Here is a 221,655-nt window from a genome sequence, read left to right as displayed (position 1 = left end):
GCACCCCCATGGGGTCCATCGACGGGCTGTGCACCCCCTGCCATGACCCCCACGGAGTGAGCCCGACCCTGGGAGCCAACCAGCAGTATGCGGTGCCCCTGTTGAAGGGAACCTGGCTCACCTCCCCTTATAAGGAGGATACGGCACCGGCGAACAGTTACGACATGTTTGCGTCCGGAGGGACCGGCTTGCCTTACCACTTGGACCAGAACACTTTTGGCGCAGCAGTTGCCAATGGACAGGTTTCGGGCCTGGCCATGAACGACACCTCACTGTCTGCCGGACTCTGTCTGGCTTGCCACAGTAAACCCGCCCTTACAAACGGAAGCAACCATGCCTGGAAGAGCAAGGACAGGATACATGAAGCGGTGAAAGGTTGGAAGACGGCCAACGGGACGAATCAACACAGCTACACTTGCTCCAAGTGCCACAGCCCCCACGACGATTCGGTCCTGCCGCGCCTGATGGTGACCAATTGCCTGGACGGTGTCCACAAAGGGCGTACCTCGTTGAACCGCAATGCCTTTACTTCAAGTTCCTACGGGGATATTGGCGGGTACGGGAGCGGTCGCATCCCCGGAGTGTATGGTGGAAGCGGCTGGTGTGACTATCCGGGAGGTCCGGCGTGTAATGCCTCCTATTCGGTAACTTGTCACGAAAACAATACCGGTAACGGTACCGATCAGAGCTGGAATACGGTTACCAACTGGGCAGTCGCGACACCCCCGCCTGCTCCGACGACGGTTCACCAGGCAAACGCAACCAGCACCGGGGGCAGCAAAAACATCACTCTGCAATGGAACGCCGTGACCTGCCCGAGCGGGTCAGCGACTCAGTATTACGTCGAAGTGAGTGGCACTCCGGACTTCTCGATAATCAGCTATAATTCAGGCTGGTTGACAGCGCCCATCGTTACCTGGACCCAGTCCCTGCCGATAGGTACGTGGTACTGGCGGGTGGCGGCACGTGACAGTTACGACATCACGGCGCAATCTGTGCCGTCGATCGCAGACACCTTCAGTATTACCTATGCGCCGCCTGCCGCTCCGACGCTGATTCCCCAGACTAATTCCAATAGCAGTGGCGGGAGCATCAGCAAGACGTTCCAGTGGAATGTTGTCGCGTCAACGGATGGCGATCCGATTCACTATCTGGTAGAAGTGAGCAGTTCCTCTTTGTTCACCACCATAGTGTATCAGTCTTCCTGGCAGGCTGGCACGACCTGGACGCAATCCCTGCCGATAGGTACCTGGTACTGGCGAGTCACAGCCCATGACAGCGTCCATACCAGTGCAGTGTCGAGCCCCTCGGCGTTCAATAGCTTCAGCATTGTACTTGTACCACCTGCGGCTCCCACGCTCGTTGTCCAGCCGCCGACCTCCTATACCAGCGGCACCAACAGGAGCATTGCTTTCCAGTGGAGTTCGGTAACTTCTCCTGATGGTGATTTGTGCGAATATCTTGCGGAAGTGAGTGCTAACGCGAGTTTCTCTCCGGTACCTGGACCCACTTACAGTTCTGCATGGCAGGCAGGCACAAGCTGGACGCAAATCTTGCCGACAGGCACCTGGTACTGGCGGGTGCGGTCCCGCGACAGTGTCCATACCACGACGGTTTCCAACCCGTCCGGGACCGGCATTTTCGCGGTTACCTATGCGCCGCCGGTGGCGCCGACGCTCATAGCTCAACCAAATTACTACAGCGGCACAAATGTGAGTGTGCCCTTCCAATGGAATGCCGTCGTGCCGACCGATGGCGATGCGATGGAGTATTACGTTGAGGTGAGCAACTCTGCGGATTTCGCGGCAATTGCCTACCAGTCTTCGTGGCAATCGGCAGTGAACTGGACCCAGTCTGTTGCACCGGGCACCTGGTACTGGCGGGTGAAGGCCCGCGACAGTGTCCACACTACAGCGGTCTCCAATCCGTCAACCCCCAACAGCTTCACCATATCAACAGATCCGCTTCCGCCGATCGCGCCGGTTCTGATTCCCCAATCCGGCTTGAGCACGAGCTGTACGACGGCATATGCGCATACGTTGCAGTGGAATGCGGTAACCGCTCCAGATGGACACGCGGTGGAGTATTATGTCCAGGTGGATACATCCCCCGATTTCAGCAGTTTAAACTTGCAGCAGTCAGTCTGGATATCGGCCACAAACTGGACTACACCTTCCCTTGGGGCAAGCAGTTGGTATTGGCGCGTCAAAGCCCGGGATGCGGTTGACCCCGCCCTGGAATCGGCATACTCAGCAAACGGCTCGTTCAGCGATGTCAATACCTGGGACTGCAATTGCGACAACTCATGCCCGAAAAGCAGCTGTCCCTTGGTATATGCCTGGAATGGAACCGAGTTTAAATATGAAACAGATCTGCAAGGGCCGGCAATATCACAGATCTGGAAACCGGGCAGATATGTCAATCTCTACCAGCCGTCCTACATAGTTCTTGGGGACCTTGTCCCTGATGCAAGTCGAAATTACCGGGTAAACATTTGGGAATCCCTGCCGGAGGCGACCTTGCTGGATGAGGCCAAATTACTGGTTGTCGATTACCCCCGCGGGTACCAGATCGTGTCATCGGGAGCGGAGAACACCTACTACTACGGTTATGCGGATCCGTTCAGTATTTACACCATCAAGAATCCGGTTCTGCCGCTAACGGCAACTGACAAGTATGGCAACGACATTCTGCCATCTGTGCTGTCCGTGGACAACAATCCGGCCCCGATGTCTCCTGATGACCCCGATAATTTTTATACTATTGATTTCGGTACGATTCAGCATCCGGAAAACGCGAAACTGGTGATAGATGGTTGGCAGGACATAAATTCAAGGATTTATAAGTCGACTATTCAGATTCAACCTTATGTCGAAGTCGTGGACGAGAGTGGCGTCTGGGTCAAGGTCAAGACACTCGGCATGCCGATGGGCGACCTGAAGACGATGGTTGTCGATATGTCCAACAAGTTCCTGAGTTCCGATCATCGCATCAGGCTTCATCTGGGGATCAAGAAAGCCCAGGTATGGGTGTTCGACCGGATCAGAATGGATGACTCCGCGCCTGTAAGCGTGACAGTGCAGGAGTTGCAGGCGACTTCCGCAGATCTGCAATTCGGTGGGAATTCGATTCTGTCTATTCCTACGGTGCTAAGCCGCATGGCAGCAGGTGATACGAGCCTCCCCACCAATCCCGACTTTTTCGGCTATGGCAATTTCACCCGGTACGGTGATGTGGGAGCGTTGCTGACACAAAGGGATGACAAGTATGTCATCATGAACTATGCGGACAAACTCAAGCTGCTCTTTCCGGCGATTCCCCCGCCACCAACTGGTATGACAAGGGGCTTTATTCTCAAAGCTGACCTTTATTACAAGGATTTCAAAGATTATAAGTATGTCGATCCACTGCCGTTCCATGCCATGAGCGATTATCCGCCCCCTGCGCCGGAGGCTTATCCTACGGATGCTGATCACAACAGTTACCGGCAGGAGTACAATACACGGGTGGTAGCTCCGTAAGCGCAGATGAATCTGTTTGAAAGGTTTGCGGTAAATTGTGTTTGACGACGAAAAACGGGTCGATGCGTAATGCATCGACCCGTTTTTTCATGTGGCAAAGGGGAGAAAGAGCGGGAAGCCTAGTTGCCGTTGCGCTTCAGCTTGTAGATCAACCCGGCGTTGTCGAGGGCGATGGCGGCGTGGGTGGCCAGGGTGGTCATGAATTCCACTTCGGCGTCGGTAAAGGTGGTGCCGTCATGGCGGCCGGAAACGTTGACCACCCCCGCCACCCGGTCCTTGACCCGGAGAGGGATCGACAGGATGCCCGGCGTGCTGAACAGGTCGCCGCTGAAGTCCTCCTCCAGGAGCCGATGGGTAAGGGCCGCCGGCACATCCGTATCGATGCGGAGCGGTTTGTCGTTGGATGCCACGAGCCCGCTTATCCCCTGGTCGTGGCGCAACACGAAGCGCTTGGCCAGGTTGTGGTCGATGCCGACGCAGACCTTCATCCCGAAGGTGGTTCCCCCCTTGTCGAGGAGGAGCAGATACCCTTTCTTGGCTTTCAGTTGCTCAACAGCGCTTTCCACGAGCATGCGGAGGATGTCGCCGATTTCCAGGGTGGATGCGATCAGGGCACAGACCCGGTTGACGGTCTTCATCATTTCCACTGCCGCTTCCAGTTCCCGGTTCTTCGTCGACAGGTCGCTGATGAGCCGCCGGTTTTCCTGGCTGAGGGCCTGTTTCTCCAGGGTCCGGTCCACCACGTTGAAAAGAATCGCGTCGTCGTCGATCGGTTTGACGATGTAGTCGTAAGCACCGAGACGGAGCGCCTTTATGGCGGTGAAGGTGGAGGCGTTGCCGCTGATGATCACCACGTCCGTTTCCGGGTTTATCTCTTTGATCAGCTTGAGGAGGATGAGGCCACTCATCCCTGGCAGAATGATGTCGGTCAGGACGAGGTCGAACGTTTCGTCGTGGAACAGTTTGAGGGCTTCCTCGCCGGACGTCGCGCAGCTTATCCGGAATCCCTTCCCTTCAAGCAGCCGGGAAAGCATGTTCAGGATTGCTTCCGAATCGTCGACCACCAGAATGTGGGGGGATAACGTCTGGGTCATGGCCCGCTCCTCTTAATTGTCGTGATTTGCCAGCTGATGGTAGATGAAGAACGGCTTAAAATCAACGGCAAATGCGTCTCTCCCCGTACAAAGCGTTGCGGCACCGTTCGCGGCCAGAAAAGCTTTGACAAAAACGCCGGTATTCCTATACTATTGCCCCATTTCGAGTCGAGGTCCATTGATGGAAGCAGCGCTTGCCCTGATCGGGGAAGACCTAAAAAACGTGGAACTGCAGTTCAAGAAGGACCTGCAGTCCAATGTGCCGCTTATTCGCAAGGTCGCGGAATATGTCGTGTCCAGCGGCGGCAAGCGCATACGTCCTGCCCTCCTGCTTCTCGCTGCCAAGCTCTGCGGTTATCACGGCGAACGCCATGTGCCGCTGGCAAGCGTTGTCGAATTTATCCATACAGCGACCCTGCTCCACGACGACGTTGTGGACAATGCCAACCTCCGCCGGGGAATTGCCTCAGCCAATACCCTCTGGGGGAATGAGGCATCCGTCCTGGTGGGGGATTTCCTCTTTTCCAAATCCTTTTCCCTTATGGTTGCCGATGGCGACCTGCGGGTTCTCGGTGTCCTTTCCAATGCCACCACCCTCATCGCTGAGGGAGAGGTGCTCCAGCTGGTTTCAACGAGCGATCTCGAGATGACGGAAGAGCGCTATGTGGAAGTGGTTCGCTGCAAGACCGCTATCCTTCTCTCTGCAGCCTGCCATGCCGGTGCCATTATCGGCGGCGCCACTCCCGAGCAGGAAGCCTCCCTGCGTGATTTCGGCATGGACCTGGGCATAGCATTCCAACTCATGGATGACACCCTGGATTATGTGGCCAATGAAGACGAGTTCGGCAAAAGCATTGGCCACGATCTGGAGGAAGGGAAGATCACCCTTCCGCTGATCCACACCCTGTTGCGCTGCACACCGGCTGAACGTGAGCAGATCGGCGACATCGTCGACAAGGAGTCCCTTGCCGCAGAGGACTTCCATGCGGTGTTCGACCTTGTTAATACCTATGGCGGTATCGACTACGCGATGGGGAAGGCACGGGAGTACATCGAACGGGCCAAGACCCACCTCAGCACCTTCGCCGCTTCCCCCGGCAAAACTGCCCTCCAAAGTCTTGCAGACTACGTAGTGACCCGCGCTAAATAGCAGTCCCTTCCGTTAAATAACAGTGTTCCATAATTGAACTCTTATGCAAATCAGGGTGTTATCTCGATAAAGCTGTTGGCGCAGAAATTGCTCACAATGTATTGTCGTTAATAATTATTACATTGTGATGGGGCTTGCCAATGACCGACGAAAAGCTCGTACACAGGACGGAAATCGAGCTCCAGGGTGACCGCTACGAGATCATGGTCTATTGTCGCACCGACGGGCGGCATTTTGCCAGGACCTACTTCGGTGATGACGATGTCATCATCAATGACGGCTCTTCCCTGGAAGAGGTACTTGCCCAGCACGAGCGTCTCCTCCCCCTCGCTGTCTGCTCACGCAAGATTCTGCAGGAATACGCGGGAATTCCCCGCCGCAGTCGCAGTTCCCGTATCTGAAACGGCACACTCCTCGCGGACGGCTATGCCGCTCGTCCCCCCGGAAAAATCCCTTGCATTCATCCTGATACTGGACTTAAAGTGTCCCCATGAAGCGAACTGACCTGCTGCGCCTTATGCTCCTGGTGGTCGCCGTGGTGGGAATAAGCCTGCTCCACTATCTGACCCCCCTCCAGCGTCCCATGCTCCACGACATCTTCCAGAGGCTCTACTATCTGCCGATCATCCTGGCGGCCTTCTGGTTTGGCCTGCGGGGCGGCCTCATTTCATCTCTGGTGGTGAGCTTGCTCTATATCCCCCACGTCCTGTTCCAGTGGGGGCACCATTCGTCCCTCGAACTGGAGAAATTCCTGGAAATACTCCTCTACAACGTGGTTGGCGGTATTACCGGTTTCCTCTGTCAGCAGGAGGAAACCCGGCGCCTGCAACTGGAAGAGACGGCCCGGGGGTTGGAAGAGTCCTATCGGAAGCTGCAGCGCCAGGCGGACATGATTATCGGTATCGAAGAACAGCTGCGTCGTGCGGAGCGGCTTTCTGCGCTTGGCGAGCTTTCAGCGGTTCTTGCCCACGAGATCCGCAACCCGCTTGGCTCCATCCGGGGGACCGCCGAGATCCTCCGCGATGATTACCGTCCCGGGGACCGGAAGTACGAATTCCTGGAGATTCTTTTCAAGGAGACTGATCGGCTCAATCGAGTGGTGGAGGATTTCCTCGGCCTTGCCCGGCCGGTTGCTGCGGAGCGGGAAACCTGCGACCTGTCGTCGGAGCTGCGGGAAGTGCAGTCCCTTCTGGCTGGTGAGGCGGCTTCACGGGGAGTACGGTTGCGTCTGGACCTGGCGGACCTGCCGCCGGTGAGAGGAGACAGGGAAAAGCTGCGCCAGGTCTTTCTCAACCTGGCGTTGAACGGTATCCAGGCGACCGGCCGGGGAGGAGATATGACCATCCGCTCCGTGTTGCGTCCGGTGGGGGAAGGGGCACCGGCCGGGATTGAAATCTCCTTTGCCGATACCGGCGCGGGAATAGCATCGGCACAGATGGCGCGGATATTCGAACCCTTTTTTACCACCAAGGAAGGGGGGACCGGACTGGGGCTGGCCATCGCCCAGAAGATCGTCGAGAGTCACGGTGGAACCATCGATGTAACGAGTGACGTGGGGAAGGGGACGACGTTCACCGTTCGATTACCGCTTTAACTGCAATTTTGAATTATGAATGTTGAATTGTGAATTAACAAGCGCGTCCAATCTGCAGCACACACTGATTCCCGGTAGTATATCTACTGGTCAGGAGACCGATGCCACCGACAATTCTTGTTATTGACGACGACACCTCTCTGCGACGGGTGCTGGAATACAATCTCCAGGAGGAAGGGTACGCGGTTCTCACTGCCGCTGATGGGACGGCCGGGATGGCCCTGTTTGCCGAAGCGCAGCCAGAGTTGGTGATTACCGACCTGAAAATGCCCGGGATGAGCGGCTTTGAAGTGCTGGCCGCAGTAAAGGCCCAGTCAGCGGAGACGCCGGTCATCGTCATTACCGCCTTTGGCGCCGTCGAGACGGCGGTGGAGGCGATGAAGGGCGGGGCCTATGACTACATCACCAAGCCGTTCAACCGGGATGAGCTGAAGCTTCTGGTGCGCAACGCCCTGAAGCTGCGGGGGCTCTCCCAGGAGAACCGGCGCCTGAAAGAGGAGTTGGCCGAACAGACCGATTTCCGCCACATTGTTGGCATCTCCCGTGTGATGGAGCAGGTCTTTGTCGTGGTTCGCAAGGTTGCCGACACCGAAGCGACGGTACTTCTCACCGGCGAATCGGGAACCGGCAAGGAACTCGTAGCCCGGTCGATCCATCTGCAGAGCGGCCGTCGCACCGCACCGTTCGTGGCGATCAATTGTGCTGCAATCCCCCGCGATCTCCTGGAAAGCGAGTTGTTCGGGCACGTCCGGGGTGCCTTTACCGGTGCCGTACGGGACAGGACCGGCAGGTTCCAGGCAGCCGGCGGTGGCACCCTGTTCCTTGACGAGGTGGGGGAACTCCCCCTTGATTTGCAGCCGAAGCTTCTCCGGGCGCTCCAGGAGCGGGAGGTAATGCCGGTCGGCGGTACGTCTCCCCAGAAGCTGGATGTGCGGGTGATCGCCGCCACGAATGCCGATCTGGATGAGGCGATTGCCGGCGGGACCTTCCGCGAGGACCTCTACTACCGGCTGGCCGTGATCCCGCTTCACCTGCCGCCGCTACGGGAACGCCGCGAGGATATACCGGTCCTGGTCCGCCACTTTGCGGCCAAGCATGGTGGCAAAGATATTATCTTCCCGCCGGAAGTCCTGGAGATTCTGGCCGGTTACCATTGGCCCGGCAATGTCCGGGAGTTGGAGAATACGGTGGAGCGGCTTCTGATCATGCGCAGTGGTGATGTCATCGGGTTGGCGGACCTGCCGGAAAAGATGCGCGATGGGGCGGTCGGCGGAGGGAGCAAGGTTGTCAACCTCCCCCCTGATGGGTATCCTCTGGAGCAACTGGAGCGGGAAGTCGTCGTCGAAGCTCTGGAACGAAACGACTGGAACCAGACCCAGGCGGCCCGCTTCCTGCGGATACCACGACACACCTTGATCTACCGGATGGAAAAGTATGCCATAACCCCCCCACAGGAGCGAAAACGATGAGGAATTTCATACTCTGGTCGATGTTGTGTGTACTGGTTGCCCTGGCTGGCTGTTCCAAGGAACAGAAAGAAGCGCCGGTGGTCAAGGTACAGGAAGGGAGCCCGGCGCCGGATTTCACCCTCCGTGACCTGAATGGACAGGAGACCCGCCTTTCCTCCCTGCGGGGGAACGTGGTGCTTCTCAACTTCTGGGCCACCTGGTGTCCCCCCTGCCGGGAAGAGGTCCCTTCCATGGTGAAGCTGAACCGGGCCATGGCGGGCAAACCGTTCCGGATGCTCGCCGTTTCCATAGACGAAGGGGGAAAGGGGGCCGTCGAGGCCTATTTCAAGGAATCGGGGAGTACCCTGCCGGCCCTGTTGGATACAGACCGCGCTGTCGGCAGGATGTACGGCACTACGGGGGTGCCGGAAACCTTTGTCATCGATACGAAGGGTGTTATACTGAAAAAAGTCATCGGCCCCATGGATTGGGGCAATCCTGAGGTGATCCGTTATCTGGAAGGGCTGACAGCGAATTAGTTCCTGCGGAAGGGATTCTGGTTATGGAAGCAAGCAACATAACGTATCTGGGGGCTTTCGTGGCGGGAATTCTGTCCTTCCTTTCCCCCTGCGTCCTCCCCCTCATCCCCTCCTTCATCACTTACATAACCGGCCTCTCCTTTGCCGACCTGCAGGCGGAGCATCCGACCCACAAGGTCCGTCAGCAGACCATCATCCACACCCTTCTCTTCATCGCAGGCTTCACGGTTGTCTTCGTCCTGCTCGGTGCCTCCGCCACCTTCATCGGCGGCCTGATGCAGGAACACATGACGGCAATCCGCCGGATCGGCGGGCTACTCATCGTACTGTTCGGCGTTCACCTTACCGGCCTTTTCCCTATCAAGTTTCTCCTCGGCGAGAAGCGCATCGCTGTGCACCGCAAGCCGGTCGGCTACGTGGGGAGCTTTCTCGTGGGGCTTGCCTTCGCCGCCGGCTGGACTCCCTGCATAGGCCCGATTCTCGCTTCCATACTCATGGTGGCCGCGGCCGAGGAAACCGTGCTGCATGGTATTGCGCTGCTGCTCACCTACTCCATGGGGCTTGCCATCCCCTTCTTCCTGGCCGCGCTGGCCATGCACCAGTTTCTCGTCGTTTTCAACCGCTTCAAGAAATACATCCGCATTTTCGAAATCGTCACCGGGGTCTTTCTCATCATCGTCGGGGTGATGGTCTTCACCAATTATCTGACGGTGCTGAGCCGCTACACGACCATCTGGTTCGGGGAGTAGCATGGGGGCCGTGCCGGCGAAGATCTCCATCCAGCTTGCTGTGGCCGATCTCGGTACGACGGAGGCATTCTATGCCGGTATCCTGGAACTCCCCGTCGAGAGGGCGCTGACCTCCCGGGGGGCGCCTGAACATCTCATGTTGCGGCAAGACGGTCTGGAACTGATCTTTGTGGATGAAGAGGCGGTGGGGCGAGCCCACCCGGTCCTGGCTGAGCGACTGGCAGAGTACCCGAAGGGTGTGGGAATGACCCTCCATATAAGGGTGAACGAAATCGAGGATATTTTCGACGCCGTCATGGAGGAGGATATCACGATCCTCTACCCCCTGGAGGAGAAACCTTATGGGATGAAGGAGCTGTGGTGTTTCGACCCCGACGGCTACCTCCTGGTACTGGAGGAGCCGTCAATGCGGTGAAACGTAGAAATTGCGGGCAACCGGTTCTAGAGCCGGTTGCCCGTTTCCATCACTTCTCGATTTTTTTCTTCCCCCGATCCTCGGGAGTGCAAGAATCGGCCATTCAGGTGGGAACCCCGAAGCGGGGGAGTATGTACTTCTGCAGCACGATCCAGAATGCCACGAAGCCGAGCATCAACAGCAAGTCTTTCATGGTTACACCTCCGGACGTCATCCTAACATACATTCAAAAAAGTATATACAAGTAAAATTATTTCCATTATGGGCTTATTTGCAAAGGGCTCCGACCCTTGCATTCCGTCTTCACGGCATCTTTGCCCGGCTTTCAATCGCAAAATCCTCGACGTAGGGTGCTACGCCTGTGGTTTTGCTCAATCAAGCCGGTCAAATCTGCCATAAATCCGGACGCAACCCCGGGTCATGAAAAAATCTATTGACAACTCCCGGAAGTGTAATTAATATGAAAATCACTTTCAACTAAGGAGGGTACGTGAAACGGGTCAAGAAGAAATTGTTCAGCGATTTTATCGCCCGGAAGGGCCTCAAGTCCACCCGCCAGCGCGACACCATCCTCGAGTTTTTTCTTGCCTCGGACCGGCATATGAGCATCGAGGAGCTCTACCTGAAGGTCCGGGCCAAGCATCCCAACATCGGTTACGCCACGGTCTATCGTACCCTCAAGCTCTTCGCCGAGGCGGGGCTTGCCCGGGAGATCCAGTTCGGCGACGGTCAGACCCGCTACGAGCATGTGAACGAGGGAGAGCATCACGACCACCTGGTCTGCACCCGCTGTGGTACCATTGTGGAGTTCGAAAATCCGGTCATCGAGAAGCTGCAGGACGAGGTGGCCAAGTCCCATGGATTCCTCATCGAGACCCATAAGATGGAACTGTACGGCCTATGTCCCAAGTGCAGAAAATGAGACGTGTAAGCTAGGCGAAAAATTTTTACCATGGTAATGAAAGTGATTTTCATAAACATCAACTGAAGCAGCACAGAAAGGTTGTACCGTAAATGGCATTTTTCAAGAAGAAAGCGAGTTGTCACACTCCCCACAACGATGCCCCCTCCCACGCCAGGAAGGTGGTGCTGGTGGGGAATCCTAACGTGGGGAAGAGTGTTCTTTTCAACGCCCTGACCGGTGCCTATGTGACGGTTTCCAACTATCCCGGCACGTCGGTGGAGGTTTCCCGCGGTTCGGCGACCATCGACGGCGAACAGTTCCAGATCATGGATACACCGGGGATGTACTCCATTCTCCCCATTACGGAGGAGGAGCGGGTGGCCCGGGAGATACTCCTCAATGAGTCGCCCGACGTGGTGGTCCATGTCCTCGATGCCCGCAACCTGGAACGGATGCTGACCATGACGCTCCAGCTCATCGACGCCCAACTGCCGGTGGTGCTGGTGGTGAACATCATGGACGAGGCGGAGCGGATGGGGCTCACCATCGACATTCCGCTGTTGCAGGAAAAACTCGGCATTCCGGTGATCGGCGCAGCCACCGCCAAGAAACGGGGACTGGCGGAAATCCGCCGCGCCATCGCGACCTACACGGGGAAAACCCATGCAGTGTTCGGCTACAGCCGACGGCTGGAAGCGGATATCGACAGCGTGACAACTCTCATTCACGGAAGTTACCCCATTTCCCGCAAATCCCTGGCCCTGCTCCTCCTTCAGCGGGACGACGAAGTGACCGCACTGGTGAAGGAGCGGGAAGGTGAGGGGTACACGGCCATCGCCAGCCAGGTGAAGGAGAAGTGTTTCGAACGGCGGGAATCCTTCCACATGGATCTCTCCATGGAACGGAAGGGGATCGTCACGGGACTTCTGGCTGATGTATTCCGGTTTCCCGCCCAGCGGCGTGTGACCTTCAACGAGAGGCTCTCACGCTGGGCGGTCCGTCCCCTGACGGGGGTACCGCTCTTGCTGGTGGTCCTCTACTTTGGTCTCTACAAGTTTGTCGGCGATTTCGGTGCCGGGACCCTGGTGGACTTTCTGGAAAAGGGGCTGTTCGAGGATCATTTCAACCCTTGGATAACCAACCTCACCAAGGCCGTTATCCCGTGGGAGGTGATCCAGGAGCTGTTCGTCGGGGAATACGGCATCATAACCCTCGGGCTCCGCTATGCGGTGGGGATCATCCTCCCCATCGTGGCGACCTTCTTCCTCTTCTTCTCCATCCTGGAGGACAGCGGGTACTTCCCCCGCCTGGCGCTTCTGGTGGATCGGATATTCAAGAAGATCGGCCTTACGGGACGGGCGGTCATCCCCATGGTGCTCGGCTTCGGCTGTGACACCATGGCAACCATGGTAACCCGTACCCTGGAGACGGTACGGGAGCGGGTCATCGCCACCCTGCTCCTGGCACTGGCCATCCCCTGTTCCGCCCAGCTCGGGGTCATCCTGGCGCTCCTTTCCAAGGCGCCGGGCGCGCTCCTTGTCTGGGGGGCCTGTCTTCTCCTGATTTTCCTTATAATCGGGTTTCTGGCGGCCCGGATCATGCCGGGGGAGACCCCCATGTTCTACATGGAGCTGCCACCCATGCGGCTCCCTCAGCTCTCTAATATTCTGACCAAGACCTATACCCGGATGCAGTGGTACTTCATGGAGATTCTGCCGCTCTTCATCCTCGCCTCGGTGCTTCTCTGGGTCGGCAAGATAACCCACTTCTTCGAGGTGGCGGTGGAGGCACTGAGTCCGGTTATGGCGGTCATGGGGCTTCCCAAGGAGGTGGCGGTTGCCTTCATCTTCGGGTTTTTCCGCCGGGATTACGGCGCGGCAGGGCTCTACGACCTGCAGACCAAGGGGATCCTCGATCCGCGCCAACTGACGGTGGCCGCTGTGACCCTCACCCTCTTCATTCCTTGTGTCGCCCAGTTCCTTATCATGAAGAAGGAGCGGGGGATGAAAGTGGCCATGGGAATCGGCCTGTTCGTCAGCGGACTCGCCTTCGGGAGCGGTTGGCTGCTCAACAAGTTCTTGTTGGTGACGGGGCTTTTGTGAAGCGAGAAGCCGGAATCCGGAATCCGGAACTCGGGACCAGGGACCAGGATTTGTAACGAATTACGGATTACGGGTCACGGACTACGAGTCCCGGAGGTTATAATGATACGGTGCGGTTTTTGCGGACATGAGTATACTGAAGAGGAGGGGATCAAGGGGTGCGGCAAGTGCGGCAAGCCGTGCCGGTCGATCCGCTGTCCGAAGTGTTTTTATGAGAATCCTGTCGAACCGGCGATGGTGAAAAAGCTGAAAAAAGTATTCGGAAGGACATCGTAGGGGCAACCTTGTGTTTGCCCATAACCGGGCAATCGCGGGGATCTTTACCAATCTATATATTTTCCTAAAAGGAGACAATGAAGCATGAAACTGTCCGATAAAGCAGAAGAGATACTGGAGGCGCTCTGGATCGCGGTTGAGGAGGAGGGGCGCGGTTTTGAGGAGCAGGAGCGGATCAGTGTGGCGGCCGATGACCCGGCCTACCGGGAATTGACCGGTCTGGCATTCATCGAGGTGAGGGAGGGGCGGGTCTATTTCCGTTCCGAGGGGAAGGAGGAGGGGCGCAAGACCATCCGTCGCCACCGCCTGGCGGAACGACTGATGATGGATGTTCTCAACATCCGGGGGGAGACCGCCGAGGACAAGGCGTGCCAGTTCGAGCACCTGCTGAATGAAGGGGTGGACGCCAAGGTCTGCACCATGCTCAACCACCCCACCACTTGTCCCCACGGCAAGGCAATCCCTCCCGGCGACTGTTGTGCGGAGGCACGGCAGAACGGCGACCTGGGGGTGGTGCCTTTGACGGAGCTTAAATCGGGGGAAGAGGGGGAGATCGCCTACATCCTCACCGAAGACAGCAAGAAGATGCAGAAACTGATGGCCATGGGGGTCCTCCCTGGCAACCGGATCCTTCTCATGCAGAGTTTCCCGTCCTATATCTTCCGGGTCGGCTTCTCCGAATTTGCCATCGATACCGCCATGGCGCGGGAGATATTTGTCAGAAGGTAGGAGGGGTAGCCCATTAGAATGGGAAGGTTCGCCTCGTTAGAGCTTCGGCACGGTTGAGAAATAAGTTATTGACATACACATGGTGGAATGCTACCAACGAGGTGTTACCTTTTCCTGTTTTGTAACACCAGGGGGCTGGCTGTGGCATATCCGGTCCCTACCGTCAAGGAGTAATCGACCATGCACATGGCAGACGCGCTGTTGTCCCCCGCCGTGGGGGGAACCATGTGGGCGGTCTCGGCCGGAACCATTGCCTACTGTGCAAGAAAAGTCCGGACTGACCTCGATGACAGCAAGGTGCCGCTTATGGGGGTGCTCGGCGCGTTCATCTTTGCCGCACAGATGATCAATTTCAGCATCCCGGCGACCGGTTCCAGCGGTCACCTGGGTGGTGGACTCCTCCTTTCCATTCTCCTCGGCCCCTATGCCGCCTTCCTTACCCTCGCATCGGTTCTGGTGATTCAGGCGCTCTTTTTTGCCGACGGCGGTCTGCTGGCACTGGGGTGCAACATCTTCAACCTCGGATTTTTCCCGGCGTTCATCGCCTATCCCTTTGTCTACAGGCGACTGATCGGGGCACAACAGACCCGGTCCCGCATGACCATGGCCGCGATCGTTGCTGCGGTAATCGGCTTGCAACTCGGGGCGTTCGGCGTGGTTCTTGAAACCGTCACGTCGGGACTATCGTCGTTGCCGTTCTCCACGTTTGTCGTCATGATGCAGCCGATTCACCTTGCCATCGGCGTTGTCGAAGGATTTGTGACCGCGGCAGTCGCCTCGTTCGTGTACAAGGCCCGGCCGGAACTCATTCAGTTTTCTCCCGAGGCGCGATCCACCGGCAGCCGTCCGGTTCGTGGGGTCCTGCTCGCTTTCCTGGCTATTGCCGTACTGACCGGAGGTTTCGTCTCCTGGTTTGCCTCGAAAGACCCCGACGGCCTGGAATGGGCCATTGCCAAAGTGACCGGCAAAGAGGAGCTGAGGGCTCCCGCGCAGGGGCTTCTCGGAACGTTGGCGGAGGTGCAGCAGAAGACGGCAGTGCTCCCGGATTATTCCTTCAAGAAGCCCGGAGAAACGGGAAAGGACGAGACGCAGCCTGCCGGTCAGCGGAAAAACGCGGAAGGGAGCAGGCTTGGTACCAGCGTCTCCGGGGTCATCGGTGCGCTCGTAACCCTGGCGCTCGCCCTCCTGATCGGGTTTCTCCTCAAAAAACGGCAACAGGCTGTTTGACGGCGGGATGGGTAGTACCCCATTGCGGGAAACGGGGGGAGGGGCGTTGCTTCTCCCTCGTTTTATGAAAGACCACCATGGCATCCATTGACGGGGCACTCCTCGATTTCAAAAGGCTTGACCGGTTGGCCACCGGGGATACGGCGATCCATCGCCTCGACCCGCGGGCAAAGGTTCTGGCGACTCTCGTATTTGTCGTGACAGTGGTCTCATTCGGGAAATACGAGGTGACCGCGCTCGTCCCCTTTCTCCTCTTCCCCGTGGCGATGGTTGCGCTCGGAAATCTTCCGGTCTCCTACATCATCAAGAAAATAGCCCTTCTCTGCCCCTTTGCCCTGGTCGTGGGGATATTCAACCCGATCTTCGACCGTGAGGTGCTTGTCCAGATCGGATCGCTCGGCATCACCGGCGGCTGGCTCTCATTTGCTTCCATCGTCATGCGCTCGATCCTCACGGTCGGGGCGGCGATTGTGCTCGTGGGGGTGACCGGCTTCCCCGGAGTATGTCTGGCCCTGGAACGGATCGGCATGCCCCGGGTCTTCGCCGTGCAGCTCCTCTTCCTCTACCGCTATATATTTGTCCTCACCGATGAGGGGTCACGGATGGAGCGGGCGCGAAAACTCCGTGCATTCGGAAAGAAGATGCAACCGGGGATCTTCGGCTCCCTTGTGGGGCACCTTCTGCTCCGTACGTGGCAACGGGCCGAGCGGATCCACATGGCCATGCTGGCACGGGGGTTCACCGGCGAATTCCACACGCGAAAAGATACCGAATTCGGCAGCAGGGAAATGCTCTTCCTCTTCGGCTGGTCCGCACTCTTCATCATCCTGCGATTCCTGAACCTGTCACAGCTGGTGGGGTCGCTCGTAACGGGAATATCTCCATGAGCCATCATATCGTTGAAGTCAGGAATCTCCGCCACGTTTATCCCGATGGCACCGTTGCCCTGCGGGACGTTTCTTTCCGCATTACCCATGGCGAGTCGGTGGCGATCATCGGCGCCAACGGCGCGGGTAAATCGACGTTGTTGCTCCACCTGAACGGCTTTCTCTCTCCCACGGCGGGAGAAATCCGCATCGGCGATTATCCCCTGACCAAGGCCACCCTTCCCGAAATCCGGCGAACGGTGGGGATGGTGTTCCAGGACCCGGACGACCAACTCTTCATGCCGACGGTCTATGACGATGTGGCGTTTGGTCCGCTCAATCTGGGCCTGCCCGGAATGGAGGTGGAACAGCGGGTGAAGGAGGCCCTCGAAAAGGTCGGGGCCGGACACTTGCAGGACAAGCCTCCCTACAACCTTTCGGGGGGAGAGAAGAAACGGGTGGCCATCGCCACGGTGCTCTCCATGTCCCCCGACATTCTCGTCATGGACGAGCCGACGGACGGGCTTGACCCCCATGCCCGGCGCCAGCTCATGGCGCTTCTCAAGGATTTCAGCCATACCAGGATATTCACCAGTCATGACCTGGACATGGTACTCGAACTCTGCAGCAGGGTCATTATTCTCCACGAGGGAGAGGTCCGGGCCGACGGCCCCGCCCTGGAGATTTTCCGCAATGACGAACTCCTTGCCCAATGCCGGCTGGAGAAGCCGTTGTCGATGCAAGGCTGCCCGGTGTGCAGAGGTAAGGGGTAATCAGAGCTCGACCGTGACGGCGTAATGCAAGCGTGGCAGCGAGTAAAAAATGCGTTGACAAGGATGATTTTGATATCTATTATCAACAAACGCTTTTGCGCATTTATTCGTCATGCACGTTCTCATGGAGATTGCCCATGCACCATCTGCTGCTTGCCGCTGTCCTTTGTCTGACCTTTCTTGTCCCACCTTTCCATAGTTTCGCTGAAGATTTCATACCACCGCCATCATCCTCGCAGCCGTCCGCCGACGATTCCGCCTGCCGGGAAATCGCTGCCCTGGCGCAGAAATATGGTGCCGACCGCAAGCTCCCCGATTCGGTGGTGATTAGCGGAAAGCCGTGCCCGCGGGGAGAAGCCGCGGCATGTCTGCTCGCCGTCATCGTCAAGGTGCAGGAAAAGTGCGGGCGGGAGGGAAGAGATACGGTGCCCCAGGAGGACCTGGACCGGATCGCGGCCCTGCGCGAGGCGTTGAAGGACGAGCTGGCCCAGCAGGAGGGGTACGCCACGCGGCGGGAGGCAATCGAGAGCATGCTCGCCAAGCCGGAGCTGCCGGAATTTGTGTACAAGCTAGGGATTAACGGCTTTCTCCGGGGTGAAGGGGTTGGTAACTTTCGGTTGACTGATTTCAGCTACAATCCGGGCCATGGCGAGGGGCGCTTTCTTTACCGGGTTAAGCCCTACGCCTACTGGCATCCGACCGACTGGCTGGATATCCATGCGGAGGGACAGGGGTACGGTTTCAGCGGCGGCAGTCAGTACTCCGGCAAGGTTTCTCTCTACCAGGGGTTCGCCGAGGTCCACTGGCCGAAAACAGAAGGGTACTCCCTCAAGGCGGGGCGCCAGGAATTTGTGTACGGCAGTGCCTTTGTCCTGGGGAACGACTCGTTCTACAACGGGCTCAGCTTTGACGCGCTCCGGGTGCGACTCGCTCCGCTCAAGCCACTGACCATCGACCTCTTTGGCGGCTGGTACGCCACCCCCTTCTCCGACGGGGTGAAGGGTGATCTGGTCGGTGGCTACGGGACCTGGACCTTCACCGAGGGGAACGCCCTGGAAGCCTACGCCCTGCGCGACACCGGCTCCGGGGAGCACCACGCGGGCGAGCACCGGAATACTTGGGGGGTGAGGGGAACGGCGACGTTTGGCCCGGTGTCGCTGGAAGTGGAGCCGGTCTTCCAGACGGGACGCCTCTTCAATCCTGCCACGGGCGGGAATGAGAACATTACCGCTTACGGCGGTCATGCGGACATGTCTTTCGACACCACGCTGTGGGGATATCACAACCACCTTTTCGTAAGCTACGCAATCGGTTCCGGAGCCGGTGAAGCGGCCACCGGCGGCTCCTTCCGGCGCGAGTTCAGCAACCCCAACACCGACACTTCCCTTACCGGCGACATGAATGTGATCGGCACCCTTTCGGGCATCGACGTGGGAAACCACCATGCCAGCGGCCTGCGGATCCATACCCTCGGATGGGGGATCGACATCACCAAGGAGATGAACTTTTCAACCACCGGCCGCTACTTCCACGCCAGCTACGTGGAACCGGGCTTCAGCAAGAACCTGGGGGTGGAGGCCGACTTCACCCTCACCTACTCCATGAGCGACAACATCTCGGTCATAGCGGGCTACGATCGCTTCTTCACCGGAGGTTTCTTCCGCGACGCCACCGGGAACGACAAAGACGTCGACTACGGCTACGTCATGCTTCAGTTCAACCTGTCCCACGCAAAGCCCAAATTACGTACCAAGGGAAGTAAGGGGTAAGGCGGGAGTACCGTAATCTTTTTGATGATTGACAAAAATTCGACGGTCAGGGTATCCTTCCGTAACTTTCAGCAAAAGGCCCGTTTAACCCATGGCGCATTCTCTCCTGCACAAGTTCGTCACACTCCTTCTCCTGGCAGTCGTCATCGCCGCCAGCGTGGCCGGACTGTGCCGGGAAACCCATGCGACCGAACGATGCTGGGGGCATGACGCGGGAAAATCCTCCTGCTCCTTGGTCGGAGCAGATGACCACTGCCCCTCCTGCCCTGCCGGTGAGAATTCCGGCCACAGCGACTGTGATTCCTCCTGTTACTGCAGCTGCAATCTTCCCTTGACCAGCAGTTTCGGCTTCTCCGTCCACGCTCCCCATGTTTCCTCCCTTGTCCCTCTCGACTCGTTTTTCCGTTTTCCGGAAGTCTATCTCCCCAAGTTTATCCCCCCCCAACTACACGCCTGAAACGCCACGCCTGAAACGCCACGCCGGGAGTAGTCCGTCCTGATCCAGGGACAACTCCGTCCTGGTGCGACCACAACTGCCGTACCTTTCATCATTCAAAATCGAATAACGGAGGTTATTCCTTTGGGAACAACTGTATTCGCACGGGGAGCCTTGCTCCTGGTGCCAGGAATCGTATGTATTCTATCGTCAACACCGGTGCGGGGAGAGGAACAAGCGCTGTCACTCCCCCGGGTGATCGAGCTTTCACTGCAAAATAACGGCGACCTCAACGCGTTTCGCGAGGAAAAGGGTATCCGTGATGCCGGCAAGGTCAGAGCGGGACTCTTGCCGAATCCAACGCTAGAGTTGGAGGCGGGTACGGGTGCCCTGAGCGGCAGCAGGGACGAGAACAACCTGTCCATCGGGATTTCGCAGGAATTTCCCCTGGCGGGAAAACGGGATAAGCGCCTGACCATAGCAGCACGCGACCTGGAGATATATCGCTGGCAGCTGGTCGACCGGGAGCGGGTGCTCCGCGAAGAGGTGAAGGCTGCATTCCATGATGCCATCCTGGCACAAAAACGGACCGACCTGGCGGACCGGGCCATCGATCTCAACCGTCAGCTCCTGGAGGTGACCAGGGAGCGCCTGACGGCGGGGGATATCCCGGAACTGGAAATGAACCTGGTCAAGGTTGAACTGGCACGAAGCGAAGGTTCCAGAATTGCTGCTGCCAGAGCACTGAATCAAAGCCAGGCAAGACTCTCGACTCTCATGGGACTTCCGGCAGGGGAATCCCCCGCGCTAGCCGGCAATCTAGATGCCGACGTACCCATGGCAACGTCGCTGCTCGATCTGAAGCGACTTGCAGGGGAGAGTCGGCCGGATCTCAAGGCGCTGGAGACCGAAAAAAGCAGGGGCGAAGCGGACATCACCCTGGCCCGGGCCGAGGGGGTCCCCAACCTCACGGCCGGGCTCTTCTACTCCCACGAACGAAGAGCCGACGCAACTGGCGTGGGGGAAGAGAAGGTCCGTGACAACCTGCTCGGCATCCGGCTGTCATTGCCGCTTCCTCTCTTCGATCGCAACCAGGCAGGCGTTCAGGAGGCCCGGACCAGACGGAGCAGCACCGAAAACCGCCTGCTGGCCGCCACGAGGAATGTCGAACGGGACGTTGAAACGGCCTATGCCCGCTATCAGAACAGTGAAAAAGTCCTTTCCCTGTACAAGGCAACCATTATTCCCCAACTGGAGGAAAACCTGCAATTGACCCAGGAAGCCTACCGCCTCGGCGAGGTCGGTATCCTGGCAGTCATTCAGGAACAGAAGAAATTCTTCGAAGTCAGCGAAGGTTACCTGACGGCGCTGCATGACCGCCGGACGGCGCTCGTGAAACTCGAAGCGGCAGTGGCAACGGAACTCACCGGAGGTGCGCAGTGAACAAAAAAGCAATCATCATCGGACTCATTCTGGCTTTGGCCCTTGGCGGTGGCCTGTACTACCGTTCCCACCATGACGAAAAGGGGGGCGAAGAACATGCCGGGCATACTGAGGCCGGCCACAAGGAAGAAAAGGCCGGCGGCCATGAAGAGGGCAAGGAGCACAAGAAAGAGGAAGAAGGGCATGACGAGCACGGCGAGGCGGGCAGCGTCAAGATGACCGCCGCGGTGCAGAAGGAGAACGGTGTGGTCGTCGCCGCGGCGAAAAAGCAACGGCTCGCGGGCAGTGTCAGCGCCACCGGCAAGGTTGAGGCCAATGCCGACCGGATCGCCCATGTGTCGCCGCGTATTTCCGGCAAGATCGTCGCCGTCAGGGTCTCACTTGGTGACAGTGTTGCCGCCGGGCAGGCCCTGGCCACCCTGGACAGTGTGGAGCTTGGTGAAGCCCTCAATCGCTACCGTCAGTCGAAGACCAAGCTCGCCCTGGCCCAGTCCAACATGGATCGGATCAAAGGCCTGGTGGAGAAAAAGATCGCTGCCCGCAAGGATATCCTCCAGGCGGAGACCGATTTCAAGACCGCCCAGGCCGAACTGCATACTGACGAAGAGCGCCTCTCCCTGTATGGCGTCTCCAGTTCCGACCTTACGGGAGACAACCACAAAAGGCTGCTCCTGCCGGTCCGTTCTCCCATCGGTGGCATCATCACCGAGAAGCATGCCATCGTCGGGGAACTCTCCGACCCCTCCAGGAGCCTTTATACCGTGGCCGATCTCTCCTCGGTCTGGGTGCTGGTGGATATCAACGAGAAAGACCTGGCCAAGGTGCACAAGGGGCAGGGGGCAATCGTCACCGTTGGCGCCTTTCCCGACATGAAGCTGAAGGGGCGTATAACCTACATCGCCGACCTGGTTGACGAGGCCACCCGCACGGTCAAGGCACGGATCGAGGTAGCAAACCCGGGTCGCAAACTGAAGCCGGAGATGTTCGCCACCGTCGAACTGGTGCTGGCGGCCAATGCGCCGCCGGTGGTGGCGGTCCCTGAGGATGCCCTGCAGGACCTGGATGGCAAAAAGGTGGTCTTCGTCGCGGAACATGAAGCTGAATTCGCGGCACGCCAGGTTCAGGCGGGCCGGACGGCAGGCGGCATGGTCGAGATCGTTTCCGGACTGAAAGAGGGAGAGCGTTACGCGGTCAAGGGCGCGTTCATCCTCAAATCGGAACTGAAGAAGGGCGAAGTGGTTGACGAGCATGGCCACTGAAATCGGGGACCAGGGACCGGGAAACTGCAGCACCTTTTTTCCTGAACCCTGAAACAGGAGATACCTATTCATGCTAGAAAAGCTGATTGCCTATACGTTACGGCAGAAAGGGATGGTCATATTCCTTTCGCTGCTGATCATTGCATTCGGAGCGTACTCATATCTGCGCTTGCCGATAGACGCTTTCCCGGATGTTACGAACATTCAGGTCGAAGTGGTAAGTCATGCCGATGGCCTATCGGCACTGGAGATCGAGCGGAACGTGACCTATCCCATCGAGATGGCCATGCGCGGCCTGCCCGATATCGAACAGATGCGATCGGTTACGAAGTTTGGCCTGTCCATAGTCACCATTGTATTCAAGGATAACGTCGATATCTATTTTGCCCGGCAGCTGGTGTTCGAGCGCTTGGCGGAAGTACGGGAGAAGGTCCCCAAGGGGGTCGAGGTCGCCATGGGGCCGATCGGCACCGCCATGGGGGAGATCTACCAGTACACCCTCGAAGGAAAGATGCCCGATGACCCGCAGCAGAAGATTGCCTACCTGACCAACCTTCGAACCATTCAGGAGTGGATCGTTACTCCCCAGTTGAAAAGTGTCGCCGGAGTGAACGAGATAAACTCCTTTGGTGGGTACTTCAAGCAGTACCAGGTGCTCGTGTCACCGGAGAAACTGCTGAAATACGCCATAACTGTGGACGATGTCTATTCCGCCATCGGCAGCAACAACGAAAACGTTGGCGGCAACCTCCTGGAACGGGGCACGGATCAGTATATCGTCCGCGGGGTCGGGTTGATTAAGGATGTCAGCGACATAGAAAACATTGTCCTGAGATCGTCAAAAGGTACGCCGACCTATATCCGGGACGTGGCGCAGGTGAAGGTCGGCGAGGCGGTACGGATGGGCGCCGCCATGAAAGACGGCAAGGATGAATGTGTCGGCGGTATCGTCATGATGCTGCGGGGCGAAAACAGCCGTGACGTGGTGCGCCGCGTCGAGGGAAAAGTCAAGGAAATGAATGAGAACAATGTGCTTCCCGAAGGGATCAAGCTCGTTCCCTATTACGACCGAAGCGACATTGTGAAGGCGAGCGTCAATACGGTCAACAAGGCCCTGCTGGAAGGCTCCATCCTGGTGCTGATCGTGCTATATCTGCTCTTGAACAGTATCCGGGGAAGTATCGTGGTCCTCATCGCGTTGCCACTGTCGCTCTTGGCCACATTCATCGTGATGAAACTCACGGGTATCACCGCAAACCTCATGTCACTCGGCGGCCTGGCCATCTCCATCGGCATGATCATCGACACGACCATCATCCAGGTGGAAAACGTCCAGCGCCACCTGAGCGAAGAGGGGGGGCGCCATCCCAAATTGTTGACTGTCCTGAAAGCAGTCATGGAAGTCAGGAAACCGAGCATCTTCGGCGAACTTATCATCGCCCTCACCTTTATCCCCATTCTTTCCCTGGAAGGGATCGAAGGGAAGATGTTCGGGCCGCTGGCCATAACAGTGGCGATTGCGCTGCTTGCGTCACTATTCCTTTCCATATTCGTTATCCCGGTGCTCTGCATCCTGTTTCTGAAACCTCACCCTGAAAAAGAGAGCTTCATCATGCGGCATGCAAGCAGGCTGTATCTGCCGCTTCTCGACTATGCAATGAACAAGAAGCGCGTGGTGTTGAGTGTTGCGGGAGTTCTCCTGGTTGCCTCGCTCTTTCTGGTAACTCGGCTTGGAACGGAATTCATTCCGATCATGGATGAAGGCTCCTTTGACATGGATGTCTCCATGCTTCCCGGTGTTTCCCTTGCCAAGGCCATGGAAGTAAACCAGCGTGCCGCGGCAAAGCTGAAGCAGTTTCCCGAACTGGATACTATCGTGGGACGGACCGGGCAGACCGGTGTTGCCCTGGATACCAGAGGCTCTGACAAGACCGGCTATGTGGGGATATTCAAACCAAAGAGTGAATGGAAACGGGATATCTCCAAGGAAGAGCTGACCAACGAGATGCGCACGTCTCTTGAGTCGGTTGCAGGGATTACCTTCGGATTCAGCCAGCCGATTCAGTGTCGCATTGACGAGCTGGTTGCCGGTACCCGGGCGCAGCTGATTCTCAAGCTGTTTGGTGAAGATATCAACGTCCTCAGTGAAAAATCGGCCGAAATAGCCAAGGTTCTCTCCACGGTAAAGGGTGGGACTGATCTGAGCGCAGAAAAGATTACGGGGCAGCCATACCTGACCGTCAACATCGACCGGTCGAAAATTGCCCGGTATGGCCTGAATATCAGCGACGTGCAGAAAGTAATTGAAATAGCCGTTGCCGGCAAAGCTGCATCGCAGCTGTACGAAGAAAACCGCAGCTTCGATATAACGGTTCGCCTGCCGGAAGAAAAAAGGAATTCTCTGGAAGCGATCAGGAATCTGCTGATCACCACAAAAACCGGGATAAATGTTCCGCTCGAACAGCTTGCGGAAGTGAAAATGATCGAAGGACCGGCCCAGATCAGCCGCCAGGACGGTGTGAGAAGGATCGGAATCGAGATGAACATAACCGGCAGGGATATGGGAAGTTTTGTCGCCGAGGCGAAGCAGAAGATCAGGTCGCAGGTCAAACTGCCCGCCGGCTATTATCTTACCTGGGGCGGTCAGTTCGAGAATCAGCAGCGGGCCATGAAGAAGCTGATGATCATCGGGCCGGTGGCCATTGGCTTGATACTGTTGCTGTTGTACGTCACCTTTCGATCGATCCGCCTGGCCCTGCTGGTCATTTCCAATCTCCCCTTCGCCTTGATCGGTGGAGTCTTAGCGCTCTTCATATCCGGGCAATATCTGTCAGTGCCGGCTTCCGTAGGGTTTGTCGTTCTCTTCGGCGTTGCTGTCCTGAACGGGCTTGTGCTGGTGTCACGTATCTCGCAACTGCGTGATGAAGGACTCGGCTTGCAGGAAGCGATCAGGAAGGGGAGCCTTGACCGGTTGAGACCGGTGCTGATGACCGCATCCATCGCGATCTTCAGCCTGATGCCGATGCTGCTGGCCAGCGGCACCGGCTCTGAAATCCAGAAACCGCTTGCAACCGTTGTCGTGGGAGGATTGGTTACGTCAACCCTGCTGACACTGCTGATTATTCCGTCTGTGTACAGTTGGTTTGAAAAGAGAGGAGCCGAGGCAGAAATGTAATTGAATCTGCCCTTTGAGAGTATTCAACCTATTACAAGGCCATGCAAGGGAGAAATTTATGAAAGAGATAAAGGCAATAATAAGGCCGTCGAAATTATTGGAAGTAACCGAGGAGCTTCACGAAATTGAAGGGTTGCCGGGGGTGACTGTATCCGAAATAAGAGGCTTCGGCAAAGGTAGGGCAAAAAGCGCAAAAGATAGGGTCGTTTATGAAATGGTTGAACTTATTCCACGCATACAATTAGAGGTTGTTGTAGATGATGAAATGGTCGATGAAGTCGTCAACGTAATACAAAAATATGCTCATACCGGCAATATCGGTGATGGGAAGATATTTGTGTCAACTGTTGATGAAATAGTAAAGATACGAACAAATGAACGAGGACGGGATGCGCTTTAGCCGTACGCTCAGAGAGCGGCGTTGGACAGTCTTTGGAAATTCGTAAAGAAAAGATCAGTGCGGGGAGAACTCCCATAGACAGCGACTTGATCTTAGGGTGTGACTAACTTTACTGAAATGGTAAAGCGGTTACGCCAGGTCTTGAATCGACAGGCGCGGAGAAAAGGAGGATACATAGTGGATTCGTTGAGGAGTGCTGACGAAAGGTCTTCGGTGGTAAGGCGACTAACCATAGCTGAATTTGCCGAGATCCTTGGCAGTGTTGTAGTTCCTCCGAAAAAAGCAGAGATACGTTCTTCGTTTCATTCGAAAAGTAAACCGTTAATGGCAGCGAAAGCCAGGAACTTTATCTCTAAAGCAGTCGCACTTGGAGTGCCGGAGAAAATTTTGGCTCTCGTGGCGCGGTGCCCTGAATGGGGGACAAAAAAGCTTGCGGATTCTCTCCGGCGCGAAGGGATATCTCTGAGCCGCCAGTCGATCCATAAATTTCTTGTCAAGAATAACTTGAACCGTCTCTCCCTGCGGAAGTCATGGAAAGATAGTTTGAAAAGGCGCTGAGCAAGTGGCCGGAGATAACCTGATGAGGAATGGACGGACCACGGTGGCGGACTTCCCCCACTGCTGCCGGCCTGCCCATCTTTCCCGTGACAAACCAGCCGGATTCGTCTAATCTGACCGGACTATTTACCCGTTAAGGAGAACGAAGATGAAGAAAATTGCTACACTGTTGACGGTCTTTGCCGTGACGGCGATTGCCGCCACCGCCCTTGCCGCGGGGAAGGTGCCGCTCCCCAAGGGGTACGCAAAGTGGGAGAAAAGCAAACAGCAGATTATCACCGACAAGAATTCCCTGTTCTACGGCATTCACTACACCTACGTGGACAAGAAGGCGATGCCCGTCTTCAAGGCGGGTGGCAAGTACCCGGAGGGGAGCCAGTTCGTGATAGAGTACTTCGCTATCAAGGATGTGGGGGGCAAGCCGACTGCCGGGAAAAAGAACATGGTCGTTCTCATGCGCAAGGACAAGACGCAAAAAGAGACCGGCGGCTGGCTCTTTGCCGGTTTCAATCCCGACGGCAAGCCTTCCGGCGTGGACCCGGTGAAGAACTGCTACGAATGTCACCTGAAGATGGCCAAGGATACTGATCTGGTCATTTCGAAGTATGCGGAGTTCAAGTAGGGAGGGAGTGACGTCCACTCTTTGAGACAGGAAAGGCCCCGTGATGCCACGGGGCCTTTTTTTATGGCGGAGAGCTCATCCGTTGCACTATTGTTTGGTGTCTGCCGATGTTTCTCCGTTCCACCCCCTGGGCTTTATTCCTTGCTGGCCGCCGGCAGGCGAACAGTTGCGGTCGTTCCCCCGCCCGGCTCGGACTGGAACTCAATGGTGCCGCCATGTTCCCTGATGATGGAGTCCGATATGTACAGACCCAGCCCCGTTCCCCCTTCTTCCGCCTTGGTCGTGAAGAATGGTTCCTTGAGCTGCTCCAGTTCACCGCTGTTCATCCCTTTTCCCGCGTCCCGCACCGTTATCACCACCTGTCCGGTCGCCTGGTCCGACAGGCTCGCCACCCACACCTGCCGCGTCTTGTCCGGCAGGGACTGGAGCGCATTCATGACCAGGTTGATGATCACCTGCTCGATCTGTTGCCCGCTTCCCCTGACGGGAGGTACCTCAGGCTGCAGCTCCATCTGGAAATGGTCGGTATGTTTGTGAATGTGATGCCAGAGGATGGATGTGGCGGCCTGGATCATCCGGTTGATGTCTATGATGCCCTGACGCCCCCCCTTTTCCGTCTTGACGAACTCCCGCATGTTGTTGACAATTTCGGTGATCCTGCGTGAACCGTCGATGATGCCGTTGAAAAGCCGTGGTACGAGGGTTTCCATTTCCGCGGAGGGGAGCCCGCCCAGGGAGAATTCGCCATGTTCCTTGCGGTGGTCGAGCAGAATGGGGGACGCATCTCGCCATGACTGTGCCAGCATGGTGGCATTGGCGGAAATGTATGTGTTCGGGTTGTTGATTTCGTGGGCGACGCTGGAAACGAGGAGACCGAGCGAGGTCATCTTGTCGGCCTGAATCAGTTTTGCCTGGCTCGCCCGGACTTCTTCCATGAGGTGGAACTTTTCGGTCATGTCCCGGACTGAGCAGTAGACGATGCATTCGTCTTCGAGGGTGAGAATTTTCCCCCGCAGGGAAACGGTGATATCCCCCTTGCTCCTGCTGAAGCTCGCAGCCCGTTCAATCTGGAACACCGGCGCGGTATCGCTGATGGCGCCGGACTCGACAAACGTCTGGAAATCGCCGGGGGCAATGATCGAGAGAAATGTCCGGCCGACGATCTCTTCCCTGGTGATGCCGTAAAGCTCCAGGGCCATGGGGTTGACGTCGATGACCTCGGAATTTTCCGTCCTGATGAGGAAGAGTGCATCGTCGTTCTGTACAAACAACTGCCGGAACCGCCCCTCGCTTTCCCTGAGGGCGGTCTCCGTCTTCCTTTGTTCGGTGATGTCGTGCCCCTCGGGAATCAGGTAGATGACATTCCCGGTATCGTCCTTCATGGGGGTCAGGGAAAAGTCGATATAATGCAGGTTGCCGTACCCATCCGGATGGGTCGCCTCGAAACGGCTGAACTCCCCGACTGAAGCCCTGGCGACCGCTTCGCGTATTCTTTCCTGCAACGCCCGATCGTGGTTCCACCAGGGGGTCTCCCAGAAATAGCGACCGACGACCGATTCCTTCGTTGTCCTGATGAGGTTCAGTGCCGCCGGATTGGCTTTGACCAGTATCCCCTCGGGGGAGAGCAGCCCTTGGTACTCGAAGGTATTGTCCATGACCGATTGGAGGAGGCGCTCACTGGTACGGAGCTGCCGTTCCCGCGTGTGGATGGCTTCTGCCATCTGGCGAAGGTCGTCGGCCAGTTGCTCGAACTCGGCAATGTTTACCGCTGGCTTTGCGGGGGAATCCTCGTCGATGGCGATATGGTGGGCGTAGGTTGCCAGTTTGTTGAACCGGAGCGAAAGTTGTCGGGCCATGATCAGGGCAGCGGTTGTTCCGAGCAGCAAGGAGATGAGCAATCCCGCCCCGACAATCCTGGTGGTGGTAACCACCGAACGGTACGCGGCCTTCGTCGGTTGGGCCACCAGTACGTCCCATTTGATGGAGGGGGATTCGATGATGCTGCCGATCATGTCGCGGTCGTTGAACCTGAAGCGTCCGGTCAACGGTGTCGGCGAAGCCAACCCCTCCCTGACGAGGGGAATATTGCGGATATTCAACTGCTGGGCCGTATAGCGGCCATCCTGGTCGGCGATGACCTGTCCGCGGCGGTCGATGACGAAGATGAGCTGCCCTTCCCTCGTGGCGGTGCGTTTGAGAACTTCCGTCAACTGGTCGAGGCCGACCTCGCCGACGACGGTCAGCCGGTCCGACGGCGCAGCAAGGGCGACCGATACCCCTCCCCCTACGACGGACAGGAAGGTGTTCGACCAGACCGGCCGGTGTTGGCGCTTGACGTCGTCGAACAGGGGGGAGCGGGAGAGGTCGAGCCCTTCCATATCCTGGCGATGTCTTCTCTGTCCTGCCGGAACGGAGGCTGCCATGACCCGGCCGCCCGGTCCGACGACGTAGAGTGCCTGGAGTGAGGGGGATGCGCCGATCTGGGCATCGAGCACGTGACGGACATCATGCCACGTCAGGTCCTTGTCCATATGAATGGCCGCCACCCCTTCGACGGCGGCCCGGGACGCTGCCAGGTAGCTTTCCACCTGGCTGGCGATGGCGCTGGCGAGCTCACGCTGCCGGATTTCGATCTCCACGCTGATCTGGGGAAGAAGCCAGAAAAAGCCCAGGACAGCCACGATGAGAAAGGGAACAACGGCCACCAGGGTAGACTGGATTGAGAGTATCTTGCGCAAGGGGCGCATGGTCATGCGGTCACTCCTTGGTCACATACTGTCCGTTGCGGATCGTGGTGATGAAGGTTCTACGATCCGCATCGCCGAACCGGTCGATGGTGATGGTCTGCTGCACGCCCTGGAACGTGCGGATGGCAAGGATCGCCTCCTTGATCGACGTCCCGGCCTTTCGGCGTGCAAGGGCTGCAAGTGCCACCGTGGCGCTATCGTAACCTGCTATGCCGGCATAACCAGGCTCCTGGCCGAAACGTTCCTGGTAGGCCCTGCGGAAGTTCTGATAACGTTCGGAATGATCATTGTGGTCAAGATATTGGGCCACATGGACACTCTCCACAGCTGCCCCCGCCAGTTCGATCAAACGTTGGGTCGAGGCCCATTCCGCCATGACAATCGGCTGCGATGGTTTCAGTTTGCGCACCTGCTGGCAGATCATGGCGGCATCGACGGCGTTGCAGACGACCAGCACCACATCGGGCCGGGACGAAAGGAGCCCTTTGGCCTCCTCGGAAAAGACAGTGTCATCCCCCGACCGGAAGCTTTTCACCGCTGCCATCCGCCCCCCCAGCGACTCGAGTGTGGTGCGGAAGTCGTTGATCCAGCTTTCCGTATAGGAACGGTTGTCCAGGTCGTATATCGCCGCAACCGTACGGTGCCCCAATTTTTCCGCCTGGTAGCGGGCGCTTTTGCTGGCGTAGTCTCTGGTAGTGGCGATGACACGGAGAAAGTTGTCGTCCTTGCCGGCCAGATCGGTTGTCGTCACCGTGGGACTCAGCATGACGGTTTTCGAGGAGTTGACGAGCGGGACGGTTGCCATGGCAATGCTGCTAGTCATCGGGCCGATGATGATCTCGACGTCCCGGCCGATGAGTTCCGCAACAACCCGTCGGGCGGCGTCGGGGCTCTGTCCGTCGTCACGGATGAGGAGCTCGACGAGGTGCCCGTTGATCCCCCCCGCGGCGTTTTTCTGTTCGACGGCCAGCATGGCGCCATTTCGGCCCGCCACCCCGAGGTCGGCACTCCTTCCGGTGATACCGCCGACAAACCCCAGCCTGACCGGTTCCTTTTGACAGGCTGCGAGGAGCATCGCCGCTCCCAGAATGACCAGGCAGACGGTTCCTTTCAGCGGAGATTTCATAGCTTCCTCCCGTCCATAGATCCTGGAAACGCGGCGGCGGACTCCGAAAATTGAATTCTCATGGCCCGGTTTTCTCCTTGAGATCACCTATGACCTTTTTCTTTGCCAGTTGCTTGTGGTATCATGTGTCGCAATTGGTCTTCAAAATCCGTACCATAACAGAGGAGCAGCCGAATGGAAATGAAGAATTCTTCACCGGGTATCGTGCTGGTGGACGATGAGCCGGAAATTCTTTTCAGCTCCAGCGTGATGCTGCGGCAGGCGGGGTTGGGCAATGTCCTGACCATGGAGGACAGCCGCAAACTCCTCCCGTTCCTCGCGGAACAGGAAGTCGGGGTGGTCGTGCTCGACCTGCAGATGCCCTATCTGTCCGGCAAGGACCTGCTCGCGGAGATTGCCGGCAATTACCCCCATCTGCCGGTCATCATCATGACCGCCGCCAACGAACTGGAAACGGCCGTCAATTGCATGAAAACGGGCGCCTTCGACTACCTGGTGAAACCGATCGAAAACAGCCGGTTCGTCGCCTGTGTCAGGAAGGGGCTGGAAATATACTCCCTGCGGCGCGAGATATCTTCATTGCGGGAGTACCTCGTTTCGGGGAAGCTGCACGACGAAGCCGCCTTTGCCGCTATCACTACGCAAAGCGCCAGGATGAAGGCGATCTTCGGCTACATGGAGGGAATCGCCCCTTCGGACCAGCCGGTTCTCATCACCGGTGAAACGGGGGTGGGGAAGGAGCTGATAGCGCGGGCACTCCATGGCTTGAGCCGGCGCACCGGGGAGTGGGTTGCGGTAAACGGTGCCGGCCTCGACGATCACATGTTTTCCGATGCCCTTTTCGGCCACCGAAAGGGGGCGTTTACCGGGGCTGACCAGGCGCGGGAAGGGATGGTTGCCCGGGCCGGCGGCGGCACCCTGTTCCTCGACGAGGTCGGAGACCTGACCCCTGCGTCCCAGGTAAAGCTCCTCCGGCTGCTGGAAGGGGAGTACCATCCCCTTGGTTCCGACGTTGCGGTGCGCAGCAGGGCACGGATAATCGTGGCCACGAACAGCGATTTGAACGGTCTCGTTGCGGAAGGTCAATTCAGGAAGGATCTTTACTACCGCCTCCGTGCCCACCATGTACATATCCCTCCCCTGCGGGAAAGGTCCGAGGACATCCCTCTCCTCCTCGAGTCTTTCCTGGAGGTTGCCGCCTCCTCACTGCAGAAAAAGAAGCCGGCCTACCCTCCCGAACTGGTCAACTACCTTCGGGCCTACTCGTTTCCGGGGAATGTGCGCGAGCTGCGTGCCATGGTCTTTGACGCCATGGCGCGGCACCAGGGGGGGGTGCTGTCCACCGGTTCCTTCCGGGAGGTTATCGGCAAGGAGGCTTCGGCGTCGGACACGGTTCTTCCCCAACCCTGTTCATTAGAGCCGTGGATGAACGTAACAGGGCGGTTTCCCACCCTGACCGAGATGGAAGAATTCCTGATTGCCGAGGCCCTCAGATTGTCCGATGGCAACCAGGGGGTGGCTGCGTCCCGTCTCGGATTGTCCCGCCAGGCGTTGAACAAGAGGCTCAGCAGAAAATAGAAAGGAGGACGACCGGGGGAAACTGCTCTCTCCCTGGGCGTTACTCCCGATGAACCAGTATCTGCCGAAAGGGGTGCGACATTCGTTGCACCATCACCTCCCGTCGCTCACGACGTAACCTCCCACTATCATGTAGTCTTTATCCCCACCGCCGACATTCCGTCAACATTCGTCGCACCCCTTAAAAGTGCTTCAAATCTTCCCTTCGATGCTGCAACCTACCGATATCATTAACATATCAACCATGGAAAATGCGTGGGCACGCTTAGTGCTCTCTATCTAGACGTCGATACGACGGTGGGTAGAGGCAAGATGCCATTCACACACAAAGATTGTTGGGGGAGGATGTCATGTTAAAGAAAATACTGGTCGTCGATGATTCGGCGCTTATCCATCAGATGTATCGCCTCGTTATGAACGGTTATGGATGTGAAATTGTCGATGCCATGAATGGCCAGGAGGCCCTGGATATTCTGGCGAAGCAGCACGACATCCAGTTGATCCTGCTCGATATCAACATGCCGGTCATGAACGGCATTCAATTCCTGCATAAGGCCGCTCCCCTCGGTATCCCCCGCCGTATCCCGGTCATTATCATCAGTACCGAGGGAAAAGAGGAGGACACGGTGAGGGGCCTGTCGCTGGGTGCCAGGGGGTATGTGAAGAAGCCGTTCCAGCCAGCCGACCTCCATGCCCTTATCGGTAAAGTCATGGCGGGTTCCGCTGCCCCGGCGGCTAAGGTGGCGGGGTCCTCCCTTTCCGCACCGTCGGCGCTCTGAGGCGCAGCGGGAATTATCGGCAGTTCTGTTCTGCTCGACGAGTACCTATGATAGAGCATCGCCCATACAGAATATCGGAAGAGGAGGCGCACATGCAGGACAATAAGGAGATGGTACTCCCCCAGTCGGGGCTGGCAGAGGATATCCTGTCCCAGTTCGTGGGAAAAGCTCAGGAGGAGTTGGACGCTGTTGCCACGGCCATGACTGCACAACAGGAAGAAAAGCTCCACCACCTGGTCACCTTCAGCCTGGGGCGGGAGGAGTACGGGGTCGATATCAGCAGCGTCCAGGAGATTATCCGGGCCACGGACATAACCCCGGTCCCCGGTGCGCCAGCACATGTGCGGGGAGTGATCAACCTCCGGGGAAAGATCATCCCGGTCGTGGACCTGCGGAGCCGGTTCCGGATGCCGGTTGGAGTGGTGACGGATGCCCAGCGGATCATTGTCATCGAGCTGAACGGGAAGCGTCTCGGGATGCTGGTTGACGGTGTTTCCCAGGTGATCAAGCTGTCGTCGGCGATCATCGAGGAGATACCGGAAGAGGCGATCACCCTGGACCAGAACTACATCAAAGGGGTCGGCAAGCTGGAAGGGAGACTGATCATCATCCTCGACCTGAACCGGGCGCTGTTGCTGACGGATAAACTGAACATCCAGTAAATATACAATCCCAAAAAGGAGACTACTCAATATGAAAAAACGCACCTTTTTCCAGGGGCTGCAAGGCAAGCTGCTGCTCTTCTTCCTCGCCATGTCGCTGGTTCCACTCATTGCGGTCTCGTCCATATCGTTTCAGCGTTCAAAGACAAGTCTGCAGGGAATGGGGCAGGAGATGCTCGCCGATACGGCGGACGGCCTCATGCGTACCATCGATGTCATGATGAACGACCGCCAGGACGATGTGAAGGCATGGGCAGCCTTGCCCGTCGTTTCCGCAGCGCTGCAGAAAAAGGAGTATGGGGAGGCAACGAAACTGCTTGCCGGTATCGAAAAGGGATATGACGTCTACAAGTACATCATGCTCTTCGATGCGGCGGGGAATCTGGTCGCGGCGAACGACCCCAGCCTGCTGACGAGATCGGACGTCCAGCAGAACCAGAGCAGTCACGAATGGTTCAAAAAGGCGATGAACGGCGAGGTCAATATCAAGGACGTTGCCTATTCCGACACGGCGAAGGAAAATGTCGTGAGTTTTTCGGCGCCGGTCAAGGGTGCGGGGGGACAGGTCATCGGGGTTCTCACGAGCCGGATGAGCTGGAGCATCGTGGAAAAAATCATAGATGAAGAAAAGGCCGGGTTGACGGGTCATGCCTACCTCGTCAACAGGGAGGGTGTCGTCATTGCCCACCCCAAAAAGGAGAAGATCTTCAAGGAGGACTTGCTGAAGGGACAGAATCCGGTGCTGGCGGAGCTGGCCAAGAAGATGGTCAAAGGAGAAAAGGGTGAAGGGGAGTATGTCTACGAAGGGATCAACTACCTTGCTGCCTATGAGCCGTCCAAGGGGTTCGGTGACTACAAGGGGCTCGGCTGGAGCTATGTCGTTGCCCAGGGAACCAATGAAATCTATGCGCCGGTCAATACCCTGCGCAACATCGTTATCGTCATCGTCCTGGTAGCGGTAATAATCATTGCATTGTTGGCAATATTCATTGCCCGTTCCATCGCCAACCCCATGATCAAGGGGGTTGCCTTTGCCCAAGCTGTGGCGGCTGGCGACCTGTCCCAGACATTGGAGGTCAGGACGAAGGATGAGGTGGGAGATCTGTCCAATGCGTTGAACTCCATGGTCGAGAGGCTCAGGGAGATGATCGGCAAGATACGGGACTCATCAAGCCAGGTGGCGTCGGCATCCGACGAAATATCTGCCGGCTCGAACCAGTTGACCAAGGCGGCCCATTCCCAGTCGTCGGCGGCAGATGAGACCTCCAGCACCATGGTGCAAATGGCGGCCTCCATCCAGACCGTGGCGGCCAACGCCGATTCCCTGGCCTCCAACGTGGACGAGGTCTCCTCGTCGGTGCAGGAGCTGGGGGCGTCCAGCGAGCAGGTATCCAAGAGTGCCGAAGTGATGGCGTCGTCGGTTGCCGAGACCTCGGCCACCATCGAGCAGATGACGGTCTCCATCGACCGGGTGGCCCAGAGCGCCGAAGAGCTGGCGTCGTCCGTATCCGAGACCTCCTCCACCATCGAGCAGATGACCGTCTCCATCGACCAGGTGGCGGGGAACACCCAGGAACTGCAGCAGGTGGCGACCGACACGGCGGCTATCATCGAACAGCTGGCCGTTTCCATCCGGGAGTCGGCCAAGAACGTTACCGCTGCGGATGATGTGGCCAAGGCTGCGGCCAAGGAAGGCTCGGCGGGACAGGAGGCGGTGCAGCAGGCGCTGATGGCCATGGAACGCGTGGGGAACGTCATCGAGAAGACCGCCGCCTCCATCGCCAACCTGGGGAAACGCTCCGAGGAGATCGGCAGCATCGTCAAGGTGATCAACGAGATTGCCGACCAGACGAACCTCCTGGCGCTGAACGCGGCCATCGAGGCGGCGCGGGCGGGGGATGCGGGCCGGGGCTTTGCTGTGGTCGCGGAAGAGGTAAGAAAGCTGGCGGAGCGGAGCGTCAACGCCACCAAGGAGATCGGCGAGGTAATCAAGCAGGTCCAGGCCGACACCGGGGACTCGGTGAAGTACGGCGAACTGGCGGCCCAGGAAGCCCGTTCCTCCATGGAGCTGTCCGGCGTGGCGGGGAACGCCCTGGCAAACATCGTCAAGAGCATTGAAAAGACAAGCACCCTCATGTCCGACATATCCCTGATGACGGGTGAACAGGCCAACGCCTCCGGGCAGGTGCTGAAGTCGGTGGAGCGGATGACCCTGTCCACGGCCCAGGTGGCCAATGCGGCACGTGAGCAGGCCCAGGGTGGGAAGCAGATCCGGATCGCCGTGGAGCGGATGAACACCGTCACCCAGGAGGTAACGGGAGCGACCCGGGAGCAGGCCCAGGGGAGCAAGCAGATCCGGATTGCGGTGGAGAACATGAACAACGTGACCCAGCAGGTGAACATCGCCACGCGGGAGCAGGCGCTGTCGGCGCGGCAGATCGTGGAGGCGATCAACAGCATGAACGCCATGACCCTGACGGTAGCCAACGCCACGGCGGAGCAGAAGAAGGGCGGGGAGATGGTGGTGCAGGCGGTGGAAAGCATCAGCGACAGCTCCCGGGAAAACCTGGCCTCGGTGGAACAGCTTTCCCGTTCGGCCCAGAACCTGTCCCAGCAGGCAGTCGACCTGGCCGGCATGGTCGCCGAGTTCAAGGTCAAGTAGTTCTACTTAGTCGGTTAGATGTGACGTCAATAGAGTTCTCCCTCCCTCCCCACCCTGCCATCTTCTTTGGGGGGGGAGGGAGGACTGACGGTGACAATGCAGTAAGGAAAGGCACGGAATGCCAGAGATACGCGTCCGGAATACGCCCTTGGCCGGGCCATGGTCAACGAGGGGAATCGAATCACTCCTCCTGTTCATCAGCAATGCCGACCCATTGTTCAGACCCCAGGCCGTCACTCTTGTCCTCAGCAGAGGGATTGAGCGTATCGCGCCGATTCTTGAGCGGGCAGTGCGAAACGATGCCGATGCCGACATCAGGAATGCCGCCATGGAGGTGCTGGTGGCCTTTGGTGAAGCAGCGGTCCCGAGGCTGGTTGCGCTTCTTGCAGATGCAAACGAAGAAGTACGGAATTTCAGTACGGTCATGCTCGGTGATATCGGTAGCCGCACGGCTGTCGATCCCCTGATTTCGGCATTGCGGGATCCGGATGTCAACGTCCGGCACGGCGCAGCCGAGGCGCTCGGCAAAATCGGCGATGCCCGGGCGGTGGAGCCGCTTCTGGAGCTTTTTGTCGATCACTTCTGGCTGCAGCACGCAGCAGTTGTCGCGTTAGGAAAGATAGGGGACCGGCGGGCGACCTGTCCCCTTCTTCTCCGCCGGCATGACCCCTTTCTTGCGGAGCCGGTGATCGAAGCGCTCGGCAAGATCGGCGACCCCGAGGCTTTGGCACCGTTGCTGGATGATCTGGACGGATCGTCCGCCGACCAAGTTGCCATGGCCGCCAGGGGTATTGTTTTACTGGTGAAGGGATGTTTTGGCAAGGACCGGCGAGGGGCCGGGTCGCCGGGAGAGTACTTCCGGTCGTCTGCCGTCGACATCGGTTCCCACGTCATCATGAACCTGGGAGCCATGAAATGTTCCGCAGCGGATGGCATAACGGCGGATGCCGCGGTAACACTTCTTCACTGGCTGGCGGGAATTGACCGGACGTCATCCTGCCGTTGTTCCGGCTGACAAGCACTCCGAGTCGGTCCCTGATTCGGATTTCCCTCCTTGACACGTCCCGACCTTTTGGGGTAACTTACTACGTCCCGCCACATGCCTGTCATGGGGGACACTACTCCACGAAGGAAGGTCCCCCGGTCCCATGAAGATCACCGCCGTGATCCCCGCCCGTTACGCATCGACCCGTTTTGAAGGTAAGGCCCTCGCCGATATCGTCGGCAAGCCGATGGTGCAGCATGTCTATGAGCGGACCGCCCGTGCCGGCCTGGTTTCTGAGGTCCTGGTGGCGACCGACGACGAGCGTATCGCCTCTGCCGTTCGTGCGTTCGGCGGCCGTGTGGAGATGACCTCCCGTGACCACGAGACCGGCACCGATCGGTTGGCGGAAGTGGCGGCCCGGCTGGACTCGGACATCATCGTGAACGTCCAGGGTGACGAACCGCTCATCGAGCCGGCCATGATCGACGAGGCAATCGAGCCTTTGGCCAAGGACCCCGGCATTCCCATGGGGACTCTCAAGAGCAGGATCAAGTATCTCCATGACTTCCTGAGCCCCAACGTGGTGAAGGTCGTCACCGACTGGGAGGATTACGCCCTCTATTTCTCCCGTTCCCCCCTTCCCAATTTCCGCGACAAGTGGAACGACCTGAAGGACGAGGCCTTCGCCTCCGGCAAGCTCCTCTGCTACAAGCATGTGGGGCTCTATGTCTACCGGCGGGAGTTTCTCCTCCAGTACGCCCAGATGTCCCCCACCTACCTGGAGCTGGCGGAGAAGCTGGAGCAGCTGCGGGTCCTGGAGAACGGTTACCGGATCAAGGTGATCTCCACCGAGCACGAGTCCATCGGTGTGGATACCCCCTGCGATCTGGACAAGGTATTGGAAAAGCTGAGAAACAGGTAGAGGTAAAGGTAGAGGCAGAGAAAATGTTCTCGGGTTTCTCTTTCTTTACCTTTACCTCTACCTTTGCCTGATTTTTGGAGGTTTATACGTGAAGACCAAGTTTATTTTTATCACCGGCGGGGTGGTCTCGTCCATCGGCAAGGGGCTCGCGGCCGCTTCCCTCGGGGCGCTTCTCGAGGCACGGGGACTGCGGGTCACCCTGCAGAAGCTCGATCCCTACATCAACGTCGACCCCGGCACCATGTCCCCCTTCCAGCACGGCGAGGTGTTCGTCACCGACGATGGCGCCGAGACCGACCTGGACCTGGGGCACTACGAACGCTACACCACTGCCCGGCTCAGCAAGAAAAGCAACTTCACCACCGGCCAGGTCTATTTTTCGGTCATCGAGAAGGAACGGCGGGGGGACTACCTGGGGGGGACCGTACAGGTCATCCCCCATATAACCGACGAGATCAAGACCAAGATCCTCGACAATGCCAAGGGGGCCGACGTGGCCATCGTGGAAATCGGGGGGACTGTCGGCGACATCGAGTCCCTCCCCTTTCTGGAGGCGATCCGCCAGTTCAAGGCCGACCGGGGGGTGGGGAACGTTCTCTACCTCCATGTCACTCTCGTTCCCTATATCCGCACCGCCGGCGAAATGAAGACCAAGCCGACCCAGCACTCGGTCAAGGAGCTGCGCGAGATCGGCATCCAGCCCGACATCCTTATCTGCCGTTGCGAGCGGGAACTTCCCCAGGACATGAAGGCGAAGATCGCCCTCTTCTGCAACGTTGAGGAGAAGGCCGTCATCACGTCGGCCGACGCCGAGCACATCTATGCCGTTCCCCTTGCCCTCAACAGGGAAGGGCTCGATGAGCAGGTAGTGGAGAAGCTCAATATCTGGACCAAGGCGCCGGACCTTACCCCCTGGCAGGCGGTCGTGGAGAAGCTCACCAACCCCGGCAAGGGGGAGGTACGGATCGCCATCGTCGGCAAGTACGTAAATCTCACCGAGTCGTATAAGTCCCTCTCCGAGGCCCTCACCCACGGTGGCATCGGCAACAACTGTCGGGTTGTTCTTACCTACCTGGATTCGGAACGGATCGAAAAGGAAGGGGTGGACGGCCTGCTGGACGATGTGGACGGTATCCTGGTTCCCGGCGGTTTCGGCGAACGGGGAACGGAGGGGAAGATCAAGGCGATCGAATTTGCCCGCACCCGCAAGATTCCCTTCTTCGGCATCTGCCTCGGCATGCAGATGGCGGTGGTGGAGTATGCCCGCAACGTCTGCAAGCTTGACGATGCCTTTTCCAGCGAGTTCAAGCACGACTGCGCCCATCCGGTGATCCATCTCATGGAAGAGCAGAAGGGGGTTTCCCGCAAGGGGGGGACCATGCGGCTCGGTGCCTACCCCTGCACCCTCACCAAGGGGACTTTCGCCCAGAAGGCCTATGGCGCCACCGAGATAACCGAACGCCACCGTCACCGCTACGAATTCAACAACGCCTACCGGGATCGGTTGATCGCCTGCGGGCTGGTGCTATCGGGCATTTACAAGGACGGCGACCTGGTGGAGATGGTGGAAATCCCCGATCACCCCTGGTTCCTTGGGTGCCAGTTCCACCCGGAATTCAAGTCCCGTCCCCTCAATCCCCACCCCCTGTTCCGTGACTTCGTCGGCGCAGCACTGTCAAACAAAAAGAAGTAACTCGGGTGAAGGATAAGGAGTCCCCATGGTAAAAGAAATCATCATCGGTAATGTGAAGATCGGCGGCGACCGGCCGCTTGTGCTCATTGCCGGGCCGTGCGTCATGGAGAACGAGGCGACGACCCTGCGTACCGCCGAACGGCTCATGACCATCTGCAACGGGGTCTCCATCCCTCTCATCTTCAAGGCCTCCTACGACAAGGCGAACCGCACCTCGGTCACTTCCTATCGCGGTCCCGGCATAAAAGAGGGGCTGGCGATCCTTGCCAAGGTCAAGGAAGCCCTCGGCGTACCGGTCCTTTCCGACATCCACTCCATCGAGCAGGTCGGCCCTGCCGCCGAGGTGCTCGACGTCATCCAGATTCCGGCCTTTCTCTGCCGCCAGACCGACCTGGTGGTGGCCGTTGCCGCCACCGGCCGGGTGGTCAACATCAAGAAGGGGCAGTTCCTCGCTCCGTGGGATATGCCGAATGTGGTGGGGAAGGCCGCATCCACCGGCAACGACAAGATCATCCTGACCGAGCGGGGGGTCTCTTTTGGCTACAACAATCTGGTTTCGGACATGCGGAGCATCCCGATAATGCGCTCAACGGGCTATCCGGTGGTGTTCGACGCCACCCACAGCGTCCAACTTCCCGGCGGCCAGGGGGGCTCCTCCGGCGGTCAACGGGAGTTCGTGGAGTACCTCTCCCGGGCCGCGGTGGCGACCGGCATCGATGGCATCTTCATGGAGGTCCACGAAGACCCGGAGAAGGCGCTCTGTGACGGACCCAACTCCATCAAGCTGGATGATCTGCCGTTGCTACTGAAGAAGCTCAAGGCGATCGACGCCATCGTAAAATAGGGGCTCGGGACTCGGGACTCGGGACTCGGGACCAGGAAAGGCTTTTGGCTTTTTTTTACTGGTTCCCGGATCCCGGTTCCCGGATCTCGGATCCCGGTTCCCGGGGTTTCAATGATTCTCGAAGAAGCGAAAAAAGTCATACGGATCGAGGCAGAGGCACTCCTTGCCCTGGCCGAGACCATCAACGGCGAGTTCGAGCGGGCGGTGCGACTGGTCCTCGATTCCAAGGGGCGCGTCGTGGTGACCGGCATGGGTAAATCGGGGCTCGTCGGCCAGAAGATCGCCTCCACCATGGCGTCTACCGGTACGCCGGCCTTTTTCCTCCACCCGGCGGAAGGGATCCACGGGGACCTGGGGATGATCATGAAGGGTGACGTGGTGATCGCCATCTCCAACAGCGGCGAGACCGAGGAGGTGGTCCGCATCCTCCCCGTCATCAAGCGCCTCGGAGCCTCCCTCATTTCCATGTCCGGCAATGCCGCGTCAACCCTGGCGAAGGCGGGGGACGTCTTCCTCGATATCTCGGTGAAGGAGGAGGCCTGCCCCCTTGGGCTGGCTCCCACCGCCTCTACCACCGCCACCCTTGCCATGGGGGACGCCCTGGCCGTGGCACTCCTTCTGGAACGTGGGTTCAAAGCCGAGGACTTCGCCCTCTTCCATCCCGGCGGCGCCCTCGGGAAGAAGCTGATCCTGACCGTGGAAGAGCTGATGCATGCCGGCAACGCCGTGCCGCTGGTGCCGGCGGATACCCTCATGCGGGAGGCCCTCTTCGTCATTACCGCCAAGGGGCTGGGAATTGCCGGCGTGACCGATGCCACCGGCGCCCTTGTGGGGGTCATCACCGACGGCGATCTGCGACGTGCCCTGGAGAAGGGGATTGATATCATCAATCAGCCCGCCGAGCGACTCATGAGCCGCAATCCCAAGCGGATCAGGCGGAGCGAGCTTGCCGCCAAGGCGTTGCAGCGGATGGAGGAGTTTTCCATCACCTCCCTGTTCGTATTCGATTCGGATAACGATCCGCGACCGGTGGGGGTGGTGCATCTGCATGACCTCCTAAAGGCTGGAATAGCATAGAAACGTGCCTTTTTCGCCAGCTCTGCGTTGTGCTTCGTCGCGTCGTGCTCAACGTACTTTCATGTACGCCTCGCTCCCCGCTCCTCGCACGCCTTGACCTGACAAAAAATTCACGTTTCGCCACTGTACTTGGGATGGTTTGACTACATGGAAGAACGACTGAAAAAGATAAAACTGCTGCTCCTCGACATTGACGGGGTGATGACCGACGGCCGCATCATCTTCGATTCCAACGGTGTGGAATCCAAGTTCTTCAACGTCAAGGATGGCCATGGTATCAAGATGCTGCAGCGTGCCGGTATCGAAGTGGGGATCATCTCGGGGCGCGCGTCGATTGTGGTGACCAATCGGGCCGCTGAACTCGGCATTGACCGGGTCTTCCAGAAGTCCCTCGACAAACTCACTCCCTACCTGAAGATCCTCGCCGATACGGGCCTTGCCGATGAGCAGGTGGCATTCATGGGGGACGACGTCATCGACATCCCGGTCATGCGCCGGGTCGGTTTTGCCGCCGCTCCCGCCGATGCTGTGGAGGATGTGTTCCCCTATGTCCACTTCGTGGCGCGCAACCGCGGTGGGTGGGGTGCCGTGCGGGAGATCTGCGACCTTATCCTCAAGCAGCAGGGGGCATGGGAGTCGGTCACCGCCCGTTATTTCGGCTGAACATACGTTCCTTCTTTCCGATACACGATTCTAAAGCCCTCCAAAGCTGACCCGTACCACCCCCCCCCGTCCGCGATTTTCCCCCTTCTTCAATCTTTGTGCCAATTCTTCCAATGCCCGCCACAAAGCGCTTTACACCCCTTGGGCGAGATGGTATACTTCGCCCGAGAGTGTGATTTGTATGAACAAAATCAGGCTGATACTTGCCGTGATCATAGTGATTGCCGGTGGATCCCTTATAGCCACCATCGTCCTCAAGGTCTCCTCGGATAAACGTCAGCCCCCGGTGCCTCCAGGGCTGCCCAGAAATGTAGATGTTTCTCTGCAGAAAATCCACTTCACCGAGACCAGGGATGGTGTCAAGAAATGGGACCTCGTGGCCGACAAGGCGGAGTACGACAAGGTGCACGACAAGACCCATCTGACGAGCGTTCGCATGGTCGTAACAGGGGATCGGCAGACTGGTGACCTTACCCTGACTGCCGATCGGGCAGACTATGACAACAAGAGCAGGGATGTTAAGCTGGCCGGCCGGGTGGAGGCGAGAAGTGTCAGCGGGATGGAGTTCTCTTCCGCCACGGCGGAGTATGTGGCTGCTTCCGGCCTGCTCCGCACCCCGGACCACGTCAGGTATACGGACAAGAAACTGACGCTTGAAGGGGTGGGGATGGAGATGGTGACCGGCACGCGGAATCTGAAAATTCTCCGCGACGTGACGACGAGCATAAGAAGCGGGGCAGGAAAGTGATGCGCACGGGATTTTTGGCTGTTTTCCTCTGTATGGTCATGGTAGCTGGTGTGTTTGCCGCCGGTGACAGTGCAACCAAACGGAATGACCAGCCTATAAAAATAAAGTCGAACGAGTTGCTTACCGATAACGCTGCCGGGACCGCAACCTTTTCCGGCAATGTCGTGGCCCGCCAGGATGACCTCACCATCTATTCCGACCGGCTGGTTGTGTACTATGCCGATAAAGACAAGGAGGTGGACCGGGTCGAGGCCTTCGGCAACGTACGCATCGTCCAGGAAAACCGCCGTGGCGAGGCGGAACATGCCGTATACGAGCGGCGTGGAGCCAAGATCACCCTGGATGGCGGCAAACCGAAGGTTTTTCAGGGGGAAGATACCGTCACCGGCGAGGTGATCACCTACTTCGTCGATGAACAGAGGAGCGTGGTGGTCGGCGGCAAGGGCCGCGTCGAGGCGACCATAAACACCAAGGGGAAAGGGCAGAATGTCGGCGCAAAGCCTTAACCAGACTCTTTCCACCCAAGGGTTGCGCAAGAGCTACCGTTCGCGGACCGTGGTGAACAGTGTCGATCTCGAAGTCGCCACGGGTGAGGTTGTGGGGCTTCTCGGCCCGAACGGCGCCGGCAAGACCACGACGTTTTACATGGTGGTCGGACTCTGCCGTCCGGACAGCGGAGAGGTGTTTCTCAATGGTGCGGCGATAACCGAACTCCCCATGTACCAGCGGGCTCGCAGGGGTATCAGTTATCTCCCCCAGGAACCTTCGGTGTTCCGTAAGCTCACCGTCGAGGACAACCTTCTGGCGGTACTGGAAACCAGGGACATGGACCTGCGGCAGCGCCGGGAACGGGCGGATGAGCTCATGGCGGAGTTCCGCATAACCCACATTGCCAAGAACAAAGGGTATTCCCTTTCCGGCGGAGAGCGCCGCCGGGTGGAAATCGCCCGCGCCCTGGCCACCGATCCGCTGTTCATTCTTCTCGATGAGCCTTTTGCCGGTATCGATCCGTTGGCGGTCATCGACATCCAGAACGTCATCACCGACCTCAAGGCGAAGGGGATGGGGATACTCATCTCGGACCACAATGTGCGGGAGACCCTTGGTGTCTGCGACAAGGCGTATATTCTCAACGACGGTGTAGTCCTGGAATGCGGCAATCCGGAACAGATTGCCGCGAGCAAGAAGGCGCGGGAGATATATCTGGGGGAGAAGTTCCGACTTTGAGCATTGTCGAATGTTGAGTTTCAACCTGTAATTACTATTCTCAGAGATTGAGGTACGTCGGGTTTTATGGCCATTGAAATGCGCCAACAGATGAAGATGAGCCAGCAACTGGTGATGACCCCCCAGTTGCAGCAGGCCATCAAATTACTCCAGCTTTCCCGGCTGGAGCTGCAAGACGTGGTGCGCCAGGAGCTGGAAGAAAACCCTGTTCTCGATGAAGTACTGGAGATGGAAGAGTCAAGGGAGGCGGAACAGCTGGCCCTTGCGGAGAAGGAGGAGCAGCCGCAGTCCAAAGAGGAGGATTTCCAGGAGGTCAAGGCGGGGGAGGAAACCCTGCGGGAAATGGACTGGGACAGCTATCTGGAAGGGTATAATTACAGTGCCGGCGAGCAATACTACGACGATGACGATGACCGTCCCTCCTACGAAAACATCCTGACCAAGAAGGGGACACTGTTCGACCATCTCATGTGGCAGCTCAACCTCACCCGGCTCGTGGAGAAGGAAGTAGAGGTCGGAGCCGAGATCATCGGCAACATCGACGAAGACGGTTATTTCCGTGCATCCCTCGGCGATGTGGGGGCCGCCTGCCAGGTTGAGGAGTCGTTCGTGGAGGCGGTGCTTGGCCGGATACAGGATTTCGACCCTCCCGGCGTCGGTGCCCGGGACTTGCGGGAGTGTCTTCTCCTCCAGGTCCGGCAGCTCGGCATGGGGGAAAGTCTGGCCGAGGCGATTCTCCGGGACCACCTGAAAGACCTGGAACTGCGAAAATACAAGCAGATAGCACGAGCCTGCGGGGTGGACGTGGAAGACATCCTCGCGACGGCCGGCTTCCTCGCCACCCTCGACCCGAAACCGGGGCGGATCTATGGGCAGGAAGAGGTCCAGTACATCTCGGCCGACATATTTGTCCACAAGAACGGCGAGGAGTACGTGGTGATGCTCAACGACGATGGGCTCCCCAACCTCCGCATCAACCCCCTCTATGTCACCGACGGCAAGGCGGGGAAGCAGCTCGATGCGCATGCCGAAGAGTATGTGAACGACAAGATGCGTTCGGCCATGTGGCTCATCAAGAGCATCCATCAGCGTCAGCGGACCATTTACAAGGTGGCCAAAAGCATTGTCAAATTCCAGCGCGATTTCTTCGATCGGGGGATCGAATATCTCAAGCCGCTGGTCCTGAGGGACGTGGCCGAGGACATCGGCATGCACGAATCCACCATCAGCCGTGTCACCACCAACAAATACATGCAGACTCCCCAGGGGCTGTTCGAACTGAAATATTTCTTCAACAGCGGCATCTCCACGGGCGAGGGTGACTTCATCGCTTCGGAGAGCGTGAAGAACAGGATCAAGGAGATCGTTGAGGCCGAAGACCCCCGCAAGCCGCACAGCGACCAACGCCTGGCCGAACTCCTCGCGGCCCACAACATCAATATCGCTCGCCGCACGGTCACCAAGTACCGGGAAATGCTCCGCATCGGGTCGTCGTCGGAACGTAAAAGACTATTCTAGTTGTCATCCGGAAAGTCCGGATGAGCACATCACAAGGAGGCTGTTATGCAAATTGCAACCACATTCAGGCACATGGAACCGAGCGATGCCCTGAAAAGCTATGCGGAAGAAAAACTGGACCGGGTTAAAAAATATATCGACGAGCCGATTGTGGCACAGGTGTTCCTGACCGTTGAGAAGATCCGGCACTCCGCGGAAGTTACCATCACCGCGAAGGGGATTACCATCAAAGCGGCGGAGGAAACCAACGACATGTATGCCGCCATCGATGCCGTGGTGGATAAGATAGAGCGGCAACTGCGCCGCTACAAAGAGCGGATCAAGGAGCACAAGCCCGCGGCCAGCGACAGCCGGGACCGGCAGATCCGGAAGACTGTTGTGGCGGCGGAAAGTATCGATCAACGTCAGGAACCCGTCATCATAAAGTCCAACACCTTCTCCATCAAACCGATGTCGGTCGAAGAGGCGGTCATGCAGATGGACCTTCTCCACAAGGATTTCCTCGTGTTTACCGATGCTGGGACCGAGGACATCAACGTGATCTACCGTCGCAAGGACGGGAACTACGGCCTCATTGAGCCAACCAAGGGTTGAGCCCTGTGCCCCTGGAACTGAGCACTCTGCTGCAGCCGGCGGACATCATTGCCGAGCTCGTGGCTACCACCAAGAGTGATGTCCTGGCGGAACTCGCCAGCCAGGTTGCCGAACGTCATCCCGGCCTGGAGCGGGACGAGCTTGTCCGGGTTCTGCTGGAACGGGAGCGCCTGGGGAGTACCGGGATCGGCGACGGTATTGCCATTCCCCACGGCAAACTGAAGCAGGCACGGGAACTGGTGCTGGCATTCGGCCGCAGCAGGAACGGCGTGGAATTCAGTGCCCTGGACGGCCAGCCGGTACGTTTGTTCTTCATGCTCATCGCGCCCCAGGACGCCGTTGGCATTCACCTCAAAATGCTTGCGCGGATTTCCCGGATTCTCAAGGATCCGGGGGTCCGTCGCAGGCTCATGGAAGTGGCCGACGCCGTGGCGATTCACCAGATCATCCAGGAGCAGGACAGCCACCAGTGAATACAATCAGCCTTTCCATCCAGGACATGCTGGAGGACCGGGAGTACGGCCTCGACCTGACCCTGCTCGCCGGCGAAACGGGGCTTTCCCACCGGCTCCACAGTTCCCGCATCCAGAAACCGGGGCTTGCCCTTACCGGCTATACCGAGCACCTGCATCCGGACCGGCTCCAGGTACTGGGGAATACGGAAATTTCCTATCTCCAGCAACTCCCCGAGGAACAGGCGATCCGCTTCGTCGCCAATCTCTGCTCGTTTCCCATATCCTGCTTCATTGTCACCAAGGGGCTCGACCCCCCCTGGTTCCTCAAGCTGGAGGCGGAAAAGTCCTCAATACCGCTGCTCGGCACGTCATTGCAGTCTTCCACCTTTATCTCCCTCATCACCAAGTTTCTCGAGGAACGGCTCCTTCCCACAACCAACATCCACGGGGTCCTCGTGGACGTGCTGGGTGTGGGGGTACTGCTTCTGGGAAAAAGCGGGATCGGCAAGAGCGAGTGCGCCCTCGACCTGGTCATCCGGGGGCACCGACTGGTGGCCGACGACGTGGTCTACATCAAGAAAAAGGTCCCCGCTGCACTGGCGGGCCAGGCCGGCGCGGCGATCCAGCACCTCATGGAAATCCGCGGCCTCGGCATCATCAACATCAAGGATCTCTACGGCGTCTCCTCCATCCGGGAGAAGAAGATCATCGACATGGTGATCGAGCTTCTGGAATGGGATTCGACCCAGGAGTACGACCGGCTCGGCATCGACGACCAGCGCTACACCATCCTCGGCGTCGATCTTCCCCACCTGAAGATACCGGTCCGGCCGGGGCGCAACCTTACCTCCATCATCGAGGTGGCGGCGCGTAACCACCTCCTCAAAGGGATGGGGTACCACTCGGCGCGGGAGTTCCAGGAAAAGCTCCTGGCACGCCTGGAAGTACGTCCCCTGGGCGACGAGGTCGAATAGCATGCGGATCGTCATCATCACCGGCCTCTCCGGTTCCGGCAAATCCACGGCGGTAAGGGTACTGGAGGACGAAGGGTTCTTTTGCCTCGACAACCTCCCCATCACCCTCTTTCCCACCTTCGTGGAACTGGTGGACAAGTCGAAGGACAAGGTGCGGGATGTGGCGCTGGTGATGGATATCCGGGGGCGCGACTTTCTGGAAGGGTACGAACAGGTTTTCCAGCAGATCAGGGATGCGGGGCACACGGTCGAGATCATCTTCTTCGATGCCACCGACGAAGTGCTTATCCGCCGTTTCTCCGAAACCCGCAGGCGGCATCCCGTCCAGGAGAGCGGCGGTTCGGTCCCCGAGGGGATACATCTGGAGCGGGAGCTCCTTGCAGGGCTTCGCAGGCTGGCAACCCTGATAATCGACACTTCCGAGATGAACGTTCACCAGCTCAAGGAACTGGTCAGCGCCCGCCTCAAAGGGGAGGAGGGGCCGGCCGGCATGACGGTCCATCTCCAGTCATTCGGTTACCGGTACGGGATTCCCCTGGAATCCGACCTGGTGTTCGACGTCCGCTTTCTCCCCAATCCCCACTTCGTCCCGGAACTGAAGCCGTTTCCCGGGACCGACCCGCGGGTCCGCGGTTTTGTCATGGAAAAACCGGCGACCGCAACCTTTCTCGCAAAACTGCAGGAGATGCTCGACTTCCTCCTGCCCGCCTACCGGCAGGAGGGGAAGTCGTACTTGACCATCTCCATCGGCTGTACGGGGGGGCGGCACCGTTCCGTCGTGATCACCGAGCAGTTGCGCGTTTTTTTCAATGGCAGGAATGTACAGGTAAAAGTAACCCATCGCGATGTGGAAAAGGGATGACACAATGACAGGACTGGTACTGGTTACCCATGCGGGGCTGGCCCGCGAGCTGCTGGCGGCTGCCGAGATAATCATGGGGAATATAGAGCGTGCGGAGGCGGTTTGCATCAATGCCAGCGACCCGGTGGAAGCCATCCGGGACGCCATCACGGGAGCTATCGGCAAGGTGGGAGGCGAGGGGGTCATCGTCATGACCGACATGTTCGGCGGTACCCCGTCCAATATGAGCCTCTCCTTCTTGGAGGACAACCGGGTGGAAGTCGTGACGGGGGTCAACCTCCCCATGGTGATCAAGTTTGCCACCGACCGCACGAAGCAGGGGGTGGCCGCACTGGCGGAAACCCTCAAGGAATCGGGCCGCCAGAGCATCCTGGTGGCTGGCGACTATCTGAAGAAATAGGAAACAGGTTAGAGGAAACATGCTCGCAGAAGACTTTCTCATAGTCAACAAGCTGGGGCTCCACGCCCGGGCGTCGGCCCTGCTGGTCAAAACCTCCAGTCAGTTCACGTCGGAGATCAAGATCGAGCGGGAAGGGGTGTCGGTCAACGGCAAGAGCATCATGGGGATCATGATGCTCGCTGCGGCCAAGGGAACCACCATCCGGGTGACGGTGGAGGGGGACGATGAGGTCCTTGCCATGGCTACCCTGGGAGAGCTGATCAGAAATGGGTTCGGCGAAGAGTAACAACCGGTTGCTGCGGGGGATCGGCGCATCCCCTGGTATCACCATCGGCCAGGTCCTGATTACGGACCGGAGCAGGGTGGTGGTTATCGAGGAACGAATCGCCGCCGGCGAAATTGCCGCGGAGGTGGCACGTTTCAAGGCGGCCCTGGCCAAGGCGAAGGCGGAACTTCTCCACGTCAAGGAGGATCTGGCAGCCCGGCGCGGACCGGAGCACCTCTACGTGCTCGACACCCACCTGCTGATCCTGGACGACAGCATGCTGACCCGGGAGACCGTGGCGTTCATCGAGGAGGAACTGATCAACGCCGAGGCGGCCTTGAAACGGACTCTTGCCCGGTTCAAGGAGTTCTTCGCGGGGATCGAGGACGAGTATCTGCGCGAGCGGAGCGGCGACGTGGAAATCGTCGTAGAGCGAATCCTTCGCCACATGGTTGGCCAGGACCAGGAATCCATCACCGATGTGGCCGTGGAAGGAAAGGCGATCATCGCTGCCCACGACCTCTCCCCCGCCGACATCCTCCAGATCGACAAGGAAAGCGTCATCGGTTTCGTCACCGACCTGGGGGGCAAAACCTCCCACTCGGCCATCCTTGCCCGGGCGCTGGAGATACCGGCTGTGGTAGGTCTGGAGCGGGTCACCGGCGAACTAGCGAACGGCGACACCCTCATCATCGACGGCACCACCGGTATCGTGGTGATCAATCCCGACCAGGAGACCTTCCGCGACTATCTCCAGCGCAAGCAGCACTACGAATACATGGAGCGGGAGCTGCAGAAGTACCGTGACCTGCCCGCCGAAACCACCGATGGTTTCCGGATGCGGCTCAAGGGGAACGTGGAGTTCCCCGAGGAGACTCCCTCCCTCAAGGGGCATGGCGGCGAAGGAATCGGCCTCTACCGGACCGAGATCCTCTTTTTCAACTGCCCCGCCCCTCCCGACGAAGAGACCCAGTACACCGCATACGCCACCATGGTGAAGGCCATGGCTCCCCATCCGGTCACCATCCGCACCCTGGACGTGGGAGGGGACAAGTTCATCGCCGACCTTAACCTGGCCGACGAGCTGAATCCGGCCCTCGGGGTCCGGGCGATCCGGCTCTCCCTCCGTCGTCCCGACATCTTCAAGGTGCAGTTGCGGGCTATCCTTCGGGCCAGTGCCCTGGGAAAGGTCCGGATGTTTTTTCCCATGATCTCCGGGGTGGCCGAGATTCGCACGGTCAAGGCGCTCCTTGAGGAGGCCAAGGCCGAACTCCGGAGGGAAGGGGTGGCATTCGACGAAGCGATCGAGATCGGCATCATGATCGAGATCCCCTCCGCCGTCATCATCGCCGATCTGCTGGCCCGGGAAGTGGACTTTTTCAGCGTCGGCACCAACGACCTCATCCAGTACTCACTCGCCATCGACCGGACCAACGAGCACCTCTCCGACCTCTACGAACCGCTTCACCCGGCGGTTCTTCGCTCCCTCAAGATGGTGGTAGACGCGGCCCATGCGGCCGGCATCGATGCTTGTATCTGTGGCGAGATGGCCGGCGAGCCCGAGTACCTCCCCATCCTCCTGGGGCTCGGCTTCGACGAACTCTCCATGAACGCCATCTCCATCCCCCGGGTCAAGAAGATCCTCCGCCGCTGCTCCCGCGCCGAAGCGGAGCAGCTCGTCGCCCGCGCCTTCACCTTCTCCACCGCCCAGGAAGTCCTCTCATTTCTCCAGAGCGAGATTGCTGCGCACTACGCCGACAGTTTCGACTGAGGCGTCAGCAATCCTGTACCGCCTCCTTCCTTCCTTTCTTTCGCCCACTTCCCATCGTTTGTTGCCGCAGTAAAAATTATTGACATATGGGACGGATGTGACGTATTGTTTGAAAAATCAAATGTGAATAATTTAATGTATTGTGCTTGATGACTAGCCTGCTTTACAGGGCGCAAAGGCCGTTCTGTCAGCCAATATGCTGGTGGAGCGGCTTTTTGCGTTCTTCGCCAATAATGTCGGGGAGTGGGAAATGCCACAGAGAAAAAGATACTTAGTGCAGTGTATTGTCGGGCTGATCGTTGTACTGCTCCATTCCTTTTCAGCTGCGGCACTGGAAACTCCGGTGGTTGTGAATCAGGGGGTGTCAAACACCGACCTCTCCAACGTTAAACAGATTGTCAGGACGTCGTCGGGGCGGCTGTATTATTTTATCGGCAATGGTGGACACACTTCCAAATGGGATGGTTGGATAGAGATTGCAGGATCCGTGGATGGTGCAAGCTGGTATCAGGGAAGGCATCTGAACCCTTGGTATGCGGGCTTTGATATCGGTGTTGCCGTCGATCAGCAGAATATCATCCACATGATTACCTATGACAGGAATAAGCATCCGTACTACCAAGCATTTAATACTGGCGACAGTCCAAAGGGGGATGGTTCTTGGGAGGCAAGTGAGCTGCTCGAAAGCCAGAAAACTGCTGACAATGGTAAATGCGTTATTGCCGTGGACGGCAATGGTAATCCACATCTGGTGTACATGCTGCACGAAAGCTACAAGGGTACTACGTATACCACGCTCACCTATGCCAACAGGGTAGGGGGGGTGTGGAACAAGACGGTTATACTGCCGAAGGAAAACAAAATTAATTTTTCCGGCAAGTTTGATATTGCGGTTGGACCTGACAACATTCCGTATATTTTGATGGGATTGAAAATTCTCAAGGGGAATGCCAATAACGCAAATGTGTTCGAGGCTAAAGAACTCGGTTTTACAGGGTTTTCCTTTGTTATCCACGGCAATGGAGATGTGCGTGTCGCTGTTGCCAGTAACGGCAAGTATGCCAATTATCTCCATGCTCACGAGGCTCCCTGGAGCGATGGTTGGCCCCTGCTGGAGTCAGCCACAGTCGACAGTGGCGGCATTCTGCTTCTCGCAAACGATACCCCATACCTAGCGCGACTTTCCTCCGATGGCATATGGTTGCAAAAGAACTTCGATACTCCCTTTCTTGTCGCCGAACAGCCATCGGGTGTTCAATGGCAATCCCTCACGACCAGATGGAGTTACTACAATCATCACAGCCCGGGCGTAATCGACTTTGGTACGCGTTCATGGAGTGATGTGGGGGGGAACCTTTACTGGTATGCCAAATACAATATCCCGACCGCAGCTGATTTCAGTGCCACTCCCCTGAGGGGGGTAGCTCCTCTTTTGGTGAGTTTTTCCGACAAATCCCAGGCAGGGGTGGGAAGAACTATTACCTCTTGGGAATGGGATTTCAATAACGATGGTATTGTTGATAATGTTTACCCGTATGCTGCGTATCGCTTTGAAAAAGGAGGAAAATATTCTGTTCAATTGAAGGTTACTGATTCTCAGGGAGGAACCGATACCAAGAATAAGCCGGATTTTGTTGAAGTTTTGAGCGATTCCGATGGTGACGGGGTAGCTGACGTACTGGATAATTGTCCGAACGGTTACAATCCACTGCAGATCGACCTTGACGGCAACGGTATAGGCGATAGTTGTGAAGCCGCGGTCAACAGAATCAAGAAGGTCGCCTATTTGCCAAGAATGAAAACATTAACGTCAGCAGAAAAAAATGTTCAAGATATAACAAGCATTATGACAGATGGTAAGTTGGACCAAGGTGTACTGTTGTCTTCAACTGATAATACTGCAGTAAGTGTCCAATTGGATAAAGAAGCGAATTTGATAAATAAATTGATCATGCGTTTTTATATATCCGGTATTACTGGTATCGGTTATCCGGTGGAAAGTCATGTATATGTAATGCCTTATAACAAGGATATGATAACAACGCGCGATCGTGGCTTGTCAGGTGGTGGGAATGGTTGGAACGAATTTGATCTTACTTCTATTCTTCCTTATATGTATGGATTTGGCACAGTCAAATTCAGGATCGGGTCTTTACACCAGAATATAAATATTAGTGAAATTGAACTTATTGAAAAGGTGGATCTCAAAGATTTTGAAATACGACCGGCAGGATTGGAATTTAGTAAGGTTGAAATAAATAATAAGGTGGTTAAGGACGTATATCTTGTAAACACTGGCAGGGAATCAACGCGAATTGTCAAAGTACATACGCCGTCAAAACCGTTTTCGATTGAATCTGAAGATTGTACTGGCAGTATACTGTCTGGCTGTACGGTAAGGATATCTTATGAACCGTTGGTAGAAGCTGATTATACAGACTACGTAGTAATTGATTCCACGGATGCTGACAGTTCCAGCAAAAGAATAAAGTTGCATGGTGAAGGTATACTCCCTCCTGCGCGATTAACTGGGACGATAGTGAATGAATCAACAGGAATGCCGATTTCAAATGTATCGGTTGAGGTTACCGATTCTACACAGACCCTTAGAACTAGTACCGACGATAAAGGAATCTACTCGGTTGCCGGTCTGGCACAAGGAGCGTTCACTGTCAGGTTTGCTAAATCGGGCTATTTTGACCAGGTACGAAACGGTGTGATTGCCAAGGGAGAGTTGCTGGATCTTGATTTGCTTCTCTCTCCATTACCTCCTCTAACGGTCACGATTACATCACCAAAACAAGGGGAAATTCTGACATCAGCTTGGACGGTACTTGTCACCGGTGATGTTAGTAATGACGCCCAGGTCAGCGTTAACGGTGTTACGGCATTAGTCTCCAACGGCGTTTATACTGTGGTGGTTCCCCTCGTGGAGGGGCAAAATATTATTTCAGCCATTGCTTCTGATCGTTACGGGCAAACCTTATCGACGTCTATCTCGGTTACCATGACAACAGTGTGGAGAATTTCAGTAAATCTAGCTGGTCTGCACTTTAATTTAGTACAGGTCGGCAAGTCAGGATATGGAAGTCTGACAGTGAAGAATATCAGTTCGACGGACCTTTCGATTGGCAATATTTCCAGGCCATTTGGGCCTTTCTGGATTGCCACTGACGAATGCTCAGGAAGGGTCCTTGCTCCATCGGCATCTTGCCAGATACAAGTACAGTTTTCCCCTACGACGAGCGGATTTTTGACAGATACTATTGACATTCCATCCAATGATGCTGATCACCCGTCGGTATCAGTGAAATTGTCTGGCAATGCGACAACATACGGGGGGTACAGAGTTCCTGGAACCGGTCAGGTCGGTGACTACACCATTAACCCGCTACATTATGTCGTAAGCGGGAATAACGTTGTGACAGACGCCAATACTGGACTGATGTGGGAAAAGTCTGGAGCAGCTACGATGAAAACATGGACGGAAGCGACAGCCTATTGTCAGAATCTTAGTCTTGATGGAATTTCAGACTGGCGGCTGCCGACATTTCTGGAACTTGCAACAATAGTTCACTACGGCCAGGTAAATCCCGCAATAGATGCTTCGAATTTTCCTGGTTCTCAGTCGGATAACTATTGGAGTGCCACGACGAAGCCTGTTACCGGTGGTGAAGGGGCAATAATCGTAAACTTCGCCTACGGCGAATCTCAACCGCTGATAATGAGTTCAACTGCTTTTGTCCGCTGTGTTCATGGTCCAAGCTTATACCAAAATGGGCTCAAATTTACGGGCGATGGGTTCAATCCCAATAGTAATGGCATTTTGGAGGATCAGGACTCGGGACTCATGTGGATATACGGGGCTATGGCAGTTACAAATGGATGGGACGATGTGAGAAGGGTTTGCCCGTATATTTCATATGCCGGGTACTCAGACTGGCGCTTGCCGACAATCAAGGAGCTTGCTGCGTTGTCTCGACAGAGTTGTACGTATGACGGGTGTACCCCATGGTCATCTACACTATCGTCAAGGCCTGATGCTAATGGCCAATATTCCCAAGTCTATGTAATAAATGTCAACGAGGTCGCTTCCGCCAGTAAATCAGGTAGTCATCCTCTACGCTGTGTGCGGGGAGGGAACAGGGGCAAGCTGGATGAGCGCGAAATATCGGTGACGCCACCTGTGGCTGATTTTGGCTCTCCCGTTATCGGAACGTATTCTACTTTGACATTGTCAGTAAAAAACAGCGGTGCCAGTAGGGTGACTATCAGTGCTCTGTCGCCACTGCGTGCACCGTTTTCCATTCTGAGCGATGGTTGCTCCGGACAAATCCTCCTCCCTGCAACTTCATGCAGCGTTAACATTCAATTCACATCAACGGCAGCAGGAACTTACGCGTCATCGTTATCTATTCCTTCAGACGATGCGGACAATCCGAACACCGTGGTAAACCTCATTGGGACTGCGTCGTTGCCTGATACGGTTGTAAGCGGAACAGTTTCACAGGCTGGAAGTGGTATTCCTGTAGCTGGTGTGATTGTAACTGTCACCGATGCACTGAATAACTCTCATGCGGCAGTAACCGATACCAGCGGAAAGTACGCGATTACCGGCATGGCGACCGGTGACTTTAGTGGAACGTTTACTAAAGAGGGATATGAGACAGCATTGTTTTCTGGAGTGTTGGCTGCACAGCAACGGGTAACTATGAACAGTACGTTGGTCCCTATACTGCCAAAAATAACCAACCTTGCTGTAATGAATATTACGGCTAATTCAGCCATAATCAGCTGGACAACAGATCAACCTTCCAATGGCAATGTTGAGTATGGTGAATCGACAATATACAGTGCTTCAGCAAAGGACACCCGGGTTGCTTTGACCCATAGCGTGGTTCTTGCCGCCCTGAAGCCTTCTACAACCTATCACTTCCGGGCTTCATCGGCTAATTCTTTCGGCTTTACCGCTTTATCCGCAGACAGTTACTTTACAACTCCAGTCTTCACTGTCAAAACAGCCGGCGATTTTGGCAATGTCACCGTTATGGAGTTTTCGGGCAACTACGACGCTAGGCTACCTGACGGCAGCCCAAATAATATTCCTCGTAAAGCCGTGACTATGGAGTACTTCAAGACCCACAGCGACACCGATTTCCTGGTCATGCTTTCCTCGTTCGATTATGCCATGCCCGAGGCGGGGGCGCAGGGATTCTATTCTGAAGTGAAGAACGACGTTCAGGGAATCAATCGCCATCTCTTCGACAGCAGTATGCTGTTCGGCAGCGCCGGCAGACTTCAGGGAACCATCGACCTGGGAAACGTTTCGGCTCTGGCGGCCAGTCCCTACGGACCTAAGCTGGATGAGACCCTTACGGTACTTGGTCACGAGATCGGGCACCGGTGGGGATCGCACGTGCGGTTCGGAAATTCCGACGGTACGCTGAATGGCGCCCTTCTTGGCAAGGACGGTTCTCACTGGAGCTATCTCCTGGACAGCAAGGGGTCGCTCCTGTTCGGCAACGGCTGGAAGGAGAACGGTGACGGGACGTTCACGTCAGTCTCGAAGCAGAGCGGCTACAGCCCACTGGATCTCTACCTTATGGGAATGATACCGAGAGAACAGGTGCCTCCTACGCTCCTCATCGACAACCCGGCCATCGACAAAACCCTCATGCCGCATCTGGGGGATACGATCACAGGGACGGCGAAGACGGTCACGATAGGTGACATCATTGCTGCAGAAGGCCCGCGCATTCCCGATGCGGCCACAGCGCAGAAGAAATTCGCTGTCGGCTTCGTGCTGCTGACGCGACCAGGGGACGATGCAACCTCCGCCGTTGCCGCCGTCGAAATCCTGCGCAACGCCTGGGCCGGCAGGTTTGCCGAACTGACCCGGGGGATCGGCGGGATGAGCGATGTAACGCCGAACCTGACTCTTCGGGTTGATTCACCTGTCGATGGCGCCGCGGTGACTGGTCCGTATGTGTCGGTGTCGGGAACGGTCATCAACTCCACCGGCGCGGAAACCGGGATCATGGTCAACGGCATGCCGGCAACCGTCAATGGCAGTCAGTTCAATGCCAACCACGTACCGCTGTCCGAAGGTGCCAACAGCATTGAAATCAAGGCCACCGATGTCAACGGCCTGACAAGCACCGTAACCCGGAGCCTTACCGCCCAACCCGGCCACTACCTACGTATTGTCCCCAATATCGATTCGGGTACTGCACCGCTGAATGTTTCCATCCGGCTGGATGGTTCGTTCAATATCGCCAATCCAACGCTGAGCTTTTCCGGTCCTGTGCCGGTTACGCTGATGCCAGGAGTGAGTTCGACGGAGTTTTCAACTACCCTGATCGTGGAGGGGACCTACACGATAGCAGCCAGTGCAGTGGGGCCGGATGGGGAGGTGTATAGCGATAGCGTGACGGTGACGGTGGTGTCAAAGGCTCAGTTGGACGCCTTGCTTAGGGGGAAGTGGGGTTCTGTTAACGAGCATCTATCCGCTGGAAATCTCCCCGCTGCTCTTACCTATTTCCTGTCTGCAGCACAGCAAAAATATAAAGCCGTTTTTGATGAAGTTAAGGCACTATTGCCAAATATTCTGGGGACATACCAAACTTTAACCACCATAAGCCTTGAAAGCAATATAGCCAAATACAAGCTTACAACACTTGAGGGAGGGAAGCGCTACGCTTACGATATCGTTTTTGTTAGGGACGATAATGCACTTTGGCGGATACGTAGCTACTAAGGGGGTAAGTTATGAAAGCTAATTACATACTGTTGATACTCTTATTCATGATGGTCTACTCCACAACCTGCCACGCTTCCTGGCTCATCTACTACAAACCAGAGTACCACGGAAGAGTCATAGATATCGATACCGGTCAGCCGATTGAAGGTGCAGTAGTGGTCGCCAAGTACCAGAAGGAGACACTTGCTCCTCCTGTCGAGCCAAAGAGTAGTGTTATCCATGTGAAAGAGACACTAACGGACAAGGATGGAAGATTTACATTTCCTTCCTACACCACCATTATTCAGCCGTTTTCATGGAGCTATGATGTTAGCTTCCTTATTTTCAAGCCGGGGTATCTCTGTTATGGATGGTCGGTTCTAGAAGACATGTTCTCTGGAAAAGATAATACAGTTGTTGAGAGAAACCCTATATGGAATAAGAGACTAACGTACCGTTTCGACATATTAGGAACTATTTTGCTGCCAAAAGTTATAAGTTATGAGGATAGGTTCCAAAGTGCGCTAAAATTTAGTACACCAATTGATTATGATAAATATTTGCCAATATCTAAGAAAGTCAATCAAGGCGAAATAGATTATCTTAATTTGATAAGAGGTAAATAGCGATGATGAAGGGCATCTTATTTTGTATAATAATTGTTTCAATGTCAGTACAACCTGCATTGTGTTATAAAGCCAATACTCATAAAGCTCTGAATTCAGCAGTTGTAACCACTAAGTTTAGTTCATCTTACCTCCAGAGTATGTTGGGTTATGCTAATGTAAAGCAGCCAGTTAATGGATCAGAAATTATCAAATGGTTTGAAAATGCCGGTGAACAGGAAGATAGCATCCCCCGTTTCATAAACCATTTCCATGAGCCGATTAGCAACAGTGGATATAATGGATTATGGCATAGCCAGTTAATTTCTGGCAATCCTGCACCGTTATGGGCACAGATGGAAACAGAGAGACAATTCCCGGGCGGCAAATTTTCCTGGCGTGATGCCCGTTCATATTTTCATACGGCGCTTACCTCCAGCGACAAAACGAAACGCGAACAGAGTCTTTCCAATACATTCCGAGCGGTTGGGCAGGTCATGCACCTGATGCAAGACATGAGCGTTCCAGAGCACACAAGAGACACCACTCATATCTTAAACTATACTATTGAAAATTTTGTGGAACACATTGCAAGCAATGGAAAAAATCCATACTGGCCAAAGTTTATTTCACTTCTTGCCCCACCATATTTTCCCATTGACTCGATTCTTCTACAGCAAGACAGTCCTTTTTTGAATGCACCTGTTCCAATTTCCAACCTATTTGACGCGGAAAAATACGACGGTACGAATCCCGTTGTAACACTCGGAAGTAACATCGGGCTTGCAGAGTACAGTAATGCCAACTTCTTCAGTTTCAATACTATCTTCACAGATGTTCCCCATCCTGCTCAGGCAAACGTCATGGAATACGAAGAAACTGATCCCGCAACGGGTGAAATTAAGACCTTTGTTACCAGTGCGGAGGTTGATCATCTTGCCCAAACAATTGTATTCAATAAATATCTGATATTCGGCAAAACAAAGGGATACACGCTGGAAGACGACAAAATTTACCTCGACTACATGCAGAAGCTCCTTCCTCGCGCCGTTGGCTACTCCGCAGCCTTATTGGATTATTTCTTCCGCGGTAAGCTTGAAGCTTCTTTGTCTACGCTTCATCCTTCCACCGCAACAACAATAAGCCTCATGGTGAAAAACTCCACCCCCGGCGAAGAGATGACCGGCGGTAAATTGGCTCTGGTGTTGCGCTATCGGCAGTTTGCAGAAACAACCACCTCGCTGGTTGCTCCACCTCCCGATGCTGAGTACTCTTACATGGTTGTTGAACTGCCGTCTCAGACCGTACCATCCGCTTCACCGGGCGAGTACTCATTCCCGTTACCCCAGTCCTTCCCACTCTGGACAAAGGACCTGGCAGCACAGGTCGTTTATCAGGGAACTCTTGGCAATGAAGCCGGCGCGGTGGCGGTAAGTCCATGGATAGGTATGCAACGCCAGCCGCAGGAAATTGGACTAAAACTCCCGGTCAGTGGTGTATTTGCTGCAACGACGGATTCTTCTCCATTTACGGAAATCCGTGTCAGCGTCCAAAACAACCTGCCTGATGGCCAGACAATGACCGATGGGATAATCTCTCTGTACCTGCTCTACCGGACGTCAAAGACCAATCCGTTCCTCTCTCAGGAGGTTATATCGTTACCAAGCGCAGGATATAGCCTAATAAAGGTGACGGAGAACAATATGCGGAGCATACCGGCAAGTTCTCCCGTAGAATTTGTATTTGACCTCTCTGCCATGCCGCTACCTCTCTGGACGACCGATCTCTATCTGTATGTCGTCTACCAGGGAACAGTGTCTGATGGGGTAACCACAAGACCAAATGTGACAGTCGCTGGAATGCTCGACATCTCCGAACCCACCCCTGTGGACGTCTTCAATAATGCCGACAAAATCTGCATCAAAAATCAATGGTATCCAGCAGGAAGCCCCGATGCCATTGCCCTGTCCGACAATAACAACGACGGTACTCCCGACCTTTTCGATCCCTATGCCCACACCATCGCCAACATCTTTGCCAAGGCTTCGCCTGCCGCTGCGATAACCCCCGCGTCGGCGAGCGATTTCACTCTCAGTTCACCGGAGCTCCTTGCCGGCGGAGAATTCCGACGGCTCGGCTATATTCTGACCGACTACAACTTCCAGTACAGCGTCCTGGAGGATTGGGTGAATGTCGAGCCGACCGACTCATGGGCTATCATCGAGGGGGCGGACCAGTACCCGGGTACGGCGGTCAAAAACCAGACCGATGCGGACGGCACGTACACCTGGCCGGCCATGTACACCATTCGCGGCAAGCAGATGTGGTGGGGGGCGGGGGTCGTCTTCGATAACGATGCCTATTCTGAAAGTCCAGGCTGCGACTGGAGCTTGCTGCCTTAGATGTCGACAGGTAATGGGACCGATGGGAATTATATGTCCCATTCGTCCTACTTGTCCCAGGCTTTTTTAAGGGAACTCCCATGACCGAAGGTTTCATCCCTCCCCATGGCGGCTACCAGAACCTGCTTTCCTACCGGAAAGCGGAGATCGTCTATGACGCCACGGTCTATTTCTGCGACCGTTTCATCGACCGGCGTAGCCGCACCCACGACCAGATGGTTCAGGCGGCCCGTTCCGGCAAGCAGAACATTGTCGAAGGGAGCATGGCCTCCGGTACCTCCAAGGAGATGGAGATCAAGTTGACGAACGTAGCCCGTGCCAGTCTGGAAGAGCTCCTGACGGATTATCGTGATTTTCTGAGAACCAGGGGAGAGCCTGTCTGGGATAAAGAGAGTAAAGAAGCCAGGTATGTGAGGGGCCTTGGGAGAAATATGCCTAATGGGACATCTGGGATAAATGAGACATATAGGTCCCCTGAGTCCCATAGGACCCATTTATCCCATGAATCCTACGAGACCTATAAACCTTTCATCGAAACTCGGTCACCCGAGGTTGTCGCCAATATCATCATCTGCCTGATCCATCAGACCAACTACCTTCTGGATCGGCAGCTGAAACAGCTGGAAGTGGCGTTCCTCAAGGAGGGTGGCCTGCGCGAGCGGATGACCCGTGCTCGCCTCGACGCCCGTAAAAAATCCATCGGGTAAATGGAGTGGGAAGAGTTTATTCCCTCAATGTCGATGGTTCTCAGCTGTCCCCATTTCCCCTGTTTACTCCTTGACAAATTCCCGGCCGCGGTGCTAAAAAGTACAGTCCAGTTCACGATTTTTCGCATTGCACAGAGGAGGGTTTTATTCATGGAGATGAAAGATTATATTTTCAGTTCGGAATCGGTTTCCGAGGGGCACCCGGACAAGGTTGCCGACCAGGTTTCGGATTCCATTCTCGATGCCATAATTGCCCAGGACCCGAAGGCCCGCGTGGCCTGCGAGACCATGGTGACCACCGGGATGGCTGTGGTCGCCGGCGAGATCACCACCACCGCCGTTGTCGACTATCCGAAGATCGTCCGGGAGACCATCAAGGAGATCGGCTACAACGATTCCGCCATGGGGTTTGACTGGGAGACCTGCGCGGTCCTCACCTCCATCGACAAGCAGTCCCCTGACATCTCCCAAGGGGTGACAGAAGGGGAAGGGCTTTTCAAGGACCAGGGGGCTGGCGACCAGGGGATCATGTTCGGCTATGCCTGCCGTGAGACCAAGGAATTGATGCCGATGCCGATCCTTCTCTCCCATAAGCTGGTGAAAAGGCTGGCCGACGTGAGAAAGGGGGGGATTCTCGATTTCCTCCGCCCCGATTCCAAGTCCCAGGTCTCTGTCGAGTACGTGGACAACCAGCCGGTGCGGGTCGATACCATCGTCATCTCCTCTCAGCACACCCCGGAGGTCTCCTATGAGGCCATCAAGGAAGGAATCGTGGAGGAGGTCATCCGGAAGGTGGTGCCGGCCGGACTGATGGACGACCGGACCCGTTTCCTCATCAACCCCACCGGCCGTTTCGTGGTGGGGGGGCCCATGGGTGACTGCGGCCTGACCGGGCGCAAGATCATCGTCGATACCTATGGCGGTGCCGGGCGCCATGGTGGCGGTGCTTTCTCCGGCAAGGACCCCTCCAAGGTCGATCGTTCGGCTGCCTACATGGGGCGCTACGTGGCCAAGAACCTGGTGGCGGCCGGCCTGTGCGACCGGTGCGAGGTGCAAGTGGCCTACGCCATCGGCGTGGCCGAGCCGGTGTCGGTCATGGTGAATACCTTCGGTACCGGTAAGTTGGAGGACGCCCGCATCGCCGCCATCGCCGGCGAGGTGTTCGACCTCCGCCCCCGCGCCATCATCGAGCAGCTGGACCTGCTCCGCCCCATCTACCGCAAGACCGCGGCCTACGGACATTTCGGCCGCGAGCTGCCGGAATTCACCTGGGAGCGGACCGACAAGGTTGATGTGATCAAAGGGAAAGCGGGCATTTAGAGGCCGGGACCCGTAATCCGGAACTCGGGATCCGGAAACCTAGACAAAGAAAGGCCGGGAGAGGCATATCTCCCGGCCTTTTGCCTTTACTGGTCCCGGATCCCGGGTCCCGTCATTCAATCGTTTCGCTATTACAGGTCCCCGGTCCCCGGTCCCCGTTTAAACCGGTACCCCACCCCCCTCACGGTCTGGAAGTAGACCGGGGTGGCCGGGTCGGGCTCGAAGTACTTCCGGAGCCGGACGATGAAGTTGTCCAGGGTGCGGGTCTCGGTATCGGAGCTGTACCCCCACACGCTCTCCAGCAGGGTCCGTCGCGGGATTGCCTCCCCCTCCTTCCGGAAGAAGAGGGCGAGCATCTTCACCTCCAGGTCGGTCAGGTCGATCTCTCCCTGGGCGGTCCGGGCGTGGTAGGAGAGGAGGAACACCTCGTTGTCTCCGAACCGGTACCCTTCTTCTACCGGTTCGGGTCGGTACCAGGCGGAACGACGAAGCATCCCCTGGACCCGGAGCAGGAACTCGTTCAGGTTGAACGGCTTGGTCAGGTAGTCGTCGGCACCGCTCGCCAGGCCGGTTATTCGGTCCCCTTCTTCGGAGCGGGCGGTGAGGATCAGCACCGGTACCCGCGAGTCGGCCTTCCGGATCTCTTTGCAGACTGCAAAGCCGTCCATCCCCGGCAGCATGACATCCAGGATTACCAATGCGAAGCGGTCGTAGCTGAACCGCTCCAGCGCCGCTTCGCCGGTTTCCACGTGGCTAACCCGGTACCCTTCCTGCTCCAGGTTGAAGCAGATTCCCCGGGCCAGGTGCATTTCGTCTTCGACGAGGAGTATGTGGGGTTTTTCTTCCGACACTCGTAACCTCTTGGGGTGCCCTGAAAAGGGATCGCCCTCTAAAAATTTTTCACGCTGCCAGCGGGAGGGTGATAATGAAGGTGCATCCCTTGCCCCTTCCTTCGCTTTCCACCCGGACTTTTCCGCCATGTTCCTCTATGACGGATTTTACGATGTGGAGTCCGAGACCGGTGCCGCGGATATTCTCTCCCGGCTGGCGGACACGGTAAAACATGGTGAAGACCTGTTTCAGGTCAGCCGCGTCGATCCCCATCCCCCTGTCCTGGAAGGTGAGTTGGCAGTGGCGTCCGGTCCGCTTCAACTCCACCCTGATATCCGGTGCGCCGGGGCTATAGAGAACCGCATTCTCGTAAAGATTGCGCAGGGCGGTCTGCATCTCCTCAACATCGGCGGCCAGCCGCAGCTCCGGCTCGATCTGGAGGTTGAGGTTTCCCCCCTCCGGGAGCTTGGCCCGCTTGGCCTCCATGGAAGCGGCGACGAAGGCGGAGAAGTCGATGACCGGGTACTGGGCGCGCCGGCGCCGTTGTTCCAGCTTGGCGGCCATGAGCAGGTTGCTGATCAGGTTGTTGAGCCGATCCGTATCGGCCAGCATGGTGTCGAGAAAACGCTCCAGCTTGTCCGGGGCCGGCTTGCGGAGCCTGATGGTCTCCAGGTGGAGCTGGATCGATGCCAGGGGGGATTTCAGCTCGTGGGTCACCTGGGAGATGACGTCCTTCTGTTCGCGGTAGAGCTTGGTCTGGCGTCGCCAGTAGATGAAGATGATGTAGATGCCGGCAAGGATAAGCACCAGGAGCACCAGCCCCACGGTCAGGACTGCCCAGTTGAAGCCGGGGCCGGAAAGGTCGGAATGATAGCGGCGGGCCAGTTCCCGCAGTTCCTTGTGGCGCGCGACGAACCAGAGGATCCAGAAGACCACCACCAGTATCCAGATGATCTGAATGCCAATGAAGGCGATGAGGGGGTCGAAGATTTTCTTGAGCCATTTCATGGTTTCTGTGTAGCATCGGAACGGCTGATTTGCAAGGCGCAAAATGGTTTTACATTTCTATTACAAATAGTAGCGGAGGTTTTTTGGTATGGTGATAGTGCGATAGCGTTCAAATTCTCGCCGTCCAGGAGAGAAACAATGGTGAAGCCCTTGAAAATCGGGAAATACGAAGTCAAATATCCGCTCATACAGGGTGGCATGGGGGTGCGGATATCCGCCGGTTCCCTGGCCGGGCACGTTGCCAAGTGCGGCGGGATCGGCATTGTCGCATCCGCCGGCATTGCCCTCAATAGCGGTCTTTACGATGGTACAAATTACGAGCAGGCCGACAGTGAGGCGTTCAAGGCCGAACTGACCAAGGCGTACAGCATTGCTCCCGACGGGGTTATCGGCGTGAACGTCATGGTGGCCCTTGCCGATTTCGAGCAACTGGTGGCTGCAGCCATTGAAGGTGGAGCCAAGGTGATCATCTGTGGAGCCGGTCTTCCCATGACTCTGCCGGGTCTGACCGCCCATGCCCCCGACGTGGCGCTCATACCCATCGTTTCCTCGGTGCGGGCCGCCCAGCTCATTGTCAAGAAGTGGGTCAAGGGGTATAACCGGCTGCCCGACGCGGTGGTGGTGGAAGATCCGGACACCGCCGGCGGACACCTGGGGGAAAAGATGGAGAACATCGGCACCGGCGAGTACGACCAGTACGCCACGGTGCGGGGCGTGAAGGCCTTTTTGCTCGAGGAGTATGGGGTAGACGTGCCGATCATAGCGGCCGGCGGCATCTGGGACCGGGCTGATCTGCTCAATGCCCTGGAGCAGGGGGCCGACGGGGTGCAGATGGCCTCGCGCTTCGTCCCAACCGTTGAGTGCGATGCCGACGACGCCTTCAAACAGGCCTATCTCGACTGCCGCAAAGAGGATATCGGCCTCATCATGAGCCCGGCAGGGCTGCCGGGGCGGGCCATTCTCCGGAACCAGGAAGGGATTGTCCTCTACGACCAGATCCAGTCGACCACCTGCTCCAACGGCTGCCTCAAGAAATGTACTTACAGGGAGTCGGGTGAGCGGTTCTGCATCGTCCATTCTCTCGACCGCGCCCAGCGGGGGGACGTGGAAACCGGCCTCGTCTTCTGCGGCACCAACGCCTGGAAGGCGGACCGTATAACCACGGTACAGGAGATATTCGACGAGCTGTTTGCGGAGGCTGCGGCGGAAGAAGCGGCATGAAAAGTGAAAAGTGAAAAGTGAAAAGTGAAAAGTGAAAAGTGAAAAGTGAAAAGTGAAAAGTGAAAAGTGAAAAGTGAAAAGTGAAGGGGGCGATTGATTTGCCCCCTTTTTTCGTGGCTGCCGGGGAATGGTTTTGACCTCTGCGGGCAATGATGGTATAAAAATCCTTTCTTTTTACGAACAATCAATTTTCTGGAGGATATCATGAGCTTTTCCGATTACCACGTTGCCGACCTTTCCCTTGCCCCCTGGGGGCGCAAGGAGATGGTCATCGCCGAAACCGAGATGCCTGGTCTCATGGCGATCCGCGAGGAATTCGCCGCCAGCAAACCCCTCACGGGGGCCCGCATTGCCGGTTCGCTCCATATGACCATCCAGACCGCCATGCTCATCGAGACTCTGACGGCGCTGGGTGCCGAGGTCCGCTGGGCCTCGTGCAACATCTTCTCCACCCAGGACCACGCCGCTGCTGCCATCGCCGCGGCCGGCATCCCGGTCTTCGCCTTCAAGGGTGAGTCCCTGGCCGATTACTGGGAATTCACCCACCGGATCTTCGAGTGGCACGACGGCGGCGCCCCCAACATGATCCTGGACGATGGCGGTGACGCCACCCTGCTGATGCATCTGGGAAGCGACGCCGAGAAGGACCCCTCCGTCATTGCCAACCCCACCTGCGAGGAGGAAGAGTTCCTGTTCGCCGCCATCAAGAAGCGGCTCGCGGAGAAGCCTGGTTGGTACGCGAAAACCGCCGCCGCCATCAAGGGGGTCACCGAGGAGACCACCACCGGCGTTCACCGGCTCTACCAGATGCATGAGAAGGGAAGACTCAAGTTTCCCGCCATCAACGTCAACGATTCGGTGACCAAGTCCAAGTTCGACAACATCTACGGCTGCCGCGAATCCCTGGTGGATGGCATCAAACGGGCCACCGACGTCATGGTGGCCGGCAAGGTGGCGGTCATCTGCGGCTACGGCGAGGTGGGGAAAGGCTCGGCCCAGGCGCTGCGCGGCCTCCAGGCCCAGGTTTGGGTCACGGAGATTGACCCGATCTGCGCCCTCCAGGCGGCCATGGAAGGGTACAAGGTCGTGACCATGGAGTACGCCGCCGACAAGGCGGACATCTTCGTTACCGCCACCGGCAACTACCACGTCATCACCCACGAGCATATGAAGCGGATGAAGCACAACGCCATCGTCTGCAACATCGGCCACTTCGATAACGAGATCGAGGTGGCGGCCCTCAAGCAGTATACCTGGGAGAACATCAAGCCCCAGGTGGACCACATCATCTTCCCCCCTACCGGGGACGCGCCCGCCGGCAAGCGGCTCATCCTCCTAGCGGAGGGGCGCCTCGTCAACCTCGGCTGCGCCACCGGCCACCCTTCCTACGTCATGTCCTCCTCCTTCGCCAACCAGACCCTGGCCCAGATGGAGCTCTACTGCAATCCGGGGAAATACCCGGTGGGGGTCTACATCCTTCCCAAACATCTGGACGAAAAGGTGGCGCGACTGCAGCTCCGGACCCTCGGCGCCATGCTCACCGAGCTGACCGACGAGCAGGCGGCATACCTGGGGCTGCCCAAGGAAGGGCCGTACAAGACCGACCATTACCGGTATTGAGCAGTCACTTCTCCGGGAGAAGTGACTGGTGCATCAGCGGTGAACAGGGCCGTCGGAGAGAAATCTCCGGCGGTTTTTTCGTTTTGACGGGGACGGTCGAGGGCATCTCCTGATGGCAAGGAATGTTCCAGTCCTGTTTCGTGATTGACCCGGCTACCTGCTCACGGATCAACTACCATAGTGAATCTAACAACGTTTGGCATAGTGCTCGGTCATTTCCAGCTTCTCGCTCCAGTAAGCGGCACAATGTGCCGATCGCGGGACAAGGGGTTGCCTTAAAAAGGCAATCCCTTTTTTTGTCGTTAAATCCTAAAGGTGTGTATCTGGTATTACAATGTGATTATTGGTTGGCGAGGCATGTGCGGTCATTACGACCATATAACGGATCAGCGGCATATCTGGGTTGTCGAAGGAAGGACCGTCCAAGACCGACTATTACGGTATTAAATCCCATGCCATTGTTGAGTGCTCATTTCGTGACTCGTCATCGACTCCTCATCGTACGTTCAGTACGCTTCCGGCAGCCTTTTCTGTTGGCAACCGTTTGATATTGCGGTGAGATTTTAGCTTGGCAGGCCTCATGCATCCTATACGTATTTGTAATGGGATAGATATATAACTGTGTTCTGACTATGGCCGCTTCAGGCCTTTCAGGGATGGCAATATAAATTTGAAATTGCAGGTGGTTGCCGCCAAATTCCGTAATAATGATACGTGTAATAGCGTGGTTTATCGTGTGCAGGTCTTAATGTTGCGGCCTATCCGGGGTGCGAATTTTTTGCTTTTCTCATTTTTTATAGTATTCTAATGACTCGGATAAATTGTATGCAGTTTAGCGGGTAGCGAAAAGGGGGGGTCGTATGAAAAGATGGCGTGGTTTGTGGGGCCGGATGATTCCGGCGGTGGCGTTTCTGGTGCTGTTTGTCGGCGTGGTGTCGGCTAATGCCTATACTGTCTCCGGTACAGTGACCAACAGTTCCGGTAAGACCGGGAGCAGGGTCTATATCGGTCTCAACGGCCAGTACGGTGGTAACGCAACATATGGAGTGAGTATTCCGGCACCTGCTCCTGGCACATCTGCTGGTTATACCATCCGCGGCGTGCCGGCCGGGAGCTATGTTGCCAATGCCTTCCTTGACCTTCGAGGAAATACCAGTGCCACCCACCACGCGAACGACCCGGTGGGGAGCAATAATACTATTGTTATTACCGGGGCAGACGCAGTCAACGCCGACATCACTCTTAACCTCCCCAGCGCGGGCTATCCGGCTCCGTTGGCTCCCGCGCTCAACGGCGTGATTCCCGGTCCCGGCGCTGCCCTTGTCAACTGGAATACTCCCTTTAGCAATAATGGCAACGAGATTGCGTACTCCTACAACGTCTACTGGCATACAGCAGACACCGTGAGTCCCACGGTCTATACCGGGAAGAAAACCGGTATCCCTGCCCGGGACAACGGGATGTATATCCAGACCATGCTCGACGCCACCACCCCTCTCGCCGACGGGACCACCCTCTGGTACGTGGTGACTGCGCAGTTCGGCCCCAATGGTCAACCAGGTTCCATCGAAAGCCCTGTCTCGAACACCTTTGGTCCGGTGACCATCGGCGCTATCCCGAGCGACTACACCTCCTCATTCGACGCTTCCGGGGTGGTGACCATCGATAGTGCTATTTCCCCCATCACAGGTCCCCTCTTGATGGCGATCTACACCGAAGGCCCCGGGACCCGCATTTTCAAGATCGACAACCCCGGCACTTCCAATCCCTTTACCGTCACCGGCCTGCCCAATGGCAACTACCAGGTTTTTTCACTCGTTGACCAGAACAAAGACGGCGTCATCTGGACAGGCGACTATACCGTCGGTGACCGCCTCGCTCCTGCGATCACCGTGAACGGTGCCAATGTATCCGGCATCACGAGTACCATCCCGAAGAGGGATGTTGAAGCATCAGTTGCCACTTCCCACTACATTGACGCCAGCGGCCAGGAGGGGTTTGGCCTCAACTTCAGTGCCCGGCCGGACTTCAAGCAACCGGTCAACGTGACCGTCCTCACGGGTCAGGATGTTGCCGGCCCGGTAGACCTTGCCGTGCGCCAATCGGGGGATTTCAGTTACCAAGTCAGCGGCATTCCGCGGCCCGCCGTTGGCACCGAGTACACCCTCGACATAGGCTACTCGGACGGGACCACGGGGAGTGAGACGGTTGCCGTCACGGCGGTTCTCGATAGTTTTGCCGATCCGGTGAGTCCGAAGGGTAAGGTGACCTTCAATCCGACACCGACGTTCAGCTGGACAGCTCCCTCCTCTCCTCCGGCCGGTTACACCTACAGCATGAACCTCAACGGCAACGATCTCTGGTGGGGTGTCGACAGGATACTGTCGAGCCAGACCAGTGTCCTCTTCAATTTCGACAACAATGCGAACAGCAATTCCCTTTCAGACAACGTGGTCTATACCTGGGAGATAGCCGTCAATGACGTGAACGGCAACGAGGCGCGGAAGCAGGCGTCGTTCTTTTCCGGCGGGAGCATTTCCGGGACGGTCAAGGGGAGTGACACCAATTCCGGCGTTGCGGGGATAAACGTCCAGCTCTACGACAACAACGGCAACTCCATGCCGGGGAACTACAATACGATGACGGCAGCCGATGGTGGCTTTGTTATCGGCGGACTTCAAACCGGCACGTACCGGGTCTGCTTCTGGACCAACCAGACCGGCTATGTGGCCCAGTGCTATGACAACATGGCCAGCTATAGCGCTCAGGCGACCAATATCTCAGTCACCTATCCGAATAACACCGCCCTGAATCCCATTACCCTGATCAAGAGTGCGGCCATCACGGGAACGGTGACCGCCAGTGGTGGCGGCGCAATCCAGGGGATCTCGGTGGAGTTGCGCGATACCAACGGCAACTGGATTTCCGGTCCGAACCAGACCCAGACAGATGCCGTTGGCAACTACACTCTGAACGGTCTCCAGGCGGGGAGCTACAAGCTTTACTTCAACGGTGCAGCACAGGGTTATATCGGCCAATGGTACAACGGCAAGAGCGATTCGACTTCGGCCGATACGATTACCCTCAGTACCGGCCAGACCCAGACGGCTAATGCCATCCTGACGCTTGGGGGCATCATCACCGGCCAGGTGACGAACGGGGCCACCGGCATCCAGAACGTCTCGGTGGAGTTGCGCGACACCAATGGCAACTGGATTCCTGGCATCAATAGCGCCATGACCAATGCATCCGGCAATTATACCATGGGTGGAATCCCGGCAGGAAACTACAAGCTCTACTTCAACGGTTCCAACGCTGGCTACAGTAGCCAGTGGTACAACGGCAAGAGCGACTCGGGTTCTGCCAATACGCTCAACGTAACTGCCGGTGGCACCTATCCGCTTACAACCGCAGTTTTGACGGCGTTGCCTCCCATTTCCGTCGCCGGCTCGGTTATCGACAACGCCAGTACTCCCTTGAACGGCGTTACGATAGAACAGCTGGGCAGCGCCAACACTGCAACCTCCACCACTGACGGTACATTTGCCATCAACAACATCCCGGGCGGCATGTGGTTCGAACTGAAGATGACCCAGGGAACCACCTACGTGCCGACTTACAGCGGATGGCTCAGCAGTTCGTCTAACCTGACATTGTCGTATCCCTACAGACTCTTAACTCCAGCCGAAGTCTCTACTGTCCTCGGCATTACCTCCGGCAAAGGAGCCATCCTCGGCCGGCTCGTCAACAGTGTCAATCCGGCGGTTGCGGTTAGCGGGGGAACCGTTACCGCTTACGGGCCGAGTCCGAGTTATGTCGTTCGCTACTTCGATTCCGCTACCCAGCAGTTCACCGGTACGACTGCAACCGATGCCAGCGGCATCTTTTTGATCAGGGATGTGGAAGATGGGGCGAATATAGGTATAAATGCGACCATAGGGGCGAGCAACATTGGCAATCTGAATGTCACCACCCACGCCCCTGGCGTATCTGAAGTCGCGATGCTTTGCAATATACCGCAGCCGTCTGGTAATCTGCAGTGGCCTGCCAGCATAACCGTTACGACGACCCAGACCACAGAGAATATTTTGGGTCTCGTATATCTCTGGGGAGTCACTGACACTGCACCGGGCCCGGCGACCGGATTGGTTGCCGAGCTAGGGTATGGGCCGACGGGAACCGCTCCTTCCAGCCCCTCGTGGGTCTGGAAGACGGCAACCTATAACACTCAGGTGGGGGGGAACTACGAGTATCTCTCGAATCTTTCTGTAACAACCGTCGGCAACTACGATTACGCCTTCCGCTATTCCTATTACGGATCTTACGTCTATAGTGATCTGTCGGGGAGCGAAAACGGAAACAGCCCTCTTCCCAACGCTGGCAAACTGACGGTCCTCCTCGCACCTGGTCCGCTGGATCATTTCCAGGTAGCGGGGATTGCCAGTCCGGTCACAGCGGGGACAGCCAACAGTGTTACCGTGACCGCCAAGGATGCGGGGAATACCACCATCACCGGCTACACCGGAACGGTGCATTTCACCAGCACTGATGCACAGGCGGTTCTGCCTGGTGATTACACGTTTACCGCCGGGGATAACGGTACCCACACCTTCACCAACGGCGTTACCCTGAAAACAGCGGGGAGCCAGACAGTCACGGCAACCGACACCGTCACCTCATCGATTACCGGCACCACTGGCCCTATCTCCGTGAATCCCGCTGCCGGCAATACGGCTGCCAAGATCGGCATCTTCAGCGATGGCTATTGGTACCTGGATACGAACCGGAGTTGGGCATGGGACGGTACGCCCACGGACACCCTCAGCATATTTGGCCTAAACATTCCCGGAGCAATCCCGGTGGTCGGAGACTGGAACGGCGACGGCAAGACCGAGATTGGTGTGTTCATTAACGGTATCTGGTATCTCGACATGAACGGCAACGGTCAGTGGGATGGGGAAGGGATCGACGTCCGAGGTGTGTTCGGCGCCGGAGTTCCTAATGCAATCCCCGTGGTCGGGGACTGGAACGGCGATGGTAAGACCAAGATTGGTATTTATGCTGACGGCATCTGGTACCTGGACGTAAACCAGAACTGGGCCTGGGACGGCGAAGGGATCGATGTGCGGGGCGTTTTCGGCATCGGCCTTCCCAATGCCAAGCCCGTCGTAGGGGACTGGAACGGCGACGGCATCACTGAGATCGGCGTGTACAGTGAAGGGCACTGGTATCTGGACAAGAACAGAAACTGGACCTGGGACGGCGAGCCTACGGACACGCATGGCGTATTCGGCAACGGCCTCCCGAACGTGGTTCCGGTGACCGGAGACTGGAACGGCGACGGCATCACCAAAATTGGCGTGTACAGCGATGGGAACTGGTACTTGGACAAGAACAACAATTGGGCCTGGGATGGCGAGCCAACCGACACCTATGGCGTCTTCGGCATCGGCGTGCCGAACGCGGTCCCGGTTGTTGGGAACTGGTAAAGAAACAAAAGCTTATTTCGGGGTAGCCGGGTCTACTCCGGTTACGGGTAAATGGTAAGCTCTTTATAATTTGGATTAAGTATATATGGATGAATGGGGAACCCCGCTCCTGTTAAGGAGCGGGGTTCTCGTTTTTTGACTTTAACTGGGTAATTTTACATCGAGAGCTGCTACGGCGCGCGGTTACCCGCGCCACGGTGTTCTCCTCGCAGTGCTGGTTGGAGGCTTGGCGGTGGAAGAAGTCGTAGGATGGTGCTTATCGATGAGGCGGTGCAACCGAAGTGGATGAACCGCACCAGTTCCCCTGTCTCGAAACTACATATATTTGAGAACTTTTGTTAGTTAACCAGCTGTTATTACATAGAGATTAGTTTCTGGCACGATGCGTGCGACTCTATTATGTCTTTCTAAACTATATACAACGTTGTTTTGCGGCTAGCTGTTAGCTGGAAGGGATTTAATGCAGGGGCACATGCGGGATATGCCGCTAAAACTCGTAGTTGCTATGCGTGGTATGGCGTAGCGGACGGCGACCTATCTTAATGAACCTTGTATTCCACCCTGTACGGGATTCGGGTTTTTTGTCTTGTACGGGGCATGTTACAGGTCATACCGTTGGTACAGAGCTATTGCTACGCAGGAGGTTTTGCAGATGAGAGGTATCCTTCAGAAAAGTTTTTACATGGCGATGCTCATTACGCTGTCTGCTGCTTCACTCGCACTCGCCGCACCACCCGATGCCGGCCAGTTGTTGCGTGAGCAGCAGCCGCAACGTCAGCTGCCGCCGCAGTTCCCACGGGTCGAGGGGGAACAGGAAAAGGCTCCCCTGGCCGATACCGGAGTTCGGGTTGCGGTCAAAGGCTTCAGGTTTACCGGATACGAGGGGCTTGCGAGTGAGAGCGAACTGCAGGCGCTGGTCGTGGGCAGCGTGGGGAAGAGCCTTTCCTTTGGCGATCTGCAGGCGCTGGCAGCCAAAGTAACGGCCTACCTGAAAGACAAAGGGTGGTTTCTGGCCCGGGCCTACCTGCCCAAACAGGACGTGACCTCCGGCATCATCGAGATCGCCGTCATCCAGGGAAAAAGTGACGGCAGCCTGGTCATCAAACGCGACAGCAGTGCCCGCATAGGTGAAGAACGTGTCCGCAGCATTGCCGAACATGCCATCCGTCCTGGTCAGCCCTTCAACGAAAAGTGCCTGGAACGCTCCGTCCTGTTAATCAACGATCTGCCCGGCGTTTCTGCTCGCGCCTCCATGGCTGCCGGCACTACACCCGGCACAACCGGCGTTCAGATCGATGTGAGCGAAGGACCGCTCCTTTCCGGCGTCGTTTGGGGGGACAATCTGGGGAACCGTTATACCGGAAGCTGGCGCGGCAGCGGAATGCTCAACGTCAACGACCCTTTCCGCTACGGTGATCAGATCTCCCTGCTCCTGACCGGGGCCGAAGGGTTTACCCAGGGGCGGGCCGCCTATACCGTTCCCCTCGGTTCTTCCGGTCTTAAGGGGAATGTCTCTTACACCGGCATGCGCTACGAGCTGATTGACAACCTGGCTTCTCTCAATGCGGAAGGGCACAGCCACACCGTTGATGCCGGCATGAGCTACCCTCTGCTGCGCAGTCGCACCGCCAATGTGACCACCTCTTTCGGCTATGAATTCAAGTCCCTCATCGACAGCGCAGCCAACGTTGACCTCCGTGACAAGAAACTCCACAGCGGCACCATCGGGTTCAACGGCGACAAGTACGACACCCTTTTGGGAGGCGGCTACACCACCTGGAATGCCGGCGTTACCACCGGCAGCATGGACGAGGAAATCGCTGATATCACTATCACCAAAACGGAAGGGGCCTATACCCGCTTCAACCTGGGACTGGCCCGCCTGCAGCGCCTGGCTGAACGGCTCAGCATCAACCTGTCCTGGAGTGCCCAGTTCGCTCTTGACAACCTGGACACCAGTGAAAAATTCAATCTGGGGGGGCCTTACGGCATCCGTGCCTATCCGGTAGGTGAGGGTTCAGGCGATGAAGGGCATCTGTTCAACGTCGATCTGCGTTACGACCTGCCGCTGCCTGCCAGATGGGGAGCTCTCCAGCTGAACGGCTTTTATGACGCCGGCTACATAACTCTCCACAAGGATGTTTGGGCCAATTCCATCGCCACGGCGACCGACAAGAATAACTACTGGCTCCAGGGTGGCGGCGTGGGACTTGCCTATGTCTATAACAGCATATTCAGCCTGAAGACCAGCTGGGCCCATACCATCGGTAACAATCCGGGCAGAAGTGCTGACGGCAAGGATGCCGACGGCAGACATGATGACAACCGCTTCTGGCTGCAGGGGATGATCTACTTTTAGTCAATCCTTGAATTCATTTTAGTGAGCATAGAGCATAAAGGAGCGCCTCCATGAACAAGATCTATCGTCTGATCTGGTCCAAGGCCAAAGAAAAATGGGTCGTCGTCGCCGAGAAGGTCGCTGCCAAGGGATGTTGCCCGGCGGCAACCGTCGGTGCTCTCACATTGGCCGCGTTGCTGGCTGCAGGGGGAGCCGCATTTGCCCTGGATCCCGGCGCCTTGCCCACGGGCGGAAAAATCACCGCCGGCAGTGGTGCCATTGCCACCAACGGCAACCAGATGACCGTCAACCAGACCACCCAGCAGATGATCGCCAACTGGAACAGCTTCGACATCGGGCAAAACGCGGGGGTACAGTTCAAGCAGCCGAACAGCGCTGCCACGGCGCTGAACAGGATAAATGACCAGAATCCCAGCCAGATACTGGGGCGCCTCTCGGCCAACGGTAACGTCTTCCTGCTCAACCCAGCAGGCATCATCTTCGGGCAGTCGGCGCGGGTGGATGTGGGGGGGCTGGTTGCCTCCAGCCTCTCCATGCTGGACAACGATTTCCTGGCCGGGAAGTACACGTTTACCAATGCCGGCAACGCCGGTTCCATCCTGAACCAGGGCGTTATCAATGCCATGCCGGGCGGTGTAGTGGCACTGATTGCTCCCAAAGTCACCAATGAAGGCGCCATCACCGCCAACGGCGGCAGTGTGGCTCTGGCAGCGGGGAACCAGGTGTCACTCGACTTCAAGGGCGACGGCCTGATTACCTATACCGTTGACCAGGGGGCGGTGGATGCCCTGGTGGAGAACAAGGGGCTGATCAAGGCCGATGGCGGCCTGGTGGTCATGACCGCCAAGGCGGCCGACAGCCTTACCAGCGCGGTGGTCAACAACTCAGGCGTGATTGAGGCGCAGACCCTGGCAAACAAGGGGGGGCGGATTCTGCTCCTCTCGGATATGGATAACGGCCAGACCACTGTCGGCGGCACGCTGGACGCCAGTGCACCCAACGGCGGCGACGGTGGCTTTGTGGAGACTTCCGGCGGCCGGGTGAAGATCGGCAGCGGCACAACGGTTACCACCAAGGCTCCATCAGGAAAATCAGGCACATGGCTGATCGACCCGGATGGTTTCACCATCGCGGCGAGCGGCGGCGACATCGACGGAACGACCCTTGGGAACAACATCGATACCAATGGCGACACGGTCATCAACAGTACCGATGGCAGCGGCAGTGACGGCAACATCAACGTCAACGACAATGTCACCTGGCATGCCAACCAGCTCACCCTGAATGCTACCAATGACATCAACATCAATGCCGTCATGACCGCAAACGGCATGGCAGCCCTCGACCTCGAACCGGGGAGCGGCAAGGTCAACGTCGGTTTCAACCCGGATGGCACCTTCAAGGGGAGGGTGGATTTCTTCCAGGCGGACGAAGTTACACCGCGAAGCGGTACCGGCTTTCTGACTATTAACACCAATCCCTATACCGTCATCACTGATCTGACCGATCCTGCCCTGGTCGGTACCGGAAACGAGCATACCAGTACCACCGGCACCGACCTGCAGGGAATTAACGGCAACACCGCGGGCTATTATGCCCTCGGTGCCAATATTGATGCCACCGCTACATCGGGATGGGACGGTGGCGCCGGTTTCATGCCCATTGGTGCGTACGGCGCATTCAGCGGCACCTTCGACGGCCTTGGCCACACCATAAACAATCTCACCATCAGTCGCCCTTCCTCGTACAATCAGGGGCTGTTTGGCTATGCAGGTAACGCTACGCTGCGCAACGTCGGTCTGACCAATGTCAACGTAACCGGCTATGGCAGGGTCGGCGCCTTGGTGGGCTATGGATACGGTACCACCATTAGTAATTCATATGCAATGACCGGCAACGTCACGGCAGGCAACTATGCAACCGGCGTGGGCGGGCTGATGGGTTACGATTATGGCCGCAGCAGCATCACCAATTCCCATGCCTCCGTCAATGTCAATGCAGGCGACAATTCTAGAGGTATTGGCGGGCTGGTGGGTTACGGCTGGGGCTACGGTTCCGGCATCTCCATCACCAACTCCTATGCTACCGGCAATGTTACTGCCGGTAACAATTCAACCGGTGTCGGTGGGTTGATGGGGTACGGCTGGGGTTCCAGTTCCGGCAGTACCATTCTGGACTCCTACGCCACTGGCAAGGTTACCGGTGGAAACAACGTCGGCGGTCTGATCGGATATGGCTATGGCGATTCCATAACCAATTCCTACGCCACCGGCGAGGTGACGGGGACAGGCGACTACGTGGGCGGCCTGGTGGGCTATAGCAGTGGCAATCCACTCATCGACAACAGCTATGCTACCGGCAAGGTAGGGGGAAACAACTATGTCGGTGGCCTGGTGGGCTACATTAATAACGGCACCATCACCAATTCCCATGCTATCGGTGATGTGTCCGGTGCGAACAGCATTGGTGGTCTGGTGGGGTATGGTTACAACAGCTCCTTTACCAATTCTTATGCGAACGGTGCGGTAACGGCTGGTATGTACAGTTCAAACGTTGGCGGGTTGGTGGGCTATCTCTACGGCTCTGGTAGCTCTATAGCCGGTTCCTATGCGATCGGTGCGGTGACGGTTGGTAACAACAGCTCCAACGTTGGTGGACTGGTGGGGCGTAATGATGGCGGTTCCGTTACCGATTCCCATGCCATCGGCAATGTGACAGCAGGAGCCTATAGCGACAGTATCGGCGGCCTGGTGGGGAACAACTATACCTCTGGCTATGGCATCACCAATTCTTATGCGACCGGGGCGGTGACAGCGGATGCCAATTTTAGCCAAAATGTTGGCGGCCTGGTGGGCTACAATAACAACAACTCCAGCATCGATAACAGCTATGCCACGGGGCCGGTAACGGGCAATAATTACGTCGGCGGCCTGGTGGGGTATGATAATGGCAACACCATCTCCAATTCCCATGCTATCGGTGCGGTGTCAGGTGCGAACAACGTTGGCGGCCTGGTGGGTTATGGCAATGGCAGTACCATCTCCAATGCATATGCCATCGGTGCGGTGATGGCGGATGTCAACAATGGTCAGAATATCGGTGGTCTCGTAGGGTATGGCTACAATATCAACATTTCCGATTCCCATGCTACCGGTAATGTAACTGGCAACAGCAACGTCGGTGGGCTGGTAGGCGATATCAGGTCGGGGGGTTACGGGAGTTCCCTTATATCCAATTCCTATGCCACCGGTTCAGTGACTGCAGGTGCCTACGGCTCCAAAGTCGGCGGGCTGGTGGGGAACAGTTACTCCTATGGCTACGGAAACACCATTACCAATTCTTATGCAACTGGTGCAGTGACAGCGGATGCCTCTAATAGCTCCCACGTCGGTGGATTGGTGGGTTACAACGACAGCAACTCCAGCATCGATAACAGCTACGCCACGGGCCCGGTAACGGGCAATAGCTACGTCGGTGGTCTGGTGGGCTACGATAATGGCAACACCATTACCAATACTTACGCCGCGGGTCCTGTAACAGGCAGCAGCTACGTGGGTGGACTGGTAGGAGATGGCCCGGGATCATCCATCAATTCTTCGTTCTGGGACAAGACGGTCAATTCAAACCCTGCTCTGGACAACGGATTCGGCACCGGCAAGACCACGACCGAACTGAAAACCTTGTCCACGTTCACCGACGCCGGCTGGGGCATCGACGCCAGCGGAGGGACCGGCACGGTGTGGCGTATTTATGACGGCAACACGATGCCCCTGTTGCGCAGCTTCCTCACCCCGCTCACGATCAGCGCTGCCGATGTCGGGAAGACCTACGACGGCCAGCTTTATAGCAGCAGTACGGCTTATACCACCAGCCCTGCCGGTGCCGATGCCAGCCAGATTTTTGGCAGCGTCAGCAGCTCTGGAATAAATGTCGGAAGCTATGCCATCTCGGCAGGCAACCTTTACTCGTCCCAGTCTGGATATGACATTTCGTCGGCCGACGGCACGCTGACCGTTACCCCGGCCACCTTGACCGTCACTGCTTCCGACGCCAGCAAGGTTTACGGGCAGACGCCGACGCTGACCGGTTTCACATCCGCCGGTCTGCAGAACGGCGAAACCATCGGCAGTGTCACTCTGGCCAGCGTCGGTACGGCTGCCACGGTCGGAGTTTCGGGAAGCCCCTACACCATCACCGCCAGCAACGCCAGCGGCGGCACCTTCAGTGCCGGCAACTACACCATCACCTACAACAACGGGGCATTGACCGTTACCCCGGCCGCCTTGACCGTCACTGCTTCCGACGCCAGCAAGGTCTACGGCCAGGCACCGACCCTGACCTCCTTTTCCTCCACCGGCCTGCAGAACGGCGAGACCATCGGGAGCGTCACCCTGGCCAGCACCGGTACGGCGGCCACAGCTGGTGTTTCCGGCTCCCCCTATGCCATCACGGCCAGCAACGCCAGCGGCGGCACCTTCAGTGCCGGCAACTACCCCATCACCTACAACAACGGGGCATTGACCGTTACCCCGGCCGCCTTGACCGTCACTGCTTCCGACGCCAGCAAGGTCTACGGCCAGGCACCGACCCTGACCTCCTTTTCCTCCACCGGCCTGCAGAACGGCGAGACCATCGGGAGCGTCACCCTGGCCAGCACCGGTACGGCGGCCACGGCCGGAGTTTCCGGCTCCCCCTATGCCATCACGGCCAGCAACGCCAGCGGCGGCACCTTCAGTGCCGGCAACTACACCATCACCTACAACAACGGGGCATTGACCGTTACCCCGGCCGCCTTGACCGTCACTGCTTCCGACGCCAGCAAGGTCTACGGCCAGGCACCGACCCTGACCTCCTTTTCCTCCACCGGCCTGCAGAACGGCGAGACCATCGGGAGCGTCACCCTGGCCAGCACCGGTACGGCGGCCACGGCCGGAGTTTCCGGCTCCCCCTATGCCATCACGGCCAGCAACGCCAGCGGCGGCACCTTCAGTGCCGGCAACTACACCATCACCTACAACAACGGGGCATTGACCGTTACCCCGGCCGCCTTGACCGTCACTGCTTCCGACGCCAGCAAGGTCTACGGCCAGGCACCGACCCTGACCTCCTTTTCCTCCACCGGCCTGCAGAACGGCGAGACCATCGGGAGCGTCACCCTGGCCAGCACCGGTACGGCGGCCACGGCTGGTGTTTCCGGCTCCCCCTATGCCATCACGGCCAGCAACGCCAGCGGCGGCACCTTCAGTGCCGGCAACTACACCATCACCTACAACAACGGCACGCTCACCGTCACCCCCGCTCTTCTGAGCGTCACCGCCAATGACGATGCGAAAAACTACTCGGGCATTCCCTATGCGGGCGGAAATGGTCTGACCTACAGCGGCTTTGTCAATGGAGAAGGGAGCGGCGTTCTCGGCGGTACGCTCACCTACGGCGGCACCAGCCAAGGGGCGATCAACGCCGGCAGCTATACCATCATTCCCGGTGGCCTGAGCGGTGGCAACTACCTGATCACCTATTCCAGCGGAGCCTTGACCATTACAGTCAGCGATACGGCAACACCAACGACACCAACGCCAACTACACCAGTACCAATCAGCGTTATGGCGGCGGCCAGCCGTGAAGAACCGATTCAGGTGCCGCCGCCGTCACCAAATATCTCAGATTCATTCCGTATTCTAGGACCATCAACAACACCGCCGCCGTCGGTTATCAACGGGCAGTCCGGCACGGCTGGCGGACCAGTGGTCCACGTCGTCGGCCGGCCGGCAGGTGATGGAGCTGGTATGATCGAGGTTATCGTCCCTGGCAGCCTAGCCCGGCCTGGCTCCGGCTTCAGCTTCCTTTTGCCGGAAGAGGTGTCAAATGCAGCTGTTGCCGGCGCTGTTAACGAAACGGTATCCCTGCCTGACGGCAGCCCGCTGCCGGTCTGGCTCCAGTACTACCCGGACTCGAAAAGATTCGTGGCCAGTGATGTGCCGCTCGGTTCCCTGCCGATTACCGTTGTCGTGTTGGTCGGGGAACGGAGATGGATGGTGGAGATTACCGCACAGCAGGATCGCTAGTTCCAAAGAAAAAAATGTAGTATACTTCGCGGGGCGGCCAGCCGGTCGCCCCGCTTATTTGTTTGACCGGGAGGAGATCATGACCGCACGCTTTGTCGGTGTTGCCGGACTGCCGAGGGCGGGTTCCACCCTGCTCTGCCAGTTGCTGGGGGAGCACCCGGAAATCCATTGCGAGGGGCACAGTTCGCCTTTGTGTAACTCGCTTTTGGCAACACGCCGCTTCATCAGTGACGACCAGTTTTTCCTGTCGCAGCTGGATGTCCAGTTCGACACTACCTATGCTCATCTGCGTTCGGCCATGGGCGGTTTTCTGCGCGGCTGGCACAACGACTGCAGCAAGCCGGTGGTAGTGGACAAGAACCGTGCCTGGCTGCACTGCATCGAACTGTTGCTCCACCTTGACCCGGAAGCCCGCCTTTTGATCTCCATCCGCGAATTGGGCCAGATTTACGGTTCCATCGAGGCACAGCACCAAAAGACAATCCTGGTGGATTTCATCGACCATCTGGCCGACTATGACCGTCTCGGCAGGGCTGATCAGCTCTTTGCCAAGGATAAATCCATCGGCGCACCGCTCTCCTCGATCCAGGCGGTTCAGGACCTGCCACAGTCGGTCAAGGAAAGGCTTTTTTTTATCAAGTTCGAGGACCTTGTTTCCCAACCGAAGGAAACCATGTCGCGCATCTATGCATGGCTGGGGCTGTCCCCCCACACCATCGACCCTGAGCTCCTGACGGTGCGCCCCCACGAAAGCGACAGCCATTACCGTTACAAATACCTGCACCGCCAGCGGGGGAACATTGCTCCCCCTAAACACCATGAGGTACCGCCCCGCATCCAGAACCAGATCGAGCAGGCCTGCGGGTGGTATTATGAGTGGTTCTACCCAAAAAACAGGTAAGTACGCGACCCGTGGCCGATCTCCTGACCAATCATCTCTTTTTTGCCGGCCTTGCCCTCGGTTTTTGTGCCCAGTTGATCGGTAGCTCCCTCGGCATGGCCTACAGTGTCACCTGTTCGTCGGTGCTGCTGTCCATGGGGATTCCGCCGGCCATGACCAGTGCCACGGTGCATACCTCCGAGGTGGCAAACCGCCTCTTCTCCGGCCTCTCCCATTTCCGCTTCGGCAATGTTGACCCGGCCATCTTCAAGCGGCTTGCCCTGTTCGGCATGGCCGGCGCCCTGTGCGGCGCGGTGGTTGTCACCTCATTGCCGGTCGCCATCCTGCGTCCCATGGTGGCGGGCATGTTGCTGCTGATGGGTCTGCGCATCCTGCGGATGGCTTGTTTCAGCGGCAATCAGGAACCAAGGCCGACCAGGCTGGGGCCGCTTGGTTTTGCGGGTGGTATGGTTGACGTTATCGGTGGTGGCGGATGGGGGCCGGTGGTCACCTCAACCCTGGTACTGCGCGGCAATGCTACTCACCTGGTGGTTGGCTCCATAAACTTTGCCAAGTTCTTTGTGGCGGCAGTTGAATCTCTGGTGTTGCTGACACTGGTTAAGGTGCCCCAGTGGACCTTAATAAGCGGCCTGGTGGCCGGTGGGCTGCTCGCTTCGCCACTGGCAGCCTGGGGGTGCCGCAAGTTTCCTCCCCGGGTTTTGATGGTCTTTGTAGGGACGCTGGTTTGCGGGCTCAGCATCAGGACACTCGTGAGGGCATTGCAATGAGCGGGATGACGGCATTGACACAGTTGGAGCAGGAGTCGATCCACATTATCCGCGAGGCGGTTGCCGAGGCGGAGCGTCCGGTCATGCTCTACTCCATCGGCAAAGACTCGTCGGTCATGCTCCATCTGGCCCTGAAGGCTTTCTATCCCCTCACCCCCCCCTTTCCCCTGTTACATGTGGATACCACCTGGAAGTTCAAGGAAATGATCCATTTCCGCAATGAAACGGTGCGCCGCTTAGGTCTGGAGCTGATTACCCACACCAATCCCGACGGCCTGCGGGATGGGATCAGTCCCCTGATCCACGGCAGCCGTCTCTATACCGATATCATGAAGACCGATGCCCTCAAACAGGTACTGAACGAGCACCGTTTTGACATGATCTTTGGCGGCGCCCGCCGGGATGAGGAAAAAAGCCGCGCCAAGGAGCGGGTCTTTTCTTTCCGTGATGCCGGTCATCGCTGGGAGCCGAGGGGGCAACGCCCTGAACTGTGGGACATCCCCAACCTGCGAAGGAACAGCGACGAGAGCTTCCGGGTCTTTCCGCTCTCCAACTGGACCGAACTGGACGTATGGCGCTATATCGCCCGGGAGTCAATTTCCGTGGTGCCGCTTTATTTTTCTGCCGAGCGACCGGTTGTGGAGCGGAACGGACAGCTGATCATGCTGGACGATGAACGTCTTGAACTCAAGCCGGGCGAGCAACCGCAACTGCGCAGGATCCGTTTCCGCACCCTGGGCTGCTATCCGCTGACAGCCGGGGTTGAGTCCGCAGCGTCCTCAGTCGCTGAGATCATTGCCGAACTGGAACACGTTTGCACATCGGAGCGCTGTGGTCGCCTGATCGATTTTGACCAGGCCGGCAGCATGGAGAAGAAGAAGCAGGAGGGGTATTTCTGATGTCCGCAAGCAGTGACATGCTCCGCTTTCTGGCGTGTGGCAGCGTGGATGATGGCAAGTCGACCCTGATCGGCCATCTGATCCACCTGACCGGCAATCTGCCCGATGACCAGCTGCAAGTTCTGGAAGCGGAGAGCTCCCGTTTCGGCACAACTGGCGGAGCATTGGATTATTCACTGCTGCTTGATGGCTTGATGGCAGAGCGTGAGCAGGGCATCACCATTGATGTGGCCTATCGCTACTTTGAAACGCCCCGGCGCAAATTCATCGTGGCCGACACACCGGGACACGAGAGTTACACCCGCAACATGGCTACCGGCGCATCTCACTGCAGTGCTGCGCTGATCCTGGTGGATGCCTGTCAGGGGGTACTGTCTCAGACCCGGCGGCATGTGTTGATTTGTGCCCTGATGGGGATCAGGAATCTGTTGTTTGCCGTCAACAAGATGGATCAGGCCGATTGGGACGAAGCGCGCTTCCGCCGTATCGAGCAGGAATGCCACCGGATGGCAGGGGAGGCCGGTCTGCTTGCAAAAAGTCACGGTACCCTGCTGGCAGTTCCGGTGTCGGCCCTGCAGGGGGACAACCTGGCCGTGCTTTCCAGCCGTATGTCCTGGTATGGAGGCGCAACGGTTCTGGAATGGCTTGAAAGCATAGCGGCAGATGGGGCGGTCGCCGACGCTCCTTTCAGGTTACCGGTGCAATACGTGCTGAAAGGGAGCAGTGGCGGCAGGAACTGTCAGCAGGATGGGAAACGATGGCCTGCAGGACATGATGGTCGCGCAACCTGGCGTTCCTATGCCGGTAGTGTGGTTTCTGGACGTGTGTGTGCCGGGGACCGGGTCGTGATCCTTCCCTCCGGGGTGGAAACGACGGTTGAACGGCTGTTGATCGGGGACAGGGAGGCCGATTCAGCTGAAATGGGGACGGCGGTATCCCTGGTGCTGGCTGGTGAGCACGATATTGTCCGGGGTGACTGTCTCGCCCCTCCGGCCGACCGTCCTGAACAGGCAGGGCTCTTCAAGGTACGGCTGGTCTGGATGGATCAGCAGCCGCTGTACGCGGGAAGGCGTTATCTCTTTCGTAGCGTATTCGGAACCATTGAAGCCCAGATATCCCGTATTCGCGATCGTGTCGGGCTGGATGCGTACCAGCTGCTGGCTACCGACCGTCTGGCGCAGAACGATATCGGCGAAGTTGAACTTTCCCTGGCACGCCCGTTCCCCTTTGATCCCTACAGCGAGAACCGCGCAACAGGTGCCTTTATCCTGATTGACCGCATTAGCAATGCAACTGTTGCCTGCGGGATGATCCAGCATCCACTGCGGCGGGGGAGCAACGTCCACTGGCAGCGCGAGGAATTGACCCGCGAGCTCCGTGCCGAACTGAAAGGGCAGAAACCCTGTGCGATCTGGCTTACCGGCTTGTCAGGTTCGGGCAAATCAACGCTGGCCAACTACCTGGAAGGGATGCTCCACGATATGGGGCGTCATACTATGCTGCTGGACGGCGATAACGTCCGCCACGGTCTTACCCGTGATTTGGGATTTACTGACGCTGACCGAATTGAGAACATCCGCCGTGTCGGAGAGGTGGCAAAACTGATGACCGATGCCGGGCTGATTGTCATCATTGCCTTTATCTCTCCTTTCCGGGCTGACCGCGACATGGTTCGCACGCTTCTGCCGGATGGCGAATTCATCGAGGTCCATGTTTCAACACCCCTGGAGGTCTGCGAAACACGCGATCCCAAGGGATTGTACCGCAAGGCCCGTAAGGGGGAGATTCCCAACTTTACCGGGGTAAACGCACCTTATGAAGAACCGTTGCGGCCGGAACTGCGGCTGGATACAACATCTCGATCGGTTAAGGATTGTGCTGCCGATATCATGAGTCTGCTCCGTCAGGATGGCTTCATTTGAAGCCGGGGAAAGACTGTCTGTAATAACGAAAAGGGCAACCCGCAGGGTTGCCCTTTTCGTTTTGCCTACGCCTAAAGATGGGCGGTAAACCGCCTATGGCGCCGTCACCTGTACAACGGCGCTTTCCTCGCCGTTCTGGTTGACGACCTGGAGGCGGAAGCCCTTGGAGGTGGAGTCGTAGGGGTGGCGCTCGTAAACGAGCCGGTTGCAGTTGTAAAAGATGAGCCGCTCCCGTTCGCCGGCAGGGCCCTCGCCGCTTCCCAGCCGTTTGCCGTCGATGGTCACCATGGAACTCTGCTGGAAGTTGCGTCCCTCGATGACCAGTTCATAGTAACTGACGAAGTCCTCTCCCTGGGAAACGCTCGTGACTTCGGGGCGGCTGTTGATCATGAGGGCCAAGGGGACAGTCGTGGTCTCCTCGGGGTTTTTTACCTGGATCTGGTGGAGCCCGCCGACTACGGAGGGGGCGGTGAAGGAGAGGGATTCTTCGGAGCCGAAGCGGCTGGCGATGACCGCTCCGTCGAAGAGCACCTGGGATCCTTCCTGGAAGTTGCGGCCGGTGAGGGTGACGTCCCGTTCCCGGCCGGTTGCACAGCTCTGCACGGTGTCCGGCGAGAGGGAGAGCGCGACCGGTTTGAGGGGAGCAACGGTGAAGGAGTAGGTTTTGCTGGTAGTACCGTCTTCCCGGTGCAGGTAGATAGCGTAAAGGCCGGGGGCCAGTTTCGGGATATCGAAGTTGAGCTGTTTTGCACCGGTGACCCGGGGCTGAATCTCGTTGCTGCCGAGGAAGACGGTGGTCTTGTCGGAGAAGCCGGCGCCGGAGAGGGTGACGTTGTTTCCCGGCTCCCCCTGGGTCGGGACAATGCTGAGGATGGAGATGGCAGGACGTGTGTCTTGGCTTGCCGGTTTGGAATTTGTCGATTTCTGTGCCAGCTGTTTTCCGGCGGCCGGGATTGCCATAAGCAGCAGGACGGCAGCAACTACGAACCGTATGGACACGGTAGTTTCTCCTTTCGCGGTGACCGGGTTAAGTGGTACGTGGCACTCCACCGCAATTAAAGCACGGACGCACGGCTTGTCAACGGTTCACCGTCAGGGTAAGCCAGACTCCCATCGCGGCGAAGATGGCGTTGGCGGCCCAGGCGGCGATTAAGGGGGGAAGGGCACCTCCCTGGCCGAAGGAGATGAGGGCTGAATTGATGACGAAGAAGCTGAAACCGATGAGGATGCTCAGACCGATGCCGACGGCAATGCCACTGGAACGCCCGCTTTTCAGGGCGAAGGGGATGCCGATAAACGCCATGACCAGCGCGGAGAAAGGGAGAGACAACCGGGAGTGCATCTGGGTCAGGTAACGGGTGGCATCATAACCGCCATTCTGGAGTTTCTCACAGTAGCGCCGCAGGGCGATGAACCCCATGTTGTCGGCATACATTTCCAGGACCTTGAGATCGGCTGGTTTGAGTTGCAGTTGTACCGGCAACTCGGCAACGGCCCTGGTGGCGGTCACGTTGCCGGCAGAAAAGTCCCGGATGGTTACGTCCTTGAACAGCCAGCCGTCGCCGACGAGGGACCCCGTGCCGGCGTCGATGCGCCGGACCGGCCGCATGTCGGGTGCCAGTTGCCAGAAGGTAATCCCCTGGAGGGTCCGGGTGGCGGGTGAGAAAAGCCGGGCCTGGAGAAGGGAGTTCTCTTCTTTGTGCCAGATATTGCTCTGCCGGAAGAAGGTGTCGGCGCTCTTTTTCTTGATGAGGATGTTTTCTATCTGCTCAAGCCGCGCATTGGCACGGGGAACGATCAATTCGCCGTTCAGGAGAACAGCCAGGCTGATGAGCAGGGCGGTTGCCAGAAGGGGAATGCTGATCCGGACGAGCCCGACACCGCAACTCCGCATGGCGATTATTTCACTGTTTTTTGCCAGTATGCCGAGGGTCAGCATGGTCGCCATCAGTATGGCGAGGGGCGCGACCTGGTTGATCATTTCCGGTATTTTGGCGGCGAAGAAAAGGGCGAGGTGTTTCAGCTCGGGGTTGTACCGGGCAAGCCGGGTGATCTTTTCCAGGAAGTCGATGATCAGGTAGACGGCAATGAACGAACCACCGCAGAGGCAGATCATTCGCAGGTACAAGGCGGTTATGTAGCGGCTGAGGATTCTCATGACGCTCTTCCGGTGGTGAATGTATGACGAATTCTTCGTCCCGCTTCGGCCAGTGCCGTGAAGAGGTAGAGACGCCTTTCCTCGGCGGTCTGACGGAACAGGTAGATGCCGAAGGCCACGAACAGGAGGTTGGGGGACCACATGGCCACCCCCGGCGCCACCATTCCTCGCTCACCCATGGCCTTGAAAATTGTAAAAATCACGTAGTAGACGATCAGCACGCCGATGCTGAGTGCAAAACCGGCACCCTTGCCGGAGCGCTGGTTCTGGATGCCGAGAGGTATGGCAATCAGGGCAAAGACGAAACAGGCAAAGGGGAGAGAAAAGCGTCGCTGTACTTCGAGTTCCATGTCGGTGCGGAGTTTCTGGTCGAGGTGGGGTGAATTGATGTTGGCGTACAGTTCGGACAGGCTCATGTCCATCTCGTTTTTCAGTACCTCCCGCGCAGCCTGGGGGATGTTTATCTTCAGGTCGTAGTCCTGGAACTCCACCAGGCGGTAGCCGGCCTTGCCGACCGGGCGGTGAATCCCTCCGTCTTTGAGGAGGAGGCGTATCTCCCGGGCAGTGGGGTCCGAAAAGAGAACACCGGTGGCGGCAAAGATGGTGGACGGTTCGGCGGGGTTCCGGTCGTCCTGGATGAGGATGCCGGTGATGCGGTGGTCCTGGGGGGAATAGCGGTTGAGGTAGAGCACCAGACCGGGGAAATCGTCGATGAAAACCTGCTCCTTGAGGGCGTTTACACCCTTTTTTTCGACGATGCTTGTCACGAGCCGTCTGAAGGAGGTGTTTCCCCAGGGGATGCCGTAAAGGGTTACCAGGGTGGTTGCTGTGTAGGCGCAGAAGGCAAAGGCGAGGACGGGGGGGAGCAGACCGTAGAGGCTTATGCCACAGGCTTTCATGGCTGTGACCTCGCTGTCCGCAGAAAGCCGCCCGAAACCCAGCAGTACCGCCAGCAGAACCGCCATGGGGATGGTGACAAGGCAGAAGTAGGGGAGGAGGTACACGACCATCCAGAGGACTTCGCTGAAGGGGACTCCCTTGGTTACGACCATGTCGGCCAGCTTCAGGAGGCGGCCCATGAGAAGGACCGAGGTGAAGGTGGTCATGCCGAGCAGGAACGGCACGCTGATTTCCTTGAAAAGATAGCGGTAGACGGTGGCTTTCATAATCGCGGCATGATACATGAGATGGGGGGGGAAGTAAAGAGCGGGCGGCGGCTGCGCTTCGACGTCTGCGGGTATGCGGGGTTTGTCATGGGCCCTTTTGCAGCGGCAGGAAATGCCTCCCAACGATTGCCTGCCCCTCACTCGAGAGCATGAAGGATATGAACCGCCGTTCCTCGCTCCTCGGAGGGCTTTCTCTTACCAGTTGCAGGGGAGTGGAGATCGTGTACCTGCCGGAGATGATGTTGTCGGGGGTCGGTGCATAGTCGTTCATCATCACGACCTTCAGCTTTTTGCCGACGGACGGGTCCAGTGACGGGAATAGGCCGAGGTTGACGACGCAGATACCATTTTCCGTGCGGGCAGCATGTTTCAGCTGGTCCAAGGGGGATTCGATTTTCTTCAGTCCCTTTGCATAGGGAGCACCCCCCATCACTATCTTCTGGAACAGCTCCACGGCTGCACGTCCACCGGTCGGGTCTTCAATGGTTGCTGCGATGGGAGCGTTTTTCCCCCCGACTTCCCGCCAGTTAGTGATCCTGCCGGTGAAAATCCCCTTGAGTTGCGACGTTGAAAGGTTTTTGACCGGATTGTTATGGTGGACAAAGATACCGAGCGTATCGTAGCCGATGGTGACGGCGACCAGATTCCTGGCCTTTTCAGCGGCTGTTATTGGCCTCGTCAGCCCGGCCAGAGTGGCTTTCCCACTCAGCAGCGCATTGATTCCCTTGCCGGAGCCGGACGTGTCGATGGAAGCGAATTTGATGCCGGTTTTTTTTTCAAATGCCTGGGCGGCACCGGCCTGGAGGATGCCCAGGCCGATCGAGATGGAACCGCTGTAGTCGATATTTTCTGCTGCACGAGTAGGGACCGCTGAGAAAAGAATAGTTCCTGCAGCTATCACGGCTAAAGACAGCCGTACCCGTAAAAATGTCATGGTAATAAATGAGCCCATATTGTTATTTCCAACTAAACAACTTTGTTGTTATCGTCCTATAAAATAACGAGTTTTAATGGTTGTATGCTAACAAGTATTTATGGGTAATACAAGTTAATTATAATAGTGTTTTGTGACTGTCTTTGCGGGAGAATTTTCGCCGGTGTCCTGCGGTGTCGGGTAAATTCTCCTTGCCAAACAGGAGTGCCTGTGCTATACAAAAATGCTTTTCAAATTCGCACGCACCCTTTGTGGCCCGGTGGTGTCCGCATGGCGCGGATTCCGGGAGAATGGGGGTGCGGAGGGAAAACCAAAAGGAGAAAAACATGTCAAACATCACCATGAAGGAACTGCTGGAGGCCGGCGTCCATTTCGGCCACCAGACCAAGCGCTGGAATCCGAAGATGAAGCCGTATATCTTTGGCGCCCGTAACGGCATCTACATCATCGACCTGCAGAAGACCGTCCGCCTGTTCAAGAGTGCCTACAACTATGTCGTTGATTCGGCCCGTTCCGGCGAAACCATGCTGTTTGTCGGGACGAAGAAGCAGGCCCAGGATGCGGTGGCCGAAGAGGCCTCACGCTGTGGCATGTACTACGTGAACCAGCGCTGGCTGGGGGGGATGCTGACCAACTTCTCCACCGTCAAGCAGAGTATTGACCGGCTCAAGAAACTCGACGTCATGTTTGCCGACGGTACCATCGAGGCGTACACCAAGAAAGAGGCTTTGCAGCTCGAAAAAGAGCGGGAAAAGCTGGAAAAGACCCTCGGCGGCATCAAGGGGATGGGAAAACTCCCCGGCATGCTGTTCGTTATCGATCCGAAGAACGAGGAGATCGCCGTGGCCGAGGCCAAGAAACTCGGCATTCCCGTCGTGGCAATCGTCGATACCAACTGCGACCCCGACAGCATCGACTATGTCATTCCGGGGAATGATGACGCCATCCGTGCCATCCGCCTGCTGACCAGCAAGATGGCCGACGCGATGACGGAAGGTGGCCAGGCCCGGGATATGGATCTGCAGGCCGACAAGTCTGGTGACGAACAGGCTGAGGCTGCTGAAGTTGCCGCAGCCGAGCCGGCTGCCGAAGCCTGATTTTCACCCTGCAAGGGGTGAGCATGACACAACTACCTTTCAGGCCCCTACGGCGGGCCGTTATGAACTGGAGGATATCGTGAGCATTACCGCAGCACAGGTTAACGAACTGAGAAAAGCAACCGGCGCCGGCCTGATGGATTGCAAGAAGGCACTGACGGAGACCGGTGGTGATCATGAGAAAGCCATCGACTATCTGCGCAAGAAAGGGTTGGCCGCTGCCTCTAAGAAGGCGGGGCGGGCAGCCACAGAAGGGCTGGTCGGTTCCTACATCCATGCCGGTGGCAAGATCGGCGTGCTCGTTGAGGTAAACTGCGAGACCGATTTCGTGGCCAAAAACGAGAATTTCCAGGCTTTCGTCAAAGACGTCGCCATGCACATCGCCGCTGCCGGCCCGCAGTTTGTGCGCCGCGAAGAGGTTACTGCCGACGTTCTGGAGCGGGAGAAGGAGATATACCGGGCCAAGGCGCGGGAAACCGGCAAGCCGGAGAATATCATCGAGAAGATCATCGAGGGGCAGGTCAACAAGTTCTTTGCTGATATCTGCCTCATGGAGCAGGCCTACGTGAAGGACCCGGACAAGACCATCCAAACCTATCTGAACGAGACCATTGCCACCATCGGCGAAAACATCTCGATCCGGCGCTTCGCCCGGTTCGTTCTCGGTGAAGGTTTGGCCAAGAAGGAAAGCGACTTCGCCGCTGAGGTTGCTGCCACGGCCGGCCTCTAGAGTCAAGCCAACAGCCGGCCAGTCACATGGCCGGCTTTTTTGTGCAAACTATCTGCAAGCGGAGAAATTATGGCGAAACCCTACTACAAGCGAGTGCTGTTGAAGCTTTCCGGTGAAGCGCTTGCCGGCGACCAGGGGTACGGTATCGACCCTATCATCATCACCACCATTGCTAACGAGGTCAAGGCTGTGGTCGCGTGCGGGGTCGAACTGGCGCTGGTGATTGGCGGTGGCAATATATTTCGCGGGCTGGCGGCGTCCTCCAAGGGGATGGACCGGGCCAGCGCCGATTATATGGGGATGCTCGCCACCATGATCAACTCCCTGGCCATGCAGGATGCCCTCGAAAAGATCGGTGTCGATACCCGCGTCCAGTCTGCCATCGCCATGCAGGAAGTTGCGGAGCCGTATATCCGCCGCCGCGCCATTCGCCATCTGGAAAAGGGGCGAGTGGTCATTTTCGGCGCCGGTACCGGCAACCCCTATTTCACGACCGATACGGCCGCGAGTCTGCGGGCCATGGAGATTGGCGCCGAGGTGATTCTCAAGGGGACCAAAGTGGACGGAGTCTACTCCGCCGACCCGAAAAAAGATGCGACTGCGGTCAAATACGCTACCCTGACCTACCTGGAAGTGCTGAAAAAGGGGCTTCAGGTCATGGACGCCACCGCTACTTCCCTCTGTATGGACAACAGCCTTCCCATCATAGTGTTTGATATCACGACCGATGGCAACGTGACGAAAGTGGTGTGTGGCGAGCCTATCGGCACCATCGTGAAAGGAGCCTAGCATGACCAAAAACGTTATCTCCGCCATGGATGTTCACATGGACAAGACTATCGACTCCCTGCGCAAGGAATTCCAGAAAATCCGCACTGGCCGCGCTTCGACGGCCCTTCTCGATGACGTGAAAATAGACTACTACGGCAACCCGTCTCCCCTTAGCCAAGTGGCGACCCTCGCCGTTCCCGAGGCCCGCACCATTACCATCCAGCCTTGGGAAACAAAGATGATTCCGGTCATCGAAAAGGCGATCATGAACGCAAATCTGGGGTTGACTCCCGCCAATGACGGCAAGGTGATACGACTCAATCTCCCTCCCCTTACCGAGGAACGCCGCAAGGATATCGTCAAGCAGTTGAAGAAGATGGGAGAGGAGTCCAAGGTTGCGCTGCGCAATATCCGTCGGGACTCCATCGACGACCTGAAAAAGTTGGAGAAGGATAAGAAGATATCCGAGGACGACCTGAAACGGGCGGAGAAGGAAGTTCAGGACCACACCGACAAGCACGTGGCCAAGGTTGACGAGGTGGTGGTGCATAAGGAAAAGGAAGTCATGGAAGTCTGAGGCGTTTGTTTCCGCACATCAAAGGGAGGGGATTCTCTCCCTTTTTTGCTTGCGAAGTGTCCGGAAGTATGGTTAAATCCCCTACACCCCTGTGTTCACGGGGATTTTTTGTTTTAGGGGTTGTATGCACACCTTGAATCCCGCCAGGCTTCCCCGCCATCTGGCCGTCATCATGGATGGGAACGGTCGCTGGGCGAAACAACGGATGCTGCGACGAATCGTCGGCCACCAGCGTGGGGTGGAAACCGTCAGGCTCATCGTCGAAGAGTGTTCCTCTCTCGGCATCGGGTACTTGACCCTTTACGCCTTTTCGACCGAGAACTGGCTCCGTCCCAAGAGTGAGGTCTCGGCCTTGATGATGCTCCTCAAGAAGTATATCCGTTCCGAAACCCCCCGCATGATGAAAAACAACATCCGGTTCAACGTGATTGGCGATCGCTCCGAGCTGCCGGCGGACGTGGAGCGTGAAGTGACGGATGCCCTGAACCAGACCGCCTCCAACAGCGGCATGGTGCTGACCCTGGCACTTTCTTATGGGTCCCGTCAGGAAATCGTCCGGGCTGCCCGGCAGTTGGCCGGCGACATGGCTGCCGGAAGGATTACTCTCGGCGAGGTCGATGAGACGCTCTTCAACGGTTACCTCTATACCGCCGACATGCCCGACCCGGATCTGCTTATCCGGACTAGCGGCGAGATGCGTATCAGTAATTTTCTCCTCTGGCAGCTGGCGTACACGGAGCTGTATTACTGCGACGTCAACTGGCCCGACTTCGGGAAGCAGGAACTTCACCAGGCGCTTCACGACTACCAGTCGCGCGAACGGCGCTTCGGCCAGACCAGCGACCAGCTACAGAAAAGGAGCTGAGTATCAAACGGTTACTGACAGCGGCAGTGGCACTGCCTCTCCTCATTCTCCTCATTCTCAAGGGGAGTCCGTTTCTCTTCGCCTGTTTCGTACTGCTCCTCGCCTTCCTGGGGCTGACGGAGTTCTATGGCATGGCGCTTCCGGAGCGCAAGCTCGAAGGGATGCTGGCCTCACTGCTTGGTGCACTGCTTCCCCTGGCCATGATCGGCAGCGACCCCCTCCGCTTCCCCGCGCTCCTTACCCTCCTGGTGCTGCTCTTTGCGCTCCATTTTCTGTTTCGTTTCAAAGATATCCGCCTGGCTGCCGTGGAGACCGCCCTGCTCTGCTTCGGCTTCCTCTATGTGCCGCTTCTGCTTGGCCATCTCGTTCTGCTTCGCCTGGCGCCCAATGGGGTTCAGTGGATTTTCCTCCTTCTCGTGATCGTCATGACCGGCGACAGTGCGGCATACTATGTGGGGAGCAGTCTGGGGAAGCGAAAACTTTACCCGGCGGTGAGCCCGAAAAAAAGCATTGAGGGGGCGCTGGGGGGGGTGGCCGGCAGCCTGGCCGGAGCGGTTGCATTCAAACTGCTCTGGTTTCCCGAGCTGGACCTGCTTCACTGTCTCGTCGTGACGCTTTTAGCCGCCCCCCTCGGGCAGCTTGGTGACCTGTTCGAGTCGCTTCTGAAGCGGAGTTGCGGGGTCAAGGATTCGGGAGTGATCATTCCCGGCCATGGCGGCATCCTTGACCGGCTCGACAGCATCCTGTTCGCCGTACCGGTACTCTTTTACTATCTGCACTACGTCATCCTGCGTGGATGATGCATCCCGTCCACAGAGGGGATTTATGAAAAAACTAAGCATACTCGGCTCGACCGGCTCCATCGGCGTGAGCACCCTGGAGATCGTTGCCGCCCATCGTGACCGCTTTCAGGTGGTGGCACTCACTGCGGGGAGCAATCTGGAACTGCTGAAGGCGCAGATCGAGGCGTTTTCTCCCCGGTTGGTGGCAGTCATGACCGACGAGTTGGCGGAAACTCTCCGGAGGATGCTCCCCGACCCGAAACCGGAAATAGTTGCCGGTGTGCCGGGGCTCATTGCCGCTGCCACCGCCACCGAAACGGAGATGGTGGTGGCAGCCATCGTCGGTGCCGCCGGGCTGGTGCCGACCGCTGCCGCCATCAAGGCGGGCAAGGACGTCGCTCTGGCCAACAAGGAGACCCTGGTGACCGCCGGCCACCTGATCATGGGGATGGCTGCGGAACGTGGTGTGAAGCTCTATCCGGTGGACAGCGAGCACAGCGCCGTTTTCCAGTCCATCGAGGGGCACCGGAACGAGGACATCAAAAAGATCATTCTCACCGCTTCGGGGGGGCCGTTCCTCTCCTGGCCGGTGGAGCGGCTTGCCGACGTCACCATTGCCGATGCCTTGAATCATCCCAACTGGAGCATGGGGAAAAAGATCACCATCGATTCCGCCACGATGATGAACAAGGGGCTGGAGGTGATCGAGGCGCGCTGGCTCTTCGATGTGCCGGCGGCCAGGATCGATGTCAATATCCATCCCCAGAGCATCATCCACTCCATGGTGGAGTATATCGATGGCTGCGTCATCGCCCAGCTCGGCACGCCGGACATGAAGGCCCCCATTGCCTATGCGCTCTCCTACCCCGGACGGGTCGCGACGGGGGTCGCTCCCCTCGATCTCACGCTTTTTTCCGGGCTTACCTTTTCCCGACCCGATCTGGCAAAATTTCGCTGTCTGCAACTCGCCTATGATGCACTTGATGCGGGTGAGAGCATGCCGGCGGTCCTGAATGCCGCCAACGAAGTGGCGGTCGAGGCCTTTCTCGCGGGTCGTATCCGGTTCGTTGAGATACCGGCGGCCATCGAACGGACCATGTCCTTTCACCAGCCCCATTCCCTTGGCACCATCGAGGAGGTTCTCTTCGTCGACCGCTGGGCGCGGGAGAAGACGCGGGAGCTACTACGGATCAGTGACTAGAAACCGGGGACCGGTAATAGCCGGTATGTTGGCAACCGCTTCCCGATTTCTGGCTTTGAGGTTTTTATGACAAGTATCATCTCGGCAATCGTCGTCCTTGGTGTCCTCATATTCGTTCACGAACTGGGACACTTCCTCTTCGCCAAGCTGTTCGACGTCGGTGTGGAGAAGTTTTCCCTCGGTTTCGGCACCAAGATCGTCGGCTTCAGGAAAGGGGAGACCGAGTACCTTATTTCCGCCTTCCCCCTTGGCGGTTACGTGAAGATGATTGGGGAGAACGGCGATGCCGAACTCTCCGAAGCGGACCAGGCCCGCTCCTTTGCGGCCAAGCCCCCTCTGCAACGAATCGCCATTGTGGCTGCCGGTCCGGTCTTCAACCTGTTTTTCGCCTACCTGCTCTTCATCCTGATTTACATGGTAGGCGTGCCGGCGGCTACCACCAAGATCGGCGAAGTCATGAAGGACAAACCGGCGGCCCGGGCCGGCCTCATGGTCAACGACGTGGTTACCGCCATCGATGGCAGACCGGTAAAGCGCTGGGACGAACTGGCAAAGACCATCGCCGGGGGGAAGGGGCAACCGGTTGAGTTGCAGGTGCGGCGCGGCGAAGCTACCCTGACCATCCGGGTAACTCCGGAGTCCAGAAGCGGCAAGAACCTCTTCGGCGAGACGGTGACGTCGCCGGTCATCGGTGTGGTGGCGGCCGGCGAGATCGTTACCGACCGGTTCGGGCCGCTGGAGGCCTTTGTCAAGGGGAGCGCCCAGACCTGGGACGTCATCAAGCTGACCATGCTGTCGCTGGTCAAGCTGGTGGAGCGGGCCATTCCCCTCGATACCATCGGCGGGCCGATCATGATCGCCAAAATGGCGGGCCAGCAGGCGGCGGCCGGCAGTGTGAGCTTTCTCGCCTTTATGGCCCTCCTTTCCATAAACCTCGGCATCCTCAATCTGCTGCCGGTGCCGATTCTGGACGGTGGACACCTGTTCTTTTACTTCTGGGAGTTTATCTTCCGCCGACCGGTCAGCATGAAGACCCGGGAAATTGCGCAGCAGATCGGTCTGGTGCTGCTCATCGGTCTCATGGTGCTCGCCTTTTATAACGACATTGCCCGCTATTTCCTCGGCCAGGGATAAAAAACGCACCTTTTCCGCAATCTCTGCGTTGCACTTCGGGACTCCTTGTGCGGCGTAGCGCTGCTACGCCTCCGCGTCATCCCTTGAGCGCCTTGACCTTGCGGAAAATTTGCGTTTTTTGCATTTTGGAATGGAAACCGCATGAAACTTCTTACCATCGATACCTCCACGAACACCTGTAGCGTTGCCCTTTCCTGTGACGGGCGGCTGGTGGGGGAGTACCTGCTGGAGATGCAGCGGACCCTGTCGGAGCGGTTGCTGGCCGGCGTCGAACTGCTCCTGACAGGAGCAGGGTTGACGGTACAGGATATGGACGGGTTCGGCGTTGCCCTCGGTCCCGGCTCGTTCACCGGCCTCCGCATCGGGATCGCCACGGTAAAAGGGCTGGCGCTGGCCACAGGGAAGCCGGTGGCTGGTTTCTCCTCCCTGGCCATGCTGGCCATGAATCTCCCCTGGGCGGACGCGCTCGTCTGCCCCATGTTCGACGCCCGCAAGAAGGAAGTCTACACGGGGCTCTACCGTTGCCGGGAGTTGCCGGAACCGGTCATTCCCGACTGCGTGCTTTCCCCCGAAGCATTTCTGGAGCAACTCGATGGCCCCGTCATTTTCGTCGGCGATGGTGCCGTTCGGTACCGGGAAAGTATTGAGTCCCGCCTGGGTGTCCGAGCCCGCTTTGCCCCGGCCAGCGTCACCCAGCCCCGGGCTGCGGCCGGAGCTCTTCTTGCGGAAGCGGAGTTCTCCCGCGGTGCATCCGTTACAGCAGCAGCTCTTGCCCCCCTCTATATCCGCCCCTCTGAGGCGGAACTGGCCCGGTTGCAGCGGAATCCCTAACATCATTCTATTCATATTGACAGCTGTCGGTGAATGTATTATTGTTCCAATTTCACTCTTTGCGACAAGTAACTCCCGTTAATTCCAGCGATTTTTTGATTTCTTCAAGCTTTGGTTTGATGCCACCGAAATCCGTATTCAGTAGAGAGGCACCCCAGCATGCGCAGCGATACGATAAAAAAAGGGCTTGAGCGGACCCCGCACCGTGCGCTCCTCAAAGGGACCGGTATGCCCCAAAGTGCTCTGGAGAAGCCGTTCATCGGCGTGGCTACCAGTTTTACCGACCTGATACCCGGCCATGTGGGGATGCGGGACCTGGAGCGGTTCATCGAGAAGGGGGTTCACTCCGGCGGCGGCTATTCCCTGTTTTTCGGTATTCCCGGCGTCTGTGACGGGATCGCCATGGGGCACAAGGGGATGCACTACTCCCTTCCCACTCGCGAACTCATCGCCGACATGGTGGAGTCGGTGGCCGAGGCGCACCGTCTCGACGGCCTGGTGCTCCTCACCAACTGCGACAAGATCACCCCCGGCATGCTCATGGCGGCGGCACGACTCGACATTCCCTGCATTGTGGTGACGGCCGGGCCGATGATGAGCGGCCGTGGCGAGGCGGGTCGCAAGTACTCCTTCGTCACCGACACCTTCGAGGCGATGGCCCGCTACAAGGCGGGTGTCATCGACGCCAAGGAACTGGCGGTCTGCGAAGACAACGCCTGCCCCGGCATGGGATCGTGCCAGGGGCTCTTCACCGCCAACACCATGGCGATCCTCACCGAAACACTCGGCATGAGCCTTCCCCGCTGCGGTACTGCCCTTGCAGTATCTGCCCTGAAACGCCGGATTGCCTTTGCCTCGGGCGAAAAGATCGTCGAACTGGTGACCAACAACGTCACGCCTCGCCAGATCATGACCCGTGCCGCATTCGAGAATGCCATCCGGGTGGATCTCGCCCTTGGCGGCTCGTCCAACACGGTCCTCCATCTGCTGGCCATCGCCCGGGAGGCGGGGGTTGAATTACCGCTGGAGACCTTCGACCTCCTGGCCAAGGAAACCCCCCAGCTCTCCTCCATGAACCCGGCCGGCGAGTTTTTCATGGAAGACCTGGACGCGGCAGGCGGTGTGGCCGGGGTGCTGAAGCAGCTGGGAGACAAGGTGAAGGAGAGCCAGACCGTCATGGGGCTCTCCACCCTGCAGTTGGCTGCCAGTGTGGAAAATGTCGATGAACAGGTGATTCGCCCCCTGACCGATCCGGTCAAGAAGGAGGGGGGGATCGCGGTGCTGTTCGGCAACCTCGCTCCCAAGGGGGCGGTTGTCAAGCAGTCTGGTGTATCGGCGCCTATGATGCAGTTCGAGGGTACGGCCCGCTGCTTCGATGCCGAGGAGCAGGCCATGGCCGCCATTATGGAAGGGCGGATCGTCTCCGGCGATGTGGTGGTCATCCGTTACGAAGGGCCTAAAGGCGGGCCGGGGATGCGGGAGATGCTGGCTCCTACCGCGGCCATCATGGGGATGGGGCTGGGGGATTCGGTGGCGTTGATTACCGATGGCCGTTTTTCCGGCGGGACCCGCGGTCCCTGCATCGGCCACATCTCACCGGAGGCTGCCGAAGGTGGACCTATTGCACTCGTGGCGGACGGCGACCGGATTCTCCTCGACATTCCGAACCGGAAGCTGGAGCTCCTGGTTGACGAAGCGACCCTGGCGACCCGTCGGGCAGGCTGGTCCGCTCCCGAGCCGAAGATAAAGACTGGCTGGCTGGCACGCTACGCGAAAGTGGTGACGTCAGCATATACGGGAGCGGTTACCACGGCAGATTGATTTTGCGTAGGGACAGCCCCCTCTGGTCGTCCAAGGCAGGCACTGAAACCTGCCTCTACAACGTGTACGAATGATTTTGTTCCCAACTGGGAGGTATGGCAGATGAAGATGAACGGTGCGCGCATATTGCTGGAGTGTCTCAAGCTGGAAGGGGTGGAAACGGTATTCGGTTACCCGGGAGGAACGGTCATCAACCTCTATGATGAACTCTTCTCCTTCAAGGATATCCGGCATATCCTCCCGCGCCACGAGCAGGCAGGGGTTCACGCGGCCGACGGCTACGCCCGTGCCACGGGCAAGGTCGGCGTCGCCATCGCCACCTCCGGACCCGGCGCCACCAATACCATCACCGGTATTGCCACTGCCTACATGGATTCCATTCCTCTGGTAATCATAACGGGCCAGGTCCCGACTGCCCTTATCGGCAACGACGCTTTCCAGGAGGTGGATATCATCGGTATCACCCGCCCCTGCACCAAGCACAGCTTCCTTGTCAAGGACGTAAAGGATCTGGCGACCATCGTCAAGAAGGCCTTCTATATCGCCCGGAGCGGTCGCCCCGGTCCGGTGCTCATCGACTTCCCCAAAGATGTGCAGATTGCCGTCACGGAGTTTGAGTACCCGGAAAGCGTGGATATCCGCGGCTACAAGCCGACCGTTGAAGGTCATCCCCGGCAGATAGAGAAAGCGGTCTCCATGATCCTGGCATCGAGAAAGCCGGTGATCTATGTCGGAGGAGGGGTAGTCCTGGCCAACGGTGCGGAGGAACTGACTGCCCTGGCCAGGAAGCTGGGTGCCCCGGTCACCACGACCCTCATGGGGCTCGGCTCGTTCCCGGAGAATGACCCCCTGTCCCTTGGCCTGCTCGGCATGCACGGCACCTACTGTGCCAACATGGCGGTGACCGACTGCGACCTGCTCGTTGCTGTCGGTGCCCGCTTTGATGACCGGGTGACCGGCAAGATCGCCACCTTTGCCCCCCATGCCAAGATCATCCACGTGGACGTGGACCCGACCTCAATCAAGAAGAACGTCCGGGTCGATCTTCCCATCGTCGGCGACGTGAAGGGGGTTCTCGCCCGAATGCTGAAGGTGGCGACGGAGCAGTCTGCCAAGGTGAAGGAGTTTGCCAAGGAGCTCGCTCCCTGGCGTGGCGAGATCGAGGCATGGCGCACCAAGCACCCGCTCGGCTACAAGCCGTCGACGTCGGTCATCAAGCCCCAGCTGGTTATCCAGAAGCTGCGGGAACTCTCCGACCCCGACGCCATCGTGGCCACCGACGTGGGGCAGCACCAGATGTGGACCGCCCAGTTCTTCCAGTTCAACAAGCCCCGGACCCTGCTCTCCTCGGGGGGACTCGGTACCATGGGGTACGGTCTCCCCGCCGCCATGGGGGCCCAGGCTGCATTTCCCAAACGGCAGGTCATGGTCATCTGCGGCGATGGCGGATTTCAGATGAACATGCAGGAGATCGCCACCCTGGTGCAGAACCGTCTGCCGGTAAAGATCATCATTCTCAACAACAACTTCCTCGGCATGGTGCGGCAGTGGCAAGAGCTCTTTTTCGACAAGCGCTATTCCCAGACCTGTATGGAACTCCCCATCGATTTTGTCAAGCTGGCCGAGGCCTTTGGCGCCAAGGGGTTGCGGGCAACCAAGCCGAGCGAAGTGGAGGCTGTGATCAAGGAAGGGTTCACGACCCCCGGTCCGGTCATTATGGAGTTCAAGATCGCCCGGGAGGAGAAGGTGCTCCCCATGGTTCCTGCCGGTGCCTCGCTCAACGAAATGGTACTGAACGCCTGATGTCGTCTTGTAGGGGCTGCCCTGTGGCCGCCCTCTCAGGGCAACCACGCAGGGTTGCCCCTACGATTTTTCGGAGGATTCCTTATGCAACATACCATTACCGTGCTGGTTGAAAACGAGTTCGGGGTTCTCTCCCGAGTAGCCGGACTCTTCTCCGGACGCGGCTTCAATATCGATTCCCTTTCGGTGGCCCCCACCAACGAGGACACCCTTTCCCGCATGACCATTGTCACACGGGGGGATGAACAGATACTGGAGCAGATCTCTAAGCAGCTCAACAAGCTGATTGACGTGATCAAGGTGATCGACTTCACCGACGGCAGCGCCATCGAGCGGGAGATGGCCCTCATCAAGGTGACGGCGGAGGATGTGAGCCGTGCGGAAGTGCTCCGGATCGTCGATATCTTCCGGGCCAAGATCATCGACGTGACCCCCAAGTCCTATACCATCGAGGCGACCGGGGCTCCGGCCAAGATCGATGCCATTCTGGAACTGCTTCGCCCCCTCGGACTGAAGGAACTGGTGAGGACGGGGCCGGTGGCGATAGGGCGCGGTGCCAAGGGCTGGAAAGGGTAGCAACCGCCACTTTTCCGCCCTGGCGGCGCCACTCTTCGCAGCTCCTTGTGCGGCGTACCTCCAGTACGCCTCCGCGTCGCTGCTTGACTTCCTTGCCAGGACGAAAAATCGACAGTTGCTTCGTACATAGAGGAATTCAATCAGATTCACTTTGAATCAACATCACATGGAGGCAAAAAATGAAGATTTACTACGACAAAGACTGTGACCTGAGCGTACTCAAGGGGAAGAAGGTGGCGATTATCGGCTACGGTTCCCAGGGGCATGCCCATGCCAATAACCTGAAGGAGTCCGGGATCGATGTGGTGGTTGGCCTGAAAGCTGATTCCACCTCGGTGAAGAAGGCTGCCAATGCCGGCCTGACCGTTCTTACCACCCAGGAAGCGGCCAAAGTGGCGGATGTGGTCATGATTCTCCTCCCCGACGAGATCCAGGGCGATGTCTACCGTGAGGAGATCGGTCCGTACCTCAAACAGGGTGCCTACCTGGCGTTCAGCCACGGCTTCAACATCCACTTCGGCCAGATCGTGCCGCGTCCCGATGTCAACGTCATCATGATCGCCCCTAAGGGGCCGGGTCACCTGGTGCGTCATGAATACCAGAAAGGGGGGGGCGTTCCCTCTCTTATCGCGATTCACCACGATCCGGCCGGGAACTCCAAGGCGGTGGCCCTTGCCTATGCCTCTGCCAACGGCGGCGGACGGGCCGGCATCATCGAGACCTCGTTCAAGGAAGAGACCGAAACCGATCTGTTCGGTGAGCAGGCGGTTCTCTGCGGCGGCATTTCCGCCCTCATCCAGGCCGGTTTCGAGACTCTGGTGGAGGCGGGCTATGCGCCGGAGATGGCCTATTTCGAGTGTCTCCACGAGACCAAGCTGATCGTCGACCTGATCTACGAAGGGGGCATCGCCAACATGCGCTACTCCATCTCCAATACCGCCGAGTACGGTGACCTGACCCGCGGCCCGCGCGTCATTACCGACGAGACCAAGAAGGAGATGAAGAAAATCCTGAGCGAGATCCAGACCGGCGAGTTCGCCAAGGAGTGGATGCTGGAAAACAAGGTCAACAAGCCGACCTTCAGTGCCCTTCGCCGCAAGGGTGCCGAGCACCAGATAGAGGACGTGGGTGCACGTCTCCGTTCCATGATGGCCTGGATCGGCGCCTCCAAGATCGTGGACAAGTCCAAGAACTAGCGGCCAGCAACTGACAACCGGAAGGCCGGGCGGGGGAATTGCGTATAATTCCTTGCAGCCCGGCCTTTTTCTGGTTACTATAGCGCAGTTTGTTTCGTTACAAAGGATGATTGATGCGTAATCAAAATACCCCCGTCGCGCTTGAAGGGATTCCATTTCTGGCGGGTGCCGGTTCGGCAACCCTGGTCCTGATCCTGTTGGCCGGCCGTTTCCCCTTGCTCGCCGCTCCCGCAGCGCTGGCCCTAGTCTTGACCCTGTTCATCGCCTTCTTTTTCCGCAACCCCCAACGAGTCACCCCGACGGACGAACGGTCAGTCGTGGCGCCGGCCGACGGTGTGGTCATCTACTGCGGGCCGGCCCGTGAAGAACATCTGGGGGAGGAGATGCTGAAAATCAGCATCTTCATGTCGGTCTTCAATGTCCATATCAACCGGGTTCCGGTGACCGGCCGGGTGGCGGAGACTTTTTACCGTTCCGGCAAATTCCTCGATGTGCGGGATGAGCGGGCCACCTTCGAGAACGAGCGACTCGGCATGGTGCTGGAGACCGTTGCCGGGACCACGCTCGTGGTGGTACAGGTGGCGGGGCTGATTGCCCGGCGCATCGTCTGCTATGCTCGGAAGGATGACAACCTGCGGCGTGGCGAGCGTTACGGCCTGATCCGTTTCGGATCCCGTCTCGACGTCTACCTGCCACTCGCTACGGAACTGAAAGCGGCTCTGGGGGATAAAACCGTAGCTGGCGAAACGGTACTGGGGATACTCGCGTGAACGGCGACAAAATCGACATGTCGGAAAGCATGCGGAAGGGGATATATATCCTCCCCAACCTCTTTACCACCGGCAGCCTGTTTGCCGGCTTTTACAGCATGGTTGCGACCACCAACGGCGATTTCCGGACCGCTGCCATCTGGATCCTTGTCTCGTCCATCTTTGACGGGCTGGATGGCAAGGTCGCCCGGCTCACCGGCACGGCCAGCAAGTTCGGCGTGGAGTACGACTCCCTTGCCGACCTGGTCGCCTTCGGGGTAACGCCGGGGCTTCTCATGTATTCCTGGGCGCTCAAGCCTTTCGGTCGGCTCGGCTGGGTGGCGGCGTTCCTTTTTGTCGCCTGCGCCGCCCTGCGTCTGGCACGCTTCAATGTGCAGGTCGCCACGGTGGAGAGCAAGCGCTTCGTCGGCCTCCCCACGCCGGCTGCCGCCAGCATGGTTTCTTCCACCGTCCTCCTTTTTTACCACTTCGGCTGGCCCAGTTCTTTCAAGAAGCTCGCCATCCTTATTCTCATCTACTTCGTGGCATTTCTCATGGTCTCCAACTTCCGCTATTACTCCTTCAAGGACCCTGAGCTCATCAAGCGCCAGCCCTTCGTATTCCTGGTCCTGGCGGTCCTTCTCCTCACCATCATCGCGGCACAGCCGGTGATCATGCTCTTTGTCGTCTTTCTTTGCTACGTTTTCTCCGGGCCGGCCGCCTATGTGATGACCTGGCCCCGACGACGACGGCTGGAGAGAGCGGTGCACAAGAGACATGAGGCGGTCAGCCAGGGCGAAAAGCACGAGTAGAGTCGGAAGTGTCTGTCGAGAAAGTTACCGTTTTGGCAAACTTTGTTTGAAATCACCGAAATAATTAAAATGACAAAGAAAATGCCTTGACAGCCGCCGAGGGATTTTCTTATCATCAGTCAAAATCGAAAAGGCAGTGAAGAGGAGTAGTAACCGTACATTCCCTTTGACCGTTGTTTCTGGCGGTCGTCAGAGAGCTGGTGGGTGGTGCGAATCAGCAAGCGGAACCGGTGAACTCGCCTTGGAGCCGCTTCGGTGAACCAGAGTTTGAAGCTGGCTAGCCGAAGTCGTCGTGCCCACGTAACGGGTAAAAGAAGGTTTCCTTTCGACTTAAGCGGGTGGGCCGAAAGGGGACGAATGAGGGTGGTACCGCGGAGCTTGATTGAGCCTTCGCCCCTTATGCCGGGGCGGAGGCTTTTTTGTATTCTGGACCCCGTTTCTTTCGGCTTTCGGTAGTGTTCCGGGAATTCTGTGGAATACTTAGCGTGTTGTACCTGCGGTAGTACAACAGAAAACAAGTGGCGGCATACTTTTGCAGATCATCAAAGGAGGTTTTCAGGACATGGCAAAACAGACAAAATCCGAACACAAAACCATCAAGATTTTCGACACCACGTTGCGTGACGGGGAACAATCCCCCGGCGCCAGCATGAACATCGAGGAGAAGCTTAGAATCGCCAAGCAGCTGCAGAAACTGAACGTGGATGTGATCGAGGCGGGCTTTCCCATCGCGTCGGAAGGGGATTTCGAGGCGGTGAAGAAGGTTGCCCAGACCATCAAGGGGCCGGAGATTGCGGGGCTGTGCCGGTCCGGTTTCAAGGATATCGACCGCGGGTGGGAGGCTCTCCAGTACGCGGGGGAGAAGGGGCGAATCCATACCTTCATCGCCACCTCCGACATCCACATGAAATACAAGCTGAAGATGACCCCGTCACAGGTGCTCGACGCAGCGGTGAAAGCGGTGAAACGGGCAAAGTCCTACACTCCCAACGTGGAGTTTTCCTGCGAGGATGCGGTGCGGACCGACCTCAAGTTCCTTAAAGAAGTGGTTGGGGCGGTCATCGATGCGGGGGCCACAACGGTCAATATCCCCGACACGGTTGGCTATACCATCCCCTTCGAGTACTTCAACATCATCACATACCTGAAGGGAAACGTGGCCAATATCGATAACGCGGTGATCTCGGTGCACTGCCACAACGACCTGGGGCTGTCGGTGGCAAACTCCATAGCCGCGATACAGGCGGGGGCCGGCCAGGTCGAGTGTACCATCAACGGTATCGGCGAGCGGGCGGGGAACTGCTCCCTGGAGGAGTTCGTCATGACCCTCAAGACTCGCAGCGACATCCTCCCCTTCAGGACCAGCGTGGTGACGGAGCAGCTGACCCCCGCCAGCCGCCTTCTCACGACGGTGACTGGCATCGTTGTGCAGCCCAACAAGGCGATTGTCGGCGCCAATGCCTTCGCCCACGAGGCGGGAATTCATCAGCACGGCGTGCTGATGGAGAAGTCCACCTATGAAATCATGACCCCCGAGTCGGTGGGGCTGAAGACCAACGTGCTGGTGCTCGGCAAGCACTCGGGACGGCATGCCTTTAAAAAACGGTTGGAAGAGCTGGGCTACGACCTGGATGATGAAATGCTCAACAAGGCGTTCGAACGCTTCAAGGCGTTGGCGGACCTGAAGAAAGAAGTGTACGACGAAGACCTGGACGCCATCGTGACTGACGAGGAGTTGCTGCGTGTCGAGGAGAAGTACACGCTCTCCCACATAACCGTGACCTGCGGCTCCTTTGCCGTCGCCACCGCCACGGTGCAGATGGAGATCGACGGCATCCCCTGTCGGACCGCCGAACTCGGGGATGGGCCGGTTGACGCGACGCTCAAGGCGATCAAGAAGCTGACCAAGACCAAGGCAAAGCTGACCCAGTACAACGTCGGCTCCATCACCGGCGGTACCGACGCCCAGGGCGAGGTAACGGTGAGGTTGGCGGACGGGGAGCGGACGGTCATCGGCCGCGGGTCGTCCACTGACATCATCGAGGCATCGGCAAAGGCTTATATCCACGGTCTGAACCGGCTCGCCCTGAAAAAGGACCGGCTCACCGACAGTCTCTAGGAAACTCTGCTATTCGATGATAGGAGCAGGGGTGCGATACCGTACCCCTGTTTTTTTGAGGTCGGTTGCCATGACGGGCGGTTATTCCCTTTTCCCGCCTGGGGCTGGATTTGCAGGGCATCACCTGGTATGCTTGGGCAAGTCAACGTCACGATAAGGAGTCTATCCCCTATGCTGAAGCGCTTGGCACTTCTGTCGATTATCATGACTCTCCTTGCCGTCTCGTGTTGGGGCGAGGAGAGCGTTTCTCCGGGGTGGCGACGGTTCGCCTTCAACGGCAGGGATTTCCAGGAGATCATCCAGCCGAAGAAGATCTCTGTCCTGCTGAAAAACGGGTATCTTCCCGATATCGTCTCCCCAGGACAGGTGTCCCGGGAAGATGTGCTGCCGGAAGGGACCGGTGGTGTGGCCGGTATCTGCTATATCGAGACCGGAGGAAAGAAAAAGCGTGGAGGGTATATTCCCTTGGCGGGCGCTGTCATCGAGTTGTCCAGGGGGGCATGGCGAATGGCTGCACGGGCCGATGCACAAGGTTATTTTGTGCTGGCCCTGCTGCCGGGCGAGTACGAGTTGAAGCTGTTCGGGTTCAGTGGCAGATTCCGGGTCGAATCAGGTAAAAATGCGCTTGTTGCAGTCAGAGGCGGGAAGCAGGCGACGGACTAGGTAGCTTTCTTCCTGACGTCGTAGTTCCTCGGCAACATGGACATCTGATGTTTTCGAACATGACGAAAAAAGCCCTGCCAGGGTTACCCGGCAGGGCTTTTGGTTGTCACAGCTAAATAGCTGCTACAGTTTCCTGACGTTAGCGGCCTGCAGTCCCTTGGGACCGTTGACCACGTCAAAGGTAACAGCTTCGCCCTCTGCGAGGGACTTGAACCCCTCGGACTGGATGGCGGAGAAATGTACGAAGACATCTTCGCCGTTCTCCTGCTCGATGAAGCCGAACCCTTTTGCGTCGTTAAACCATTTTACCTTACCCTGAGCCATCTTTCCTACCTCCTTTGTGCGCCTCCGGATCATGTGCCGGAACTTCGTTGATGCAGTTTCCGGAGTCTTGAGGCAGGAAATGGCGAATTATTGATGAATATTTGCCAATTTCCAGGTTCTGCAAAAACTTCCGAAACTTGCTACTGTGGCACATTAACAAGGTCCACAGGGCATGTCAAGGGGAAATTAATCGTAGAATAAATTTTTTTTCACGTGAAATGCTTAGAGGTTTTATCCTGCCTCAGAACATGTTGATTCTGCCGATGAAGGCCATGAGCAGGCCGTAATGCTGATGATCGAAGTGAAGCGCCAGTCGCGGTAGCTTCAACAGGTCCGGTTCGTCCGCTTCTTCCGGCAAAGGGCTGGTGCGGGTTATCCTGGTGCCGGGGGCCAGTAATTCCGGGAACTCACTTTGCAACTCCTCGATGTTTTCCTGGGACAGTTCCTTGGTGAGCCTGATGATGAGTCGTCCGTCTACGAAGCGGAGGGAATGGTAGTTCCGGTAGAAACCGTCGATGACGGCGATTGCCTCTTCCGTGCTGCGGGTGATGGAAAAGATCGAGAAGTCCTCGGCGGAGATCAGTCCCTTGCCGAGCATGCTCGCCTTGATGAACTCGAACCAGCGGTCCCAATAGCCGCTCTCGTCGTCGATCAGAACGAGCGGCTTCGGCGATGTCTTGCCGGTCTGGATCAGGGTAAACACCTCCATCGCTTCGTCCAGGGTCCCGAATCCACCGGGGAAGACGGCAATGGCATCCGACTCCTTGACAAAGGCAACCTTGCGGTTGAAGAAGTATTTGTACGTGATGAGCCGCCGGTTTTTGAGCATCACCGGGTTGGGGGACTGCTCAAAGGGGAGGCGGATATTGACGGCAAAGGAATTCTCGCTTCCCGCGCCTTCATTGCCGGCCTGCATGATGCCGGGGCCACCGCCGGTGATGATCATGTAGCCCTGTTCGACCAGCTGCCGGCTGAAACCGACGCATTTTCGGTAAATAGGTTCATGGGGTTCGGTCCGGGCCGAACCAAAGATGGTCACTTTCTTTTTCTGCCGGTAGGGAGCAAAGACCTTGCTGGTATAACGCATTTCCTTCATGGTGTTGTTGAGCATCTTCAGGTCGGCGAGGTAATCGCTTTCCTGCCCCGACTTGAGGGCCGAAATAATCATCTCCCGCACCAGACCGGCATGGTGAACATCTTCCGCCTCCCGGATGAGGGCGTCGATCATTTCGTCAATCCTGCCGTTGGTTCTTTTAAAGCTTAATTCCATGGGGTGAGCCTCTTTTCGTGGCTAAATTCGCGCGATTATAGCATCGGGCTCCGGGAGAGGCAAATGTTAAGCGGAATCGAACAAATATTAATTTGATTTATCCCCCCGATTTGTTTACATTACCACCCGTAAAATACCATTTTACGGGTGAAAGGAACGAGTTGAATGGGCAAGACGATAGCAGAGAAGATATTTGCCAGCCACCTGGTAGACGAGCCCTTTGCCGGGACTTATGTACTGAAGCTTGATGCAGTGCTGTGCCATGAAATCACCACCCCCATTGCCATTGCGGACCTGATAGCGCGGGGGAAGGACCGGGTATTCGACGCCACAAAGATAAAGGCGGTGATCGACCACGTCACCCCGAGCAAGGACACGAAGACCGCCACCCAGGCCAAGATCCTCCGCGACTGGGCGAGGCGCCATGCCATCAGGGACTTTTTCGACGTGGGACATAACGGGGTCTGCCATGCCCTCTTCCCCGAGAAAGGGTTCATCCGGCCGGGCTACACGGTGATCATGGGCGATTCCCACACCTGTACCCATGGCGCCTTCGGTGCCTTTGCCGCCGGGGTTGGGACAACCGACCTGGAGGTAGGTATCCTCAAGGGGGTCTGCGCTTTCCGGGAGCCGAAGAGCATCCGCTTCAATCTCCATGGCACCCTCCCCAAGGGGGTGTATGCCAAGGATGTTATCCTCTTCCTCATCGGCCAGATCGGCGTGAACGGGGCTACCGACCGGGTCATGGAGTTCCGCGGCCCGGTGGTCGAAGCCATGACCATGGAGTCCCGCATGACGCTCTGCAACATGGCGATCGAGGCAGGGGGGACCTCAGGTATCTGTATGCCCGACCAGGTAACCGTCGAGTACCTCTGGCCGTTCATCCAGAACGAGTATCCCTCGAAAGATGCGGCTCTTGCCGAGTTCAGGAAATGGTGGTCCGATGACGACGCGGTCTATGACAAGGTGCTCGATTTTGACGTATCGACGCTGGAGCCGATCGTTACCCACGGCTACAAGCCGGACCAGGTAAAAACCATCACCGAGATGGCTGGTACCCCGGTGGACCAGGTTTATCTCGGTTCCTGCACCAACGGCCGCCTTGAGGACCTCCGCATTGCAGCCGGGATACTGAAGGGGAAAACAATTGCCCCGACGGTGCGTGGCATCCTGTCGCCGGCCACGCCGAAGATATACCAGGATGCCCTCCACGAAGGGCTCATCGATATCTTCATGGAGGCCGGCTTCTGCGTCACCAACCCGACCTGCGGCGCCTGTCTTGGTATGTCGAACGGCGTACTGGCCGAAGGTGAAGTCTGTGCCTCAACCACCAACCGGAACTTCATGGGGAGGATGGGTAAAGGGGGAATGGTCCACCTCATGTCGCCGGCCACCAGCGCCGCGACGGCCATCGAAGGGAAGATGGCCGATCCCAGAAAGTATCTGTAGGGGGTCGTGGCCTTTTCGCGATCGCAGCGTTGCCCGACGGGATTACTTCTCCGCGTAATCCCTCGGCCCCTCGCTCATCGAAAAATCCGCACCCTGAGAGTCCGTTTGTTACTTTATTGATCTGAAGGAGAAATCACCTATGAAAACATTCGGCGGCTCCGTGCTGTTCCTTGACCGCTCGGACATCAATACCGATGAGATCATTCCGGCCAAGTACCTGACCGAGATCACCAAAGAAGACCTGAAACCCTATATTCTGGAAGATCTGAAGCTGCCCGGTTTCGACCCGAAGGGGGCGAAGACGCGGGCAGCCCGGGTCATCGTCTCCCGTGCCAACTTCGGTTGCGGTTCTTCCCGCGAGCATGCGCCGTGGGTATTCGAGGTGAACGACATAACCGCGGTGGTGGCCGAATCCTTTGCCCGCATCTTCCGGCAGAACATGTTCAACTGCGGCATGGCGGCCATCGAGCTTCCGAAGGAAAAGATCGACCGGTTGTTAGGTTACGCCCAGTACCCCGATACCGCGATGGCGGTGGATGTGGCAGGGCAGACTGTGACGGTCAGGGGTGGGGGGCACGAGGAAACCGTTTCCTTCGACATCTCCCCCTTTGACAAGGCACTGGTTCTCGCCGGAGGTTGGGTGGATTACGCCGACAAGAAGTACTAGCCGAACGGAAGACATTGGTGCAATATTGGTGTGCAACGGCCCGCTACCGAACGCGGGCCGTTCTTTTTTGCGGCCAGGGCAGGGAAGATCGGGATGTTTTTTTGTTGACGTGGTGCAGTGTGTAGAATAGTATTTAGTGCTTATATATTAATGAGTAAGGACCTATGGGAAGCGTTAGAACCTTTGTCATAGCCTGTTGCATGGCCTGTTGCGGATTCGTCTCTCCTCTCCTGGCGGCGGAAGAGGGAGGGGCGCCCGGGGAGGGGACGATATTCACCCTTTGGCCCCTCGTGGATTATCGGGAAAGCCCCCACGAGCAGTACCGCAATCTGTCCCTGCTGGGACCGCTGTTAAAGTTCGAGCGTCATGGTGACGACAGCACGCTGGCCGCGCGTCCCTTGTTGTACCGGACCGAGGACCGTCGTGAGCAGACCGCCCAGACTTCCTATCTCTATCCCCTTGCCTCGACTGATTCCTCCCCTCGGGCGACGACGTTCCAGGTGATGCAGCTTCTCCAGAAAAACGTCTACCGCAAGGGAGAAGAAGGAGAAGAGCACAACAGCCAGTTCTTCCCCTTCTACTTGCAGGGGAGATCGAACAAGTACGGTCCCTATACGTCGGTGTTTCCCCTCTACGGTGACATATACGAGCGTCTCTGGCGGGACGAGATCCATTTCGTCCTGTTTCCCCTCTATAGCAGGACCGTCAACAGGGGAACCACGTCCCGCAATTACCTCTATCCGTTTTTTAACACGATAGAAGGGGATAAAGAGAGTGGTTTCCAGTTCTGGCCCCTCTATGGCCAGGCCGCCAAGGACGGGGTCTACCGGAAGCGTTTCCTCCTCTGGCCGTTCTTCCTGAGTGAGTCCAGGGACCTCAACACGAATAATCCCAAGGAGCGGCGCTATATCTTCCCGTTCTACTCATCTCTCGATTCGCCCCAGCGGACCTCGCGTTATTACCTCTGGCCCTTTTTCGGGCACACGGTGGACCGGGGGAACGGGGAGGCCCGGGAAGAGCCGGCAGTTTCCTCTTTCGCATTCCTCGATGTGTACGAGGAGCAGAGTAAGGGGAAACTGGAGGAATGGGACTATTTCTGGCCTTTCTGGTATACTGTCCGGAGTCCGGAAAGGACGGAAGACAGCTGGCTTCCCTTCTATGCCAGGACGGTGAAGAAGGAAACGGAAAAAACCTGGTATATGTGGCCCCTGTACCGCACGGAACGACTGGATTCTCCCCTGTTCAGGCAAGACCGGGATCGGTTGCTCTACTGGCTTTACAGCGACAATCGCGAATCGTGGCCGGTGGACGGCATGTCGCGGCGCAAGATGGCATTCTGGCCTCTCTTTGTCTACACGAGGGACCCCCGGGGAGTGATGGGATTTTCCTTCCCCGCGCCCGTGGAGCCGATCCTTGACAAGGAGGGGATAGAGAAGAACTGGGCCCCTTTCTGGCGCATCTACCAGCAGAGGTGGAATGAGCAGGGAGACTCGGCGGCATCGCTTCTCTGGAATCTCTACTGGCACGAGGCACGGGGCAAGGACCTGGCCTACGAGTTGTTCCCGCTTCTTGCCTACCGTAAAGAGAGTCAATTTACCGATTTCCGGTTCCTGAAAGGGCTCATCGGATACCGTAACCAGGCTGGGACGAAACGGCTGACCCTTTTCTGGCTTCCGTTCGGTATCGACTGGGGTGAGGTTACTGCTGCACAATCTCCGGCAACGTTGCCGGCCGGGGCAGGGAGTACACCGTAATGCTTGAGCGGATAGGGAAAAAAATACTCAATTTCTGTGACATCGTCGGCGACCTGCTGATCATGTTCAGCCAGACCCTCTATTTTTTCCGGGAGGCGCCGCGCAATCTCCAGAGCATCTTTACCCAGATAGCGATCATCGGTTATGAAACCGTGCCGGTTGCTTCGGTGATGGCGTTCTTCGTCGGGATGGTCCTCGCATTGCAGACCGGTGTGGAACTTAACAAGTACGGCGGGCAGAACATCATCGGCGCAATTGTCGGTCATTCCATGGTGCGGGAGCTCGGACCGGTCATGACCAGTTTCCTCGTGGCAGGGCGGGCCGGTTCCGCCATGGCGGCCGAGCTGGGGGTCATGCGGGTCTACGAGGAGATTGATGCCCTGAAGACCCTGGACATCAACCCGGTACGGTACCTGATCATGCCTCGCCTCATTGCCAGCCTCATCTGCGTTCCGGCACTGGTCATCTACTCCGATGCCATCGGGATTATCGGCGGCGCGATCATCAGCAACCTGCACCCTAAGATCTTCGTTTCCTACACCACGTATTATGACAGCCTGACGGATGCCCTGAAGATCCGGGAAGTGGGAAACGGCCTGATAAAGTCGGTGGCGTTTGGTGGCATCATCGCCCAGGTATGCTGCTATGTCGGATTCAAGACGTCCGGGGGGGCACGGGGGATCGGTCTTTCCACCACACGGTCGGTGGTCTGGTCATTCATGCTCATTCTTGTAGCGGATTATCTGCTGACGAGGATTTTAATGTAAGCCAAACTTGCCGCTTTCCCTTGTGAATAGGCGGTCCAGGATTGCAGGAGGGATTGAAGATGGCTCTAACCGTTGAAAAAAAGGTTGGTATATTCTTTGTTGTCGGATTGATTGTCCTTGGCGCCTTGCTTGAGGTAGGCGAAAAGTGGAATCCCTTTGAAAAGAAAGTTTCGTACCGGACCTATCTGACAAGCATAACCGGCCTCAAGGTGGGTGACCCGGTCCGGCTGTCCGGCGTGGACGTGGGGAAGATCTCCACCATTACCATTCTGGACGACAAGATTCAGATCGATTTCGATGTAACGCCCGGAACCAAGATCCGGACCGATTCGGTCGCGGGGCTGCGCCTCACCAACCTCCTCGGGGGTCAATTCCTCGGCATCACCTTCGGTTCCCCCAACGCCCCGCTTCTGGAGCCGGGGGGGACGGTAAAGGGGAAGGACGTTGCCAACATCGACGTTATTGTGGACAATGTGAGCGACCTGACCAAGGATGCCAAAAAGTTCATCGAGGAGTTGAACAAGAATCAGAATGATGTCATGCACAAGATATCCGGCATACTCGATGACAACCGTGCCAACCTGCGGGACTCCGTCGCCAACATCAACAGCATAACCGCCAAGTTCGACCGGGGTGATGGCTCCCTTGCGCTCCTCCTGAACGACAAGGCCCTCTACAACAACACCAACGAGGTGACCACCAATCTCAAGGATATCACCGGCAAGATCAGTCGCGGGGAGGGGAGCGTCGGCAAGCTGGTGAATGACGATGCCTTTTACAACGATGCCAAGGTGGCAATGACCGATATCCGGGACAGCATGAAGGATGTAAAGGATATCGCCTCGAAAATCAACAAGGGAGAGGGGACCATCGGCAGGCTGGTGAACGACGGAACGCTCTATACCGAGTTGCGGGATGCCTCGAAGAACATCAGCGAGATTTCCCGGAAGATCAACGAAGGGCAAGGGACGCTCGGCAAGCTGGTGAACGAGGACGGTCTCTACCGGGATACTACCGCCGCCATGAAGAAGGTGGAGAAGGCGGCTGAAGGGCTTGGAGACAGCGGCCCCATATCGGTCCTCGGTTCCATCATCGGCACTCTTTTCTAGCTGGCATGTCCGGCGGCAACTATAGCTGAAGAACAATCACACATGGCGCGAAATTTCGCGCCATTGTTTTTCCGGAGCACTCAATGGATGATTTCCTGCAGATTGCCGTCGGCACGTTTACCATGCGGCCCTACGTGTTCGCCTTTTTGATGGTCTACCTCGTTGCGGCGGTGCTGCACCTGGGGTGGCGGACGACGCTTCTCTTCACGGTCTGCGGCTATCTGGTTTCGTTTGCATCGGAGGTCAGTTCCATAACTACCGGCTTTCCTTACGGCTGGTATTACTACCTGGATGCCACAAAAGACCGCGAACTCTGGATCGCCGGCGTTCCGTTCTTCGACTCTCTCTCCTACGTGTTCCTCTGCTACTGCAGCTATGCAACAGCGCTCTGGACACTGTCTCCCGTCAAAGTCCGGAAATGGGACGTCACCACGCTGGAGACCCGCGCCATACGCCGCTCCTTTGCCGCGCTCCTCCTCGGCTCCCTCTATCAGGCCTTTCTCGACATCATCATCGATCCGGTCTCCCTGCAAGGCTCTCGCTGGTTCCTCGGCCAGATTTACGGCTACCGGGAACCGGGACTCCATTTCGGCGTTCCCCTTTCCAACTACCTCGGATGGTGGCTCGTGAGCGCAGTGATGATTTTCACTCTGCAACGTCTCGACTCCGCCACCCAACGGCGCCTGTCGGGCGATGTTCCACCGCGCGGGGTGCGACACGTGCCTGGCAAGGCGCTTCTCGGTCCCGTCCTCTACCTGTCGGTGGTCATCTTCAATCTGACCGTTGCCTGGCTGATCGGGGAACGGCTCCATTTCCTGACGGGGGTGTTCATCTACACCCTCCCGACCGTCATCGTTCTCGTGCTGATTGTCCGCCGGGCAAACCGTTACAGCAAGGACGAGCTGGCCGAACACCTGCGCGATTACCCCTGGTCACCATCGACTAGTCGTAGAGGATAGATTCAGAGCTCAGCCAGGAGAACCTCCACCACGCGCGCCAGGGTTTCTCCCGCCTGTTTCGAATTCCGTGCCAGCCGCACGAGCTGAGGGATCAGCCAGGGGCGGCGTGTCAACGACCAGAGCACCCGGTGCACCCTGATGTTCATGTTACGGTCGGTGAAGTCGGTAATGTTGAATTCCAGTTCTTCAGCCGCGTCGTCGCTTATGGCCCGCACGGCCAGCAGCGGTATTCCCTCCCGTGCGGCTATCTTTGCCACGGCGGCCGTCTCCATCTCCAGCACCGGATTGACCACACCGGCCGGCAGAAGCCGGGCCGTATCCCGTTTCGCCAGGATGGTCCCGGCCGTGACACAGGTTCCACGGCAGACCTGGAAGGATGTTCCCGCCAGTTTACTCTGCAGCAGGCCGATGGCTGTTCCCGCCAATTCCGGAGATAACCCCTGTTGTTCCGAGAAGAGCCGTTCCCGGGCAAACAAAAGTCGCTGGGCTATGACCACGTCGCCGATCCCGAGGCCGGGGGTGACCGCGCCGGCCAGTCCGAAGTTGATGACGAAGTCGGGTGCGACGGTGGCGATCAGTGTGGCCGTTGCACGGGCTGCCTTCTCCGGGCCGAGACCCGACTCCACCAGGCACGCATCGCGGCTGCCTGCACGAAACCGGTAAAGGGTGAAATCGCCGGCCGTTTCCCGTGCATACATTCCAACGCGGGCGAGGAGCGGCTTGATCTCTTCCGGCATGGCGGCAATGAGACCGATGGTAGTTGGCATACTCTCTCCCGGTGAAATTAGTCGCACGACACTCGAAATCTAGCAGACAGGCTGTTGCCAGGCAACCGAAAAACGGCGGTGTCGGTCTTTAACCTTGACAAAATCCATCCCCCCGTCTATCTTACAAGTTTGCTTTTTTTGAAAAAAGATGAGCAGTTACAGGAGCTTTTGATGAAACCCCTATTCCTCAACCCCCCCACCTTCGAAGATTTTGATGGCGGCGCCGGTGCCCGTTACCAGGCATCCCGCGAGGTCACCTCCTTTTGGTACCCTACCTGGCTCTGCTACCCGGCCGGCATGATAGAAGGCTCCCGGGTGGTCGATGCCCCGGTGCAGCGCCTGGACCTGGCCGGTTGCCTGGCCATTGCCAAGGATTACGACGTGGTGGTGATGTACACCTCCACCCCGACCCTGTCCATCGATACGACCACGGCTCGCGCAATCAAGGCCCAGAAGCCGGGGACCGTGGTTGTCTTCACCGGCCCCCACGTCACCATCCAGCCGGAGGAGACGTTGCGCTTCACCGCTGGGGCCGTGGACATCGTCTGCCGCGGCGAATTCGACTACGCCATTGTCGAACTTTGCGAAGGGCGGGAGTGGGAACGGATCCAGGGGATCAGCTTCATGCGCGACTGCAAGGCCCTGCACACCGAGGACCGGCCGATCCTGACCGATCTGGACGCACTCCCCTTCGTCTCCCAGGTCTACAAGCGGGACCTGCCGATTGAAGAGTACATCATTCCCCACTTCAAGAGCCCCTACGTGGCCATCTACACCAGCCGCGGCTGCCCGGCCAAGTGCACCTTCTGTCTCTGGCCCCAGACCTACTCCGGCCAGCGGATGCGCACCCGTTCCCCCCAGAATGTCTATGAAGAGGTGAAGTGGATCAAGGAGAACCTCCCCCATGTGAAGGACATTTCCTTTGATGACGATACCTTTTCCGCCGATCGCAAGCACGCCCGGGCCGTGGCCGAACTGATCAAACCCCTCAATGTCTCCTGGGTCATCAATGCCCGGGCCAACTGCGACTTCGAAACCCTCAAGATCATGCGTGACGCCGGCCTCCACCACGTCATCGTCGGTTTCGAGAGCGGCAACGAGCAGATCCTGAAGAACATCAAGAAGGGGGTCTCGAAGGAACAGGCGATCCAGTTCGTCAAAGACTGCAAGAAGCTTGGCATCACCATCCATGGCGCCTTCATCATGGGGCTTCCCGGCGAGACCCGGGAGACCATCAAAGAGACCATCGAGTACGCCAAGCGGCTCGATCTCGAGTCGATCCAGGTTTCCCTGGCTTCTCCTTACCCGGGCACCGAGTTTTGGGAGCAGTGCAAGCGCGAGGGGTGGATTGCCTCGGAGAACTACATCGATGACACCGGGCACCAGATGTGCGTCATCAACTACCCCCATCTTTCCAACCAGGAGATTTTCGACGCGGTGGAGCGGTTCTACAGCAAGTTCTACTTCCGGCCCAAGTATATCGCCCGGAGCATCGGCAAGATGATCGTGGACGCTGACGTACGGCGCAAGCTGCTCAAAGAAGGGAAGCAGTATTTCGAGTACATGAAAAAACGGAAGACCGCCCAGCCTGCGAAATGAAAGAACTGATTGTCAATGCCGATGATTTCGGCCTATCTGCAGGGGCCAACCGGGCGATCATCCGGGCTTGGCAGGAGGGGATTCTCACTTCCGCCTCCCTGATGGTCGGAGGCCGAGGTTTCGACGAGGCGGTGGAACTGGCCAGGGCCAATCCCGGCCTCCAGGTGGGGCTCCACCTCACCCTCCTCCAGGGACGGGCCGTGACTGAGCACCGGGGTTTCCCTGCCCTGGCCCACCGGGACGGGAATTTCGGCAACGATCCGGTCCATGTGGGCATGAGGCTATTCTTCGTCAAAGCCCTCCGCAAGCAACTCGTCCGGGAGATCGAGGGACAGCTGGAGCGGTTTGTTGCCACGGGAATTCCCCTCTCCCACGTTGACGGCCACCTGAACATCCACATGCATCCCACCGTCTTCGCCATTCTGGCGGAACTCATGCCCCAATACGGCATCACCACCTTCCGCCTCTCCCTGGAGCGGCTTGGCGTGGAATTGGAGATCGACCGGCGCCGTATGGTGGGGAAGGCCGCAGATGCCTTCATCTTCAGCCGCCTGGCCGCCGCCTGCCGGCCGGTGTTGGACCGGATGGGAATCCGCTATGCCGGCGAGGTAAAAGGGCTTCTCAATTCCGGGCGGATGACGGAGGAATATCTGCTGTGCGCCCTCGACCGGCTGAGGGAAGGGATGACGGAAATCTATTTTCACCCCGGTTGCCATCCCGATGGGGAGCTTGCCCGGTGGATGCCGGACTATCAGCACGAGGCGGAACTGGCGGCGCTGACGAGCCCGCGGGTGAAGGAAAAGCTCCGGAACTTGGGAATAAAACTCAGAAACTATCGGGGGGAAGAGAAAGCATATGCTTAAAACAGTTGTGGTTATGCTCATGGCAGTAACCGCCGGAACCGTCGGCGACCTCCTGCTGGCCAAGGGGATGAAGGAGATGGGGGATATCTCGGCCATGAACCTGCGGGGTATACTGAACGCGGCCATTCAGGCCCTCACCACCCCGAAACTGATGGTCGGCACGGCCATGCTGGCCATCTTCTTTTTTCTCTGGCTTGCGGTTCTTTCCTGGGAAGACCTGACGGTCGCGCTTCCCATGCAGGCTTTGAACTATGTCCTCGTTGCCTTCCTATCCCAGTATTTTCTCGGAGAGGTGGTTTCACCCACCCGCTGGGCAGGAACGGTCCTCGTCTGCATAGGGGTGATGCTCATTACCAAAAGCGGCGGGGCGTAGTGCCGGGCTTTGCAAAGGTAAAGAGACGAAAAAAGGGAGCCCGTATAGGCTCCCTTTTTGATTTCCGTGTCACAAGCCGGATAATCAATTTTTTTTCTTCTGCTGCACCTCGTTGATCGCCTTCTCAAAAATCCCCTGATCGAATCCTTTCAGCACCTTGTCGTCATTGCCGATGACGATGACCGGCACCCCCTGGCTTCGGTACTTCCCCGTCAGGTCCTCCATCGCGGAGTCGTCCAATTCCACGTCCCGGTTGATGAAGGGGATGTTGTTCCTGGTGAAGTATTCCTTGGCCTTCTTGCAGTGGGGGCACCACGAGGTGGAGTAGAGGACGACCTTAGGGTAGCTTGTGGCCTGGGGGGTGACGGCCTTGAGGGGGCTCTGGGGCGCCTCAGCCGCCGCAGCGGCGAACCCGGCAAGGGTAAGAATACAAAGGGTGACGATGGCGGTGAGACGGATCACTCCGAACATATGTGCCTCCTTATGGCAAGGGGTTACGGGGAAACCTGCGAGGTTTTTCCCCCTTTGGGGAGTACCAGTTGGCGCCGGATGAGCTCAAATGCAAGCGGTTTGGACATCCCCGGCCGGCGGACCCGGAGGGCCACCTTGGTGCCGGCCTGGCCTCGCAGGCGGTAATTCACCATCTGCGAGAAATTGCTCCCCTTGGTCGGTTTCCCATCGATATGGGTAATGATGTCGCCGATCTTGATCCCTGCCAGATGGGCCGGTCCACCGGTGACGAGCTGTCTGACCACGATCTGGCCATCTGTCCACGGGGCGCCGTCGATGCCGACACCCCCGAAGTTGCCGGCGGAATTACCGGCCAGTGCCGGCGTCAGCAAGGTCAGGACAAGGAAGAGCGCGTATGTGCAGAGTCTTGGCAGAAACACGACAAAACTATACCCCATGGGGGAGGGGAGGTCAAAATAAAATCAACTCCCCAACTATGCTTTGGCGCCGGGCGCCTGCTGTGCTAAAATTACTGCCAGATGCCAGTCAGGGGGAAGAGTCGGATGGAGAAACGAGTAAGAATCCGGGAGATACTTTCTGCCAGCGAAGCGGGAGTGGAAGCGGTCATCAAGGGGTGGGCGCGGACTGTGCGGGTGGGGAAGGATGTGGCCTTCATCGCGCTCAACGACGGCTCGTGCATGGCCAGCCTGCAGGTGGTGGCAGGGCCTGATCTTCCCAACTACGCTGAAGTGGCCCGGCTCGGCACCGGCAGCGCTTTGGTGGTGACCGGACTGCTCGTGGAGTCGCCGGCCGCTGGCCAGCGGTTGGAGTTGCAGGCACGATGCGTGGAGATCGTCGGCCCGGCTGACGAGAGCTACCCGATGCAGAAGAAGCGTCACAGCTTCGAGTACCTGCGGACGGTTGCCCACCTCCGTCCCCGCACCAATACCTTCGGCGCCGTGTTCCGGGTCCGTTCCATGCTTGCCCAGGCGGTGCACCGCTTCTTTGCCGAGAAGGGATTTCTCTACGTCCATACGCCGATCATCACGGGGAACGACTGTGAAGGGGCGGGGGAACTGTTTCGGGTTACCACCCTCGACATGGCACGCCCGCCGCTGGTGAACGGCGACGTGGACTACGCCGCCGATTTCTTTGGCCAGGCGACGGGGCTCACGGTGAGCGGCCAGTTGGAAGGGGAGCTGTTTTCCCTCGCATTCGGTGATATCTATACCTTCGGTCCCACCTTCCGGGCGGAAAATTCCAACACTGCCCGTCACGCCGCCGAATTCTGGATGATCGAGCCGGAGATGGCTTTTGCCGACCTGATGGCCGACGCCGCCCTGGCGGAGGAATTTTTCCGGTACCTCTGTCGCTTCGTGCTCGATCATTGCCAGGAGGATATGGCCTTTTTCAACGAGCAGATCGACCGGGGACTCGTCCCCCGCATCGAGGCGGTTGCGGCTTCCCCGTTTGCCATAATGGAGTATACCGAGGCCATCGGCCACCTGAAAAAGGCGAAGGTCAGCTTCGAATTTCCGGTGGAATGGGGACTCGATCTCCAGTCGGAGCACGAGCGCTACCTCACCGAGCAGGTGGTGGGAGCGCCGGTCTTTGTCATCAATTACCCTAAAGAGATCAAGGCGTTCTACATGCGGCAGAACGACGACGGGCGGACCGTGGCAGCCATGGACCTGCTGGTCCCCAAGGTAGGGGAGATCATTGGCGGGAGCCAGCGGGAAGAGCGTCTCGACCTCCTTGAAGCGAGGATGGCCGAAGCGGGAATCGACCCTGCCGGCCTCTGGTGGTACCTGGATTCCCGCCGCTGGGGTTCCTGTCCCCATGCCGGCTTCGGTCTCGGCTTCGAGCGACTCATCATGTACCTGACAGGGATGGAGAACATCCGGGATGTAGTGCCGTTCCCCCGGACACCGCGCCATGCGGAGTTTTAGGGATAGCAAGGAGAGGGTCATGCTTTATGGATATAAGGAGGGAAAGCTATGTCCGGCTATGTGAAGCCTGAATTCGTGGTGCTGCTTATTATGATGGTGCCCGGTGCCGTCGGGGGGTGGCTTGCCGCCAACCGGGCCCGGAACGTGATCGGCTGGTGCCTGCTGTGCGCCCTCTTCCCGGTATTCCTCCTGGTCATCTATTTCCACAAGCCGCTGCGGGAGGTGCCGGGTAAGTTCCGTCAGTGTCCCAATTGCCGGGAATTTCTCAAATGGCGGGATACTGTTTGCAAGTACTGCAATACTGAGCAGCCGTCCGGCAGTTGAACATCGGGAGAGGGTGACACAACAACGGCCCCGATCCTTATGGAATGGGGCCGTTTCTTGTGCATGAGCGGGCAGGCGATGAAGAACAAGTCTGACCGCAACGGAATCAGTCGATGTCGTGATTCCGGCGGGAACATGCCGATGGATGTACCGGTATGAGCGACCGTACAGACCTCAGGCCGCCCCTCTTTCTAAATGCCGGCGACGGTCCTGTTCGCGGTATGTCGCCTGGCGCCGCACGCGAACCGGGTCGACCCCGACGGTCACCCAGCCGCTGGAACGCTGAAATTTCACGACCTCGCCCCTATCGATCAGGTCATCCAGCTGGTACTCCTTGACCATGTCGTGGCGACTGTCGGCTCGAATTACCCGAATTAACATGGCACATCCCTCCTTGCCGGCGCTTTTTCGGACGTTGTTGAACCTCTATATTATAATCGATCAATGCAATTTGTCAGCATTATTTTTTTGCTGCGAGGAGATTGTCGAAGGATATGACGTTATCGATGGTCGAGGGAATCGGAGAATTTTTTGTTCTCAAATTCACCGATTCGGGGTATTGTACGGCTTACAAACGGCCTTCAACGGGTCATTCGACTTAATTCAAAAAGGAACCAGCATTCATGACGGACAACCTTATTCCGAGCACCGATTCGGCGTATAGCTATCCGCTTCTCATCAAGAACCTTCTTCATGCGCCATTGGTAAGTGCGCCCGATCAGGAGATCGTCTACCGGGGGGACCGCCGTTTTTCCTACCGGGAGTTTGGCGAAAGGGTTCGTCGGCTGGCAAGCGCCCTCACCGCTCTCGGTGTGAAAGCGGGGGATACGGTGGCGGTGATGGACTGGGACAGTCACCGTTACCTGGAATGCTTCTTTGCCGTACCGATGATCGGCGCCGTCCTGCACACCATCAACGTCCGGCTTTCGCCTGAGCAGATACTCTACACCATCGATCATGCCGAGGACGACATCCTGCTCATCAACAGCGAGTTCCTCCCCATCCTCGACCAGATCAGGGGGCGAATCGATGCGGTAAAGCATTTCGTGCTACTCCACGACGATGGTCCTGTGCCCGACAGCCATGTCACCTTTTCCGGCGAATACGAGTCGCTCCTGGCTGCCGCCTCGACCGACTACCTCTTCCCCGATTTCGACGAGAACACCCGCGCCACCACCTTCTACACCACGGGTACAACCGGCTTTCCTAAAGGTGTTTATTTCAGTCATCGCCAGCTTGTGCTCCATACCCTGGGAGTTCTTGCCGCCTTGAGTACGCCGGCGGTGCAGGGGCGCCTTCACCGGGACGACGTGTATATGCCGATCACCCCGATGTTCCATGTGCATGCGTGGGGGCTTCCCTACATAGCGACAATCATGGGACTCAAGCAGGTCTACCCCGGGCGGTACATGCCCGATCATCTGCTGGGGCTCATCGACCGGGAGAAGGTCACTTTTTCCCACTGCGTGCCGACCATTCTCCATATGCTCCTCAAGTCTCCCCTGAGCCGCACGATCGATCTTTCCCGCTGGAAAGTGATCATTGGGGGTGCGGTCATGACTAAGGCGCTCTGTCTCGAAGCCATGCAACTGGGGATCGACCTGTTTACCGGGTATGGCATGTCCGAGACCTGCCCGATTCTTACCCTGGCCCACCTGAAGCCCGACATGCTGGACGAGTCGCCGGAGATGCAGGCCGACATCCGCTGCAAGACCGGGCTCCCCCTGCCGTTGGTGGACCTGAGGGTGGTAAGCGACGGGATGGAGGACGTTTCCCGCGACGGCAGAAGCACTGGAGAGATCGTGGTCCGTGCCCCCTGGCTGACCCTGGGATATCTGAAGGATCACAAGAATTCGGAGAAACTTTGGGAGGGAGGCTATCTCCATACGAACGATGTCGCCACCATTGATCCCCATGGGTATGTCAAGATTACCGACCGGACCAAGGATGTCATCAAGGTCGCCGGCGAGTGGCTCTCCTCCCTGGAACTGGAGGACATTCTCCTCCATCATCCGGCGGTCGGCGAGGTTGCGGTTATCGGCCAACAAGACGAGAAGTGGGGTGAGCGCCCCCTGGCGCTGGTGGTCCCAAAAGCCGGTGTGACGGCATCGGCCACGGAAAAAGATATCCAGCAGCATATGCGGGGGTACGCCGACAAGGGGTTGATATCCAAGCAGGTAGTGCTGCTTCGCGTCCGATTCGTCGAGACCATCGACAAGACCAGTGTCGGCAAGATCAACAAGGTTGCCCTGCGGGAGAAGTATCTGGCAGGCTGAAACCCATTAACCGCGGGGCCATAGAGGCCTCGAGGACAAGTGTAAAAGGCTTCTGATCAAAGGACACCATAGACAATTATGATAAAGCGACAGACTACCATTAACCGTATCTTCAAGCTAGCCGGCATCGGTCTCCATACCGGTCGGGAAGTGACCTTGGAGTTCCTCCCCCGCAGGGAGCCCGGCATCGCCTTCGTCCATAACGGCCGCCTCATCCCTGCCCGGTACGACATGGTGGCCGATACCCGCCTCTCTACCCAGATCGCCGAAAACGGCGCGTCAGTTGCAACCATAGAGCATCTGATGGCGGCGTTCTACTTCTCAGGCATCACCAATTGCCTGGTCTATATCGACGGCCCCGAGGTGCCGATCATGGATGGCTCTGCCTGGGAGTTCTACCACGAACTCTGGCGGGCGGGGGTGTACGAGTTTCCCGAGACGGGTGTCTATTTGAAGGTGCTGCGTCCCGTAGAGGTCAGGAACAACGATGCCTATGTCAGGGTGAAACCCCTCAACACCTTTGACATTACCATGACCATCGAGTTCCGGCCACCGGTGGGGCGGCAGAAAAAGCGGGTCATGGACGTGGAGAATGCCATCTCCATCATCAATTCTCGCACCTTCGGCTTCCTTGAGGAGCTGGAGGCGATCCAGAAGGCTGGGCTTGCCAAAGGGGCGTCACTGGATAATGCCGTGGCGATCGGTGAGGATTCCATCGTCAATCCCCAGGGACTCCGCTACAAAAAAGAACTCGTGAACCACAAAATTCTCGACATGATCGGCGATTTCTACACGTGTGGCTACCGGATGCTCGGACGGGTGGAGGCGCACAAGACGGGGCATTACCTCAATAACCTGCTGCTCAGGGAGATCTTTTCGGACCCGGACAATTACGCAATCTATTAACCGGCAAATGACCGGAAAATGGCATTAAAAAACCCCCGCCTGAAAAGACGGGGGTTTTTCGTTAGTCCGAAGCCGCGGGCCGCAGTCGTCACTCAGGCACCACGATGCCGGTAATGTAGTACTCAGTTTCGCCAAAGCATCGTGTCGGGACCCCTTTGTGCTGTTCGTAATGGAGAACCACCCGTTTTCCCATGGAACGGTTGATCTGTTCGGCAACCGCATCGCTGCGGACGCTGAATATGAATTTCTCGGGGATTGATCCCGGTACGGGAACCATGGCCAGTTCCCCTTCCCACGTCTTGCAGAGCCACCCCTTGTGTGAGAACTTCTGGATGTACCCCGCTCTTTCTCCACTGGAAAAGCTCCAGGCAAGCGTCAGCCAGGTATAGCCGGCACCTGCGCCGATTACCAGTAGCAAGACGATGAGGCACCAGAGGAATATCTTTGATTTCTTGATGGGCATGGGGATATGCTCCTTCTGCGTCAGGCATGGTTAGATTCATTGGTAAGGCTTGCTGAAACAGGATTCACGAGTGGAAGATACCCCTTTCTTCACGTCGGGTCAAGGGGGAAGCGGTGAGAATGCTTAGTCAAACCCAGAATTATTCTTCTGAGCAGATGAAGCGACGGCAGATGTCCGGGCGATCCTCGTAGATGGTGCATCTCCCCTGGACGAGGAACTCGCAGCCGTTTTCGATGATCAGCTTGTGGTGTCCGGTGAGGGAGAAGTGGAGACGGTTTGCGCCGAGGGCGAGCAGCCGCTCGTACTCTTGCCAGGTAAGCTCTACTGCGGGAAAGGAGCGACAGCAGGCGCCGTCGCATCCCCTACAGCGGTCGGGATTGTCGGCCGGCCGGTCGAGAAGGGCGCCGTGAAGTCTTGTTTTCGAGCGTTCACGCCAGAGCATGTCAGCCTCCGTACGATTCAGACCCGACCAGACGGGTCACTTCCTGTCGACTGTTACGAGGAAGGGGTTGAGGAGGCCGTTCTGGTCGAGAAAGCTTGTGGTTGTCCCAATCCCTTGGGGTATGATCCTGCTCAGGTGATGTTCCCGTTCCAGGTGGACGAGAAAGGGGAGGTTGCCGTAGAGGGAAAATCCGAACCGACTGGCCATATTTTCGGCGGTTTCGGTTTCCAGTGCCCGGCCCCGATCCTGGGTCGCGGCAACGTAGTGCAGGGGGAAGGAGGTGACGTTCCGGTCGAGACTCTCGACAAAGGCACGCTTTTCCTCCGACGACAGTTCGGCGAAATCGAGACCGCACCAGCGGCTTTCCCTGGTGGAAAGGAGGGCCCGGCAGGAGAAGGGTCGCTCCTGGTAGATGCCGCAGCTGCAATCATCGTCGAGGAACGGGCAGTAGCCGATCCTCTGCCGATGCATCCTGAGATAGGACTTCAGGTCGGCAATCTCACGAACGTTTGTCAAGAGGCGGTCCGTGTGTTCCCGAACCTTGGCGGACTGGAGTGCGGAGAGGGATGCGGAGATACGAAGGGCTTCGGGAAAGGTGCAGTTGACCGCCAGGGTGCAGCAGTTACTGCACCCCTTGCCGCAGAATAGCTTTCCTCCCTGCCGCGTGTATCTGTCGATCCACGACGCGACTTCACTGTCGAAGAGAGCTTGCTGCTCACGTACCGCGTCGGTAAGGTGCCGCCACATGGAGTGCCTCTCCCTGAAGGAATTGGTGGGATGGGGGAAAGAGTAACCGGTTCGGCCGCGGAGGTCAAGGGGTATGCATCTATCCCCCCATACTGGCACCATACTGACGTTATTCTCCTTGACAGGGGTTCCCCAAAACTGCTAGGGTCATTACTACTACAAGCGGTTCCCGGATAAACAACGAAATCATCGTAAGCCCCGGAATATCTCCGGGGCTTTTTTCTTGCGGAACACAGAAAGAAGGAAACCAGATGCACTTCAAGAAATTCAACCTCCATCCCCACGTGACAGCCGGCGTTACGGCGGCGGGCTACGTGGAGCCTACACCGATCCAGACCCAGGCGATCCCATCCGTCATGGAAGGGCGCGACGTCATGGGACTCGCCCAGACCGGCACCGGAAAGACCGCTGCCTTCGCACTCCCGATCCTGCATCGTCTCATGCAAGGGGACCGCGGCCATGTCCGCGCCCTCGTCATCGCCCCCACCCGCGAACTGGCGGAGCAGATACATGAGTCCATCATCGCCCTGGGGAAGCAGACCCGCATCCGGAGCGTCACCGTCTACGGCGGTGTCAACATCAATCCCCAGATTGACAAGCTGAAACGGGGGGTCGAGGTGGTCGTCGCCTGTCCCGGAAGGCTCCTGGATCACATCGGCCAGGGGACCATCGACCTCTCCCGGCTGGAAGTGCTGGTCCTGGACGAGGCAGACCAGATGTTCGACATGGGGTTTTTCCCCGACATCCGGCGCATCCTCAAGCAGCTTCCCCCAAAGCGGCAGACCCTCCTTTTCTCTGCCACCATGCCCGATGAGATACGCAAGCTTGCCCACGAGGTCTTGAACGACCCGGTCACCGTCCAGGTGGGGAACACCGCTCCCCCGGTCACCGTCAGTCATGCCCTCTACCCGGTAGAACAGCACCTCAAGACCCCCCTGCTCCTGGAGCTTCTCCATCATACCGATACCGAATCGGTACTCATCTTCACCCGGACCAAGCACCGTGCCAAGCGCCTGGGGGAGCAACTGGAGAAGGCCGGTTACAAGGCTGCCTCGCTCCAGGGGAACCTGTCCCAGAACCGGCGTCAGGCAGCGCTCGACGGGTTCCGCGACGGCACCTTCCAGGTCCTCGTTGCCACTGATATTGCCGCACGGGGAATCGACGTTTCCCAGGTTTCCCATGTCATCAACTACGACATACCCGATACCGCAGAGGCCTATGTCCACCGCATCGGCCGGACCGGACGTGCTGCCAAAAGCGGCGACGCATTTACCCTGGTGACCAGTGAAGACGGCGTGATGGTGCGTACCATCGAACGGAAGCTGAATGCTTCTATCGAGCGCCGGACGGTGGAAGGTTTCGATTACAAGGTTCCCGCCCCCCGCAAGGATGCCGAGTTCGCCCGTCCGCCGCGACAGCCGATGCCGGGCCGCAAACCGCAGGGGGACAAGAAAAACGGCCCTCGCGGCGGGACTTCTCCTAAAACGGATGGTGGCAAATCCCATGCGCCTGGCCGGGGGGGACAGCAGCCGGGAGCGCCATCCCGGACCCACGTCAACCGGTCGCGACGGGGCAACTGACGCACGGTCGAAAACAGAAGAAAAAAGAAGGGGAGAGCCAAGGTGGCCACTCCCCTTTTTTTATGCATCGGGACGAAACAGTGTCACTCCTTCTGGTGTCTGGCAGGCTGGAAAAGTCTCACCAAGGACCAGTGAGCTTATCGTCGACTAATCTGGTACTGTTGCGGTTATTTCCCGAACACCTTCCTCAGTAGTTCGGTTGCTCTGGCAGCGGGGTCCGTCCGGATCTTTTTCTCTTCTTCCCCCAGCATGGTGAAGAGCCCGTCCACCGCTTTGGTCGCCACGTAGCTGTCTATGTCGAACGATGTGCCGGTCACGAAGGGGAGCGCCCCGTAATTGGTCATCATCCCCTTGTAGGCGCGGGTGGCACCGACCTGGTTCATGCTGTCGGCGATGACCGGTTTGAAGGCGGCCTGGATTTTTGCGCCGGTTTTACTCTTGAAATAGTCGGTTGCCGCCGTATTTCCTCCCTGGAGAATGGTCCGCGCATCGGTAAAGGTCATCTCCCTGAGAGCGCCGACAAAGTATTCCGTCGCCATGGGGGCGGCTTTTTCCGCTGCCCGGTTCATCCCCAGAACGACTTCGTCCACCTGGTGCTGAAATCCCATCTTGCCGAGCAGGTCGGCGACGTTGCGGATTTTTTCCGGCATGAGAATCTTGATCGCCTGGTTGCCGAAATATCCGTCGGGTTGTGCCACCGCCTTGACTGCCCGGTCGGTGCCGGTGGAAAGTGCCTCCTTGAGTCCCTTGACGATCGTTGCGTCATCAAGACCGGTCTGCTGTAGGGAAGGAAGACCGAGCCCCTTGGACAGGTCGTCCAGGAAACCCGCCTGGCAGCCGGTGACCATCAGAAGCAAGGAAAAGAAGCTGATGAAAAGTGAACGTTGCATGGTGATCCTCCTTGGTGGTGAAGTCCTGAAGGACAGAGGCTTGTCTGTATAACGTTCTTATGTTGGGTCGAAGAGGGCGTCCAGGGTGTCGAAGTCGAATGCCATGTCGGCCAGGTTTTGCACAAGGGAGATTTTTTCCGTATCCTCGGCGGTCAGCTTGGAGACATCCTCGGTGATGAGCCGGTGCAGTTCGGCGGTGGTATGGCTTTGGGTGCGCAGGTAGGGGATATTGCTCCGGTCGAGAATCTGCTGGGTGATTTTGCCGACGGGAATGATTCCCGGGATGACCAGCCCCACGATTTTTTCGCGGTATTCGGGGATATGGTAGAGGTTGGCCAGGGTCACCAGCAGTTCGTCACGGCTGCTGGTGACGATGAGGAGTGACGAGTCCTTCAGAAGCTCCGCGACCCTCTGGGTGGATGCGGCACCGATCTGGACGTGGTTGATGATACGCCGGGCATCGCGCATGTTGCCATTAAGGGGGAGATCGAGGAGCACGGAAACGCGGTGGAGTGTCGGGTTGGCCAGAACGGGCTGATAATCGAAACCCGCGAGGACTTTAAACGGTTCTCCGGCAAATGCCCGGCGCAGGTAGTCGATGGTTCGGTCGCGTTTTTCGGGTATCAGCTTGTTGGCCAGGATGGCCCGTACCTCAACCCCTTCCCTTTCGAAGAGGGCCAGGTTCGCATGGACGGCATCCACCACATTGCCGATGCCGCCGCCGGTCACCATCAGTACCGGTGCATCGAGCATCCGGGCTATACGCGCGTTGGACATCCCGATGACCGAACCGACCCCCACATGCCCCGATCCCTCGATGATGAGAAAGTCGCACTTTTCTTCCAGCTCGGAGCAGGCATCCATGATCTGTTGTTGCAGGTATCTGACAGGCAGTTCGCCATCGATGGCTTTTCTGGTGGAGTCGGCGTGAAGGACCACCGGCGACATGAGGGGCAGGTCCTTTTCCAGCCCGAACACCTGGGCCATGAGGGCTGCATCCTTGTCGACTTCGACCTGGTTCATGACGGTTGGCTTTGGGCCGAGGGGCTTGATAAAGCCGACCCGACGGTATTTTTTTCGGGCCAGGTGCAGCAGGAACAGACTTGTCGTTGTTTTACCGATATTCTGGCCGGTTGCGGCAATGAAAATTTTTCGGGCCATGACGTCCACCTGTCTTGCTGAGAGCAATTTCCCAAGATAATGAAACAAGGGGGCAGGCTACCCACAACATGTAACCTGTCCCCCCTTGTAAATGTAGATCTGTTGAAAGGGGCTACTTGTTGTGTCCTTTTCCCTTCCCTTTCCCACGGCCATTACCTTGGTCCGGCTGATTGCCCGGCTGGCCATTGAGGACGAAATCACCCCGCTTGAGGGCATGGAACTCGGGGGACCCCGGTTTTATCCCCAGGCTTTGAGCGATTACTCCCCACCCTTTCCCTTTTTTGGATTGATAGACCTGCATGACTCTCTCGGGGGGGACGTTTGCCATCTGTCCGAGCTGGTAGACCATGAAGGCATCGGCAGGGTCTTTCACTGAGCCGATAACGGCGCTTACCTGGGCACCGGGGATGCCGAACTGGGCACTCAGCCTGCCGGAGAAGCCGGAGAGGTCGGCCCTGGCCTGGACATTCAGGCTGGAGAGGAAACTGTCGAGTCCGCCTCCTCCGACTGCCGCGCCGGAGAATGCCAGGACCGCCAGTGCTGCAAGAAGGAATCTTTTCATGCGGTTCTCCTTAATGAAGTGTTTATGGCTGGATGCCACGGAAAAAGATTAGGGGAGGAACAGTGGAGAGTCAAGGAGAAAAAACATGAAACGTGGCAGCTCGTTGCCTTCCGGACGATACCCCAACACTGCACTGCCAGTTGTTGAAAAGGAAAACTGTTTTCAAAAACCAGGAGCTTCTGTTATGATGTAATCATCGAAGAAGATGTGGAAAGGGGGGTCAAACCCATGAGAACCACTGATTATGACAGAGTATGTTACCTGACCGAGCAGAGGGACGAACGGGTTCCTGTGAGAAATCTGCGGACCGGGCAGATCGGTTATACATTCGGATGTACCCAGGAAGGTGCGACTGTCCAGGTAAAGCTGGAGAATGGCGAACTGGATTCGTGGGGGAGGGAAGAGTGTAGTGAAGTGACCCACTGAATCTGCGATGGGGGAGTTAAAGGGAAAGGGGGAGAGGCGACAAGACCCTTCCCCCTTGTTGTACAGGGACTTGGCCGCGGAATGATGTTCAGAGCATGAGAATCTTGTCGCGGAATATCAGTATCTCCAATGCCAGGGTCGCCTTGGTCAGGAGTTTCTGAAGATCGGGGACCATCGCGCTCAGGTCTTCCCCTTCGGCATAGATGATGTTCACCAGCCGTCCACCGATGAGAATCGGCATGAGCAGCACTGCTGTCGGCTGGCCGCCGCCGAGTGCATCATTAAGCAGGTGGTTGATGGGTGTCTCTTGCAACGGTCCGAGGTAAACGCCTGCGCTGTCGGCGACGGTCTTCAGGACGGACGGCTCGTTGAGGGGCAAATGCAGCTTGTCGAGTCCGGTGATGGTCAACTGCCGGTCAAACCCCATCCAGAAGGTCGCCGTATGGTTCTTGATCCGGAAGAGCGCTACCCGCTTCAGCTTGCTCCCCAACTCGGTCACCAGCAGATCGGCGATATCCTCGCTGCTCTCGGCGTAGGCGAGCCCCTTAGAAACCGCATCCGGCTCGAACCGGCGAATCTGTTCCGACCACGCGCCCTCTTCGACGATTTCAAGATCTTCCAGGTACTCTTCCGGTTCATCCTGTTCTTCCTGTTCTTCCTGTTCCATCTCCTGTGGTGAGGAAGTTACAGGGGATGGAGGCGGTGCTTGCTTCGGCGGCGGTTGCACCGCAGGTTCCGGAGCGGTCGCTGCCGGCTTCTGACCCTGCTCCGCCGGGACAGTGGAAGGTGGCTCCGGAGCGATTGCGACCGGTTTTGCCGGTTGGGCTGCGGCTGCCGCCTGTTTCTTCACGTCGATGATTTCAATGATGTGCTGATAGCGGGGGGGCATGTCCGCCTGGTAATACTTGCTGAGAGCCTGGGCGAGCCTTACCTCGGGGGTTATGAGGGGGCGGATGATGAAGCCGGTAATGAAACCGATCTCGTCGATGGCCTTCAGGTCGGCTGGGTCCGACATGACCAGACTGAGACGCTTTTTTTCGAGTTTAAGGGGGATGACGCCATATTTGATGGCCAGGTCGCGGGGGAGCAGGTCAATGGTCTCCTGGGGGATGGTCAGGAGTTGTCGGGGGGATACGTACGGCACGGCGAGCTTGTCGCTCAGAAAACGTGCCAGTTCTTCTTCGCTGATGTATCCCAGTTCGATGAGACTGGTTCCGATCTTGCCACCGAAGATGACGCGGTTTTTCAGCGCGTCATCGAATTGCACACGGTTTATGAGACCTGCATTGAGCAGCATGTCGAGCAGTGTGATTGCCACGTGATGCCTCCTTGGGGTCGTCGGCGGACGTCAGGATTTTGAACTCGCATACTATATCACGACGAGATTATCACGACGACATATTTTCAACGTCGACGGAGTGGGTCCTGCCGGCTGCCTTTCCAGCGAACTGCCGTCCTCTAGGTTCTTGGTTCGGTCCTGGTAATCATGCTGAGATGGTCGAGCCCCAGCAGTTCCTTCGCATCATGCATCGCCGCGGCGTAGCCATCTTTGCAGTTGAGCAGGATCCCGTTCGGGGTGCCGTCCTCCTGCCACGGCCATCCGGTTCTGACCAGCATGAGCAGGACCAGTTCAAGTTCATCCCGTCTCTTCCTGAGACCGGCCATCTCTTCCACCGCTTGGGAGAGGAGCGTCCGGTCCACGCGGCCATCCTCTCCGCATGCTTTCAACCGTTCCAGAACGTCCGGCATGGCAGTTCCTTTCCTTGAGCCCGACCCTTACGCCTTATTCTTCTACGTTCCGCTTCTCGTAGGTAGGCCAGAAATCGCCGTTGAGTGCCCTCACCAGTGCCGCGAGTATCTGGTCCTGCTTCTCGCGGGGGTAGTGATAGCCGGCACTGACGCTCCCGTTGCTGCCAAGACTCATCCCTCCAACGGTCCAGTTCCCCCAGGACGAGTTGCTCCAGGTGGTGGCGCCACTGGCGGTTTCCCAGAGCCTGGCGCTCATCCGGCCGTCGACCTTGGCCTTCACTCCGGCCGCGAGAGATTTCAGGTCGGTGGAAAACTTGACATCGGGTTGGGGGTCCGTCAAATCGACGGTTCCGGTTATCACCGCCGCCACGCCATAATGGTCGCCGATGGCCTTGACGGCTTTGAAGTCGAGAACGTCGTATCCAGCGTCCTTCAGTACGCTTGGCTGGCTGCCGAGCTCCAGAATCCGGACCCCCGACTGCGCCGCGTGGAGATTGTTGATGAATTTCTTGGTGGCGTCTGCTCCCAGTCCCGGCGGCCGTGAAACGAATTCGATCACACCGATGGCTGGGTAGTTTGCCAGCTCGACGTGGGGAGGAATGGTGACCGTTATCGTCCGGGCACAGCCGAAGAGGGTCACTACTGCCACCGCCAGGGCCGGTAAACGCAGCCAGCGCATCAATAAAAAGATCTGTAACGAAGGCCATGCCATCTTCATGGGTTTGCTCCTCACGTGAAAATATATGGTGATGTGTTAGCAGGATTTTTGTGTAAATGCAAGTGGGGAACCCGATGCGTTGCCACGCTTCCTGAGACCATGTTCGTTGAGAGTCTCGCAGCGCCGCTTGAGCGGGCTATTGACAATTGACCGGATGGTGGTTAAATCGGAACTGGGAAGGGGTGGCGGCAAGAAATGGGAGATACGTATATGGCCATGAAGATGTCGAAAATTACCGCGTGTGACGTAACGGATTGTTCATATAATCAAAAGCAGCAGTGCCATGCCCTTGCCATTACGGTGGGAGGCCCCGAGCCGTGCGCATGCTGCGATACCTATCTGCATGCCGCTGCAAAGGGGGGCGTTGCTGACATGACCGGCAGCGTGGGCGCGTGCAAGGTTGATTCCTGCTCGTACAATACTTCCTTCGAATGTTCCGCATCCACCATCAAGGTCGGACTGCATCAGGGCCATGCCGATTGCGCGACATTTAAAGCCAGGTGACCATGGACGGTGAAGCAGTTCCGGCAGCGTTACCCGCCATCCCTTCCCCGGGAAACGCCCATCGTTTTACCGACGTGTGACGGCATGCCGGTCACTTTCCTGCTTATGAAAACGCCCCGCCGGCGGTTGCCGACGGGGCGTGTCAATTACAGCCCGAGCTGTTTGAAGAAGTCGTTCCCCTTGTCATCCACCAGGATGAACGCCGGGAAGTTCTCCACCTCGATCTTCCAGACCGCTTCCATTCCCAGTTCGGGGAAGTCGATGCATTCCACCTTCTTGATGTTCTCTTCGGCCAGTACCGCCGCCGGGCCGCCGATGGAGCCGAGGTAGAATCCGCCGTACTTCTTGCAGGCATCGGTCACCTGTTGGCTGCGGTTCCCCTTGGCGATCATGATGAGCGAGCCCCCCTTGGACTGGAGTTCGTCCACGTAGCTGTCCATCCGGCCGGCCGTGGTGGGTCCGAAGGAGCCGGAGGGTTTGCCTTTCGGGGTCTTGGCCGGACCGGCGTAGTAGATCGGGTGCTTCAGGAGATACTCGGGAAGCGGCTTGCCGGCGTCCATGATCTCCTTGAACTTGGCGTGGGCGATGTCCCGACCGACAACGATGGTGCCGTTCAGGAGGAGCGGGGTAGAGACCGGATGTTTGGAGAGCTCTGCCAGAATCTCTTTCATCGGCCGGTTGAGGTCGATCTTCACGCCGTGCTCATGCTTGCCCCGGTACTGTTCGGGGATGAGGCGGCCCGGGTTCCGGTCCATTTCCTCGACGAAGAGGCCGTCCTTGGTGATCTTCGCCTTGATGTTGCGGTCGGCGGAGCAGGAAACCGCCATGCCGACGGGACAAGAGGCGCCGTGGCGGGGGAGACGGATGACCCGGATGTCGTGGGCGAAGTACTTGCCGCCGAACTGGGCGCCGATACCGAGCTTCTGGGCCGCTACCAGGAGCTTGTTCTCCAGTTCGACGTCGCGGAACGCCTGGCCGTGCTCGTTTCCCGTGGTGGGAAGAGTATCCAGGTCGTGGGCGGAGGCGAGCTTAACCGTCTTCATGCAGGCGTCGGCACTGGTGCCGCCGATGACGAAGGCGACATGGTAAGGGGGACAGGCGGCGGTCCCCAGGTATTTCATCTTGTCGACGAGGAATTTTTCCAGTTTCTCGGGGGTGAGGAGCGCCTTGGTTTCCTGGAAGAGCATGGTCTTGTTGGCGGAGCCTCCTCCCTTGGCCATGAAGAGGAACTTGTAGTAATCGCCGTCGGTGGCCATGATGTCGATCTGGGCCGGCAGGTTGGTGCCGGTGTTCTTCTCTTCGTACATGTCCAGGGCCACAGTCTGGGAGTAGCGGAGGTTCTCTTCGGTGTAGGTCTTGTAGATCCCCTTGCTGAGCCACTCCTCGTCCTTGACGCCGGTCCAGACCTGCTGGCCTTTCTTTGCGACAACTGTCGCAGTGCCGGTATCCTGGCAGACGGGGAGCTCGAAGTTGGCGGCGATTTCGGCGTTGCGCAGGAAGGCCATTGCCACGCCCTTGTCGTTCATGGACGCTTCCGGATCACCGAGAATCTTGGCGACCTGCTCGTTGTGTGCAGGGCGGAGGAGGAAGGAGACGTCCCGCATCGCCTCGTTGGCCAGAATGGAAAGCGCCTCGGGACAGACCCGAACCACATCCTTGCCGGCGAACTTGTCGGCTTCAACGTATTTCTCCGAGCCTTCGATCTTGCGGTACTTGGTCTCGTCTTTGCCGAGGGGGAACGGGTCCTGATACTTGAATTCGGGGGTTGCCATAATCTCTTCTTCTCCTTTCGATGAATTGGATGATAGCTGAGCCGGGTGCCGCAATTGGCGGAAGTGGCGGAAGTGGCGGCCGTAAACCCCACAACCGTATTCCGTGGCTCTTGCTTGAAGTGTATACAGTATGCTGTTCGGGCATAGTATTGGAAAAATCTGATTTTGTCGAGAGGGAAGTTTGGACAAATCTGTTGCGGCATGTGGTGAAATCCGGGTTATACTTAATGAGTCTGATGGAATTCGCCGCATATGTCTCAGGGGGGACGTTCACATGTTCATGGAGTTCCTGGAAAAACTGCCGAAATGGTTCATTGTGCTGATCGGTATGGGGATGGTGGTGGGTGTGGGGTACATGGACTACCTGACCGGCGACTACTCGGTCTTTGTCTTCTATGCCCTGCCGGTTTTCCTGGTTGCCTGGTTCGCCGGTCTGAAGCCGGCCGTATTCATCTGTCTGCTGGCAGGCGTAGCCAGGTTCGCCGCTGACCAGTCCCTCGGGTCGGTCGAACGTCTTTATATCTGGAACGCCGGCCAGGACATGTTTTTCCTGATAATCGTCGCCGTGCTCATTGCCTATCTGCACAAGGTGCTGGAGTAGGGGGGTGAAAGCCGCGTTTCCCCGCTCGGCAATTCCACCACATTACTGATGCATCTTCCTGCCGGGACCGGGGAAACTCAAAATCTGTTGACAGTGGTGCCGGGCGGAGGGTAATACAGAACAGGGCCGCGGTGGCCCAGACCTTCATCCGTGGGGATTGTTCATGAATATGAGACGGGGAGAATTCCTGCCCCTCGTGCTGTTTGCCCTGCTGGTGGTCCTCTTCTGCATGACCAGGTATGCCGATTACGACCTCTGGTGGCACATGAAGCTTGGCGAAAGTCTCCTTGCCACGGGGGGGCTTTACCGACTCGATACCTTTTCCTACACCTTTGCAGGACATCCCCAGTTCACCGGCGAATGGTTGGCGGACCTGCTCATCTACCTTGCCTACGTGGCAGGTGGGCTGCTGGGGGTGAACCTTCTCAAGGGGACTGTTCTCCTTGGGGCCTTCGGGTTCATGTACGGTGCCCTGCGTGATCGGACCCGTGAAGAAGAGCAGGGGTTCACGGCCGTCATCCTTACCCTCCTCGTCATGCTTTTTGCCCTGCGCTTCCGGCTCTACGTCCGTCCCTACATCTTCTCCATCTTTTTTCTGGCGGTTTACCTCTGGTGTTTCTCCCGTTACGCCCGTACCCGTGATCAGCGGCTCCTCTACGTTCTTCCGGTGATGCAGGTCGTATGGACGAACCTGAGCGTCGGTGCGGTCTTCGGTCCGGTCGTGGCCGGTTTTTTCGTCATCGGAGAAATGGCAGCCGATCGGCAGCGGCCATTTCTCCACCTGCCGGTCCTCTTCCTCATCGCCGCCGCTACCCTTGTCAATCCGGAGACGTACCGCATTTACACCCTGGCGCTCAATCTCTCCGGTGACCCGTTCAAGGCGTTTGTCGGCGAGTACCAGCCACTCACCGCCCAGATCCTTTGGGGATACGGGCTCAGATATACCCTTCCGTTCCAGATACTGGTCGTTGTGGCGACGCTCTATTTCGTCCTCTGTCGGGGGTGGCGCAACCTGTTCCATCTCCTCCTCGTTGCCTTCTTCCTTTACGAGACGGTACAGCAGGTCCGGATGATAGAGTTGGCTACCCTGGCTGCAGGTCTTTGTGCCGTTACGCCGGTGGCACAGCTGATCTCCCCTGTCGCACGGTTTCTCAAGGGGGGCGCGCGGTTCATCCCTGTCGCCGTCGCACTCGTACTGGTCGGTGTCATACCGGTATCGGTTGTGGGGAACCGGACCTATGTCTTCGGTTACGGTCTCAAGCAGGATGCCTTCCCCGACGGTGCCCTGGCGTTCCTGGACCGGGAACATGTTGCCGGCCGGATGTTCAATAGCTATTCCTTCGGCGGCTACCTCATCTGGACGGCACCGGAACGGAAGGTCTTTTTCGACGGACGCTATGCCCGGCTCTACAATCCCGATTTTTACCGACTCTACAACGATGCCCTGTCGAGCGCCGATGCCTGGCGGACGGCGACGCAGCGGTACGGTTTCGACTATGCCCTGTTTGAGTACGATCTGAAGAGCCGGAATTTCCCCCGTCACCTGGCCGACAACCCCGACTGGGCCCTGGTCTACTGGGACAACCATGCGGTGGTCTATCTGAAGCGGACCCCCGCAAACCAGCCGGTCATTGACCACTACGAGTACCGGGTCACCCGACCGAACTTTTACAATTTTTCCTACCTCGGCCGCTACCGGGAACCCGCGGCGGTCCGGGCTGCGCTGTCGTCCGTCAACCGGGAGATCGCCCTCAATCCGGCCAACCAGGAGCCCTACCTTGCCAAGGCTTTCCTTCTCTACCAGCAGGGGCCCGCAGCCTATCCGACCGCCCTCGAGGCTGTCAGGGCTGCCATGCCGCTGCGCCCCGACCTGGCCATGAAACATTCCGCCCTTGCGTTTCTTCTGGCGGAGCAAGGGTTCGCCGAGCAGGCCAGGGCCGAGATTTCGCGGGCGCTGGAACTCGACCCGTTCGATGCCATGGCATGGGACCTTGGGCCGCGGCTTGGCATGAAGATGAAGAAGCCGACCCGCTCTCCCCACGGATGAATTTGTTCGTGCATATCCCGTCGATGGTGCGTAAACGAAAAAGGCGCGGAGCTTGAGGCTCCGCGCCTTTTGTCGTCCGTGACGGCAGGATCGTGATTACTGCCCCAGGGCCACCTTGAGGTCTGCTTCCGGGGTGGTGATGGGGCCGAGGTTGAAGTTTTCCACCAGGAAGTTGAGGACGTTGGGGGTAATGAAGGCCGGCAGCGCGGGGCCGATCTTGATGTTTTTGATCCCCAGGTGGAGGAGGGACAGGAGGATGACAACCGCCTTCTGCTCATACCAGGAGAGGATAATGGAGAGCGGCAGGTCGTTGACGCCGCAGTTGAAGGCGCCCGCCAGGGCCAGGGCGATCTGCACCGCCGAATAGGCGTCGTTGCACTGTCCCACGTCCAGGAGCCGTGGAATGCCGCCGATGTCGCCGAACTCCAGCTTGTTAAAGCGGTACTTGCCACAGGCCAGGGTCAGGATGACGCAGTCGCTGGGAACCTTTTCCGCCAGTTCGGTGTAGTAGTTGCGTCCCGGTTTGGCGCCGTCGCAGCCGCCGATGAGGAAGAAGTGCTTGATGGCACCCGCTTTAACCCCGTCTATGACCTTGTCGGCGACACTGAGAACTGCGTCATGGCCGAAGCCGGTGAGGATCTCCTTGTCCGGAGCATCGGCGAGTTCGGGACATTCGAGGGCCTTGTTGATCACTTCGCTGAAGTTCCAGCCGGTGATGTGCTTGATGCCGGGCCACCCCACCTGTCCCCAAGAGAAGAGGCGATCCTTGTAGGAGTCGGCCGGACGCTGGATGCAGTTGGTGTTGAAGATGATGGCGCCGGGGAAGTTGGGGAACTCCTTGTGCTGGTCCTGCCAGGCGCCGCCGAAGTTGCCGTAGAGATGGGAATACTTCTTCAGTTCCGGGTAGGCGTGGGCCGGGAGCATCTCGCCGTGGGTATAGATGTCGATCCCTTTCCCCTCGGTCTGTTTCAGGAGCTCCTCAAGCATGCGCAGGTCGTGACCGGAGACGAGGATTCCCTTGTTCTTCCTGGTGCCGATCGGGACCTTGGTCGGTACCGGCTTGCCGTAGTGGGCGATGTGCCCCTCGTTGAGCATTCCCATCACCTTGATGTTCAGCTTGCCGCACTCCATGGTGAGGCCGACGAAGTCCATCAGTCCCTTGGCCGGATCGGTGGTGGTGGCCAGCGCCTTGTGGAAGAAGGCGAAGACTTCCTCGTCCTTTCTGCCGAGGATAAAGGCGTGGTCGGCATAGGCGGCCATACCCTTGAGACCGTAGATGAGGATCTCGATGGCGGAGAGGATGTCCTGGTCGGTGTGCTGGGTGCTGATGCCGTGCTCTTTCCCCTGTGTGACGAGCCCTGCCAGGTCGCCGGCGATGACCCAGGCTGCGGGGCCGGTGGTGATCGGGGGGGCACTGGCGCCGTTCTTGGTGCGGTAGGCGGTCTCGTAGATCGCCTTAATCTTTTCCTTGCTGTCGTAGCATTTACGGAGCTTGCCGGCGATGCTGACCGGGTCGAAGTCCACGTTGGTGACAGTGGTGAAGAGCCCCTCGATCAGGAACAGGTCGACCGTCTCGTCCTTGGCGCCCAGCTCCCGCGCCTTGTCGGCATAGATGGCAACCCCCTTCAGCCCGTACAGCATCAGGTCCTGAAGGGCGGCGACTTCCGGATTCTTGCCGCAGACACCGATCACTTCGCAGCCGGTTCCCTTTGCTGCCTGCTCACACTGGTTACAAAACATTTCTGACATGGACGTCCTCCTTGGTAGAATAGTGGGGGGAATCCCCCCGCGTGTAGGTTCAGGGCTCTTCAACTATAGCCCGCTGGCGTTGTTTTGCAACTTGCCTGGTACCGAACATACACCGGGCGGATGGGCGATTCCTTGACCTTGGTCAAGATTCGGCAGAAAGAGACAGGTTCCGGAAATATAGATGGGGAGTTGCGGTACTAACGGCGTGTAGTACTCTGTTGGCAGGCGAAGGGGAAGAGAGACTTCTCCTTGATGGGAGGGTGACGGTGGAGAGCGACCGCATCAAATGGGACGACCGCTATGCAGGGGCGGAACTGGCGATGGGAGAAGAACCCTCCCGTTTCCTGGTGGAGCGGATCGATCAGATACTGTCCGTTTGTCCGGGACAGGAAGCCTTCGATATCGCCTGCGGGGAGGGGCGTAACAGTATCTTCCTGGCCCGTCACGGTTTCCGGGTGACGGGGGTGGACATTTCACCGGTGGGGCTGGCCAAGGGGCGGGAGCGGGCCGCTGCAGGGTCGCTGGCTATAGATTTCCTGCAGGCCGACCTGGAGACGTACCGCTTCACCGCCACCTACGACCTCATCGTCAACATCAACTTCCTGTTACGGGAACTGATCCCCCTGGCCGTGGCCGCCCTCAATCCCCGCGGGCTGTTTCTCTTCGAATCGATTCTCGATACCCCCACTCTCCAGGGGTACCACACCCGCCACTTTCTCCTCCAGCCGGGGGAACTACCTACGTTGTTTTCCTCCCAGCATGGAAAGATCATCCATTATGAAGAACTGCCCGGGGCTGATGTTCCCGTTGCCCGGCTGATCTTCCAGCGTTCATGACATGATGCCCCGCCGGAAAAATATGCTGATTAACGACACGGAGTTGAAGGTATGCAGGTTGGATCTGGCGTATTCTGGTTGGGGCATGACTGTTTCCCCCGGGCCGGAGGACAGTCATCCGCTATGAGAAACTCTGTACAAGAATAAATCTCTTCCGGAGTTTGTGTATTTAGGCATGCCCTGTTCAATTCCGGGAACAGAGGTCTATAGGCGATAGCTCCATCGGAGGCATAGATGCCGATCGATTTTTTTCTCAACAGGTTAGCCAAATGTAGGGGCCCGGTGTCATTGCCAATGTATCCACGTGAATGGCTCAGTAGCTGTACAATCTGGTCTAAGGTGAGTTTCCCCCGCATATCTTTAAAATAACTCTTCTGCATGATCTGCGGATGGTTCTGCAGTCCTATGAAAATACTTTCAATTCCGTAGTGCAGGTAAAGCTTCTCTGCAAAAGCGAGGAAATTTTCTTCATTCCAGCGTCGATAGGCTGCACGATTTTTGTTGTATGCCGCTTCCATGCAGAAAACCATGTATTCGGAGGTAAACAACGGATCGTTGGTGAAATACTGGTTGGTGGCCAAGAGGCTGGAACTATCGAACCTGAATTCATTGATTATCTGTTCGACTGAAAAGCCAAACTCAAGGCAGATGCCAAAATGTTTGATTGAGTACATTGGCAGGGAGAAATTTGATTGCAGGAAGGAGACTAAATCGTCCGGCAATTCGGAGTCCAGCGGTGACATGCCGAGATAGGGCAAATTAATGTCATAATGCACATGCTTTTTGTTAGGCAGTCGGAGACCATACCTGGTTTTCGCCTGGTAGCCGATGTTCTTGCTGGTTGTCGAGAGAAAGTACGCCTTGTCTGGCGGATGGACCCAAGACATAACCTTGGAGAAAAAGTCAAAGTTTCTGAATTCAAACAGATTTAACGCTTGGAAGAATCGGTTGAGAGGGAAATGGGAAAATACAGTTATTTCAACAGGATCTTGCTTGTGGTTATGTAATAGTTGTTTCAGACAAAGGAGAGAAGGTAAGGCCAGAATCGAATCGCCTATGCGGTTCGGCAAAATAAAGTGAATTCTTGTCATAAATGTATTGGTTTGCCCATTGTCTGTCGATGCTTAACCGTTGCTGCTGTTGGCCGGCACATTGTAGTGGTGGTCGAACATATGAACTTTAGGGGTGGCGCTTGCTCCGTCCAAACGAAGCGCGGCAAGCAGCGCCCCTTTGAATGCTAAGAACTTATCCGCACATAAGCTTTCTATCCTTGCATTCCGTCTTCACGGCATCTTTGTCCGGCTTTCAATCGCAAAATCCTCGACGTAGACCCGGCTACGCCTGTGGTTTTGCTCAATCAAGCCGGTCAAATCTGCCATAAATCCGGACGCAATCCCTGATAAAGTTATGTACGGACAAGTTCTTAATCGCCGGAGAACTGCCTTCTTGCGAGATTGAATCTATAAGCCGCTCTAACTCGTCGGCAATCCTGCTAGGTCAGGTTCCAGACGATCATCTCCCAGATATCTTTCCAGCTCTTCCCCACCTCGGTGACGACAGTCGGCTCGAAGCCGCAGTGCATCATGCATTGGGCGCAGCGCTCGTCCTTGCCGACCCCGTACTTGCTCCAGTCGGTCTTTTCCATCATCTCCCGGAATGAGGGATAGTGGGTGTCGGTGATGAGGTAGCAGGGGGCCTTCCAGCCACGAGGGTTGCGGGTCGGGTTCCCCCACGGCGTGCACTCCAGCTTTCGCTCTCCCTTGAGGAACTTGAGGTACATGGGGGTGGAGTAGAAGCGGAACCGCTTGCTCATCTCGTAGACCTGCTCGAACTTCCGCTCGATATCCCGCCGCTCAAGGAAGAGTTTCTCGCCAACAGCCTCGTAGCCGAAGCCGGGGGCCACCAGGATGCCGTCCACTCCCAGGTCGGTCAGTTGGGAGAAAAGCATCTCGATCTCGACGAGGTCGGTCTCCTTGAAGATGGTGGTGTTGGTGCAGACCCGGAAGCCCCGCGCCTTGGCCTTGGCGATTGCCGACATGGCGGTCCTGAAAGTCCCCTTCCGCTCCAGAATCCGGTCGTGGGTCTCCTCCAGGCCGTCCATGTGGACGTTGAGGGTGAAGTTGGTGTGGGGCTCCATGCTGTCCAGGGCCTTTTCCAGGAGCAGGCCGTTGGTGCAGAAGTAGATGTGCTTCCCCCGGTCCAGGACTCCCTTGATGAGGTCGAAGATGGGGGGGTAGAGGAACGGCTCGCCGCCGGTGATGGTGACCACCGGGGCCGGGCACTCGTCAACCGAGGCGAGGCACTCCTCCAGGGTCATCATCTCCTGGATGGTGTCGGCGTACTCGCGGATCCGGCCGCACCCCGAGCAGGCCAGGTTGCAGAGGTGGGTCGGTTCCAGCATCAGCACCAGCGGGTATTTGTCGGTTTTGTTCAGCTTGTTGGCGATGATGTATTTGGTGAGGTCGTAGTTCAATTTCCAGGGAAAACGCATGTAACGGTACTTCCTTTCATGGATAAAGTCTTTCGAAAATCTGCTGCGGACAGACAGAGAAAAAACTGACGCGAATATTAACAGGGATATTCAGGATAATCAGGATAACATAACCAGCTCATTGGGTTCATGCTTTATCCTGTATATCCTGTTCATCCCTGTTAATTCGGGGTTAATGGTTTCCCTCCGTGGCTCTGTGGTGGGTGTTTAGTTTTCCTTACTTCACCCGGGCCAGGGCCGGTTTTCCGTTATGCTGGAGAAACGCCTCTGCAGTGGCGGCGATGCCGGCCGCGTCGAGGCCGAGGTCGGCCCGCAGCCGGGGCTGGGGCCCTTGTTCGATGTACCGGTCGGGGATGCCGAGCCGTTTGACCCGCACCCCCGTGACCTCTTCCTGCTCCAGGAGTTCCAGGACCGCGGAGCCAAAGCCCCCCTGCAGGGCGTTTTCCTCCACGGTGATGAGGCAGCCGGTCCGGTTGGCCGCCGCCAGGATCAGTTCACGGTCCAGGGGCTTGACGAAACGGGCATTGATAACGGTCGCGCGGATACCCTGCTCCGCGAGCAACGTTGCCGCTTCCAGTGCCGGGTAGACGGTGCAGCCGATGGCGATGATAGCCAGGTCGTTGCCGTCGGCGAGCATCTCCCCTTTGCCGATGGGGAGTTCCGTGATCTCCTGGTCCAGCCTGACCCCGTAGCCGTTACCGCGGGGATAGCGGAGGGCCATGGGGCGGTCGGCGTAGATGGCGGTCTTCAGCATGTGCTGCAACTCGTTTTCGTCCTTTGGCGCCATGAGGGTCATTTCCGGCAGGTGGCGGAGATAGGAAAGGTCGAACACGCCGTGGTGGGTGGGACCGTCGTCACCCACGAGCCCTGCCCGGTCCAGTGCCAGGGTGACGGGGAGCTTCTGCAGACAGATGTCGTGGAATACCTGGTCGTAGGCCCTCTGGACAAAGGTCGAGTAGATGGCGGCCACCGGCCGGAACCCGTCGGCGGCGAGTCCGGCAGCGAAGGTGAGGCCATGCTGTTCGGCGATTCCCACGTCGAAGAACCGTTCCGGGTATGCCTGGGCAAAGGGGGTGAGTCCGGTACCGTCGGGCATGGCGGCGGTTATGGCCACGATTTTCGGGTCATCTCCGGCCAGTTTGACGAGCGTTTCGCCGAAGATGCCGGTGTAGGACTTGGCTCCTCCCTTGCCGGCGGTTACCTTGCCGGTCGCCACGTCGAAGGGGCCGACGCCGTGAAACTGGTCCGGGTTCTTTTCCGCAGGAGGATATCCTTTTCCCTTGGTGGTCATGACGTGGATAAGGACCGGCCCCTCCAGCGCGCGGGCGTTTTCCAGCATTTCAATCAAATGGGGGAGATTGTGCCCCTGGAGAGGGCCGAAGTAGTCGAAAGCCAGGGCCTCGAAGAGGGCGCCGGGGGTGAGAAACCCCTTGAGTGAGTTCTCCGCCTTCCGGGCGAAATGGAGGATGTTGCCACCGATGGCGGGGATACCCTCCAGAAGTTCCTTCATCTCCTTCTTCAGGTCCCGGTAGTAGTTGCCGGTCAGCTTCTTGGAGAGGAAGCTGGAGAATGCGCCGACATTTTTGGAGATGGACATCTCGTTGTCGTTCAGGATGACGATCAGGTTTTTTTTCAGGTGGCCGGCCTGGTTGAGGGCCTCGAAGGCCATGCCGCCGGTCATGGAGCCGTCGCCGATGACGGCGATAACCTTGTTGTCACCCCCCTGCAGGTCCCGGCCGACCGCCATCCCGAGCCCGGCGGAGATGGAGGTGGCGGAGTGCCCGGCACCGAATGCGTCGTAGGGAGACTCGGACCTTTTCGGGAAACCGCTGATCCCCTGGTACTGACGCTGGGTAGGGAACTGGTCGCGGCGGCCGGTGAGAATCTTGTGGGTGTAAGCCTGATGCCCGACGTCGAAGATGATCCGGTCGGCCGGCGAGTTGAAGCAGTAATGGATGGCCAGGGTGAGTTCCACGCATCCCAGATTGGATGCCAGGTGGCCGCCGGTCTGGGAAACATTTGCCAGCAGGAACTGGCGGATTTCGGCTGCCAGTTCTACCAGCTTCTCCTGGGGAAGCTTTTTAAGGTCTGCCGGACTCTCTATTCGGTCAAGCAATGGATACATAAACGTTCTCCTCAAACCGCATTCTCTGGTCAACAATCGAGCAACGCAACCTTGAACGTTGAACCTTGAACGGTTTCACTTTGCGTAGCCGTTGCCACGGAACCATTCTACCGCCCGCGCCAACGCCTCCCCGGCCGGCCGTTGGGGAAGGCCCAGTTCCCGCACCGCCTTGTGGGCATCGAAATACATGAACTTCTTCGCCATCTGCACCCCGGCCAGGGGGATGAGCGGCTCCTTCCCGGTCAGTCGCGACAATCCCTCGTTCAGATAGGCGGCAAGGAGAATCGGGGTGTGGGGGAGACGGAGCCGGGGGGCAGGTAGGCCGGTCAGTTCCTCCAGCAGGGCGAATATCTGCCGCAGGGTCAGGTTCTCGTTCCCCAGGATGTATTTCTCACCGACCCGCCCCTTGTCGGCAGCAAGGATGTGCCCCCGGGCGCAATCCTCCACGTCGATGAGGTTGAGGCCGGTGTCCAAGTAGGCGGGCATTTTCCGGTTGAGGAAGTCGACGATGATCTTGCCGGTCGGAGTCGGTTTCACGTCCCGGGGGCCGACAGGGGTGGACGGATTGACGATGACCAGCGGCAGGCCGCGGGGAATGAAGCTCTCCGCCTCCCGTTCCGCCAGGAACTTGCTCTTCTTGTAGTGCCCCACCATGTCGGCCAGGGTGACTGGGGTGGACTCCGATCCCGGCGTCCCGTCTCCCGGGTTTCCTAGGGTGCCGACGCTGCTCGTATAGACCACGCGGGACATCCCGAGCTTCAGGGCCACTTCCAGTATGTTGCGGGTTCCGGCCACATTGCTGGCATACATGGCTGCAGGGTCCCTGGTCCAGAGGCGGTAGTCGGCGGCGGCGTGAAAGAGCCGCTCGCACCCTCGCATCCCCCGTTCGAGGGAGTCCGGGTCCCGCAGGTCGCCGGTACATATCTCGACATCCACTCCCTGCAGGTTGCGTAGGTCGGAACCGGGTCTGGCCAGCGCCCTGACCGTGCAGCCATCCTGGAGTAGCTCCCTTGCCAGGCTGGCGCCTATGAAACCGGTGGCACCGGTGACGAATACCTTCATGAATTTACCGTCTATCCTATCTTATCTGGCGTCCGGCCTGCAAACAAATAACTCCGTGCCTGTGGCGCACCAGAAAGTGGAAGAGCGGAAGGCAGGAAGAATGCAGGATTCTTCCGGTCTTCCGCTCGGGTTTGTGTCCGGGAAAGCTGCCGGGAGGCAGCCTTCTATTGCCGTTTCCGGGTCAGGTTGCGGTAGGTGCCGAGGGCGGTGAGGGGGAAGCAGTTCCGGTAGATATGGTACTTGATCATGAAGAACTTGGGGAAACCGGTGCCGGTGTACTGGTCCTCGTCCCACGTTCCGTCCCCCTTCTGCTGGTCGAGCAGATACTGGATCCCCCTGCTGACGGTGGATGAATCCACTTCTCCCGCCGCCATCAATGCCAGGAGCGCCCAGGCGGTCTGGGAGGGGGTGCTTTCGCCGCAACCGCCAAGGGTCGGATCGTGGTACGATTCGCAGGTCTCACCCCAGCCGCCGTCCAGGTTCTGTTTCGACTTGAGCCAGTTGACCGCCCGCTGGATGTAGGACTGGGAGAGATTTTCCCCGATGGCCGCCAGGCCGCAGAGGACCGACCAGGTGCCATAGATGTAATTGACTCCCCAGCGTCCCCACCAGCTTCCGTCCGGTTCCTGGTTCTGCTTGACGAAGTCGAGGGCGCGGACCGCCGCCGGATACTCCTTGCCGTAACCGAAGGTCCCCATAAGCTCCAGCATCCGCCCCGTCAGGTCGGCGGTCGGCGGGTCGATGAGGGCTTCCAGGTCGGCGAAGGGGATCTTGTTCAGGAGATGCTTGGTGTTGTCCTTGTCGAAGGCGCCCCAGCCACCGTTCTTGCTCTGCATGCCGAGGCACCAGGCGATGCCCCGCTTGATAGCCTGGTCCTTCGACTTGCTATTCTTTACCGGCACATCCTTGATGGCCATCATGACGAAGCCGGAGTCGTCCACGTCGGGATACCAGTCGTTGAGGAACTCGAACGCCCATCCACCCGGTTTCAGGTCCGGGGATTTTATCTTCCAGTCCCCGTCCTTCCGGACTTCGCGATCGATCAGCCATTGGGTCGCCTTGACCAGTGAGGGGTGGTCGGTCGGTACGCCGGCGTCGACGAGCGCCTTGAGGGCCAGGGCCGTGTCCCAGACGGGAGAGATGCACGACTGGAGCACGAGGCCGTCGTCATCCTCGATGCAGAAGTTGGCCAGGGCTTCCAGCCCCTTTGCTACCGCCGGGTGGTCGTTGTCGTAGCCGAGGCAGTGGAGCGCCAGGACGGAGTTGAGCATGGCCGGCTGGATCCCTCCCCAGTCCCCCGTCGGTTCCTGGTGGTCCAGGACCCACTGTTCGGCGATGGACAGCGCCTTCTTCTTGAACGGCCGGATCGGGCTGCTCTCATACACCTTGAGCATGTGGTCCACGCCGATAAAGAAGTTCTTCCAGGTGAGGATGCCGTCTTCCTTGGTGAAGGTGTAATCGATGGGGCGCGGCGGTCGGACGTACAGTTCCTGCACCCGCGCCCGCGGGGGGAGCTTGCGTACCGGTCGCTCCGTCATGACTATGGAGAGGGGGATGATGGTTGCCCGGGACCAGCTGGAGAACTCGTAGAGGTTGAAGTAGGCCCAGTTGGGGAGGAGCATCAGCTCGATCGGCATGGAGGGGACGCCGAACCAGGCGAACTCGCCGAACAGGGCAAGGAATATCTTGGTGAAGACCCGGGTCTTGATGATCCCGCCGTTGTTCAGGATGAACGCCCGGGCCTTGACCATGGCCGGGTGGTCGGCAGAATACCCGGCCAGCTTGAGGGCGAAATAGGCCTCCACGCTGGTGGAGAGGTCGCCGGGGCCACCGTAGTAGATGGTCCAGAACCCCTCCTCCGTCTGCTTGGAGAGGAGGTAGTTGGCCATCTTCCGCTCTTTCTGCTTGTCCACCATGCCGAGGAAATGAAAGAGCATGATGTACTCGGCGGTGATGGTACAGTTGGACTCCAGTTCCGCCCACCAGTAGCCGGCGGGGAGCTGTTCGCGGAAGAAGAAGTCGCGACTCCGCTCGATGGCCTGGTCGAGGGGGCTCTGTGCCTCTCCTTCCTTCTTTTTCCAGATGGATGCGGGGAGATGGTGTATTTTTGCCGCCGGTTTCTTGTCTGCCGGAACTGCCGATTCTCCATTTACACCGTTGAACGACGTGAGGGCGTGGGAAATGGGGTATTTGCAAGACTTCATCGTCTCGGATTCTCCTTGGGGCACGCAGCGAACGGGTTTTCGCCGCCGCGTGGTGCGGGATTGGTTGTAATTTACCAATAAGCGGTTATTTCTAACATATTTTGCCGTCGAGGTACACCATTTTCATGTAGCCGACACTTTGCTGTAATGATTCAAGGTGGTTTTACCGTGCGAGGGGGGTCGCGGTTGATTTCCCCCTCCACTCTATGCTACGGTGCCACCGTTTGTGAAAATCGGTGGAGAGAGGTTGCATGAAAACGGATACCAGGGCATATCATGGCTTTTATGGCGTAATCACCAGGCATCCCCGCCTGATCCTGACGGTGGCGCTTCTCGTTTCGCTGCTGGCGATCGTCGTCACGCAGCAGCGGCTCCAGTTCCTCACCGGCCGCGACCAGCTGATGCCGGCCAATACCGCCTTCAACCGGGATTACCAGGCTTACCGGGCCGAATTCGGCGACCAGGAAGAGATTGCCGTTGTCATCGAAAGCAGCGACAGCACCTTGGCCGGCCGTTTCGGCGAACGGCTGGCACAGCGCCTCACCGCGGACAGGAAGCACTTCCGCGAGGTGTTCTTCCCCTTCGGTCTCCCCTTTTTCCAGCAGAACGGTCTCCTTCTCATGCCCCGGGAGGAGCTTGCCACCTTCACCGCCAACCTGACCAAGGCTGCGCCGACCCTGAAGGCGCTGGCAGCCGCCCCGTCGGTACAGACCCTTTTCACCCACCTTACCGGTGAGATGGATGACCTGCTGGCGGCTCCCGCAGCGTCCACCGAACAGGCGCGTCTCGATCGTCTCGTCTTCATGCTCGGCGCCCTGGGGGACGGGATCGGCAGCTTCAGCAAGGGTGGTGGGGCCGGGCTTTCCCTGGAGAGTGTCATGTTCCGCCGCCCCGACGGGAGTGAGTCATCCTTTGCCACCGCCGGCCGCCAGCAGGTGCTGACGGTCCTTCCGGTCAAGGACGAATCGAGCTTCATGCAGTCGGCAGCCGCCATCGACGCCCTGCGGACCGAGATCGCCGCCCTGCGCAAGCTCCCCGAGTTCGCCGGGGTATCGGTGGGGATTACCGGCACGCCGGTACTGGAGCACGAGGAGATGGTCACCAGCAAGCACGATATCACCCTCGCCACGGCGATAACCCTCGTGCTGACCGTTATCCTGCTCCTGGTAGCCTTCCGCGGCATCATCAACACCGTCGCCGCCATGATTGCCCTGGGGGTCGCCATCTGCTGCTCCTTCGGCTTCGCCACCCTGGCGATTGGCCACCTGAACATCCTCTCCTCGGTCTTCGCCGTCATGCTCATCGGCATCGGCATCGAGTACGGCATCCAGATCATTCTCCGGATGCAGGAGGAACTGGGGCGCGGCGCGCAGAAGAACGAGGCGCTCCGGACCGCCCTCGCCCGCAACGGCTGGCCCATCACCATGGCGGCGGCCACCGTGGCGGCCGCCTTTGCCACCTTCGCCTTCACCGACTTCAAGGGGATCGCCGAGCTCGGGATCATCGCCGCCGGTGGCATCGCCATCTGCGTCATCGTCACCTTCACCGTCCTGCCGGCTCTTCTCACAATCTTCCCGGCCCGTATGCCGAAACCTCGTGCGTCAGTGGGGGAGCCGGCCTGGCAGCGGCTCGTTTTCGGCCGTCCCCGCGCCGTCCTGGCCGCCGCCCTGGTCCTCTCCCTCGCCTGCGTCTACCCCCTTGCCCGGAGCGAGTTCGACTACAACCTGATGAACCTCCAGGCCCGGGGGCTCGAATCGGTTACCTACGCCTACAAGTTGATGCGGAGCAAGGAAAACGCCGGCTACTTCGCCGTGGTCATGGCGGCAACGGAGGCCGAGGCGGCGGAGAAGGCGCGGCGGCTGGAGAAGCTCCCCACCGTCGATCACGTGGTCTGGGCCCGCACCTTCGTCCCCGACGACCAGGGGGAGAAGCTCCGCCTCCTGGCGGCCGCCCGTCAGTCCCTGGACGGGATCAAGACGGCCCCCTATGAGGAGGACCTGCGGCTCATGGAGTTGCCGACGGTCTTCGAGAATTTCCGGAATCGGGTGGCGAAGCTGAAGAGCCGCCTGGAGCAGGAAAAACGGCCGGAGGTAAAACCGGTGGGTGACTTCCTCGCCACCCTTGACCGCTTCTTCGCCACCCTGGAGAAGAAGAAGGACACCAGCGCGGTCGGGATGCTCAAGGACTTCCAGGGGGGGATGTTCGCCGAGATGCCCGTGCGGATCGGCATGCTGCGCCAGAGCCTGGCCGCCAGGCCGGTACAGGCGGCCGATGTTCCCCCCCAGCTCATGCAGCGCTTTGTCGGCAAGACCGGCAAATACCTCCTCCAGGTGGCCCCGAAGGAGGAGATATTCGCCCGGGAGCCACTCAAACGGTTCCTTGACGATGTCCGCTCCGTCGATCCGGCTGCCACCGGTGAGCCGGTGATGGTCTACGAATCCATGACCGTCCTCCGGGACTCTTACCGAAACGCCTTCTTCTACGCCATCGCCGCCATCGCCGCCATCCTGCTCGTCGCCTTCCGGAGCGTCCGCTACGCCCTGATCGGGCTGGTTCCCCTGGCGGTGGGTCTCCTCTTCATGGTGGCCGGCATGCGGCTCTTCGGCATCAGCTTCAACTCCGCCAACGTCATCGTCCTCCCCCTGGTCCTCGGCATCGCCGTCGATTCGGGTATCTACCTCATCAACCGGTACCGGCGCGAGGACGAAACGCCGCGCCAGGTGGTCCTCTCCAGCACCGGCATCGGCGTCTTCCTCAACACCCTCACCATCATGGCCAGCTTCGGCGCCCTCATGGTTGCCCGGCACCAGGGGGTGTTCAGCATCGGTGCGGTGATGTGTCTCGGGATGGTGGCGTGCCAGATTGCGTTTATTGTGGTATTGCCGGCGGTACTGGAGCTGGCGGGTAAGAAATAGAATGCGGCTCCGATAGGATGAGACCATGAACCAGGATAGTGCACAACATGTCTCTCTGCGCGGTGCCGTCGCCCTCTCCCACCTTCTCCTGCGGCAGCGGGTGCGGGCGGGGGACCGGGTGGTGGACGCCACCTGTGGCAACGGCAACGACACGCTCCTCCTTGCCCAACTGGTGGGACCAACGGGTCGGGTCTGGGGATTCGATCTCCAGGACCGGGCGCTGGATGCCACCCGCGAGCTCCTGACTGCAGAGGGGTGTCTTTCCCCGGTGGAACTGATCCGGGCCGGGCATGAGCGGCTCGGGGAGTTTGTGACGGAACCGCTGACGGCGGTAGTCTTCAACCTCGGCTACCTCCCCGGTGGCGACAAGGAGGTCGTCACCCGGCCGGTAACCACCCTCAGGGCACTCAACGGTGCCCTTGACCTTCTCCTTCCCGGCGGCATGCTCCTGGTGGCGGTCTACACCGGTCATGACGGTGCCACGGAAGAAGAAAAGGCCGTCCTCGTCTGGGGGAGCGGCCTCGATCCGAAGGCGTTCAATGTCTGGACAAGCCGCCAGCTCAACCGTCCCCCCACCGCCCCCTATCTGGTGCTGGTGGAGAAGCGTGGGGCGTAGTCCCCGACGAATCATTCCCCTGTCGGTTCACCCTGTGAGGATCAGATGATGAACGAAACGGAAACGCACGACATGCTCAGGGCGGTGTTCGACGTGCTCCCCTCCATGGTCTTCGTGGTCGACGAGGACGTGAAAATCCAGGAGTACAACGCTGCCGCCGCCGAACTCCTCGTGGCCGGCAGGACAACAATCCTCAAGCAGCGAGCCGGCGACATCCTCCATTGCGTCCATTCCCACGACGTGCCGGAAGGGTGTGGCAGAGCCCCGTCCTGTAAAGACTGCATCATCAGGAATTCCGTCGGCGAAGCTTTTCGGGGAAACCGGGTCGTGCGCCTCCGCACAAAACTGGTACGTGACCGGGACGGGGACAGGGTGGTGATGTACACACTCATCACCGCGTCTCCCTTTCTCTTCCAAGGGAAACCCCATGCACTGCTCGTGATCGAGGACATCAGCGAGATAGCCGAACTCCATCGCCTCATCCCCATCTGTTCCGTTTGCCGGAAAGTGCGGGACGACAAGGAGTCCTGGATGCAGGTCGAGGCCTATTTCAAGAACAGCTGGGACGTGGACTTCACCCATGGTTTTTGCCCCGACTGCCTCAAGATCGAGATGGACAGGATTGCGCGGATCAAGGCAGAACGGGGCGCGCCGGCAGGTTCGGGTACGCCATGAGCTGATGTTCCCGTTGTGACACTCAAGCGACGAAAGGATGCAGACCATGAAAAAACTTGTACTGGTTATCATGATGGGGCTCGTGAGCAGCACGGCATTCGCGGTCCAGGATACGGTGCAGAACAGGAATGCCGAAGCCGAGCGCTATCTTGCGGTTACGCCGCCGCGGGTGATGTTCCAGGACGTGGCGGATCAGATGGCTCTCAACCTGCCGCCGGACCAGCGGGAGCAATTCAGGAACATCATGACCAAGTATCTGGATATCGAGGCGGTCACGAAATCCATGAAGGATTCCATGGTCAAGATCTTTACCGCCGATGAGCTGGCCGCCCTGGCCGACTTCTACGGTTCCCCCGTCGGGGTGTCCGCCACGAAGAAGATGGGGGCGTTCATGGGAGAGCTGATGCCGACGATCCAGGCCGAGGCGTTGAAGGCGGTTGCCAAAGCCAACAGGGACATGAAGGATCCGGAAGAAGGGAAGGCCGAACCGGCACAGTGACTGATTTCCCCTGGCCCGAATGGTGAAGAGGAGCGAAGGGGCATAGCCCGCGGCTGTTGATTCTCCTTGACAGCCGATGCGCGGAGGGTTACAAACATTTCACCCTTTTGAATAACGCACCGCCTGGGAGCGCGCCATGAGCAGGCCCCTGTACCCCATCCAAACCGCCCATGCCGGCAATATGCCGGCTGGGCGGTTTTTTGCGTTATGAAGGGTAGATTTGCCGCTGAAAATACTCGGGCCTTTTTCAGGCGTGGGGCATGCCTATGCCGGTTGATCTTGCCCGCCAAAAGATGCGCGGGTTTGTTCCTATTAAATCGCGAGGAGGATTAAATGAAATTGCTCTATGTAATGCTGGTTTTGTGTGTGATGACGGTAACCGGTTGTGGAAGTGGCAGTTCCAACGGATCGTACTTTTACTCTCCCTCCAGCTCTTCCAGTACTGGTATGGGAACCTCTCCCGGGGCGCCGACCATCGGCAGTGCCATAGAGGGAAATACACAGGCAACCGTGAATTTTACGGCACCTGCCTCTGATGGCGGCATGCCAATTTTAGCATACACCGTAACCTCTAACCCCGGCGGCCTGAGCGCAACAGGCGCGGCAAGTCCGATAACCGTGACAGGCCTGACCAACGGCACTCCCTACACCTTTACCGTGACGGCAACGAATGTCGCGGGAACCAGTGCCCCATCGGCGGCATCCAACAGCGTGACGCCGGTGGCGACGGCACCCGGGGCGCCGACCGGGGTTACCGCCACATTTGGAGATCGCCTGGCGGTAGTGAGCTTTGTGGCTCCGCCCAGCGGCGGCAGCACGATAACCGGTTACACCGTGACCTCGATCCCCGGCGGCATCACGGCAACAGGTACGACAAGTCCGATAACCGTGACAGGCCTGACCAACGGCACCGCCTATACCTTTACCGTGACGGCGACAAATGCCATTGGAACGAGCGTCGTCTCAGCGGCATCCGGCAGTGTGACACCGGTGACACCCAGGCTCATGGGTGGCGCAGTTCAGGGAATCCCGCTCAGCAAGGCACCCGTCACCGTCAGCACCCTTGCAGGCAGCACGTGGGGGTCAATCGACGGGACGGGAACGGCGGCGTCTTTCGGACAAGTATTCGGCATCACCACGGATGGCGCCAACCTCTACGTAACGGAGATCAACGGCACGGTCCGCAAAACGGTAATCGCCACCGGCGTCGTCACCACCCTGGCGGGTACTTTCAATCTTAATGGCTATGCGGACGGGACGGGACCGGCGGCCCAGTTCGGAAGACCTGCAGGCATCACCACGGATGGCACCAACCTCTATATGACCGACTCAAAGAACCTCAATGTCCGGAAGATAGTCATTGCCACCGGAGAAGTCACCACCCTGGCAGGCCAGACCACGGACTATCCCCCCCCCACGCCGATTGACGGGATCGGCACGGCGGCGCGCTTCGGAAAACCCCAGGGAATCACCACGGACGGCACGAACCTCTATGTGGCGGATTTCGGCTATTCCTCAATCAGGAAGATTGTGATCGCCACCGGTGAAGTCACCACTCTGGCCGGTACGGCGGGTACCGTCGGTTCTGCTGACGGAATCGGCGCTGCAGTGAGGTTCAACGGGCTTGAGGGGATCACCACGGACGGCACGTATCTCTACGTGGCGGACACGTACAATTGCACTATCAGAAAAGTGGTGATCGCCACCGGAGAGGTCACCACCCTGGCAGGCGCTCCCTTGGCCACGGGGGGGACGGACGGTATCGGCACGGCGGCACGTTTCCAGGAACCCATGGGGATCATTACCGATGGCGCATACCTCTATATCGCGGACCAGGCCGCCGGCAACGTTCGCAGGATGCTCCTCTCCACGAAAGCCGTCACCACCCTGGCAGGCGCTCCCGCCGGTACCCTCCCGGGTCAAACGATGGGGTATGCCGACGGGACCGGAACCGCGGTGAGATTCAACCATCCCCGGTGCATCACCACGGATGGCAAGAGCCTCTTCATAGCCGATGGCGATAACGGTCGCATACGAAAGATGCAATGATTGGATTATCCTGAGGAAAGGGCAGACCTGCACATGTAAAATTTGAAGTGCGGGTCTGCCCCCTTCATGACAATAACGAGTCGAACCTCCGCAAAGGAACCCCGAATGGAAAACCAAGAACCACAAAAAGTGAAGCAACCGCCCGTTTTGTTCAATAAAACGCAGGCCATAATTACCAAAATAAGTACGATCCTAGGCGGGAAGTTCATTACGTATTGGAATAACCGCAAGGGCGAAGTCTGTAACAATGACGTGATAGCTCTCTATGCGATCCTGGAAAGGCTCAACAAGCACGAAACCGTCTATCTGTACATCAAGTCAAGCGGGGGAAATGGGCAGGCCGCCCTTCGCTTGGTCAATCTGATGCGACAATATTGCGACAGATTGGTTGTTCTTGTCCCCCTGCAATGCGCCTCAGCGGCAACCATGCTGGCATTGGGCGCTGACGAGATCCAGATGGGTCCGATGGCATATCTGACCGCGGTTGATACCTCTCTCACCCACGATCTTTCACCCGTAGATCGTGACAACGATCGGGTAAGTGTCAGCCTTGATGAACTAACCCGTCTCATCAGCCTGTGGAAGGCGGAGCAATCCGACATAAAGGAAAACCCCTATAAGGTACTGTTCCAGTATGTCCATCCACTGGTTGTCGGAGCGGTAAATCGCGCGGAATCCCTATCCATAATGCTGTGCAAGGAGCTGCTGAACTATCACATCGCCGATGGGGAGACCGCGGACCGTATAGCCAATACCCTCAATTCGAATTACCCCTCGCATAATTATCCCATTCTTTTCGATGAAGCACAGCGGATCGGCTTAAACGTTGTCCGCATGACTCCCCACGTCAATACGCTCCTGCTCGAACTCAACGAGCTGTACAGTGAAATGGGGCAAAAAGCCACGACGGACTTTGACGAAATACGGGCACATGGTAACGAGATACTGAATATCTGGGAGGCTTCGGATCATCAGATATATTATCAGGAAGACAAGGATTGGTTCTATCGGGGAGAAGAGAGGCGCTGGATTACGATGAATGACAACAGTAGCTGGCGCAGGATAGAGCGCATCAACGGGAAACCCAAAAAATCGGTATTGCACATCGCATAGGGGAGTGTTCAACCATGCACCTCCTGGCACACGAGTGAGGGGCCAGGGGTTCGCTTACATGGAATGTAATCTGACATAAAGCGAGGAGACCACATGTTAGGGATCAAGTTCATTAAAGTCCAGCCAACCGATTATGTGCTGCTTTACCGAAATGGGCAATTGGTGAGGGAAGGTGTTGGCCTGGCCTTTTTTTATTTTGCGCCAGCTTCTTCGATAGTACGCATACCGGTCGCAAGCACTGATGTCCCTTTTATTTTCAAAGAGGTCACGTCAGATTTTCAGGAGGTAACGGTACAAGGACAGCTCACCTACAGCATAACCGACCCGAAAAAACTATCGCAATTGATGAATTTCTCGTTAGCACCAAACGGGAAAGATTATACGTCGGATGATCCGCAAAAACTTTCGCAACGGCTCATCAACCATGCCCAGGTATTAACACGATCTTCCTTGAAAAAAATGTCCCTGCGCCAGGCACTCGGGAGCTCTGACGGCCTTGTAAATGCGTTGCGGGAGGGGATGCGGCAATCGGAGGAAACGACCTCCCTGGGGATAGAGATTCTGGGCTTGTCGATTTTAGCCATCAAACCGACACCCGAGACTTCACGCGCCCTTGAGGCGGAGATACGAGAGCAGATACTTCGTGAAGCGGACGATGCAGTCTATACACGGAGAAATGCGGCGGTGGAGCAGGAACGGGCGATAAAGGAAAATGAGTTGAACACGGAAATTGCCGTTGAAAACAAAAAACGGCAGATCAGAGAAACGCAGATGGATGCTGAAAAGTCAGTTCAGAAAAAAATGCGCGAATTAAGCGAGGCAGAAATGTCGGCGAAGATCGCGCTCGAAGAGAAAAACCGCGAATTTGTCACCCTTGCTTCCGAGAACACAAAGCAGGAGGCAGATGCAAAGGCATATGGCATTTCAGCTGTCATGGGGGCGCTAGCGAAGACCGATCCCAAGACGCTGCAGGCATTGGCGAGTGTCGGAATGAATCCCGGCCAGCTTGTGGCGAGCGCTTTTAAAGAGCTGGCCGAGAATGCAGATAAAATCGGCCAGTTAAATATTTCGCCGGAGCTGTTGCGCGAGCTCATGTCAAAGGGAACACCCAAGTAATGGATCGTACCAGCGAAAACAAGATTGTACTGATCGTCAGAAAAACCCGGTTGGACGAACTCATTGCGCGTTTCAATACGGAGGCACAGGCACGATTTTACGTCGAGCATCTCGGGGCTGATTTCTCCGATTACAAGCGTGAGCACGAGAAATACAAAGCCTCCGTCCAAGATGCCCAGCGACTTCTTTCGCACATAGGTCGCCTGCAAACTGTTGACAGGGAGTTTATTACAAATTTCATCTTTGGTCACACCGACACTGTCGTCGTTCTTGGCCAGGATGGGCTGGTTGCCAACGTCATCAAATACCTGAATGGCCAGTCTGTTGTGGGAGTAAATCCCGATCCGGATCGATGGGAGGGAGTCCTCCTGCCATTTACGGTGTCTGACTTGCCGGGGATTATTCCTGCCGTGTTCTCTGAAAGCCGACCGGTCCGCGAAGTAACAATGGCAAAGGCTGAACTCAACAACGGCCAGACGCTTTACGGCGTGAACGATCTGTTCATAGGGCCGAAATCGCATACGTCTGCCCACTATGAACTACAGATCGACGACCGTTTGGAGACGCATTCTTCCAGTGGAATCATTGTTTCAACCGGGCTCGGGTCGACCGGTTGGTTCAGGAGCATACTTGCTGGTGCTACAGGCATTGCGTCCCGCCTTTCCGGCAAAAAACTGCCAGGGAAACTGCAGGATAATTTTGAATGGGATGCAAACTATTTGTATTTCTCGGTTCGTGAGCCGTGGCCAAGCAAGACATCATCTGCCGAGACCACCTTTGGCAAAATCACCCCAAAGAAACCCCTCAAGCTCATCTCTCACATGCCTGAGCATGGAGTGATCTTTAGTGACGGGATAGAAAATGATTTCCTTGAGTTCAATTCGGGAACACTTGCCATGATCTCGGTGGCAGAAAAAAAAGGGCATCTGGTTATATGAAATATGCCACCAGGCAATCGGACCCGTCCTGTCGCCTCGGAAACGCCACAAAAAAAGCCTGCATATGCAGGCTTTTTTTGTGGGACTGGTTGTCGCGTGAGCGTTACGGGGCGGTAACGAAGGTCCCGGTGCCCGTATCGACCTCCACCGTGTAGCCGGTGGCGTTGAACGTTATTCTCGCACTGGTGCCGCTGGCGCCGGTGAACAGGAGCACGCCGGAGGTCGGCTGCCCGGAGAGAGACGATACCTGGAGCGGGACCGGGGTCGAAATGTCCACGTAGCCGTAGACCGGATCGTAGTACCTGCCGGTGATGGTGAGCGCCCACTGGGCGGTGAGAGTGAAGGTATAGTCCTTCACCCAGCTGATGGCGCCGGTGGTGTTGTTGCGCAGGAACAGGTTGGCGGTCACGGCCCTGGTACCGGTGCTACTCAGGCTCCAGCTTATCGTGCCGGACATGGTGAAGGTTTTGCCCGATTCGGTGGCGGCGAAGTCCGTGAAACTCAGGCTGAACGAGGAGAACTTCCCGCTCGTCTGGTCATACACCCCGGAAAACGTCACCACGCCGGAGATGAAGGGGCCGTTCTGGACCTCCTGGAAATTCGTGTAGGTGAAGGTGCCGCTGAAGGAACCGTTCGTCTCGTTGACATTGAGCACGTAGCTGAGGGTGCCTCCGTAAGTGCCGGGAATGCTGACCTGCACGGATGCCCCCGTAGCAGCCGGACCGGTCGCACCTTTGGGATCGAGCCGCTGTACCGAGGCGGCCAGGGTATCCGCAACCACCTGTACCAGCGGAGCGTCGGTGGTCGCACCCCCGTTGCCGGCCGTAACCACGCCGACCGACCCCAGGGTAGCGCTGGCTTGTGCCCCGTTGTATGCATCCACTGATACCGCTCTGGCGTTGGCGGTGCTCAGTGTAGCCTGATTGGTCGCTCCGCTGTAGCTGCCGCTTGAGGTACTCCCTCCGCTGCTCCCGCTCCCGCCACCACCGCATGCCGCCAGGCAAGTGGCGGTCACTACCGCTGTCAGAATGATTCTCAACCCGTGCATCATGTACCCCTCCTTGTTTGCTGGCTTTGCCAGGTATCACGCATCGACTGCGACCATACTACAAAATAATCTCAATGAGAATGTATTTTTGTTGTTCAAGCCTTAGGAAAAGCTTAAGGGGCCTGCCTGCATGACAATTCGGCAGGCAAGAAGTCAGGAATTATGAGGGTGCGGGAGGAGGGTCGGTGGCTGGAGCTGCCGGCCTTCAGCATTTCCCGGTGACAGTTTCTCCTTGACAGCCGATGCGCGGAGGGTTACAAAAGTCTCATTCTTCTGAATACTGCACTGTCTGGGAGCGCGCCATGAGCAGGCCCCTGTACCCCATCGAGACCGCCCATGCTGGCAATATGCCGGCTGGGCGGTTTTTTGCGTGAAGGTACGCCCGCACTTGAAACCGGGGTGGAAAGAAGCGTTTCACGGGAGAAATGTTCCATTTGGGTAGATCAGCGGTTCACGCGCGTGTGCGTGAACCGCTCAATAACGTGTTGCGCGCCAAGGCAAAAGCTCCGTTTAGGTGGTCAACAGTATCTCTTGGAGTATCAAACAAAAAGGAGACAAGACGATGAAAATGAAATGGTTGGTTGTGATTGGTTTAATTGTAGTTGCGTTCTCAAGCGGGTGTACGCGGTCATTTGATGTCGCTTATCAAGCTGATGCTGCACGTCTATCAAACGCAACAGAATTAGAAAAATATTCTTTAGGTGTTGCTAAGTTTGAGGATAAAAGGGCGTGGGTCGAGGAGGGTAATGTTAAAAGCGAAAGTTTTGTTGCATTACAAGGCCCTTGGAAATTTGGCATGACGTACAAAGAAACTGATTACATACCAGTCAAAGACTTACTCCAAGAACTTCTGGTTCAAGAATTGACAAAAGCTGGCTTTAAGGCAAAGGCGCTGGACAAGGTGCTCTCAAAGTCCAATGCACAAAGCATCAAAGAATTAAACAAAGAGCAGACTAGTGATTACATAATAGGTGGGCAATTACTGTCGTTCGAGTTTGTCAATGAAACAGGGTTTTTGACTGTTACCAGTCGGAGAAACGCAACTCTTAACTTAAATCTGTTTGATGGCAAAAGCTCAGATGTACTTATTGATACGGTCATCAATGAAACAGACCGCGAAGGGGAAGGAATGGGGGTAATGCACTCAACAAATATTGAAAAGCTTATGAATCGAGTTTTTAAAAAAGTAGCACAACAAGTTATACAGAAAACGGCTGATAAAGTTTCTCAATCTCAAGCTCAAAAGTAAGAATGGAACGATAGTGGTGTCAGGTTTGCAGTTTTGCAATTTATAATTACACAATTGCAAGCCTGACACGATTGCAGTTCCCCTTGACTTTACTTATCATGGATGTCCCTTTTCCTCTTTTCCTTTTCTTGGCGAGAAAGGCGTGTATGGGATTTATCGATTTGATTCAGGAGTTGCGGACAGGCGCACCGAATCCGAAAAAAGCGGCAAAGACCATGAAGTTTCTTGGTTGGGGATGCCTTTTCGGCGGGCTTTGGAATTTCATCCTTCCCCAAACCGAACCGTTTAAGGCGGATTTTCACATTCCCGCGTCGTATCCGTATGTAGCACTGATTGCCTTTATTGCCGTCGGTGTTTTGTTTCTTATCGCTGCACGTGGGGTTCTGGAATTGGAGCCGTGGGGGAAAAGGTTTGGTCAGGCGGCAGTCATTCTGCTTCTTGCCGAGATAATTCTTTTTCCGCTTATGATACTGCCTGAGTTCATGCAATTCCCTGCCGGCGGCGGGATATCCAAGAACATCCCGTATGTTTTTTTTGCTATCGCACTAGCCCAGTTCGGGTTGCCAGCCTATTTCGGGTTCAGGTACTTGGGCCGCCTTCCTGTCAAGGACGAACCGTACGACGTAGCTCAGTATAACCCGGAAAACATCTCTCGTTCGCTCTCCGAAAGGATGAATGAGAGGACAACCAGCCAGACTGTCGAAGCCAAATACAAAGATTCTCCGTTTCCCTTCGGGATAATGGGGACCTTCCCCTTGTTGATAGCAGTGCCGCTACTGCTGGTATTCGCAACGGAGAAGTATGTGGGGCCCGAGTCGATCGGATTGGTATTTCCCGGGATAATCCTGTTCGTATTTCTGGGACCGACGATCTTCAACTATCTTCCCTCCCCCTTTGAGAAAAACCGAAAACTTCTCGCGAGCTTCACCGGTGGCGGTTCAATTTTCCTATTCCATGGATCAGTCCCCTTCTTCAGGCTCATGGTCTACGGCGATGCTCTTGAAGTACGGGTGATGTTTCACCGCTTCCTGATCCCATTTGACCGGATGGAAGACTTTCCCAACAAAATCGGCTTCTTCAGTACGGGCATCCTGATCAAGTCAGACCTGCCGGATGTACCGTCGAGCATCCGGTTCAGCGGCTTCGGCATGAAGAAGATACTCGGCGTCGTGAATGAAGCCAGAAGTTCATTCATAGCCGCGTCACCGGCACCATAAGGAGAACTGTCGATGAAAACCGTGCTCGTCACCTACTATTCCCGCAGCGGCAATACGAAGAAAATGGCGGAGATGATCACCAAGGGGCTGGTTGTCCGCGGCATAAAGGCTGACCTGATACCGGTGGAGGAGGTGCCGATTGATTCCCTGCCGGGCTACGACGGCTACATCGTCGGTTCGCCCAACTACTTCGGCACCATGGCCTGGCCCATCAAAAAGTTCGTCGACGAGAGCGTCAAGTACTACAAGAAGCTGGAGGGGAAGGCTGCGGCGGCCTTCACCTCCGAAGGGGTCATCGGCGGCGGGGGGGACGCGGTGCTGCTGGATATCCTCAAATGCTTCCTGATCCACGGCTGCGTCGTGCAGGGACTCACGGGGATAGGACATTTCGGGCCGGTCGCCATCGGGGCGCCGGACGAGCGGATCGGGAAGGAAGTGGACATTCTTGTGGAGCGGTTCGGTGCGCTGCTGGAGAAGTTGTAAGCGGTGGAGAAATGTTCCAATTGGGTGAATGACCAGTTCACGCGCACGCGCGCGAACTGATCAATAGCTAGTTAGGACAATAAAAGGAAAATGAAAATTTTCGAGAAACTGATAAAACAACCGTGGAGAATTCCTGGATTCATCATTGCAATTTTCCTGGGGTTATTGCTGTCTCCATTACTGCTTATTTTCGGAATTTACATACTATGGGACAATTGGAAACATAAAAAGAGGCAGATTAAAGCCGAAGCAAATGTAACAACTGAAATTGGTGTGAAATCAGTCGGCACTGCGGAGATAAATAAAGCCTTAAAAAGACATCTGTTCCCAGTCATACGTCAGCATGGATTTACAAAGTTTAAAGGTAAAAGAAGCTACAAATACAATATATCCTCGGTATTTGTCGTCAGTGTCGAGGCTGTAGGCAAGCATTTCTCGGACGTTACCGGCTTTACTCCTTCTTCCTTCATGTGCACCTTGGGAGTATATTTCCCATTTGTCATCAATAAGTACGACCCAGAAGGAAAGGGAATTGAGTATGACAAAGATGGCCTGCCAGTTGGTATCTACCTTCATCAATCTCTTCGCCTTGAAAACTTCGATTTTTCGAAACAGAAGTGCCGTCAGAGTATAGATAACCCTGCAAATGCTACTCGTAAAGATGTCTGGTGGGTAGAACGTGATGGTTCTAATGCTGAAGATATGGTCCTTGATCTTGTAGCGGCTTTTCTAGCAACTGCGCCGGCATGGTTCGCTTCCTATGAAGATCTCGAAACTGCGTTCCATGAAATAGAAAAAGAACGAGATTGTCCCGGTAAGTTTGAAAAACTCTACTACATGGCGAAAGAGCTTAAAAATGAAGCCATGGCAGAGCATTATAAGGCAAAAATGTCCTAACACGCGGCGGCAGACGGTCTTCGCTACGCTACGCCGCTGCGCCGCAGCCCCGTTGGTGAGGATAAGAATGAAACTGATTACAGCAACAATACTTGCCTTTGCAATAATACTTTCCTTTTCCTGCCCACTTTGGAGTGCTGAGCCGAGTTTTGAAAACACGGTCAAAAAATTCATAAAAGTTGTGGCCCGTAAAGACCGAAAGGCTTTAGCAAATTTAGTTTCGTACCCGCTACAACGGAGGGTTCCCCTTTCAAGCATAGACAACCCGAAACAATTCTTGGAAGCTTACGACGAAATAGTAGACGAAAAGATCATAAAATCGATTTCCACTTCCAAGGTTTCAGCCGATTGGTCTGAAATGGGATGGAGAGGAATTATGTTCCAAAACGGGCCATTGTGGCTTGATGAGGAAGGAAAAATAACCGCCATCAACTACCAGACAGAAAAAGGTAAGCGTAAGCGAGCTGAGCTGATTGAAGCGGATAAGCAAAAGCTACATGCCAGTCTACGTGATTTTATTGAGCCGATTCTGGAGTGGGAAACTGCCAAATATAGAATTCGTATCGATAAAATTACTGACGTTACATTCCGATATGCCGTCTGGCCGGTTCAAAAAAAATCCTCAGAAACACCAGACTTAATTTTACGAAATGGGACTCTCACCTTCGACGGGAGTGGTGGGAATCACCATTATGATTTCAAGAGTGGCGAGGTTCTTTATCGATGCTTAGTGTGGGTAATCGGAGACGCGGATACTCCTCCCGGAGAGGTCGAAATCTATAAACGTAAGAAGTTAGTGTTGAATCAGCCTGTAATGAAAGTCATCAAAGGTAGGTGAAAGCACCAACCACTCGGCGGCAGACGGTCTTCGCTACGCTACGCCGCTGCGCCGCAGCCCCGTTAGATGAAATGAAAATGGAGGCTTTATGGCTTGGGATTGCCCTTCTTGCGGGTACACTGGAAATGATGATGAAACATTGCGATGTTCTTGCGGCCACGAAAATCTGGTCTATGAGGCACCTAACTTCAACAAAATTGACGGAGCCCTTATATTTGTAGCGGTTGGCCTTATAATCTCAGTCATCACGATCCTTTCATCATTTACCGATGCGGTAGCATTTGCAGCAGGTGGAGAAAGATTCGCGATCATGATTATCGGAGCAATTATAGTCATAATACCAATCGGCTTGCTCATGCTACTGTTCAAAAGAAAGCGATCATTTCCGAGGTACATAAAATTGTGGTATCTCGCCAACTTAATCGTCGCATATCTTAACTTCCTATCAATCAAAGCATCGCCAGACACACCTGAAAAGATCAAGACGTTGAATAACGCCATTGATGTTTTGGCGCTAACTTTCATTGGTTGTTGTATCTGGGTTACTTACTTCTTTGTCTCTGCCCGAGTGAAAAAGACGTTTGTAAGATAGGAGCACGAAAAGAAATCTAACTAAGCGCGGCAGGCGGTCGGTCGCGATAACCCCGCGCCCGCCGCTGCGCTCTCGCACGTTGGGTGGATAAAATAAAATGAACAATAACATTCATCAAGCAATTGGCATATGTAACCAAATCCTCGTCATTGTCGGAGTAATTTTCCCAATAACGACGGCATATATGTTTTTGATTATTCGCCTTAACGGAGAAAACCCAATTTTAATGTTTGCCGAAAGCAGTTTCTCGATCAGCTTTAATCTGAAGCTTTTTGGTTACTTGCGTCAGCGATATTTTGAAATCAAGAAAGGCCGGTTGATACCCCATTTGAATCGTATTTCTTGGTATGTCGGTATTGCCGCATTCATCGTCAATTTCGGCTTAATGGTATTAGAGGCAATAAGGTAGCACCCAACCAGACGCTAGACCTAAAACCCGTCAGGTCAGCGCCCACGGCGTTCGGTGAATAAGATGACAGACCATAATCAAAATAGAATCGATGAACCGACCAAACTTGAAGAACAAAAATCCACACGTCATTATGGCGGGGTTATTTGGGGGCTTGTACTTGGCTCCTTCGTTGTCGGTTCTTATGTTATGAATCTGTCTCATTCTGAGTTCAAAACACTTCTAAATTAGCTTTGGTCTTAACATTCGGAGTTTTTGTGGGAATAGGGGCAATTTTCGGCGAAAAGTTTATGGAGAAATTAGGTGAATGGCTGAAATGGTTTTGACCATTCAGAAATGACTGGGAAGAAGACACACCGAACCAGCGCTCGGACCATGAACGGGCATAAGCCCGCCCGTCAGGTCAAGCGCAAAGCCGTTAGCGAGAATAGAATGACAACCAAAATTTATTGCACAGTTTGCGGCGCTGAAAATGACATAGAACAGGGGGGGCCATCTTTCTGCTACAACTGCGACAATGAACTAAGCGGAAAAGTTCATATAACCGAGGCATCACAGGGTTCAGTGGATGATATGATTAAACGTACATTCGCTTGCGTTTATTTCGCGATATTTATCCTGTCTACAATAGGATTTTTACTTTCACTTGGCGATACTGGAAGCACATCAAGTGCAGCAGATCTAATGCTTCTTATTCCAATGCTTTTTCACTTTATTTGGGTTAAATGGGCAAGAGAAATCACTGGCGTGTATAAAGGCAAGAATAGGTACGTATTCCTAAGAAGTATTATCCTTTATTCAATTATAACCCTGACTATATATGCAGTTATAACCATAAAAAACATGGACAGCGTTGGGCTCATATTTCTAATGCTATTCTCGTTGATACTCTTTTATTCGTATTTTTTTGGGAAAAAGAATACTGGCTGGAATTACTTCAAATTTCTTTAGCAAAGCATTCGCTAACCAGGCGCACGACCTGACCGAAATCTGTCAGGTCAGCGCCCACAGACGTTCGCCAGACAAAAAATGAAAAACCTATTCCACCACAAAATCAATTTCACCGAGCGCTTCAAGCGCCGCCATTCCTTGCGCTTCCATATGTCGTTGATCCTCCTGGCGACGGTATGCGCCGGGTTTCTGGCGACGCGCATCATGCTTGGCCTGGATCTGGATAACGTCATGATCCGTTATCCCCTTGCCGTCGTCTTCGCCTATGTGATCTTCTTCACAGCGGTGAAGCTCTGGCTGAAATACATTGCGTACACCCCCGCTGCACAGGTCCGTGACAATTCACCCGATCTGCTCGACGTGCTGCCCGACATGCCGATTTCAGGCGGCAATTTTAACGTCGGCGAGGTGTTTCAGGGTGGCGGCGGAGAGTTCTCCGGTGCGGGGGCATCGGGAAGTTTTGATGCAGTAGCGGAGAGCGGGACGAGCGTCCTTCCCGGCGGCATCGACACGGGGGGTGGTATCGGTGACGCGGTGGGGGATGTGGCCGGGGAAGCGGTGTCGTCGGCGCTCGGTGACGAGGGAGGCATCGTGGCCGTGGTTATTTTTGCGGTGCTGGCCGCTATTGTGGCGGTGGTCGTCGGTGCCGGCGTCTACCTGGTCTACGAAGCCCCGTTCATCCTCTCCGAAGCGGCGTTCGAGTTCGTCCTCGCCGCAAGTCTCGTCCGCGGAACCCGGCGCATGGATAGTGCGGAGTGGATGGGAAGCGTCTTCAAGACCACCGGCGTACCTTTTGCCATAACGCTTGCCTTGGCGCTTCTGGCCGGGTATCTTATGCATCGGTACTTCCCCGGCGTCACCCGTATTTCCGAACTGATTGCGTATCTGTGATTGAAAAAAGGCATACTATGTCACGTTTCCTGCTTGCACTCTGCATCCTGGTCTGCCTGCCATCGCTGCTGTTCGCGGCCGATACCGACGCGGCCTGGCTCACGGGTGTCCCGCTCGACAAGGCGATCCGGATCGGCACCGGCCGGCAGGTGGTGATCGAGGTTTCCGACCCGGACTGCCGGTTCAGTCGCCGGATGGTCCGCTACTGGGACCTGCGGCGGGATGTCACCCGGTATGTCTTCCTGGTCGCCCTGAAGAACCACCCCGACGCGGCGGAGAAGGTGCGCTATATCCTTTGCGCCCCGGACCGGGCGGCCGCCTACCGGGAGGTGTACGCCGGCAAGCTCGATTTCGACGAGAAGGCGGCTGACCGGTCGTGCGACGTCAAGGGGGTGCAGGATCTGCACCGGGACATCGCGGCAAGGCTTGGAGCAGTCGGCACGCCGACTTACGTCATCAACGGGGTGAAGGTCGGCGGCGCCAAGGTGGGGGAGATAGAGCGGTTACTGGGCGGAGAAAAGATTCCTTTCGATGCCGGTGACCCTGAGTGACGACCCGTTTTTTATGTTCATGTTAATTTCTATGGCACCACGAAAGGAGAGGGCATGGTTCTCGATTTTGTAGTCAAGCATTGGGGGTATTTCGCCCTGCTGGTTCCCGCAGCCGTCCTGCTGTATGCATCCGTTGTCATTGTGGGGGGGAACGAGATTGCCCTGATCGAGCGCCGGTGGTTCGGCAGCAAGATGCCCCAGGGGCGGGTCGTGGCGCTGGGGAACGAAGTCGGTATCCAGGCCCGGACGCTGGGCCCCGGCCTGCACTTCCTGATCCCGTTCATCTACAAGGCGACCAAGAGCGTTTTTACCGAGATACTGGAAAACGAGATCGGCCTCATCGAGTCGGTGGATGGCTCGTCCATCCCGGCCGGGAGGATCTTTGCCGCGGTGGTGGCCGGCCACAATTCCTTCCAGGACGGCGAGGCGTTCATCAAGAACGGCGGCCAGAAGGGGCCGCAGATCGAGGTGCTCCCTCCGGGCAAGTACCGGATCAACCCCTACCTGTTCAAGCTGACCAAGGGGGAAGTTACCGAGATCAAGGATTTCGAGATCGGCATCGTGGAGTCGGTGGACGGCGCCGCCATCCCGGAAGGGAAGATCTTCGCCCAGGCGGTGGAGGGGCATTCATCTTTCCAGAACGGTGAAGCCTTCATCGGGAACGGCGGCCAGAAGGGACCGCAGATCGAGATCATCCCGCCGGGGAACTACCGCATCAATCCCTACCTGTTCAAGGTGACCAAGAGCTCGGCCACCAAGATCAGCGAAGGGGAGATCGGCATGGTCGAATCCGCCGACGGTTCGGCCATCCCGGCCGGGCGCATTTTTGCCAATGTGGTACCGGGGCACAACTCCTTCCAGTCCGGCCAGGATTTCATCAAGAACGGCGGGCAGAAGGGGCCGCAGACGGAGATCCTGCCGCCGGGTGTCTACCGTATCCATCCGAACCTGTTCAAGATCACCAAGGCCGCGGCCGTGGTGATCGCCAAGGGGGAGGTGGGAATGGTCACCGCCCAGGACGGCGCCCCCATCCCCATGGGGCGGCTCCTGGCGCAGAGCGTGCCGGGGCACTCCAATTACGAGAACGGTGAGTCGTTCCTGAAAAACGGCGGGCAGAAGGGGCCGCAGATCGACGTGCTGCTCCCCGGCACCTACCGGATCAACCTGAACCTGTTCCAGATCCAGATCGCCCCCGCGGTGGTCGTCGAGGCCAACAAGATCGGGCTGGTGACCGCCCTGGACGGCATCCCGCTGCCGGAACGGGAATACGTGGCCAGTCCCGTCACCGGTCATAACGATTACCAGGACGGCTCCGCCTTCCTGACCAAGCAGGGACAGCGCGGTCCGCAGCTGGACGTGCTCCGGCCGGGAACCTATTACATCAACCCGTTCATGTTCAGCGTGGAAACCGATGATGTTGCCGTCGTCGAGCGGGGACAGGTCGGGGTCATCGTGTCGAACGTCGGCGAGGACCCGACGGAGGAGATGAAGAAACGCCTGGGATCGTCCCAGAACGGGGCTTCCATAGAAGAGGGAAAAGAGAAGTACGTGGTGCCCAAAGGCTACCGCGGCATCCAGGAAGAAGTGGCCGGTCCGGGGCGCTATTACCTCAACCGGCGGGCCTTCATGGCCTATATCATCGACACCACCAACATCACCATCGACTGGGACGACCAGGAGGACACCCGCTTCGACCAGTTGACGGTCATCTCCAAGGACGGTTTCCCGATCCAGGTCGCGGTCAAGGTGGTCATCCGCGTCCGGCCGGACCAGGCACCCTACATGGTGGCCAAAGTCGGCTCCATCGACAACCTGATCCAGCACGTCATCCATCCGATGATCGACTCGTCGTTCCGGAACCAGGCCTCCACCGCCTCGGCGATGAACTTTCTCCAGAGCCGCTCGGAAGAGCAGACCAAGGCCGAAACCCGTGCCCGCATCGACCTGGAGAAATATCACGTGGAGTGCGTGTCGGTCCTGATCTGCCAGATCAAGCTCCCCGAAGACCTGATGCAGACCCAGACCAAGCGGATCATCGCCGAGCAGCAGCAGGAGATGTACAAGATGGAGCAGAAGTCCCAGGCGGAACGGACCGAGATGGAGAAGATGCGCGCCACCGCCGACCAGCAGCCGACCCTGGTGGCCTCGGAAATCGCCGTGAAGGTGGCGACCCAGAAGAAGACCGAGATGATCACCCTTGCCGAAGGTTCGGCGGAGGCTAAGGCGCTTGAGGGTACCGGCGAAGGGAAGCGGCTGAAGGCCATCGGCGACGGCGAGGCATCCAAGATCGCCGCCATCGGTGAAGCGACCGCCCAGGCCTACAACAAGCAGCAGGAGGCGATCGGCGAAGAGGCCATCAAGCAGATCAAGATCGTGGAACTTATAGCGGCTGCCATCCAGAACGGCAGCATCAAGATCGTCCCGGATGTGTTGGTCACGGGTGGTGGCAATGCTGCCGACGGGCTGATGGGGACGTTGGCGAAGCTCCTCCCCGGGATCGACATTCCCGCACTCCTGAACAAGCCGGCCCCCGCGGTACCGGCGACGCATCCGGAAGCGGTGCGGTCATAATCCTGTAGTTAGGAGACTCACTAGATGAAGTTACTCTTGGCAACATTGTCGTTGCTTCTGCTCGGCACTAGCCCGGTCATGGCGGCTGAAATTACCGAATCTGACGCCGGTACGTTTGTCCTGCTGGACAAGGACAAAAAGGCAACCGACCTGTTCTATCGCCTGAGCAAGACGGACGGTAAATGGGTGATGGAAGGCAAGGAACCGCGTGGCACATGGAAAAACATCAGCTGCGACAGCGGCTGTGAGTACACGACTACGACCCAGGCCGAACTTGAAACGTACTTTCCCGAGGACTGGCGGGAACATGCCGATATCGCCTGCATTCAAAATGCTGCGCAGGCCTTTTGCCGATACAGCCCCAAAGACGACCCCAAAAAGGCCGACTACGTCGTCATCGCGCGCGTGACCGACAAACCGGTTCCCATGTTTATCAGGCGGGTAACCGCGCCGGCCGGTACTAAACAGGCCTGCGCCAAGCTCTCGAAAAATGCGGCCTACGAGAAAGCGCTCTCCTGGATAAAAGAAAACAACAGGTGGGGTGCCGAAGCGGGAATCGTGAGAGGTTTCAAGAAGGAATTGGACTCGGCACTCGGCAAACGCAAGGCGGTATGGGAAATAGGCTGGGGCCTGACCAAATCGGGAAACGCCTATAAGCTTGAGTGGGCAAAAGACAAGTTGGTTATCACGCCATACCTGCCTGACAAGGCGGCACTCCTCGGTTTCAGGGAGATGCAGCAGAAGTTTAGCGCCGAGTGAGAGAGGACCTGACCTTGACGAGATGAGGGTCATGGCGTACTCACCATCCTCATCAGTTCTATCTGGCGTCTCCTGATCTCCTTCATCGCCCGGCCGGCCCCCCAGTTCCAGCCGCGCCAGTCTGCAGACTGCCTTTCCGGGAGAGACGCGAGCAGTTTCTGCGACAGGTAGCTACGGGTCGGCTGTTTAGCTCGGGGGAGTGCACCGATGAGCCCAGGGAGCGCGTCGTCGCTGAGTGTGGCCAGGTAGCAGATGTCCACATCTTTTCCGCTGGAAGCCCGGCCGGTGTTTATCAGGACGATCAGCCCGTCGGGATTGATGATGTTGAGCATCGCAAGGAGCGCGAGACCGGCAGCCACCGCTCCGAAGGCAAACCGTTCCCGCTTGCCGCGCAGCACGGTCAGAAGGAACCAGACGAAGAGCAGGGCGAGCCACCCCATGAAGACCGTCGTATAGAGGCGCAGTTCCGTCAGACCATACATGTCTTGATACAGGAACATGCGGTGGAGGGCTGATGTCATGACAACGAAAAGCATGGCCACCAGCAGGCCGGACAAGATGCCGAAGGTCCGGTTGTCTCGGGCGGATTCGATGCGGAACAGCCAGTGCATGGAGAGGAGCAGAGGAAGCACGAGGAGCGTCACGGCGACCAGTTCGAAAAAGCCGCGCCGGGCGTAGTCTGCGATGGACAATGCGTGCGAGCTTGCCGCCACGTCGGCGCCACCGAAAAAATAGCCGAATTGCGCGGCGATGAATCCTGAAAAGAGCAGATTGAGCGTGATGAGCACCACGCCGGCTTCGATGACGCCGAGGGACAGGAATGAGGGACGCTCGGGCAAGGGGTCGGGGATGTCGTTCGCCAGCAGGATCCGGTACAGGATTCCGCAGCCGATTGCACCGCAGAGTGTGATCCAGCCAAGATGGAGAAAGAGGCTGGGGAAATCCCAGGTTAAGAGCTCCCTGACGAGTTGTTCGAAGGAGGCATCCGCGTCGGTCAGCAGTTTCCCGAACAGGAGCAGCAAGGGGATGGCGATGAGAATCCCCCGGCCAACCGCCATGGTTTTGCCCTTGGGGAACCCCTTGGTCAGGGACAGCCGGCTGCACACCCCGTTCATTCCGGCGGCGAATCCGGGAATCGCCCGGAGCAGGGCACCCAAGAGCCCGATTGAATATTCCAGCACTCCGCCGAAGACAAGCCGTCCGCTTTGACTGCGGAGTGCGGCCAGCGCGAACGCCACGCAGATTGCCGTGACGTTCAGGAGCTTGAGGGTGTTGGAATCGCGCCAGGCGATTGCGGCGGAGAATAAGACGACCGGCAGGGAGAGCCAGAAGGTTTCAGGTGCGACACGTATCCCCTGCCAGCGGATCAGGACAGCCGCTGCACCGAGAAATGCCCCGGTCCAGAGCATGACGTTGATCCCCCATGGCGCGGTTCTCAGGAGAAGGTCGCCGAGTATACCCAGGATGAGGCCGGCTCCGGCAATGCCCAGTATTCGCTGTTCCGTTGTTCCCATGCAGATTTCTCCGTAGCCATATATTTGGCAGAAGCGGCCATGGCGTGGATAAAGGTATAGCGGAACCATGTGACGCTGTTGCGGCGGGAAGAAGGAATAGTGATGAAATTTTGGTGCAGAAATGGTGCAAGGCAATCCGTTGCCCCGGGGGAGACTCACTCACGGCACGATGAACGCATGAAGGGAAAGGTATGGCGCAGGAACAGTTGATCCTTGTCGTGGACGACGACCCGCATATTCTCGAAGTAGTCAGGTTTGCCCTGGAGAAGGGGGGCTTTCGCACGGCCGAAGCCGGCGATGGTCGGGAAGCCCTGACGCGGTTTCATGAACTCAAGCCCGATCTGATCATCCTCGACGTCATGATGAAGGAGATGGACGGCACCGATGTCTGCCGGTCCATCCGGGCCATTTCCTCCGTGCCGATAGTATTCCTATCGTCCAAGGACGATGAGATCGACCGCATCATCGGATTGGAACTGGGGGGAGACGATTATGTGAGCAAACCGTTCAGCCCTCGCGAACTGGTGGCGCGGGTACGGGCAGTCCTGAGGCGCTGGGCCGCAGCAGCGGTGTCATCCGTTGCATCGCCTCAGCCGGCAGGGACGGTCACGTACGGCCGGCTTGTCATCGATACCGACCGGTTTCAGGCCTTCTGGGGCGAATGCCAGGTGGTGCTGACCGTGACCGAGTTCGGCATCCTCCGGACGCTCCTCGGTTATCCCGGGAAAGTCTTCACGCGCGATGAACTGATCGCCGGCGCATACAGTAATGATACGTATATCACCGACCGCACCATCGACAGCCATGTGCGGCGGATACGGCGCAAGTTCAATGATGCGGGCGGCGATCCCGTCGAGACCGTCCACGGTGTCGGTTACAAGCTCGGCCCGTGCCGATAGAGAGCCATTATGCGCTGGAAACCCCGTCTGCGGACGGTCCTCCTCATAATCAACCTGGTCATCCTGCTCCTGCCCCTGGGGGGGATTGGCGCTCTGCGGCTCTATGAGAGCGAACTGGTCCGCCGTACCGAATCGGAGTTGATTGCCCAGGGAACCCTGGTCGGCGCGGCATATCGCGAGGAACTTATCCGCCAGCTCTCTCCCGGGGATGGTGTCCGCTCCCCAAAGGGGGGGGCCGGCAGCCGGGAGTACGGCCTCCCCGTAACGGCTCGACCTGTGACGGATGACGGCCCGGCGCAAAAATACCACCCGACCCTGGCGAGACTCAACTTAGCGGGGGAGACCATCAGGCCGCCGGCACCTCCCCCCCTGCCACCGGCGACCCCTCCCGATCCCCTGGCCGTCCAGGCTGGCAAAGGGATCGCCCCACTCCTCCTCGCCACGAAGGATGTCACCCTTGTCGGCATCCGCGTGGTGGATTTCAACGGCAAGGTGGTTGCCAGTACCAGTGAGGAAATGGGGCTTTCGCTGCTGAACCGGGAAGAGACCTCCCGTGCCCTCACCGGCGAATATGTCAGCCTCCTGCGCCAGCGTCTTTCCGACAAGGCGGTCCCTCCCGTCTCCTCCATCAGCCGCGGGAAAACGGTGCGCGTCTTCGTCGGTATGCCGATCATTCACGAGGGGCGGGTAGTGGGGGCGACGATTCTCTCCAGAACCCCGCTCGACATCCGCAAGGCCCTCTTCATGGTGCAAAAGCAGGTCGGTATCGCCATGGCAGTGCTCGTCTCCGTCGTTGTCCTTCTTACGCTCTTCACATCCATAACCATCAATCGACCGCTCACGGCACTTATCCGCCAGGCGGAACGGATCGTGCGTGGGGAGAAAGGAGCTGCCGCTCCTCTGGAAAATCCTGGTACCCATGAGATAGAGCTGCTCTCCCAGGCAGTTTCCACGATGGCGAAAACCCTCGAAGAGCGGGCCGACTATATCCGCACCTTTGCCGCCAACGTGTCCCACGAGTTCAAGACCCCGCTGACCTCCATCAGGGGCACCGTGGAACTTCTCCAGGACCACCTGGTGGAGATGAGTCCGGCCGAACGGAGCCGCTTTCTCCAGATCATTGCCGACGACACCGAGCGCCTCGACCGGCTGGTGCGAAGGCTCCTCGACCTGGCTCGGGCGGACACGCTCACGTCGGGCGATGAGCAAACAGCGCTCACCGACGTGCTGGACACACTGGCAGATCGCTTTGCCAAGGCGGGCGTCAGGGTTTCAATCGACTACCGGTCGGCGGTAACCAGGGTCCATATGGGCCGGGAAACCGTTGAATCGATCATCTCGAACCTGCTCGACAATGCCCGCCAACACGGGGGGGACGGAGTGGAGGTGACCATTGCTGTCGCGGAAGCGGACGCCGGCAGGATGCTGGAGCTGCTGGTTCGGGACAGTGGTCCCGGCATTTCCGACGGAAACCGGGAACGGATATTCCGTCCCTTTTTCACCACCGCCCGCGACCGGGGCGGGAGCGGTCTGGGGCTCTCCATCGTGCAGTCGCTCGTAACCGCCCACGGCGGCACGATCAGCCTTGAACCGAGCGAACCGGGTGCCTGCTTCCGCATTCGGCTGCCGGTTTGAGTAATTGCATCAACTCAGTCAGTTCCAAAAGGGGGATACCACCATGAACAAAGTGATCGCTGCGGTCGTCTATTGCGCATTGAGTGCGGCCCTGACCGGTTATGCCTTTGACCCGGTGTTGGTGGAGCGGGCAAAAGCCGGTGCCTTGAAGGAGTGCGAAGAGTGCGATTTCACGAATGCCGCCCTGAAAGGGGTCGATTTCAGGGGGGTCAAGCTGGATGGGTCGAAGTTCACGGGCGCCGACCTCGCCGGGGCCAGGATCGAGGATTGCGGCGAGTGCGACATGACCGGGGCAATCCTGACGGCCGCCGTTATGGAACAGGCGAGCCTTGATGAAATAGTTTTCGACAGGGCCGATCTGGCCGCGGCAAAGTGCAGCGGCGCCTATATCCACCATGCACGCCTGGCGGGAGCGAACCTGTCCAACGCCGACATGAGGAAAACTGACATATCCAAGGGGAATTTCGCGGGTGCCAATCTGACCGGGGCGAACTTCGCCGCGGCGAAGCTGAAATACGCGAAACTGAAGGATGCCGTCCTGACCGGCGTGAATTTTTCCTATGCGGACCTGACCGGTGTGGATTTCAGTGCCACGAATCTCGAAGGGGTCAATTTCCGGGGCGCACTGCTCGACGGTGTCCAGCTGACCGGAGCGAAACTGAACAAGGCGGACTTCAGTGGCGCGGATTTGCGCGGCGCAACCCTTGGCGGCAAGATAACGGTATACGAGCCGCCAAAAGGGCTGGTGGAAATCGACGCGCCGGTGAAATGCAGCGAGCTGCAGCAGGCGGGGGCCGTCGTCGATGCCACGACGAAATGCGGGAAGTAGTGTGCGGACGGGAGGAAAACCATTGATACGTAATGCAACGATCGAAGATGCAGGGGCGCTTTGCGACATATACAACCATTACGTTCTGAACACGACGATCACCTTCGAGGAAAAGCCCGTTTCCCTCGACGAGATGCGGGGCCGTATCGCGGAAGTGACGGCTTCTTTGCCGTGGTATGTGTGGGAGGAAGACGGAAATGTCATCGGGTACGCCTATGCGAGCAGATGGAAGAGCCGCAGCGCCTATCGGTTTTCGGTGGAAAGCAGTGTGTATCTCCATGCCAACTGTATCGGCAAGGGGATAGGGCGACAGCTGTATGAATCCCTGCTGTCCGGGCTGCGCAGCCGCTCCATCCATGGAGTCATTGCCGGGATCAGCCTGCCGAACGAGGGGAGTGTGGCTCTGCATGAACGCATGGGATTCGTCAAGGTTGCACATTTCAGGGAGGTCGGCTGGAAGTTCGGCCAGTGGCTCGACGTGGGGTATTGGGAACTTCTCCTCCCGAATCCCTCCATTCCCTGCTGCAAATAACTTTACACGGGCATCGCCCCTGTCGTAGTATCCCCCTTCAGAACCGATCCGGCCTGAAAATCAATCCTTGGGACCTGCCGTGCTCCGCTTCATTCTCCCATTTCTCATCATTCTTCCCCCCCTGGCCTACGCCCTCATCGCGCTCTGGTGCGGTCGGGCGTACTTCGGCCGGAGCCGGGAGGCTGCCGACCATGCCCCGCCGGTCACCATCCTGAAGCCGGTGAAGGGGATGGACGCCGACAGCCTGGAGAATTTCGCCTCCTTCTGCCGCCAGGATTACCCCTGCTACCAGATCGTCTTCGCCTGCGCCTCCGCGAGCGATCCGGTGATCCCGGTGATCCGGGAACTGATGGCGACCTATCCTTCCCACGACATCGAACTCGTTATCAACGACCGCATCTACGGCCCCAACTACAAGGTCTGCAACCTGATGAACGCCTTTCCGAAGGCGAAGCACGACCTCATCATCGTCTGCGACAGCGACATCCGGGTGGGGGAGCGCTACCTGCGGGAGGTCTGTGCCCCCTTTGCCGATCCCGCCGTCGGCCTCGTCACCTCCCTCTACCGCACCTCCCGCTTCGAGGGGGGAGCCTGTGCCATCGAGGCGATGGGGTTCACCGCCGAGATGGTCCCCAACGTCATGGTCGCCCTCCGACTGGAAGGGTTATCCTTCGCCCTTGGCGCCTCCATGGCGGTACGACGGGAGGCACTGGAGTCCATCGGCGGGTTCGGGGCGCTGGTCGATTACCTGGCGGACGACTACCAGCTGGGTAACAAGGTGCACCGTGCCGGCTGGCGGCTGGCACTTTCGGATTACTGCGTGGAGAGCGTCATGCACCGGGAGAGCCTGGCAAACATCCTGTCCCGGCAGCTCCGCTGGGCCCGGACCATGCGGGTCTCCCGACCCGGTGGCTACTTCGCCTCCGGCATCACCCAGCCGTTCCCGGCGGCCTGCCTTGCCCTCCTCATCGCCGGCTTCGCTCCTGCCGGCCTTGCCGCCGCCGGGTTCCTCTACCTGGTCCGCTGCTCCGTGGCGACCATGTACAGCCGTTCCTTCCTCCGGGATAGCATCCTTCCCCGCTGGCTCTGGCTCTTGCCGGTCCGGGACGGGCTCGCCTTTGCCACCTGGGGGCTCGCCTTCCTGGGAAACCGGGTCCGCTGGCGCGGCCACCTCTACCGTCTCCTCCCCGGCGGCCGGATGGAGGAAATGGTCCCCCCTGCTTGATAATGTGAGCATCCGGGCTATCCTTCTCACAGCAGGAAGTCTTGCGGGGGAGGGTAGATGTCTATGAAACGCAACGTTGCGCGGCACATCGTCGCCAGCCTCGTCCTGGCGCTGTTCACCATCGTCGGACCGGCAACCGCCGCGGCGCCGAAGCAGGAGACGGCGACCTTCGCGGGGGGCTGTTTCTGGTGCATGGAACACCCCTTCGACGAGCTTCCCGGGGTGATTTCGGTCACCTCCGGCTACACCGGCGGCCAGAAGAAGAACCCCACCTACGAGGAGGTCTCCGCCGGCGGGACCGGTCACGCCGAATCGGTGCAGGTGGTGTACGATCCGGCCCGGGTATCCTACGAGAAACTCCTGGACGTCTACTGGCACAACATCGACCCGACCGTCAAGGACCGCCAGTTCTGCGACGTGGGGCACCAGTACCGGAGCGCCATCTTCTACCACAGCGCCGAGCAGCGTCGTCTGGCGCTTGCCTCAAAAGCGGCGTTGGAGAAGAGCAAGCCGTTTCGAGAGCCGATCGTCACGGAGATCACCGCCGCCAGTACGTTCTATCCCGCCGAGGAGTACCACCAGCACTACTACAGGAAGAATCCGCTCCGCTACAAGTACTACCGCGGGGGGTGCGGCCGGGACCGGCGGCTGACGGAGCTGTGGGGGAGTGCCGCGGGGCATTGAGTTTCGTGGGGAGATCGATGGAAAAGGGGGGAAACGGTTTGTCACCGTCTCCCCCCTTTTTACGTGTTAATGAATTCGCCTGCTCTGGACATCCGTCGCGGTCTCCTCCGTTGCGGTCGGCCCTTCGCTGCGGACCCTGACCGATGGCAGCCGGAAGGTCATGCAGTGGCGAGTCCGGCATGGCTCTTTTATGGAGAATTCAGGCGGGTGTCCGCTCGCCGCTCAGGCTTTCCCTCCACTCCAGAGGCCGCGACGGAAGTCCGGAAATGTGTGAATAACCATTTGTGAATCAAACGCAGCCTCTCAGTTGCGTCCCTCCAGTTTCTTCAAAAAGCCCCGTATGCGCCGGGCATTGGTCCCCACGTCGCTGATGCCGACCCGGGAGACGGAGCGGACATCAACCAGGGAGCGGTTGCCGGCGGGGGTGATCCGGACGACGATGTCGTCGGTGAAGCCGAACCAGAAGGTGGAGTCTGTCGCTTCGATCCTCCCTTCTGCGGGAATGGCGGCGACGACCCGCCATCCCAGCTTGTTCGCCCCATCGAGAGCCAGGGCGAAGGCCTGATCGTTCGGTACGTTGAGGACGAGGGTCTTCACATCGGGATAGGCTGCCAGTTGCTTGGCGGCAATTTCGGGGCCGCCGTACTCGGCCGGATTGGGGGCGTTCGCGCGGAGGGGGAGGATGGCGACGAAGCGGGGCGGGTTGACGATGTCCGTGGTGATGTCGTGGATACGCGGCATTTTTTTGGCAGTCGATTGCCAGGAGAAGGGGAGGGCAAAGACGGTAATCCCTATGGCGAGGGCGATGAGGGAGAGGACGAAGCCGGGAAGGAACTTCCCCTTGAATGCGACAATCACTGCCACCAGGGCCAGCATGGTGCTGAGCAAACCGCCGTAGGCGCCGTATTTCAGGATGGCAAAGCCGGTGCGGAAGTGCCAGAAACCGAGGCGGGTACCGAAACCGGCCGCCACCAGACTCATGGCGGCAATCAGGGCCAGCGCCACCGCTGCGATGGGGAGAATCCTCCCGTAGTGTCGTGCCGTCGGCCATTCGTCGGATTGGGCGGGTTGCCTCTCCATATGCGTGCCTCCTTCTGCGGTGGTTTCCGTTGAGGTTCTCTTTCCTCCAGTTTACCCTATGAAATGGCATCCGTCCCGTTCGACGATGAATCCTTCCCTGGCCAGTTGTACCAGGTTCTTTTCCACTGCCGCTGGTTCCACCCCGAGCATCGCGGCCAGTTCGGCGGCGGTGCACGCCGGGACGGCCAACACCTGTTTAAGAATGCGGCTCCTCAGTTCCCTGTTCGATCCCTTGAAGGGAGACTGGCGGACGTGGTGGGCGCTTCGGCGCCCCGGGTTGGGATGGGCCTTTTTCAGCATGACGCCGTAATCCATGAGGGCATAGTACCAGTCGCGGGGGTTGTCCCGGTCGAGAACCTGCTCCACCAGGGGGAGGATTTCCCGGTCGTGGACGCCGTGCCGGTCGTGGCAGAACTGGTGGATGAAGACGGTCCTGATGTTGGTTTCGATGAAGACCGTCGGCTGGCGGAAGGCGAAGGCGGCGATGGCCCGGGCGGTGTAGGGACCGATTCCCGGCAGTGTTTCCAGCGTGGCAATCTCGGCGGGGAGGCGGCCGTCGTGCTCCGCCATAACTGTCTGGGCGCAGCGGTGCAGGGCGATGGCGCGCCGGTTGTAGCCGAGACCCTGCCAGGCGGTGAGCACTGCCGGCAGTGGCGCCGCCGCCAGGGTGGCGAGGTCGGGGAAGGTTGCAAGGAACGCGACGTATTTCTCCCTGACCCGGTCCACCTGGGTCTGCTGGAGCATGATTTCGGAAACGAGGATGGGGTAGGGATCGGTGGTGTCCCGCCAGGGGAGGGGTCGCGGGTTGGCCCGGTAGTGGTCGTAGATGAGGCCGCGGAGTGCCGCGACCTGGTCCGGTGTCAGCTGGATTGACGTGGCGCGCCGTTTCGGTTCAGCTGCCATGGGATTCCTCACCGTCGAGTGGTCGGAGTTCCACCAGGGTGGCCCCCCAGCCACCTTCCTCCGAACCGGCCAGCCGGAAGGCGGCCACCTCCGGCAGCTTTCCCAGGATGGCGTGCACCGTCCGACGCAGGTTGCCGATCCCCTTGCCATGGACGATGCGCACTGAGAGTATTCCCCGCCGGCGGCATTCGTCGAGGTAGGCGGGGATCAGTTCCTTCATCTCCGCCGGCCGGAAGGTATGGAGATCGAGCGCCCCGTCGATGGGAAGTTGTACGGTGATTTCATCCGATGCGTTGTCATCCATAATGCGGGCAGTCTATACCATCTTCATGCAGGCTGTCCAACATTGCGGTGGTAAAAAGCGGTTTCACGCAACGAACGCGACGACGCGACGTAAATCAAACGGTTATCAGTTTGAACCCCCCACCAGATCGGTTGGATTACGAATGTGAATTTCGTTGCGTTCGTTGCGTCGTCGCGTGAGTAAAAGCCGTTTGCCGGTTGCAATACGCAAGCAGAGTCAAAAAGGTCAGGAGCCGTTGTCCCCGGGTTCACACGGCTTGACATCGGGAGCCCCCCTGTCTATGCTTTTCAGGTTCCGTTCTCACTCCTGTCGATTTCTGCGAGGTTTCAATGGATGTATTGCTCGACCTGGTCATCCTGTTCGGCCTGGCGATCGTCACGGTGGTCTTTTTCCGCTGGTTTTCCTTCCCGTCGGTAATAGGTTTCCTGGTAACCGGCATCCTGGCCGGCCCCTCCGCCCTCGGTCTCATCCGGGATACCCATCAGGTGGAGCAGTTGGCCGAGGTCGGCGTCATACTCCTCCTCTTCACCATCGGTATCGAATTTTCACTCAAGGAACTGGCCCGGATCAAGCAACTGGTGATCTGGGGGGGCGGTCTCCAGGTCGGACTCACCATCCTTGCGGTGACCGGGATTGCCGTTCTCTTCCGGATGCCGGTCCGCGAAGCGATTTTTGCCGGCTTCCTGGTGGCGTTGTCCAGTACGGCCATCCTCCTCAAGCTCTTCGTCGATGCGGGGGAGATGGATACCCCTCACGGCAAGACCATCCTCGGGATACTGATATTCCAGGACCTCTGCATTGTGCCGCTCATGCTCCTGACCCCCGCCCTGGCCGGCAGCGGCACGGGCATGACGGGAATACTCGTGGTCTGTTCCAAGGCCGCCGCGGTGGTGGTCGCCGCCCACTTCGGCGCCCGCTTCCTGGTGCCGTGGATACTGCGACAGGTGGTGACGACCCGCAGCCGCGATCTCTTCATTCTGACCATCATCTTCATCGGTTTCGGCACCGCCTGGCTCACATCCCTGGCCGGCCTGTCGCTTGCCCTCGGAGCATTCATCGCCGGGCTGGCCATCTCGGAGTCCGAATACAGTCAGCAGGCCCTCGGCGACATTATGCCGTTTCGCGAAGCCTTTATGAGCCTCTTCTTCATTTCGGTCGGGATGCTTTTGGACCCGGAGATTCTGGTCAAGAATTTGCCCCTCGTGCTGGGGCTCGTCGCTCTGATCATGCTGGTCAAGGCACTTTTTGCCGGCGGGGCGGTACTGGCCCTGGGGCTTCCCCTGCGGATCGCCGTGGTGTCGGGGCTTGCCCTTGCCCAGATCGGCGAATTTTCTTTTCTTCTTGCCCAGGCAGGTGTTAAGCACGGTATCCTCTCCGGTACTACCTACCAGCTCTTTCTGGCGGCATCCGTGGCGACTATGGCGCTGACGCCGCTCTGCCTCAAGATTTCCGTGCCGGTGGCAGACTGGATGGATAACATCATCCCCCACCGATGGAACCGCGGGAGGGGAAAACTGGCGGGGAGCGAACGGCCGCTGTCCCTGTCCGATCACGTGATCATCGTCGGTTTCGGCATGAACGGGCGCAACCTGTCGCGTGTGCTGCGCAACCTGAAGATCCGGCATGCGGTGATCGATACGAACCCGTTTACGGTGAGCAGCGAGCGCCGCAAGGGAACGAAGATCGTCTTCGGCGATGCGACCCGGCCGGAGGTGCTGGAACATACCCGCGTGGAACAGGCCCGAATCCTGGTGATCGCCATCTCCGACGCCGCCGCGAGCCGACGGGTGGCGTCCCTGGCGCGACTGCTCAACCCGGCCATCCACATCATCGTCCGGACCAGGTATCTAGCCGAGATGGAACCGCTCTACAAGCTTGGCGCCAACGAAGTCATCCCGGAAGAGTTCGAAACCGCCATAGAGATACTTACCCGCGTGCTGCGCCGCTTCATGATTCCCCACGACGAAATAGAGGGATATGTCTCCGAAGTGCGGAAGGATTCCTATGAGATGTTCCGCTCCCTCAGTCGGCGGCATAGCCACGCCGTCGGCATTGCCGGCTTCCTGGCCGGTGCCGAGATCGCCACCTTCCGGTTGAGACCGGGGTCGAAGCTGGCCGGGACGAGCCTCCGGGACGGGGTGTTGCGGACACAATCCGGAGCTTCCCTCCTCATGATCAAACGGGGGGAGGAGATCGTGCCAAATCCTGACCCGATCTGGCATTTTCAGGAGGGGGATATCGTGCTTCTCCTGGGGACTCCCGAGCAACTGGTCGCCGCGGCGAAGCTTTTCTGAACTATTCTGCGGGGGATGGCAATGGAATTTGGGGGAGGGAAGGGGTTACTGTTTTGTCCTGTTCCAGCGGGCGATGGCGTAATTGAGGAGTTGGGCGGCGAAGGCGTCGGCGAGGGTAACGTACTCCCGGTAACTGAGGTAGCGCTGGTGGTGACAGCTGGTGCAGTCGAGGGGCCGGCTCAGGAGGAAGTCGCGTTCGGGTATCTGGATGACGCCGCCGCATGCATCGCATTCGGCGATGACGGTGGGGATTTCTTCTTCGGCGATGGTGTGAAATTCAAGATGCATGGGGACCGTTTAATTGACGCTAAAATATTTTAGCCAGAGTAACATGGATGTCCGGTCTGCGTAAACAAAAAAAATTCTTTTGTTTTGCGTAGTTTGCCATACGGGCGGGGGCACGAAACAGGTCAACAGGGAGGCGAGTATGGAACATGCCAGTCATGATGGGTTTTTCCCGACGGTAGCGGATATTCCGGAGCGATACAGGCTGAGTGAGCCGCTGGAGCAGACGGACTACCTGATCGATGGCCGGATGCGCCAGTGGGGAGGCCCGTTCCAGGAGGTCCGGTCGCCGGTCTGTGTCCGGACGGCCTCGGGGCGTGAGCGGCAGCTGGTTGGCCGGTTTCCGCTCCTCACCCCCGAAGAGTCGCTGACCGCCCTGGATGCGGCGGCCCGGGCCTACGACTGCGGGCGGGGCGCATGGCCGACCCTGTCGGTGGCGGGGCGGATTGCCTGCGTTCAGGAGTTTGCCCGGCGGATGAAGGGGGTGCGGGACGAGGTGGTGCGCCTCCTCATGTGGGAGATCGGCAAGACCCTCAAGGATGCGGAGAAGGAGTTCGACCGGACCATCGACTACATCACGGATACCATCGATGCCCTCAAGGAGCTGGACCGGGTCTCTTCCCGGTTCACCATCGCCCAGGGTATCGTCGGCCAGGTCCGCCGTGCACCGCTGGGGGTGGCGCTCTGCATGGGGCCCTACAACTATCCGCTGAACGAGACCTTCACCACCCTGATCCCGGCCCTCATCATGGGAAACACTACCGTCCTCAAGCCCCCCCGCCATGGCGTGCTGCTGTTCCAGCCGCTCCTGGATGCCTTCCGGGAGGCGTTTCCCCCTGGCGTGGTGAACACGGTCTACGGTGCCGGCCGGACCGTGACCCCGCCGCTCATGGCCGACGGCCGGGTTGACGTGCTCGCCTTCATCGGCACGAGCACCGCTGCCGATGCGCTGCAGAAGGCCCACCCCAAGCCGCACCGCCTCAGGCTCGTGCTCGGGCTGGAGGCGAAAAACCCCGCCATCGTCCTTCCCGATGCGGACCTGGACCTGGCGGTGGCGGAGTGCATCGCCGGCAGCTTGTCCTTCAACGGCCAGCGCTGCACCGCCCTGAAGATCACCTTTGTCCATGCCGACGTCGCCGACGAGTTCGTTGCCCGTCTGGCCGCAGCCGTCGATGAGCTTGCGGGCGGGATGCCGTGGGAGCCGGGGATGATGGTGACCCCCCTGCCGGAGCCTGACAAACCGGCTTACCTGACCGGCATTGTGGCCGACGCCGTCGAAAGGGGTGCCAGGGTAATCAACGAAGGGGGAGGCAAGGTGCAGGAGAGTTTCTTTTCTCCTGTTGTTGTCTATCCCGTTGACGAGCGGATGCGCCTCTACCGGGAGGAGCAGTTCGGTCCGGTCATACCGGTGGTTCCCTTCGACGACCTGGAAACCCCGATTCGCTACATTGTCGAATCCGACTACGGCCAGCAGGTGAGCCTGTTCGGGCGGGACGCGGAGCAGCTGGCCCGCCTCATCGACCCCCTGGTCAACCAGGTTTGCCGGGTCAACCTGAACAGCCAGTGCCAGCGCGGCCCCGATATCTTCCCTTTTACCGGCCGGAAGGATTCCGCTGTGGGGACCCTTTCCGTTTCCGATGCCCTGCGCTCTTTTTCCATCCGGACCATGGTGGCGGCCAAGGATAGTGAAACGAACAAGGCCCTCATTGACCGGATCGTCCGGGAGCGGCGTTCGAACTTCCTTGCCACCGATTTCATTCTGTGAGGTGCGAACTGGTCCCGCAACCCGGCTGACGGCTTTTTTTGTTGACAAGGTGTTGCCCCCCCAAATAAAATCACGGGATTATCCATTCAATTAACATGGTTGGGGGGCTCACGGAGATGGCAAAAGTTTTCAAGGTGGCGGTTCTGCCGGGTGACGGCATCGGGCCGGAGGTGATGGCCGAGGCGCTCAAGGTGCTGGACGCCGTAGAGAAGAAGTACGACGTAACGTTCGAGCGATCCCATGCCAATGTGGGGGGCGCGGGAATCGACAACGAGGGGAAGGCGCTCCCCGAAACCACCGTGAACACCTGCAGGGCATCCGACGCAATCCTGTTCGGCTCGGTAGGCGGCCCGAAATGGGAAACCCTCCCTCCCGACGAGCAGCCGGAGCGGGGTGCGTTGTTGCCACTGCGCAAAATATTCGGCCTTTATGCGAACCTGCGGCCGGCCATCATCTTTCCCTCCCTTACTGGCGCTTCGTCCCTCAAGGAAGAGGTGATCGCCGGGGGCTTCAATGTCCTCGTCATCCGCGAGCTGACGGGGGGGATCTACTTCTCCCAGCCGAAGGGGATCGAAGGCCAGGGGCGCGAGCGGATCGGCATAGACACCATGAAGTACTCCGTCCCGGAGATCGAGCGGATCACCCATGTCGCCTTCCAGGCGGCCCGCAAACGGGGGAAAAAGGTCTGCTCCATCGACAAGGCCAACGTCCTCTCCTCTTCGGTGCTCTGGCGTGAAGTGGTGACCGGCATTGCGAAAGAGTACCCGGACGTGGAGCTGTCCCACATGTACGTGGACAACGCCGCCATGCAGCTGGTGCGCTGGCCCAAGCAGTTCGACGTTATCCTCTGCGAGAACATGTTCGGCGACATCCTCTCCGACGAGGCGGCCATGCTGACCGGTTCCCTCGGGATGCTCCCCTCCGCTTCCCTGGCCGAAGGAACTTTTGGCATGTACGAACCCTCCGGTGGCTCGGCTCCCGACATCGCCGGTCAGGGGATCGCCAACCCCATCGCCCAGATCCTCTCCATGGGCATGATGCTGAAATTCTCCTTCGGCATGGTCGATGCGGCTGACGCCATCGACAACGCCGTGGCGAAAGTGCTCGACCAGGGATATAGGACCCGGGATATCTACCAGAGCAAGCCGGGCGAGAAGCTGGTGAACACCAAAGAGATGGGAGCTGCGATCATCGCGGCCCTGTAATAGGTCTCATAGGTCCTATGGGTCCCATGAAACCTGTGAGTGGCTTAAATTCTAAAGTGACTACTTCCAATAAAAAGGAAAAGACTATGAAAGTCGGAATTGTCGGATGGCGCGGTATGGTTGGTTCGGTCCTCATGCAGCGGATGCAGGAGGAGAATGATTTTGCCCTCGGCTTCGAGCCGGTGTTCTTCACGACGTCGCAGGCCGGACAGCCCGCACCTATGAATGCCGGGACCCTCAAGAGCGCCGATGATATTGCGGAGCTGAAAAAGCTCGACATCATCATCACCTGCCAGGGTGGCGACTACACCAAGGCGGTGCACCCGGAGTTGCGCAAGCAGGGGTGGAACGGCTACTGGATCGATGCCGCCTCGACGCTCCGGATGGAGGACAACGCGGTCATCATCCTCGATCCCGTGAATCGCAACGTGATCGACAAGGCTCTGGCCAATGGCCAGAAGGACTTCATCGGCGGCAACTGCACCGTCAGTCTCATGCTGATGGCTCTCGGCGGGCTGTTTCGCGCCAATCTGGTGGAGTGGCTCTCCACCATGACCTACCAGGCTGCTTCCGGTGCCGGCGCCCCCAATATGCGCGAACTTCTCTCCCAGATGGGGGTTCTCCAGGGGACCGTTGCCGAGGAGTTGAAGGATCCCGGCTCCGCCATCCTCGAAATCGACAAAAAGGTTACCGCCGCCTTGCGTGACGGTTCCATGCCGACCAAGGAGTTCGGTTTCCCGCTGGCGGGGAGCGTGCTCCCCTGGATCGACCGGGAGGTGGAGGACGGCCAGAGCCGGGAGGAGTGGAAGGGGTTCGCCGAGACCAACAAGATCCTCGGGACCTATACTCCGATTCCGGTGGACGGCATCTGCGTCCGGGTCGGGGCCATGCGCTGCCACAGCCAGGCGATGACTATCAAGCTGAACAAGGACGTACCCCTTGCCGACATCGAGCAGTTGATTGCCAATGACAACCAGTGGGTCAAGTTTGTTCCCAACACCAAGGCGGATTCCCTGGCGCAGCTGACGCCTGCGGCGGTCTCCGGACTCCTGACGGTCCCCATCGGCCGGGTACGCAAGATGAAGATGGGACCCCACTATGTCCAGGCCTTCACTTGCGGGGATCAGCTCCTGTGGGGGGCGGCGGAGCCGTTGAGGAGGATGCTCCGCATCCTCATGGAGAAGTAGCGGAGAGAACGCGCCTTTTCCGCTATATCTGCGTAAGTCGGCGGAATGGTTTGTGCGCCGTAGCGCTGTTTATGCCCGATGTTTGGGTACTACGGCTCCGCACCATTCCTTGACAGCCTTGATCTAGCGAAAAAATCGCGCTCTCTGGGTTTATTTGTTAAAGCGCCCCGTGGACGGGGCGCTTTTCTTTTCTACTGACACGAAATGGAGAATGGCTGATGAGCAAGTTATGGAATGTCGCAGTCGTCGGTGCCACCGGTGCCGTTGGCGCCCAGATGATTGAATGTCTTGAGGAACGCAGCTTCCCGGTCGGGAAAATCAGATACCTGGCAAGTTCGCGGAGCGCCGGGGAACTCCTGGAATTCAGGGGGAAACCGGTGGTGGTGGAGGAGTTGACCCACGATTCCTTCGAGGGGATCGACATTGCCCTCTTTTCCGCCGGCGGCGACCGCTCCCGGGAGTTCTGCCCCTCGGCGGCCCGGGCGGGGGCGGTTTGCATCGATAACTCCAGCGCCTGGCGAATGGATCCGGACGTACCGCTGGTGGTGCCGGAGGTGAACCCCCAGGCGATCGCCCGGTACACAAACAAAGGGATTATCGCCAACCCCAACTGCTCCACCATCCAGATGGTGGTGGCTCTGAAGCCGCTCCACGATTATGCCACCATAAAACGGATCGTGGTATCCACCTACCAGGCGGTCTCCGGCACCGGGAAGAAGGCGATCGAGGAGCTGCGCGACCAGATCAGGGCCATGTTGCAGGGGAAACCGGCCGAGTGCACCGTCTATCCCCACCGGATCGCCTTCAACTGTCTCCCCCAGATCGATTCTTTCCTGGAGAACGGCTATACCGGCGAAGAGATGAAGATGGCCAACGAGACCCGCAAGATCATGGAGGCCGAGATCGGGGTGACTGCTACCGCGGTGCGGGTGCCGGTCTTCTATGGCCACTCCGAGTCGGTTAATATCGAAACCGGCAAGAAGATCACTGTCGACAAGGCCCGGGAACTGCTGAAGAGCGCTGCCGGTGTGGAACTGGTGGACGATCCGGCCACCAGGGTCTACCCGATGCCGATCGACGCCGCAGGCCAGGACCTGACCTTTGTGGGACGTATCCGCGAGGACGAGTCCATTGAGAACGGCCTCAATCTCTGGGTGGTGGCCGACAACATCCGCAAGGGCGCGGCGACCAACGCGGTGCAGATTGCGGAGATTTTGATCGAAAAATACCTGAAATAACGATTGCCCCATGCGAAACATCAAGCTGATAATCGAATATGACGGTACCAACTACGCCGGCTGGCAGTTACAGCCCAACGGGGTAACCATCCAGCAGGTACTGGAAGAGGCGCTGGCGACCCTGCTGCACGAGCCGGTCCGGCTCCACGGCTCGGGGCGCACCGATGCGGGTGTGCACGCTCGGGGGATGGTGGCCTGCTTCACAACTGAGAAGACCATCCCACTGCGGGCCTTCAGCGACGGCCTCAACACCCTCCTGCCGCAGGACGTCGTCGTGCGGCAGGCGACGGAGGTGACGACGGACTTCCATCCCCGGTATGCTGCCACGGGGAAGCTCTACCGTTATACCATCCATGCCGGTGGCCGCCGTTCGCCCCTTTCCCGCCTCTACTCCTGGCACCTGCGGGGTGAACTCGATCTGGATGTTATGCGCCGTGCGGCGGCATGCCTGGTAGGGGAGCATGATTTCGCCGCTCTGCGCGGGGCCGGGTGTGCCGCCAGAACCACCGTGCGACGGGTCGATGGAGTAGTTATCGAAAAACATGGTGAGCTGGTCACGATCGACGTACGGGGGAGCGGCTTTCTCAGGCACATGGTACGGAATATGGTCGGGACGCTGGTGGAAGTGGGACAGGGTCGCCGGGCAGCCGATTCCATTCCCGACCTGCTTGCCGCCGGCGAGCGGAGCAAGGCGGGGATCACCGCCCCCGCCTGTGGCCTCTGTCTGGTGGAAGTTTATTACTGATCGGGGACGTAAATTTTTCTTGACATGCCTAGGCGATTCCATTATGTTGAACGCTTCCTTGTGGAATATACGCAAAAATTGTGAGGGTTTCGATGAAGACGCAAGTGGCGAAAAAAGAGCAGGTGACCAGAGACTGGTACCTGGTTAATGTTGAAGAAAAGGTCCTTGGCCGTGTGGCGACCCAGATCGCCAACATCCTGCGGGGCAAGAACAAGGCGGTGTTTACGCCGAGCGTTGACACCGGTGATTTCGTCATCGTGGTGAATGCCGAGAAAATTGCCCTCACCGGCAACAAGATGGCGGACAAGGTCTACTACAGCCACTCCGGATTTCCCGGTGGCATCAAGGCCATCACCGCTGGAAAGCTGATTGACAAGAAGCCGGAGGAGCTGATCCGCAAGGCGGTGAAGGGAATGCTTCCCAAAAACAAGCTGGCCCGGCACATGCTGAGCAAGCTGAAGATCTATACCGGTTCCGAGCATCCGCACAAAGCCCAGCAGCCCAAGGCGCTTGATATTTAACAACGGTCTTTATTTCAGTTCAGGAGATAGACGATGGCAGCAAAAAGCTATTACGGTACAGGCAAGAGAAAATCCTCCGTGGCCAGGGTCTGGCTGAAGCCGGGCGCCGGTAACATCACGGTGAACAACAAGTCCCTCGACGAGTATTTTGGTCGGGAAACCTCCAAAATGGTGGTGAAACAGCCTCTTGAGCTGACCGAGAACGTCGGTAAGTTCGATGTCTATGTCACGGTGTGCGGCGGCGGTGATACCGGTCAGGCCGGGGCCATCAAGCATGGCATCACCAAGGCTCTCCTGGAAGTGGATGCCGAACTGCGCGGCACCTTGAAAAAGGCCGGCTTCATCACCCGCGATTCCCGTATCAAGGAGCGGAAGAAGTACGGCAAGAAAGCAGCTCGCGCCAGCTTCCAGTTCTCCAAGCGTTAAGCCGCTTGCAGCATCGCCTGCAGAATGCTTTCAGAGGGGGAAATCCGCAAGGGTTTCCCCTTTTCTTTTGACAACGCCATATTTGAGCGCTACCTGCGTTGGCGCGTCGTTGGCTTCCTCGACGTACCTCCAGTACGCCTTCGTTGCCTCCTCCGTGCCGCCTTGGTATCATCTCAAATCGGACGTTGTTTCAACTATAGGTAAAGGAGATAACCAATGCTGAAAGTTGCCGTCGTCGGTGCCAGCGGTTACACGGGAGTGGAACTGCTGAGAATTCTCCACGGTCATCCGGAGGTTGCGGTGACCTGCGTCACATCCGAACAGAGCGCCGGGAAACGGGTCTCCGACCTCTTCCCGAGCTTGCGTGGCCGTTGCGACCAGGTATTGGAAAACCTTGAACCGGTACGGGTGGCGGAGAAGGCGGAACTGATCTTTACCGCGCTCCCCCACAAGGCGGCAATGGAGGTGATTCCCACCTTTCTCAAGCTGAAGAAGCGGGTCGTCGATCTTTCTGCGGACTACCGGTTGCAGGATGCCGGAGAGTATGAAAAATGGTACGAGCCCCACATGAGCCCAGCGCTCCTGAAAAAGGCCGTGTACGGCATCCCCGAACTGCGGCGGGAGAAGATCGCCGGTGCGGCTCTGGTAGCCAATCCCGGCTGTTATCCGACCAGCATCATCCTCGGGCTGGCGCCATTGTTGCGGAAAAAACTGCTTGATCCCGCCACGATCATCGCCGATTCCAAGTCGGGAGTCTCCGGCGCCGGGCGGAGCGCCAAGGTGGACAACCTCTACTGCGAGGTGAACGACGGTTTCAAGGCCTACGGCGTCGGCGGTGTCCACCGGCACATCCCGGAAATTGAGCAGGAACTGTCTCTTCTGGCGGGAGGTAAACTCACCATTTCCTTCACCCCGCACCTGGTACCGATGGACCGCGGGATACTCTCCACCATCTATGCGCGGCCGGTGAAAAAGGTTACGACTGAACAGCTCGTTACCCTCTATAACGAGTTCTACCATGGCGAGGCATTTGTCCGGATACTCCCCTTGGGACAGTTTCCTTCCACCTCCTTTGTCAGGGGGTCAAACTTCTGTGATATCGGTGTCACCGTCGACCAGCGGACCGGCCGCGTCATCATCGTCTCCGCCATCGACAACCTGGTGAAGGGGGCGTCGGGACAGGCGGTGCAGAACATGAATGTCATGTACGGCTTTCCGGAGAACCTGGGGCTAGATGGGCTGGCGCTCTTTCCGTGAGTGAACGTGCTGTTTGACTCGGTCTCACTGTAGCGCTGCTTATGTCTGATAGTATTGCGTCCCCTGTGGTGAAAAAATGTTCCTTCCCATAAATAGCGAAGAAGCCCGAAAGCGAGGCTGGGACGAACTGGACGTCATTTTCGTCACCGGTGATGCCTACATCGACCATCCCGCCTTCGGTGTGCCACTCCTTGCCCGCTGGCTTGAATTCCACGGCTTCCGCGTAGGGGTCATTCCCCAGCCTGATTGGAAGAGTCGGGAGCCGTTCATGGCCTTTGGACGGCCGCGTCTCTTTTTTGCCGTTTCCGCGGGGGCGATGGATTCCATGGTTGCCCACTACACCCCCGCCCGCAAGCTTCGCCACGATGACGCCTATACACCGGGAAACCGCCATGGCGCCCGTCCCAACCGCGCCACCATCATTTACACCTCCCGTCTCAAGGAGGCATACAAGGATGTGCCGGTGGTAATCGGCGGTATCGAGGCGAGTCTGCGCCGTTTTGCCCACTACGATTTCTGGGAGGACAAGGTACGCCGCTCCCTCATCTTCGATGCTAAGGCCGATCTTCTTCTCTATGGGATGGGGGAGCGTCCGCTTCTGGAGCTTGCCCAGCGATTGCGGCAAGGGGAGACATTCGGGGAGATCAGAGACATCCGCGGAACGGCGCTCATACTTAGTGGAGCGGAGGCCGGGAGTCATGCTGGCGTCGAAATCCCTTCCTTTGAGGCTGTCTCCTCGGATAAGGGCAGGTATGCCGAGGCGTTTCGCCTTCTTTCGGGGGAACAGAATCCCCATTGCGCCCGGACCGTCCTGCAGCGGCACGGCGATCGCTGGCTGGTCTGCAACCCACCGGCAATGCCCCTTGCCGAGTCCGAGATGGATGCGGTGTATGCCCTGCCGTTCGCCAAGGCGCCCCATCCTTCCTATCGAGAGCCGATTCCTGCCTATGAGCAGATCAAGACCTCTCTGACAACCCACCGCGGTTGTTTCGGTGGTTGCGCGTTCTGTGCCATCACCCATCACCAGGGACGGTTCATCCAGTCGCGCAGCACTTCTTCGGTGCAGCAGGAGGTGCGCAGGCTGACGGAGCAGAAATGGTTTCGGGGGAGCATCAGCGACGTCGGCGGCCCGACGGCCAATATGTATGGCCTGCGCTGCGGTGATGCATCCGCCCGGTCCGTGTGCAGGCGGGAAAGCTGTCTTTACCCGCGGCCCTGCCGGCATCTGGTGGTGAACGGCAAGTCTGCTGCCGACCTGCTCCGGAAAGTGCGCGGAATCTCCGGTGTCAAGCATGTGGCCGTGGCATCCGGAGTGCGGTATGACCTGCTGACCTGCCAGCCCGAGTATTTGAAGGAACTCCTCACCCATCACGTGGGAGGGCTTCTCAAGGTTGCCCCCGAACACGCCGTCGACAGGGTTACGGCCCTCATGCGCAAACCGGGGCGACAGGTCTTCGAATCATTCCTGGAGGTGTTCCGCAGGGAAAGCGCCCGGCTGGAGAAGCGGCAGCATGTGGTGCCCTATTTCATATCAGGCCATCCCGGTACAACTCTTGCCGATATGGTCGAGTTGGCGTTGTTTCTCAAGCGCTACAACCTTCGAGTGGAACAGGTCCAGGACTTCACCCCCACACCGGGCACCCTGGCCACCTGCATGTACCACTCCGGCCTTGATCCCATGACTGGCGCTGCCGTTTACGTGCCGCGAGGCGATCGGGAAAAACGGCTCCAGAAATCACTGCTCCTCTCCCATCTCCCCGCGGAGCGGACAACCATTCTGCAGGCGCTGCGGGCATGCGGGCGGGAAGATGCTGCGGGGGCGTTGCTGGGAGGGACGGGAGGTCCGTTGAAAGGAAGGCCTCAAAAACGCCCTGCTGGCCGCTGAAGAGGGTGTTTGCCTGACCATTGCGACTGATTATTCCCCTGCGGGATATATTGTGTACAAAAAACGCTTGACACAAAAGGCGTGGTTGGTTATAAGAGTGATTCCGCTTTTTTGTTGCTTGACCCGGTTGCGATAATCGTGTATATAAAGATTCTTTGCGCTGGCGTAGCTCAATTGGTAGAGCAGCTGACTTGTAATCAGCAGGTTGCGGGTTCGAGTCCCATCGCCAGCTCCACTAAACGGTTTTTTGCTGGTTCTTCGTCTGGAGGGATTCCCGAGTGGCCAAAGGGAACAGACTGTAAATCTGTCGTCGGACGACTTCGGAGGTTCGAATCCTCCTCCCTCCACCATAAAATGCTACAGAGTTTGCAGCTGCGGCACTCTCCCAGGAGACCACCGGTCGATCGGACTGGGGTTGGGCTGGCGGTTGCAATCTCAAAAAACCTCATACGCGTAGAATTGGCGGGAGTAGCTCAGTTGGCTAGAGCGTCAGCCTTCCAAGCTGAGGGTCGCGGGTTCGAGTCCCGTTTCCCGCTCCAATTTTCCACAATGCCCACATAGCTCAGGAGGTAGAGCACTTCCTTGGTAAGGAAGAGGTCTCCGGTTCGAGTCCGGATGTGGGCTCCATTTTTTCAGATCTACCGAGAATTGTTTCATCATCATTGGGGAGAACCCGGGAGGAATCGGACATGGCGAAGGCGAAATTTGAAAGAACAAAACCGCACGTAAACATAGGGACGATAGGTCACGTAGACCACGGGAAGACGACACTGACGGCAGCGATCACGAAGGTACTTGCGGGGAAGGGTCAGGCCGAGTTCAAGGCATTCGACCAGATCGACAACGCCCCGGAAGAGCGTGAGCGCGGCATCACCATCGCCACCGCCCATGTTGAATACGAGACCGACAAGCGTCACTATGCGCACGTGGACTGCCCGGGCCATGCCGACTACGTCAAGAACATGATCACCGGAGCGGCGCAGATGGACGGCGCCATTCTGGTTGTGTCCGCCGCTGACGGCCCCATGCCCCAGACCCGGGAGCACATCCTGCTTGCCCGTCAGGTGGGCGTTCCCTACATCGTCGTGTTCCTCAACAAGGCCGACATGGTTGACGACGCCGAACTCCTGGAACTGGTTGAGCTGGAGATCCGCGAGCTGCTCTCCTCCTACGACTTCCCTGGTGACGATATCCCCATCATCAAAGGTTCCGCCCTCCAGGCCCTCAACGGTGAGAAGGGTGAGCTGGCCGAGCCAGCCATCATGGCACTCATGGATGCAGTCGACGCCTATATCCCCGAGCCGGAGCGCGCCATCGACAAGCCGTTCCTGATGCCGGTAGAAGACGTCTTCTCCATCTCCGGTCGTGGTACCGTTGCCACCGGTCGTGTCGAGCGCGGCATTGTCAAGGTAGGCGAAGAGATCGAGATCGTCGGTATCAAGGCAACCGCCAAGACCACCGTTACTGGCGTCGAGATGTTCCGGAAGCTTCTGGACGAAGGTCGTGCCGGCGACAACATCGGTGCCCTGCTGCGTGGTGTCAAGCGTGAAGACATCGAGCGTGGCCAGGTACTTGCCAAGCCGGGGAGCATTACTCCGCACACCAAGTTCAAGGCCGAAGCGTACATTCTGACCAAAGAAGAGGGTGGCCGTCACACGCCGTTCTTTAACGGGTATCGTCCGCAGTTCTACTTCCGGACGACCGACGTGACCGGGATCGTAGACCTTGCTGCGGGGACCGAAATGGTCATGCCCGGTGACAACGTAGCGGTGACAGTCAACCTGATCACCCCGATCGCCATGGACGAAGGACTGCGGTTCGCGATCCGCGAAGGTGGCCGTACGGTCGGCGCCGGCGTGGTCAGCTCCATCATTGAATAAAATCCGCAGGGGCGATCATGGTCGCCCCTGTATATCGTCTATGTCATAAAGGAAGAGAGCAATGAGAGACATTATCACGCTTGCCTGCACCGAGTGCAAGCAGAGAAACTATACCACCACCAAGAACAAGAAGACCAAGCCCGAAAAGCTGGAATTCAGCAAATACTGCCGCTTCTGTCAGAAGCATACTCCCCACAAGGAAACAAAGTAGGCTGGGAAAACTGGTCGCAGTGCAAGCTGTGATCACTGGCTGCAGGCCAGTAGCTCTAACGGCTAGAGCGCCGGTCTCCAAAACCGGATGTTGGGGGTTCGAATCCCTCCTGGCCTGCCAATTTACCAATAATGTAACGGGGTGTGACGCGTGCTGGCCAAAACCAAGAATTTTCTGGAAGAGGTAAAAGTCGAGCTGGGGAAGGTGACCTGGCCGACTCGCAAGGAAACCGTTGCTACTACATGGGTCGTAGTGGTGATCATCGTCATCATCTCTCTCTATCTCGGGGCGTGTGACGTGGTGCTGGCGAAGCTGATGCGCAGGATTCTGGGGTAAGGAACTTTCCATGGCGAAAAAGTGGTACGGCGTACATACGTATTCCGGTTTTGAAAATAAAGTGCGGCTTTCGCTCCTTGAGCGGATCAAGAATCTGGGGCTTGAGGATTCCTTTGGCGATGTGCTGATACCGTCCGAAACGGTTGTCGAACTCAAGAAAGGCGAAAAGCGGACCTCCTCGCGCAAGTTTTTCCCTGGGTATATCCTGGTCAACATGGAGTTGGATGACGACACCTGGCATGTGGTCAAGGAGACCGCAAAGGTGACCGGCTTTGTCGGCGGCAACAACCCGTTTCCCATTCCTGACGAGGAGGTTGGCAAAATCACCCGTCGTATGGAGGAAGGTGCAGAAAAGCCGCGACCCAAGGTATTGTTTGATGTAGGGGAGACGGTCAGGGTTATCGACGGGCCGTTCCTTAACTTTGCTGGCGTTGTTGAGGATGTCAAACCCGAAAAAGGAAAATTGCGGGTCATGGTCAGTATCTTTGGTCGTGCCACTCCGGTAGAACTCGAATTCATGCAGGTAGAGAAACAGTAAAGGCGTGTCGAACCGCCCGTACCGATCCTATACGAAAGTTTTCAGGAAGAGCGCAAAAGGAGCAGAGTAATGGCAAAAAAAATTACAGGGTATATCAAGCTGCAGGTACCGGCTGGCAAAGCCAATCCGTCTCCGCCAATCGGTCCGGCCCTCGGTCAGCATGGCGTGAATATCATGGAATTCTGCAAGGCGTTTAACGCCAAGACCCAGGGCGACGAAGGGACCATCACGCCGGTGGTCATAACGGTCTTCGCCGACCGTTCATTCACGTTCATCACCAAGACGCCGCCGGCTTCGGTCCTCATCAAGAAGGCCCTCGGGATTGAAAGCGGTTCCAGTGTCCCCAACAAGACCAAGGTGGGGAAACTGACCAAGGACCAGGTGCGGGAAATTGCCCAGAAAAAGATGCCGGACCTCAATGCAGCCAGCCTTGAGGCCGCCATGAATACCATCGAAGGTACCGCCCGCAGCATGGGCGTGGATATTGTTTAGAGACAAGAGAGGGTGACGAGAAATGCCTAAGAACGGTAAAAAACTTAAAGAGGCCCTTGCAAAGGTGGACAGAGCCAAGAGTTACCCCCTGCAGGACGGGATAGATCTGGTAAAGAGCTCCACCTATGTCAAGTTTGACGAAACCGTGGACGTGGCCGTGCGACTCGGTGTCGACCCGCGCCATGCCGATCAGATGGTTCGTGGTGCTGTTGTTCTCCCTAACGGCCTGGGGAAGGATGTTCGGGTTCTCGTGTTCGCCAAGGGTGAGAAAGAGAAGGAAGCACGGGACGCCGGTGCCGACTTTGTCGGGGCTGAGGACCTGGTGGCGAAGATCCAGGAGGGTTGGTTCGATTTCGATACGGCTATTGCCACACCGGACATGATGGGGGTGGTCGGCAAGATCGGCAAACTCCTCGGCCCTCGCGGTCTTATGCCAAACCCGAAAGTCGGGACGGTAACCTTTGATGTCGGTCGTGCCGTCAAGGAGTCCAAGTCCGGCAAGGTTGAATTCCGTGTGGAGAAGGCCGGCATCATCCATGCGCCCGTCGGCAAGGTCTCTTTCGATGGGGTGAAGCTGAAGGAAAACATCCTGGCCCTGCTGGATGCGCTTATGAAAGCGAAACCGCCGGCTGCCAAGGGTACCTACATGAAAAAGATCTGCATTTCGTCTACCATGGGCCCTGGTGTTCGGCTTGATGTGTCGGAAGTGTCGGCACAGCTTTAATCATATACAAGCAGTAGCAGCAAGCCAAAGTCACAGACAGCAGGCGTCGGACACGGAGCGTGACGACTTAAAATTTTCAGCCTGCCGAGACTTGGGTCGTTGAAGGAATGCAATTCCTGCAGCTTCCTGACTTTGGCAGGGGCGCAAGCCCTTATACCAAAAGAAAGGAGGAAGGCGCTTGAATAAAGAAAACAAAAAGCAAGTTGTAACCGAGATGCACGACAAGCTGCAGCGAGCCAAGGCGGTGTTCCTTGCCGATTACCGCGGTATGACCGTATCCCAGGCAACGTCGCTGCGTGAAGAACTGCGCAAGGCAGAAGTCGAGTACAAGGTCGTCAAGAACACGCTGCTTGAGCTGGCGTCCAAGGATACGGACAAAGAAGCACTGAATCCCTACTATGCCGGTCCGACCGCGATTGCCCTGAGCTACGACGATCCGGTCGCCGCGGCCAAGGTGTTGTCCAAGTTTGCCAAGGAGCAGACCAACCCGTTTACCCTTAAGGCGGGACTGCTGTCGGGCAAGACGATCAGCCCGGCGGATATCCAGGCACTGGCTGACCTGCCGAGCCGTGAAGTGCTCCTTGCCAAAATGCTTGGCTCCATGCAGGCCCCGGCTACCAACTTCGTCGGCGTGCTGGCAGCGGTTCCCGGCAGTTTCGTGCGGGCACTCGATGCTATCCGGGCCAAAAAAGAAGGTAACTGAAACCAGATCGGGAACGCCACCAGGCTCCCCGCTATTTAAAACACACTTTATTAATGGAGGAATACACAAATGGCAGAAATTACCAAAGCCGATGTAATCAGCTTTATCGAAAAGATGTCCGTGCTCGACCTTGCCGAAATGGTGAAAGAGCTGGAAGAGAAGTTCGGCGTCTCCGCCGCCGCTCCGGTTGCCGTGGCCGCCGTGGCCGCTCCGGGTGCTGCTGCCGAAGCTGCTGAAGAGAAGACTGAATTCGACGTGATTATCAAGGCTGCCGGCGCCAACAAGATCGCTGTCATCAAGGTTGTCCGTGCCCTTACCAGCCTCGGTCTCAAAGAAGCCAAGGACTTGGTGGACGGCGCTCCCCAGCCCCTCAAGACCGGCGTTTCCAAGGAAGAAGCAGAAGAAGCCAAGAAGCAGCTGCTGGAAGCAGGCGCAGAAGTGGAAGTTAAATAAGTATCCCCTCGTAGGAGTGGTACGAGCCAAGGTCGCCCTGTGCGGCCTTGGCTGTTCTATTTGTTGGCGGGCTAGTGCTTCGTGACGCCAACTACTTGAAATGATTACTGTTCAGGTAGTCTGCCAAAAGCGCCAGCGCCTTTTGAGCATTGCAACGAAGGAGACCCCTTTAATGGCTTATTCAATTGCGAATAACCCCCTGCTGCGTAAGAATTTTGCAAAAATCAAAAAAATCATCGATATCCCCAACCTGATTGACATCCAGAAAAACTCTTACAAACGATTTCTCCAACTCGATGTACCTGCAGAAACCCGCAAAAACAGCGGTCTCGAAGCGGTTTTCAAGAGTGTCTTCCCCATCCGGGATTTCAGCGAAACCGCATCCCTCGAGTACGTCTCCTATGGCCTGGGCACCCCCAAGTATGACGTGGAGGAGTGTCACCAGCGGGGCATGACCTTTGCCGCCCCCATGAAGGTCAAGGTGCGGCTGGTGGTCTGGGACGTGAACAAGGAGAGTGGCTCCCGCTCCATCCGTGACATCAAGGAGCAGGAGGTCTATTTCGGCGAGATTCCGCTGATGACCGAGAATGGTACCTTCATTATCAATGGTACCGAGCGGGTTATCGTCAGCCAGCTGCACCGTTCCCCGGGCGTTTTTTACGACCATGACAAGGGGAAGACCCATTCCAGCGGCAAGGTGCTCTATTCTGCGCGCGTGATCCCATACCGCGGTTCCTGGCTGGACTTCGAGTTTGACCATAAAGATATCCTTTTCGTACGTATTGACCGCCGCCGCAAGATGCCGGCAACAGTCCTTCTGAAGGCGCTTGGTTATTCTGGCGAAGAGCTTCTCAATTATTACTACCGGAGTGAAGAAATTTTCCTGACCGGTGACACGATGCTCAAGAGTGCCGATCCGGAACTCCTTGCCACCCAGAAGGCTGCTATCGACATTGTCGATCCGGCAACGGGTGAAGTGCTGGTCAAGGCCAACCGGAAGTTCACCAAGGCCGCCATTCGCAAGATGACCGAGCACGATATCAAGACCATTCCGATCATGGCGGATGACCTGCTGGGTAAGTTCGCCTCCCATGACATTGTCGATCCGGCTACCGGCGAGGTCCTCGTGGAATGCAACGAGGAGCTTACCCAGACCCGCCTGGAAGAGATCAGGACACGTGGTATTGCTTCATTTAAAGTGCTCTTCATAGATAACCTGCATGTCACCTCATCCCTGAGGGACACCATTATGGTGGACAAGATTTCCTCCACGGATGATGCCCTCATCGAGATATACCGGCGCCTCCGTCCGGGTGATCCTCCTACGCTGAAGAGCGCCCTCGCCCTGTTCGAGAATCTTTTCTTCAACGCCGAACGGTACGATCTTTCGGCTGTGGGGCGTCTCAAGCTGAACTATAAGCTGGGGCTGAACATCCCTCTCGACTGCCAGACCCTGACCAAGGAAGACGTGCTGGAAGTGGTGCGCTACCTCATCGATCTCAAGAACGGCAAGGGGACTATCGATGATATCGACCACCTCGGCAACCGGCGGGTCCGTGCGGTGGGCGAGCTCCTGGAAAATCAGTACCGTATCGGGCTTGTCCGCATGGAGCGAGCCATCAAGGAAAGAATGAGCCTGCAGGAGGTCGAGAACCTCATGCCACACGACCTCATAAACTCCAAGCCGGTTTCTGCGGTAGTGAAGGAGTTCTTCGGGTCGTCCCAGCTTTCTCAGTTCATGGACCAGACCAACCCGCTTTCCGAAGTTACCCACAAGCGCCGTCTGTCGGCACTCGGACCTGGCGGTCTTACCCGGGAACGTGCTGGATTCGAGGTCCGCGACGTCCATCCTACCCATTACGGGAGGGTCTGCCCCATCGAAACGCCGGAGGGGCCGAACATCGGTCTCATCGCGTCCCTTTCCACGTATGCCCGTATCAACGAACATGGTTTCGTCGAGACTCCTTACCGCCTTGTCAAGGAAGGGAAAGTATCTTCCGAGGTGCGCTTCTTCTCCGCACTTGAGGAGGAAGGGCACGCCATTGCCCAGGCAAATGCCGAGATGGACAAGGACGGACGCTTTGCCGCCGATTACATTTCCGCCCGCAAAAGCGGTGAGTTCGTTCTGGTCGGTCGGGACGAGGTGGAACTGATGGACGTGGCGCCTATGCAGCTGGTGTCGGTTGCCGCCTCTCTCATCCCGTTCCTGGAGAACGACGACGCCAACCGTGCTCTCATGGGATCCAACATGCAACGCCAGGCGGTCCCGCTGCTGCGTGCCGATTCGCCTCTTGTCGGAACGGGCATGGAGCGTGTTGTTGCCCGGGATTCCGGGGTATCGGTAGTTGCACGGCACAACGGCGTAGTGGAGTCGGTTGACGCCTCCCGCATCGTGGTCAAGATTGACGAAAGCGAGTACGATGAGACCGGTACCGGTGTAGACATCTACAACCTGATCAAGTTTGCCCGTTCCAACCAGAACACCTGCATCAACCAGCGGCCGGTGGTGAAGGTCGGTGACGCGGTGAAGCGAGCCGACGTCATCGCCGACGGTCCCTCTACTGACATGGGAGAACTGGCACTCGGCCAGAACGTGCTGGTGGCCTTCATGCCTTGGGGTGGTTACAACTTCGAGGACTCCATCCTCATTTCCGAAAAACTGGTGAAAGATGATCGCTACACCTCGATCCATATCGAGGAGTTCGAGTGCGTTGCTCGCGACACCAAGCTGGGAAAGGAAGAGATTACCTCCGATATTCCCAACCTTGGCGACGAGGCCCTGAAGGACCTGGACGAGTCCGGGATCATTCGCATCGGCGCGGAGGTGAAGCCGGGTGATATCCTGGTCGGGAAGATCACCCCCAAGGGTGAAACCCAGCTTTCCCCGGAAGAGAAACTGCTGCGCGCCATCTTCGGAGAAAAGGCTGGCGATGTGCGTGACACTTCTCTGCGCGTTCCCCCCGGTGTTGAGGGGACGGTTATCGGGGCAAAGATATTTTCACGTAAGGGTTCGGACAAGGATTCCCGTACCGAACTGATTGAGAAGGCCGAAGAGGAAAAACTCCGCAAGGACGAACAGGACGAGATCCGTATCATCAGGGATTCGGCCATTGGCAAACTGAAGAAGCTCCTGGTGGGGAAGACCGCTGGCGTCAAGGTAGAAGGTAAAGGCGGCAAGGTCGTCATCGTCAAAGGCAAAAAAATCAGTGAGGAGGCTCTCGCCTCCATCCCCATGGATCGCTGGGACGAACTGTCCGTGGCCGAGGAGGAAGGGGTCGAGGAGAAGGTTGCCCAGATCCTGATCACCCTCAACCAGCAGATCGACATCATCAAGTACGTCTTTGACGATAAGGTGCAGAAACTTAAGCGAGGCGACGATCTCCCCCCGGGCGTCATCAAGATGGTCAAGGTCTACATCGCCATCAAGCGCAAGCTGCAGGTGGGTGACAAGATGGCGGGCCGTCACGGCAACAAGGGTGTTGTCTCCCGCATTCTGCCGGAAGAAGACATGCCGTACATGGAGGACGGTCGTCCGGTAGAGATAGTCCTGAACCCCCTCGGTGTTCCGTCCCGTATGAACGTGGGGCAGATACTGGAAACCCACCTTGGGTGGGCAGCCAAGGGCATTGGCTGGCAGATCGAGGAGATGCTTGAAAAATCGTCGCCTTCGGCGGGGATCAAGAAGTATCTCAAGGAAGTCTACGGCGATAAGGAAATGAACAAGTTCCTCGACGGCCTCGGGGATGACGAGTTGGTCAAGGTTGCCAAGCGTCTGAAACGCGGGGTGCCGATGGCGTCGCCGGTCTTCGAGGGAGCTTCGGAGAGTGGGATCGTTGGTATGCTGGCCAAGGCCGGATTCGATGCCGGCGCCCAAGTTACCCTCTATGACGGCAAGACCGGAGTACCGTTCAAGCACAAGGTCACGGTCGGCGTCATGTACGTCCTGAAGCTGCATCACCTTGTCGACGACAAGATTCATGCCCGCTCTATCGGTCCCTACAGCCTGGTCACCCAGCAGCCGCTGGGAGGTAAGGCACAGTTCGGTGGCCAGCGTCTCGGGGAGATGGAGGTCTGGGCCATGGAGGCCTATGGCGCTGCCTATGCCCTGCAGGAATTCCTGACGGTCAAGTCCGATGACGTGGCCGGAAGGACCCGGATGTACGAGGCGATCGTCAAGGGGAAACATACCCTCGAACCGGGCTTGCCCGAGTCGTTCAACGTCCTCATCAAGGAACTCCAGTCCCTCGGCCTCGACGTCGAGTTGCTGGAAGGTGATGAAGACTAGGCAGGGGTGTTCCGGGAGGTTGGGAAGGCGCACTGCGACGACCACCGACAATAGCTGTTACTCACTTTAACCCAGACAACACTCCTACACAGAAGGAGGATTATATTTTGGAAGACATTTTCAGCTTTTTCGATAAACCGAAGGACCCTCTACACTTTTCATCCATCAGGATATCCGTCTCGTCGCCGGACAAAATCCGCGAGCGTTCTTTCGGCGAGGTGAAAAAACCGGAAACCATCAACTATCGTACCTTTAAGCCGGAACGGGACGGTCTGTTCTGTGCCAAGATATTCGGGCCCACCAAGGACTACGAATGCAACTGCGGCAAGTACAAGCGGATGAAGCACCGCGGGATCGTCTGCGAAAAGTGTGGTGTCGAGGTTATCCCCTCCAAGGTACGTCGTGAACGACTCGGTCACATCGATCTGGCCACGCCGGTTGCTCACATCTGGTTCCTTAAGTCCCTCCCGTCCCGGATCGGCAACCTTCTCGATATCACGCTCAAGGACCTGGAGAAGGTCCTCTACTTCGAGGCATACGTGGTCATCGACCCGCGGAATACCGGTCTGGTCGCTGGAGAGATTCTTTCCGAGGACCAGTACCAGAAGTCCATGGACGAACACGGCGGTCAGTTCGAGGCGGGCATGGGGGCTGCGGCAATCCGCGAATTTCTGAAAGCCCTAGACCTGGACGGTCTTGCCGAAACGCTCCGCGTCGAGATGCTCGAAGCGACCAGCGAAGCAAAGCGGAAAAAGACCGCCAAGCGGCTCAAGGTCGTGGAGGCGTTCAAGGCTTCCGGTAACAAGCCGGAGTGGATGATTCTCGAGTGCATTCCCGTCCTGCCGCCGGAGCTCCGCCCCCTCGTTCCTTTGGATGGCGGTCGCTTTGCCACCTCTGACCTGAACGATCTCTACCGTCGGGTCATCAACCGGAACAATCGCCTGAAACGACTCATGGAACTGCAGGCGCCGGAGGTTATCATCCGTAACGAGAAGCGCATGCTTCAGGAAGCGGTCGACGCCCTGTTCGACAACGGCCGCCGTGGCCGGGCCATTGCCGGTCCCAACAAGCGTCCGCTCAAGTCTCTCTCCGACATGCTCAAGGGGAAATCGGGTCGTTTCCGGCAGAACCTCCTCGGCAAGCGTGTTGACTACTCCGGTCGTTCCGTTATCGTCGTCGGTCCGGAACTGCGGCTCCATCAGTGTGGCCTGCCGAAGAAAATGGCGCTCGAACTCTTCAAGCCGTTCATCTACAACAAGCTGGAGGAGAAGGGGTTTGTCACCACCATCAAGAGTGCCAAGAAGATGGTGGAAAAAGAGCGTCCCGAAGTATGGGACGTACTCGAAGAGGTGATCAAGGAGCATCCGGTCATGCTCAACCGGGCGCCGACCCTGCATCGTCTTGGTATCCAGGCATTCGAGCCGGTTCTTATCGAAGGTAAGGCGATTCAGCTCCATCCTCTCGTCTGTACGGCGTTTAACGCCGACTTCGACGGTGACCAGATGGCGGTTCATCTCCCCCTCTCCATCGAGAGTCAGGTGGAGACCCGGGTTCTCATGATGAGTACCAACAACATCCTGTCTCCTGCCCACGGCAAGCCGATCATCGTGCCGTCCCAGGATATGGTCCTCGGCATCTACTACATGACTCGTGAGAAGTTTTTTGCCCAAGGTGAGGGGAAAATACTGGCCTCTCCTGAAGAAGTGCGGATCGCATTTGACGCAGGGGAGATTGACCTGCAGGCCCGCATCAAGGTAAGGATGAAGAATCTCCCCACCGACGAGAAGCCGCAGATCGTGGAGACGACCACCGGCAGGGTGCTCCTCCGCGAGATACTTTCCGAGGCAGTGCCTTTCAGCGCCATCAACAAGGTTATGACCAAGAAGGAACTTTCCAACCTGGTGGATACCTGCTACAGGCTCGCCGGCAACAAGGAAACGGTCATTCTGGCTGACAAGCTGAAGGAGATCGGCTTCCGCTACTCGACCCTCGCCGGCATTTCCATCTGCATCAACGACATGGTCATTCCGGAGGGGAAACCGGTTATCATCGACCGGGCAACGGAGGAGGTCAAGGAGATACAGAATCAGTACACCGAAGGTCTCATAACTGACGGCGAACGCTACAACAAGGTCATCGATATATGGGCGAAATCAACGGAAGAGATTGCTAAGGAGATGCTCGACAACCTCTCCCGCGATACCGTCGTGTCCCCGGATGGCAATGAGGTGAAAGTCCCCTCCTTCAACGCCATTCATATGATGGCCGATTCGGGTGCGAGGGGTTCCGCCCAGCAGATCCGCCAGTTGGCCGGTATGCGTGGACTCATGGCCAAACCTTCCGGCGAGATCATCGAAACTCCGATTACCGCCAACTTCCGCGAGGGTCTTACCGTTCTCCAGTACTTCATCTCGACCCACGGTGCCCGCAAGGGTCTTGCCGATACCGCGCTCAAGACTGCAAACTCCGGATACCTTACCCGTCGTCTGGTTGATGTGGCCCAGGATGCCATCATCACTGAACCCGACTGCGGAACCCTTGATGGTCTAGTGGTAACGGCCCTCACTGAGGGTGGGGAGATCATCGAGCATATCGGCGACCGAATCCTCGGCCGCGTTGCTCTCGACGATATCCTTGATCCGGTTACCGGCGATGTGCTGGTGGATGCCAACGAAATGATTGACGAGACGCTGGTGCAGAAGATCGAGGATTCTGGCCTCGAAAAAATCAAGATACGCTCCGTTCTCACCTGCCAGAGCAAGCGCGGTATATGCGCCAAGTGCTACGGCCGCGACCTGGCCCGTGGGCATCTGGTCAACATGGGTGAGGCGGTCGGTGTCATTGCTGCCCAGTCCATCGGCGAACCGGGAACACAGCTGACCATGCGGACCTTCCACATCGGTGGTACCGCATCGCGGCGGGCCGAACAGACTTCGCTGGAAGCCCGGAACGAGGGCCGGATCAAATTCATCAACATCAACAGTGTTACCAATATTGACGGCCACCACGTCGTCATGAACAGGAACGGTGAAGTTGCCGTTGTCGATGAAACTGGACGGGAACGTGAGCGCTATGCCATCGTGTATGGTGCCATGATCAAGGCGAAGCCCGATATGCCGATCAAGCCGGGTGACGTCATTGCCGAGTGGGACCCCTATACCATGCCTATTCTCACCGAGGTTGCCGGTAAGATCAAGTTTGGCGACATCCTCGAAGGGGTCACCATGGAGGAGCAACTCGATGAGGTCACCGGCCTTTCCCGTAAGGTCATCATCGAGTCCCGCGATCAGGACAAGCGTCCGCGCATCACCCTCAAGGACGAGTCAGGGAAGACGGTCAAAATTGCCGAAAGCGCCATGGGGCGTTACTTCCTGCCGGTGGGAGCAAATATTTCCGTTCAGGAAGATTCATTCGTGAATGCGGGTGATGTTATTGCGAAGATCCCCCGCGAAACTACCAAGACCAAGGACATTACCGGCGGTCTCCCCCGGGTCGCAGAATTGTTCGAGGCACGTAAGCCGAAAGATTATGCGGTCATTACCGAGATTGACGGCGTCATTACTTTTGGTAAGGATGCCAAAGGCAAGCGTAAGGTCATTGTCACCCCCGAGGTGGGGGAGCCGAAAGAGTACCTGATCCCCAAAGGAAAGCACATCAGTGTGCACGAGGGAGATCATGTCAGGGCTGGGGAGGCGCTTATGGATGGTTCAAGCAATCCCCATGATATCCTGCGGGTTCTCGGCCAGAAAGAACTGGCGAAGTACCTGGTGGACGAGGTGCAAGAGGTTTACCGCCTTCAGGGGGTAAAGATCAACGACAAGCACATCGAAACCATCGTTCGGCAGATGCTGCGGCGGGTCCGGATCAAGGAAGTGGGAGATACCTCGCTCCTTATCGACGACCAGCTGGAACGGACGATATTCGAGGAAGAGAATGAGCGGGTGCTCGCCAAGGGCGGTAAACCGGCCATTGCCGAGCCGCTGCTCCTCGGTATCACCAAGGCATCGCTCTCGACTGAGTCGTTCATCTCTGCAGCCTCGTTCCAGGAGACCACAAAGGTCTTGACACAGGCGGCCATTGAAGGTAAGGTTGACAGCCTTCGCGGCCTCAAGGAAAACGTCATCATGGGGCGCCTCATTCCGGCCGGTACGGGACTATCCCGCTATCGCAATCTTAAGCTTGTAGCCGAAGCACCCGAGTACCAGGTCCCGGAGCTAGAGCCGGAAGTAACAGAGGATGAGGGTGCTGCAGTTTAATATTTTACAGGGGAGGGACACCTCCCCTGTAAAAAAATCAAAAAAAGCTTGACAAGCGTGTCGTACCTTGATACTTTTGTCGCTTCCGCAGGGAGAATGCCCCTGCGCACAAGCATGTGGGAGAATGTGTATTATGCCAACTATTAATCAGTTGATCCGTATCGGCAGGGAGAGCAAGAAGGATAAGTCGACTGCTCCTGCCTTGAAAAGCTGTCCGCAAAAGCGTGGTGTCTGTACTAGGGTGTATACCACTACTCCGAAAAAGCCGAACTCCGCGCTCCGCAAGGTGGCGAGGGTGCGTCTTACCAACGGGATCGAGGTTACCTCGTATATCCCGGGTGTTGGTCATAACCTCCAGGAGCACTCTGTTGTGCTGATTCGTGGAGGCAGGGTCAAAGACTTGCCGGGTGTCCGGTATCATATTGTTCGCGGGACTCTCGATTCGGTCGGGGTTAAAGACCGTAAGAAAAGTCGTTCCAAGTATGGCGCCAAGCGGCCCAAGTAAACAGTTTACACTGAGAGGTTGTTATGCCGAGGAGAAGAGAAGTAGCAAAGCGGGTGATTCTGCCGGACCCCAAGTATAATGATCGGGTTGTGGCGAAGTTGATTAATATATTGATGCTTGATGGCAAGAAGAGTACCGCAGAGCGTGCGCTCTACAGTGCTCTTGAATTGGTGTCTCAGCGAGCCGGGGATGAGGCTGTCAAGGTGTTGAAGAAGTCGCTTGACAACATCAAGCCGATGCTCGAAGTTAAATCCCGCCGGGTTGGTGGTTCCACCTACCAGGTACCGATCGAGGTCCGTGCTGAACGTCGAACTTCTTTGGCCATGCGGTGGCTGATAAAATACGCCAACGACAGGTCGGAAAAAACCATGACGGACAAACTTGCGGGTGAAATACTTGATGCCTTCAATAACCGTGGTGCCGCTGTGAAGAAACGCGAAGATGTTCATCGGATGGCAGAAGCCAACCGTGCATTCGCTCACTACCGCTGGTAGTTTATATAGCAGATATAGCTGAAGGAGATTTTTGTGGCTCGTCAAGTATCGTTGGAAAAAACACGTAACATTGGAATCATGGCGCATATTGACGCCGGTAAGACTACGACTACCGAGCGGATTCTCTATTACACCGGTGTTTCCCATAAGATTGGTGAAGTGCATGAAGGCACCGCAACCATGGATTGGATGGAGCAGGAGCAGGAGCGCGGTATTACCATTACCTCAGCTGCTACCACATGTCACTGGAACGAGCATCGCATCAATATTATAGATACACCTGGCCATGTTGATTTTACTATAGAGGTGGAGCGCTCTCTCCGTGTTCTCGATGGCGCAGTTGCTGTTTTTTGTTCGGTGGGCGGTGTGGAACCCCAATCTGAAACAGTTTGGCGTCAGGCGGACAAGTACAAGGTTCCCCGTATAGCTTTTATTAATAAAATGGATCGTGTTGGTGCTGATTTTTTCCGCGGCGTCTCCATGATAAAGGATCGCCTTAGGGCCAATCCTGTGCCGATTCAATTGCCGGTTGGTTCTGAAGATACGTTCAAGGGTATTGTCGATCTCGTGGAGATGAAGGCAATTATTTGGGATGAGGAGGCTTTGGGGGCTAAGTACCACGAGGAGCCTATCCCGGCCGACATGCAGGAAGTGGCCGCCGAGTATCGTGAAAAGCTGATTGAAGAGATTTCTTCGCACGACGAAGCACTTATGGAGAAATATCTGGGCGGCGAGGAGTTGACAACAGCTGAGATTAAGGCTGCAATTCGTAAGTCAACCATTGATATTGCCATCTGTCCGGTTATTTGCGGTTCCTCTTTCAAAAATAAAGGTGTGCAGCCGCTTCTGGACTCGGTTATCGAGTATCTCCCTGCGCCGGTGGATATCCCTGCTATCAAGGGACTCGACGAAAAAGGTAACGAGATCGAGCGCAAGGCGTCCGACAGCGAGCCTTTCTCTGCCCTGGCTTTCAAGATCATGACTGACCCGTTTGTCGGGCAACTCTGTTTTTTCCGCGTATACTCAGGCATCCTCAATTCAGGTTCATATGTCTTCAACTCCACCAAGGACAAGAAGGAGCGTATCGGCCGTCTGCTTAAGATGCATGCCAATAAGCGCGAAGAAATCAAAGAGGTCTACGCTGGGGACATCGCTGCAGCTGTAGGTCTGAAGTATACGACTACAGGTGATACCCTTTGTCCCGAAGATAATGCGGTTATTCTTGAGTCCATTGAGTTCCCCGAGCCGGTTATCTCCATAGCCATAGAGCCGAAAACCAAGGCTGACCAGGAAAGGCTGGGGACAAGCCTTGCTAAGCTAGCCAGTGAAGACCCCTCTTTCCGTGTCAAGACGGACGAAGAGACTGGTCAGACTATTATTTCCGGCATGGGTGAACTTCACCTTGAGATCATTGTCGATCGTCTGATGCGTGAGTTCAAGGTTGAGGCGAATGTTGGCAAACCGCAGGTTGCATACCGCGAGACTGTCACCAAGAAAGTCAAAGTGGAAGGCAAGTTTGTCCGGCAATCCGGTGGTCGTGGTCAGTACGGTCACGTCTGGCTTGAGCTTGAACCGCAGGAGCCGGGCAAAGGCTATGAGTTTGTTGATGGTATCAAGGGTGGCGTAGTCCCCCGCGAATATATACCTGCAGTCGATAAGGGAATTCAGGAGGCCATGGACACCGGTGTATTAGCCGGCTACCCGGTAGTTGATTTCAAGGTGACCTTGATTGACGGTTCCTATCACGAAGTTGACTCGTCGGAGATGGCGTTCAAGATCGCAGGGTCCATGGGATTCAAGGAAGGTTGTCAGAAAGCGGGAGCAGTTATCCTCGAACCTATCATGTCGGTGGAAGTCGTTGTCCCCGAAGAATACATGGGCGATGTAATAGGTGACCTCAATTCCCGGCGCGGCAGAATCATGGGGATGGAGGGGCGTGCAGGAGCCCAGGTGGTGAGTGCAATGGTTCCGCTTGCTCAGATGTTCGGCTATGCGACGGATGTGCGCTCCGCAACACAGGGGCGTGCCACATACACTATGACGTTTGATCACTATGAGCATGTACCGAAATCGGTATCCGAAGAGATAATTGCAAAGGTAAAAGGTTAAACATTTCCGCGAAGGAGGGAATCGGACATGGCGAAGGCGAAATTTGAAAGAACAAAACCGCACGTAAACATAGGGACGATAGGTCACGTAGACCACGGGAAGACGACACTGACGGCAGCGATCACGAAGGTACTTGCGGGGAAGGGTCAGGCCGAGTTCAAGGCATTCGACCAGATCGACAACGCCCCGGAAGAGCGTGAGCGCGGCATCACCATCGCCACCGCCCATGTTGAATACGAGACCGACAAGCGTCACTATGCGCACGTGGACTGCCCGGGCCATGCCGACTACGTCAAGAACATGATCACCGGAGCGGCGCAGATGGACGGCGCCATTCTGGTTGTGTCCGCCGCTGACGGCCCCATGCCCCAGACCCGGGAGCACATCCTGCTTGCCCGTCAGGTGGGCGTTCCCTACATCGTCGTGTTCCTCAACAAGGCCGACATGGTTGACGACGCCGAACTCCTGGAACTGGTTGAGCTGGAGATCCGCGAGCTGCTCTCCTCCTACGACTTCCCTGGTGACGATATCCCCATCATCAAAGGTTCCGCCCTCCAGGCCCTCAACGGTGAGAAGGGTGAGCTGGCCGAGCCAGCCATCATGGCACTCATGGATGCAGTCGACGCCTATATCCCCGAGCCGGAGCGCGCCATCGACAAGCCGTTCCTGATGCCGGTAGAAGACGTCTTCTCCATCTCCGGTCGTGGTACCGTTGCCACCGGTCGTGTCGAGCGCGGCATTGTCAAGGTAGGCGAAGAGATCGAGATCGTCGGTATCAAGGCAACCGCCAAGACCACCGTTACTGGCGTCGAGATGTTCCGGAAGCTTCTGGACGAAGGTCGTGCCGGCGACAACATCGGTGCCCTGCTGCGTGGTGTCAAGCGTGAAGACATCGAGCGTGGCCAGGTACTTGCCAAGCCGGGGAGCATTACTCCGCACACCAAGTTCAAGGCCGAAGCGTACATTCTGACCAAAGAAGAGGGTGGCCGTCACACGCCGTTCTTTAACGGGTATCGTCCGCAGTTCTACTTCCGGACGACCGACGTGACCGGGATCGTAGACCTTGCTGCGGGGACCGAAATGGTCATGCCCGGTGACAACGTAGCGGTGACAGTCAACCTGATCACCCCGATCGCCATGGACGAAGGACTGCGGTTCGCGATCCGCGAAGGTGGCCGTACGGTCGGCGCCGGCGTGGTCAGCTCCATCATTGAATAAATTGCACACATAAGAGGAAGCGATGCCAAGTCAGAAAATTAGAATTCGTCTCAAAGCTTATGATCATAAACTGCTCGATCTTTCAGTCGGGGAGATTGTTGATACCGCGAAACGGACTGGTGCGCTGGTTGCAGGTCCGATTCCGCTGCCGACCGTAATCAATAAGTACTGCGTGCTTCGTGGCCCCCATGTGGACAAGAAGTCGCGTGAACAGTTCGAGATCAGGACCCATAAACGACTGATCGACATTCTTGAACCGACACAACAGACTGTTGATGCGCTTATGAAACTCGACCTCTCTGCCGGTGTAGACGTCGAGATCAAGCTGTAATTGAGAATACAAGGATAGGATCGTCAACCATGATTAAGGGATTGATTGGTAAAAAACTAGGGATGACCCAGATATTCGCCGACGATGGACGTCGTATCCCGGTGACTGTCGTAGAGGCCGGTCCATGTGTTGTTATTCAAAAGAAAACCATCGAGAAGGATGGTTATAATGCCATACAGGTCGGTTTCGGTGAGCGAGAAGCGGCTAAGGCGACTCGCGCTGTAGTCGGACATTGTAAGGCTGCAGACAAAGGTGTCTTCACACACTTGCGAGAGCTTCGTCTTGAAGATGTGGACCAGTTCAACGTTGGGGATGAAATCAGAGCAGAACTTTTTGCTGCTGGCGATCTGATCGACGTGACAGGGTCAAGCATCGGTAAAGGGTACCAAGGGGTCATGAAGCGCTGGGGCTTCAAAGGCGGTCGCTCTACTCATGGTTCCCGTTTCCATCGTGCGCCAGGGTCTATAGGTTGTTCAGCAACTCCGTCGCGGGTTTTCAAGAACAAGAAAATGCCTGGCCAGATGGGGAGTGAAAGGGTTACGGTGCAGAGGCTGCAAGTTGCGCGCGTGGATTCTGCTGATAATCTGCTGCTGATCAAAGGGGCAATTCCTGGTGCTGCCAATGGCATAGTCGTTATAAGAGACAGTGTCAAGGCTAAGAAATAACGAGCTGATTCTGGAGATAGATCATGGCAACAATTGATGTTTATGATGTCAAAAAAAATAAAGTGGGTGAGATGGATCTGAATGACGTCGTTTTTAATGGTGACGTCAAGGAGTACCTCATTCACGAAGCACTCAAGATTCAATTGGCAAATCGTCGTGCCGGAACAGTTGCTGTCAAGAACCGTTCTGCGGTTTCTGGCGGCGGCAAGAAACCGTTCCGTCAAAAAGGTACCGGCCAGGCCCGTCAGGGGTGCATCAGGGCGCCACATTATCCTGGTGGCGGAGTTGCTTTTGGACCGCAGCCCAAGACTTATAGCCTTTCCATGAATAAGAAAGCACGCAAAGCGGCTCTTCGCTCTGCATTGTCACTCATGTTCAAGGAGAACAAGTTGACCGTTCTGGACGCATTGAACATTGAAAAGGTGTCGACGAAAGGTTTCGTCGGAGTCCTGAACGATTTTGCACTTCAGAAGACACTTGTTGTCATCGACGGTGTCAATCGCAACCTTGAACTTTCGGCTCGGAATATAAAAGACGTTAAAGTACTCAAATCCGATGGCCTCAACATTTTTGATATCATGAAATACCAGAGCATCATCTTTACTCAGGATGCGGTGCGGAAGGTTGAAGGAGCGCTACAGTCATGAATATGTATGACGTTATCAAGAAGCCGCTGGTCACTGAAAAAAGCACGATTGAAAAGGACGCGCACAACATCATTGCTTTGGAAGTCGACCGGAATGCCAATAAGATCGAAATCAAGCAGGCTGTCGAGAAGCTCTTCAAGGTTGAAGTTGACAACGTCAACACCGTCAACGTGGCCGGCAAGATGAAGCGGGTCGGTAAACATACTGGCAAACGTTCGAATTGGAAAAAAGCATACGTTACCCTTAAAGAGGGAAGTAACGTTGACTTTTTCGAAGTCTAGATCAACTCTGTGGGGTTTAAATAATGGCTATCAAGAGTTACAAACCGACATCCGCTGGCCGTAGGCACCAGACCTGTTCCACCTTTGAAGAAATTACCTGCACGAAACCGGAAAGGTCCTTGCTTGAAAACAAGAAAAAGACCGGTGGCCGGAACTCGTTTGGACGTATTACTTCTCGCCATATTGGTGGGGGTCATAAGCAGAAATACCGGATTATCGATTTCCGTCGCGATAAGCACAACATAGCCGCCCGGGTTGCATCAGTTGAGTATGACCCGAATCGGAGCGCCCGTATTGCACTGCTTGTTTATGTTGATGGCGAGAAACGCTACATTCTTGCGCCGCTCGACCTCAAGGTTGGCGATACGGTGATTGCAAGTCCCGAAGCTGACATCAAGCCGGGTAATGCGCTGCCGCTCAAAGCAATCCCTCTCGGCACGATCATTCACAACATTGAGTTGAAGATTGGCAAAGGCGCGCAGCTGGCCCGCAGTGCGGGTACTTTCGCTCAGCTCATGGCCAAAGAAGGCAAGTACGCTCAGGTCAAGCTTCCTTCTGGAGAGGTGCGAATGGTTCTCCAGGAATGCATGGCGACCATTGGCCAGGTAGGTAACTTGGATCACGAAAATGTTTCCATCGGTAAAGCCGGCCGTTCCCGCTGGCTTGGCAAACGTCCCAAGGTTCGTGGTGTTGCGATGAACCCGGTCGATCATCCCCATGGCGGTGGCGAAGGCCGAACATCTGGCGGTCGCCATCCTGTGACTCCTTGGGGTATTCCGACCAAGGGCTACAAAACCAGGACCAATAAAACTTCGTCCCGCTTCATAGTTAAGAAGCGTACTAAATAACACTCCCTACAGAGGACTGATACGATGGCAAGATCCATTAAAAAAGGCCCGTTTGTCGATGGGCATCTGGTAAAGAAAGTCGAAGCTGAAGGCCCTTCTTCAAAAAAAGTTATCAAGACGTGGTCGCGCCGCTCTACTATAACTCCTGACTTTATCGGCCTTACGTTTGCAGTTCACAACGGTAAGAAGTTTATACCGGTCTTCGTGACGGAAAACATGGTAGGTCACAAAATGGGCGAGTTTGCACCCACAAGGACCTTTTTCGGCCATGCGGCCGACAAGAAAAGCAAGCTGAAGAAGAAGTAATTGCAAAGGAGTCGAAAATGGAAGCAAGCGCCAAATTGTCATTAGCCCGTCTGTCTCCCCGCAAAACCCGTCTTGTTGTTGACATGGTACGTGGCAAGGGGATTCAGGACGCACTCAATATTCTCCGCTTTTCCCCTCAGCCTTCGGCCAAGCTCGTTGCGAAGCTGCTCAGCTCTGCCGTCGCAAATGCCGAGCAAAAAGGTGCAGCTGATGTGGACCGTCTGTTTGTTAAAACCATATTTGTCGATGGTGGCGCGGTACTGAAGCGTTTCGTTCCGCGTGCCATGGGCAGGGCCAGTAAGATCAGAAAACCGACCAGCCACATTTCCGTGGTTCTGGCCGATAAGAAATAAATAAGTATAAGCACACAGGTGGAGGTGAAGTTTTGGGTCAGAAAGTAAATCCCGTAGGGTTCAGGCTTGGGGTCATCAAGACATGGGATTCCAAGTGGTATGCCGAGGCGGATTACGCCAAACTGCTGCACGAGGATATTAAGCTAAGGGCTTTCCTCAAGAAGCGGCTCTATCATTCCGGCGTGTCCAAAATCGAGATCGAACGTGCCGCCAATAAGGCGAAGATAAACATCTTTACCGCACGTCCGGGACTGATCATCGGTAAGAAGGGTTCGGAAGTCGAGACCCTGAAAAAGGAACTGGCCAAACTCACCGACAAGGAAGTTTTCCTGAATATCCAAGAGGTGCGTAAGCCCGAACTGGATGCGCAATTGGTAGCGGAGAATGTGGCCCTTCAATTGGAACGTCGCATCGCTTTCCGCCGCGCCATGAAAAAGAGTGTTACCTCAGCGCTCAAGTTCGGTGCCAAGGGGATCAGGATCACCTGTTCCGGACGTTTGGGCGGCGCCGAGATGTCCCGGACCGAATGGTACCGAGAAGGGCGTGTACCCCTTCATACGCTGCGGGCAGATATCGACTACGGCTTTGCTGAAGCAAAGACCACTTACGGTATCATCGGCGTGAAAGTACTTATATTCAAGGGCGAAGTACTTCCCGGTCAAAAATAAACAGGAGTTTGTTAGCAATGTTAATGCCTAAACGTGTTAAGCATAGAAAGCAAATGAAGGGGAGAATGACCGGAACGCCGACGCGTGGTGTAGAACTTGCGTTCGGTGAGTACGGTCTGCAGGCTACTACCTGTGGTTGGCTTGACTCCCGCCAGATCGAAGCTGCCCGTATTGCCATGACCCGTTATATCAAAAGGGGTGGTAAGATATGGATACGCATTTTTCCCGACAAGCCGTTGACCTCCAAACCTGCTGAAACGCGTATGGGTAAGGGAAAGGGGTCACCTGATTCGTGGGTTTGTGTTATTAAGCCAGGCCATGTACTCTACGAAATGGAAGGGGTAACAGAGGAAATAGCCCGTGAGGCGTTCCGTCTTGCAGCCCACAAGCTTCCAATCACGACAAAATTTATTTCGAGGAAGGACGGCCATGAAGGTTAGTGACCTGAAAGCTATGAATGAGGAAGAACTCCAGTCAAAGGAAAAAGAATTGAAAAAGGAACTGTTCAATCTCAAGTTCCAGCTTCATACTGGACGTCTTGAAAACAGCGCGAAACTGTCTGCTATCAGGAAAGATGTTGCGCGTGTGAAAACTTTACTTCAGGAAAAAAGAGGCTAGTGAGGCTGACATGAGTGATCGCGGTAGCAGGAAAACCCAGACGGGTGTGGTGGTGAGCGACAAGATGGATAAGACCGTAGTGGTCAAGGTTGATCGTCTTGTAAAGCATCCAGTATACAATAAATATATTAAACGGTCGGCCAAATATAAGGCACATGACACGGATAACAGCTGTAAAACGGGCGATCGCGTGCTGATTGTGGAGACACGCCCGTTAAGCAAGGATAAACGCTGGCAGGTTCGTCAGATAATCGATAAAAGCGCGTAAGGCAGGAGCTACCTATGATTCAGATGCAGACAATACTCGATGTGGCGGATAATTCAGGGGCCAAAAAGCTCTTTTGCATTAAGGTTCTGGGCGGATCCAAGCGCAAATATGCCAGTATCGGCGACATAATCGTTGCGTCGGTGAAAGAGGCACTTCCCAACTCCAAAGTGAAAAAAGGGGATGTGGTCAAGGTGGTTGTGGTGAGAACCGCCAAGGAAATTGGTCGGCCCGACGGTTCTTATATCCGTTTTGACGGCAATTCCGGAGTTGTGATCAATAACCAGCGCGAACCGGTCGGTACACGTATCTTCGGGCCAGTGGCGCGGGAACTGAGGGCAAAGAAGTTTATGAAAATCATCTCCCTTGCCCCCGAAGTACTATAATTTAAAGCGGAGACAGACGATGCTAGGTAAGAATCTGCATGTAAAAAAAGGTGACACCGTCATGGTCGTTACTGGCAAGGATAAGAATAAGACAGGGAAGATCATCCAGATCCTGTCTAAAAAGGATGGGGTAGTTGTGGAAGGCCTCAACATCGTCAAGCGGCATACCCGGGCACGTGGTAATGAGGCTGGCGGGATTGTTGAGAAAGAGGCTCCGCTCCATATTTCAAATGTCATGGTTTATTGTGGTAAGTGCAAGAAACCGGTGCGTACCAGGACCAGTGTTCTTGAAGACGGCAAAAAGACCCGCGTTTGTGTAAAGTGCGGCGAGTCTTTTGACAAATAGTGTGGAGGGGTAAATGTCACGGCTGAAAGAGCTTTACAATAAAGAGATGGTCCCTCAGTTGATGAAGGATTTCAACTACAAGAACATCATGGAAGTGCCGAAAATCGACAAGATTGTAATCAACATGGGCCTGGGTGAAGCTATCCAGAACGTGAAAATCCTTGATTCGGCTGCAGAGGAGCTATCGGCGATCAGTGGCCAGAAAACGGTCATCACCAAGGCCAAGAAATCAATTGCCAGCTTCAAACTGCGCCAGGGGATGCCAATTGGCTGCATGGTGACCCTGCGTAAGGAGCGGATGTACGAGTTCCTTGATCGTCTAGTGAATGTGGCTCTACCGCGCGTCCGTGATTTCAAGGGCGTATCGGCCAAAGGCTTTGATGGTAAGGGTAACTACTCGCTTGGCGTGAAGGAGCAGCTGATTTTCCCAGAGATCAACTACGATAAAGTAGATAAAATCAAAGGGATGAATATCTCCATCGTAACTACGGCAAAAAGCGACGAAGAAGGCAGAGCTTTACTGAAGCTGCTGGGCATGCCGTTCAGATATTAATTCAGATTTGGAGGATAGAAGTGGCTAAAACATCAATGATAATAAAGGCACAAAGAGGAAACAAGTTCAAAGTCCGTGAATATAATCGGTGCCCGTTGTGTGGTCGTCCGCGTGCATATTATCGTAAGTTTGACATGTGCAGGATCTGCCTACGGAAGCACGCTTCCAACGGCCAGATCCCCGGGGTTATTAAATCCAGCTGGTAACAGCAAAGAAACTGTATAGAGGAGTAGAATCGATGTCGATGACTGATCCAATTGCCGATATGCTTACGAGAATAAGAAACGCCAGTATGGCGAAGCTCCAGAAGGTGGATATTCCATCGTCAAATCTCAAGGTAAGCCTGGCAAACGTTCTGCGTTCAGAAGGCTTTATCAAGAATTACAAAGTGATTGCCGACCAGAAGCAGGGTGTGCTACGTGTCTATTTGAAGTATATCGATGAAAAAGATTCGGTCATTAATGAGATCAAGAGAGTCAGTAAGCCGGGGGGGCGCCGTTATGTCAAGGGTGACGAAATCCCCAGCATAAAAAACGGTATGGGTATTGCTGTTTTGTCGACATCAAAAGGTATTCTTACCGATAAGGCCGCCCGGGAAGCCGGAGTGGGTGGCGAATTAATCTGCACGGTCTGGTAATTTAACCCGGAACAAGGAGCATTCAGCATGTCCAGAATTGGCAAACTTCCCATAGAAATTATCCCGGGAGTTAAAATATCTTACAGTGACTCAGTCCTGAAAATAGATGGGCCCAAAGGGTCTCTATCTCGTAAAATCATGGACGGTGTTACGTTGACGATTTCGGATAAGACGATTGTTGTAGAGCGTGCTGATGACGGAATCAAGGCGCGATCTGCACACGGTTTGACGAGAACTCTCGTAAATAATATGGTCGTAGGTGTGACTAAAGGGTTTGAGACGGCTCTGGAGATCAGTGGCGTAGGTTACCGTGCTGAAGCCAAGGGTGATGTGCTCAATCTCAGTTTGGGATATTCCCATCCAGTGAATTTCCAACTGCCCAAAGGGATTGCCGTAGAAGTTGATAAAATGACCAAGCTTGTTGTCAAAGGAATTGACAAGGAACTAGTAGGTCAAACAGCGGCTAAGATTCGTTCGTTCCGTGGTCCAGAACCGTACAAAGGAAAAGGGATCAGGTACGCTAACGAAACCATCCTGAGAAAAGCCGGCAAGACCGGCAAAAAATAGTTAAAGCAAGGAGAAGTACCGTGAGTTCTCTCGCACAGAAAAAAGCTGCTCGACTGAAGCGGCAAACAAGAATAAGAAAGAAGATTCGTGGCACCACTGAACGGCCACGCCTGAACGTGTTCAAGAGTGCTACGCACATCTATGCCCAGGTTATTGATGATACGACGGGCAAGACGCTGGTAGCTGCATCTACTGTCATGAAAGAGGTAGGCGCAGAGTTGAAGGGGACGGGCAACATCGAAGCAGCCAAGAAGGTAGGTGCTGAGGTTGCAAAGCGTGCACTTGCCAGCGATATTAAAGCTGTTGTTTTTGACCGCAATGGGTTTCTCTACCATGGAAGAGTCAAGGCGCTTGCCGAAGCTGCACGAGAAAACGGTCTGTCCTTTTAAGGATATTACACAGGAGGCGTTAATTGCTTAAGATCAATCCCAGCGAAATCAATTTAACTGACAGGGTCGTTCATATCAGTCGTGTAGCCAAGGTAGTGAAAGGTGGCCGTCGGTTCAGTTTTTCTGCATTGGTCGTAGTAGGAGACGGTAACGGCTATGTAGGTTATGGTCTCGGTAAGGCCAACGAAGTCCCTGAAGCTATCCGGAAGGGAGTAGAGCAGGCAAAAAAGAACCTCATCAAGGTTCCGATTGTTCAAGGGCAAACTATTCCGTACGAAATTGAAGGGCATTTTGGTGCTGGGCGGGTGCTCATGATGCCGGCTTCAGCTGGTACCGGTGTTATCGCCGGTGGAGCAGCCCGCGCAGTATTTGAATCTGCCGGCGTGCACAATATTCTCGCCAAGTGTCTTGGGTCGAACAATCCG

Annotated in this window: 201 protein-coding genes, 5 tRNA genes and 1 other annotated feature (1 of these 207 cut by a window edge); of the genes, 168 read left to right on the top strand and 38 right to left on the bottom strand. The window is 57.3% G+C overall.

Annotated features, from left to right (window positions below; genetic code table 11):
• Positions 1–56 precede the first annotated feature (56 nt).
• Positions 57–3,521, top strand: a complete 3,465-nt coding sequence (locus LDN04_RS16780) for a hypothetical protein (RefSeq protein WP_223913308.1) — start codon at positions 57–59, stop codon at positions 3,519–3,521.
• A gap of 119 nt (positions 3,522–3,640) precedes the next feature.
• Here LDN04_RS16780 and LDN04_RS16775 read toward each other — a convergent pair whose 3' ends face one another.
• Positions 3,641–4,615: a response regulator gene (locus LDN04_RS16775; RefSeq protein WP_223913307.1), complete on the bottom strand. Its 975-nt coding sequence runs from the start codon at positions 4,613–4,615 to the stop codon at positions 3,641–3,643.
• A 181-nt stretch (positions 4,616–4,796) separates the two neighbouring features.
• On the opposite strand from LDN04_RS16775, the gene LDN04_RS16770 reads away from it, so the two are divergent.
• The 22 genes from LDN04_RS16770 (at position 4,797) to LDN04_RS16665 (ending at position 27,049) form a co-directional block, all read left to right on the top strand.
• Positions 4,797–5,765, top strand: coding sequence for a polyprenyl synthetase family protein (locus LDN04_RS16770; RefSeq protein ID WP_223913305.1), 969 nt, complete (start codon positions 4,797–4,799; stop codon positions 5,763–5,765).
• 140 nt (positions 5,766–5,905) lie between these two features.
• Entirely contained in the window at positions 5,906–6,166 is a 261-nt protein-coding gene (locus LDN04_RS16765; protein ID WP_223913303.1) for a hypothetical protein, read from the top strand.
• Between the two features lie 89 nt (positions 6,167–6,255).
• Positions 6,256–7,359: a nitrogen regulation protein NR(II) gene (locus LDN04_RS16760; RefSeq protein WP_223913301.1), complete on the top strand. Its 1,104-nt coding sequence runs from the start codon at positions 6,256–6,258 to the stop codon at positions 7,357–7,359.
• 101 nt (positions 7,360–7,460) lie between these two features.
• Positions 7,461–8,828, top strand: coding sequence for a sigma-54 dependent transcriptional regulator (locus tag LDN04_RS16755; RefSeq protein ID WP_223913299.1), 1,368 nt, complete (start codon positions 7,461–7,463; stop codon positions 8,826–8,828).
• Entirely contained in the window at positions 8,825–9,346 is a 522-nt protein-coding gene (locus LDN04_RS16750; protein WP_223913297.1) for a TlpA disulfide reductase family protein, read from the top strand. The genes LDN04_RS16755 and LDN04_RS16750 overlap by 4 nt, the downstream gene beginning before the upstream one ends.
• Positions 9,347–9,369: 23 nt before the next feature.
• Entirely contained in the window at positions 9,370–10,095 is a 726-nt protein-coding gene (locus tag LDN04_RS16745; protein WP_223913295.1) for a cytochrome c biogenesis CcdA family protein, read from the top strand.
• Position 10,096: 1 nt separating this feature from the next.
• Entirely contained in the window at positions 10,097–10,510 is a 414-nt protein-coding gene (locus LDN04_RS16740) for a VOC family protein (protein WP_223913293.1), read from the top strand.
• 490 nt (positions 10,511–11,000) lie between these two features.
• Complete coding sequence (locus tag LDN04_RS16735; RefSeq protein ID WP_223913291.1) at positions 11,001–11,432, top strand: Fur family transcriptional regulator; 432 nt, start codon at positions 11,001–11,003, stop codon at positions 11,430–11,432.
• Between the two features lie 92 nt (positions 11,433–11,524).
• Positions 11,525–13,516, top strand: a complete 1,992-nt coding sequence (feoB, locus tag LDN04_RS16730; RefSeq protein WP_223913289.1) for a ferrous iron transport protein B — start codon at positions 11,525–11,527, stop codon at positions 13,514–13,516.
• A gap of 102 nt (positions 13,517–13,618) precedes the next feature.
• Positions 13,619–13,792: a hypothetical protein gene (locus tag LDN04_RS16725; protein WP_223913287.1), complete on the top strand. Its 174-nt coding sequence runs from the start codon at positions 13,619–13,621 to the stop codon at positions 13,790–13,792.
• Positions 13,793–13,876: 84 nt separating this feature from the next.
• On the top strand, positions 13,877–14,521 hold the full coding sequence (locus LDN04_RS16720; protein ID WP_223913285.1) for a metal-dependent transcriptional regulator: 645 nt from the start codon (positions 13,877–13,879) through the stop codon (positions 14,519–14,521).
• A gap of 180 nt (positions 14,522–14,701) precedes the next feature.
• The gene (locus tag LDN04_RS16715; RefSeq protein WP_223913283.1) at positions 14,702–15,748 is read left to right on the top strand and encodes an energy-coupling factor ABC transporter permease; all 1,047 of its coding nucleotides are present in this window, start codon (positions 14,702–14,704) and stop codon (positions 15,746–15,748) included.
• A 77-nt stretch (positions 15,749–15,825) separates the two neighbouring features.
• Entirely contained in the window at positions 15,826–16,635 is an 810-nt protein-coding gene (cbiQ, locus tag LDN04_RS16710) for a cobalt ECF transporter T component CbiQ (RefSeq protein WP_223913281.1), read from the top strand.
• Complete coding sequence (locus LDN04_RS16705; RefSeq protein WP_223913279.1) at positions 16,632–17,387, top strand: energy-coupling factor ABC transporter ATP-binding protein; 756 nt, start codon at positions 16,632–16,634, stop codon at positions 17,385–17,387. The genes cbiQ and LDN04_RS16705 overlap by 4 nt, the downstream gene beginning before the upstream one ends.
• A 137-nt stretch (positions 17,388–17,524) precedes the next feature.
• Positions 17,525–19,156: an alginate export family protein gene (locus LDN04_RS16700; RefSeq protein ID WP_223913277.1), complete on the top strand. Its 1,632-nt coding sequence runs from the start codon at positions 17,525–17,527 to the stop codon at positions 19,154–19,156.
• A gap of 91 nt (positions 19,157–19,247) precedes the next feature.
• Entirely contained in the window at positions 19,248–19,613 is a 366-nt protein-coding gene (locus LDN04_RS16695; RefSeq protein ID WP_223913275.1) for a hypothetical protein, read from the top strand.
• 123 nt (positions 19,614–19,736) lie between these two features.
• Positions 19,737–21,035, top strand: a complete 1,299-nt coding sequence (locus LDN04_RS16690; RefSeq protein ID WP_374045158.1) for a TolC family protein — start codon at positions 19,737–19,739, stop codon at positions 21,033–21,035.
• A complete protein-coding gene (locus LDN04_RS16685) occupies positions 21,032–22,294 on the top strand; it encodes an efflux RND transporter periplasmic adaptor subunit (protein ID WP_223913271.1) in 1,263 nt (420 codons plus the stop codon). The genes LDN04_RS16690 and LDN04_RS16685 overlap by 4 nt, the downstream gene beginning before the upstream one ends.
• A gap of 70 nt (positions 22,295–22,364) precedes the next feature.
• Positions 22,365–25,469 carry an efflux RND transporter permease subunit gene (locus LDN04_RS16680; RefSeq protein WP_223913269.1) on the top strand — a complete coding sequence of 1,035 codons (3,105 nt, stop codon included), beginning with the start codon at positions 22,365–22,367 and terminating at the stop codon, positions 25,467–25,469.
• 58 nt (positions 25,470–25,527) lie between these two features.
• Entirely contained in the window at positions 25,528–25,869 is a 342-nt protein-coding gene (locus LDN04_RS16675; RefSeq protein ID WP_223913267.1) for a P-II family nitrogen regulator, read from the top strand.
• 141 nt (positions 25,870–26,010) lie between these two features.
• Entirely contained in the window at positions 26,011–26,427 is a 417-nt protein-coding gene (locus LDN04_RS16670) for a hypothetical protein (protein WP_223913265.1), read from the top strand.
• A 148-nt stretch (positions 26,428–26,575) separates the two neighbouring features.
• A complete protein-coding gene (locus LDN04_RS16665) occupies positions 26,576–27,049 on the top strand; it encodes a cytochrome P460 family protein (protein WP_223913264.1) in 474 nt (157 codons plus the stop codon).
• A 134-nt stretch (positions 27,050–27,183) separates the two neighbouring features.
• On the opposite strand, the gene LDN04_RS16660 is transcribed toward LDN04_RS16665, so the two are convergent.
• Together LDN04_RS16660 and LDN04_RS16655 are read right to left on the bottom strand one after the other, a co-directional pair.
• Complete coding sequence (locus tag LDN04_RS16660) at positions 27,184–29,802, bottom strand: ATP-binding protein (RefSeq protein WP_223913262.1); 2,619 nt, start codon at positions 29,800–29,802, stop codon at positions 27,184–27,186.
• 4 nt (positions 29,803–29,806) lie between these two features.
• Entirely contained in the window at positions 29,807–30,922 is a 1,116-nt protein-coding gene (locus LDN04_RS16655) for an ABC transporter substrate-binding protein (RefSeq protein WP_223913260.1), read from the bottom strand.
• A gap of 180 nt (positions 30,923–31,102) precedes the next feature.
• Here LDN04_RS16655 and LDN04_RS16650 point away from each other — a divergent pair, with 180 nt between their 5' ends.
• The 26 genes from LDN04_RS16650 (at position 31,103) to metK (ending at position 63,374) form a co-directional block, all read left to right on the top strand.
• On the top strand, positions 31,103–32,500 hold the full coding sequence (locus LDN04_RS16650; protein WP_374045179.1) for a sigma-54-dependent transcriptional regulator: 1,398 nt from the start codon (positions 31,103–31,105) through the stop codon (positions 32,498–32,500).
• Positions 32,501–32,850: 350 nt separating this feature from the next.
• On the top strand, positions 32,851–33,279 hold the full coding sequence (locus LDN04_RS16645) for a response regulator (protein ID WP_223913256.1): 429 nt from the start codon (positions 32,851–32,853) through the stop codon (positions 33,277–33,279).
• Between the two features lie 92 nt (positions 33,280–33,371).
• Positions 33,372–33,941: a chemotaxis protein CheW gene (locus LDN04_RS16640; protein ID WP_223913254.1), complete on the top strand. Its 570-nt coding sequence runs from the start codon at positions 33,372–33,374 to the stop codon at positions 33,939–33,941.
• 31 nt (positions 33,942–33,972) lie between these two features.
• Complete coding sequence (locus LDN04_RS16635; protein ID WP_223913253.1) at positions 33,973–36,603, top strand: methyl-accepting chemotaxis protein; 2,631 nt, start codon at positions 33,973–33,975, stop codon at positions 36,601–36,603.
• 118 nt (positions 36,604–36,721) lie between these two features.
• Positions 36,722–37,618, top strand: a complete 897-nt coding sequence (locus LDN04_RS16630; RefSeq protein ID WP_223913251.1) for a HEAT repeat domain-containing protein — start codon at positions 36,722–36,724, stop codon at positions 37,616–37,618.
• Between the two features lie 133 nt (positions 37,619–37,751).
• Entirely contained in the window at positions 37,752–38,510 is a 759-nt protein-coding gene (gene kdsB / locus LDN04_RS16625; protein ID WP_223913249.1) for a 3-deoxy-manno-octulosonate cytidylyltransferase, read from the top strand.
• A gap of 88 nt (positions 38,511–38,598) precedes the next feature.
• Positions 38,599–40,203: a CTP synthase gene (locus tag LDN04_RS16620; RefSeq protein WP_223913247.1), complete on the top strand. Its 1,605-nt coding sequence runs from the start codon at positions 38,599–38,601 to the stop codon at positions 40,201–40,203.
• Between the two features lie 25 nt (positions 40,204–40,228).
• Positions 40,229–41,047, top strand: a complete 819-nt coding sequence (kdsA, locus tag LDN04_RS16615; protein ID WP_223913245.1) for a 3-deoxy-8-phosphooctulonate synthase — start codon at positions 40,229–40,231, stop codon at positions 41,045–41,047.
• Positions 41,048–41,158: 111 nt separating this feature from the next.
• Positions 41,159–42,124, top strand: a complete 966-nt coding sequence (locus LDN04_RS16610; protein WP_223913243.1) for an SIS domain-containing protein — start codon at positions 41,159–41,161, stop codon at positions 42,122–42,124.
• A gap of 147 nt (positions 42,125–42,271) precedes the next feature.
• The gene (locus LDN04_RS16605; protein WP_223913241.1) at positions 42,272–42,787 is read left to right on the top strand and encodes an HAD family hydrolase; all 516 of its coding nucleotides are present in this window, start codon (positions 42,272–42,274) and stop codon (positions 42,785–42,787) included.
• A 181-nt stretch (positions 42,788–42,968) separates the two neighbouring features.
• A complete protein-coding gene (gene lptC / locus LDN04_RS16600) occupies positions 42,969–43,535 on the top strand; it encodes an LPS export ABC transporter periplasmic protein LptC (protein WP_223913239.1) in 567 nt (188 codons plus the stop codon).
• Between the two features lie 38 nt (positions 43,536–43,573).
• Positions 43,574–44,041, top strand: coding sequence for a lipopolysaccharide transport periplasmic protein LptA (gene lptA / locus LDN04_RS16595; RefSeq protein ID WP_223913237.1), 468 nt, complete (start codon positions 43,574–43,576; stop codon positions 44,039–44,041).
• Complete coding sequence (lptB, locus tag LDN04_RS16590) at positions 44,022–44,762, top strand: LPS export ABC transporter ATP-binding protein (RefSeq protein WP_223913235.1); 741 nt, start codon at positions 44,022–44,024, stop codon at positions 44,760–44,762. The genes lptA and lptB overlap by 20 nt, the downstream gene beginning before the upstream one ends.
• A 66-nt stretch (positions 44,763–44,828) precedes the next feature.
• Complete coding sequence (gene rpoN, locus LDN04_RS16585) at positions 44,829–46,280, top strand: RNA polymerase factor sigma-54 (protein ID WP_223913233.1); 1,452 nt, start codon at positions 44,829–44,831, stop codon at positions 46,278–46,280.
• A gap of 45 nt (positions 46,281–46,325) precedes the next feature.
• Positions 46,326–46,874, top strand: a complete 549-nt coding sequence (gene hpf / locus LDN04_RS16580) for a ribosome hibernation-promoting factor, HPF/YfiA family (RefSeq protein ID WP_223913231.1) — start codon at positions 46,326–46,328, stop codon at positions 46,872–46,874.
• Between the two features lie 5 nt (positions 46,875–46,879).
• Positions 46,880–47,347 (top strand): PTS sugar transporter subunit IIA, encoded by a 468-nt coding sequence (locus LDN04_RS16575; RefSeq protein WP_223913229.1) that lies wholly within the window; start codon positions 46,880–46,882, stop codon positions 47,345–47,347.
• Positions 47,344–48,303, top strand: coding sequence for an HPr(Ser) kinase/phosphatase (hprK, locus tag LDN04_RS16570; RefSeq protein ID WP_223913228.1), 960 nt, complete (start codon positions 47,344–47,346; stop codon positions 48,301–48,303). The genes LDN04_RS16575 and hprK overlap by 4 nt, the downstream gene beginning before the upstream one ends.
• Position 48,304: 1 nt before the next feature.
• Positions 48,305–49,165 (top strand): RNase adapter RapZ, encoded by an 861-nt coding sequence (gene rapZ / locus LDN04_RS16565; RefSeq protein WP_223913226.1) that lies wholly within the window; start codon positions 48,305–48,307, stop codon positions 49,163–49,165.
• A gap of 4 nt (positions 49,166–49,169) precedes the next feature.
• Complete coding sequence (locus tag LDN04_RS16560) at positions 49,170–49,565, top strand: PTS sugar transporter subunit IIA (RefSeq protein WP_223913224.1); 396 nt, start codon at positions 49,170–49,172, stop codon at positions 49,563–49,565.
• 19 nt (positions 49,566–49,584) lie between these two features.
• A complete protein-coding gene (locus LDN04_RS16555) occupies positions 49,585–49,851 on the top strand; it encodes an HPr family phosphocarrier protein (RefSeq protein WP_223913223.1) in 267 nt (88 codons plus the stop codon).
• Positions 49,832–51,601 (top strand): phosphoenolpyruvate--protein phosphotransferase, encoded by a 1,770-nt coding sequence (gene ptsP, locus LDN04_RS16550; RefSeq protein WP_223913221.1) that lies wholly within the window; start codon positions 49,832–49,834, stop codon positions 51,599–51,601. The genes LDN04_RS16555 and ptsP overlap by 20 nt, the downstream gene beginning before the upstream one ends.
• Positions 51,602–51,797: 196 nt before the next feature.
• Positions 51,798–58,358 carry a DUF1566 domain-containing protein gene (locus LDN04_RS16545; protein ID WP_223913219.1) on the top strand — a complete coding sequence of 2,187 codons (6,561 nt, stop codon included), beginning with the start codon at positions 51,798–51,800 and terminating at the stop codon, positions 58,356–58,358.
• An 11-nt stretch (positions 58,359–58,369) separates the two neighbouring features.
• Positions 58,370–58,966, top strand: coding sequence for a carboxypeptidase-like regulatory domain-containing protein (locus LDN04_RS16540; RefSeq protein WP_223913217.1), 597 nt, complete (start codon positions 58,370–58,372; stop codon positions 58,964–58,966).
• A 2-nt stretch (positions 58,967–58,968) separates the two neighbouring features.
• Complete coding sequence (locus tag LDN04_RS16535; protein ID WP_223913214.1) at positions 58,969–61,347, top strand: hypothetical protein; 2,379 nt, start codon at positions 58,969–58,971, stop codon at positions 61,345–61,347.
• A gap of 80 nt (positions 61,348–61,427) precedes the next feature.
• On the top strand, positions 61,428–62,054 hold the full coding sequence (locus tag LDN04_RS16530) for a four helix bundle suffix domain-containing protein (RefSeq protein ID WP_223913211.1): 627 nt from the start codon (positions 61,428–61,430) through the stop codon (positions 62,052–62,054).
• A gap of 150 nt (positions 62,055–62,204) precedes the next feature.
• Entirely contained in the window at positions 62,205–63,374 is a 1,170-nt protein-coding gene (gene metK / locus LDN04_RS16525) for a methionine adenosyltransferase (protein ID WP_223913208.1), read from the top strand.
• Positions 63,375–63,505: 131 nt separating this feature from the next.
• Here metK and LDN04_RS16520 read toward each other — a convergent pair whose 3' ends face one another.
• Positions 63,506–64,225 (bottom strand): response regulator transcription factor, encoded by a 720-nt coding sequence (locus tag LDN04_RS16520; RefSeq protein WP_223913205.1) that lies wholly within the window; start codon positions 64,223–64,225, stop codon positions 63,506–63,508.
• 49 nt (positions 64,226–64,274) lie between these two features.
• A complete protein-coding gene (locus tag LDN04_RS16515; RefSeq protein ID WP_223913202.1) occupies positions 64,275–65,213 on the bottom strand; it encodes a sensor histidine kinase KdpD in 939 nt (312 codons plus the stop codon).
• Between the two features lie 138 nt (positions 65,214–65,351).
• Here LDN04_RS16515 and LDN04_RS16510 point away from each other — a divergent pair, with 138 nt between their 5' ends.
• From LDN04_RS16510 to cysC, 9 genes are all read left to right on the top strand, one after another.
• Complete coding sequence (locus LDN04_RS16510) at positions 65,352–66,434, top strand: nitronate monooxygenase family protein (protein WP_223913200.1); 1,083 nt, start codon at positions 65,352–65,354, stop codon at positions 66,432–66,434.
• A 204-nt stretch (positions 66,435–66,638) separates the two neighbouring features.
• Positions 66,639–68,054 (top strand): adenosylhomocysteinase, encoded by a 1,416-nt coding sequence (gene ahcY, locus LDN04_RS16505; RefSeq protein WP_223913197.1) that lies wholly within the window; start codon positions 66,639–66,641, stop codon positions 68,052–68,054.
• A gap of 860 nt (positions 68,055–68,914) precedes the next feature.
• Positions 68,915–73,543, top strand: a complete 4,629-nt coding sequence (locus tag LDN04_RS16500; RefSeq protein WP_223913195.1) for a carboxypeptidase regulatory-like domain-containing protein — start codon at positions 68,915–68,917, stop codon at positions 73,541–73,543.
• Between the two features lie 652 nt (positions 73,544–74,195).
• Positions 74,196–75,902: a ShlB/FhaC/HecB family hemolysin secretion/activation protein gene (locus tag LDN04_RS16495; RefSeq protein WP_223913193.1), complete on the top strand. Its 1,707-nt coding sequence runs from the start codon at positions 74,196–74,198 to the stop codon at positions 75,900–75,902.
• A 50-nt stretch (positions 75,903–75,952) separates the two neighbouring features.
• Positions 75,953–81,967 carry an MBG domain-containing protein gene (locus tag LDN04_RS16490; protein WP_223913191.1) on the top strand — a complete coding sequence of 2,005 codons (6,015 nt, stop codon included), beginning with the start codon at positions 75,953–75,955 and terminating at the stop codon, positions 81,965–81,967.
• Positions 81,968–82,046: 79 nt separating this feature from the next.
• Positions 82,047–82,868 (top strand): sulfotransferase, encoded by an 822-nt coding sequence (locus LDN04_RS16485; RefSeq protein ID WP_223913189.1) that lies wholly within the window; start codon positions 82,047–82,049, stop codon positions 82,866–82,868.
• 11 nt (positions 82,869–82,879) lie between these two features.
• Positions 82,880–83,635, top strand: coding sequence for a sulfite exporter TauE/SafE family protein (locus LDN04_RS16480; protein WP_223913188.1), 756 nt, complete (start codon positions 82,880–82,882; stop codon positions 83,633–83,635).
• Between the two features lie 5 nt (positions 83,636–83,640).
• Positions 83,641–84,534, top strand: a complete 894-nt coding sequence (gene cysD, locus LDN04_RS16475) for a sulfate adenylyltransferase subunit CysD (protein WP_374045157.1) — start codon at positions 83,641–83,643, stop codon at positions 84,532–84,534.
• Positions 84,534–86,456: an adenylyl-sulfate kinase gene (gene cysC, locus LDN04_RS16470; protein ID WP_223913184.1), complete on the top strand. Its 1,923-nt coding sequence runs from the start codon at positions 84,534–84,536 to the stop codon at positions 86,454–86,456. Before cysD ends, cysC begins: the two co-directional genes overlap by 1 nt.
• Positions 86,457–86,549: 93 nt before the next feature.
• Here cysC and LDN04_RS16465 read toward each other — a convergent pair whose 3' ends face one another.
• The 4 genes from LDN04_RS16465 to LDN04_RS16450 form a co-directional block, all read right to left on the bottom strand.
• Entirely contained in the window at positions 86,550–87,455 is a 906-nt protein-coding gene (locus LDN04_RS16465) for an IPT/TIG domain-containing protein (RefSeq protein ID WP_223913181.1), read from the bottom strand.
• A 79-nt stretch (positions 87,456–87,534) separates the two neighbouring features.
• Positions 87,535–88,614: an LPS export ABC transporter permease LptG gene (lptG, locus tag LDN04_RS16460; protein ID WP_223913179.1), complete on the bottom strand. Its 1,080-nt coding sequence runs from the start codon at positions 88,612–88,614 to the stop codon at positions 87,535–87,537.
• Positions 88,611–89,780, bottom strand: coding sequence for an LPS export ABC transporter permease LptF (gene lptF, locus LDN04_RS16455; protein WP_223913176.1), 1,170 nt, complete (start codon positions 89,778–89,780; stop codon positions 88,611–88,613). The genes lptG and lptF overlap by 4 nt, the downstream gene beginning before the upstream one ends.
• Before the next feature lie 85 nt (positions 89,781–89,865).
• Entirely contained in the window at positions 89,866–90,714 is an 849-nt protein-coding gene (locus tag LDN04_RS16450; protein WP_223913174.1) for a phosphate ABC transporter substrate-binding protein, read from the bottom strand.
• A gap of 326 nt (positions 90,715–91,040) precedes the next feature.
• Between LDN04_RS16450 and rpsB the strand changes: the two genes are divergently transcribed.
• The 17 genes from rpsB to LDN04_RS16365 all read left to right on the top strand — a co-directional run bounded on the left by rpsB (position 91,041) and on the right by LDN04_RS16365 (position 108,441).
• Entirely contained in the window at positions 91,041–91,811 is a 771-nt protein-coding gene (gene rpsB, locus LDN04_RS16445) for a 30S ribosomal protein S2 (protein WP_223913171.1), read from the top strand.
• Positions 91,812–91,890: 79 nt separating this feature from the next.
• Positions 91,891–92,541 carry a translation elongation factor Ts gene (gene tsf / locus LDN04_RS16440; protein WP_223913169.1) on the top strand — a complete coding sequence of 217 codons (651 nt, stop codon included), beginning with the start codon at positions 91,891–91,893 and terminating at the stop codon, positions 92,539–92,541.
• 69 nt (positions 92,542–92,610) lie between these two features.
• Positions 92,611–93,330 carry a UMP kinase gene (gene pyrH, locus LDN04_RS16435; RefSeq protein WP_223913166.1) on the top strand — a complete coding sequence of 240 codons (720 nt, stop codon included), beginning with the start codon at positions 92,611–92,613 and terminating at the stop codon, positions 93,328–93,330.
• A 1-nt stretch (position 93,331) separates the two neighbouring features.
• Positions 93,332–93,889: a ribosome recycling factor gene (gene frr / locus LDN04_RS16430; protein WP_223913163.1), complete on the top strand. Its 558-nt coding sequence runs from the start codon at positions 93,332–93,334 to the stop codon at positions 93,887–93,889.
• A 124-nt stretch (positions 93,890–94,013) separates the two neighbouring features.
• A complete protein-coding gene (locus LDN04_RS16425) occupies positions 94,014–94,754 on the top strand; it encodes an isoprenyl transferase (RefSeq protein WP_223913160.1) in 741 nt (246 codons plus the stop codon).
• Between the two features lie 2 nt (positions 94,755–94,756).
• Complete coding sequence (locus LDN04_RS16420) at positions 94,757–95,554, top strand: phosphatidate cytidylyltransferase (protein ID WP_223913409.1); 798 nt, start codon at positions 94,757–94,759, stop codon at positions 95,552–95,554.
• Positions 95,555–95,579: 25 nt separating this feature from the next.
• Positions 95,580–96,737 (top strand): 1-deoxy-D-xylulose-5-phosphate reductoisomerase, encoded by a 1,158-nt coding sequence (locus tag LDN04_RS16415; RefSeq protein WP_223913157.1) that lies wholly within the window; start codon positions 95,580–95,582, stop codon positions 96,735–96,737.
• A gap of 66 nt (positions 96,738–96,803) precedes the next feature.
• On the top strand, positions 96,804–97,871 hold the full coding sequence (gene rseP / locus LDN04_RS16410) for an RIP metalloprotease RseP (RefSeq protein ID WP_223913154.1): 1,068 nt from the start codon (positions 96,804–96,806) through the stop codon (positions 97,869–97,871).
• Positions 97,872–98,012: 141 nt separating this feature from the next.
• A complete protein-coding gene (gene tsaB / locus LDN04_RS16405) occupies positions 98,013–98,702 on the top strand; it encodes a tRNA (adenosine(37)-N6)-threonylcarbamoyltransferase complex dimerization subunit type 1 TsaB (RefSeq protein ID WP_223913150.1) in 690 nt (229 codons plus the stop codon).
• Positions 98,703–98,861: 159 nt separating this feature from the next.
• Positions 98,862–100,523: a dihydroxy-acid dehydratase gene (gene ilvD / locus LDN04_RS16400; protein WP_223913147.1), complete on the top strand. Its 1,662-nt coding sequence runs from the start codon at positions 98,862–98,864 to the stop codon at positions 100,521–100,523.
• A gap of 102 nt (positions 100,524–100,625) precedes the next feature.
• Complete coding sequence (gene ilvB, locus LDN04_RS16395) at positions 100,626–102,326, top strand: biosynthetic-type acetolactate synthase large subunit (protein ID WP_223913145.1); 1,701 nt, start codon at positions 100,626–100,628, stop codon at positions 102,324–102,326.
• A gap of 84 nt (positions 102,327–102,410) precedes the next feature.
• Positions 102,411–102,902, top strand: a complete 492-nt coding sequence (gene ilvN / locus LDN04_RS16390; protein WP_223913143.1) for an acetolactate synthase small subunit — start codon at positions 102,411–102,413, stop codon at positions 102,900–102,902.
• A gap of 179 nt (positions 102,903–103,081) precedes the next feature.
• Positions 103,082–104,098 carry a ketol-acid reductoisomerase gene (gene ilvC, locus LDN04_RS16385; protein WP_223913142.1) on the top strand — a complete coding sequence of 339 codons (1,017 nt, stop codon included), beginning with the start codon at positions 103,082–103,084 and terminating at the stop codon, positions 104,096–104,098.
• Between the two features lie 113 nt (positions 104,099–104,211).
• A complete protein-coding gene (locus LDN04_RS16380) occupies positions 104,212–104,868 on the top strand; it encodes a phosphatidylserine decarboxylase family protein (RefSeq protein WP_223913140.1) in 657 nt (218 codons plus the stop codon).
• Positions 104,869–104,897: 29 nt separating this feature from the next.
• A complete protein-coding gene (pssA, locus tag LDN04_RS16375) occupies positions 104,898–105,659 on the top strand; it encodes a CDP-diacylglycerol--serine O-phosphatidyltransferase (RefSeq protein WP_223913408.1) in 762 nt (253 codons plus the stop codon).
• A gap of 127 nt (positions 105,660–105,786) precedes the next feature.
• Positions 105,787–106,060, top strand: a binding site (T-box leader).
• 161 nt (positions 106,061–106,221) lie between these two features.
• Entirely contained in the window at positions 106,222–107,778 is a 1,557-nt protein-coding gene (locus LDN04_RS16370; protein ID WP_223913138.1) for a 2-isopropylmalate synthase, read from the top strand.
• 171 nt (positions 107,779–107,949) lie between these two features.
• Positions 107,950–108,441 carry a hypothetical protein gene (locus LDN04_RS16365; protein ID WP_223913137.1) on the top strand — a complete coding sequence of 164 codons (492 nt, stop codon included), beginning with the start codon at positions 107,950–107,952 and terminating at the stop codon, positions 108,439–108,441.
• Between the two features lie 123 nt (positions 108,442–108,564).
• Here the strand turns inward: LDN04_RS16365 and LDN04_RS16360 are convergent, their stop codons facing one another.
• Positions 108,565–108,765, bottom strand: a complete 201-nt coding sequence (locus LDN04_RS16360; RefSeq protein WP_214176274.1) for a cold-shock protein — start codon at positions 108,763–108,765, stop codon at positions 108,565–108,567.
• 241 nt (positions 108,766–109,006) lie between these two features.
• A complete protein-coding gene (locus tag LDN04_RS16355; protein ID WP_223913134.1) occupies positions 109,007–110,035 on the bottom strand; it encodes a TIGR00730 family Rossman fold protein in 1,029 nt (342 codons plus the stop codon).
• A gap of 165 nt (positions 110,036–110,200) precedes the next feature.
• Here LDN04_RS16355 and LDN04_RS16350 point away from each other — a divergent pair, with 165 nt between their 5' ends.
• The 6 genes from LDN04_RS16350 (at position 110,201) to LDN04_RS16325 (ending at position 116,740) form a co-directional block, all read left to right on the top strand.
• Complete coding sequence (locus LDN04_RS16350; protein WP_223913131.1) at positions 110,201–111,484, top strand: 3-isopropylmalate dehydratase large subunit; 1,284 nt, start codon at positions 110,201–110,203, stop codon at positions 111,482–111,484.
• A gap of 139 nt (positions 111,485–111,623) precedes the next feature.
• Positions 111,624–112,151, top strand: coding sequence for a 3-isopropylmalate dehydratase small subunit 2 (locus tag LDN04_RS16345; protein ID WP_223913128.1), 528 nt, complete (start codon positions 111,624–111,626; stop codon positions 112,149–112,151).
• A gap of 164 nt (positions 112,152–112,315) precedes the next feature.
• A complete protein-coding gene (locus tag LDN04_RS16340; protein ID WP_223913126.1) occupies positions 112,316–113,905 on the top strand; it encodes a hypothetical protein in 1,590 nt (529 codons plus the stop codon).
• Complete coding sequence (locus LDN04_RS16335) at positions 113,905–114,672, top strand: ABC transporter permease (protein ID WP_223913123.1); 768 nt, start codon at positions 113,905–113,907, stop codon at positions 114,670–114,672. Before LDN04_RS16340 ends, LDN04_RS16335 begins: the two co-directional genes overlap by 1 nt.
• A gap of 59 nt (positions 114,673–114,731) precedes the next feature.
• Positions 114,732–115,781 carry an MlaD family protein gene (locus tag LDN04_RS16330; RefSeq protein WP_223913120.1) on the top strand — a complete coding sequence of 350 codons (1,050 nt, stop codon included), beginning with the start codon at positions 114,732–114,734 and terminating at the stop codon, positions 115,779–115,781.
• A gap of 83 nt (positions 115,782–115,864) precedes the next feature.
• A complete protein-coding gene (locus tag LDN04_RS16325) occupies positions 115,865–116,740 on the top strand; it encodes a carotenoid biosynthesis protein (protein ID WP_223913117.1) in 876 nt (291 codons plus the stop codon).
• Positions 116,741–116,742: 2 nt separating this feature from the next.
• On the opposite strand, the gene LDN04_RS16320 is transcribed toward LDN04_RS16325, so the two are convergent.
• Complete coding sequence (locus LDN04_RS16320) at positions 116,743–117,507, bottom strand: hypothetical protein (RefSeq protein WP_223913115.1); 765 nt, start codon at positions 117,505–117,507, stop codon at positions 116,743–116,745.
• A gap of 171 nt (positions 117,508–117,678) precedes the next feature.
• Here LDN04_RS16320 and hpnJ point away from each other — a divergent pair, with 171 nt between their 5' ends.
• The 3 genes from hpnJ to LDN04_RS16305 are packed head-to-tail and all read left to right on the top strand — an operon-like array spanning position 117,679 to position 120,342.
• Complete coding sequence (gene hpnJ, locus LDN04_RS16315; RefSeq protein WP_223913112.1) at positions 117,679–119,106, top strand: hopanoid biosynthesis associated radical SAM protein HpnJ; 1,428 nt, start codon at positions 117,679–117,681, stop codon at positions 119,104–119,106.
• Entirely contained in the window at positions 119,103–119,969 is an 867-nt protein-coding gene (gene hpnK, locus LDN04_RS16310; RefSeq protein ID WP_223913109.1) for a hopanoid biosynthesis-associated protein HpnK, read from the top strand. Before hpnJ ends, hpnK begins: the two co-directional genes overlap by 4 nt.
• Positions 119,962–120,342, top strand: coding sequence for an EamA family transporter (locus LDN04_RS16305; protein WP_223913106.1), 381 nt, complete (start codon positions 119,962–119,964; stop codon positions 120,340–120,342). Before hpnK ends, LDN04_RS16305 begins: the two co-directional genes overlap by 8 nt.
• Before the next feature lie 84 nt (positions 120,343–120,426).
• Here the strand turns inward: LDN04_RS16305 and LDN04_RS16300 are convergent, their stop codons facing one another.
• Both LDN04_RS16300 and LDN04_RS16295 read right to left on the bottom strand, forming a co-directional pair.
• Positions 120,427–120,813 carry a glutaredoxin domain-containing protein gene (locus LDN04_RS16300; RefSeq protein ID WP_223913104.1) on the bottom strand — a complete coding sequence of 129 codons (387 nt, stop codon included), beginning with the start codon at positions 120,811–120,813 and terminating at the stop codon, positions 120,427–120,429.
• Between the two features lie 23 nt (positions 120,814–120,836).
• Complete coding sequence (locus LDN04_RS16295) at positions 120,837–121,232, bottom strand: S41 family peptidase (protein WP_223913102.1); 396 nt, start codon at positions 121,230–121,232, stop codon at positions 120,837–120,839.
• 123 nt (positions 121,233–121,355) lie between these two features.
• On the opposite strand from LDN04_RS16295, the gene asnS reads away from it, so the two are divergent.
• Complete coding sequence (gene asnS, locus LDN04_RS16290) at positions 121,356–122,741, top strand: asparagine--tRNA ligase (RefSeq protein ID WP_223913099.1); 1,386 nt, start codon at positions 121,356–121,358, stop codon at positions 122,739–122,741.
• 48 nt (positions 122,742–122,789) lie between these two features.
• On the top strand, positions 122,790–123,065 hold the full coding sequence (locus LDN04_RS16285) for a hypothetical protein (protein WP_223913097.1): 276 nt from the start codon (positions 122,790–122,792) through the stop codon (positions 123,063–123,065).
• A gap of 174 nt (positions 123,066–123,239) precedes the next feature.
• On the opposite strand, the gene LDN04_RS16280 is transcribed toward LDN04_RS16285, so the two are convergent.
• Positions 123,240–123,446, bottom strand: a complete 207-nt coding sequence (locus LDN04_RS16280; protein WP_223913094.1) for a GSU3473 family protein — start codon at positions 123,444–123,446, stop codon at positions 123,240–123,242.
• Between the two features lie 242 nt (positions 123,447–123,688).
• Here LDN04_RS16280 and LDN04_RS16275 point away from each other — a divergent pair, with 242 nt between their 5' ends.
• The gene (locus LDN04_RS16275; protein WP_223913091.1) at positions 123,689–125,341 is read left to right on the top strand and encodes a fatty acid--CoA ligase; all 1,653 of its coding nucleotides are present in this window, start codon (positions 123,689–123,691) and stop codon (positions 125,339–125,341) included.
• Between the two features lie 78 nt (positions 125,342–125,419).
• Entirely contained in the window at positions 125,420–126,247 is an 828-nt protein-coding gene (gene lpxC, locus LDN04_RS16270) for a UDP-3-O-acyl-N-acetylglucosamine deacetylase (RefSeq protein ID WP_223913089.1), read from the top strand.
• An 88-nt stretch (positions 126,248–126,335) separates the two neighbouring features.
• Here lpxC and LDN04_RS16265 read toward each other — a convergent pair whose 3' ends face one another.
• From LDN04_RS16265 to LDN04_RS16255, 3 genes are all read right to left on the bottom strand, one after another.
• Positions 126,336–126,710 carry a hypothetical protein gene (locus LDN04_RS16265; protein ID WP_223913086.1) on the bottom strand — a complete coding sequence of 125 codons (375 nt, stop codon included), beginning with the start codon at positions 126,708–126,710 and terminating at the stop codon, positions 126,336–126,338.
• A gap of 139 nt (positions 126,711–126,849) precedes the next feature.
• A complete protein-coding gene (locus LDN04_RS16260) occupies positions 126,850–127,152 on the bottom strand; it encodes a YkgJ family cysteine cluster protein (protein WP_223913084.1) in 303 nt (100 codons plus the stop codon).
• A gap of 36 nt (positions 127,153–127,188) precedes the next feature.
• Positions 127,189–127,899 carry a YkgJ family cysteine cluster protein gene (locus LDN04_RS16255; RefSeq protein ID WP_223913081.1) on the bottom strand — a complete coding sequence of 237 codons (711 nt, stop codon included), beginning with the start codon at positions 127,897–127,899 and terminating at the stop codon, positions 127,189–127,191.
• 251 nt (positions 127,900–128,150) lie between these two features.
• Here LDN04_RS16255 and LDN04_RS16250 point away from each other — a divergent pair, with 251 nt between their 5' ends.
• On the top strand, positions 128,151–129,479 hold the full coding sequence (locus LDN04_RS16250; RefSeq protein ID WP_223913078.1) for a DEAD/DEAH box helicase: 1,329 nt from the start codon (positions 128,151–128,153) through the stop codon (positions 129,477–129,479).
• A 167-nt stretch (positions 129,480–129,646) separates the two neighbouring features.
• Here LDN04_RS16250 and LDN04_RS16245 read toward each other — a convergent pair whose 3' ends face one another.
• The 3 genes from LDN04_RS16245 to LDN04_RS16235 form a co-directional block, all read right to left on the bottom strand.
• The gene (locus tag LDN04_RS16245; protein WP_223913074.1) at positions 129,647–130,369 is read right to left on the bottom strand and encodes a DUF4197 domain-containing protein; all 723 of its coding nucleotides are present in this window, start codon (positions 130,367–130,369) and stop codon (positions 129,647–129,649) included.
• Between the two features lie 57 nt (positions 130,370–130,426).
• On the bottom strand, positions 130,427–131,530 hold the full coding sequence (locus LDN04_RS16240) for a phosphotransacetylase family protein (RefSeq protein ID WP_223913071.1): 1,104 nt from the start codon (positions 131,528–131,530) through the stop codon (positions 130,427–130,429).
• A gap of 112 nt (positions 131,531–131,642) precedes the next feature.
• Positions 131,643–132,092 (bottom strand): hypothetical protein, encoded by a 450-nt coding sequence (locus LDN04_RS16235; protein ID WP_223913068.1) that lies wholly within the window; start codon positions 132,090–132,092, stop codon positions 131,643–131,645.
• A 228-nt stretch (positions 132,093–132,320) separates the two neighbouring features.
• Between LDN04_RS16235 and LDN04_RS16230 the strand changes: the two genes are divergently transcribed.
• Positions 132,321–132,518, top strand: coding sequence for a hypothetical protein (locus tag LDN04_RS16230; RefSeq protein ID WP_223913065.1), 198 nt, complete (start codon positions 132,321–132,323; stop codon positions 132,516–132,518).
• Between the two features lie 88 nt (positions 132,519–132,606).
• Here the strand turns inward: LDN04_RS16230 and LDN04_RS16225 are convergent, their stop codons facing one another.
• From LDN04_RS16225 to LDN04_RS16215, 3 genes are all read right to left on the bottom strand, one after another.
• Positions 132,607–133,836 (bottom strand): general secretion pathway protein GspE, encoded by a 1,230-nt coding sequence (locus tag LDN04_RS16225; protein WP_223913062.1) that lies wholly within the window; start codon positions 133,834–133,836, stop codon positions 132,607–132,609.
• Between the two features lie 140 nt (positions 133,837–133,976).
• Positions 133,977–134,267, bottom strand: coding sequence for a hypothetical protein (locus tag LDN04_RS16220; RefSeq protein WP_223913059.1), 291 nt, complete (start codon positions 134,265–134,267; stop codon positions 133,977–133,979).
• A 34-nt stretch (positions 134,268–134,301) separates the two neighbouring features.
• Positions 134,302–134,985, bottom strand: coding sequence for a hypothetical protein (locus tag LDN04_RS16215; protein WP_223913056.1), 684 nt, complete (start codon positions 134,983–134,985; stop codon positions 134,302–134,304).
• A gap of 222 nt (positions 134,986–135,207) precedes the next feature.
• On the opposite strand from LDN04_RS16215, the gene LDN04_RS16210 reads away from it, so the two are divergent.
• On the top strand, positions 135,208–135,489 hold the full coding sequence (locus LDN04_RS16210; RefSeq protein ID WP_223913053.1) for a DUF1540 domain-containing protein: 282 nt from the start codon (positions 135,208–135,210) through the stop codon (positions 135,487–135,489).
• 146 nt (positions 135,490–135,635) lie between these two features.
• Here LDN04_RS16210 and LDN04_RS16205 read toward each other — a convergent pair whose 3' ends face one another.
• Positions 135,636–137,261, bottom strand: a complete 1,626-nt coding sequence (locus tag LDN04_RS16205) for a fumarate hydratase (RefSeq protein WP_223913050.1) — start codon at positions 137,259–137,261, stop codon at positions 135,636–135,638.
• 274 nt (positions 137,262–137,535) lie between these two features.
• On the opposite strand from LDN04_RS16205, the gene LDN04_RS16200 reads away from it, so the two are divergent.
• Positions 137,536–137,862: a hypothetical protein gene (locus LDN04_RS16200; RefSeq protein ID WP_223913048.1), complete on the top strand. Its 327-nt coding sequence runs from the start codon at positions 137,536–137,538 to the stop codon at positions 137,860–137,862.
• Positions 137,863–138,025: 163 nt separating this feature from the next.
• Positions 138,026–139,909, top strand: a complete 1,884-nt coding sequence (locus tag LDN04_RS16195; RefSeq protein WP_223913045.1) for a hypothetical protein — start codon at positions 138,026–138,028, stop codon at positions 139,907–139,909.
• 96 nt (positions 139,910–140,005) lie between these two features.
• On the opposite strand, the gene hcp is transcribed toward LDN04_RS16195, so the two are convergent.
• Positions 140,006–141,649, bottom strand: a complete 1,644-nt coding sequence (gene hcp / locus LDN04_RS16190) for a hydroxylamine reductase (RefSeq protein WP_223913407.1) — start codon at positions 141,647–141,649, stop codon at positions 140,006–140,008.
• A gap of 227 nt (positions 141,650–141,876) precedes the next feature.
• Between hcp and LDN04_RS16185 the strand changes: the two genes are divergently transcribed.
• Positions 141,877–142,494 carry a class I SAM-dependent methyltransferase gene (locus LDN04_RS16185; protein WP_308464670.1) on the top strand — a complete coding sequence of 206 codons (618 nt, stop codon included), beginning with the start codon at positions 141,877–141,879 and terminating at the stop codon, positions 142,492–142,494.
• 29 nt (positions 142,495–142,523) lie between these two features.
• Here LDN04_RS16185 and LDN04_RS16180 read toward each other — a convergent pair whose 3' ends face one another.
• The 5 genes from LDN04_RS16180 to shc form a co-directional block, all read right to left on the bottom strand.
• Positions 142,524–143,585, bottom strand: a complete 1,062-nt coding sequence (locus LDN04_RS16180; RefSeq protein WP_223913042.1) for a glycosyltransferase family 9 protein — start codon at positions 143,583–143,585, stop codon at positions 142,524–142,526.
• Between the two features lie 401 nt (positions 143,586–143,986).
• The gene (gene hpnH, locus LDN04_RS16175; protein ID WP_223913040.1) at positions 143,987–144,985 is read right to left on the bottom strand and encodes an adenosyl-hopene transferase HpnH; all 999 of its coding nucleotides are present in this window, start codon (positions 144,983–144,985) and stop codon (positions 143,987–143,989) included.
• A gap of 217 nt (positions 144,986–145,202) precedes the next feature.
• Positions 145,203–147,110, bottom strand: a complete 1,908-nt coding sequence (gene dxs, locus LDN04_RS16170) for a 1-deoxy-D-xylulose-5-phosphate synthase (protein ID WP_223913038.1) — start codon at positions 147,108–147,110, stop codon at positions 145,203–145,205.
• 75 nt (positions 147,111–147,185) lie between these two features.
• A complete protein-coding gene (gene hpnA, locus LDN04_RS16165) occupies positions 147,186–148,172 on the bottom strand; it encodes a hopanoid-associated sugar epimerase (RefSeq protein WP_223913035.1) in 987 nt (328 codons plus the stop codon).
• Positions 148,173–148,336: 164 nt separating this feature from the next.
• Positions 148,337–150,376 (bottom strand): squalene--hopene cyclase, encoded by a 2,040-nt coding sequence (gene shc, locus LDN04_RS16160; RefSeq protein ID WP_223913033.1) that lies wholly within the window; start codon positions 150,374–150,376, stop codon positions 148,337–148,339.
• Positions 150,377–150,627: 251 nt separating this feature from the next.
• Between shc and LDN04_RS16155 the strand changes: the two genes are divergently transcribed.
• From LDN04_RS16155 to LDN04_RS16140, 4 genes are read left to right on the top strand one after another with little or no spacing between them, the layout of a single operon-like run.
• Positions 150,628–153,291, top strand: a complete 2,664-nt coding sequence (locus LDN04_RS16155; RefSeq protein ID WP_223913030.1) for an MMPL family transporter — start codon at positions 150,628–150,630, stop codon at positions 153,289–153,291.
• 25 nt (positions 153,292–153,316) lie between these two features.
• The gene (locus LDN04_RS16150; RefSeq protein ID WP_223913028.1) at positions 153,317–153,907 is read left to right on the top strand and encodes a class I SAM-dependent methyltransferase; all 591 of its coding nucleotides are present in this window, start codon (positions 153,317–153,319) and stop codon (positions 153,905–153,907) included.
• Positions 153,908–153,952: 45 nt separating this feature from the next.
• The gene (locus LDN04_RS16145) at positions 153,953–154,582 is read left to right on the top strand and encodes a PAS domain-containing protein (RefSeq protein WP_223913025.1); all 630 of its coding nucleotides are present in this window, start codon (positions 153,953–153,955) and stop codon (positions 154,580–154,582) included.
• Between the two features lie 46 nt (positions 154,583–154,628).
• Entirely contained in the window at positions 154,629–155,081 is a 453-nt protein-coding gene (locus LDN04_RS16140) for a DUF2059 domain-containing protein (RefSeq protein WP_223913023.1), read from the top strand.
• A gap of 416 nt (positions 155,082–155,497) precedes the next feature.
• Here LDN04_RS16140 and LDN04_RS16870 read toward each other — a convergent pair whose 3' ends face one another.
• A complete protein-coding gene (locus tag LDN04_RS16870; RefSeq protein WP_255573473.1) occupies positions 155,498–155,626 on the bottom strand; it encodes a hypothetical protein in 129 nt (42 codons plus the stop codon).
• Here LDN04_RS16870 and LDN04_RS16135 point away from each other — a divergent pair.
• The 4 genes from LDN04_RS16135 to LDN04_RS16120 all read left to right on the top strand — a co-directional run bounded on the left by LDN04_RS16135 (position 155,625) and on the right by LDN04_RS16120 (position 160,297).
• The gene (locus LDN04_RS16135; RefSeq protein ID WP_374045156.1) at positions 155,625–157,130 is read left to right on the top strand and encodes a fibronectin type III domain-containing protein; all 1,506 of its coding nucleotides are present in this window, start codon (positions 155,625–155,627) and stop codon (positions 157,128–157,130) included. The two genes, LDN04_RS16870 and LDN04_RS16135, sit on opposite strands and share 2 nt — an antisense overlap.
• A 105-nt stretch (positions 157,131–157,235) precedes the next feature.
• The gene (locus LDN04_RS16130; protein WP_223913019.1) at positions 157,236–158,243 is read left to right on the top strand and encodes an ATP-dependent Clp protease proteolytic subunit; all 1,008 of its coding nucleotides are present in this window, start codon (positions 157,236–157,238) and stop codon (positions 158,241–158,243) included.
• A 93-nt stretch (positions 158,244–158,336) separates the two neighbouring features.
• A complete protein-coding gene (locus tag LDN04_RS16125; RefSeq protein ID WP_223913017.1) occupies positions 158,337–159,359 on the top strand; it encodes an SPFH domain-containing protein in 1,023 nt (340 codons plus the stop codon).
• Positions 159,359–160,297, top strand: a complete 939-nt coding sequence (locus tag LDN04_RS16120) for a sugar kinase (protein ID WP_223913014.1) — start codon at positions 159,359–159,361, stop codon at positions 160,295–160,297. The genes LDN04_RS16125 and LDN04_RS16120 overlap by 1 nt, the downstream gene beginning before the upstream one ends.
• 103 nt (positions 160,298–160,400) lie before the next feature.
• Here the strand turns inward: LDN04_RS16120 and LDN04_RS16115 are convergent, their stop codons facing one another.
• Positions 160,401–161,348, bottom strand: a complete 948-nt coding sequence (locus LDN04_RS16115) for a hypothetical protein (RefSeq protein ID WP_223913011.1) — start codon at positions 161,346–161,348, stop codon at positions 160,401–160,403.
• A 559-nt stretch (positions 161,349–161,907) separates the two neighbouring features.
• On the opposite strand from LDN04_RS16115, the gene LDN04_RS16110 reads away from it, so the two are divergent.
• The 12 genes from LDN04_RS16110 (at position 161,908) to LDN04_RS16055 (ending at position 172,753) form a co-directional block, all read left to right on the top strand.
• Complete coding sequence (locus LDN04_RS16110; protein ID WP_223913008.1) at positions 161,908–162,594, top strand: hypothetical protein; 687 nt, start codon at positions 161,908–161,910, stop codon at positions 162,592–162,594.
• Between the two features lie 146 nt (positions 162,595–162,740).
• On the top strand, positions 162,741–163,811 hold the full coding sequence (locus LDN04_RS16105; RefSeq protein ID WP_223913005.1) for a hypothetical protein: 1,071 nt from the start codon (positions 162,741–162,743) through the stop codon (positions 163,809–163,811).
• A 12-nt stretch (positions 163,812–163,823) separates the two neighbouring features.
• Positions 163,824–164,294, top strand: coding sequence for a flavodoxin family protein (locus tag LDN04_RS16100; RefSeq protein ID WP_223913002.1), 471 nt, complete (start codon positions 163,824–163,826; stop codon positions 164,292–164,294).
• A 90-nt stretch (positions 164,295–164,384) separates the two neighbouring features.
• Positions 164,385–165,191, top strand: a complete 807-nt coding sequence (locus LDN04_RS16095; RefSeq protein WP_223912999.1) for a hypothetical protein — start codon at positions 164,385–164,387, stop codon at positions 165,189–165,191.
• 67 nt (positions 165,192–165,258) lie between these two features.
• Positions 165,259–166,029, top strand: coding sequence for a hypothetical protein (locus LDN04_RS16090; protein ID WP_223912996.1), 771 nt, complete (start codon positions 165,259–165,261; stop codon positions 166,027–166,029).
• A gap of 88 nt (positions 166,030–166,117) precedes the next feature.
• Positions 166,118–166,621, top strand: coding sequence for a DUF2569 family protein (locus LDN04_RS16085; protein WP_223912993.1), 504 nt, complete (start codon positions 166,118–166,120; stop codon positions 166,619–166,621).
• A gap of 97 nt (positions 166,622–166,718) precedes the next feature.
• The gene (locus LDN04_RS16080) at positions 166,719–167,030 is read left to right on the top strand and encodes a hypothetical protein (protein WP_223912991.1); all 312 of its coding nucleotides are present in this window, start codon (positions 166,719–166,721) and stop codon (positions 167,028–167,030) included.
• A 432-nt stretch (positions 167,031–167,462) separates the two neighbouring features.
• The gene (locus LDN04_RS16075; protein WP_223912988.1) at positions 167,463–167,981 is read left to right on the top strand and encodes a hypothetical protein; all 519 of its coding nucleotides are present in this window, start codon (positions 167,463–167,465) and stop codon (positions 167,979–167,981) included.
• Between the two features lie 78 nt (positions 167,982–168,059).
• Positions 168,060–168,872, top strand: a complete 813-nt coding sequence (locus LDN04_RS16070; RefSeq protein WP_223912985.1) for a hypothetical protein — start codon at positions 168,060–168,062, stop codon at positions 168,870–168,872.
• Between the two features lie 17 nt (positions 168,873–168,889).
• Positions 168,890–169,423, top strand: a complete 534-nt coding sequence (locus LDN04_RS16065; protein WP_223912982.1) for a thioredoxin fold domain-containing protein — start codon at positions 168,890–168,892, stop codon at positions 169,421–169,423.
• A gap of 54 nt (positions 169,424–169,477) precedes the next feature.
• Complete coding sequence (locus LDN04_RS16060; RefSeq protein ID WP_223912979.1) at positions 169,478–171,994, top strand: SPFH domain-containing protein; 2,517 nt, start codon at positions 169,478–169,480, stop codon at positions 171,992–171,994.
• Positions 171,995–172,018: 24 nt separating this feature from the next.
• Positions 172,019–172,753, top strand: coding sequence for a hypothetical protein (locus tag LDN04_RS16055; protein WP_223912975.1), 735 nt, complete (start codon positions 172,019–172,021; stop codon positions 172,751–172,753).
• 29 nt (positions 172,754–172,782) lie between these two features.
• Here the strand turns inward: LDN04_RS16055 and LDN04_RS16050 are convergent, their stop codons facing one another.
• Positions 172,783–174,267 carry a DUF4153 domain-containing protein gene (locus LDN04_RS16050; protein ID WP_223912973.1) on the bottom strand — a complete coding sequence of 495 codons (1,485 nt, stop codon included), beginning with the start codon at positions 174,265–174,267 and terminating at the stop codon, positions 172,783–172,785.
• A 191-nt stretch (positions 174,268–174,458) separates the two neighbouring features.
• On the opposite strand from LDN04_RS16050, the gene LDN04_RS16045 reads away from it, so the two are divergent.
• The 6 genes from LDN04_RS16045 (at position 174,459) to msrA (ending at position 180,071) form a co-directional block, all read left to right on the top strand.
• Positions 174,459–175,166, top strand: a complete 708-nt coding sequence (locus LDN04_RS16045) for a response regulator transcription factor (protein WP_223912970.1) — start codon at positions 174,459–174,461, stop codon at positions 175,164–175,166.
• Between the two features lie 9 nt (positions 175,167–175,175).
• Positions 175,176–176,801, top strand: coding sequence for a sensor histidine kinase KdpD (locus tag LDN04_RS16040; protein ID WP_223912966.1), 1,626 nt, complete (start codon positions 175,176–175,178; stop codon positions 176,799–176,801).
• 43 nt (positions 176,802–176,844) lie between these two features.
• On the top strand, positions 176,845–177,630 hold the full coding sequence (locus tag LDN04_RS16035) for a pentapeptide repeat-containing protein (protein WP_223912963.1): 786 nt from the start codon (positions 176,845–176,847) through the stop codon (positions 177,628–177,630).
• Positions 177,631–177,652: 22 nt separating this feature from the next.
• Complete coding sequence (locus LDN04_RS16030; RefSeq protein WP_223912961.1) at positions 177,653–178,162, top strand: arsinothricin resistance N-acetyltransferase ArsN1 family B; 510 nt, start codon at positions 177,653–177,655, stop codon at positions 178,160–178,162.
• A 79-nt stretch (positions 178,163–178,241) separates the two neighbouring features.
• Positions 178,242–179,387 carry a bacteriohopanetetrol glucosamine biosynthesis glycosyltransferase HpnI gene (gene hpnI / locus LDN04_RS16025; RefSeq protein WP_223913404.1) on the top strand — a complete coding sequence of 382 codons (1,146 nt, stop codon included), beginning with the start codon at positions 178,242–178,244 and terminating at the stop codon, positions 179,385–179,387.
• Between the two features lie 63 nt (positions 179,388–179,450).
• Positions 179,451–180,071, top strand: a complete 621-nt coding sequence (msrA, locus tag LDN04_RS16020) for a peptide-methionine (S)-S-oxide reductase MsrA (protein ID WP_374045178.1) — start codon at positions 179,451–179,453, stop codon at positions 180,069–180,071.
• Between the two features lie 303 nt (positions 180,072–180,374).
• On the opposite strand, the gene LDN04_RS16015 is transcribed toward msrA, so the two are convergent.
• The 3 genes from LDN04_RS16015 to LDN04_RS16005 are packed head-to-tail and all read right to left on the bottom strand — an operon-like array spanning position 180,375 to position 182,358.
• On the bottom strand, positions 180,375–181,151 hold the full coding sequence (locus LDN04_RS16015; protein ID WP_223912955.1) for a DUF1499 domain-containing protein: 777 nt from the start codon (positions 181,149–181,151) through the stop codon (positions 180,375–180,377).
• Positions 181,152–181,202: 51 nt separating this feature from the next.
• Entirely contained in the window at positions 181,203–182,054 is an 852-nt protein-coding gene (locus tag LDN04_RS16010; protein WP_223912952.1) for an A/G-specific adenine glycosylase, read from the bottom strand.
• Positions 182,044–182,358: a Smr/MutS family protein gene (locus LDN04_RS16005; RefSeq protein ID WP_223912949.1), complete on the bottom strand. Its 315-nt coding sequence runs from the start codon at positions 182,356–182,358 to the stop codon at positions 182,044–182,046. The genes LDN04_RS16010 and LDN04_RS16005 overlap by 11 nt, the downstream gene beginning before the upstream one ends.
• Positions 182,359–182,687: 329 nt before the next feature.
• Here LDN04_RS16005 and LDN04_RS16000 point away from each other — a divergent pair, with 329 nt between their 5' ends.
• Entirely contained in the window at positions 182,688–184,652 is a 1,965-nt protein-coding gene (locus LDN04_RS16000) for a monovalent cation:proton antiporter family protein (RefSeq protein WP_223912947.1), read from the top strand.
• Between the two features lie 45 nt (positions 184,653–184,697).
• Here the strand turns inward: LDN04_RS16000 and LDN04_RS15995 are convergent, their stop codons facing one another.
• Positions 184,698–184,940: a hypothetical protein gene (locus LDN04_RS15995; RefSeq protein WP_223912944.1), complete on the bottom strand. Its 243-nt coding sequence runs from the start codon at positions 184,938–184,940 to the stop codon at positions 184,698–184,700.
• A 139-nt stretch (positions 184,941–185,079) separates the two neighbouring features.
• On the opposite strand from LDN04_RS15995, the gene LDN04_RS15990 reads away from it, so the two are divergent.
• The 47 genes from LDN04_RS15990 to rpsE form a co-directional block, all read left to right on the top strand.
• Entirely contained in the window at positions 185,080–186,702 is a 1,623-nt protein-coding gene (locus tag LDN04_RS15990; protein ID WP_223912942.1) for an NADP-dependent glyceraldehyde-3-phosphate dehydrogenase, read from the top strand.
• A 116-nt stretch (positions 186,703–186,818) separates the two neighbouring features.
• The gene (leuB, locus tag LDN04_RS15985) at positions 186,819–187,907 is read left to right on the top strand and encodes a 3-isopropylmalate dehydrogenase (protein ID WP_223912938.1); all 1,089 of its coding nucleotides are present in this window, start codon (positions 186,819–186,821) and stop codon (positions 187,905–187,907) included.
• An 86-nt stretch (positions 187,908–187,993) separates the two neighbouring features.
• A complete protein-coding gene (gene asd, locus LDN04_RS15980; protein ID WP_223912936.1) occupies positions 187,994–189,094 on the top strand; it encodes an aspartate-semialdehyde dehydrogenase in 1,101 nt (366 codons plus the stop codon).
• A 218-nt stretch (positions 189,095–189,312) separates the two neighbouring features.
• On the top strand, positions 189,313–190,332 hold the full coding sequence (locus tag LDN04_RS15975; RefSeq protein WP_223912933.1) for an aspartate-semialdehyde dehydrogenase: 1,020 nt from the start codon (positions 189,313–189,315) through the stop codon (positions 190,330–190,332).
• A gap of 10 nt (positions 190,333–190,342) precedes the next feature.
• A complete protein-coding gene (gene truA / locus LDN04_RS15970; RefSeq protein WP_223912930.1) occupies positions 190,343–191,077 on the top strand; it encodes a tRNA pseudouridine(38-40) synthase TruA in 735 nt (244 codons plus the stop codon).
• Between the two features lie 92 nt (positions 191,078–191,169).
• Positions 191,170–191,598 (top strand): 50S ribosomal protein L13, encoded by a 429-nt coding sequence (gene rplM / locus LDN04_RS15965; RefSeq protein ID WP_223912927.1) that lies wholly within the window; start codon positions 191,170–191,172, stop codon positions 191,596–191,598.
• Positions 191,599–191,631: 33 nt separating this feature from the next.
• Positions 191,632–192,024, top strand: coding sequence for a 30S ribosomal protein S9 (gene rpsI, locus LDN04_RS15960; RefSeq protein WP_223912925.1), 393 nt, complete (start codon positions 191,632–191,634; stop codon positions 192,022–192,024).
• Positions 192,025–192,240: 216 nt separating this feature from the next.
• Positions 192,241–193,281, top strand: coding sequence for an N-acetyl-gamma-glutamyl-phosphate reductase (gene argC / locus LDN04_RS15955; protein WP_223912923.1), 1,041 nt, complete (start codon positions 192,241–192,243; stop codon positions 193,279–193,281).
• A 76-nt stretch (positions 193,282–193,357) separates the two neighbouring features.
• Positions 193,358–195,166, top strand: coding sequence for a YgiQ family radical SAM protein (locus LDN04_RS15950; protein WP_223912920.1), 1,809 nt, complete (start codon positions 193,358–193,360; stop codon positions 195,164–195,166).
• Between the two features lie 159 nt (positions 195,167–195,325).
• Positions 195,326–195,401, top strand: a tRNA-Thr gene (locus tag LDN04_RS15945).
• Positions 195,402–195,430: 29 nt separating this feature from the next.
• A tRNA-Tyr gene (locus tag LDN04_RS15940) sits at positions 195,431–195,516 on the top strand.
• A gap of 112 nt (positions 195,517–195,628) precedes the next feature.
• A tRNA-Gly gene (locus LDN04_RS15935) sits at positions 195,629–195,705 on the top strand.
• Positions 195,706–195,717: 12 nt separating this feature from the next.
• Positions 195,718–195,793: transfer RNA gene (locus LDN04_RS15930), tRNA-Thr, on the top strand.
• A 62-nt stretch (positions 195,794–195,855) separates the two neighbouring features.
• On the top strand, positions 195,856–197,046 hold the full coding sequence (gene tuf / locus LDN04_RS15925) for an elongation factor Tu (protein WP_223912866.1): 1,191 nt from the start codon (positions 195,856–195,858) through the stop codon (positions 197,044–197,046).
• A 61-nt stretch (positions 197,047–197,107) separates the two neighbouring features.
• Positions 197,108–197,257, top strand: a complete 150-nt coding sequence (gene rpmG, locus LDN04_RS15920; protein ID WP_223912916.1) for a 50S ribosomal protein L33 — start codon at positions 197,108–197,110, stop codon at positions 197,255–197,257.
• Between the two features lie 43 nt (positions 197,258–197,300).
• Positions 197,301–197,377: transfer RNA gene (locus tag LDN04_RS15915), tRNA-Trp, on the top strand.
• A 30-nt stretch (positions 197,378–197,407) separates the two neighbouring features.
• Positions 197,408–197,593 (top strand): preprotein translocase subunit SecE, encoded by a 186-nt coding sequence (gene secE, locus LDN04_RS15910; RefSeq protein WP_223912911.1) that lies wholly within the window; start codon positions 197,408–197,410, stop codon positions 197,591–197,593.
• Positions 197,594–197,603: 10 nt separating this feature from the next.
• A complete protein-coding gene (gene nusG, locus LDN04_RS15905; protein WP_223912907.1) occupies positions 197,604–198,131 on the top strand; it encodes a transcription termination/antitermination protein NusG in 528 nt (175 codons plus the stop codon).
• Between the two features lie 69 nt (positions 198,132–198,200).
• A complete protein-coding gene (gene rplK, locus LDN04_RS15900) occupies positions 198,201–198,623 on the top strand; it encodes a 50S ribosomal protein L11 (protein ID WP_223912903.1) in 423 nt (140 codons plus the stop codon).
• 22 nt (positions 198,624–198,645) lie between these two features.
• Positions 198,646–199,347, top strand: coding sequence for a 50S ribosomal protein L1 (gene rplA / locus LDN04_RS15895; protein ID WP_223912879.1), 702 nt, complete (start codon positions 198,646–198,648; stop codon positions 199,345–199,347).
• Positions 199,348–199,525: 178 nt separating this feature from the next.
• Complete coding sequence (gene rplJ, locus LDN04_RS15890; protein ID WP_223912877.1) at positions 199,526–200,050, top strand: 50S ribosomal protein L10; 525 nt, start codon at positions 199,526–199,528, stop codon at positions 200,048–200,050.
• Positions 200,051–200,119: 69 nt separating this feature from the next.
• Positions 200,120–200,503, top strand: a complete 384-nt coding sequence (gene rplL / locus LDN04_RS15885) for a 50S ribosomal protein L7/L12 (RefSeq protein WP_223912876.1) — start codon at positions 200,120–200,122, stop codon at positions 200,501–200,503.
• Between the two features lie 172 nt (positions 200,504–200,675).
• Positions 200,676–204,788 carry a DNA-directed RNA polymerase subunit beta gene (gene rpoB, locus LDN04_RS15880; protein ID WP_223912874.1) on the top strand — a complete coding sequence of 1,371 codons (4,113 nt, stop codon included), beginning with the start codon at positions 200,676–200,678 and terminating at the stop codon, positions 204,786–204,788.
• 107 nt (positions 204,789–204,895) lie between these two features.
• Positions 204,896–209,044: a DNA-directed RNA polymerase subunit beta' gene (gene rpoC, locus LDN04_RS15875; protein ID WP_223912873.1), complete on the top strand. Its 4,149-nt coding sequence runs from the start codon at positions 204,896–204,898 to the stop codon at positions 209,042–209,044.
• 133 nt (positions 209,045–209,177) lie between these two features.
• Positions 209,178–209,549, top strand: a complete 372-nt coding sequence (gene rpsL, locus LDN04_RS15870) for a 30S ribosomal protein S12 (protein WP_214176766.1) — start codon at positions 209,178–209,180, stop codon at positions 209,547–209,549.
• 23 nt (positions 209,550–209,572) lie between these two features.
• Positions 209,573–210,043 (top strand): 30S ribosomal protein S7, encoded by a 471-nt coding sequence (gene rpsG, locus LDN04_RS15865; protein ID WP_223912871.1) that lies wholly within the window; start codon positions 209,573–209,575, stop codon positions 210,041–210,043.
• Between the two features lie 33 nt (positions 210,044–210,076).
• Entirely contained in the window at positions 210,077–212,152 is a 2,076-nt protein-coding gene (gene fusA, locus LDN04_RS15860; protein ID WP_223912868.1) for an elongation factor G, read from the top strand.
• Between the two features lie 27 nt (positions 212,153–212,179).
• On the top strand, positions 212,180–213,370 hold the full coding sequence (gene tuf / locus LDN04_RS15855; RefSeq protein ID WP_223912866.1) for an elongation factor Tu: 1,191 nt from the start codon (positions 212,180–212,182) through the stop codon (positions 213,368–213,370).
• Positions 213,371–213,392: 22 nt separating this feature from the next.
• Positions 213,393–213,701, top strand: a complete 309-nt coding sequence (gene rpsJ, locus LDN04_RS15850) for a 30S ribosomal protein S10 (protein ID WP_223912862.1) — start codon at positions 213,393–213,395, stop codon at positions 213,699–213,701.
• Between the two features lie 29 nt (positions 213,702–213,730).
• On the top strand, positions 213,731–214,366 hold the full coding sequence (gene rplC / locus LDN04_RS15845) for a 50S ribosomal protein L3 (protein WP_223912856.1): 636 nt from the start codon (positions 213,731–213,733) through the stop codon (positions 214,364–214,366).
• A gap of 23 nt (positions 214,367–214,389) precedes the next feature.
• Positions 214,390–215,013, top strand: coding sequence for a 50S ribosomal protein L4 (gene rplD, locus LDN04_RS15840; RefSeq protein ID WP_223912853.1), 624 nt, complete (start codon positions 214,390–214,392; stop codon positions 215,011–215,013).
• Positions 215,010–215,294, top strand: a complete 285-nt coding sequence (locus LDN04_RS15835; RefSeq protein WP_223912850.1) for a 50S ribosomal protein L23 — start codon at positions 215,010–215,012, stop codon at positions 215,292–215,294. Before rplD ends, LDN04_RS15835 begins: the two co-directional genes overlap by 4 nt.
• A 23-nt stretch (positions 215,295–215,317) precedes the next feature.
• On the top strand, positions 215,318–216,142 hold the full coding sequence (gene rplB / locus LDN04_RS15830) for a 50S ribosomal protein L2 (protein ID WP_223912848.1): 825 nt from the start codon (positions 215,318–215,320) through the stop codon (positions 216,140–216,142).
• 24 nt (positions 216,143–216,166) lie between these two features.
• On the top strand, positions 216,167–216,448 hold the full coding sequence (gene rpsS, locus LDN04_RS15825) for a 30S ribosomal protein S19 (RefSeq protein ID WP_223912846.1): 282 nt from the start codon (positions 216,167–216,169) through the stop codon (positions 216,446–216,448).
• Between the two features lie 17 nt (positions 216,449–216,465).
• Entirely contained in the window at positions 216,466–216,801 is a 336-nt protein-coding gene (gene rplV / locus LDN04_RS15820; RefSeq protein WP_223912842.1) for a 50S ribosomal protein L22, read from the top strand.
• Between the two features lie 32 nt (positions 216,802–216,833).
• Entirely contained in the window at positions 216,834–217,469 is a 636-nt protein-coding gene (rpsC, locus tag LDN04_RS15815) for a 30S ribosomal protein S3 (RefSeq protein WP_214176469.1), read from the top strand.
• Between the two features lie 17 nt (positions 217,470–217,486).
• A complete protein-coding gene (rplP, locus tag LDN04_RS15810) occupies positions 217,487–217,909 on the top strand; it encodes a 50S ribosomal protein L16 (protein ID WP_223912837.1) in 423 nt (140 codons plus the stop codon).
• Positions 217,899–218,087 carry a 50S ribosomal protein L29 gene (gene rpmC, locus LDN04_RS15805; protein WP_223912832.1) on the top strand — a complete coding sequence of 63 codons (189 nt, stop codon included), beginning with the start codon at positions 217,899–217,901 and terminating at the stop codon, positions 218,085–218,087. Before rplP ends, rpmC begins: the two co-directional genes overlap by 11 nt.
• 10 nt (positions 218,088–218,097) lie before the next feature.
• On the top strand, positions 218,098–218,355 hold the full coding sequence (gene rpsQ, locus LDN04_RS15800) for a 30S ribosomal protein S17 (RefSeq protein WP_223912827.1): 258 nt from the start codon (positions 218,098–218,100) through the stop codon (positions 218,353–218,355).
• Positions 218,356–218,369: 14 nt separating this feature from the next.
• On the top strand, positions 218,370–218,738 hold the full coding sequence (gene rplN, locus LDN04_RS15795; protein WP_214176473.1) for a 50S ribosomal protein L14: 369 nt from the start codon (positions 218,370–218,372) through the stop codon (positions 218,736–218,738).
• A gap of 19 nt (positions 218,739–218,757) precedes the next feature.
• Positions 218,758–219,084: a 50S ribosomal protein L24 gene (gene rplX / locus LDN04_RS15790; RefSeq protein WP_223912822.1), complete on the top strand. Its 327-nt coding sequence runs from the start codon at positions 218,758–218,760 to the stop codon at positions 219,082–219,084.
• Positions 219,085–219,097: 13 nt separating this feature from the next.
• The gene (gene rplE / locus LDN04_RS15785) at positions 219,098–219,637 is read left to right on the top strand and encodes a 50S ribosomal protein L5 (protein WP_223912816.1); all 540 of its coding nucleotides are present in this window, start codon (positions 219,098–219,100) and stop codon (positions 219,635–219,637) included.
• A gap of 20 nt (positions 219,638–219,657) precedes the next feature.
• On the top strand, positions 219,658–219,843 hold the full coding sequence (locus LDN04_RS15780; RefSeq protein WP_214176476.1) for a type Z 30S ribosomal protein S14: 186 nt from the start codon (positions 219,658–219,660) through the stop codon (positions 219,841–219,843).
• A 32-nt stretch (positions 219,844–219,875) separates the two neighbouring features.
• Positions 219,876–220,274 (top strand): 30S ribosomal protein S8, encoded by a 399-nt coding sequence (rpsH, locus tag LDN04_RS15775; protein ID WP_223912813.1) that lies wholly within the window; start codon positions 219,876–219,878, stop codon positions 220,272–220,274.
• A 27-nt stretch (positions 220,275–220,301) separates the two neighbouring features.
• A complete protein-coding gene (gene rplF, locus LDN04_RS15770) occupies positions 220,302–220,841 on the top strand; it encodes a 50S ribosomal protein L6 (RefSeq protein ID WP_223912810.1) in 540 nt (179 codons plus the stop codon).
• A gap of 20 nt (positions 220,842–220,861) precedes the next feature.
• Positions 220,862–221,230 (top strand): 50S ribosomal protein L18, encoded by a 369-nt coding sequence (rplR, locus tag LDN04_RS15765; protein ID WP_223912806.1) that lies wholly within the window; start codon positions 220,862–220,864, stop codon positions 221,228–221,230.
• A 23-nt stretch (positions 221,231–221,253) separates the two neighbouring features.
• A protein-coding gene (rpsE, locus tag LDN04_RS15760; RefSeq protein ID WP_223912800.1) for a 30S ribosomal protein S5 crosses the window boundary here: on the top strand, positions 221,254–221,655 show its 5' portion. The gene runs 87 nt beyond the window's last position; only the first 402 of its 489 coding nucleotides appear in the window; its start codon is at positions 221,254–221,256; its stop codon lies off the right edge, out of view.

It is taken from the genome of Geobacter sp. AOG1 (genome assembly GCF_019972315.1).
Lineage (GTDB): Bacteria > Desulfobacterota > Desulfuromonadia > Geobacterales > Geobacteraceae > Geomobilimonas.
This window is presented reverse-complemented; position numbering and strand designations above follow the sequence as displayed.

Coding starts and splice junctions, on each gene's coding strand:
- rpsB (WP_223913171.1), top strand. CDS start 91,041: ATGTCAAACATCACCATGAAGGAACTGCTGGAGGCCGGCGTCCATTTC.
- tuf (WP_223912866.1), top strand. CDS start 195,856: ATGGCGAAGGCGAAATTTGAAAGAACAAAACCGCACGTAAACATAGGG.
- LDN04_RS16220 (WP_223913059.1), bottom strand. CDS start 134,267: ATGCCGGACGTTCTGGAACGGTTGAAAGCATGCGGAGAGGATGGCCGC.
- tsaB (WP_223913150.1), top strand. CDS start 98,013: ATGAAACTTCTTACCATCGATACCTCCACGAACACCTGTAGCGTTGCC.
- rpsI (WP_223912925.1), top strand. CDS start 191,632: ATGGCAGCAAAAAGCTATTACGGTACAGGCAAGAGAAAATCCTCCGTG.
- LDN04_RS16870 (WP_255573473.1), bottom strand. CDS start 155,626: ATGCCGCCATCAGAGGCAGGTGCCGTAAAATTCACGGTTGCCTGTGTA.
- rplK (WP_223912903.1), top strand. CDS start 198,201: ATGGCAAAAAAAATTACAGGGTATATCAAGCTGCAGGTACCGGCTGGC.
- hpf (WP_223913231.1), top strand. CDS start 46,326: ATGCAAATTGCAACCACATTCAGGCACATGGAACCGAGCGATGCCCTG.
- LDN04_RS16655 (WP_223913260.1), bottom strand. CDS start 30,922: ATGAAATCTCCGCTGAAAGGAACCGTCTGCCTGGTCATTCTGGGAGCG.
- LDN04_RS16280 (WP_223913094.1), bottom strand. CDS start 123,446: ATGTTAATTCGGGTAATTCGAGCCGACAGTCGCCACGACATGGTCAAG.
- LDN04_RS16210 (WP_223913053.1), top strand. CDS start 135,208: ATGTCGAAAATTACCGCGTGTGACGTAACGGATTGTTCATATAATCAA.
- LDN04_RS16285 (WP_223913097.1), top strand. CDS start 122,790: ATGTCCGGCTATGTGAAGCCTGAATTCGTGGTGCTGCTTATTATGATG.
- LDN04_RS16205 (WP_223913050.1), bottom strand. CDS start 137,261: ATGGCAACCCCCGAATTCAAGTATCAGGACCCGTTCCCCCTCGGCAAA.
- LDN04_RS16745 (WP_223913295.1), top strand. CDS start 9,370: ATGGAAGCAAGCAACATAACGTATCTGGGGGCTTTCGTGGCGGGAATT.
- LDN04_RS16335 (WP_223913123.1), top strand. CDS start 113,905: ATGCTTGAGCGGATAGGGAAAAAAATACTCAATTTCTGTGACATCGTC.
- LDN04_RS16140 (WP_223913023.1), top strand. CDS start 154,629: ATGAAAAAACTTGTACTGGTTATCATGATGGGGCTCGTGAGCAGCACG.
- LDN04_RS16740 (WP_223913293.1), top strand. CDS start 10,097: ATGGGGGCCGTGCCGGCGAAGATCTCCATCCAGCTTGCTGTGGCCGAT.
- LDN04_RS16135 (WP_374045156.1), top strand. CDS start 155,625: ATGCCAATTTTAGCATACACCGTAACCTCTAACCCCGGCGGCCTGAGC.
- LDN04_RS16560 (WP_223913224.1), top strand. CDS start 49,170: ATGACAGGACTGGTACTGGTTACCCATGCGGGGCTGGCCCGCGAGCTG.
- LDN04_RS16605 (WP_223913241.1), top strand. CDS start 42,272: ATGGAAGAACGACTGAAAAAGATAAAACTGCTGCTCCTCGACATTGAC.
- LDN04_RS16650 (WP_374045179.1), top strand. CDS start 31,103: ATGAAGAATTCTTCACCGGGTATCGTGCTGGTGGACGATGAGCCGGAA.
- LDN04_RS16155 (WP_223913030.1), top strand. CDS start 150,628: ATGAAAACGGATACCAGGGCATATCATGGCTTTTATGGCGTAATCACC.
- lptB (WP_223913235.1), top strand. CDS start 44,022: ATGTCGGCGCAAAGCCTTAACCAGACTCTTTCCACCCAAGGGTTGCGC.
- LDN04_RS16150 (WP_223913028.1), top strand. CDS start 153,317: ATGAACCAGGATAGTGCACAACATGTCTCTCTGCGCGGTGCCGTCGCC.
- tuf (WP_223912866.1), top strand. CDS start 212,180: ATGGCGAAGGCGAAATTTGAAAGAACAAAACCGCACGTAAACATAGGG.
- LDN04_RS16325 (WP_223913117.1), top strand. CDS start 115,865: ATGGATGATTTCCTGCAGATTGCCGTCGGCACGTTTACCATGCGGCCC.
- leuB (WP_223912938.1), top strand. CDS start 186,819: ATGGCAAAAGTTTTCAAGGTGGCGGTTCTGCCGGGTGACGGCATCGGG.
- LDN04_RS15990 (WP_223912942.1), top strand. CDS start 185,080: ATGGAACATGCCAGTCATGATGGGTTTTTCCCGACGGTAGCGGATATT.
- LDN04_RS16010 (WP_223912952.1), bottom strand. CDS start 182,054: ATGGCAGCTGAACCGAAACGGCGCGCCACGTCAATCCAGCTGACACCG.
- rpoN (WP_223913233.1), top strand. CDS start 44,829: ATGGCCATTGAAATGCGCCAACAGATGAAGATGAGCCAGCAACTGGTG.
- feoB (WP_223913289.1), top strand. CDS start 11,525: ATGGCATTTTTCAAGAAGAAAGCGAGTTGTCACACTCCCCACAACGAT.
- kdsB (WP_223913249.1), top strand. CDS start 37,752: ATGAAGATCACCGCCGTGATCCCCGCCCGTTACGCATCGACCCGTTTT.
- LDN04_RS16085 (WP_223912993.1), top strand. CDS start 166,118: ATGGCTTGGGATTGCCCTTCTTGCGGGTACACTGGAAATGATGATGAA.
- asd (WP_223912936.1), top strand. CDS start 187,994: ATGAAAGTCGGAATTGTCGGATGGCGCGGTATGGTTGGTTCGGTCCTC.
- LDN04_RS16080 (WP_223912991.1), top strand. CDS start 166,719: ATGAACAATAACATTCATCAAGCAATTGGCATATGTAACCAAATCCTC.
- rpsG (WP_223912871.1), top strand. CDS start 209,573: ATGCCGAGGAGAAGAGAAGTAGCAAAGCGGGTGATTCTGCCGGACCCC.
- LDN04_RS16355 (WP_223913134.1), bottom strand. CDS start 110,035: ATGGAATTAAGCTTTAAAAGAACCAACGGCAGGATTGACGAAATGATC.
- LDN04_RS16775 (WP_223913307.1), bottom strand. CDS start 4,615: ATGACCCAGACGTTATCCCCCCACATTCTGGTGGTCGACGATTCGGAA.
- LDN04_RS16125 (WP_223913017.1), top strand. CDS start 158,337: ATGTTAGGGATCAAGTTCATTAAAGTCCAGCCAACCGATTATGTGCTG.
- rplC (WP_223912856.1), top strand. CDS start 213,731: ATGATTAAGGGATTGATTGGTAAAAAACTAGGGATGACCCAGATATTC.
- LDN04_RS16015 (WP_223912955.1), bottom strand. CDS start 181,151: ATGGAGAGGCAACCCGCCCAATCCGACGAATGGCCGACGGCACGACAC.
- LDN04_RS16765 (WP_223913303.1), top strand. CDS start 5,906: ATGACCGACGAAAAGCTCGTACACAGGACGGAAATCGAGCTCCAGGGT.
- LDN04_RS16055 (WP_223912975.1), top strand. CDS start 172,019: ATGAAGTTACTCTTGGCAACATTGTCGTTGCTTCTGCTCGGCACTAGC.
- LDN04_RS16180 (WP_223913042.1), bottom strand. CDS start 143,585: ATGACAAGAATTCACTTTATTTTGCCGAACCGCATAGGCGATTCGATT.
- rseP (WP_223913154.1), top strand. CDS start 96,804: ATGACAAGTATCATCTCGGCAATCGTCGTCCTTGGTGTCCTCATATTC.
- rplL (WP_223912876.1), top strand. CDS start 200,120: ATGGCAGAAATTACCAAAGCCGATGTAATCAGCTTTATCGAAAAGATG.
- pssA (WP_223913408.1), top strand. CDS start 104,898: ATGCGGAAGGGGATATATATCCTCCCCAACCTCTTTACCACCGGCAGC.
- asnS (WP_223913099.1), top strand. CDS start 121,356: ATGGAGAAACGAGTAAGAATCCGGGAGATACTTTCTGCCAGCGAAGCG.
- LDN04_RS15835 (WP_223912850.1), top strand. CDS start 215,010: ATGAATATGTATGACGTTATCAAGAAGCCGCTGGTCACTGAAAAAAGC.
- LDN04_RS16065 (WP_223912982.1), top strand. CDS start 168,890: ATGTCACGTTTCCTGCTTGCACTCTGCATCCTGGTCTGCCTGCCATCG.
- LDN04_RS16675 (WP_223913267.1), top strand. CDS start 25,528: ATGAAAGAGATAAAGGCAATAATAAGGCCGTCGAAATTATTGGAAGTA.
- LDN04_RS16705 (WP_223913279.1), top strand. CDS start 16,632: ATGAGCCATCATATCGTTGAAGTCAGGAATCTCCGCCACGTTTATCCC.
- rpsS (WP_223912846.1), top strand. CDS start 216,167: ATGGCAAGATCCATTAAAAAAGGCCCGTTTGTCGATGGGCATCTGGTA.
- LDN04_RS16200 (WP_223913048.1), top strand. CDS start 137,536: ATGTTCATGGAGTTCCTGGAAAAACTGCCGAAATGGTTCATTGTGCTG.
- rplE (WP_223912816.1), top strand. CDS start 219,098: ATGTCACGGCTGAAAGAGCTTTACAATAAAGAGATGGTCCCTCAGTTG.
- LDN04_RS16695 (WP_223913275.1), top strand. CDS start 19,248: ATGGCGCATTCTCTCCTGCACAAGTTCGTCACACTCCTTCTCCTGGCA.
- ptsP (WP_223913221.1), top strand. CDS start 49,832: ATGGGTTCGGCGAAGAGTAACAACCGGTTGCTGCGGGGGATCGGCGCA.
- rplA (WP_223912879.1), top strand. CDS start 198,646: ATGCCTAAGAACGGTAAAAAACTTAAAGAGGCCCTTGCAAAGGTGGAC.
- LDN04_RS16610 (WP_223913243.1), top strand. CDS start 41,159: ATGATTCTCGAAGAAGCGAAAAAAGTCATACGGATCGAGGCAGAGGCA.
- LDN04_RS16265 (WP_223913086.1), bottom strand. CDS start 126,710: ATGCCCATCAAGAAATCAAAGATATTCCTCTGGTGCCTCATCGTCTTG.
- LDN04_RS16320 (WP_223913115.1), bottom strand. CDS start 117,507: ATGCCAACTACCATCGGTCTCATTGCCGCCATGCCGGAAGAGATCAAG.
- LDN04_RS16005 (WP_223912949.1), bottom strand. CDS start 182,358: ATGGATGACAACGCATCGGATGAAATCACCGTACAACTTCCCATCGAC.
- pyrH (WP_223913166.1), top strand. CDS start 92,611: ATGGCGAAACCCTACTACAAGCGAGTGCTGTTGAAGCTTTCCGGTGAA.
- rplF (WP_223912810.1), top strand. CDS start 220,302: ATGTCCAGAATTGGCAAACTTCCCATAGAAATTATCCCGGGAGTTAAA.
- hcp (WP_223913407.1), bottom strand. CDS start 141,649: ATGTTTTGTAACCAGTGTGAGCAGGCAGCAAAGGGAACCGGCTGCGAA.
- LDN04_RS16130 (WP_223913019.1), top strand. CDS start 157,236: ATGGAAAACCAAGAACCACAAAAAGTGAAGCAACCGCCCGTTTTGTTC.
- truA (WP_223912930.1), top strand. CDS start 190,343: ATGCGAAACATCAAGCTGATAATCGAATATGACGGTACCAACTACGCC.
- LDN04_RS16640 (WP_223913254.1), top strand. CDS start 33,372: ATGCAGGACAATAAGGAGATGGTACTCCCCCAGTCGGGGCTGGCAGAG.
- LDN04_RS16530 (WP_223913211.1), top strand. CDS start 61,428: ATGACCGAAGGTTTCATCCCTCCCCATGGCGGCTACCAGAACCTGCTT.
- LDN04_RS16645 (WP_223913256.1), top strand. CDS start 32,851: ATGTTAAAGAAAATACTGGTCGTCGATGATTCGGCGCTTATCCATCAG.
- hpnH (WP_223913040.1), bottom strand. CDS start 144,985: ATGCGTTTTCCCTGGAAATTGAACTACGACCTCACCAAATACATCATC.
- rplM (WP_223912927.1), top strand. CDS start 191,170: ATGAAGACGCAAGTGGCGAAAAAAGAGCAGGTGACCAGAGACTGGTAC.
- nusG (WP_223912907.1), top strand. CDS start 197,604: ATGGCGAAAAAGTGGTACGGCGTACATACGTATTCCGGTTTTGAAAAT.
- LDN04_RS16300 (WP_223913104.1), bottom strand. CDS start 120,813: ATGTTCGGAGTGATCCGTCTCACCGCCATCGTCACCCTTTGTATTCTT.
- shc (WP_223913033.1), bottom strand. CDS start 150,376: ATGAAGTCTTGCAAATACCCCATTTCCCACGCCCTCACGTCGTTCAAC.
- frr (WP_223913163.1), top strand. CDS start 93,332: ATGACCAAAAACGTTATCTCCGCCATGGATGTTCACATGGACAAGACT.
- rpoB (WP_223912874.1), top strand. CDS start 200,676: ATGGCTTATTCAATTGCGAATAACCCCCTGCTGCGTAAGAATTTTGCA.
- cysD (WP_374045157.1), top strand. CDS start 83,641: ATGACGGCATTGACACAGTTGGAGCAGGAGTCGATCCACATTATCCGC.
- LDN04_RS16195 (WP_223913045.1), top strand. CDS start 138,026: ATGAATATGAGACGGGGAGAATTCCTGCCCCTCGTGCTGTTTGCCCTG.
- LDN04_RS16750 (WP_223913297.1), top strand. CDS start 8,825: ATGAGGAATTTCATACTCTGGTCGATGTTGTGTGTACTGGTTGCCCTG.
- LDN04_RS16535 (WP_223913214.1), top strand. CDS start 58,969: ATGATGAAGGGCATCTTATTTTGTATAATAATTGTTTCAATGTCAGTA.
- LDN04_RS16330 (WP_223913120.1), top strand. CDS start 114,732: ATGGCTCTAACCGTTGAAAAAAAGGTTGGTATATTCTTTGTTGTCGGA.
- LDN04_RS16635 (WP_223913253.1), top strand. CDS start 33,973: ATGAAAAAACGCACCTTTTTCCAGGGGCTGCAAGGCAAGCTGCTGCTC.
- cysC (WP_223913184.1), top strand. CDS start 84,534: ATGTCCGCAAGCAGTGACATGCTCCGCTTTCTGGCGTGTGGCAGCGTG.
- rapZ (WP_223913226.1), top strand. CDS start 48,305: ATGCGGATCGTCATCATCACCGGCCTCTCCGGTTCCGGCAAATCCACG.
- LDN04_RS16090 (WP_223912996.1), top strand. CDS start 165,259: ATGAAACTGATTACAGCAACAATACTTGCCTTTGCAATAATACTTTCC.
- LDN04_RS16070 (WP_223912985.1), top strand. CDS start 168,060: ATGAAAAACCTATTCCACCACAAAATCAATTTCACCGAGCGCTTCAAG.
- LDN04_RS16360 (WP_214176274.1), bottom strand. CDS start 108,765: ATGGCTCAGGGTAAGGTAAAATGGTTTAACGACGCAAAAGGGTTCGGC.
- LDN04_RS16260 (WP_223913084.1), bottom strand. CDS start 127,152: ATGCTCTGGCGTGAACGCTCGAAAACAAGACTTCACGGCGCCCTTCTC.
- lptA (WP_223913237.1), top strand. CDS start 43,574: ATGGTAGCTGGTGTGTTTGCCGCCGGTGACAGTGCAACCAAACGGAAT.
- msrA (WP_374045178.1), top strand. CDS start 179,451: ATGAAACGCAACGTTGCGCGGCACATCGTCGCCAGCCTCGTCCTGGCG.
- LDN04_RS16630 (WP_223913251.1), top strand. CDS start 36,722: ATGCCAGAGATACGCGTCCGGAATACGCCCTTGGCCGGGCCATGGTCA.
- LDN04_RS16485 (WP_223913189.1), top strand. CDS start 82,047: ATGACCGCACGCTTTGTCGGTGTTGCCGGACTGCCGAGGGCGGGTTCC.
- ilvN (WP_223913143.1), top strand. CDS start 102,411: ATGCAACATACCATTACCGTGCTGGTTGAAAACGAGTTCGGGGTTCTC.
- rplD (WP_223912853.1), top strand. CDS start 214,390: ATGGCAACAATTGATGTTTATGATGTCAAAAAAAATAAAGTGGGTGAG.
- LDN04_RS16770 (WP_223913305.1), top strand. CDS start 4,797: ATGGAAGCAGCGCTTGCCCTGATCGGGGAAGACCTAAAAAACGTGGAA.
- rpsQ (WP_223912827.1), top strand. CDS start 218,098: ATGAGTGATCGCGGTAGCAGGAAAACCCAGACGGGTGTGGTGGTGAGC.
- LDN04_RS16100 (WP_223913002.1), top strand. CDS start 163,824: ATGAAAACCGTGCTCGTCACCTACTATTCCCGCAGCGGCAATACGAAG.
- LDN04_RS16680 (WP_223913269.1), top strand. CDS start 22,365: ATGCTAGAAAAGCTGATTGCCTATACGTTACGGCAGAAAGGGATGGTC.
- LDN04_RS16305 (WP_223913106.1), top strand. CDS start 119,962: ATGCTTAAAACAGTTGTGGTTATGCTCATGGCAGTAACCGCCGGAACC.
- LDN04_RS16700 (WP_223913277.1), top strand. CDS start 17,525: ATGCACCATCTGCTGCTTGCCGCTGTCCTTTGTCTGACCTTTCTTGTC.
- LDN04_RS15995 (WP_223912944.1), bottom strand. CDS start 184,940: ATGCATCTTGAATTTCACACCATCGCCGAAGAAGAAATCCCCACCGTC.
- ilvC (WP_223913142.1), top strand. CDS start 103,082: ATGAAGATTTACTACGACAAAGACTGTGACCTGAGCGTACTCAAGGGG.
- LDN04_RS16035 (WP_223912963.1), top strand. CDS start 176,845: ATGAACAAAGTGATCGCTGCGGTCGTCTATTGCGCATTGAGTGCGGCC.
- LDN04_RS16540 (WP_223913217.1), top strand. CDS start 58,370: ATGAAAGCTAATTACATACTGTTGATACTCTTATTCATGATGGTCTAC.
- rplX (WP_223912822.1), top strand. CDS start 218,758: ATGCTAGGTAAGAATCTGCATGTAAAAAAAGGTGACACCGTCATGGTC.
- LDN04_RS16725 (WP_223913287.1), top strand. CDS start 13,619: ATGATACGGTGCGGTTTTTGCGGACATGAGTATACTGAAGAGGAGGGG.
- rplP (WP_223912837.1), top strand. CDS start 217,487: ATGTTAATGCCTAAACGTGTTAAGCATAGAAAGCAAATGAAGGGGAGA.
- LDN04_RS16755 (WP_223913299.1), top strand. CDS start 7,461: ATGCCACCGACAATTCTTGTTATTGACGACGACACCTCTCTGCGACGG.
- LDN04_RS16450 (WP_223913174.1), bottom strand. CDS start 90,714: ATGACATTTTTACGGGTACGGCTGTCTTTAGCCGTGATAGCTGCAGGA.
- LDN04_RS16715 (WP_223913283.1), top strand. CDS start 14,702: ATGCACATGGCAGACGCGCTGTTGTCCCCCGCCGTGGGGGGAACCATG.
- lptF (WP_223913176.1), bottom strand. CDS start 89,780: ATGAAAGCCACCGTCTACCGCTATCTTTTCAAGGAAATCAGCGTGCCG.
- LDN04_RS16095 (WP_223912999.1), top strand. CDS start 164,385: ATGAAAATTTTCGAGAAACTGATAAAACAACCGTGGAGAATTCCTGGA.
- ilvB (WP_223913145.1), top strand. CDS start 100,626: ATGAAGATGAACGGTGCGCGCATATTGCTGGAGTGTCTCAAGCTGGAA.
- LDN04_RS16555 (WP_223913223.1), top strand. CDS start 49,585: ATGCTCGCAGAAGACTTTCTCATAGTCAACAAGCTGGGGCTCCACGCC.
- hpnJ (WP_223913112.1), top strand. CDS start 117,679: ATGAAACCCCTATTCCTCAACCCCCCCACCTTCGAAGATTTTGATGGC.
- LDN04_RS16345 (WP_223913128.1), top strand. CDS start 111,624: ATGAAAACATTCGGCGGCTCCGTGCTGTTCCTTGACCGCTCGGACATC.
- lptG (WP_223913179.1), bottom strand. CDS start 88,614: ATGAGAATCCTCAGCCGCTACATAACCGCCTTGTACCTGCGAATGATC.
- LDN04_RS16235 (WP_223913068.1), bottom strand. CDS start 132,092: ATGAAAAGATTCCTTCTTGCAGCACTGGCGGTCCTGGCATTCTCCGGC.
- LDN04_RS16760 (WP_223913301.1), top strand. CDS start 6,256: ATGAAGCGAACTGACCTGCTGCGCCTTATGCTCCTGGTGGTCGCCGTG.
- LDN04_RS16215 (WP_223913056.1), bottom strand. CDS start 134,985: ATGAAGATGGCATGGCCTTCGTTACAGATCTTTTTATTGATGCGCTGG.
- LDN04_RS16545 (WP_223913219.1), top strand. CDS start 51,798: ATGCTGGTGGAGCGGCTTTTTGCGTTCTTCGCCAATAATGTCGGGGAG.
- LDN04_RS16370 (WP_223913138.1), top strand. CDS start 106,222: ATGGCAAAACAGACAAAATCCGAACACAAAACCATCAAGATTTTCGAC.
- metK (WP_223913208.1), top strand. CDS start 62,205: ATGGAGATGAAAGATTATATTTTCAGTTCGGAATCGGTTTCCGAGGGG.
- LDN04_RS16425 (WP_223913160.1), top strand. CDS start 94,014: ATGCACACCTTGAATCCCGCCAGGCTTCCCCGCCATCTGGCCGTCATC.
- rplN (WP_214176473.1), top strand. CDS start 218,370: ATGATTCAGATGCAGACAATACTCGATGTGGCGGATAATTCAGGGGCC.
- LDN04_RS16255 (WP_223913081.1), bottom strand. CDS start 127,899: ATGTGGCGGCACCTTACCGACGCGGTACGTGAGCAGCAAGCTCTCTTC.
- rpmG (WP_223912916.1), top strand. CDS start 197,108: ATGAGAGACATTATCACGCTTGCCTGCACCGAGTGCAAGCAGAGAAAC.
- dxs (WP_223913038.1), bottom strand. CDS start 147,110: ATGTATCCATTGCTTGACCGAATAGAGAGTCCGGCAGACCTTAAAAAG.
- LDN04_RS15975 (WP_223912933.1), top strand. CDS start 189,313: ATGAGCAAGTTATGGAATGTCGCAGTCGTCGGTGCCACCGGTGCCGTT.
- LDN04_RS16240 (WP_223913071.1), bottom strand. CDS start 131,530: ATGGCCCGAAAAATTTTCATTGCCGCAACCGGCCAGAATATCGGTAAA.
- ilvD (WP_223913147.1), top strand. CDS start 98,862: ATGCGCAGCGATACGATAAAAAAAGGGCTTGAGCGGACCCCGCACCGT.
- rpsL (WP_214176766.1), top strand. CDS start 209,178: ATGCCAACTATTAATCAGTTGATCCGTATCGGCAGGGAGAGCAAGAAG.
- LDN04_RS16060 (WP_223912979.1), top strand. CDS start 169,478: ATGGTTCTCGATTTTGTAGTCAAGCATTGGGGGTATTTCGCCCTGCTG.
- cbiQ (WP_223913281.1), top strand. CDS start 15,826: ATGGCATCCATTGACGGGGCACTCCTCGATTTCAAAAGGCTTGACCGG.
- LDN04_RS16365 (WP_223913137.1), top strand. CDS start 107,950: ATGCTGAAGCGCTTGGCACTTCTGTCGATTATCATGACTCTCCTTGCC.
- LDN04_RS16415 (WP_223913157.1), top strand. CDS start 95,580: ATGAAAAAACTAAGCATACTCGGCTCGACCGGCTCCATCGGCGTGAGC.
- LDN04_RS16040 (WP_223912966.1), top strand. CDS start 175,176: ATGCGCTGGAAACCCCGTCTGCGGACGGTCCTCCTCATAATCAACCTG.
- rpsH (WP_223912813.1), top strand. CDS start 219,876: ATGTCGATGACTGATCCAATTGCCGATATGCTTACGAGAATAAGAAAC.
- LDN04_RS16660 (WP_223913262.1), bottom strand. CDS start 29,802: ATGACCATGCGCCCCTTGCGCAAGATACTCTCAATCCAGTCTACCCTG.
- LDN04_RS16045 (WP_223912970.1), top strand. CDS start 174,459: ATGGCGCAGGAACAGTTGATCCTTGTCGTGGACGACGACCCGCATATT.
- LDN04_RS16145 (WP_223913025.1), top strand. CDS start 153,953: ATGATGAACGAAACGGAAACGCACGACATGCTCAGGGCGGTGTTCGAC.
- LDN04_RS16230 (WP_223913065.1), top strand. CDS start 132,321: ATGAGAACCACTGATTATGACAGAGTATGTTACCTGACCGAGCAGAGG.
- rplB (WP_223912848.1), top strand. CDS start 215,318: ATGGCTATCAAGAGTTACAAACCGACATCCGCTGGCCGTAGGCACCAG.
- ahcY (WP_223913197.1), top strand. CDS start 66,639: ATGAGCTTTTCCGATTACCACGTTGCCGACCTTTCCCTTGCCCCCTGG.
- LDN04_RS16105 (WP_223913005.1), top strand. CDS start 162,741: ATGGGATTTATCGATTTGATTCAGGAGTTGCGGACAGGCGCACCGAAT.
- LDN04_RS16720 (WP_223913285.1), top strand. CDS start 13,877: ATGAAACTGTCCGATAAAGCAGAAGAGATACTGGAGGCGCTCTGGATC.
- LDN04_RS16275 (WP_223913091.1), top strand. CDS start 123,689: ATGACGGACAACCTTATTCCGAGCACCGATTCGGCGTATAGCTATCCG.
- LDN04_RS16510 (WP_223913200.1), top strand. CDS start 65,352: ATGGTGAAGCCCTTGAAAATCGGGAAATACGAAGTCAAATATCCGCTC.
- rplV (WP_223912842.1), top strand. CDS start 216,466: ATGGAAGCAAGCGCCAAATTGTCATTAGCCCGTCTGTCTCCCCGCAAA.
- LDN04_RS16110 (WP_223913008.1), top strand. CDS start 161,908: ATGAAAATGAAATGGTTGGTTGTGATTGGTTTAATTGTAGTTGCGTTC.
- kdsA (WP_223913245.1), top strand. CDS start 40,229: ATGGTAAAAGAAATCATCATCGGTAATGTGAAGATCGGCGGCGACCGG.
- LDN04_RS16380 (WP_223913140.1), top strand. CDS start 104,212: ATGCGTAATCAAAATACCCCCGTCGCGCTTGAAGGGATTCCATTTCTG.
- hpnA (WP_223913035.1), bottom strand. CDS start 148,172: ATGAAGGTATTCGTCACCGGTGCCACCGGTTTCATAGGCGCCAGCCTG.
- LDN04_RS16340 (WP_223913126.1), top strand. CDS start 112,316: ATGGGAAGCGTTAGAACCTTTGTCATAGCCTGTTGCATGGCCTGTTGC.
- LDN04_RS16245 (WP_223913074.1), bottom strand. CDS start 130,369: ATGCAACGTTCACTTTTCATCAGCTTCTTTTCCTTGCTTCTGATGGTC.
- LDN04_RS16490 (WP_223913191.1), top strand. CDS start 75,953: ATGAACAAGATCTATCGTCTGATCTGGTCCAAGGCCAAAGAAAAATGG.
- LDN04_RS16250 (WP_223913078.1), top strand. CDS start 128,151: ATGCACTTCAAGAAATTCAACCTCCATCCCCACGTGACAGCCGGCGTT.
- argC (WP_223912923.1), top strand. CDS start 192,241: ATGCTGAAAGTTGCCGTCGTCGGTGCCAGCGGTTACACGGGAGTGGAA.
- LDN04_RS16665 (WP_223913264.1), top strand. CDS start 26,576: ATGAAGAAAATTGCTACACTGTTGACGGTCTTTGCCGTGACGGCGATT.
- LDN04_RS16050 (WP_223912973.1), bottom strand. CDS start 174,267: ATGGGAACAACGGAACAGCGAATACTGGGCATTGCCGGAGCCGGCCTC.
- LDN04_RS16120 (WP_223913014.1), top strand. CDS start 159,359: ATGGATCGTACCAGCGAAAACAAGATTGTACTGATCGTCAGAAAAACC.
- rpsJ (WP_223912862.1), top strand. CDS start 213,393: ATGCCAAGTCAGAAAATTAGAATTCGTCTCAAAGCTTATGATCATAAA.
- LDN04_RS16115 (WP_223913011.1), bottom strand. CDS start 161,348: ATGATGCACGGGTTGAGAATCATTCTGACAGCGGTAGTGACCGCCACT.
- lptC (WP_223913239.1), top strand. CDS start 42,969: ATGAACAAAATCAGGCTGATACTTGCCGTGATCATAGTGATTGCCGGT.
- LDN04_RS16495 (WP_223913193.1), top strand. CDS start 74,196: ATGAGAGGTATCCTTCAGAAAAGTTTTTACATGGCGATGCTCATTACG.
- LDN04_RS16515 (WP_223913202.1), bottom strand. CDS start 65,213: ATGAAATGGCTCAAGAAAATCTTCGACCCCCTCATCGCCTTCATTGGC.
- LDN04_RS15950 (WP_223912920.1), top strand. CDS start 193,358: ATGTTCCTTCCCATAAATAGCGAAGAAGCCCGAAAGCGAGGCTGGGAC.
- LDN04_RS16350 (WP_223913131.1), top strand. CDS start 110,201: ATGGGCAAGACGATAGCAGAGAAGATATTTGCCAGCCACCTGGTAGAC.
- hpnK (WP_223913109.1), top strand. CDS start 119,103: ATGAAAGAACTGATTGTCAATGCCGATGATTTCGGCCTATCTGCAGGG.
- lpxC (WP_223913089.1), top strand. CDS start 125,420: ATGATAAAGCGACAGACTACCATTAACCGTATCTTCAAGCTAGCCGGC.
- LDN04_RS16500 (WP_223913195.1), top strand. CDS start 68,915: ATGAAAAGATGGCGTGGTTTGTGGGGCCGGATGATTCCGGCGGTGGCG.
- LDN04_RS16075 (WP_223912988.1), top strand. CDS start 167,463: ATGACAACCAAAATTTATTGCACAGTTTGCGGCGCTGAAAATGACATA.
- rpmC (WP_223912832.1), top strand. CDS start 217,899: ATGAAGGTTAGTGACCTGAAAGCTATGAATGAGGAAGAACTCCAGTCA.
- LDN04_RS16000 (WP_223912947.1), top strand. CDS start 182,688: ATGGATGTATTGCTCGACCTGGTCATCCTGTTCGGCCTGGCGATCGTC.